Origin of the sequence: Pseudomonas sp. PSE14 (assembly GCF_029203285.1) — a bacterium.
Lineage (GTDB): Bacteria > Pseudomonadota > Gammaproteobacteria > Pseudomonadales > Pseudomonadaceae > Pseudomonas.
The window spans coordinates 1,412,205-1,632,613 of the sequence record NZ_CP115669.1 but is presented as its reverse complement, the minus strand read 5'-3'; the positions used below and the strand labels follow the sequence as shown (position 1 = coordinate 1,632,613).

Genomic DNA, 220,409 nt, shown 5'->3' with positions numbered 1-220,409 from the left:
CGCCGCTCTTGGCGGCCTCGGTCAGCTCGACCGCTTCGCGGGTGGAGTTGGCGCCGGTACCGGCGATCACCGGAATGCGGCCATTGACCTGGTCGACCACGCGACGGATCACTTCCAGGTGCTCGCTCACGTCCAGCGTGGCCGACTCACCCGTGGTGCCGACCGCAACGATGGCGTTGGTGCCTTCCTGCAGGTGGAAGTCCACCAGCTTCGCGAGGCTGTCCCAATCCAGTCGACCCTGAGCATCGAAGGGGGTGACCAGCGCCACCATACTGCCCGCAATCATGCAACCGCTCCTGCCGGAAAAAGAAAGCCGTAATGGTACTGTCGCCACCGGCCACGCACAAGGTGACGCAGCGACCCGCGAGCGCTCGGTCATTCCCCTCATCGGCGCTTTTCGCTACCCTTCCCCCTTTGTCGATGCGGCCCGCTTGGCCGCCATTCCCAGGAAAGCTGCATGTCCACCTCCCACCCTCGTGAACAATTTCTCCTGATCAGTGCGCTGGGCCCGAACCCGATGGAGCTGACCAGCGTGCTGTGCCGCACCTGCGTCGATAACCGTTGCTCGGTGATCAGCAGCCGCCTGACCCGCCACGGCGAGTTCAGCGCGCTGGTCCTGCAGGTCGCCGGCAGCTGGGACGCCCTGGCCCGCCTGGAAGGCGGCCTGCCGCCGCTGGCCAAGCGCCACGGCTTCACCCTCAGCGTCACCCGCAGCAACGTCCACGTCACCCGCGCCCAGGCCCTGCCCTATGTGGCCTATGTCAGCGCCGTGTACCGTCCGGACATCCTCAATGAGCTGTGCCAGTTCTTCATCGACCACAACATCGAACTGGAGAACCTCACCTGCGACACCTACCAGGCGCCGCACACCAACACCAGCATGCTCAACGCCACCATCACCGTGACCCTGCCGGCCGGCACCCAGATCAGCTGGCTGCGCGACCAGTTCCTGGATTTCGCCGACGCGCTGAACCTGGACGCGCTGATCGAGCCCTGGCGCCCGCAGCATCCCTAAGGAGAGAGCCCCATGGCCGTTGAACTGAACAAAGCCGTCGCCGACTTCCAGGCCCCTGCCACCAGCGGAATCGAATTCCGTCTGTCGGAACTCAAAGGCAAGCAGGTCGTGCTGTATTTCTATCCCAAGGACAGCACCCCCGGCTGCACTACCGAGGGCCAGGGCTTCCGCGACAAGATCGATGACTTCGCCAAGGCCAATACCGTCGTCTTCGGCGTGTCCCGCGACGGCATCAAGTCCCACGAGAACTTCAAGGCCAAGCAGTGCTTCCCCTTCGAGCTGATCAGCGACAAGGACGAAGCTGTCTGCCAGCTGTTCGACGTGATCAAGCTGAAGAAGCTCTATGGCAAGGAATACATGGGTGTGGACCGCAGTACCTTCCTGATCGATGCCAAGGGCGTGCTGCGCCAGGAGTGGCGCGGCGTGAAAGTGCCCGGTCACGTCGATGCCGTGCTCGCCGCGGCCCAGGCGCTGAACAAGGCCTGAGTCACCGAGCCGCATGAAAAAGGCCGCTGTTTCAGCGGCCTTTTTCTTTGTCACATCATCGGACTGACCTGCCGCTCCGGCTCCGGCTGCCTCGGCCAGGCATCCAGCACGGCCTTCACCAGCGTCGCCAGCGGAATGGCGAAGAACACGCCCCAGAAGCCCCACAGGCCGCCGAACAGCAGCACCGCGCAGATGATCGCCACCGGGTGCAGGTTCACCGCCTCGGAGAACAGCAGCGGCACCAGCACGTTGCCGTCCAGCGCCTGGATGATCGCGTGGGCGGCCATCAGGTAGATGAACTGGTCGCTCCAGCCCCACTGGAACAGCGCGATCAGCGCCACCGGCACCGTTACCACCACAGCGCCGATGTAGGGCACCACCACCGACAGACCGACCAGCAAGGCCAGCAGCGCCGCATAGTTGAGCCCCAGCACTGCGAAGGCAATGTAGGTCGCCACACCGGTGATGAATATCTCGATGACCTTGCCACGGATGTAGTTGGCGATCTGCTGGTTCATCTCATTCCACACCTGCTTCATCAGCCCCCGCTCACGCGGCAGGTAGCGACGGAACCAGTGGTAGAAGCGGCGGCGGTCCTTGAGGAAGAAGAACACCAGGATCGGCACCAGCACCAGGTAGATCATGATGTTGACCACCACCGGCAACCCGGACAGCGAGAAGGTCAGCGCCCACTGACCGAGCTGGCCCAGCTCACTGCGCGCCGCCTCGACAGTGCGCAGTACCTGCTCCTCGGTGATCATGTCCGGGTAGCGTTCGGGCAGCATCAGCAGCGTGGCCTGCCACTCGCCGAGCATTCGCGGCAGTTCGTTGAGCAGGGTGAACAGCTGCTTCCAGACCAGCGGCACCAGCACCAGCAGGAACACGGCGAGCAGCCCGAGGAACAGCGAATAGACCAGCCAGACGGCGAACAGGTGCGGCAGGCGCACGCGCTCCAGCACGCCCACCAGGCCCTGGATCAGGAAGGCGATCACCATCGCCGCCAGCACCGGCGCGAGCATGCCGCCAAAGGCCAGGATGACGCTGAAACCCAGTACCAGAATGACCGCCAGCACTATCGCCTCCTCGTCGGAGAAATAGCGCTGCATCCAGTCCTGCAAAACCTTGAGCATGAACAGACCTGCGAAACGAAAGGGGTAACGTCCCGGTTATCCGGAATCGAGGGCTACTTCTTGCGCAGCCAGTAGCGATAGACGCCTGCTTCGACCTCCTCATGCAGCAGCGAGTGCCCGGCGAGGTCGGCGAATGCGCGGAAATCGCGCTGGGACCCGGCATCGGTGGCGGTCACCTTGAGCACCGCTCCGCTAGGCAGGCGGTTCAGCTCGAGCTTGGCCTTGAGCAGGGGCAGCGGACAATTGAGACCGCTGGCATCCAGCTCCGCGTCACAAGCGGGAATGGGCGGTGTGGAATCGGACATCGAAACAAACTCCGGCAATGGCGTTCAAGAATACCGAAAGCCTTGGAAAAGTAACCAGGGCCCACGACATCCGGCGTCCCGTACGAAGCCGTCAGCGCCGCGGCCTGGCGCGCAGGTCGCGCGAAAACAGCCGACTTCGATTTGCGCAGCAGTCGCACCGCACAACCTAGGCATTGGCAATAGCGTACGGCTAAAGTAGAGCCTTTCTCGGAACGAGCCTCTTGTACATGAAAGTACTGCGCCCTGCCCTGCTCACCATCGCCTGCGCCCTCGCAGCGCCCGCGATGTCGGACGATCTGCCATCCCTGGGCGACGCCAGCTCGTCCATCGTATCCCCGGAGCAGGAGTTCCAGCTCGGCCGCGCCTGGCTGAGCATGCTGCGCAGCCAGGTCGATACGCTCAACGACCCGCAACTCAAGGACTACGTCGAGTCCACCGTCTACCGCCTGGCCGAATCCAGCGAACTGCAGGATCACCGCCTGGCGTTCATCCTGATCCGCGACAAGCAGATCAACGCCTTCGCCGCTCCCGGCGGGGTCGTGGGCGTCAACGGTGGCTTGTTCCTCTATGCCCAGAGCGAAGGCGAATACATCGCCGTACTGGCCCACGAACTGGGTCACCTGAGCCAACGCCACTTCGCCCGCGGCATCGAAGCCCAGCAGCGCATGCAGGTGCCCGTGATGGCGGCCATGCTGGCCGGCATCGTCGCCGCCGCGGCCGGCGCCGGTGATGCCGGCATCGCCGCGATCGCCTCGACCCAGGCGGCAGCGATCCAGAACCAGCTGCGCTTCTCCCGGCAGAACGAACAGGAAGCCGACCGGGTCGGCGTCACCACCATGGTGCGCGCCGGCTACGACCCGCGCTCCATGCCCAACATGTTCGAACGTCTCGCCCGCCAGTATCGCTACGAGGGCAAGCCACCAGAATTCCTGCTGACCCACCCGGTTACCGACTCGCGCATCGCCGACACCCGCAACCGCGCCGAGCAGTACCCCAAGGGCGGCAAGGAAGACACCTTGCGCTACGAGCTGATGCGCGCCCGCGTCCAGCAGATGTTCGAAGACACCCCGGGCATGGCCAGCAAGCAGTTCCGCGCACAGCTCGACGAAGACCCGAAGAACGACGCCGCACGCTATGGCCTGGCCCTCTCGCAGACCCGGATCGGCCAGCTCAACGATGCACGCAGCGGCCTCCAGCAATTGCTGGCCAAGGCACCCAATGACATCAGCTACAACCTGGCGATGGTCGATGTGGACATCACCGCCAACAAGCTGCCCGACGCCCAGGCGCGGGTACAGCGGCTACTCGGCCAGTACCCGGACAGCTATCCGCTGATCCAGGCCCAGGCCGACCTGATGATGAAGACCAACCGCGCCGCCGACGCCGAGAAGACGCTGTTCAAACTGTCGCAGAAGCGCCCGCTCGACCCCGATGTCTGGAGCCGCCTGGCCGACGCCTGCACCCTCAGCGGCAATGCCATCGGCGTGTACCAGGCGCGCGCGGAGTTCTACGCGCTGACCGGCGACTACAAGCACGCCATCGAGCAACTGGACTTCGCCAAGCGTCGCGCAGGCGGCAACTTCACCCTGGCTGCGCGCCTGGATGCACGTCAGCAGGAGTTCCGCGAACAGGAGCAGCTGCTGAAGCAGATGATGGGCCGCTAACCCTGACACCCAGACACAAAAAAGCCCGGCACTCGCCGGGCTTTTTCTTTGCCGTACCTGATCAGGCGTTGCCCGCCACTTTCAGCCTGGCGGCCTGGGTGAAGTCGAGCATGCGCTTGAGCGGCTTGATGGCCTTGGGAATCAGGGCCGGGTCGACGAAGATCTCCCCACTCCCTTCCTTCAGGCACGCCAGAGTGCGCTCCAGGGTGTTCATGGCCATCCACGGGCAGTGCGCGCAGCTGCGGCAAGCAGCGCCGTTGCCGGCGGTGGGGGCCTCGATGAACTCCTTGTCCGGGCACAGCTGCTGCATCTTGTAGAAGATGCCGCGATCGGTTGCGACGATGAAGCGCTTGTTCGGCATCGTCTGCGCCGCCTTGATCAGCTGGCTGGTGGAGCCCACCGCATCGGCCAGCTCGACCACCGCCTCGGGCGACTCCGGGTGCACCAGGATCGCGGCATCCGGATAGATCGCCTTGAGATCTTCCAGCTGCTTGGCCTTGAACTCTTCATGGACGATGCAGGCACCGTCCCAGAGCAGCATGTCCGCACCGGTCTCGCGCTGGATATAGCGACCCAGGTGCTGGTCCGGCGCCCAGAGGATCGGCTCGCCGTTGTCCATCAGGTGCTCGACGATTTCCACGGCGCAACTGGAGGTCACCACCCAGTCCGCGCGCGCCTTCACCGCCGCCGAAGTGTTCGCATAGACCACCACGGTACGCTCCGGATGCTGATCGCAGAACGCCGAGAATTCGTCCACCGGGCAGCCCAGATCCAGCGAGCAGGTCGCCTCCAGGGTCGGCATCAGCACGCGCTTTTCCGGATTGAGGATCTTGGCGGTCTCACCCATGAAGCGAACCCCGGCCACCACCACGGTCTGCGCCGGATGCTGGTTGCCGAAGCGGGCCATTTCCAGCGAGTCGGACACGCAGCCACCGGTTTCCTCGGCCAGCGCCTGGATCACCGGGTCGCAGTAGTAATGCGCAACCAACACGGCGTTCTGTGCCTTCAGCTCGGCCGCAATGGCCGCACGGTAATCGGCCTCTTCCTGCGCGCTCAGCACCCGAGGCTGCTTGGCAGCGAGGTGAGCCTGAACCAGCAGGCGTTCAGAAATCTGGGACATCGTGTGGAAACCTCTACAGGCTCGGATCTGATTATGCCGACGATTTTATCACCACCGCCCTACGGGCGACGCGCCATCGGCGGCCGCACGGCGGACTTTTTCCGGCGCATAGCAAAAGCCCCGTGACCTTTCGATCACGGGGCTTTTGCAGGATTTGATGGTGGGTCGTGTAGGATTCGAACCTACGACCAATTGGTTAAAAGCCAACTGCTCTACCGACTGAGCTAACGACCCGACGTGGTGCGTATAATACTGATTTCTAACGTAAAAACAACACCCCACGAAAACTTTTTTCAGAAATATCGCGTTGGGTCTTCAATCCCGGCCGCGCGGAAGCCGTCAGCCCGCAGCCGACAGCTGTCGCACTTGCCACATGCGCGCCCGTCATCGTCTGCCTGATAGCAGGAAACCGTAAGGCTGTAGTCCACGCCCTGGGCGATGCCCGCCTGCACGATCTGCGCCTTGGAGAGGAACTGCAGCGGCGCCTGGATGCGGAACCCCTCCCCCTCTACGCCGGCCTTGGTGGCCAGGTTGGCCATGCGCTCGAAAGCCTCGACGAACTCCGGACGGCAATCCGGGTAGCCGGAATAGTCCACCGCGTTAACGCCGATGAAGATATCCCGCGCGCCCAACACCTCTGCCCACCCCAAGGCCAGCGACAGGAACACGGTATTGCGCGCCGGCACGTAGGTCACCGGAATGCCTTCGCCCGGCGCCTCCGGCACATCGATGCTGCTGTCGGTCAGGGCCGAGCCACCGATGCCGTTCAGGTTCAGACCAATCACCTTGTGCTCGATGACACCCAGCTGACGCGCCACGCGCTCAGCGGCCTGCAATTCGGCGCGGTGGCGCTGGCCGTAATCGAAGCTCATGGTGTAGCAGTCGTAGCCATCGGCCTTGGCCAGGGCGACCACGGTCGCGGAGTCCAGCCCCCCGGAGAGCAGGATCACGGCTTTCTTGTCGTTCGCGGTTTTCTGATTGGACATAAAACAGGTCTCCTCCGCGCTCAGTGGCCCGGCTCGTCGTTCCAGAGAATCTTGTGCAGTTGCAGCTGCAGGCGTACCGGCAGGTTGTCGCTGACGATCCAGTCAGCCAGCGCACGGGCATCCACCTGCCGGTGGCTGGGCGAGAACAGCACCTCGCCGGCACGCTGCTCCAGGCGGTACTCGATCAGCTTGGAGACCGCCCAGTCGTAGTCCTGGCGCGAGCAGATGACGAACTTCACCTGGTCGTTGGGCGTGAGCTCCCCGATATTCTCGTAGCGGTTGCGCAAGACCTCGCCGGAGCCCGGAGTCTTCAGGTCCAGCACACGGCTGACGCGGCGGTCGGTGGGGGAGATATCCAGAGCGCCGCCGGTTTCCAGCGACACGTCGTAGCCGGCGTCGCAGAGGCGTTGCAGCAGCGGGATGCAGTTAGGCTGGGCCAACGGCTCGCCACCGGTGACGCAGACGTAGCGCGGCTTGTAAGCGGCGACGCGCTCGAGGATGGCGTCGAGGGACTGGATCTCACCGCCACTGAAGGCATAGGCGGTATCGCAGTACTGGCAGCGCAGGGGACAGCCGGTCAGGCGCACGAACACTGTCGGCAAGCCGGCGGTGCGCGTTTCCCCCTGCAACGAGTAGAAAATCTCGGTGATTCGCAGAGTCTGTTGCATATCAGCCACGGGCGTGACGGCGATACAGGCCATCCGCCTCCGTTGCGTTGGAGTCGTGGGCGCGCCCACGGGGCGCCCGGCAAGCCCGGAATGCAGCAGACATCAGCCGAGCTGAAACCACTGTGGCTTTCCGGGGGCGGGAATTCTAACGAAAAAACCCGCGACTAGCGCGGGTTTTAGAAAGCGTCGTTGAGGAGCCTTACTTGAGGTTCTTCAGATCGCGCTGGGACAGCTGTGCGGCGGAGCTGCCCGGGTATTGGGCGATCACCTGCTGCAGGATGCCACGTGCCTTGTCGGTGTTGCCCAGACGACGCTCGACGTCGGCCAGCTTGTACAGCGAGTCCGGCACCTTGGCGCTGCTCGGATAGGCTTGGCTGACGCGGGCGAAGGCCTGGCCAGCGCCCTGCAGGTCGCCCTTGGCGAGGTTCACCTCGCCCAACCAGTATTGCGCGTTACCGGCGTACTGGCTGTTGGGGTACTTGCGCAGGAAAGCGCCGAAGGCCTGGCTGGCCTTGTCGAAGTCCTTGGCCTTGATCAGGTCGAAGGCGGCGTCGTAGTAGAGTTTTTCCTTTGCCGGGTCACCCGGCTCGTTGCTGGCGGCAGCGGGCTGCTGTTGTGCAGCGGCGGCTGCGCCGGCACCCGCGACAGCTCCGGCAGCGGCGCCGGCAGCGGGAGAATTCTGTTGAGCAGCACCGGCCGCGCCGGCACCCGCACCGCTGGAAATGCGGCTGTCGAGGTCCTGGTAGCGCTCCAGGTTTTCCTGCTTCATCTGTTGGATCTGGTTTTGCTGCTCTTCGAGCATGCCGCGCAGACGGGACATTTCGTCCTGCATCTGCTGCAGCTGCATGAACAGCTGTGCCTGTCCGGAGACGGGCTGACTAGTCATCCCGCCTCCGGCATAGGCGCCCTCAGCGCCTGCGGTGCCATAACCCGAGGGCGGCTGACTGGCGTAACCGCCATCATTGCCGTCCTGTACCGGAACCGCGGCCGCCGCCATCAGGGGCAGGCCGCATGCGATCAAGGTCAGAAAACGCAGGCGCATCGGCATCACGTATTACTTCTTCAGCTCAACGCGACGGTTCTGGGCCCAGGACTGCTCGTCGTGGCCAGTGGCAACCGGACGCTCTTTACCGTAGGAAACCAGTTCCAGCTGAGCCGGGGAAACGCCCTGCAGTACCAGGTAGCGCTGAACGGCCTTGGCACGACGCTCGCCCAGAGCCATGTTGTACTCGCGGGTGCCGCGCTCGTCAGTGTGACCTTCCAGGACAACGCGCTGGCCGGAACCTTTCAGGTCCTTGGCGTGTACGTCCAGAGCGCGCATGGCTTCCGGCTTCAGGTCGGAGCTGTCGTACTCGAAGTAGAAGGTGGTGATAGCGCGCAGAGCGGCTTCGTCGCTCAGGGAGCCGTCAACGGCACCGCTGTTGGCGCCGTAGCCAGCGTTCGGGTCAACGCCGCCATTGGCGCCTTCACCAGTAGCATCGCCTTTCTTGGACGAGCAACCTACGGCTACGGCCATGGCGAGGGCGATAACGGCAAATTTGCCGAATTTCAGCATTTCCATCATGTAACTCCTAATGAACCCCAGTGTATAAGTTTGAAACAGTTGGCAACCGTCAGTTCAGGTAAGGGGACCAGGAAGGCTCGCGAACATCGCCCTGAGCGGTGGGAATTGGCAACCGAACGCGTCCATTGATGCTGACGAGCATCAGCACGCCCCGGTCCTGCTGGCGGGTGGCGTATATTAGCATCGTGCCATTGGGCGCAACAGTGGGCGAGTCGTCCAGCGTGGTGTTGGAAAGCACGCGCAGATTGCCGCGCTGAAGGTCTTGGGCCGCGATCTGGAAGTTGGTGAAACCATCCTGGCGGTGAACCATTACCAGCGTCTTCTCATCCGCGGAAAGTTTCGGGTTGGCGTTGTAGTTGCCAATGAAAGTCACGCGATCGGTAGCGCCCGAGTTGACGTTCATCTTGTAGATCTGCGGCTTGCCGCCACGGTCGGAGGTGAAGTACAGGGTCGAACCGTCCGCGCCCCAGAAGGGTTCGGTGTCGATCGCCTGGTTGTTGGTCAGGCGACGCAGCTGGCGGCTGCCCAGGTCCATCACGTAGATCTCCGGGTTGCCATCGCGCGACAGCACGAAGGCCAGGCGGTTGCCATCCGGCGAGAAGGCCGGGGCGCCGTTGAGGCCCTCGAAGTTGGATATCTGCTCGCGACGGCCAGTGTCGACGTACTGCATGAAGATGCGCGGACGCTTCTGCTCGAAGGAGACATAGGCAATGCGGCGGCCATCGGGCGAGAAGCGCGGCGAGAGGATCGGCTCGCGGGACTGCAGCAGAGTCACCGGGCGCGCACCGTCATAGTCGGAGCGCTGCAGGGTGTAGCGGGTGTTGTCCACGGAGAAGCGCTCGGCAGTCACGTAGAGCAGCTTGGTGGAAAACGCGCCCTTGATGCCGGTGAGCTTCTCGAAGGACTGGTCGGCGATGTAGTGCGACATGTCGCGCAACTGGTCGGTGGTGCCGCCCACGCTGCCGGTCAGGACCTGCTGCTGGGTCGCCACGTTGAACAGGCCGTACTGGATCTGCAGGCGGCCACCCGCCGGCACGATGTTGCCGATCAGCACGTACTGGGCACCCAGTGCCTGCCAGTCGCGGTAGATCACTTCGCTGGGCTGGGCCGGCTGGCTGATCATGTTCTGCCGCGGAATCGGCTCGAAGTATCCGGAATTGCGCAGGTCGTTGCCGATGATGTTGGACATGTCCTCGGGCAGGACGTTGCCGCCCTGCCAGCCGAACGGAACCACGGCAATCGGGACGGCCGAATCGCGACCGCTGGAAATCACCAGCGGGTCGGCGGCCTGCGCGACGCCGGCCACCAGGGCCAGGGCGAACAGCGCGAAGCGAATCAGGGTACTCACAGACTTAAATCCTCCGGTTTGAAGACGATGCGGCGCTGACGGTAGAGCTGATCAAAGGTCGCACGATCCAGTTGTTGCATCTCGGGAATCCGGCCGACGTTCCGCACCGCCGCCACCGCGGAAGCATCGAACGGCTTGTCGCCACTCGAGCGGGTCACGCTGGCGTTGGTGATGGTGCCATCCGGCAGCATCTGGATCAGCACCTCTACGCTCATTCCGTTACGTGCCGATGGCGGGCGGTTCCACTGCTCGCTCACCAGTTTCACGATCAAGTCGTCAAGGCTACCAGCGACCTCGTTACCTTGCTCGTCAGCCAAAGCCTGTTGTCGCTGCGTATCGTCCGACAGCAGCTCGGCCAGAGCCTGAGCCTTCTTGTCTTCCTGCGCCTTGCGAGCGGCAGCCGCAGCTGCCTTCTTCTTGGCAGCCTCGACCGCGGCGGCCTTCTTCTTGGCCTCGTCAGCAGCGGCTTTCTTCTTCGCGTCCTCGGCAGCCTTCTTCTTGGCCTCTTCCGCCGCCTTTTTCTTGGCGTCCTCAGCGGCTTGCTTCTTGGCTTCTTCCTCGGCCTTCTTCTTGGCAATGTCGGCCTGCTGCTTCTCGGCAGCAGCCTTGGCCTCAGCTTCTTTCTTGGCCGCGGCAGCATCGGCGGCCTTCTTGGCCTCATCCGCCTTCTTGGCTTCAGCCTCTTTCTTGGCTTCAGCCGCCTTTTGAGCAGCGTCGGCCTTCTTTTGTTCCTCGGCCTTGGCCGCTGCGATAGCCTGCTGTTCGGCCTTCTTCTGCTCGAGCTGCTCCTGCTCGTACTGCCGAGACGAGGTCTTCTTGGCTTCGCCGGCAATCTTCTGGTTGGTCTGCTGGGTCGCCTGGCTCTTGGACTTCAGCTGGTACAGGGTGGCCTGAACGATCGGCCGCGAAGGCGGCAGTTCAGGCGTCATGGCCCAGCTGACGAAGAGCATGGCGAAGATCAGGACGTGCAGCGCTACGGCCAGAACGATCGGCCAGAAGTAGCTTTCCGAAGGAGAGCGCTCGAGCTGGTGCATCAAGTCCCCGGCGCCTCGGTAATCAGACCGACGTTGCCGACCCCGGCTTTCTGCAGGCCACCCATGACGGCCATGACCGAACCATAGTCGACGGCCTTGTCACCCCGGACGAAGACCTGGACTTTCTTACCCTGGCGGCTGTTCTCGGCCATGATGCCGGAGGCGGCACTGACCAGTTGGTCGAGGGAAACCGCAGTCTGGCTGCCCTTGCCCTGATCCGGGTCCACTTCCGAGCCCATGTTCCAGTAGTAGGTCTTGTCGGCCTTGATGGAGATGGTGAGCACGCGGGAATCGTTATCCTGCGGCAGCGCTTCGCTGGAAACCTTGGGCAGGTCGACCTTGACCCCCTGGTTGAGCATCGGCGCGGTCACCATGAAAATGACCAGCAGTACCAACATCACGTCGATGTAAGGCACCACGTTCATTTCGGCGACCGGCTTGCGCTTGTGACGAACTCTTGCCATGACGGCTTACCTCTTGGTCGTCTTCAATCGTCGCTGGTGTGCACTTTGCGGTGCAGGATGGCCTGGAACTCGTCGGCGAAGGTGTAGTAACGGCCGATCAGGGTTTCCGAGCGAGCGGAGAAACGGTTGTAGGCGATGACCGCGGGGATGGCCGCGAACAGGCCGATGGCGGTGGCAATCAGCGCTTCGGCAATGCCCGGCGCCACGGTGGCGAGGGTTGCCTGCTGCACCTGGGCCAGGCCGCGGAAGGAGTTCATGATGCCCCACACGGTGCCGAACAGACCGATGTACGGGCTGGTGGAACCGACGGTGGCGAGGAACGGCAGGCTGGTTTCCAGCTTCTCTTCCTCGCGGGAGATGGCGACGCGCATGGCGCGGGAAACGCCTTCCATCACCGCATCCGGATCGACGCCGGCCTGCTGGCGCAGACGGGAGAATTCCTTGAAGCCGGCACGGAAGATCTGCTCGACGCCCGAATCCGGGTCAGGGTTGCTGCCGGCCTGGCGGTAGAGCTTGGACAGGTCGATACCCGACCAGAAGCGCTCTTCGAAGGTTTCCAGGGCCTTCTTGGCCGAGCGCATCATGTTGCTGCGCTGGAAAATCATGATCCACGAAGTGACCGAGGCGGCCACCAGGGTCAGCATGACCAGCTGTACCACGATGCTGGCGTTACTGATCAAGCTCCACATGGAAGTATGGTCGACGACGTTCGGTTCCACGTTAATCTCCTGCTGAAAGGGTGTCCGGACTGCCGGCAAATGCCGCGCGCAACACATCTGGGATAGCGCGGGGTTTCAGGTTGTCCGCCCGCACGCACGCCACCAGGAATCGCCCCTCGCAGAGCAAGGTCGAATCCGACGCCCGCCTCACCTGTTGACGAAACTTCAGGCTCGCGCGGTTCAACTCCTCCACTTCGGCGCTGACAAGCAGCTCGTCATCCAGGCGAGCCGGCGCGTGGTAGCGCGCCTCTGCCGAATGAACGACGAAAAGCAGGTTCTCTCCCGCCAGCTGCGACTGGGCAAAGCCCAGGTCACGCAGCCGCTCGGTACGAGCCCGCTCCATGAACTTGAGGTAGTTGACGTAGTAGACGATGCCGCCGGCATCGGTGTCTTCGTAATAGACCCGAAACCGCTGCTGGAACGGCTGACCCCCGTGTTGTGCGCGCATACTCTAGAACCAAGTAAAGGCTTTGCCAATCGGCAATCGCCCGCAAATGCAATTAATTACTATCTTCAGGGGCAAACATATCCGGTGTCGCCCCCTCCCCCATCCGCTTCGGCACGTTCAGGCCGAAATGCAGGTATGCATGCCGGGTTACTACACGGCCCCGTGGAGTGCGCATGATATAGCCTTGCTGGATCAGATAGGGCTCCAGCACGTCTTCAATCGTGTGTCTTTCTTCACTGATGGCCGCCGCCAGGTTGTCGATACCCACCGGCCCACCGTCGAACTTGTCGATCATGGTCAGCAGCAGGCGGCGATCCTGATGATCGAAACCACGCTCGTCAACGTCCAGCAGGTTCAGCGCCTTATCAGCGATGTCGCTGCTGATATGTCCGGTGCCACGCACCTCGGCGAAGTCCCGAACACGGCGCAGCAGGCGGTTGGCGATCCGCGGCGTGCCGCGGGCGCGACGGGCGATCTCGTAGGCTCCCGCCGGCTCGATCTCAAGGCCGAGTATCCCCGCCGAGCGAGCGACGATGCTGGACAGGTCATCTACACCGTAGAACTCGAGACGCTGGACGATACCGAACCGGTCACGCAGCGGGTTGGTCAGCATGCCGGCGCGCGTCGTTGCCCCTACAAGGGTGAAGGGCGGCAGGTCGAGCTTGATGGAGCGCGCTGCCGGGCCTTCGCCGATCATGATGTCCAGCTGGAAATCTTCCATCGCCGGGTACAGCACTTCTTCGACGATGGGCGAGAGGCGATGGATCTCATCGACGAATAGCACGTCGTTCGGTTCGAGGTTGGTCAGAATCGCCGCCAGGTCGCCGGGGCGCTCCAGCACCGGGCCGGACGTGCTCTTGATCGAAACCCCCATCTCCTGGGCGATGATGTTCGCCAGAGTGGTCTTGCCCAGGCCAGGCGGGCCGAAGATCAGCGTGTGATCGAGAGCTTCCTGACGCCCACGGGCCGCCTGGATGAACAGCTCCATCTGCTCGCGCACCACCGGCTGGCCGACATAGTCCGCCAGCTTGAGCGGGCGGATAGCGCGGTCGAACTGCTCTTCGCGGTCGCGACTGGAAGCTGAGGAAATCAGGCGATCGGCTTCGATCATCAGTGTCTACCTAGACCATGCCCTTGAGGGAACGGCGGATGAGTTCTTCGCTGGACAAGCCTTCTTCCTGCACGGCGGCTACAGCGCGGCTCGCCTCCTGGGGTTTGAAGCCCAGGGCGATCAGGGCACTGACTGCATCGGATTCGGCGCTTGAGACTGCGGCGACCAGTTTGGGTTCCACCACCAGCGGCGCGATCGACGGAATATTTTCCCACGCCTTGAAACGATCCTTGAGCTCAACCAGCAGGCGCTCAGCGGTCTTCTTGCCCACCCCCGGGATCTTCACCAGGGTGGAAGTATCCTGCGCCTGGACGCAGCGTACCAGTTCGTCGACTTCCAGACCCGACATCAGTGCAAGAGCAAGTTTCGGCCCCACCCCGTTAAGGCGGATCAGCTCGCGGAACAGCTCGCGCTCGCGCTTCTCGGCGAAGCCATAGAGCAGGTGAGCGTCTTCACGCACCACCAGGTGCGTATGCAGCGTCACCGCCTCGCCGATGCCGGGCAGGCGATAGAGCGTGGTCATCGGCACTTCGAGCTCGTAGCCCACCCCATTCACATCGACGATCAGGTGCGGCGGCTGTTTTTCCGCCAGGGTGCCACGCAGGCGTCCAATCACAGGTAAGCGTCCTTAATTGCTAGATTCGGGATCACAGGCGCAGGCGGCCGCCACGTCGGCGAGCGCCCAACAGGCCGTGCGGCACCAGGCTCTGCCGGGTGTGCGCATGGCACAGCGCGATGGCCAGGGCGTCGGAGGCATCGATCTGCGGCTTCTGCGTCAGCTTGAGCAGATGCATCACCATCATCTGCACCTGTTGCTTATCCGCACCGCCGGTGCCGGCGATGGCCTGCTTGACCTGGCTGGCTGTGTACTCGGCGATCTGCAGCCCCTCTTCCGCCGCCGCGACTATGGCCGCGCCACGCGCCTGACCGAGCTTCAGCGCCGAGTCGGCATTGCGCGCCATGAACACCTGCTCGATGCCCATCATGGTCGGCTTGTACGTCTGGATAACCTCGCGCACGCCGCGGAAGACGATCTGCAGGCGCTCGAAAAGCTCGCCATTGCCGGTGCGGATGCAACCCGAGGCCACGTATTCGCAGCCGCGGCCGGTGTCGCGCACCACGCCGAAGCCGGTAATCCGCGAACCTGGGTCGATACCGAGAATCAGGGTCATGTCCGTCCGATCAAACCTTGTCCGTCACGCGCACTTCAAATAACAAAAACCGGAAGCGGGAGGCGCCACTCATGACCACTCCCGCTTCCGGCTTCAGAGCATCGCCGGCGGAGGGATCAGCCCAGTTGGGCCATCACCTCGTCCGGGATGTCCGCGTTGGAGTAGACGTTCTGCACGTCGTCCAGGTCTTCCAGCATGTCGATCAGCTTGAGGACCTTCTGCGCGGTTTCCAGATCCAGGGTCGCGGTGGTCGAGGGGATCATGGTGATCTCCGCTTCCTCACCCTTGAAGCCGGCTTCGGTCAACGCTTCGTTGACCGAGATGAAGTCGGCGAAGCTGGTGAACACGTCGATGGAACCGTCGTCGTTGACCACCACATCGTCGGCGCCGGCTTCCAGCGCGGCATCCATCAGGGCTTCTTCATTCACGCCAGGTGCATAGCTGATCTGGCCCTTGCGCTCGAACATGTAGGCAACGGAACCGTCAGTGCCCAGGTTGCCCCCGCACTTGCTGAAGGCATGGCGCACTTCGGCCGCGGTGCGGTTGCGGTTGTCGGTCATGGCTTCAACGATGATCGCCACGCCGCTGGGCGCGTAACCTTCATAGGTCAGCTCGGCCATGTTGTCCGCTTCGCTGGAGCCCACGCCGCGCTGGATGGCGCGATCAATGGTGTCGCGGGTCATGTTGGCGGTCAGCGCCTTGTCCACGGCCAGGCGCAGACGTGGGTTGTCCGCCGGGACCCCGCCGCCCTGCTTGGCAGCGACGGTCAGCTCACGAATGAGCTTGGTGAAGATCTTGCCCTTCTTGGCGTCCTGACGTTCCTTGCGGTGTTTGATGTTGGCCCATTTAGAATGACCCGCCATAACTCACTCCGTATCACTTGTTTCGGCATGCGACACCCGGATGCGGGCGCCGCTGCAATTTGAATCGACTTACTCGGCGGCCTTCTGCTGCTCGCGCAGACGGATGTGCAGCTCGCGCAGCGCCTTGCCGTCCACGGTACCCGGCGCCTGGGTCATGACGTCGCCCGCGCTCTGGGTTTTCGGGAAGGCGATGACTTCGCGGATCGACGCCGCACCGGTCATCAGCATCACCAGGCGGTCCAGGCCGAAGGCCAAGCCGCCGTGGGGCGGTGCACCGTACTTGAGGGCGTCGAGGAGGAAGCCGAACTTCTCTTCCTGTTCCGCATCATCGATGCCCAGCACGCGGAACACCGCCTGCTGCATGGCCTTGTCGTGGATGCGGATGGAGCCGCCGCCCAGTTCGGTGCCGTTGAGCACCATGTCGTAGGCACGGGACAGCTTGTTGGCCGGATTGGCCTCGAGCTCTTCCGGAGTGCACTTGGGCGCGGTGAACGGGTGGTGCAGGGACGTCAGGCTGCCATCGTCGTTCTCTTCGAACATCGGGAAGTCCACGACCCACATCGGCGCCCACTCCTTGGTGAGCAGCTTGAGGTCATGGCCGACCTTGATGCGCAGCGCGCCCAGGGCGTCGCAGACGATCTTGGCCTTGTCGGCGCCGAAGAACACGATGTCGCCGTCAACCGCGCCGACGCGATCGAGGATCACGTTCAGGTTGGCTTCCGGGATGAACTTGACGATCGGAGACTGCAGGCCTTCCACGCCCTTGGCGCGCTCGTTGACCTTGATGTAGGCCAGGCCCTTGGCACCGTAGATGCCGACGAACTTGGTGTAGTCGTCGATCTGGCTGCGCGGCATGGAGGCAGCGCCCGGTACGCGCAGGGCGGCAACGCGGCCCTTCGGATCGTTCGCCGGACCGGAGAAGACCTTGAACTCCACTTCCTTCAGCTGATCGGCAACGTCGACCAGTTCCAGCGGGATGCGCAGGTCCGGCTTGTCCGAACCGTAACGGCGCATGGCTTCTTCGAAGGGCATGTGCGGGAATTCGTCAAACTCGACGTTCAGCACTTCCTTGAACAGCTGGCGAACCATCTTCTCGGTGATCTCGATGATGTCGCTTTCTTCCAGGAAGCTGGTCTCGATGTCGATCTGGGTGAATTCCGGCTGGCGGTCGGCACGCAGGTCTTCGTCGCGGAAGCATTTGGCGATCTGGTAGTAACGGTCGAAGCCGGCCACCATCAGCAGCTGCTTGAACAGCTGGGGCGACTGCGGCAGGGCGAAGAAGTGGCCCGGGTAGGTGCGGCTCGGCACCAGATAGTCACGCGCGCCTTCCGGGGTCGGACGACCGAGGATCGGGGTTTCCACGTCGAGGAAGCCGTTCTCGTCCAGGTAGCGGCGGATGCTGCTGGTGATGCGCGCGCGCAGCTTCAGCTTGGCGGCCATCTCCGGGCGACGCAGGTCGATGAAGCGGTAGCGCAGGCGGGTTTCCTCGCCCACGTCGGAGTATTCGTCCAGCGGGAACGGCGGAGTCTCGGCCTGGTTCAGCACTTCCAGTTCATGACCCAGCACTTCGATTGCGCCGGAAGCCATGTTGGCGTTGCGCGCGCCTTCGGGGCGCAGGCGCACCTTGCCGGTGATCTTCACCACGTACTCGCTGCGCACGCGGTCGGCCTTGGCGAAGGTCTCGACGCGATCCGGGTCGAACACCACCTGGGCCAGACCTTCACGATCACGCACGTCGAGGAAGATCACCCCGCCGTGGTCGCGGCGGCGATGTACCCAACCGCAAAGAGTGACTACCTGACCGTCCAGGCTCTCGTTCAATTGGCCGCAATAGTGGCTGCGCATCATGGTGTGTTTCGCTTCTCGAAAGTCTTGAATTCTAGGGAACCGCTCATTCGCTGGCGGAGCAGCCGCCACCACCGCAACCGGTGGCCGGACAGGCCGCAGGAGTATCGCCGGAGGCCAGGTTTTTCTTCGCACCGGTCTTGAAGTCGGTCTCGTACCAACCGCCGCCGCCCAGGCGGAAGCCTGGCGCCGACAACATCTTCTTCAATTCGGGAGCCTTGCAGGCCGGACAATCGACCAACGGCGCATCGCTGAACTTCTGAATGGCTTCCAGCTGATGTGCACAGGATTGGCACTGGTATTCGTAAATCGGCATCGGACACCTTGGCTGAGACAGCGCCACGGGCCCGCATCCCGCGGCAAAGGCGGGATTATAGCCTGAAAAAACCAAGGCTTGCAGCCGCCTCCCCTGCTCGCTGACGCACGCTTTGCCAGCCAGAAAACAATAGAAGGACTCTATCGATTGCCTTGACACAAGCCAAGAGCCCCACAAACCCGCCGATGTTAGCCTGACCTCCAAGTACCGAATCGACAAACACGCAGCCCCACGGAGGTCGCCATGGAAATCAACATCGGAATCGCCGAACAGGACCGCGCCGCCATTGCCGACGGCCTTTCCCGACTACTGGCCGACACCTACACCCTGTATCTGAAGACCCACAACTTCCACTGGAACGTCACCGGACCGATGTTCAACACCCTGCACCTGATGTTCGAAGGGCAATACACCGAACTGGCACTGGCCGTGGACAGCATCGCCGAGCGCATTCGCGCACTGGGCTTCCCCGCACCCGGGACTTACGCCGCCTACGCACGCCTGTCCTCGATCCAGGAAGAGGAAGGCGTACCGGAGGCCAGGGAAATGATCCGCCTGCTGGTACAGGGACAGGAAGCGGTGGTCCGCACCGCCCGGAATCTTTTCCCCTTGCTGGACAAGGTTAACGACGAGCCCACCGCCGACCTGCTCACCCAGCGCATGCAGGTGCATGAAAAGACCGCCTGGATGCTCCGCAGCCTCCTCGCCGACTGAACCTTCCTTAATAGATAGAAGAAAGCCCGCCCACAGGCGGGCTTTTCCTCCCCCTACGAATGGCCTAAGCGGTTGATTTGTGAAGGCAAGTGGTTTGCTGTTAAATAACCGCCGTGCGTTTCGCGCATAGGCCGTCCGGCACGCTTTCATTTCCCTATTCGGCGTCGCATCACGGGACGGCTGCTTCTTCGTTACCCGCTCAAGGTGAATCTGTAGCCATGTTGAAAGTCGTCCATCTCCTGACGGGCGTCGCAGCACTCTTGCTGTCGTTCGTTCCCAGTTTGCGCAGCGATGCCCTGCCCTACCTGCAGCAAAGCGATGCCATCTATCTCGCCCTGCTCGGCCTGACCAGCCTGCTGCTCGCCCCTGGCAGCAGCCTCAAGCAACCCGCCGCCCTGCAAAGCCTGTCGACCGCACTGGTGGTTCTGGCCGTCGTGCTGCAAGTGCTTATCCTGCTTGCACCGCTACCCTTCATCGGCGAGCAGCCGGCCATTCTGCTGCCACTGCTGAGCCTGGCCGTCGCCGTCGTCCTGCAATGGGCCGCCAGCCTGAACAAGCCCACCGACCTTGCCGCCGCGCCGATCAGCGACGAAAACCGCGAAACCGGCACCGTGAAGTGGTTCAACACCTCCAAGGGCTTCGGCTTCATCTCCCGCGACACCGGGGAAGACATCTTCGTGCACTTCCGCGCCATCCGCGGCGAGGGTCACCGTATCCTGATCGAAGGCCAGCGAGTGGAGTTCTCCGTCGTCCAGCGCGACAAGGGATTGCAGGCCGAAGACGTGATAGCGGCCCTGCCCAACCGCCGCTGAACACCCAATAAAAAGCCCGCCGATTGGCGGGCTTTTTATTGGCTTCGTTTTCAAGAGATCAGTAGTGCGGTGGCGGCGCCTCGTCATCCGCGACACCAACCTGCCCCTGCAGATCCTCGAGACGCTTGATCAAGGCCTGCATCTGCAGACGCAGGCGCTCGATCACCCGTTCTTGCTCGTAGACCACATCACTCAAGGTCTGCAAAGCGTCATCCTGGAATGCCAGTCGACTCTCCAGGTCGGCAACCCGATCTTCCAGCTCCATCACTCACTCCTGTGCGAATCGGAACTCGTCACCCAACACCATGCGCAGCTTCTCGCGCAGGCGGGCGAGCTCCTCGGCACTGTATGGCACCGCCGGATGCCGCCCCCACACCGGACCTGGCCAGGCCACGTCGCTACGGCGACGGACGATCACGTGCACATGTAATTGGCTGACGACGTTGCCGAGATTGGCGACGTTCATCTTGTCGGCGCAGAAGGTGTCCTTGAGGGTCTCGGCCAGTTGCGTGGCTTCCCTCCAGAGCTGCTGCTGATCCTCGGGATCGAGCTGGAACAGCTCGCTGACGTCTTCGCGCCGGGGCACCAGGATGAACCACGGATACTGCGAGTCATTCATCAGCAGCAGACTGCTCAATGGAAAATCCCCCACCGGGACGGTGTCCTGCTTCAGGCGGGTATCCAGGACGAACATAACCACATCTCCTGTTCGACGAACGCATTGATAAGACTAGCCCCACCAGGGGCCGAAGGGCGCGAAGCATACTAGAGCGCCCCGCCAGCGAATACGCCAGCAACGCACCTCAGCAGGGCGCCCCGCAAGCCAACTGGCTCCAGAACTGCGCAGCGCGCAAACGCGACACATTCCGACAACAGGCCTCCGGAAGCGAACCCACGGCCAAGTGCACTGAAAAGCATCGAAAAATCGTTAAACCAACGAACGCGACACAATTCTGAAAACGACGCTGCCGCATGCTCTTTATTGCAAAACGGCCAAGGAAGCCGTGAAATGCGTCATCGCGCCGCAAGCCCGGCGACGCGCGGCAACAACCAGAGCATTTGTGCACGCTTGTTGCTAGCAGAGGGACAAGGGGCAAGGACATCGCCGCCGTGCTCTGCCTGAATGCAGCACGACGAAGGGAACCCGAAAGTGGTCAATGGAGAACGAACCACCTTGGCTGACGTAATCGACAATATGCTGCAAACCGGGGGAGCAATCTCTTTTTGCAACATCGAATCTACCTGAATGCGACATCTCTCATGCAGGTTTGCGACAGCCCCGTAAAGTTTTCGCGTGATTATTTAGGCAACTATCGCCAAGACAACACGCGTGCTATAAGTTAGCGCCGACAAAAAGAATGAGCCGTCACCGCGGCACTGTGATGGCAGATAATTTCAAAACCAAAGGAGCAATCACAATGAAAGTGATGAAGTGGAGCGCCATCGCCCTGGCGGTATCTGCAGGCACCACGCAACTGGCAATGGCCGAGCCCTTCGTAGGCAATCAGGCTGATGCAAAAGGCTTTGTCGAAGACAGCAGCCTGAACTTCCTGGTTCGCAACTACTACTTCAATCGTGACTACCGTAATGGTGGTAGCAACCCCACCGCTGCTGCCCACGGCCACAAGAACGGTTACCGCGAAGAGTGGACCCAGGGCTTCTGGGGCAACTACAGCTCCGGCTTCACTCAGGGCACCGTCGGCTTTGGCGTTGACGCCTTTGGCTATCTGGGTCTGAAGCTGGATTCCGGCCGCGGCCGTACCGGTTCCGAGAACCTCGCCATTAACGACGACGGCGAACCGTCCGACTCCTTCGGCAAAGCCGGTGGCGCGGTCAAAGTCCGCGTATCCAAGACCGAGCTGAAGGCCGGCGACATGCAGCCGACCGCTCCGGTATTCGCCGTAGGCGGCAGCCGCCTGCTGCCCCAGACCGCCAGCGGCGTGGCCATCATGAGCAGTGAGCTCGACGGCCTGGACGTGGAAGGCGGTCACTACTACTCCGGCACCAGCCAGAACGACACCAGCCATGACGGCGAAATCTGGGCGAACTACGCTGGCGTGACCGGCAAGACCGCAGATTTCATCGGCGGCAAGTACGCCATCACCGACAGCCTGAGCGCCTCCCTGTACGGCGCCAAGCTGGAAGACGTGTGGAACCAGTACTACGCCAACCTGAACTACACCCTGCCGATCGCCGACGACCAGTCCCTGGGCTTCGACGTCAACTACTACAACACCAAGGACGAAGGCAGCGCGAAAGCAGGCGAAATCGACAACAACGCCTACTCGCTGGCCGCTGCGTACACCATCAGCGCGCACACCTTCACCCTGGCCTTCCAGAAAGTTAACGGCAACACTCCGTTCGACTACATCGGCATCGGTGACAACAACAAGGGCGGCGACTCGATCTTCCTCGCCAACTCCGTTCAGTACTCCGACTTCAACGGCCCGGGCGAAAAATCCTGGCAGGCTCGCTACGACCTGAACATGAAAGAGTACGGCGTACCCGGCCTGACCTTCATGGGCCGCTACATCAACGGTAAGGACATCGACGGCACCAAAGCTGACTCGGATAGCCCGTACGTTGGTCTGTACGGCGCAGACGGCAAGCACCACGAAACCAACCTGGAAGCCAAGTACGTGATCCAGGAAGGCGCTGCGAAGGACCTGTCCTTCCGCATCCGTCAAGCCTGGCACCGTGCCAACGAAGATCAGGGCGAAGGCGATATCGACGAATTCCGTCTGATCGTCGACTACCCGCTGTCCGTTCTGTAATACGGAACAAACCGCAGGTAATGAAAAGCCCGGCTTCGGCCGGGCTTTTTCTTGCAACTTGCAAACAACTTCGAACGAACTTGTTACATCGGCAGTACGTAAGTGCCAGTTACATGAGCAACCAACTCATCCTGATTGCTCACGGAATAGACAGACACCTCACACACCACTTGACGGCGCCCGAGCTTTAATATCTTCGCCTCCGCCAGAAGATCTTCCGGCTTCGGTTTGCTGAGAAAGTTGATATTGAGGTTGGAAGTAACGGCCATCTCGACATTGTCCAGCTGAGCCAGAATCACCGCATACATTGCCGCATCCGCCAACGCCATGATGGTCGGCCCGGATACTGTTCCGCCAGGGCGAACCAGCTTGCCGTGGAATGGAATGCGCGCGAACGCACTACGCCTCTCCAGCGCATCGACACGAAAATCCATCTCATCCGCCATGGGCAATCCCGCCCGGATGAACGCCTGCACCTGCGCTGCACTCAGTCGACTCACCTTGCTACTCCCTCTCTGCCCGCCACGCCCTGTACGCAGCCAGACCTGCACCGTACAATGCCCAGCCTACATCCCTCTTCGCAACCGACATAACGGCCAAAGATGCGTACCAGTCAGTACCTGCTTTCCACCCTGAAAGAAACCCCTTCCGATGCGGTCGTCATCAGCCACCAGCTGCTGCTGCGCGCCGGCATGATCCGCAAGCTGGCATCCGGTCTGTACACCTGGCTGCCAATGGGTCTGCGGGTACTGCGCAAGGCCGAAGCAATCGTTCGCGAGGAAATGAACGCCGCCGGCGCCCTGGAAGTGCTGATGCCCGCCGTCCAACCGGCCGAGCTGTGGCAGGAATCGGGTCGCTGGCAGCAGTACGGCCCCGAGCTGCTGCGCCTGAAGGACCGCCATGACCGCGAGTTCTGCGTCGGCCCGACCCACGAGGAAGTCATCACCGATCTGGCGCGCAACGAACTGAACAGCTACAAACAGCTGCCGATCAACATGTACCAGATCCAGACCAAGTTCCGTGACGAAATCCGTCCGCGCTTCGGCCTGATGCGCGGCCGCGAGTTCATCATGAAGGACGCCTACTCCTTCCACACCAGCCAGGATTCGCTGCAGCAGACCTACGACGTCATGTACGGCGCCTACTGCAAGATTTTCACTCGCCTGGGCTTGGAGTTCCGTCCGGTGCAGGCGGACAACGGCTCCATCGGCGGCAGCGGCTCCCACGAATTCCACGTGCTGGCCAACTCCGGTGAAGACGACATCGTCTTCAGCGACAGCTCCGACTACGCGGCCAACATCGAGAAAGCCGAAGCGCTGCCGCGCGAAACCGCTCGCGGTGCCGCCACCGAGGAACTGCGCCTGGTCGACACCCCCGAGACCAAGACCATCGCCGACCTGGTGGAAAAGTTCGGCGCGCCGATCGAGAAAACCATCAAGACCCTGGTGGTGCACGCCGCCGAGGAAGGCAAGCTGATCGCCCTGGTCGTTCGTGGCGACCACGAACTCAACGAAATCAAGGCCGGCAACCACCCGCTGGTGGCCAGCCCCCTGCAGATGGCCAGCGAAGCGGACATCAAGGCCGCCATCGGCGCCGCGCCCGGCTCCCTCGGCCCGCTGAACCTGCCGCTGCCCTGCATCGTCGACCGCTCCGTGGCCCTGATGAGCGACTTCGTCGCCGGCGCCAACCTCGACGACAAGCACTACTTCGGCGTGAACTGGGAGCGCGACCTGCCGGTACCGGAAGTCGCCGACCTGCGTAATGTCGTAGCCGGCGACCCGAGCCCGGACGGCCAGGGCACCCTGGTGATCCGCCGCGGCATCGAAGTCGGCCACATCTTCCAACTCGGCACCAAGTACAGCGAAGCCATGAAGCTCTCCGTACTGGGTGAGAGCGGCAAGCCGGTCACCCTGATCATGGGCTGCTACGGTATCGGCGTATCCCGCGTGGTCGCCGCCGCCATCGAGCAGAACTACGACGACCGCGGCATCCTCTGGCCGGCCGCCCTGGCCCCGTTCCAGATCGCCATCGTGCCGATGAAGTACGAGAACGAAGCCGTACGCGCCGCCGCCGACAAGCTCTATGCGGATCTCACCGCCGCCGGCTTCGAGGTGCTGCTGGACGACCGCGACAAGAAGACCAGCCCCGGCGTGAAGTTCGCCGACATGGAGCTGATCGGCATCCCGCACCGCATCGTGGTCAGCGAGCGCGGCCTGGAAGAAGGCGCCCTGGAATACAAGGGCCGTCGTGACGCCGAGTCGCAGCCTGTCGCCCTGTCCGACCTGCAAGCCTTCATCACGGCCAAGATCCGCAACTGAGCAGAGCGATGTTCCCCCGAAGTACCTCCAGCCTCGCGGCTGCCGCCCTGGTGGGCGGCAGCCTCCTGCTGAGCGGCTGCGCCAACCAGCTGTCGCAACGCAGCGAGCATGAAGAACGCGTCGAGCGCAAACTGCTCGAGCACAGTCTGCAGATCGATGTGGGCACGCCGGCCACCCTGGAACTGCCGCAGCGTCGCATTCGCGTGCAGGAACAGAAGACCTTCGAAGTCACCGAGTTCGAGGTCACCCGCCGCTACGACCGCTATACGCCCTACCAGGGCTGGCGCAAGGTGTACGAAATGCCGTTGGGCGTCGTCGCTTTCGTTGGCGGCATCGGCGCCAACGTGGTCAACGTGTTCGCCCTCGGCAACCTGCCCGAAAGCGTCACCCGTGGCTGGATCCGTTATGGCATCGACGGCATGAATCCGTTCATGAACGTGCAGTCCAACGGCCGCGCCGAGCAGAACCTGGCAAGCATCGAAGAGCACCAGCGCGACAAGCGCACGGAGTATTCGAGCCTGCCCTGGTCGGAGCGTCCGGTGACCATCACTGCCGGCAAGAACTCCCAGGAGTTGTTGACCGACCGCCATGGCGTGCTGCGCCTGAACCTGCTGGAAGGCCCCTTCAGCGATGAAGAGGTCAGCCGCATCGGCCGCCTGCAGTTCAGCGTGCAGGACCCATCGGATGACACCCGCGGCGATGCCAGCCTGCTGGTCAGCCGCTCGCTTCGCGGCAAGCTGCAGGAAGCTCACCGGCTGATCTACGACGATCTGGAAGCGGATGATGTGCACCACTGGGTACACCGCGTGAAGCGACTTTCCGAACTCGGCCTGGAAGAAGAAGCCAGCGAGCTGGAACAGAGCCTGATCGAACTGACCCGCAACGATCCGGAGCTGCAGAAAGAGTTTCTCCACAGCCTGATGACCGACGCCGGTCGCCTGGCCGCCGATCCCGGCGCGGCCAGCAACTGATTCAGCGGCGCACGATGAAGCCGGTGATGCCCTGGGGTGTCATCGGTTCCAGCTCCACTGCCGTCACCTTCGCCTTGACCGGCCCGCGAGCCAGCCACTTCTCCAGTTCGCGTACGGCGCCCTCCTCGCCCTCGAGCAGCACCTCCACCCGTCCATCCTCCAGATTGCGCACCCAGCCGTCGATGTCCAGGCGTTCGGCCTGCTCCTGCGCGCTCTGCCGGTAGTACACGCCCTGCACCTTACCGCTCACGTAGCCGTGCAGACAGATTCTGGCCATCAGTGCTTCTCCTCCCGCAGCGTGGTCAGGCGCGCCTGCAGGCCGGCGGCGGTCTGCTCGCCGAGCAACTGCTCGCGCAACTTACCCTCAGGGTCGACGATATAGGTTACAGGCAGCGCTTCGCTGCGCGGCAGGCTGTAGTGCGGCGCGGGGTCGTCGGCCAGCACGGTGTACTGCACCTCCAGCGCCTGCGCAGCCTTCGCCAGGTCGGCATCGCGCAGCCCGTCGAAGTTCACGCCCAGCACTCGGAAGCCCTGGGTCCTGCCCTCTTCTGCGAGCCGATTCAGCTCGGGAATTTCCTTGCGGCACGGTGCGCACCATTCGGCCCAATAATTAATAACTAGCCACTGGCCATCCATGCTCGCAGCGGTTACTTTCTGCCCATGCTGATCGACGCCATAGTCCGCCGAACAACCGGCCAGGAGAAGGCCGGCGACCAATCCCATTACGATACGGAGCCGCACTCCCATGCCTTCAGTCCTCGTGTATGCGGGGTGTTCATGACGCTCGATGCCTCGCGTCTGGAGGTGCCGGATATCCTCGAGGAGAATTCCGATGCAGTGAGCAATCTGGCGGCTGGGCTTCAGGAATTCCGACGCCACTCCCTACAGGAAGGACTGCAGAAAACCCTCGGCACGCTGCTTCGCCTCAACCGATGTGCGCTGACCTTACTGGAAAGGCAACGCGCCCTGCAAAGCCTGACCGAAGAATATCGCCACTATTCGCAGCGGGTTCGCCACGAGAAGACACCGCCGGAGCTTTTCGTGCATTTCTGCACCGAGCTGGCGGCAGGCTTCAAGCGCCTGTTGCTGCAGATCCTGAATGGCCGCAAACCGTCTCGGCCACACATGGCCTGGTGCCTGTACATGGCCCAGCATTTCCTGGCCCAGGCGCTGCTGCGTCACTACCAGCAATACCAGCAGCCACCCGGAGTGCTCTGGCGCGACAGCCACCTGCTGTACTGGATCGCTGAACACCAGGAGTGCCTCGACGAGCCGGTGGCTGCCGCCTTCGATCCCATCCCCGCCGGAACCCTGCGCGGCCTCTACCAGCAGATTCTGCTGCTCGCCCTGAGCAACCCCTTCCACCTGACCGAAGGCGAAGCCCCGCAACTGTTCAGCGCCCTTGCACCCCTTGCCGCTCTTGGGCGACTGCAGCCCTGGGATGACGAGGAACAGGAGGGTTACCTGGTCGACCTGGGCGCCGACCTACCCTGCATCAGCCCCGAGCAGACCGTCGATACGCCGCCCCAACAACTGCGCCGCCTGGAGCTGGGCGCCCTGCTGATCGCCCTGCACGACCCCGCCCCCTTGCGCAGAGCCGACCAGGGCGCCCTGCTGGAGCGTGTCCGCCATCACTGGCTGGGACAGCATCCACGTCGCCACGAACGCATGGAGCAAACCGGCACCTGCCAGTTGATCGTGGGACTCGGCGCCATCCAGCAACACCTGCTCACCCCCAACACCCAGAGCGGCTGCGAAGCAGGGATTCTCGACGTCAGCGCCGGAGGCACGCGCATCCGCTGCGACGGCAACCGCGCCAGCCAGTTCCCCGTCGGCCAGTTGCTGCTGATCCTCAACAGCAATGGCACGCCGACCCTGGCCATCGTGCGCTGGCGGCACCTCAACAATGACGGCCTGCACCTGGGCCTGCGTTATCTGAAAGGGCTCCCCCGCCCCGTCTGGCTACGCCGCGCACCTGACGCCCAGCGTCACCCCGGCGTGCTGCAGAGTACCCCGGAACCCGGCAATGGCTGGTATCACGGCTTATGGCTGGCTCAGGGGCACTTCGTGGAAGGCGAAAACCTCTGGCTGCAATTGGCCAGTTTCGACAACCAGACCATCCTGCCGCTGCCGACCTCCAACCTGGGCACGCCCCTCGTCTCCCGCCATCCGCTGCGCCTGGCCTGAAAGCTGAATTGCGAGACAAGTCACAGCGAAGATCGGCAGTACGCCCGGTTTGTCGGATATCTCCTACCTATAATTCGGAACGATCGTCCGAGCCGACTAGAGCATTTCATCCAGCCGCCTCTCGACAGCCCCAGTATGCGGCAGGCGCCACGCACGCCTCCCACTCTCGACAGGATCGCCAGATGCAGCCCACAGACCAGCTCGTCAGCAAGGTTCCCAGCCAGATCGTCGGTAGCGCACGTATCGGCAACTCCGCCAGCGGCGGGCGCCTGGCCGACTACAACGTCGCCGCCTGGCTGCACCTGCCCGGCGTGACAGCGCTGCCCGTGACACTGGTGGTCACCTATCGGGATGGAGAACAGGTTCGGGAAGTAGCCGTCGATCACGGCATGGTGAATGCGCAGAGCCGCATCCTGCTGTCGGGCATCGCCCGCCTGCCGTTCCGCCAGCGAATCGAGGATATGCAGGTAAGGCTGCGGACGGCCATCGGCCTGTCGCGCCTGGTGGTCGAAGAGCTGTTCGTGCAGGCGGTCGAGCCGCTGAACAGCGCGGCCCGACCGATTGCCACTACCCTGTAATCAGCCCAACTGGCGCACTTGGGCAACAGGTTCGAGTTCAGCGTGCGACGCCAGATCCTTCACCTCGCCCTGTACTGCAGGCAACAGGGACTCCGGCCAACTGCTGAATTGCAGACCAGTAATTCTATTCAGCCTCTCCAGCGCGCTTTGCGGATCACGCTGATGCAGGTGTACTACGTTCTTCTGGTCGTTATTCATGGATTCACGGGCCTTGAAGGAACTTCTGCAGGACATCATTGTCCTGCCAGTCCTGTAGCCAGAAGCGTGCCAATCCACGAATAGCCAAGATTGGTGCGCCTCGCGCCCGCCACGAAAGTTTCGAAGCATCAGAATCGCCCGAAACTGACGTTTTACGTCACTCAGAATGTGACGGCTTCAACCATTCTGCGAGGCTGGCGCCAAAAAGCGCCTGTCGTTCCGCCTGGTAGCGCTCCAGGGTTTGCCGCAAGGCGGGGTACCAGGGCTCGTCCAGCTCCGCCGGCAAGGCATCGAGGCACGGCAGCGGCCAGGGGCTGCGGTTGAGCAGGTGATGCAGGCGGTAGCTGCCCAGGTCGCGGCACAGGACCCAGGACGCACTGGTCGCGCCTACGCGGCAAACCAGTTGCTCGCTCTCCAGAAAATCGAGGATTTCCTCCCACTCATCCTCCGGCAACAGCCATCCCGCGCGGTGCAGATGCTCCAGCCGGGTGGGCACGCCGTGCCGCTGACGATCGAAGAACACCCGCAGCACCCCGAGGATCACCAGCAGGCGCGGCAGCGCACGGCGGCGCCACAAGCGCGTCGAGGACAGGTTGCAGACCAGCTCCGCACCGAACAGCACGATCAGCCAGGACAGGTAGATCCACAGCAGGAACAGCGGCACGGTGGCAAAGGCGCCGTAGATCAGCTTGTAACCAGGGAAAAAGCTCACGTAGAGGCCGAACAGCGACTTCGCCGCCTCGAACAGGATCGCGGTGAACACGCCGCCAGCCAGGGCATGCAGGAACGGCACCCGCGCATTGGGCACCGCCGCGTAGATCAGAGTGAAAGCCGCCACGCTGAACAGCAGCGGCATGAATTTCAGCAAGGTCGCCGCGCCCGGCAGGGCATGGGGACCGGACAGCAGCGACAGCGAGGTGATGTAGGTCGACACCGCAAAGCCCGTCCCCAGCAGCAGCGGCCCCAGACTGAGGATCGCCCAGTACAGCAGGAAGCGCGCGACACCACGGCGCGGCTGGCGCACCCGCCAGATGGCGTTGAAGGCCTTCTCGATGGTCACCAGCATGGTGAACGCGGTGACCGCCAGGAACGCCACGCCCAGCCAGGTCAGATGGCGCGCCTGCACGGTAAAGTTACGCAGATAGGCCTCAACCGCTTCGCCGGTGGAAGGCACGAAGTTGCGGAACACGAACAGCTGGATGCGCTCCCCCATCCCCTCGAAGGCCGGCACGGCCGACAGCATGGCGAAGGTCACGGTCATCATCGGCACGACAGCGAACAGCGTGGTGTAGGTCAGGGCCGCCGCGCTGTTGGGCGCCTTGTCGGCGTGGAAGCGCTGGACCAGATAGCGGCCGAACTCGACCAGGCCCTGCAAGCGTTCGCGCATGAATTGTCCTTTGGCTGCACAGAAATATCCGCCCTCGTAGATCGCGCCGCACGACAGCGGTTCAGTCCGATCCGAGGAGGCGGTTAGAATAGCCGCCACTTCATCGGCCTTGCGAGTCCCGGCACATGAGCCAGATTTCACTGTTCCACAATCCCCGCTGCTCGAAATCCCGCGGCGCCCTCGAACTACTGGAAGAACGTGGCATCCAGGCGGAGATCATCCGTTACCTGGAAACCCCGCCCAGCGCGGCTGAACTCAAGGCGCTGCTCGGCAAGCTGGGCATCGGCGCGCGCCAACTGCTGCGCACCGGCGAGGACGAGTACAAGACCCTCGACCTGGCCAACCCGGCGCTCAGCGACGAACAACTGATCGAGGCGATGGCCAGCCATCCCAAGCTGATCGAGCGACCGATCCTGATCGTCGGCGATAAGGCGGTGATCGGCCGCCCGCCGGAGAAGGTGCTGGAGATCCTGCCTTGAGCACAGCCTACATCCTGGTCCTCTACTACAGCCGCCACGGCGCCACCGCCGAGATGGCGCGGCAGATCGCCCGTGGCGTGGAACAGGGCGGCCTGGAGGCGCGCGTGCGCACCGTGCCGGCGGTCTCCACCGAGTGCGAAGCCGTGGCCCCGGACATCCCCGCCGAAGGCGCGCTCTACGCCACCCTGGACGACCTGAAGGACTGCGCCGGCCTGGCCCTGGGCAGCCCGACGCGCTTCGGCAACATGGCCGCACCGCTCAAGTACTTCCTCGACGGCACCAGCAGCCTCTGGCTGACCGGCGGCCTGGTCGGCAAGCCGGCAGCGGTCTTCACTTCCACCGCCAGCCTGCATGGCGGCCAGGAAACGACGCAGCTGTCGATGCTGCTGCCGCTGCTGCACCACGGCATGATCGTCACCGGCATTCCCTACAGCGAGCCGGCGCTGCTGGAGACCCGCGGCGGCGGCACGCCCTACGGCGCCAGCCATTTCGCCGGCGCGGACGGCAAGCGCAGCCTCGATGACCACGAAATCACCCTGTGCCGCGCGCTGGGCAAGCGCCTGGCCGAAGTCGCCCGCAAACTGGAGAGCTGAATGGCCCGCAAGAACAAACCGCTGCCGCCCATGGAGTGGCTCAAACCCCGGCTGGCCGCCAGCCGCGCGGTCGCCCTCGGCAGCTTCATCGGGCTGATCCTGCTCATCGTCATCTGGGACCTGCTGTTCGCCGACGCCCACGGCGCCGCGCACTGGGTGCCCTGGGCGGTGCTGGCGTTCAAGCTGCTGCCGCTGCTGGTGGTGGCGCCGGGCATGCTGATCGGCAGCGCCCGCGGCCATGCCTGGGCGTGCTACGTGATCAACCTGTACTTCATCCTCGGCGTGCTCAACGCCTTCGATCCGAACCACGCCATCTTCGGCTGGGCCGAGATCATCCTCAGCGTGTCGCTGTTCTGTTCGGCGCTGCTCTACACGCGCTGGCGCTTCCAGTACGACCGCAAGCGGGCTGGCGAAGGCGAAGAGCCGAAGCAGGAGGCGACCAGCGCCTGAGGTGCCGCGTAGGAAACCTGGGCCTTACCAGCCCATGGTTTCCTTCAGGAAGGGAATGGTCAGCTTGCGCTGGGCCTGCAGCGAGGCCTTGTCCAGCTCGTCCAGCAGGTCGAAGAGGAACTGCATGCTGCGTGCACCGCGGGTGAGGATGAAGCGTCCCACTTCGTCGGTCAGGTGCAGGCCGCGGCGCGAGGCACGCAGTTGCAGCGCGCGAAGCTTTTCGTCGTCGGTCAGCGGATGCAGCTGGAAGATCAGCGAGAGGGTCAGGCGGGATTTCAGGTCCGGCAGCTTCACCGGCAGCTCCCGCGGCGACACCGAGGCCGAGAGCAGCAGCTTGCGGCCGGAATCGCGCAGGCGGTTGAACAGGTGGAACAACCCCTCTTCCCACTCGCGCTTGCCGGCCAGCGCATCGAGATCATCAAGGCACACCAGTTCGCGCTGTTCGAGGTTGTCGAAGATTTCCGGGCCGTAGGGCACCAGGTCGGCCATCGGCAGGTAGACGGACGGTTCACCCAGCTGTTCGGAGCGGATACAGGCAGCCTGCAGCAAGTGGCTACGGCCCACGCCTTCGGCACCCCAGAGGTAGATCAGGCTCTCCGTCCAGCCTGCCTCTGGTTCGCACAGGCGCTCGACATAGCCCAGCGCCGCCGCATTGGCGCCGGGGTAGTAGTTGGCGAACGTTGCGTCATCACGCAGGCGTACGCTTAAGGGGAGCTGCATAGGAGTCATGCGGGCCGGGCGTTTCTTCAATCGCTTGTGGTGGGCCGTGGTGACTGAAAGTTTATCCAAATCAGAAGGATAACGCAGCTACTCAGTGCGGGTCAGAGCGGCCGTCCCCTGGGAACGGGACCTTGTCCGCACCCAGGGCCGGGATTATCCGTGCAAGTTACCAGTGGAAGCGCAGGACGCTCGCACGCGGCACGGCGGGGTTCGGCACCGGCTGGCCGCTGGCGTCCACCGCCGGCTGGGCCGGTTCGGCGGAAGCCTCCTGCAGACGCGCCAGGGCCAGTTGCGCGCGCAGTTGCTCGGGGCTGGCGGTCACGTTGTAGACCAGCTTGCCGCCCTGGACCAGCACCAGCTTGGCGCCCATGGGTTCGAGCAGACGCGACACCTCGGCATAGCGGGCCAGGTCGGCTCCCTCGATCTCCAGCACCTGCGCGGTGGCGGCACCGGCGGAACCGACGAAGCGCTGCGACAGGCGCTGCGAAACGCCCAGCATCACTGCATCGGCCAGCGCATCGGGGGTATCGCCCTGGGCCTGGCCCTGCTCGCGGCTGTCGCCCATCCATACACGCCAGGTGGCGCTCCACTTGCCGTCGGCCTCCTTGGCGTCCACCGCCAGCAGGGCATCGGCGCCGTAGCGCTCGGAGGCGGACTGCAGCGCGCCGGGTTGCGCGGCGTTGATGTTCTCGGCGGTACCGACCTGCTGCTCGCTGAGGTCGGCCATCGGTAGGCGCAGCGGCAGGCCGCGACGCTGGGCGGCGCGATTCAGGGGAGCGGCGGCTTCCTGGCTGTCACCCACCAGGCTGCTGCCGTTGGCGCCTTCGTTCAGCCACCAGGCCAGCACGGACGGACGGCTGGCACCCCACACCGGCAGACCGGCCTGACGCAGCGCCTTGTCGGTGGCGGTCGGATCGAAATCGACCACCAGCGCCAGGGGCGGGCCATTCTCGTAGCCGTACTGACTGATCAGTTGCTGCGGGTCCTTGAAGTAACCAGCCAGCGCGGGGCTTTGCAGACCACGGCTGTCGCCGGTCAGGCGCTGCACCAGGGTCTGCAGGGCGCGGGTCAGGCCGGCGTTGCGCTCATCCGGCTGCTGGGAGGCGACCGGCTCATGTACCTGGTAGAGGTTGCCGAGGGTTTCAGCGAAGCTGGGCAGGCTGAGCAGCGACAGGCAGAGGATCAACAGGCGGGCGGTCAGACGCATGGCGGGCTCTCGCGGAAGAATCGGGACGCCGCATCGTGCGAGGCGGCAAAGAAGGCCTATACCTTAAACAGCCGTCCAGCCAGCGGCAACAGCGCGAGATGGCCGCTGCCGGGCAAGCCTGATAAAATCCCGCGCCTCCCGCGCAGGCTGAGCGCGCCGATGGCGTGCTCTGGCCGCAAGACGAATCATCCCTCTATAGGCCTGGATTTATGAGCAACAAGCAACCCTCGTTGAGCTACAAGGACGCCGGTGTGGACATCGACGCCGGCGAAGCCCTGGTCGAACGCATCAAAGGCGTCGCCAAGCGCACCGCGCGTCCGGAAGTGATGGGCGGCCTGGGTGGCTTCGGCGCTCTGTGCGAAATCCCGGCCGGCTACAAGCAGCCCGTGCTGGTCTCCGGCACCGACGGCGTCGGCACCAAGCTGCGCCTGGCGCTGAACCTGAACAAGCACGACAGCATCGGCCAGGACCTGGTCGCCATGTGCGTGAACGACCTGGTCGTATGCGGCGCCGAGCCGCTGTTCTTCCTCGACTACTACGCCACCGGCAAGCTCAACGTCGACGTGGCCGCCACCGTGGTCACCGGCATCGGCGCCGGTTGCGAGCTGGCCGGCTGCTCCCTGGTCGGTGGTGAAACCGCCGAGATGCCCGGCATGTATGAAGGCGAAGACTACGACCTGGCCGGCTTCTGCGTTGGCGTGGTGGAAAAATCGGAAATCATCGACGGCTCGAAAGTGGTCGCCGGCGACGCCCTGATCGCCCTGCCCTCCTCCGGCCCGCACTCCAACGGCTACTCGCTGATCCGCAAGATCATCGAAGTCTCCGGCGCCGATATCGAAGCCACCCAGCTCGACGGCAAGCCGCTGGCTGACCTGCTGATGGCCCCGACCCGCATCTATGTGAAGCCCCTGCTGCAACTGATCAAGCAGACCGGCGCGGTGAAGGCCATGGCCCACATCACCGGCGGCGGCCTGCTGGACAACATCCCGCGCGTGCTGCCGGACAATGCCCAGGCCGTCATCGACGTGGCCAGCTGGCAGCGCCCGGCGGTCTTCGACTGGCTGCAGGAAAAAGGCAACGTCGACGAGACCGAAATGCACCGCGTGCTGAACTGCGGCGTGGGCATGGTCATCTGCGTCGCCCAGGACCAGGTCGAAGCCTCGCTCAAGGCCCTGCGTGACGCCGGCGAGCAGCCGTGGGTCATCGGCCGCATCGACGCCTGCGCCGCCGACGCCGAGCGCGTGGTCCTGAACAACCTGAAAGGCCACTGATGTCCACACCTTGCAATGTCGTGGTGCTGATTTCCGGCTCCGGCAGCAACCTGCAAGCCCTGATCGACAGCCTCGCCGACGCCCCGTCGTCGGCGGTGATCCGCGCGGTACTTTCCAACCGCGCGGACGCCTATGGCCTGGAGCGTGCGCGCAAGGCCGGCATCGAAACCTGCTTCCTCGACCACAAGGCCTATGCCGACCGTGAAAGCTTCGATGCCGCGCTGATCCAGGCCATCGACGGCTTCAGCCCCGACCTGGTGCTGCTCGCTGGCTTCATGCGTATCCTCAGTCCGGGCTTCGTGCGCCACTACCACGGCCGCCTGCTGAACATCCATCCGTCCCTGTTGCCCAAGTACAAGGGCCTGCACACCCACCAGCGCGCGCTGGAAGCCGGCGATGCCGAGCATGGCTGCAGTGTGCACTTCGTTACCGAGGAACTTGATGGTGGTCCTCTGGTCGTACAGGCGGCAATCCCGGTACAGTCTGACGACACGCCGGAAACGCTGGCGCAGCGCGTTCACCTGCAGGAGCACGTGATCTATCCGCTGGCCATGCGCTGGTTCGCCGAAGGCCGTTTGCGCCTGGGCGAGCAAGGCGCCATGCTGGATGGGGAGACTCTCCCCGCCTCCGGCCATTCGTACCGAACCTAGGAGATTCGTGATGCGTAGAGCCCTGCTGTTCCTGATGGCTGTACTGACCTTGCCGGCGCAGGCTTTCGAGCTGCAGCCGTTCGAGGCCAGCTACACCGCCGACTGGAAACAGATGCCGATCAGCGGAACCGCCTCCCGCAGCCTCAAGCAAGGCGACGGCGGCCGTTGGGAACTGGACTTCAAGGCGTCCATGCTGCTCGCCAGCCTCACCGAAAGCAGCACGTTCAAGGTCGAAAACGACGTCTACCTGCCGCTGACCTACCGCTGGGCCCGTGAAGGCCTGGGCAAGAACAAGCAAACCGAGCTCGATTTCGACTGGGCCGAGAAGCAGGTGCTGGGCAGCGACCGTGGCGACCAGGTGCGCCAGCCGCTGAACAAGGGCCAGCTGGACAAGTCCACCTACCAGCTCGCGCTGCAGCACGACGTCGCCGTCGGCAAGAAAGCCATGAGCTACCAGGTGATCGAGGGTACCGACACCGATACCTACGACTTCCGCGTGCTCGGCGAGGAGAAGGTCCGCACCCAGGCCGGCCTGATCACCGCCATCAAGGTGGAGCGCGTACGCGACCCCACCAAGAGCAACCGCAAGACCATCCTCTGGTTCGCCAAGGATTGGGACTTCCTCCTCGTGCGCCTGTATCAGCAGGAGTCCGATGGCAAGGAATACCAGATCATGCTCAAGGAAGGCACCGTGAACGGCAAAGCCGTCCAGGGCGAGAAAGGCTGATCCTTCAGCGAAAAGAAAAGCCGGGCAATTGCCCGGCTTTTTCATTTCCGCGCCACGCGGAGCGCGGAGCCTGTAGGAGCGAGGGGGACGCCATCGCTATTGCTCGCGAACCGCTTGGCGTCGATACCGTCGGACACAATGTTCGCGAGCAAGCTCGCTCCTACGAAGAGCCGCACGCCGTAGTGAGCGCGGCCAATAAAAAGCCGGGCAACGCCCGGCTTTTTATTGCCTGGAGAATCAGGCTGCGTATCAGCCTTCGTTCGACGGCTTGCGCTTGAAGCGGCGGGCGATCCAGCCGATGGCCAGGGCCGGGACGATCCACAGTTTTTTCAGCAGGACCAGCAGGGTGGCGAACAGACCAACCTTGGCCGCGACCTTGCCGGCGATCAATGCACCCAGGCCATAGGCGGCGACCTTGTCGACGCTGGGGTTGAAGTCGACATAGCGGCTGCCCGGGTTGAACTCGGTCATCGCCAGCACCTTGCCGACGTTCTTCTCGATCTCCGGCAGTTGCTCCATGCCAGCGACGAAGTTCAGCACCAGCACGCCTTTGCGGCCCAGCACGCGGATGTTGTAGTTCAGCGTGTGTTTCTTGCTGTCGCCGAACTTCAGCTCCTTGGCCCAGTACAGCTTCTTCTCGGCCGCGTCATAGTGCGGCGGTGCCGCCCAGCCGATCAGCTGGATGGCTTCGAAACCCTGTTTCTCGCGCTCTGGATTGGCTTCGCGCAGGTCGTCCTGCATTTCCTTGAGCATCTCGGCGTAGTCGATCTTCCCGGCGTCCTCATCGGAGACGTAGCCGCTCTCCTCGTACTGCACGGTCACCGCCCAGGCGGCGGGTTCGAAGGGCGAGACGCCGGCCGGCATCAACATGCCCAGCGGCGGCTCCGCGTTCGGCGGGTTGCCCCAGGCTTCGAGTACCCGCTCGGCGTCCGCGCTGTCGAGGAAGACGAAGTTTTCCGGCAGATCGAAGGTCGCGAGGTTGTCGCCCACCACCACCTTGCCCTTCTTGAAGTGCAGGCTGGCGACGAAGGTCTCGGGGGACATCTCCTCGTCCGATTCTGCAGCCGGTGCGGTGGCAGGCGCGGGTGCCTCGCTCTGGGTAGACGTGGCGGTGGCTGCGAACGCCGGTGCGGCGACAGCCTGGGCGAGCAATGCAACGAGGAAGAGGGCTTTGCCATCCATAGGGGAAATCTCCTGAATCAGTCCATGATCCGGTGACCGCCTGACGCGGTACCTGGAAGTGAATTGTGGCATCTCGCCACGACATCTGTAACAGAAAATTTCTCACAGACTGGCGCAGGCACAAAAAAGCCGGGCATCGGCCCGGCTTTCTGGCGGCGCTACGGATCAAGGCTGACTGGCAATGGCCTTCTCCACTGCCGCCTGCAACTCCGGATCATCCGGCTTGGTCAAGCTGGAAAACTCCGCCACGACCTTGCCCTGGCGATCCACCACGTACTTGAAGAAGTTCCAGCGCGGCACCTGGTCGGCCTGGGCGGAGAGGTCCCTGAACAGCGGGATGGCCTCGTCGCCGCGGACGTGCTGCACCGAGGTCATGTTGAAGGTCACACCGTAGTTGCCATAGCAGATCTTGGCGGTCTCGGCGGCATCGGCGTCTTCCTGCTTGAAGTCGTCGGAGGGCACGCCGAGCACTTCCAGGCCCTGCCCCTTGTACTTCTGGTACAGCGCTTCCAGCCCCTTGAACTGCGGGGTGAAGCCGCAGTGACTGGCAGTGTTTACCACCACCAGCGGCTTGCCGGCGTACAGCTCGCACAGGTCGAGCACATCCTTGGAGCGCAGCTTGGGCAGCTCGCCCTGGGTCTTGAGCAGCGCCGGGCAGTCGGCGGCTTGCGCGACCAAGGGCAGTAACAGGGACAGGGCGAGCAGGGAAAGACGCATGGCAGTGATCCTCGAATTATCCCGTCACGCTACGCTGCGCGGCGCCCCTCAGCAACTGCCCATACCCAGTTGCATCAACGCCAGCCCGCCGAGCTGCCAGCCCCACCAGGCGAGGCCGGCCAGCACCAGGCCGAGGCCCAGCGCCAGCATGATGGCCAGTGAACGCTTCACGCCGCCCCCAGCGCCGCCCGCTCGACCGGGCGCTCGCGCACCGGCCAGTTGAGCAGGCCGGCGAGCAGGCTGAGGAGGATGGAAATCTGCCAGACCAGGTCGTAGTTGCCGGTGTGGTCATACACGTAGCCACCCAGCCAACCGCCGAGGAAGGCGCCGATCTGGTGGAACAGGAAGGTGATGCCGCCGAGCATCGACAGGTTGCGCACGCCGAACAGCGTGGCGACGGTGCCGTTGGTGAGTGGCACCGTGGACAGCCACAGCAACCCCATGGCGATGCCGAACGCGTAGGCGGTCCACACGGTGAGCGGCGCCCAGAGGAAGGCAAGGATCACCACGCCACGCAGCAGGTACAGTCCGGTGAGCAGCTTGGGCTTGCTCATCCGTCCGCCGAGCCAGCCTGCGATGTAAGTGCCGAAGACGTTGAACAGCCCCACCAGCGCCAGCACCGTGGTGCCAACGGTGGCCGGCAGATGGCGATCCACCAGATACGCCGGCAGGTGCACACCAATGAACACCACCTGGAAGCCGCAGACGAAGAAGCCCAACGACAGCAGCCAGAAGCCGGAATGCCCGGCGGCCTCGCGCAGCGCCTCGCCGAGGGTCTGCTCGTGGCCCTGGATCGGCAGCGGTTTGTCACGCATCAGCCCGGACAGCGGGACGATCAACGCCACCAGCAGCCCCAGCGCCAGCAGCGCGGCGGACCAGCCCAGCCAACTGATCAGGCCGAGGGTACCCGGCAGCATGGCGAACTGGCCGAAGGAGCCGGCGGCCGCCGAGATGCCCATGGCCATGCTGCGCCGCTCCAGCGGCACCGCGCGGCCCACCGCGCCGAGGATCACCGAGAAGGAGGTGCCGGAGAGGCCGATGCCGATCAGCAGGCCGGCGCTCAGCGACAGGCTGAAGGCCGAATCGGAATAGCCCATCAGCACCAGGCCGATGGCGTAGAGAATGCCGCCCACCAGCACGGTGCGCATGGCGCCGAAGCGGTCGGCGATGGCCCCGGTGAACGGCTGGGCGATGCCCCAGATGAGATTCTGCAGCGCAATGGCGAAGGCGAAGGTCTCGCGCCCCCAGCCGAACTCGGCGCTCATCGGCGCCAGGAACAGGCCGAAGCCGTGGCGGATGCCCAGGGACAGGGCCAGGATCAGGGCGCCGGACAAGAGTATCCAGAACCCCGTACGCGACAGCTTCGACATCATTATCTCCTACACGGGTATATACCCGCTTTCAATCAGGGTCTTTCCATTGCACGCCGGCCGCTGCTAACTCTCCAGCTCGGCCAATTCATCCAGCAAGGCTTCCAACTGACGGCGCTTTTCCTCGCCCAGGTGGGCCGCCACATCCCGCTGCGCCGCATCCCAGGCTTCACGGCCCTGTTCGATGCGCGCCAGCCCTTCCGGGGTCAGCACCACGATGCGGTTGCGCAGGTCCTCGCCCTCCGCCAGCCGCACCAACCCTTCGCCTTCCAACGGCTTGAGGTTGCGCCCCAGGGTACTGCGGTCCAGGCCCATGGCTTCGGCCAGGTCGGAAATGCTCGGCTGCTCCAGCCGCGAGAGGTGCCGCAACAGGGAAAATTGCGGCGTGGTCAGCCCAACGCCCTTCAGGGCGTCGTCATAGACACGGGTGACCGCGCGGGCGGAGCGGCGCAGCTTGGTACAGAGGCATTGGGTCGTCAGCATGAATGCGTGTATATACCCGCAAATGGCGAGCCGTCAATCCCGGCCGCCACCGATTGTCCCATCTGCCAGAGCGCCGCGTTGGCGCAGCCAAGGGCACCACGCGGAGCCAGCCGTATAACTGCGGACATCCAGCCCCGCACCGTCGGCGGGGCGCGCCATGGCCCGAGGTTCCCGATGCCCGTCTACAAAGCCCCGCTGCGCGACACCCGCTTCCTGCTCAACGAAGTCTTCGATTTCCCCACGCACTACCGGAACCTGGTGAATGGCGGCGAAGCCACGCCGGACATGGTCGACGCCATCCTCGGCGAATGCGCGAAGCTCTGCGAGGAAGTGATCGCCCCGCTCTACCACAGCGGCGACGAGGAAGGCTGCCACCTGGAGAACGGCGAAGTGCGCACGCCCAAGGGCTTCAAGGAGGCCTATGACGCCTATGTGGCCGGCGGCTGGCAAGGCCTGTCGCACCCGGTGGAATACGGCGGCCAGGGTCTGCCGATGAGCCTGGGCGCGCTCAAGCAGGAGATGATGGGCACCGCCAACTGGCCTTTCTCGATGTACCCGGGGCTGTCGCTGGGCGCGATGAACACCGTGATGCAGCACGGCACCGAGGAGCAGAAGCAGACCTATCTCACCCCGCTCACCGAAGGCCGCTGGGGTGGCACCATGTGCCTGACCGAGCCGCAGTGCGGCACCGACCTGGGCCAGGTGAAGACCCGCGCCGAAGCCAACGCCGACGGCAGCTACGCCATCACTGGCACCAAGATCTTCATCTCCTCCGGCGAACACGATCTCACCGAGAACATCGTGCACATCGTCCTCGCCCGCCTGCCGGATGCACCGAAAGGTACGCGCGGCATTTCGCTGTTCATCGTGCCGAAGTTCCTTCCGGGCGAAGGCAACACACTCGGCCCGCGCAATAGCGTCACCTGCGGCGCGCTGGAAAAGAAGATGGGCATCAAGGCTTCGGCCACCTGCGTGATGAACTTCGACGGCGCCACCGGTTACCTGATCGGCGAGCCGAACAAGGGCCTGGAGTGCATGTTCACCTTCATGAACAGCGCGCGCATCGGCACCGCCATCCAGGGCGTGGCCACCGCCGAACTGGCCTATCAGGGCGCGCTGGCCTACGCCCGCGAGCGCCGCTCCATGCGTGCGCTGTCCGGCACCAAGGAGCCAGGCGAGATCGCCGACAGCCTGATGCACCACGGCGACGTGCGCCGCATGCTGCTGACCCAGAAGGCCGTGGCCGAGGGCGGCCGCGCGCTGATCTATCTGGCCACCCAGTACGCCGACAAGATGATCCAGGGCCTGCTGAGCAACGATAACGCCGAGTACGACCGCTGGGACGACAAGCTCGGCTTCCTCACCCCGATCCTCAAGGGCTGCCTGACCGAACTGGGCCTGGAGAGCGCCAACCTCGGCATGCAGGTGTTCGGCGGCCACGGCTACATCAAGGAACACGGCATGGAGCAGATCGTCCGCGATGCGCGGATCGCCACGCTCTACGAGGGCACCACCGGCATCCAGGCGCTGGACCTGCTCGGTCGCAAGGTCCTGCTGATGACCCAGGGCAAGGCCGTGCGCGACTTCACCCGGCAAGTGGCGAAGTTCGCTGTCGAGCTGCTCAAGCAGGAACCGGCCATGCGCGGCCGCGCGCTCACGCTGCTGAAGCTCTGCGCGCAGTGGAACCTGCTGACGCTGCGCATCGCCCTCACCGCCCGCAAGCAGCGCGACCTGGTGAGCACCGCCAGCCACGATTACCTGATGTTCTCCGGCTACGCCGCGCTGGCGTATTCCTGGGCGCTGCAGGAGGCCGCCGCGCGCAAACGCCTACGCCAGGGCGGCAGCGAGTCGAGCGACTTCTACAAGGCGAAGATCGCCACCAGTGACTTCTACTTCGCTCGCTTGCTGCCCCGCGCCAAGGGGCACGCGGCGGCGATGGCCAAGCCGGTGCGGTCAATCATGGGATTGAAGACGGAGCATTTCGCGTTTGATTAACCTAGGCGCCAAGCCCTCGCTCGCACCTGCCTGACCTCCGGCGCGAGCTTCAGCCCTCTCCCCCGCCCTCTCCCTGAAGGGAGAGGGAGCCGCCCGTGCCGGCTGAAACCGCGGCATCAACCGGCACCATACAGTCCCCTCTCCCTTCAGGGAGAGGGTTAGGGAGAGGGGCTCCCCAACCAGGAACTTCCGAAGGGGAGTTCAGAGCGCCAGCGCCACCAGCACCGCGCACTCGATCAGCTCCACCATCGCCCCGGCAGTGTCTCCGGTAGTGCCACCCAGGCGAGCGATGAGGCGTCTGCGCAACCAGACGAAGACCACCAGGGTAACCGCCACCGCGAGCATGCCGGGCAGCCCCGCCAGCACCATCAGCGCGGCGTTGCCCGCCAACATCCAGGGCATCGCCCGGCGCGGCAAATGGTCGGCCAGCGCCTGTCCCAGGCCGCCAGGGCGGGCGTATCCGGTGGTGAGGAACAGCAGCGGCAAGGCGCAACGCCCCAGCCAGGGCGCCAGCAGCAGCGCCCAGTACTGGTGATTGCCGAGCACCGCGGTGAGCGCGGCGAACTTCAGCAGCAGCACCACGACCAGGGTCACCACCGCCACCGGTCCACAGCGCGGGTCCTTCATGATCGCCAGGGTGCGTTCGCGATCGCCCAGACCACCGACCCAGGCATCCGCCGTATCGGCCAGACCATCCAGGTGCAACGCGCCGCTGATCACCACCCACAGCGCCAGCAGCAAGGCCGCCTGAAGCAGCAGGTGCACGTTGACCAGCAGCTCGCCCACGGCCATCAGCAGCGCACCGACCAGCAACCCCACCAGCGGATAGAACAACGTCGCCCGGCCGAACTGCTCCGGGGTCGGCATGTTGGTGAAGTGCACCGGCAGGCGGGTGAGGAACTGCAGCGCCACCAGCGGCAGGCACCAGTCGCTGAGTTGCGCGGTGGGCAAGGAAGTGGATGCGTCGCCCGACGGCGGCACGGGCTCCTCTCGTTCGGGTTGTTCGCTCATCATTGTTCCGCCTGCTGGATTCGCCAGCTGCCGCCTTCACGCGTCACCGCCAGCGACAGGCACTGGCCGTGATCGACCACCACCTCCAGCAAACGCCGGGCCGGCAAGCCACCCGCCAATGCCCCCAGCAGGCGCATCACGCCGCCGTGGGTCACCACCAGTACACAGGCTCCGGCGTGGTCGCGGTGCAACCGCTCCAGTGCGCGGAATACGCGGAATTCGAAATCGCCCAACGGCTCGCCATCGGGCGGAGGAAACGCGTACGGATCGGACCAGAAACGCCCCAGCGCCTGGGCATCGCTTTCCATCAGCTTAGCTGGCGAAAGGCCTTCCCATTGACCGAAGTCCAGCTCGCGCAGGTCGGCGTCCAGGCTCAGCGGCAGCCCGTGGCGGCCCGCCAGCTCCTCGGCGAAGGCGGCGCAACGACGCAGCGGCGAGCTGACTACCGCCGACCAGCGGCACGCCTGGCCGACGGTCGAGCGCATCTGCGTCCAGCCGGTCTCGGTCAGCGCATCGTCCAGGCGTCCGCGAAAGCCGCCGCCCTGCTCCGTCTCGCCATGGCGCAACAGGTCCAGGCGCAGCGTCATGCCGGGCGGTCCGATACCGCCGCCTCGGCGAAGGTGGCCATGCCGTCATGCAGCCGGCACGCCTGGCGCAGCAGCGGCACCGCCAGCGCCGCACCACTGCCTTCGCCCAGGCGCAGGCCGAGGTCCAGCAGCGGCTGTGCATTCAGCGCCCTGAGCACACGGTTGTGCCCCGGTTCCGCGCCGGCATGGGCGAACAGCAGCCAGTCGCGGCAGCCGGGATTGAAGTGCGTGGCGCAGAGTGCGGCGGTGCTGCAGATGAAGCCGTCCACCAGCGCCGGAATGCCCTTCTGCGCGCAGGCCAGATAGGCGCCGACCAGCGCGGCGATCTCGAAGCCGCCGAGGCGGCACAGTGCCTCGAAGGGATCGCCGCAATGGGGCCGGTGCAGGGCCAGCGCACGGTCGATCACCTCGACCTTGCGCGCCACGCCCTGGGCGTCCAGCCCGGTGCCGGGGCCGACCAGCGCCTGCGCCGGCTCGTCCAGCAGCGCACAGGCCAGCGCGGCGGCAGCGCTGGTGTTGCCGATACCCATCTCGCCACCGATGAACAGCTCCGTACCGGCCTGCTGCGCGCGGCGCACCGCCTCGCGCCCGGTTTCCAGGGCGATCAGGCACTGCGCGGCAGTCATCGCCGGTTCTTTCGTGAAGTTCGCGGTGCCGGCGCCGACCATCACATGCAGCACGCCCGGCAGCGGTTCCAACGGCGTCGCCGTGCCCAGGTCGATGACCTCCAGGCGCGCATCGAGATCGCGGGCCAGCACGCTGATCGCCGCGCCGCCACGCACGAAGTTGCGCAGCATCTCCACGGTCACCGCCTGCGGATAGGCCGATACACCCTCCGCCACCACCCCGTGATCGCCCGCGAACAGGGCAATCCAGATGTGTTCCAGCGCCGGCCGCTCGCGGCCCTGCAGGCCGGCCAGGCGGATGGTTTCCTCTTCCAGCCGGCCCAGCGCGCCGCGCGGCTTGGTCAACTGGTCCTGACGCGCGGCGGCCTTGTCCTGCGCCACGCGATCGATCGGTTGGGTACCCTGCAGCCACCATTGCAAACTCATAACGCGTCCCCCTTCAGCACCATGGGCAGGCCGGCGACGGTGAACACCACGCGCTCGCTGACCTCGGCCAGCGACTGGTGCAGCCAGCCGGCCTCATCGACATAACGGCGGCTGAGCTCGCCCAGCGGCACCACCCCCAGACCGGTTTCGTTGCTGACCAGGATGATCCGCCCCGGCAGGCGCGGCAGCACCTCCAGCAGCGCATCGATCTCGCCGCGCAGGCGCCAGCCGTCCTCATGGATCAGCAGATTGGTGACCCACAGGGTCAGGCAATCCACCAGCACGCAGCGCTGCGGCTCCGCCAGGCGCTCCAGGGCATCGGCCAGGGCCAGCGGTTCCTCCACCAGGCCCCACTGCGCGGGACGGCGCTCGCGATGATGGAGGATGCGTTCGGACATCTCGCCATCGCCGGCCAGTGCAGTGGCGACGTAGGTGACCGGCAGGCCGCTTTCCAGCGCCAGGCGTTCGGCCAGGCGGCTCTTCCCCGAACGGGCTCCGCCAAGGATCAGTTCAAGCATGGTGTCCCCCTAAGATCGCTCCTACGAAAAGCACTCTGGTAGGGCGCATGACGTCCCCCGCGTTATCCGCCGAAGTCACGGCGCCGCAACATGGCGGATAACCGCGAACGGTTATCCGCCCTACAGTCCGCACAGCGCCCTCAGCTTTTCGATATTCAGATGCTCCTCGACCTGGTCGGCCAGGCGCTCGATGTCGCGCTCACGCAGGGCGTGGTAATCGATGCTCTGCACCTCACGCAGCCCGGCCCAGCGCAGCAACGCCGAGCACGCGGCCGGCGACTCGAACAGGCCGTGCAGGTAAGTCCCCATCACCTGGCCATCCGCACTCATGGCGCCATCGACGCGACCATCGCTCAGGCGTACCGCCGGACTCGCCAGCGCCGGCCCCGCGGTGACGCCGGCATGAATCTCGTAACCGGCGACCTCGGCGTCTTCCAGCGCCAGCCGGCCGCTGACGTTGCGCAGTTGCTTCTCCGGCTCCAGCACGGTGCGAAAGTCCAGCAGACCGAGGCCGTCGCTCTCCCCCGCCGCGCCTTCCAGCCCATGCGGGTCCGCCAGGGTGTGACCGAGCATCTGCAGGCCGCCGCAAATCCCCAGGAGCTTGCCGCCATAGCGCAGGTGGCGCTGGATCGCCGACTCCCAGCCCTGCTCGCGGAGGAACGCGAGATCGGCACGCACGCTCTTGGAGCCGGGCAGGATGATCAGGTCGGTCGGCGGCAGCGGCTGCCCCGGCCCGACGAAGGTCAGCTCCACCTGCGGGTGCAGGCGCAACGGATCGAAATCGGTGTGGTTGCTGATGCGCGGCAGTACCGGCACCGCCACCCGCAGGCGCTCGCCGGTCTTGGCCGACTGGCGGATGTCGATGGCGTCCTCGGCTTCCAGGTGGAAGTCCATCAGGTACGGCAGCACACCCAGCACCGGCACGCCGGTACGCTCCTCCAGCCAGTCGAGGCCGCCCTGCAGCAAGGCGATGTCGCCGCGGAAGCGGTTGATCACGAAGCCCTTCACCCGCGCCCGCTCCGACTCGGAGAGCAGCTCCAGGGTGCCGACCAGGTGGGCGAAGACGCCGCCCCGGTCGATGTCGGCGATCAGGATCACCGGGCAGTCCACCGCCTCGGCGAAGCCCATGTTGGCGATGTCGTTGGCGCGCAGGTTGATCTCCGCCGGCGAGCCTGCACCTTCCACCATGACGACCGGGTATTGCGCACGGAGACGCTCGTGGGACTCCAGCACCGCCTGCATCGCCACCCGCTTGTAGTCGTGGTAGGCGGCGGCGTTCATGCTGGTCACCGCACGGCCGTGGATGATCACCTGGGCGCCGACGTCGCTGTTGGGCTTGAGCAGCACCGGGTTCATGTCGGTGTGCGGCGGCAATCCGCAGGCCTGGGCCTGCACCGCCTGGGCGCGGCCGATCTCGCCGCCGTCGGCGGTTACCGCACTGTTGAGCGCCATGTTCTGCGGTTTGAACGGCGCCACCGCCACGCCCTGGCGGCGCAGCCAGCGGCACAGCGCGGTCACCAGGGTGCTCTTGCCGGCGTCGGAGGTCGTGCCTTGCACCATCAAGGTGGTCATCGCAGGCCCTCCATCTGGTTGAAGGTGCGCAGGCCGTGCTCCAGGCGCCGCCAGCCATCCTCGTCCGGCGGCAGGCCGAAGCGCAGGCTGACCGGCGAGTCGAACAGACGCACGAGAATCCCCTGGCGCGCCAGATGGTCGCGCAGCGCACGGCTCTGCATCGACACCGTCCATTGGAACAGCGAGGTGCCGCCCTGGGGCGCGAAACCCTGCTCGCCGAGCAGCCCCGCCAAACGCCGGCTGGCCTCGGCCAGGTCGCGGCGGCGCTCGACGTGCTCGTGGAAGTCGCCCAGGACCGCCTGCGCTACCCAGCGTGTCGGGCCGTTCACCGCCCAGGGGCCGATCAGTTGGGCAAGACTCGCCAGCAGGCGCGGCTCGGCGAAGGCAAAGCCCAGGCGCGCACCGGCCAACCCGAAGAACTTGCCGAACGAACGCAGCACCACCAGGCCCGGCCGGCTGGCGCAGCTGGCGACCAGGCTCTGCTCCGGGGTGCAGTCCATGAACGCCTCATCCACCACCAGCCAGCCACCGCGCTTCTGCAACTGCGCGTGCCACTCCAGCAGTACGCCGGGCTCGATGCGGCGGCCGGTGGGATTGTTCGGGTTGACCACCACCAGCACGTCGAAGTGCTCCAGGTGCTGGGGTACTTCCTGGTCACTGACCTCCCGCAGGCTATGCCCCGCGCTGCGCCAGGCTTCGGCGTGTTCGGCGTAACAGGGCGAGACCACGCCGACCTTGCCCGGCTGGCGCAGCTTCGGCAGCAGCTGGATGGCCGCCTGGCTGCCGGGCAGCGGCAGCAGCTGTTCCGCGCCGTAGTAACGGCAGGCAGCCGCTTCCAGGCCGTCGCTGTCCTCGGGCAAGCGCATCCAGGCGTTGGTTGGGATGTTCGGCAGGCTCCAGGGCCAGGGCGAGACGCCGGTGGACAGGTCCAGCCACTCCGCCAGCGGTATACCGTACTGCTGCGCCGCCCGGCGCAACCGGCCACCATGTTCGAGCATTCAGAGCACTCCCAGAATCAGGATGACCGCCAGCCACAGCAGCACGCCCTGGCGCACCAACGCCAGCGCTCGCCAGATGTCCGCGGCAGTCGGTGCAGAGCCTTCGCCCAGCTGCGGGCGTTCATGCAGTTCGCCGTGGTAACGCGCCGCGCCGCCCAGTGCGACGCCCAGGGCGCCAGCGCCGGCGGCCATCACCGGGCCGGCGTTGGGGCTGTCCCACTGCGGCGCCTGGGTGCGCCAGCAGCGCATGGCCAGGCGGGTCTGCCCGAGCAGCGCATAGGTCAGCGCGACCAGCCGCGCGGGGATGTAATTAAGCACGTCGTCGATCTTCGCCGCCGCCCAGCCGAAGCGCTCGAAGCGTGCATTGCGATACCCCCACATGGCATCGAGGGTATTGCTCAGCCGATACAGCACCACGCCCGGCGCGCCGGCCACGGCGAACCAGAACAGCGCGGCGAACACCGCGTCGCTGCCATTCTCCAGCACCGACTCGGTGGCGGCGCGGGCCACGGCGGACTCGTCCAGCGCGGAGGTCTCGCGGCTGACCATATAGCCCACGCGCAGGCGCGCTTCATTCAGGTCGCCGTCACGCAATGCCAGCGCCACCGGCTCGGCGTGCTCACCCAGGCTGCGCAGCCCCAGCGCGGCATACAGGGCGAGTGCCTGGACCAGCCAGCCGACGTAGGGCAGCAGGCTCAGCAGCAGCGTGATCAAGGTCAGCGGGATCACCGCCAGCACCCAGGCGGTGACGCCGTGACTGCGCCATCCAAGGCCGGGCGTATCGCTCGCAGCGTCGGTGCGCGAGCGATTGAAGCGGCGCTCCAGGCGGTCCGCGAAGCGCCCGAAGGCCACCAGCGGATGCCAGCGTTTCGGCTCGCCCAGCAGCGCGTCCAGCGCTACCCCGAGCACAGTCAGCAGCGCCAGGTTCATGGCTGCTCTCCCCAATGATTCTCGAATACCAACTCGGTCAGCGGGCGCGGCTGACGCCAGCCTTCCAGGGCCAGCATGGGCGCCGGGTAGAACTGTTCCACCGGGCCAAGGCAGATCACCGCCACCGCCTCGGCACCGGCAGGCAGCCCCAGCAATTCGCCCAATGCGGCCGGGTCGAACAGCGACACCCAGCCCATCCCCAGACCTTCCGCGCGGGACGCCAGCCAGAGGTTCTGAATGGCGCAGGACAGCGACGCCAGGTCCATCTGCGGCAGCGTGCGACGACCGAAGACATGCGTCTCGCGGCCTTCCATCAGGGCCGCCACCAGCAGCTCGGCGCAGTCGAGCACGCCCTCCACTTTCAGCCGCATGAATTCACTGGAGCGCTCGCCCAACGCCTCGGCGGTGCGCAGGCGTTCCTCATCCACCAGGCGGTGGATCGCCTGGCGCAACTCCGGCCGGGTGATGCGCAGGAAGCGCCAGGGCTGCATCAGACCGACGCTGGGCGCCTGGTGCGCGGCCTCCAGCAGACGAGCGAGCAGCTCCGGCGCCACCTCGCCGCCACTGAAATGGCGCATGTCGCGGCGTTCGGCGATGGCGCGGTAGAGCGCGGCGCGCTCCTCGGGGCTGTAGGCGTGGTCGGTCGTTTTCATGGTCTGAGCAACGCCGCTGCGGCGTCCGGGTTGGACGGCAGGTAGAAGTGGATGTAGGAGGCGGTGAGCCGGCCACGGCGGAACACCGCCTCGACCACCGGTTTGTCGTTCGGACAGACGCCTCGGGCCAGTGGCGGCTCCGCGCTGTCCAGCAGCGAATGGTGGAAGGTGTGGCCGCGCAGGGTGCCTTCGGGCAGCGTCACGGCTTGTAGCGCCAGGGCCGCCAGGCGCTTCTGCATGCGCGCCTCGCCAGGCAGCAGGCCGAGCAGTTCGGCGCGTTCGCCCGCCACGTCGGTCAGTGCGTCGAAGAGATAGAGCATGCCCCCGCACTCGGCCAGGATAGGCTTGCCGGCAGCGTGGTGCGCGCGGATCGCATGGGCCATGGCCCGATTTTCCGCCAGCGCCCGCAGGTGCAGTTCCGGGTAACCACCGGGTAGGTAGAGGCTGTCTACCTCGGGCAACGCCTCATCGCGCAGCGGCGAGAAGAACACCAGTTCCGCACCCAGTTCACGCAGCAGGTCGAGGTTGGCCTGGTAGAGGAAGGCGAAGGCATTGTCCCGCGCCACGCCGATGCGCACGCCCTCGAGGCGGTCTTGGGCAACGCGCGGCTCGGGCGCTGCGAAGCTCACCGGCGCCGGCAGCTCGGTACTGGCGCTGGCAGCCAGGGCATCGGCGGCGGCGTCCAGGCGGGCATCGAGGTCGGCCAGTTCATCGGCCTGCACCAGCCCCAGGTGGCGGCTGGGCAGCTCCACCTCGGTGTCGCGCGGCAGCGCGCCGTACCAGCGAATCCACTCCGGCAGGCTGTCGCGCACCAGGTCGCGATGGCGCTGGCTGCCGATGCGGTTGGCGAGCACGCCGGAGAATGGCAGGTCCGGTTGGTAAGTGGCCATGCCGACCGCCAGCGCGCCGAAGGTCTGGGCCATGGACTGCCCATTGATCACCGCCATCACCGGTACGCCGAAACGACGGGCGAGATCGGCGGCCGAGGGTGAGCCGTCGAACAGCCCCATCACGCCTTCGATCAGGATCAGGTCGGCCTCCTCGGCGGCTTCCCAGAGCAGGCGGCGGCTCTCGGCCTCGCCGACCATCCACAGGTCCAGCTGGTACACCGGCGCGCCGCTGGCGCGGGCGAGGACCATCGGGTCGAGGAAGTCCGGGCCGCACTTGAACACCCGCACCTTGCGCCCGAGGCGCGTGTGCAGGCGCGCCAGGGCGGCGGTGACGGTGGTCTTGCCCTGGCCGGAAGCGGGGGCGGCGATCAGGAGTGCGGGGCACTGACGGGAGTCGGACATCAGGTGCGCTCCGGCACAACGGCAGCCATCAGAACTCCACCCCTTTCTGCGCCTTGATCCCGGCTTTGAAGGCATGCTTCACCAGGCCCATCTCGGTCACGGTATCGGCCGCCTCGACCATCGCCGGCAGCACGCCGCGCCCGGTGGCGACCACATGCTGCATCGGCGGGCGGGCCGCGATGTCGGCGAGCACGGTATCCAGCTCCAGGTAGCCGTGCTTGAGGGCGATGTTCACCTCGTCCAGCACCACCAGGCCGACCTGCGGATCGCTCAGCAACTGGCGGGCGACCTCCCAGGCCTCGCGGGCCTTGGCGATATCGCGCTGGCGGTCCTGGGTCTCCCAGGTGAAGCCCTCGCCCATCACGTGGTAGCTGACCTCCTCGGGGAAGCGCCGGAAGAAGGCCTCTTCGCCGGTGGTGGCCGCGCCCTTGATGAACTGCACCACGCCCACCTTCATGCCATGGCCCAGCGCGCGGGCGACCATGCCGAAGGCCGAACTGCTCTTGCCCTTGCCGTTGCCGCTGTGAACCAGGAACACACCGCGCTCGCCCTGGGCCTGGGCGATCTTCTCGTCGACCACGGTTTTCTTGCGCTGCATGCGCGAACGGTGGCGTTCGTCCTTTTCCGGGGATTCGCTCATTGGTCTCTCTCCTCTCAAAGGGCCTGGTAGCGCACGCCGAAGAGTACGGCGCGGCCGGGCTGCTCATAGCCCAGGGTGGTCTGGTAGTCGGCGTCGAACAGATTGCTCAGGCGCGCCTGCAGGCGCCACTCCGGGCTCAACGCATATTCGCCGCGCAGGTCCAGGGTGGCGAAGCCGCCCAGGCGATTGCGGTTGCCCAGGTCGTCATAGCGGCGACCCTCGGCGTGCAGGCTGGCGCCCAGGCTCAGCGCGTCGAAGCGCCGGTCGAGGTCCAGGTTGAACAGTTGCCGGGCGCGGCGCGGCAGGTCGTTGCCACGGCTGCCGCTGGCGCGGCTTTCCGGGTCGAGCAGGCTGGCGTTGGCGTTCCACACCCAGTCCCGCCACTGGCTGCCCAGTTGCAGTTCGATGCCGCGGATGCGCGCCTGGTCGATATTCTCCGGTGCCCGCAATGCCGAGTCGTAGGCGATCAGGTCGTCGACCACCGTGCGGTACAGGTTCGCCGCCCAGTGCCCCCACTCGTGGCGGCCGTCCACGCCGAGCTCCACGCTGCGCGAGGTTTCCGCGTCCAGGTCGGGGTTGCCGTAGCCGGGGTAATAGAGCTCGTTGAAGGTCGGCGCCTTGAAGGCCGTACCGTAGCTGGCGAAAGCGCGCACGGCGTCGGTCAGCGCATAGCCCCAGGCGAGGTTGCCGGTGTTGCGGCTACCGAACTGCTGGTTGTCGTCGTGGCGCAGGCTCAGCTGCCAGTCATGGCGCCCCAAGCGGCCCAGGTACTGGGCGAAGGTGCCGCGATTATCGCGGGAGGTCACCGCGTAGTCGGTGGAGCTGCTCAGCTCGTCCTGCTGCCAGTCGTAGCCCAGGGTCAGGGTATGGCCGGGCGCGAGTTCCAGGTCGTTCTGCCAGGACGCGGTGTCGCGACGGCTGTCGAAGCGCGAGTAGAAGGCGCCGTCCTGATAGGCATCGGACTTGTCCTCGCTGCGCCCAGCGGACAGGCTCACCTGCCATGGCTCCAGCGGAGCGAAGCGCGCGCGGCCGCCGATGACCCGCTGCACACCATCGTTGTAGGCATCGAAGCCCTGGGTGCGGCGGCTGTTCACGGTGTCGAAGTCGTTGTGCGAATCGCTCTGCAGCAGGCTGCCGTCCAGTTCCAGGCCGCTGTCGAAACGGTAGCCCGCACGCAGCGAACCTGAGAGGTTGCGGTAACCGTCACTGTCCGGCTCATGGCCGCTGGCGCCGTTGGCCTTGGCGTCGATGCCGGCGGTATCCAGGCTGGACACGCCCAGGGCGAACCAGCCGCGCCCGTTGCCGGCCGAGACCCCGGCACTGCCTTCATAGGTGCTCTGGCTGCCCGCGCCGGCGTAGGCCCAAGGCTTGAAACCCTGCTCCACGGCCTGGCGGGTGAATATCTGGATCACCCCGCCGATGGCTTCGGAGCCATACAGGCTGGAGCGCGGCCCGCGCACCACCTCGATGCGTTCGACCAGTTCCACCGGCAGGTCCTGGAGCGATGCACCGCCAGAGGACACCGAACCGGCCTTGATGCCATCGATCAGCACCAGCACATGGTCGGATTCGCTGCCGCGCAGATAGAGGTTGGTGGCCTTGCCGGGCCCGCCGTTGCTGCTCAGGGAAATCCCCGGCAGGCGCCGCAGCAGATCCGGCACCGACTGCGCCTGGGCGCGTTCGATGTCCACGCGGTCCAGCACGCTGACCGAGGCGAGGCTCTGCCCGGCGCGTTGCTCGGTGCGCGTGGCGGTCACCAGTTGATCGTCGAGCGCCAGCGGCGCTTCGTCGGCCGCCTGGCCCAAACAGGAGAAGCCGCTCAGCGCCAGGGCTGTCGGCCAATAGAGAAAATGCTTCACGTGAACTCACTCCGCCGCTCTCACCCGCGCGGCTCTGACCCGAAAAGGCAGGCGGAGGACGGGAACGCCCCGGCAGCAGGCCGGAGCGATCGGCAGCGCCTCCCGCGATGCCATGGCTTGCAGCAGGCCGGTCTCCGGGCTTGCGAGTGGAGTCGTGACTGGCTCCTGAAACCGCGCCTTCCCATGCCAAGGGCACAGTGGCGAAATGCGGCTCGATGCTCGCTTACCGTTGCGGGGGCAGCGCCGGACTGGTCGGACCCTGGGGTCTGAATTCACCGGCTTCCCTGTTTCACCCCCGACTTGCGCCGGGGGCACCTGAAGCAGGCGCGCAGCTTAGAGGCTCGCGGCCTGGGGCGTCAATTGAACAGGCTGTCGCGGCCAGTGCCGACGCCCGCGCCAGAGCGGCTCAATCGATAAACACAAGTCAAGTGGAGGCATGGCAGAACTTCGCTAGAATGCGATGCATGACGACGACCGCACGGCCCGGCCAACTCCAGCTCGATCCCCACTCCAGCCCCCCACTGATGCACGTCAGCGGCGACTGGACTCTGGCGCATTTCAGCGCCCTGGAATCCCAGGTCGCCGGCGTGCGCCACGGCGGCCAGCCCGCCGCGCTGGATTTCAGCGAGCTGGGCGCGCTCGATACCGCCGGCGCGGCGCTGCTCGCCGAAGTCATCGGCGGCACGCGCATGGACCAGCTCGAACAGGTCACCCGCAACCTGCCCGCCGAGCGCCAGGCCCTGCTGCGTACCGTGGGCAGCGCCATCACCCAGTGCCGCCTGGACGAACGCAAGCCGCCGCCCGGCAACGCCGTCGTCGACGTACTCGAACGCATCGGCATCGCCACCCTGACCTTCCGCGGTCATGTGATCGGCGGGCTGGGCTTCATCGGCCTGACCCTGCAGACCCTGGCGCGCACCCTGCTGCGCCCGCGCCGCTGGCGCCTCACCTCGCTGACCGCACACATGGAGCAGACGGGCCTGGACGCCGTGCCCATCGTTGCCCTGCTCACCTTCATGGTCGGTGCGGTGGTGGCCTTCCTCGGCGCCACGGTGCTGAAGAAGTTCGGCGCGGCGATCTACACCGTCGACCTGGTCGGCTTCGCCTTCCTCCGCGAATTCGGCGTGCTGCTCACCGCCATCCTCCTGGCCGGCCGCACGGCCAGCGCCTTCACCGCGCAGATCGGTTCGATGAAGGCCAACCAGGAGATCGACGCCATCCAGGCCCTGGGCATGGACCCGGTGGAGCTGCTGGTGCTGCCACGGGTGCTCGCCCTGCTGCTGGTGCTGCCGATGCTGACCTTCCTGGCGATGATGTCCGGCATCTTCGGTGGCGGCGTGGTCTGCGCGCTGAGCCTGGACATCTCGCCACGCATGTTCCTCTACATGCTGCAGAACGACATCGCCGTGCAGCACTTCCTGGTGGGCATCGTCAAAGCGCCGGTGTTCGCCTTCATCATCGCCGTGATCGGTTGCCTGGAAGGCTTCCGCGTCAGCGGCAGCGCTCAGTCGGTGGGCGAGCACACCACCTCCGCCGTGGTCCAGTCGATCTTCGTGGTGATCCTGCTGGATGCGGTGTTCGCGCTGTTCTTCATGGAGATGGGCTGGTGAGCGAACCGATCATCATGGTCCGCGATCTGGCCAACCGCTTCGACAGCCACGCCGTGCACGAGCACCTGGACCTCGACGTGATGAAGGGCGAGATCCTCGGCGTGGTCGGCGGCTCCGGCACCGGCAAGTCCGTGCTGCTGCGCAGCATCATCGGCCTGCGCCAGCCCAGCGAAGGTAGCGTCCACGTATTCGGCCAGAACCTGCCGGCGCTGCCACCGGCACAGCGATCGAAGCTGGAGCGGCGCTTCGGCGTGCTGTTCCAGAACGGCGCGCTGTTTTCCTCGCTGACCGTCAGCGAGAACATCTGCCTGCCGCTGATCGAGCACGCCGGGCTGTCCCGCAACGATGCCGAATTCATGGCCAAGGTGAAGATTTCCCTCGCCGGCCTGCCGCCGGATGCCGGCGCCAAGTACCCCGCCGAGCTCTCCGGCGGCATGGTCAAGCGCGCCGCCCTGGCCCGCGCCCTGGCGCTGGACCCGGACATCCTGTTCCTCGACGAACCCACCGCCGGCCTCGACCCCATCGGCGCCGCGGCCTTCGACCAACTCATCCTGACCCTGCGCGACGCCTTCGGCCTCACCGTGTTCCTGGTCACCCACGACCTGGACACCCTCTACACCATCTGCGACCGCGTCGCCGTGCTCTCGCAAAAGCGCGTGCTGGTAGTGGGGCCGCTGGATCAGGTGGCCGAGACCAACGACGCCTGGGTACAGGACTACTTCCACGGCCCACGCGGCCGTGCCGCGCTGCAGGCCACCGAACACCTGCGGGAGGAAAGCTGAATGGAAACCCGTGCCCATCACGTGCTGATCGGCCTTTTCACCCTGATCGTCTCGATCGGCGCGCTGCTGTTCGCGCTGTGGCTGGCGCAGTCGAGCAACGACCAGAAGTTCAAGTTCTACGACGTGATCTTCAACGAAGCGGTGACCGGCCTCTCAGAAGGCGGCACCGTGCAGTACAGCGGCATCCGCGTGGGCGACGTGGTGTCCCTGCGCCTGGACCCGAACGATCCGCGCAAGGTCCGTGCACGCATCCGCGTCTACGAAAGCACGCCGATCCGCGAAGACACCCGTGCCAAGCTGGCGCTCACCGGCGTCACCGGCCAGGCCATCATCCAGCTCTCCAGCGCCGCCCAGGACAGCCCGCCGCTGGTCAGCCAGGACGGCAGCATCCCGGTGATCAAGACCATCCCCTCGCCGCTGGCCAAGCTCCTGGCCAATGGCGAAGACATCGCCACCAACGTCAACACCCTGCTCGCCAACGCCAGCCGGCTGTTCTCCCAGGAGAACGTCGACCACATCAGCCGCACCCTCGACCACATGGACCAGGCCACCAGCGTGATCGCCGAGCAGCGCGCCGATATCCGCCAGACCATCAAGGAAATGGCCGCCGCCAGCGAGCAGGCGCGCATCACCCTGGCCAACGCCAGCGCACTGCTCGAACGCGCCAACCAGACCCTCGGCAGCCGGGGCCCGGCCATCCTCGACGACACCCAGAAGACCCTGGCCGCCCTGCGCGCCAGCAGCGAGCGGGTCGAGCAACTTCTCAACAACAACTACGACGCGGTGAACGGCGGCATGAGCGGACTGGGCGAAATAGGCCCGGCGGTGCGCGAGCTGCGCGCCACCCTCGAGGACCTGCGTGGCGTCACCCGTCGCCTGCAGGAGAACCCCGCCGGCTACCTCCTCGGCCGCGAACGCAACAAGGAGTTCCAGCCATGACCGCCCTTCCCCGACTGATTGGCGTCGCCGCCCTGCTCGGAATGCTCAGCGCCTGCTCGATCCTCCCGGAAGCGGAAACCCCGGACTTCTATCTGCTGCCGGCGGCCCAACAACCGGCGCGCAGCAACGCGGCGGTGAACTGGTCGATGCGGGTCAGCGCCCCCAGCGCAAGCCTCGCGCTGGATAACAACCGCATCGCCGTGATCCCACAGGGCAACCAGATCAGCAGTTACCAGGGCGCGCGCTGGAGCAACCGCGCACCCGGCCTGCTGCGCGACCGGCTGCTCGACGCCTTCACCGCCAACGGCAGTATCCACGCCCTGAGCAGCGACGAAGCCAGCCTGCAGGCCGACCTCGACCTCACCGGCGAACTGCGCGCCTTCCAGAGCGAATACCAGGGCGGCAAACCGGTCGTGCACATCCGCTACGAAGCGCGTCTGGTGCGCACCCTCGGCCAGCGCATCGTCGCCTCGCGCAGCTTCGAGGTCCGCCAGGCGGTGGACGGCAAACAGGTCGCGGAAGTGGTCAGCGCCTTCGGCAAGGCCAGCGACCAGCTCGCCGCGCAGGTGGTGGAGTGGACGTTGCAGCAGGGGCAGGCACAGGGCATCGAGCAGTCCGCCCACTGACCGAGCTTTTAGACCCCGGTTGCTGCGAGCAGCCGTCGCCCGCGGGCGGTAAGGCGATACCCCTGGGTTGGACTGCGCGGAGAGTCCGGCTGGGTCATTTCCAGCCAGCCCGCCGTCAGTGCGGGGTTCAGGTAGTTGTTGCGGAAGCTCGTGCGATGTGACAACGACAGGCGTCCCATCATGTCCCCGATCTTCAGCACATCCCCCGGTTGGAACAGTGACAGCAAGCGTCGAACGGACGGCTCGATCTCACCGTCTACTGGGTCACTTACTGGGTCACTTACTAGGTCACTCCGCGAATCCGCTTCCCCAGCGACGGCCACCTCATCCACCGCCGACAACAATGCCTGCAACATGAACAATACAAAGGGCGTGGCCTCCGCCTGACGATCCGACTCGGCAAGCGCCGCATAGTAGGAGGCCTGCCGGGCATGGATCACGGTCTCCACCGGAAGATAGGCGAGCACGGGATTCCAGCGACCAAGCAGCAATGTCTGCCACAAACGCCCCATGCGCCCGTTGCCGTCGCTGAACGGATGAATGAATTCAAACTCGTAATGGAACACACAGCTTGCTATCAGCGGATGCCAATCCGTCCGCCCCAGCCAGCCCAGCAACTGCTCGACCAGCAGAGGCACCCGGCTAGCCGGTGGAGGCATGTGCAATAGCATCTGTTCCCGGTAGATCCCCACCCCACCCTGACGAAAACGCCCCGCCTCGTCGATCAGACCCTCCAGCAGACAACCATGGGCAGCCAGCAGGTCAGCTACCGAGTCCGCCCGCCATTGAGGCAACTGCTCATAGGCTCGGAAGGCATTGCGAACTTCCTGGATTTCCCGGGGCAACCCCAAAACCCGCCGCCCTTCCAATAGCGCCGTCACCTGCTCGACGCTCAGGGTGTTGTTCTCAATCGCCAGGGACGCCTGAATAGTGCGGATTCGATTGCCGCGCCGAAGCTGCGGCGTCAATGAGCGCTCCTGACCAGCGGCCAGACGCCCGATACGCTCGGCAAGCTCCGCCACCAACGAGAACATCGCCGGAGTCAACGTCAGGGGGGGCTGGTAGATCGACATACGCATCCTGCTCTGAGAGGGCCGACTGACGAGAGCCCTGAAGTGCCAGCAGTGTAGCGACTTCGCCCACCAGCGGCAGCAGAGGCCTCGCAGGACAACGGCCTTCCGCCACGCTCGGCAATCGCCTTACTTCACTTGTGGCAGTGGTACGGGCTCTCGCCCTCCAGCTCCTGGTCCGTCTCCACATCGCGGATGGTGACGATGGCCTTGGGATACACCGAGCAGAGGGAATTGCGCACGGTGTAGATGCCGCTGCCATGGGCAAGGAACTTGCCGTTGCTCAGGGCCTTGCCCGACTCGTCGTGGGCGCTGACTTCGTAGTTGCCGGTCATGGTGATGCAGCCACCGAGGGCCAGCAGGGACAGTACGGGGATCAGGTATTTCATGGCATCTCCTTGCTACGCGATGCGCCGACAGTGGCGCGCCCGTCGTTCCCTGACGGTTTCGCGAAAGCGGGCTGGTGATTCGAACGACCGCCTGCAGATGGCGGTGGGTGTTCGACCCGAACTCAGCGACGCAGTTCAGCCAGCGGCCCCACCAAACCCGTGAGATTGTCTGGGGGGCTCGCCGGAGGAAGATCGTCTCAGCGCTTGCCCATCGAGCGGCGGGAGCCGCGCGGATGCGGCGGACGGTATTCCGCCTTGTCGTGCGGCTTGCGGTGCTGATAGGCCGAATTCGCCTGCTTCTGCGCCGCCAGGGCGGCCTTGGCGAGTTCGGTCAGGGACAGAGTGGTGGATTCTTGAGCGTTTTCCGCGCTGTCGTCGCGGGGCGGCTGCTGAGAGGAAGTCATGGGTCGAGGGTTCTATGAGAGTCTGGAACGGCACACATGATAGCCGATCTCGCCCACCTGCGGCTCACGCCGGCACGTCGACAAGACGAGCGCCCGGCTGTCCGAGGGCCTCGTCGAAACGCAGCAGGCGGCCGGCATTGCCCAATACCAGGAGGGTGCTGAGGTTGTGCAGGATCGCCGCGATCATTGCCCCGGCAGCGCCCAGCAGACCAAAAGCGGCGGCCGCGACGATGGCCAGGGTCCAGCCCAGACCGATCAGCACGTTGACCTGCAGGGTGCTGCGGCACTGACGGCTCAGGCGCACGCAGGTGCCCAGACGACGAAGATCGCTGCCGATCAGCACGATATCCGCCGAAGCCAGGGCGATATCCGCGCCACCGGCGCCCATCGCCACCCCGACCACGCCGGCCTTGAGTGCCAGCGAGTCGTTGATGCCGTCGCCCACGACCAGCGGCCGGAAGCCCTTGCGGATTTCCTCGTTGACCCGTGCCAGCTTGTCTTCCGGCAGGGCCTGGGCAACCACGCTGTCGATGCCGACCTCACGGGCCAGCGCATCGGCCACGCTCTGGCGGTCGCCGGTAAGCAGCAGTTGCCGGCCCAGGCCCAGCTCCCGCAGATCCGCCACCGCGTGGGTGGCCTCCGGGCGAACGCTGTCGGCGAGCAGCAACCACGCAAGGAAACGCCCACCCAGCGACAATCCGGCGATGGGGCCATCGTGATCCGGCACCGCCGGCGTCGAAATCCCCAGACGGGCGAACAGTTCCGGGCGGCCGAGGGCGGCTTCACCCTGTTCGGTCCGGGCGACTACACCCAAGCCTTGCCGTTCGTGGATGTCGGCGAGCGAGTGATGCGCATCGTGGGGAGCTAGCGACGCCAGTGCGCGACTCACTGGGTGGCTACTGGCGGCGCCCAGACTGGCGGCCAGTCGCTCGATGTCGCCCCGGGTCTCGCCAGACTCCGTACGCACGGCCTGCAGACGCAGCGCGCCGTAGGTCAGGGTGCCGGTCTTGTCGATTACCAGGGAGGTCAGGTCGGCCAGTTCTTCGAGGAACGCCGAGCTGCGAATCAGGATGCCGTGGCGAGCCGCAACGGCTATGCCGGCGATGGCGGTGGCCGGCGCCGACAGCACCAGCGCACAGGGACAGGCGGCGACCAGCACGGCCAGCATGGCCTGCGGGTCGTTGGTGATGAACCAGGTGACGGCGGCGATCAGCAGCACCAGCACCATATAGCGCCCGGCATAGCGTTCCAGCAGGCGCGTGATGGGCGGCTTGGACTGTTCGGCGCGCTGCATCAGGGCGATGACCTTGCCGAGGGTGGAGGCATCGCCGGTGCGGGTCACTTCGATGCGCAGCAGGCCGTCGAGGTTGATCGCGCCGCCATAGACGTCCATGCCGACGCCTGCCTCCAGCGGCACCGACTCGCCGGTGATCGGTGCGGTGTCCAGGCTGGCCTGGCCTTCCAGCACTCGGCCATCGGCAGGCACTCGATCCCCCGCGCGGACTTCCACCTGGTCGCCCGGCCGCAACTCGCCGTTGTCGACTTCACGCACGCTGCCATCGTCGACAATCAGCCGGGCCTGGCTGCGGGTCAGACGTCCCAGCGCCTCGATAGCCTCCTGCGAGCCGATCACGCTGCGTTCTTCCAGCACGTGCCCGAAGATCATGATGATGGGCAGCAACGCAGCGGTCATCAGGTCGCCGGTGGCCCAGGCGCCCAGCATGGCCAGGGCGATGAGCTGGTCGGTGATGCCGTGCAGGCTGGGATGACGCAGGCTGTACCAGCCCGAGCGCAGCACCGGTACCGCTACCAGCAGGGACGCGACGCCCAGGAGCACCTGCGCCACGCCTTCCTGTTGCGGGGCGAACCAACGCCAGAGCAGGCCCAGCACCAGCAGGCCGAGGGCGATCATCGCCAGACTGAGTTGGCGCGCCGCGCTGCGCTGCTCGTCGCGGGTGAGCATTCCACCGGTAAGGTGGCCATGGGAGTGGCCGTGGTGCGCATGGCCGTGATGGTGGTGAACGCTCATACCGCGAAGGTGCCTGCTTTAATTGATGGGGGGGAAGAGGGTTCCCGGCCGGGTGGCGTATTCGTTGGCCTCCGCTTCGGTCAGGACCCAGATCTGGTTGATCTGCTTGTCGATGCCGGGCTTGACGGCAACGACCTTGCCCTTGAGCAGCGGCATCATTCCGTTCACGAGGAAGTGGTTGTCCTCGTCGCGAATGCGCACGGACGCCGCTACCGGATAGGTGATGTTCTTTCTGTACAGACCAAGGGTGAGTATCTGCTTGAGCAGGCTGGGCCTGGGGCGCTTCAGAGTGATCGTCGGGAACTGCGCATAGTCGACGAAAGCCAGCATCATGCCCGACGGCAGGACCCGGTCGGCCTGCGCCGGGAGGCTGCAGCCCAGCACCAGCGCCAGCGCGCCCAGGCATTGCAGGGCCAGGCGTCGCAGCGAGCGTGGGGATTCATGGATGGAGTGAAGTCCGGCTGATGTCATTGGATGTCCCGCCCCTGGTGTTCCTGATTGTCGTTATCCGCCCGGACGAAGGTGCCGGGCTTGCACTGCGAGCGTAGCGGTTCGCCGCAAGACTGTCCGCACATTGATTCACAGCCTCCGGCGATCAGCGAGCTCACGGCTGCGGCCCCTCCAGGATCAGGTGTCCGGAATCGCGTGGATCGACCGTGGTCACCGAACCTGCGCGGGACAGGATGCCCGGTACGCGCTCGCGGTACAGGCGCAGCAGCAGCCCGGGGTCGGCATGTTGCTGCTGGGCCTGCGCAAGACTGGTGATGGTGGCGGTGTCCGCCTGGGAGCGGGCCAGGCGCTCGCTGGCCTGGGCACGGGCAACCTGCAGCGTACGATCGGCGGCCTGGTTGGCCGCCTGGAGCTGCCGGGCGGCGTCATTCTGCGCCGCGGCGACGCCCTGCTCCGCCTGCTGGCTGGCGGTCAGCACCGCATTGAAGGCGCTCACCGCCTCGCGTGGCAACGAGGACTGCACGTCCACACGCTCGACTTCGATACCCAGGCCATTGCCGGCCGACACCAGCGCGGCCAGGCTGCGATTGATGCCCTGTTGCAGATCGCCGCGCAGCCGTTCGCGGCGCTCGGCGACGCTGCTGTCGGCGCCGATCAGCTCGGGGCGGGCGACCAGGATGGTGTCCAGGTCGCGCGATGCGCACACCGCCACCGCATTGCGCGCCACCAGCCGGTCCAGCGCCGGCAGCACGTGATCGCCCTGGAGCACGAAATCGTAGGGGGCGGTGACCTTGTAGAACACCCGCACATCCAGCTGCACCACGCCGGCATCGCCGGTGAGCAGATAGCCGGAGCCCGCGGTGGCGTCGTTGGCGAGACTGCCATCCAGATCGGATTTCTGCGCCAGCCCCGAGCGCAGCAGGGTCTCCACCCGGCGCTCGATCACCCGGTCGGCAGACGGCAGGACCACCACCTGCTCGAACGGACGCGGCCAGGCCAGCAGCAATCCGGCGTTCTGGATGCGCTCCAGCGCCCCCATGCGCAGGACCACGGCACGGCTTTCCGGGCCGATCTGGCGCACATTGGACAGCGCCCAGCCGAGCGCCGCCAGCAGGGTCACCCCATACAGCGCCAGGAATGCCAGGCGCCCGGCCTGCAGCCAGGGGCTCGTGCCCTCCTCCCGCCGGTCAGTCATGGGCATTGACCGGCTTGGCGGACGGTTGCTGCGGCGGGCCATCCACCAGCACGCGGAACGGCGCCGCGTCGGTACGCAGCACCAGGCGCGTGCCGGGGTTGACCAGGGTGCCGAGGGTGTCCAGCGAGCGCAGCATGTTGTACAGCTCGGGCGAGCCGCTATAGGCCTTGCCGTAGATGTCCGCGGCCTGCACCCGCGACTGGGCCTCGATATCGGCGGCCTTCACCGTGGCGTCGGCCTGCAGGATGCGCGCGTCACGCTCGGCAGCGGAGCGGATTTCCGCGGCCTTGCGCTTGCCTTCGGCGGTGCGCTGGGTGGCGATGGTCTCGCGCTCGGCGCGCATGCGGTCGACCGTGGCGCCGAGGGTAACCTTCGGCAGCGTCAGCCGTTCGATGCCCACCTGGACCACGCGCACGCCGTAGGTATCGAGCAACTGGCGCTCGATCTGCTCGCGCAGGCGCTGCTCGAAGTCGGCGATGCGCACCTTGCCGGCATCGGTGTTCACCAGGTCGGAAAGATCGAATCCGCTGGCGGAGGTTTCCAGCGCTGAGCCAACGAAGGTGCGAATCTGCCGGGCCGCCTCGTCAGGCTGGTTCTGCACCGCACGCATGAAGCGCTGGATGCTGTCCGGATCGGGCTTCACCTGCCAGGCGACATAGGCCTGCACGATGATCCGCAGGCCATCGCGGGTGCCGACGTCCTGAAGGCCGCTGGAGGTGGTGCGCAGCCGCAGGTCCACCGGCACGGCGGCCTCGAACGGAATCGGCAGGCGCCAGGCGAGCCCGGGCTCCAGCAATACCCGGGCGGGATTGCCGAAGCGGGTAATCACCGTCGCCTCGCCGGAGCGTACCTGGACCAGGCAAGCGGTCGCGGCAGCGAACAGCACCAGCAAGCTTGCCAGGGCTGTGCGACGCCAGGGGAAACGCGCCGGCCCCTCGTCATGGTGATGAGCGTGATGATGGCCATGATCATGGTTATGGTCATGGGCGTGATCGTGGTCATGGTCGTGATGCGGGTGATCGCCGTGGACGAGGGTCGGGCTCAAGGTGCGATCTCCTGGGGACGGTTAGCGGTCTTGCCGCGCTGCGGATCGACCGGCGCGCCAAAGCTGCGCAGATCAAGGGTCGGTGCCTGGTCCGCGCTCAGGCGGTGGTCGATGACCAGGCTGCGGGCACCGGCCAGACCCTGGCCCAGCTGGCTGAAATACTGTTCGAGGAGGAATGCCTGCCCGGCGCGCTGCCAGGCGGTGCGCTCGGCGCCGAAGCGCAGATCGGCGGACTGGGCCTGGGCGAGGATTTCGCGGGCATCGGCGGATGCCTTGTCGGTAGCGGCGCTGGCAGCCTGCCGCGCGGCATTGGTCTGCTCGGCGGCCTTGCCCTGCTCGCGGGCGATCAGCGCCTGGGCGGTGATCTGCGCCGCCTGAACGCCATGATAGGCATTGGCCGCGCCAGCCGGCGGATGGATCGCCTCAACCACGGTGGCGAGAATTTCCACGCCGCTGTCCAGCCGGTCGAGGTCGGCCTGCACGGCCTTGCCGATATCCCGCGCCAGCGCTTCGCGCTCCGCCCCCAGCACGCCGTCCAGGGTGCGGGCAGCGAAATCGTGGACCAGCACGCGATTGGCGGTGCTGCGAATCAGCTCCGGCACGTCGGCGCTGTTATAGGTCGCTGCCAGCGCCGCCTTGTCGCTCAAGCCGATGCGATAGACGAAACGCACGTCCATGTTGACGATCTGGAAGCTCTGCTGGCCGCCCGCCTCGCTGGCGATCACCTGCGAGTTCTCGCTCACATGGGACGCATCCCACAAACGGTTGGCAGCCTCCGGGGCGGGTCCTTCGGCATCGACCAACAGGTCAGCCCGGGCAGAGTCGCCGGAGGTCGCCAGTTCGTGAATCACCCCGTTCTCCACCGACAGCACGCGGCCGAACGGCCACGGCAGCCCGAGATGCAGCCCCGGCGGGTAGACTGCCACCGGCTTGCCGAAGCGCTCGTAGACGCCCCGCCCGTTCATGGCGACCTCGCTGACGCCGGTCAGCAACCAGCCCACCAGCAGCATCAACCCCAACACCGGCAGGAAGGCGCGGCGCATGAAGCCGAAGGCCCAGACCTGACGCAGGTCGATGCCAAAACGCTGCTGCAGTTCTCCCTGCAGGAACTGCAGCGGACGCGGCGGCCAGCGCAACTGCGCGGCGACCAGGCTTTCGCCGATCAACCGGGGTTCCTCGCGCGGGCGCTGCGGGCTGAAGATCGAGAGCAGCGCGCGCAGGATCAGCTCCGCCGCCAGCAGCGCCGGCAGCAACCCCACCAGCACCACCCACCGGCTCGGCCAGACGCTCTCGCCATTGGAGAACAACAGGCCAGGCAAGGACAGCAGTTGCACGGCGATCACCGAGCGCGCCATCAGTGACAAGGCGTGCGCTTCGGGCCACTCCTCCTGACCGGCCGCGCTCAGGTGGCGCTCCACCACCAGCAGGCCGAACGCCGTCAGTGTCAGCAACCCGGTGACCAGCCAACCCGCCTGTCCCAGCGAAACGGCAGGTGTCGCCAGGTTCCAGCCGGCCTTGACGATCAACAGGGCCACCAGGGCCAAACCCGCCAACCAGAGGGCGCCAACGCCGATGCGCTGTGCCAGGCGCTGGCTCGCACGACTGATGCGTTCGAGCAGACGGTCATAGGCACTGAGCTGGGTAAGATCGGCTGGCGCCTCAGGCGCCGCAGCCGCGTCCGCGGTCCCGATCGCCGTAGCGCGCCAGCGGGCCACGCGCAAGGCCGATTGGCTGACCGCCGCCAGCAACAGCAGCGCCGCAGCGTTGTTGCACAGCAAGGGCAACCAGAGCGAGTCGGCGGTGAACAGGCCGATGAAGATCGCCATCAGGAACAGCAACGCGGCGAGGCCACCCGAGAGCCAGATGAGCAGCTTCAAGCGACGCGACTGGTACGCCGAGCGCTGGAAACGCGGCAGCCCTTCCAGGCTGCGGTCCTCGATGTCCAGGTCGACTCTCATGGATGCTCCAACGGTTGAACGGATCGCCCGCCTCTTTCGAGCGAAAGCGGCGCGCCGGCGAGCCTGAGCGTAGAAGATTAAGGCTCTATGAAGCCGGCGATTATATTTCTGTAACCTTATAACAGAACATGTGAAGAGCTCGTGATGATGACACCTGCAGCAGCGCCGTATTAAGTCCATTGCCGCGCGGCCTCGGGAGCTCTATCGTGGCCTCCTCACCGTGCCGAACCGAGATTCCCCCATGAGCTCCCTGCGCGAATCGCTCGCCCGTTTCCCTCGACTCGAACTGGCCGGCGGCCCGACGCCGCTGGAAAAACTGGAGCGGCTTTCCGCCCGCCTGGGTCGCGACATCCATGTGAAGCGCGACGACACCACGCCCTTCGCGCTGGGCGGCAACAAGGTACGCAAGCTTGAATTCCTCGCCGCGGATGCGCTGCGCGCCGGCGCCGACACCCTGGTGACGGCCGGGGCGATCCAGTCCAACCACGTGCGCCAGACGGCAGCGGTCGCTGCCAAGCTAGGCCTGCGCTGCGTGGCGCTGCTGGAGAATCCCATCGGCACTGGCGATCACAATTACCTGAGCAACGGCAATCGCCTGCTGCTCGACCTGTTCGGCACCGAGGTCGAACTCGTGCCCAACCTGGACAACGCCGACGAACTGCTGCAGCAGACCGGCGAGCGCCTGCTGCGTGAGGGCCGCAAACCCTACCTGGTGCCGATCGGCGGCTCCAACGCCCTCGGCGCGCTGGGCTACGTGCGCGCCGGGCTGGAACTGGCCGAACAGATTCGCCACAGCGGCCAGCGCTTCGCCGCCGTGGTGCTGGCCTCCGGCAGCGCCGGCACCCACGCCGGGTTGACCGTGGCGCTGGCCGACGCCCTGCCAGAACTGCCGGTGATTGGCGTGACCGTCTCGCGCACCGATGCAGCGCAACGGCCGAAAGTGGAAGGACTGATCCAGCGCACGCTGGAGCTGCTCGGCCAGGACACCGCCAAGGCGCCGAAGGTGGAACTCTGGGACGAGTACTTCGCCCCACGCTATGGCGAACCCAACGCCGGCACGCTGGAGGCGGTACGACTGCTGGCCAGCCACGAAGGACTGCTGCTCGACCCGGTCTACACCGGCAAGGCCATGGCCGGCCTGCTCGATGGCGTCGCCCGTCAACGTTTCGCCAGCCAGGGCCCGCTACTCTTCCTGCACACCGGAGGCTCGCCGGCGCTGTTTGCCTACCATCCAGCGAGCTGACGCAGATAAAATCAAACTAAGCATGTAATTTTTTATTATTTTATAGAATAACAACTACAACCCTATAGTCGCTACGCGTTGACTAACCTGCTTAAAACACCAAAAACGGGGCTCACCATGACCTTCTCTGCACTGCGCCGTCACTTCCTGTTTGCCAGCCTGACCCTCACCCTTGGCGCCAGCCTGTTCGGCCAGGCCCAGGCCGCCGACGACCTGCTCGCCCAGCTCAAGTCCAAGGGCGAAGTCCGCGTCGGCCTCGAAGGCACCTACCCGCCCTTCAGCTTCCAGGACGAGAGCGGCAAGCTCGCCGGTTTCGAAGTGGACTTCTCCGACCTGATCGCCAAGGAACTGGGCGTCAAGGCCAAGCTCCAGCCGACCAAGTGGGACGGCATCCTCGCCGCGCTGGAGTCCAAGCGCCTGGACCTGGTGATCAACCAGGTGACCATCTCCGAGGAGCGCAAGAAGAAGTACGACTTCTCCGAGCCCTACACCGTTTCCGGCATCCAGGCCCTGGTGCGCAAGGGTGACGAAAGCAAGTACGACACCCCCGAGAAGCTCGCCGGGGTGAAAGTCGGCGTCGGCCTGGGCACCAACTACGAACAATGGCTCAAGGAGCACGTCCCGCAGGCCGACGTCCGCACCTACGAGGACGACCCGACCAAGTTCCAGGACCTGCGCAGCGGTCGCATCGACGTGATCCTGGTGGACCGCCTGGCCGCCTTCGACATGGTCAACAAGACCAATGGCGCCATGGCCCTGACCGGCGCGCCCTTCGCCCGCCAGGAAGCCGGCATCGCCCTGCGCAAGGGCAACCCGGAACTGCTGGCGGCGCTGAACAAGGCCATCGACAAGCTGCGTGCCGACGGCACCCTCAAGCAGCTGTCGGAGAAGTGGTTCAAGGCTGACGTGACCCAATGATCGACGCAAGCCTGCAGCTTGCGCTGGATTCCGCGCCCTTCCTGCTCAAGGGCGCGGTCTTCACAGTAGTCCTCAGCGTAGGCGGCATGTTCTTCGGACTGCTGCTGGGTTTCGGACTGGCGCTGATGCGCCTGTACGGATTCACCGCCCTGAGCTGGCTCGCCCGCATCTACGTGTCGTTCTTCCGCGGCACGCCGTTGCTGGTCCAGCTCTTCATGATCTACTACGGCCTGCCGCAACTGGGCATCGAGCTCGACCCACTGCCCGCGGCGCTGATCGGCTTCTCGCTGAACATGGCCGCCTATGTCTGCGAGATCCTGCGCGCCGCCATCGGCTCCATCGACCGAGGCCAATGGGAAGCCGCATCGAGCATCGGCATGACCCGCGCCCAGACCCTGCGCCGCGTCGTCCTCCCGCAGGCCGCGCGCACCGCGCTGCCGCCGCTGGGCAACAGCTTCATCTCGCTGGTCAAGGACACCGCACTGGCCGCCACCATCCAGGTGCCGGAGCTGTTCCGCCAGGCCCAACTCATCACCGCGCGCACCTTCGAGGTCTTCACCATGTACCTCGCCGCCGCGCTGCTGTACTGGGTGCTCGCCAGCATCCTGTCGCACCTGCAGAACCGCCTGGAAGAGCGGGTCAACCGTCATGACCAGGAGCACGAGGCATGATCGAAGTACGCAAGCTGACCAAGCAGTTCCGCGGCCAGGAGGTGCTCAAGGGCATCGATCTGACCGTCGAGGCCGGCGAAGTGGTTGCGATCATCGGCCCCAGCGGCTCCGGCAAGACCACCCTGCTGCGCTGCCTCAACCTGCTGGAAGTCCCCAGCGGCGGCACCATCCAGGTCGGCGAGATCCGCATCGACGCCTCGCGCCCGCTGAGCGGCCAGCAGGGATTGATCCGCAAGCTACGCCAGCACGTGGGCTTCGTGTTCCAGAACTTCAACCTGTTCCCCCATCGCACCGCGCTGGAGAACGTGATCGAAGGTCCGGTGATCGTGAAGAAGGAGCCCCGCGCCCAGGCCGAGCAACGCGCCCGCGCGCTGCTCGCCAAGGTCGGCCTGGCTGGTAAGGAAGACGCCTATCCCAAGCGCCTTTCCGGCGGCCAGCAGCAGCGCGTGGCCATCGCCCGGGCGCTGGCGATGCAGCCGGACGTGATCCTGTTCGACGAACCGACTTCGGCGCTCGACCCGGAACTGGTCGGCGAGGTGCTCTCGACCATCCGCGGCCTGGCGCAGGAAAAACGCACCATGGTCATCGTCACCCACGAGATGAGCTTCGCCCGCGACGTGGCCAACCGGGCGATCTTCATCGACAAGGGCGTGATCGTCGAACAGGGCGACGCCAAAGCCCTTTTCGCCAACCCGCGGGAAGAGCGCACACGGCAATTCCTCAGCAAGTTCCTCACCCAGGGCGGGTCCTGATCCGCCACAAATAAATCGAACTAATCGATTCTTTTGCTCGGATATTTGCGCTTTTATATCGATCAATTGCGAGAGAACATAGCTCCCATGAACCGCACGAGCCGGCGATCCCGCCGGCCGTGCCCATGAGGACTTCGCCATGATCGAACGCAGACCCTTCCAGCAACTCGGCGGTGCCAACCACGGCTGGCTCAACGCCAAGCACCACTTCTCCTTCGCCGAGTACTACGACCCTGAGCGTATGGACTGGGGCAACCTCCGCGTCTGGAACGATGACGAAATCGCTGCCGGCACCGGCTTCCCGCCGCACCCGCACCGCGAGATGGAAATCATCACCTACGTTCGCCAGGGCGCGATCACCCACCAGGACAGTCTGGGCAACAAGGGCCGCACCGAAGCCGGCGACGTACAGGTCATGAGCGCCGGGACCGGCATCGTGCACTCCGAGTACAACCTCGAGAAGGACGTAACCAAGATCTTCCAGATCTGGATCATCCCCTCGGTACGCGGCGGCACGCCGTCCTGGGGCGCCAAACCCTTCCCGAAGGGCGACCGCGCCGGGCGCTTCGTCACCCTGGCCAGCGGCTATGAGAACGACGGCGATGCCCTGCGCATCCGCGCCGAAGGCCGCCTGGTCGCCGCCACCATCAAGGCCGGCCAGAGCGCCGAGTACGAGTTGGGCGCAGACCGCCGCGCCTACCTGGTGCCGGCAACCGGCAAGGTGGAAGTGAATGGTGTGCTGTTGGAAGCCCGCGACGGTGCCGCAATCGCCGATGAAGCGGTGGTGAAGGTGACCGCGCTGGAAGACAGTGAGGTCATCCTGGTGGACATCGCCTGACAGCACGCAATGGAAACGAAAAAGGCACGCCGATTGGCGTGCCTTTTTCGTCATGTAAATGAATCAGATGCCCAAAGCACTCACTGCAGCGGCAACCAGAATCCCTACGATAACGCCCGCGACAATCTCGATGCGGGTGTGCCCCATGCGCTCCCGTAGCGGTTGATGATCCGCCCCAGCTACAGCCAGCCGATTGATTGCCGCAGCATGCTTTCCAACCTGCCGACGTAGGCTATTGGCATCAAGCATTACGATAAAAGCCAAGGTCAAGGCAATGCCGAATGCTGGCTGATCCATGCCGTGTTTGAAAGCAATAAGGGCAGCCATGCTGCTGACAATCGCACTGTGATTGCTCGGCAGGCCACCATAGCCAATCAGACCAAACGCGGGCTTTCCAGCCTTGATGCTATTGATGGCGAACTTGCTGCAACCAGCGACTAGCCACGCCAGGAACGGTGTCAACGCATAAGAATAAGTGCTCATACCGGCATTCCCGGCCAGAGCGCCCACATGCAAACGCCTCCCCATACGACCACCGTCAGCAGTAATTGCCAATCTGCCAGTAGTGCATCGGTAGGCGACTCACCGCCGTCCAGCGCTTCAACCACATACCAATATCGGAACAGGCCGAACAGCACCAAGGGAACGGTGATAACAAGGTCCGGCTTCGCTGACATCACGAACATGCTGTAGAAAAGCAGCGCGCCCGTAGCGGATATCTCCGCATAGCGATCGACCAGAGCAAGCGAATACTTGCCCAGTACCTCGCGAGCGCCAGCACCACTTTTACTCAACTCCTGCCGACGCTTCACCGCCGCCAGATAGAGCGCCAGGCAGAGCGTCGTCACGAACATCCAGGAGGAAACAGGAACACTCAAGGCCACGGCTCCGGCATAGACTCGCAGGACGAAGCCGATGGCGATGGTGAAGATATCGACTACGGGCTGATGCTTGAGGACGAAGGAGTAGGCAAGGTTCAACACCATATAGGCCAGGATCACACCGATGACCTTGGGCAGCAGGAATCCGCCCACGGCCAGGACACAGTAAAGGCCAACGAGCAGCGTCAGTGCTGCGGAGACCGAAACTGCTCCGCTGGCAAGCGGTCGTGACTTCGACTTGAGCGGATGCAACCGATCGCGCTCGATATCACGCCAGTCGTTGATGATGTATGTCGCAGACGATGCAACACAGAACAGCAGCATCGCCTGAAACGCATGACTAACTGCGTAGAAGTTGAGAAACTCGCCGGAAAATACCAAGGGGGCAAGGACGAATCCGTTCTTTACCCACTGCCTGGGGCGTAACAACTTGATCAGGCCTCGCGCCTGCCCCGTACCGCACTCCCCCACCAGTGATTCCTGCATGTACTTTTCCTGATTATTCTCTTTAGAAGAATCTTGATGAAACTGGCACTTATCTACGCAATTCTTGCATTAATCGCTACCGTAGCAAACATAGGGTCACAGGACCTGGTCGTCAGAAATTACTCCGGACCCTACTCAATCACTCTTTCGATCATTGTCGGGACAGGCGTTGGCCTGCTGCTCAAATACGCTCTCGACAAGCGTTATATCTTTCGCTTCAAGGCTCGAGATGTGGTCCATGACGGACAGACCTTCATCCTTTACACCGTCATGGGCCTAGCCACGACAGTCATCTTCTGGGGCTTCGAGTTCGCCTTCCAGCACATCTTCCAGTCCGACGGCATGCGCTATCTCGGCGGAGTGATCGGTCTGGCGATCGGCTATGTGACCAAGTATCACCTGGACAAGCGCTACGTATTCCGCATGGAGGCCGCATGAGGCGCGTCAACTCCTGGGGCCGACTCGAGGCCCCTCTCCATGAGGTCATCCCGCTTTCCGCCCCCGAACGTGTCGCGCAAACTCTTGAAGGCAGCACGCTGCCCGGCCTGGCCCACGGCATGGGGCGCAGCTACGGGGACAGCTGTCTCAACGCCGATGGCACCCTGTGGCTGACTCAAGCAATGGATCACCTGATCCAGTTCGATGAGCGCTCCGGGAGACTGACGTGCGAGGCAGGAGTCCTGCTCAGGGACATTCAGCGCCTGGCGGTGCCTCGCGGCTGGATACTGCCCGTCACACCGGGCACCCAACTGGTCACCGTGGGCGGAGCTATTGCCAATGACGTGCACGGCAAGAACCATCACATCCTCGGTTCGTTTGGCGACCACGTGCAGCGCATCCGCCTCGTACGCACCGACGGCACAACTCTCGACTGCGGGCCCCAATCGGAACGGGGTTGGTTCCGAGCTACCGTAGGCGGCTTGGGGCTGACGGGAGTGATAGTCGAAGCCGAGCTGCAATTGCGCCGGATAGCCAGCCCTTGGCTGGATACCGAAACCATTCCCTATGGAAACCTGAACGAGTTCTTCGCCCTCGCCGACAGCTCGGAGGCAGGTTGGGAACAGACTGTGTCGTGGATCGATTGCCTATCGAAAGGCGGTAGCCGCGGAATCTTCCTGCGTGCCAATCCGGCCGCCAGCGGACCGCGAGACGAGCCGCGCAGGCGCAAGCTAGGCATGCCTTTCGTCCCGCCGGTATCTCTGGTCAATGGCCTGACGCTGCGCCCCTTCAATACTGCCTACTACCGTCTCAACCAGCGCAAGGCCGGCAAGGGAGTTGCGCACTACGAACCGTTCTCCTACCCACTCGACAACATTCTCGATTGGAACCGCATGTACGGTCCGCGCGGCTTCTATCAATACCAGAGCGTTGTTCCACGGGCAGTTGGCCAGGAAGCGGTGCAAGCCATGCTGGATGCCATCGCGGGATTAGGAGAAGGATCATTCCTTGCGGTGCTCAAGACATTCGGCGAGCGACAATCGCTGGGAATGCTGAGTTTCCCGCAGCCCGGAGTCACCCTTGCGCTCGACTTCCCCAACCGGGGCACCCGCACCCTGCGCTTGCTGGAAAGGCTCGATGCGATAGTCCGCGAGGCGCATGGGCGCCTTTACCCCGCCAAGGATGCACGCATGCCGCGCGATCTGTTCGAGTCCGGCTATCCGCTGCTGAATGAGTTTTTGTCTTACCGCGACCCCGGCATCAGCTCGGGGCTGTCCCGCCGCCTGCTAGGAAGCTGAAGTGAACAGGAAACGTATCATCATCGTCGGAGCGACCTCCTCCATCGCCGAACACTGTGCGCGCCTCTGGGCCCAGGGCCAGGAGGTCGACATGACCCTGGTGGGCCGTGACCTGCAGCGCCTGCAGCGCATCGCTACGGACCTGAACGTCCGCAGCCAGAACAGCGAAATCCACTGCTCGACTGCCGACTTCGTCGATCCGCAATCCATTCAGCGGCAAGTCGATGAATGGCTGGCCAGCGGCCCCGCGGACATCGTCCTGATTGCCCATGGCTCCCTTCCGGAGCAGGGCGCCTGCCAAAGCAATCTAAAAGAGGCTCACCAGGCGCTGGAAATCAACGGTCTTTCACCCGTACTGTTCGCCGAGGCCTTCGCCGCCCACATGGAACGCAACAACCGCGGCACCCTGATCATCCTCGGCTCGGTAGCCGGTGATCGCGGGCGCAAGTCCAACTATGTGTATGGCGCCGCCAAGGGCCTGGTTACCCGATACGCGGAAGGGTTGCAACATCGCCTTGCTGGCAGCGACGTCAAGGTGATGCTGGTGAAGCCGGGCCCCACCGATACGCCAATGACTGCACATCTGAAGAGTGAAGGTGCTCGCCTTGCGCCGGTGGAAGACGTTGCCAACGATATTGTCCAGGCCGCGGGCAAGGGGGTTGCAACGCTCTACACCCCTCGCAAATGGCAATTGATCATGTGGGTTATCCGACACATGCCTGCGGTGGTCTTCAACAAACTCAACATCTGACGCTGATCGTGCCCGCCCTGCATTTGCGGGGCGTATTGCTCGCACTTACCGCTTGCGGCAAAGACTCATGCCGTCACCGATCGGCACCAACGAGTAATCAATCCGGACGTCCTCCTTCAACGCCCGATTGAGCTGCTGAATGGCCCGTGTGTCGTCGCTCTCGGGCTCCAGTTCCAGCACCCTGCCACTCCACAGCACATTGTCGAAGACCACCAGCCCGCCACTACGCAGCAGATTGAGGGCGTATTCGAAGTAGGTGGGATAACGCGCCTTGTCGGCATCGATGAAGACCAGGTCGAAGCGCCCCTCCTCGCCGCCGGCCATCAGGCTCTCCAGCGTGGACAGCGCCGGCCCCAGGCGTAGCTCGATGCGGCTGTCGACGCCCGCCTCCCGCCAGTGGGTGCGCGCGATCTCGTTGTAGTCACCAGGCAGATCGCAGCACAGGAGATGCCCGTCGGCGGGAAGCACTTCGGCCATGCACAGCGCGCTATAGCCGGTGAAGGTACCCACTTCGAGAATGCGTCGGGCGCCGATCAGTTTCACCAGCAAGGCGAGGAATTGCCCCTGCTCCGGGGCGACCTGCCAGCGCGACATCGGCAGCGCAGCAGTCACCTCGCGCAGACGAGCCTTGATGGGCGAGTCTCGCAGGGAGACATCGAGCAGGTACTGGTAAAGGGCGTCGTCCAGGTTCAGCGTGCGTGTAGTCATGACCCTTCCCGCAAACGATCAGGGATGGAGAGCGAGACTCTGCACGGCGAGGACGCGCTTGGCTTCCAGGAAGGCTTTCTGCCAATAGGCGCTGTCGAGGCTGTCCAGGCGTACGGTCCCGCCCGTTCTGGGCGCATGAACGAAGCGCCCTTCTCCGACATAGATACCCGCATGACTCACGCCACGTCCACCGCTGGTAGCGAAGAACACCAGATCGCCACTCTGCAGCGATTCGCGACCGATGCTGGGCGCGCGCAGGGTAATCATCTCGCGGGTGGAGCGCGGCAGTTGCAGACCGGTGGCATCGCGGTAGACGTAGCCGATCAGGCCGCTGCAATCGAAACCGCCATCGGGCGTGTTGCCACCCCAGCGATACGGCGTGCCAACCAGGCCAATGGCACGGATCAGGACATCATCGGCAGCTTGCGAATTGTAGGCAGGGAGCGAAGGCGCGTTCACCACGGGCGGAGGCGACGGCGGAGTGCGACTGGCGCAGGCGGCCAGGGAGGCGAGAAGAGCGAAGAGAATGACGCGCTGTGGAGCGAGCATGTGATGGCATCCCTGCTAAGGAATGCCATCACTTTGCACCGACAGTGGCTTGAACGCAATACTTAAAGTAAAACTTTAAGTTTAGCGCGTTACCGTCTTGGGCTGGTAACCCGGCTCGAGTACGCGCTTGGCTTCCATGTAGCTCAGGCGCCAGTAGCTCTCGTCCAGGCTGTCCACCCGCACACCACCGCCACGGCGGCTGGCGGAGTGGATGAACTGACCGTCACCGATATAGATGCCGGCATGGCTCACCCGACCGCGACCACGATTGTTGAAGAAGATCAGGTCGCCCGGTTGCAGGTCTTCTTTCGAGACCAGCGGGACGTCCATGGTGATCAACTCGCGCGTGGAGCGCGGCAGGTTGATGCCTGCTTCTTCGCGGAACAGATAGCCCACGAAGCCGCTGCAATCGAAACCAGTTCGTTCCGATTTCCCACCGAAGCGGTACGGAGTACCGATCAGCGAGAACGCGCGATCCAGGATGTCGGATACGTGCGAGGTCGAACTGCCGTTATAGTTTTTGGCCCCCTCGTCCTGCGACTCATCCGCCATCGTGACCTTATTCTGGTCAATCTGAAGAAAAGCGGCGCGGCTGGTCGGCGTTACGGCTACCTGGCTTTGCTGCGATTCCGGCGAATGGCTGGCACAAGCTGCCAGCAACAGAACGAAACTCATGGGCACGAGGGGTGCGAAGCGTTTAAGCATGGGCACGACCGTGTCTCATTAGTTCCATTTAATAGCGGGCTAATTTGCCCGCTCAATGAGGGTAATGCAAGTTTTTTATCGCGGAATGTGACTTAGCAGGCGCGGCATAATGTCTAAGGCTCGACCCACCATTCTTTCTTCGACCACCGAACTCAGATCGGTCAGCCCCGGATTGACCTCGGCCGTGAAGCCTCCGGCGGCCCGCGTCCGCATCACCGGCTCGATGATGTAGGGGAAGCTCGCGGTCGTTCCCACCAGCAATACGGCGTCGAATCCCTTGCGCAACTGCGCATAGAGCGTGTCGATCGCCGCCTCCGGCAACATCTCCTCGAACAGCACCACTGGCGGGCGCAACACGCCGCCGCAACGCGTGCATTTCGGCGGCAGCGGCTCCTCCAGACGCTCAGCCAACCCTGCGTCTTCCTGGCCACAGGACTGACAGTAGAGTGGCGCCAGTTCGCCATGGATCTCGATCAGACGCTCCACCGGCGAGCCCGCACGGCGATGGAAGCCATCGATGTTCTGCGTCAGCACCCAGCACTCAGGCTTATATCGCTGCAGCTCGGCGATGGCTTCGTGGCCGGCGTTGGGCCGTGCGTTGAGACACGCCTTGCCCAGCTCAGCCAGGTACTTCCAGCACAGCGCCGGGTTGTCGCGCAGCATGGGCCCGGAAAGCGCCGCCTCGATGGGGAGCCCTTCCTCGGTGCGACCGTTATAGAGGCCACCCAGGCCGCGATAGGTGGGCATGCCGGAGTCGGCGGAGACGCCGGCGCCAGTGATCACCAGGATGCGTTCGGCGCGAGCCAGTGCCGCGCCGGTGCGTTCGATGGCCGAATCCATGCGCCCTCCTCCGCGGCCAGGCCGCGCGTCAGTGGTTGACCGTGTACGACAGCATCATCGAGATATGGCACAGCGGACGAGCGCTTTGTTCCTGCCACTGGTTGAAAGCGGCCTGCACCAGCGCCAGGTCTTTCTGGCTGGTGGGCGTCTTGTCGACGATTTCCTGGGCCTTGAGTGCGGCGACCACATCGTCACTGAGGACAAAGGTGTCCTTGCCTGCCATGCGCAGCAGGCGCGGTGCGGACATGCCACCCAACTGGTTGCCGCGCTTGGCCAGCAGTTTCCACAGGCCAACGATGTCGTTCGACGGCCAGTCCGCCAGCAGCTTGCCGAAGCTGCCGTATGCGCGTGCGATGTCGAGGACCATCTGCGCGTTGCGCGGCACGCTCTTGAGCTTGCCCAGGTGGCGGATCAGCCGGGCGTCCTGCATCAGGTTTTCCAGGCGCTCGCCGCCCATCAGCACGACCTTCTCCGGGTCGAAGCCGAAGAAGACTTCCTCGAAGGCCGGCCACTTGGCGTCCACCAGGCTGTGCTTGAGGCCCGCGCGGAAAATGCGCAGGCTGATCAGCGACAGGTAACGGTCATCGCTCACCGCCGCCAGCTCCGCCGGCGTCCTGGGCTGCGGCATCCGGGCTTCCAGCGCCTCAACCGAGCCGAAGCGGTTCAGACAATACTCGTACAGCCACTGGTAATTGCGCATCGGGCGTCCTTGCGGAGGTCTTACAGGTTCATTACATCGAGGAAGCGCGGGGTGGCGGTCTCGTCGATGCGCAGGCTGTTGAAGTCGAACAGGTTGCGGTCGGCCAGTTGCGACGGCACCACATTCTGCAGCGCGCGGAACATGATCTCGGTACGGCCCGGCGACTTGCGCTCCCAGTCCAGTAGCATTTCCTTGACCACCTGGCGCTGCAGGTTTTCCTGCGAGCCGCAGAGGTTGCACGGGATGATTGGGAATTCTTTGAGCACCGAGTAGGCCTCGATGTCCTTCTCGTTGCAGTACGCCAGCGGGCGGATCACCACGTTGCGGCCATCGTCGGAGAGCAGCTTGGGCGGCATGGCCTTGAGGGTGCCGCCGTAGAACATATTAAGGAAGAAGGTTTCCAGGATGTCGTCGCGGTGGTGACCCAGGGCCATCTTGGTCGCGCCGATCTCGTCGGCGTAGGTGTAGAGGGTGCCACGGCGCAGGCGCGAGCACAGCGAGCAGGTGGTCTTGCCCTCCGGGATCTTCTCCTTCACCACCGAGTAGGTGTCCTTCTCGATGATGTGGTACTGCACGCCGATGGACTCCAGATAGGCCGGCAGCACGTGCTCGGGGAAGCCGGGCTGCTTCTGGTCCATGTTCACCGCGACGATCTCGAACTGGATCGGCGCCACCTTCTGCAGGTACAGCAGGATGTCCAGCAGGGTGTAGCTGTCCTTGCCGCCGGACAGGCAGACCATGACCTTGTCGCCGTCCTCGATCATGTTGAAGTCGGTGACCGCTTCGCCAACCTGGCGGCGCAGGCGTTTCTGCAGTTTGTTCTGGTTGACCGAAAGGGTGCTGGCCATGGTGCTCTGGAATCCGAAGGGCAAGACGAAAAGCCGGTCATTTTACGCGCAAAGCGACGCGTACCCCAGCCCCTCTATCGGGCCACTGCTAATCTGACAACATGACGCCCGACCTCGACCCTTCCCTCGACCTGACGGACCAGCTCCTGCAGCTACTGCGGGAAGCACCTGAAGGACTCTCCGAATTCCAGCTGATCCAGCAGCTGAAAGCTCGGCACTCCACCCACGTGCCCAACCTGCCGCTGATCGACAAGCTGGTGCTGTTCCGCACCCACTTCCTGGTGTTCAACGCGCTTTACCGGCTGCGCGACCGGCTCTGGGCGGAGAACGCCGCGCACCTGGAAATCGGCCCGCTGCAGATTCGCCTCTCTCCTTATATGAGTGGCGCGCAGGCGCTCGGCGAGCAGGATGCCCTGCGCGACTACTATCTCGACGAGAAACATCTGAAAGAAACCACCGAGCGCGACGTGGAGAAGCTGCTGGAAAGCTTCTGGACACGCATGCAGGGCAACGAGGAAAAGGCCGCCGCCCTGGCCCTTTTCGAGCTGGAGGACGGCCCGGTGGACTATGCGCTGATCAAGCTGCGCTACCGTCAGCTGGTCAGCCAGCACCATCCGGATCGCGGCGGTAGCACCACGCGGCTGCAGTCGATCAACAAGGCGATGGAAATTCTGGAGCGCTATTACAGCCGCCCGTGAAACTTCCATTTGCTCTAAACCCACGGACGACGAGGCCTTCAGCCCTCCCTATACTGCGACTTAAGGTCGCATAGGTCGGCCGAGCACCGGATGACGCTGGCTACGCGTCTCCGGCGCTTCGCTGGGGGGCGACCTTCTATAAGAAGAGGAGAATGCTGACATGATCCATCATGTGTGGGGGCTCTTCACCCATCCCGATCAGGAATGGCAGGAAATCCGTGGCGAGGAAGAATCCATCAGCCACATGTACCTGACCCACGTCCTGATCCTCGCTGCCATCCCGGTCATTTCCGCCTACATCGGCACCACGCAGGTCGGCTGGGTATTGGGCAATGCAGGACCGGTCAAGCTGACAGCCGCCAGTGCGATGCAGCTGACCATCATGACCTATATCGCCATGCTCGCCGGCGTCGCCGTGATGGGTGCCTTCATCCACTGGATGGCACGCACCTATGACGCAGCACCATCGATGACCCAATGCGTGGTATTTGCCGCGTACACCGCTACCCCGCTGTTCATCGGTGGCCTGGCGGCGCTGTACCCGCACCTGTGGCTGGGCATGATCATCGGCACAGCCGCGATCTGCTACACCGTCTACCTGCTCTATGTCGGCATCCCGACCTTCATGAACATTCCCAAGGATGAAGGTTTCCTGTTCTCCAGCTCCGTGCTGGCGGTGGGACTGGTGGTGCTGGTGGCGATGATCGCCCTGTCGGTGATCCTCTGGGGCAGCGGTGTCGGGCCGGAATACACCTGACCCTGACCAACAAAATGAACGACCGGGCCCCAGCGGCCCGGTTTTCTTTTGCGCGCTTGCCTGAAACTCGCCTGACTTGCCTGAACCTGCACCCCGGACGAGCGGCCGCGAGAAATCCTCCACCGGCGCTTCGACTGCGGCATAATCTGCCCCCGTCGGAGAACCACTGTATGCCTGAACAGCTCAACGCTCGCGTCGAAGCCTGCTACCAGCAGGCCGAAGCCTTCTTCCAGCGGCGCTTTCCCCGCCCGGAAGTGAGCTTCCGGCTGCGCGGCCAGAAGGCCGGCGTCGCCCACCTCGATGAGAACCTGCTGCGCTTCAACCCGCAGCTGTATCGGGAAAACCGCGATCATTTCCTGCAGCAGACCGTGGCCCACGAAGTGGCCCACCTGATCGCCCATCAGATGTTCGGCCCGCGCATTCGCCCGCATGGCGAGGAGTGGCAGCTGATCATGCGCGGCATCTACGGCCTGCCGCCGGACCGCTGCCACACCTACGAAATCAAGCGCCGCCGCGCCACCCGCTACCTGTATCGCTGCCACTGCGGCGAGGGCAACGAATTCCCCTTCTCCGCCCAGCGCCATAACCTGGTCGCCCAGGGCCGCCGCTATTACTGCCGGCGTTGCCGCGCGACGCTGGTGTTCACCGGCGAAACCCGCCGCGAGTGATGCGGCTCAGGCGATGGCCTTCGCCGTCTTCAGTGCCTCGACCTGCTCTGCCGAATAGCCCAGTTCCGCCAGCACCTCGCCGGTATGTGCGCCCAGTGCCGCGCCAATATGGCGAGGCTCGGGCAGGCCGGCGGAGAAACGGATCGGGCAGGCGATCTGCTCCTGCACACCGCCCTTGCCATTGGGTACTTGTGTCACTACGCCCCGCTCGCGAAGCTGCGGATGCTCCACCGCCTCGGACAGCGACAGCATCGGCTCGACGCAAGCATCCAGCGCGGCGAAACGTTCCTGCCACTCGTGGAAATCGTGCTTCTCGAACTCGATGGCGATCTCGCGCTTGAGCGCCTGCTGGTCTTCCGGTTTGGACGAGAGCCCGCGCGCGGCCAGTTCCGGTCGGCCGATGGCAGCACAGAACTGCTGCATGAACTGCGGCTCCAGGCTGCCCACCGAGAACCAGCGACCGTCGCGGGTACGGTAGTAGTCGTAGAAGCTGCCGCCGTTGAGCGCGAGGGCTTCCATCTCCGGCTCGACTCCAGCGGCGAGGTACCCTGCACCCGCCATGCCGTGCAGGCTGAACGCGCAGTCGGTCATGCTCACGTCGACCAGTTGTCCCTCCCCCGTCTGCTGCCGATGAATGACCGCCGCCAGCAGCCCCATCACGCCATGCAGCGATCCGCCGCCAATGTCGGCCAACTGCACGCCCAGCGGCAGCGGGCCGATGTCGCGGCGGCCGGTGTAGCTGGCGATGCCGGCCAGGGCCAGATAGTTGATGTCGTGACCGGCGCGGTCGCGGAACGGACCGGTCTGGCCATAGCCGGTGATCGACACGTAGATCAGCTTCGGATTGATCGACTTGAGCGCCTCGTAGCCGACGCCGAGCTTGTCCATCACGCCGGGACGGAACTGCTCCAGCACGATGTCGTATTCCCGCACCAGTTGCTTCACCACCTCCACCGCCTGCGGCTGCTTGAGGTCCAGCGCGATGGAACGTTTGTTGCGATTGAGGTAGGCGTGGCTGGCGGAGGTGCCGTCCACGTGCGGCGGCAGTACGCGCACCAGGTCCATGCGCGTGGGCGATTCCACACGCAGCACCTCGGCGCCCATGTCCGCCAGCAGCAGCGAGGCGAACGGCCCCGGCAGCAAGGTGGAGAAATCGAGAATCTTCAGGGAGGCGAGCGGGCCGTTCATGGGCACTCCTGTAACGCTATCGTGAATACTTTGACGCCGCGCCTCAGAGCTTCATGCCGCGGCTGATGATCTCCTTCATGATCTCGGAGGTGCCGGCGAAGATGCGCTGGATGCGCGCGTTCGCGTACATCTTGCAGATCGGGTACTCCCACATGTAACCCCAGCCGCCATGCAGTTGCACGCCCTCGTCGACCACCTTGCACAGCAACTCGGTGGTGAACAGCTTGGCCTCGGCGGCCACTTCCGGGGTGAGCTTCTTCTGGTTGTGGTCCATCACGCAGCGGTCGGTGAAGACCTGCGCCACGTCGATCTGCGTGCGCATCTCGGCGAGCTTGAAGCGGGTGTTCTGGAAGTGCGCCACCGGGCGGTCGAAGGCCTTGCGCTCCTTTACGTAATCGATGGTCGCGTTCAGCGCCGCCTCGGCGCCGGCCACCGCACCACAGGCGTTGGTCAGGCGCTCCTGGGCGAGCATGTTCATCAGGTAGAAGAAGCCGCCCTTGGCGTCGCCCAGCAGATTTTCCTTCGGCACCTTCACGTTGTTGAAGAACAGTTCGGCGGTGTCCTGGCTCTTCATGCCCAGTTTCTTCAGGTTGCGCCCGCGCTCGAAGCCCTCCATGCCGCGCTCCACCACGAACAGGCCCATGGCGTGCTTGTTCGAAGGGTCGGTCTTCGCCGCGACAATCACCAGGTCAGCCAGCAGGCCGTTGGAGATGAACACCTTCGAGCCGTTCAGGACGTAGTGATCGCCCTTGTCCACCGCCGTGGTGCGCATGCCGGCGAGGTCCGAGCCGGCGGACGGTTCGGTCATCGCCACCGCCAGGATGCTCTCGCCACGGATGATCCCCGGCAGCCAGCGGGCCTTTTGCTCGGCATTGCCATACTCGGCGATGTAGGGGCCGCAGAGCGCCGAGTGCAGCGGGATCATGAAGCCCGGCTCGTTGATGGCGGCCAGTTCCTCACACATGATCTGTTCGTAGCGGAAATCCTTCAGAGCGGTTCCGCCGTACTCTTCCTCTGCCCAGGGCAGCAGGAAACCCATCTCCCCCGCCTTGCGCCAGACGCTGCGGTCCACCACACCAGCCTCCTCCCATTCCTCCTGGTGAGGCACCACTTCCTTGTCGAGGAAGGAACGGAACGCATCGCGGAACAGGTTGTGCTCGGTCTCGAAGTGATTGCGCAGCATGGTCGACTCCCGGTGGGTTGAGTGCCCGCAGGGTAGGTGCTGGCCGCGCGCGGCCTCAATGACGCGAGCGCTCAGGGTCGATTGACGCAATCGCCCAGCAGATGCGAGTGTGAAACTTCCCAAAGCTGCACCGGAGAGCGCCCGCATGCAGATTCGCCCTTTCCAGGCAGAGGACATCCCGCCGTACGAAAGCTGGTTCGACGATCCGGTGCTCTACGCGCAACTGGGCCCGATGGATCGCTACTGGCTGGAACAGGTGCTGAACGATGCGGAAAAGGCGCAGTACAGCATTCTGCGTGGAGACGTGCTGGTCGCGGTGGTGGGGGTTTGCCTGCCCACCCCGACGCATCCCTATTACTTCGTTACCGACCTCGCAGTGCGCCCGGAGTTACGCGGCTCGGGTGTCGGTCGCACGGTGATGACGCTGGTGATGAGCCAACCGGAATTGCAGAGCAACCCCTTGTGGCGGGCCAGCGTGAGGCCAGACAACCCCGCGGCGCTGGCTTTCCTTATCAGGCTGGGCTGGACACGGCTGGAAATGGGCAATCCATTCGATGAGCTGCTCGAGTTCGAATTCCGCCGACGGCCAGCGGGGCCCACTTTTCGCTGAGGCAAATCCTGTAGGAGCGAGCTTGCTCGCGAACGATGTTTCAGGCTGCTCCGGCATGCAGCAGGTTCGCGAGCAAGCTCGTTCCTACAGAAGAGATAAAAAAACCCCCGCCGAGGCGGGGGTTCACACAAAGGAGTCAACGGTACTGCGTATTGCTTAGAACACGTACTGCAGACGGGTCACGACGCCGTTGCCGTCATCGTCGCCGTTGGCATTCCGAATGCCGTCGGTGGTGACGTGAACGTAGTCGAGGGAGACCTTCACGGCTTCATTGGCGTACCAGTTCACACCTATGGTGTTGGTGCTGGCCTTGGTGTCGCCCACGTCGCGGGTAGCGGTGGCTACGGTCACGTTCGGGTCATCCACCTTGATGTGGTCATAGCGGTAGAAGACTTCCCAGGCACCGAGCTGCTTGTCAGCCGGCTTGATGGTGTCGAACTTGGCGCCATCGAGCTTGTACACGCGGGACTCGCCGGTGATGGTGTAAGCCAGTTGGCCGTAGTAACCGTCAGCCTTGATGTCCTGGTAGGCATCGGCGTCGGCTTTGAGCTTGCGCTTGAGGTATTCGGCCTGAGCGGAGAACGGGCCGATGGCGTAAGCGAATTCAGCACCCCAGGTGGAGTCGTCCTTGTAGGAACCGGCCGGGCTCAGGGTGGCGCCGCCGAAGGTAGCGCGGTTGCCGTTGTCACCAGCGTCGTTACCACCGTTGGTAGCCACACCACGCATGCCCAGGCGCGGACGGATGCGGGAGTCAAAGGCGGTGTCGTTCAGGTCACGGTAGGCGTAGTCCACGCCCAGGTGCAGGACGTTGCCGTCGGTGTTCATCGGAGCGAACACACCACGGAAGTTGAACTGCTTGACGCTGTCGCCGTCGGTGTCGTCGGCGTCCTTGGCGAATACGCCAGCATCCAGGTAAGCCATGTTGGCGACTACGCCGCCGACCTGGGCACCCATGCCGTCCTGGTGGGTGTTGATCCAGTCAGCCAGTTCGTAGGCCGAAGTACGCTCGGTCGCGGTAACCCACTTGGAGCTGGTGGCTTTTTCCAGGCCGAAGTCCGGGTCGAAACGGCCGAACTTCAGAGTGACCGGAGCGAAGCCGATGTAGCTGAAGGAAGCTTCGTCGAAGTAACCGTTGTCCGCGTTACCCGAGTTGTGGGACATGTCGTAGTTGATCTGGTATTTCCAGTCACGGTACATGGTACCGCCCAGTTCCAGGTAGGCACGACGGAAGTACGCGGCGTCAGCATTGTTGCCATTCTTGGTGTAGAAACCATCGAAACGGCTGTAATCCGCTTGCAGACGGCCACCCAGCTTGAAGCTGAACTCTTTGTCGGTGGTACCGACCTCAAGGCCGCCCTTGGTCTTGATAACGATATCGGCGCCATCGGTGGTGACTGTGCCTGCGAAAGCCTGGGCGGAAACGGCCAGTGCCAGGGCAGTGGCGGCGTAACCGGCGAAGTGCTTACGGATCATCGAAGATTCCCCTTAATGGTATTTAGCGTTGAACACGCCGAGTGCCTGGCTGCTGCGCGGCCCCCAAGGTCACGCACAGGCCATCTGGCGGCCCCCGTTTGTGTTGCTGGGAATCTTGGCGAGGGGTTATTTCAGATCAGTTGCTCGTAGATAAAACTTTTATTACAAAGGAACTTTTGATTTCTTTGAGTAATAAAGCTCCTAAGCCATGTCCGACTAGGGCCAGGGCGCTTTCCGATCGCTACTTTGGCGGTATGCTTTCACCTCCCCCTGAAAGACCTTGCCCTCAGGCGTTCCCATGCACGAACTGCAACCCCTGATCCAACAGCACGGTCTTTCCCTGCTGTTCCTCAACGTCCTGCTGGAGCAGCTCGGCCTGCCAATTCCCGCCTACCCGGCGCTGATCGTCGCCGGCGCCCTCGCCCTGCAAGGCAGCGGCGTGCCGCTGGGTGAAGCCTTGGCAGTGGCGGTCGTTGCCTGCCTGATCGCCGATTGCATCTGGTACTTCGCCGGCCGGCGCTATGGCGGCTTCATGCTGCGCAGCGTGTGCAAGGTCTCGCTGTCGCCGGACAGCTGCATCCGCCAAAGCCAGAGTCTGTACCTGCGCATCGGCCCGCGCGCGCTGCTGATCTCGCGCTTCCTGCCGGGCGCCAGCGCGCTGACCACCACCATGGCCGGCATGACCGGAACCCGCCTGCATCGCTTCCTGGGCTACGACTGCGCGGGAGCCGCACTCTGGGCCGGTTCGGCCCTGATGATCGGCAGCATCTTCAGCGACGCGGTGGACTACGTGCTCGGCTGGCTCAGCCAGTACGCCAGCCTCGGTGCCGCACTGCTGCTGGGCGCCTTCGCCCTGTTCATCGCCTGGAAGCTCTGGCAGCGCTACAGCCTGCTGCGGCGCACCTCGCGAATTCCACGTATCAGCGTCAACGAACTGCGCGCCCGAATCGACGCCGAGCAGCCGCCGCTGATCCTCGACGTGCGTGCGCAGTTCGATGGCGAAGCGATCCCCGGCTCCATTCCCTTCGGGCTCGACGCGCCACTGGACGAGCTGCGTGACAGCCTCGGCGATCGCGATGTGGTGATCTATTGCGCCTGCCCCCACGAACTCTCCGCCGCCATGCTCGCCGAGCGGCTGCAGGCGTCCGGCCATTCGCGCGCGTGGGCGCTGTCGGGTGGGCTGGATGCGTGGCATGCGCAGGGGCCGGGCTAGGCGCAGGATTTTCCTGTCGGAGCGGATTAGGCCACGAACTGTGTGCCCGCCAGGGGGGGATTCGCGGATAAGATCCGCTCCTACGAGAGTTGCCGCGGCAGACCCGAACCTGTAGGAGCGAGCTTGCTCGCGAACCGAAGCTTCCAGCGACTCCGCCGTCACACGGCGGCGCGTTACGAAACGCCGTTGGCGGATTCAGCGCCGCGAATGATCCCGTCGCAGCTCGGCAAGGTGCGCGGCAAGCAGATCGGCGTCCGCGCCAGTTTTTTCCGGCAGCGCACGCAGGGTCGCCTGCGCCAGCCGCATCTGCCGCAGGTAACGCCGGCAGTTGCGGCACAGCAACAGGTGCCGCCGCAACGCCAGCTTCTCGCGAAAGCTCAATTGTTCGTCCAGCAGGTCGCTGGAGCGCGCCACCAGTTCCTTGCAGGTCAGCATTCCCCGGTCTCCTCGAAGTGCTCCAGCGTGGCGAACACCTTCAGCCGCGCACGATGCAGCAGCACCCTGACATTGGAGAGCGAAACCTCCAGAAGATTACAAATCTCGTCCAGCTCCAGCCCTTGTCGCTCACGCAGCAGCAGGACGCTGCGCTGCAGCTCGGACAGGCTGGCAAGGGTCTTTTCCAGACATTCGCGCAATTCCTCCTCGGCCAGCAGGGCCTCCGGGGAGTCCTCGTGCCAGGCCAGCGGCGCCGGGCTCCAGTGGCCATCGGCGGCGAAACGGGCGTCGTCGATGCTGCCGTGGGGTGCGGGCAGGTCGTCCAGGGAGACCTCCCGGCGAACCTTGCGCAGGCGGGATTTGGCGGTATTGGCGGTGATGGTCAGCAGCCAGGTCTTGAGGCTGGAGCGCCCCTGGAAGCCGTCGAGGTTGCGCACGGCGGCGAGCCAGGCGTCCTGCACCACTTCATCGGCCTGGGCGCTGCCGACGATGGCGATGGCCACGGCGCGCATCGCGCCCTGGTAGGTGGCTACCAGGGTGCGGAAAGCCTGCTGGTCACCGGCCAGCAGGCGCGACAACAGCTCGCTGTCGTCGATGGGCACGATCAGCGCTTGCGCAGGATCACGCTGCCGATGGAGTAACCGGCGCCGAAGGAGCTCAGCACGCCGATGGAGCCGGCGGGCAGGTCGTCCTGGTGCTTGTGCAGGGCGATCACCGAACCTGCCGAGCTGGTGTTGGCGTAGGTGTCGAGGATCACCGGCGCCTCGTGGGCCTCGGCGTCGCGGCCGAGCAGCTTGCGGGTGATCAGCAGGTTCATGTTCAGGTTGGCCTGGTGCAGCCAGAAGCGCTTCACGTCGCTGACCGGGATGTCGTTCTGCGCCAGGTGCTCGCTGATCAGCTCAGCCACCATCGGGCAGACGTCCTTGAACACCTTGCGGCCTTCCTGCACGAACAGCTTGTCGCGCTGGCCGATGCCCTCTTCCGCGGCGCGGTTGAGGAAGCCGAAGTTGTTGCGGATGTTGTTGGAGAACTGGGTCAGCAGCTTGGTGCTCACCACGTCGAACTGGTACTTGGAAGTGGCCTGGTCGGCGCGCTCGACGATCACCGCGGTGGCGGCATCACCGAAGATGAAGTGGCTGTCGCGGTCACGGAAGTTCAGGTGACCGGTGCAGATTTCCGGGTTGACCATCAGGATGGCGCGGGCCTGGCCGAGCTGCACGCTGTTCACCGCGGCCTGCAGGCCGAAGGTGGCCGAGGAGCAGGCGACGTTCATGTCGAAGCCGAAGCCCTGGATGCCGAGGGCGGCCTGCACTTCGATGGCCACCGCGGGATAGGCGCGCTGCAGGTTGGAGCAGGCGACGATCACCCCGTCGATGTCCGCGGCGGTACGGCCGGCGCGCTGCAGGGCTTCCTTCGCCGCATGCACGGCCATTTCGCAGAGGATGCCCCAGTCTTCGTTGGAGCGCTCCGGAATGCGCGGGGTCATGCGCTGCGGGTCGAGGATGCCTTCCTTGTTCACCACGAAGCGGCTCTTGATGCCGGAGGCTTTCTCGATGAACGCGGAGCTGGATTCGGCCAGCGGCTCCATCTCGCCTTTGGCGATGGCCTCGGCGTGCTGCTCGTTGTGACTGCGGACGTAGCTATTGAAGGATTCCACCAGTTCATCGTTGGAAATGCTGAACGGCGGGGTGTACAGGCCAGTTCCGCTGATCACGACTTTATGCACGGTCAATCCTCTTCAAATATCAGGCCGCCAGACCAGGCGGCAAGGTTAGGCATCAAGGTGCCCGCACGGCGGCCGGCACTGGAAATTCTGGGGCTCCGCGACATGGCACGGAGACAGGGGGATGTAACGGGGCAGTTTGCCATCCCCCTCCGCAGGCGGCATCTTTCGCCGCCCGGCGGTCCGCAGTGGCACCTTAGTACAACTCCGGGGCACTGATTATGCTGCAATTTTCGGCAAAAAGTCGCCGGCAAAGCGTGGCGATTGCGCCACTTTCCGTAATAAAGCCTCGTACTGCCTGGCATGGCCCGATCGATTGAATTTCTGCAAGGGCACCATAGCCATGGATGGCGCGCCGGAATCGGCAGCGGCCCGTATGCTTCTCGCCATTGCCCAGGGAGACCGACAGGATGAGTGACACGCCCCGCCCGGAAATGGACGAACAAACACTGGAATTCGCCAATCAGGTGATCGATCTGGCCCGCCAGGGCGACACCGAGCGCCTCGCCGCGCTGTTGCGCCAGGGCCTGCCGGCCAATCTGCGCAACCACAAGGGCGACAGCCTGCTGATGCTGGCCAGCTACTACGGCCACCTCGACACGGTGCACGTGTTGCTGGAGCACGGCGCCGATCCGGACCTGCGCAACAACGCTGGGCAAACGCCCCTGGCCGGCGCAGCCTTCAAGGGCGACCTGCCGATGGTCCGTCTGCTGCTGACACACGGCGCCAACGTCGAGGGCACTTCGCCCGATGGCAAGACTGCGCTGATGATGGCGGCGATGTTCAATCACCCGGAGATCGTCCGCTGCCTGCTGGAACACGGAGCCAACCCTGCCGCCCGGGATGCCAGCGGCCTGACGCCCCTGGCCGCCGCGCGGATGATGAACGCCGCCGATACCCTCGCCGTGCTTGAAGCGGCCTGAGCCACTCAGGCCGGGTCGCTGTGAACCAGCCGGTTGCGTCCTTCCGCCTTGCCGCGATACAGGCGGCGGTCGGTACAGCGGTAGAGCTCGTCGGCATCCAGGCCGTCGGTGGGCCACTCGGCCAGGCCAAAGGTGGCGGACAGTGGAATACGCTGCCCACCGTACTCCAGCGGTCGCCGGGCCACTTCCTGGCAGAGCGCCTCTACCAGCGGCTGGGCATCGAAGCGGTCGGTGAACGGCAGCAGGATGCCGAACTCCTCCCCGCCCAGACGGCCGATCAGGTCGGTGGCGCGTAGCCGATGGCGAAGGGACCTGCACAGGTGCTGCAGGGCCTTGTCACCCGCCTCATGCCCCCACTGGTCGTTGATCAGCTTGAAGTGGTCGACATCCAGCACCACCAGCACCAGCCGCGTGTCGTAGCGGGCCGATTCCTGGATGCAGCGCTGCAAGGCGCGCTGGAAGCTCTCGCGACTGGCTACCCCGGTCAGCGTGTCGGTGAGTGCAAGACGGCGCAGCTGCTTGTAGGCATCGGCGCGGCGCCCTTCGTAGAGATGCATGAAGGCCAGTACCAGCACGCCGCAGAAGATGCCGTTGCCGATATCGATCAGCCCTGGCGCATCCAGCCGCAGGTGGTTCATGTAGAGGTACATCAGGGTCGCCAGCAGCATGAACGGCACGCTCAGCAGGAAACCGCGCCACTGCCCCAGCAACAGATAGGCCATGACCGGCATCAGGTAGACCCAGACGAACGCCGAGGCCGAGGCCTTGGGCATGACGATGATATAGAGGATGAAACAGAAGGTCGGAATCAGGTAGGCGAAGATCCATGGCACCAGGTGGCGCACCCGCTTGAGCCGGTGCGAGGCCCACAACAGCAGGCCACAGGCCGCCGCCTCGGCGATGGCCAGCCAATAGTTGCCGGCCAGGCTCTGGAGGATGCAGAACACCCCCAGGGTCACTCCGGTGCAGACGAAGATCAGCCGCATCAGCAGGCGATGATCAGCCTCTTCCAGCCCCGATGGCCCGGTGCTGGGCTCGTAGAGTTGCTCGGGATCGCTGTTGTGGTACATCAGCCTGGCTCCTTGGCTCGGCCGTCAGCGGGTCGACCGTCCCCGTCATCCGGCCTGTCTCCCGTCTCAGAAGACTACTCCAATTTCCCACAGTCCGTAGGGCTATCTGACTGATTCATTCGCTGCGCTGGCCGATTCACGGCAGGATCGGCCGGTCTGGGCTAGCCTTCGCTGCATCATCCGTGGAGGAAATCTATGCGTTCGATCCTTGCTGTCCTGTCGTTGCTGGTGCTGTCCGGTTGCGCCTCATACCAGAGCGATGAAGTCCACCCCGTTCCCACCGATCGCCTGCTGGCCTATCAGCAACCGGGCAAGGACAGCGTCAAGGTCGACGTGACCCGCGACGTGGGCTATATCGGTGGCGGCTGCTACGTCGCCGTCACCATCGACCACGAAGTGGCGGCGCGCATTGGCAAGGGCGAATCGGCCAGCTTCCACGTGCCGGTCGGCAAGCACGTCGTCGGCATCATCGGCGACAAGGACGGCGACGGCCTGTGCAGCAAGGCGATGCTGCGCCGCGAACTGCTGGTGTCGCTGGAGCCGGGCGGCAACAACGCCTTCCGCATCAACAGCGACAACCGCACAGGTTTCGACATCAAGCCGGCGGTCCAGTAACCGCCGGCCCGGGTGCGCCTCAGCCGTTCAGACGAGCGACGAGGCGTGCCTGCAACTTCTCCAGTTCCTCCGCCTCGGCCTTGTTCGCCGCGTGAATCCCCAGGCCTTTGCCGGCATAGCGCGGGACGATGTGCATGTGGATATGGAACACCGTCTGCCCTGCCGGCGCACCGTTGAACTGGGCGACCTGCACGCCATCGGGGTTGAGCTCCGCCACCAGCACGCCGGTCAGGCGCTGCACCACGCGCATCACCTTGCCCAGCGCCTCGGGATCGACCTCGAGGATATTGCGTGCCGGGGAATTCTTCGGAATCACCAGGGTGTGGCCGTAGGACTGCGGGAACAGGTCGAGGAAGGCGAGCACGTCGTCGTCCTCGTACAGCTTGTAGCAGGGGGCGTCGCCGCGAATGATCTGGGCGAATATATTCTGCGGATCGTAGTTGCCGTGCAGGCTCATGATGGGTTCCTTTTCCCTTGACTGGGTGTGGGTCCGGTGACTATCGGACCGCACCATACCGGTTTGTCGCGCGCGGGTCATGACCGACGACGCGCAGCGGTCTATCCTGAGGCCTTTCGCTCAACAGATCGGAGTTTGCATGTCGGATCTTTCCGCGTTCCCCATCACCCGCAAATGGCCCGCCGAACACCCTGACCGCCTGCAGCTGTACTCGCTGCCCACGCCCAATGGCGTGAAGGTCTCGATCATGCTCGAAGAGCTCGGCCTGCCCTACGAGCCGCACCTGGTCAGCTTCGAGCGCAACGATCAGATGTCCCCGGAATTCCTCTCGCTCAACCCGAACAACAAGATCCCCGCGATCATCGATCCCAACGGTTCGGACGGCAAACCGCTGGCGTTGTTCGAGTCCGGCGCGATCCTGGTCTACCTCGCCGACAAGACCGACTCGCTGATCGTCCCCGGCGCTACCGGCCGCTACGAGACCCTGCAATGGGTGATGTTCCAGATGGGCGGGATCGGCCCGATGTTCGGCCAACTGGGCTTCTTCAACAAATTCGCCGGCAAGGACTACGAGGACAAGCGCCCGCTGCAGCGTTACGTCGATGAAGCCAAGCGTCTGCTGGCCGTGCTCGACCAGCGCCTGGACGGCCGCGACTGGATCATGGGCGAGCGCTACACCATTGCCGACATCGCCACCTTCCCGTGGATTCGCAACCTGATCGGCTTCTATGAGGCGGGCGAGTTGGTGGAGTTCGAGAAGTTCACCAACGTGAAGCGCGTGCTGGAACGCTTCCTGGCGCGGCCGGCGGTGCAGCGTGGGCTGAATATCCCGAAGCGGGATTGAGGATTCACACCCTGTAGGAGCGAGCTTGCTCGCGAACGGATTCCCCGGCAGCCCAGGGGCTGGACGGGTTCGCGAGCAAGCTCGATCCTACGAAGAGCTTGAGCATCAGGCTTCGACCTGGCTCCACTGCTTCGACAGGCGCTTGTCCGACACCGGCAGCTTGGTCCCCAGTTGCTGGGCGAACAGCGAAACGCGGTACTCCTCCAGCATCCAGCGGTACAGCGCCAGCTCCGGGTCACGCTTGCCCTCCTGGGCGTGCTTGGCCAGGCGCGCCGAATACTGTTCCCAGTAGCCGGCCATCTCGCTGCTCCATACGCGGTCGCGCTGGACCTGGCCGGCAACCTTGTCCAGACGCTGCTCGACCGCCTTCAGGTAGCGCGGGTACTCCTTCAGCCACTCCAGCGGCGTGTCGCGCACGAAGCCGGGGTAGACCAGCTTGGCCAGTTGCCCCTTCACGTCGTTGAGCGGCACGGTCATGGCGAGGTCGACCTTGCCCTTGAAGCGCTTCTGCAGGCCGTGCCAGAGCTTGAGGATTTCCAGGGTCAGGCGGGCAATGCGTTCAGCGTGCTCGGTCCAGGCGCCGCGCTTCTTCTCGGCCAGCGAAGCAAGCCCGGCGCCGTCGCGCGGCAGGTTGCTTTCGCCGTCCAGAATGGCGCTGTCCAGGCTGGCCAGGAGGATGTCTTCCACCAGCGCCTCGACCCGGCCCAGCTCGCGGTAAAGCAGCCCCATCTCGGTCTGCCCCGGCAGCTTGCTGCGCAAGAACTTGGCCGGCTCGGCGAGCTGTTGCAGCAGCAGGCGTTGCAGGGCGCGGCGGTGCTGGTAGTCGGCTTCGGCCTGGGTCGGGAAGCGGTTTTCCTTCACCACGCCAGCTTCTTCCACCAGCGCCGGGTAGACCGTCATCGACAGCCCGGCGACCTTCTGCTGGACCTTCTCCGCCACTTCCGTGAAGCCCTTGGCTTCCACCGGTTTCTGTGGCTTGTCCGCCTGCGGGATGGCCAACGCGGCCTGGCTGGCCTCGGCGAAGCGCGCGGTAAGTTCGGCCAGGTCGCGGCCTTCGCCGAGGAACTTGCCGCGGGCGTCGACCACTTCGATGTTCATGCGCAGGTGGCTTTCCACCTGGGTCTCGGCTTCCGCCCAGGCTTCTTCCGTGACGCGGCTGCCGGTCATGCGCTGCAGCTCGCGACCGAGGGATTCGGACAGCTTGCCTTCGGCGAAGACCATCTTGCCCAGCGCCGCCTTGACGAAGTCCGGCACCGGCACGAAGTTCTTGCGGATCGCCTTGGGCAGGCTGCGCACCAGCTCCACGCACTTGGCTTCCAGCAGGCCGGGCACCAGCCACTCCAGGCGTTCGGCGGGCAGCTGCGGCAACAGGGGGGCCGGCACTCGCACGGTCACGCCATCGCGCACGTGGCCCGGCTCGAAGTGATAGGTCAGAGGCAATTGCAGCTCGCCCAAGCGCAGGCGGTCCGGGTAGAGGCCGGCGGTGACTTCGCTGGCGTCACGGGCGAGGACGTCTTCCTCGCGCATGATCAGCAGGTTCGGCTGCTGCTTGTGCTCGCGCTCGTACCACTTCTCGAAGCTGGCGGACTGGTAGATGTCCGCCGGCAAGCGCGCGTCGTAGTAGGCGAACAGGGTTTCCTCGTCAGCGAGGATGTCGCGCCGGCGGGCCTTGGCTTCCAGCTCATCGAGCTTTTCCAGCAGTTGGCGGTTGGCCGACAGGCACTTGGCGCGGCTGTTGATCTCGCCACGCACCAGCGCCTCGCGGATGAACATCTCGCGGGATACCGGGGAATCGATCGGACCGTAGTGCACGGCGCGGCGGCCGATGATGATCAGTCCGTAGAGGGTGACCTGCTCGTAGGCCACCACCTGGCCACGGCGTTTTTCCCAGTGCGGCTCCAGGTAGTTCTTCTTCACCAGGTGCCCGGCCAGCGGCTCCAGCCAGTCCGGCTCGATCTTCGCGACCATGCGCGCAAACAGCTTGGTGGTCTCCACCAGTTCGGCGGCCATGATCCACTGCGGCTTCTTACGACCGATCACGCTGGAGGGGTGAATCCAGAAACGCCGCTGGCGCGCGCCGAGATAGTCACCCTCCTCTGCTTTCTGCCCGATCTGGCTAAGCAGGCCGGAGAGGATCGCCTTGTGCACGGCGGCGTAGTCGATGTCGCGGGCCTTCGGCTCATCCGCCTTGGCGACCGGCTGGCGGCCACGGTTGTCGTGCTGTCTGGGCTGCTCGCGGGCAGGCTCGTTCTTGCGCAGGGCACCCTCCGACTTGGCGCCGAAGGGCAGCTGCAATTCCTTGCAGATCAGCGTCAGCTGGCGGTGCGCGTCGCGCCACTCGCGCAGGCGCAGGTAATTCAGGAAGTTCTTCCGGCACCAGTTGCGCAGGGCGTTGGAGCCCAGCGCCTGGCGCTGTTCCTCGAAGCCGCGCCAGAGGTTGATCAGCGCGGCGAAGTCCGAATCCGGGTCCTTCCACTGGGAGTGGGCCTGGTCGGCGGCCTGCTGGCGCTCGATCGGGCGCTCGCGTGGGTCCTGCACCGACAGCGCGCTGGCCACGGTGAGCACTTCCGGCAGGCTGCCCTGCTGCGCTGCTTCCAGCAGCATGCGGCCCAAGCGCGGGTCGATGGGCAGGCGCGCCAGCTGGCGGCCCAGCGGTGTGAGCTGGCCCTCGCGGTTCACCGCCGAGAGTTCCTGCAGGAGGGTGAAGCCGTCGTTGATCGCCTTGCCATCCGGCGGCTCGATGAAGGGGAAGGCCTCGATGTCGCCCAGGCGCAGATGCAGCATCTGCAGGATCACCGCAGCCAGGTTGGTGCGCAGGATTTCCGGATCGGTGAAAGCCGGGCGGCCGTTGAAATCTTCTTCGCTGTACAGGCGCACGCAGATACCCGGCTCGACCCGCCCGCAACGGCCCTTGCGCTGGTTGGCGCTGGCCTGCGAGATGGCTTCGATGGGCAGGCGCTGGACCTTGGCGCGGTAGCTGTAGCGGCTGATGCGCGCGGTGCCGCTGTCGATCACGTAGCGGATGCCCGGCACAGTCAGCGAGGTCTCGGCGACGTTGGTGGCCAGCACGATCTTGCGCCCCGGCATGGGCGCGAAGATCTTCTGCTGCTCGGCCGGCGTCAGGCGCGCATACAGCGGCAGGACTTCGGTGTGGCGCAGGTTGGCCTTACGCAGCATATCGGCGGCGTCGCGAATCTCGCGCTCGCCGGGGAGGAATACCAGCACGTCACCGGGGCGCTTGCCGACTTCGCGCTCATGGGCAGCGATTTCGTCCAGCGCGCGGAGGATGCCCTGGTCCACGGAAAGGTCGTCGAACAGCGCTTCGCCGTCCTCGTCCACTTCCGCCGCCAGCGGGCGGTACCAGGTTTCCACCGGGTAGGTGCGGCCGGAGACTTCGACGATGGGCGCATCGCCAAAATGCTTGGAGAAGCGCTCCAGGTCGATGGTCGCCGAGGTGATGATCAGCTTGAGGTCCGGGCGGCGCGGCAGCAGCGTCTTGAGGAAGCCGAGCAGGAAGTCGATGTTCAGGCTGCGTTCGTGAGCTTCGTCGACGATGATCGTGTCGTAGCGCTCGAGGTAACGGTCGTGCTGGGTCTCGGCCAACAGGATGCCGTCGGTCATCAGCTTGATCAGCGTGCTTTCGTCGCTCTGGTCCTCGAAGCGCACCTGATAGCCGACCAGCGCCCCCAGCGGTGTGCCGATTTCCTCGGCGACGCGGGTTGCCACGCTGCGCGCGGCCAGGCGGCGCGGCTGGGTGTGGCCGATCAGGCCGTGGGTGCCGCGGCCGAGCTCCAGGCAGATCTTCGGCAGCTGGGTGGTCTTGCCCGAGCCGGTCTCGCCGGCGATCACCACCACCTGGCTCTTCTCCAGTGCGGCCTTGATCTCGTCGCGCTTGGCGGCAATCGGCAGGCTGTCGTCGTAACGGATCGACGGGATGCTCGCACGACGCGCCTCGACCTTGGCGCAGGAGGCCGCAAAGCGCTCGGCCCATTGCGCCAGCTTGGCGTCGTCGGGGTGCTTGCGCAATTCGTGGAGCTGCCGGCGCAGGCGATGGCGGTCGCGGATCAGCGCGTGATCCATGCGCTGCAGGAGCTGTTCGGGGGTCGGCGTGCTATCAGTGGTCATCGGCTTCGCGGGCATCTGGACGGGAGCGGCGCGAGCAGATGCGGAGCCGGTCCCTGGAATGGGCTGTCATGGCGACAATCCGCGAATTGTCGCAAAAGACCAGCACGGACCGCCACGTAGATTACCTGGAGGCCCCCAGCCCAATGCGCACAGGCATAAAAAACCCGCCTTGCGGCGGGTTCTTTGTCTAGCGGCTCAGGCCTTGGCCTTCTTGAGCTCCTGGTCGCGCAACTCGCGGCGCAGGATCTTGCCGACGTTGGTGGTCGGCAGGCTGTCGCGGAACTCCACGGACTTGGGACGCTTGTAGCCGGTGAGGTTGTCGTGCATGTGCTGCATGACCTGCTCCTTGGTCAGGGTGACGCCCGGCTTGGAGACCACGAAGACCTTGATCGACTCGCCGGACTTCTCGTCCGGGATGCCGATGGCGGCGCACTGCAGCACGCCCGGCAGGGTGGCGAGCACGTCTTCCAGCTCGTTGGGGTACACGTTGAAGCCCGACACCAGGATCATGTCCTTCTTGCGGTCGACGATGCGCATGTAGCCGTCGTCCTGGATGATCGCAATATCGCCGGTACGCAGCCAGCCGTCCTTGTCGAGGATCTCGTCGGTGGCTTCCGGGCGCTGCCAGTAGCCCTTCATCACCTGCGGGCCCTTCACGCACAGCTCGCCACGCTCGCCCAGCGGCAGGTCCTGGCCGTCATCGCTGATGACCTTGCACAGGGTGGACGGAACCGGGATGCCGATGGTGCCGATCTGGATGTTCTGGAAGGGGTTCACCGACACCACCGGGCTGGTCTCGGTCATGCCGTAGCCTTCGCAGATGGCGCAGCCGGTGACGTCCTTCCAGCGCTCGGCGCTGGCCTGTTGCAGGGCCATGCCGCCGGACAGGGTCAGCTTCAGCGCGGAGAAGTCCAGCTTGCGGAAACCGTCGTTGTTGCACAGGCCGACGAACAGGGTGTTCAGGCCGACGAAGCCGGTGAACTTCCACTGCGACAGCTCCTTGACCATGCTCGACAGGTCGCGCGGGTTGGTCACCAGGATGTTGTGGTTGCCGGTGAGCATCATCGCCATGCAATGGAAGGTGAAGGCGTAGATGTGGTACAGCGGCAGCGGCGCGATGAGGATCTCGCAGCCTTCGTTGAGGTTGGCGCCCATCAGTGCCTTGCACTGCAGCATGTTGGCCACCAGGTTGCGGTGCGTCAGCATCGCGCCCTTGGCCACGCCGGTGGTGCCGCCGGTGTACTGCAGCACGGCCACGTCGTCGCTCTTGGGCGAGACTTCCGCCACCGCCTTGCCACGGCCCTTGGCCAGGACGTCGGTGAGCTTCTGCGCCTGCGGCAGGTTGTAGGCCGGCACCATCTTCTTGATGTGCTTGACCGCGAAGTTGACGATGAAGCGCTTGAGCGGCGGCAGCATGTCACCCACTTCGGTGACAATGACGTTGCGGATGCCGGTCTTGGGCAGCACTTCCTCGGCCAGGTGGGCCATGTTCGCCAGGCACACCAGCGCCTTGGCGCCGGAGTCGTTGAACTGGTGCTCCATTTCCCGCGCGGTGTACAGCGGGTTGGTGTTGACCACGATGAGGCCGGCGCGCATGGCGCCGAAGACCACGACCGGGTACTGGAGCACGTTGGGCAGTTGCACGGCGATGCGATCGCCGGGCTTCAAATCGGTGTGTTGTTGCAGATAGGCCGCGAAGTCCCCGGAGAGCTTGTACATCTCGCCGTAGGTCAGGGTCTTGCCCAGGTTGCTGAAGGCAGGCTTGCTTGCAAAGCGTTGGCAGGACTCTTTGAGTACCGCGAGGATGTTCGGGTACTGGTCAGCGTTGATCTCGGCAGCGATCCCCACTGGGTATTTGTCCTTCCAGAAATTGTCGGTCATGGAAGCCCACTCCTAAGCAACAGCTCATCTTTACCGCAGTGCGGTTCGTTGTTGTGTTTATGTCGCTTTCCCTGGCGGCAGGGAGCGAAAAGCGGGCCGAGATTAGCAGCTTTGAGAAACAGCGACCAGCACCAAACACAGCCTTGCCAGTCAGAAAAATGACCGAAAGCAGCCATTTCGGTCACCCACCCTCCACTCGTCGGAAAAGCCCGTCCCAGAAGGGCTGAAGCCTTGTTGGATTGTCCGACAAGCCGGGTTTCAGGGAGATGAAACCGGAAAAAAGGACGGGGACTGGTGATCAGACCAGTCCCCGTTGGCAGGGTGAACCACCGGTGTCGGATCAGGCGATTTGGCACAGCTCCTGGCGCAGGATCTTGCCCAGCGGGAAAGCGCAAAGACACTCGTCGCAGCTTCCGGATCGGTAAAAGCTTCATCCGCCAGGCACCGGTGAAATCACCTTCCGGGAATGATCTACCTCAACACCGGCCAGGTCCGTATCCCGCAAAGTGCTTTTGCACTCTCCTGGAGAACCCTCATGTTTCCCGAATTCCGTGAAAAGATTACCCGCCTCAAGGCCGAGGACCCGCATTTCGCAAAGCTCTTCCATAGCCACAACGATCTCGACCAGCAGATCAAGAACATGGAAGCCGGTATCACCCCTGCCTCGCACGACACCATCGAGACGCTGAAGAAGCAGAAGCTGCAGCTCAAGGACGACCTGTACGAGATCCTGCGCAAGAAGGATGGCTGCTGCCAATGCGGCAGTGGCAGCTGTGGCGGTTGACCCACTCGGCCGGCAACCAGCAACAAAAAAAGGGGGCTGATCCCGGATCAGCCCCCTTTTTCGTCCACGCTCACCTCAGGCGGTTTCGCGCAGCTCCCGGCGCAGGATCTTGCCCACCGGCGTCATCGGCAGGGCGTCCTTGATGACGATGTGCTTGGGCACCTTGTAGCCGGTGAAATTCTCCTTGCAGTAGGCCTTGAGCTCTTCCACCGTCACTCCGCCCTCGCGCGGCACGACGAACAGCTTCACCGCCTCGCCGGATTTCTCGTCCGGCACCCCCACGGCCGCACAGTTGGCGACTTTCGGGTGAGCCATGACCACGTCCTCGATCTCGTTGGGGTAGACGTTGAAACCGGAGACAATGATCAGGTCCTTCTTGCGGTCGACGATGCGCACGAAGCCGTCCGGGTCGATCACCGCGATGTCGCCGGTACGCAGCCAGCCTTCGGCGTCCAGCACCTCGGCGGTGGCCTCCGGGCGCTGCCAGTAGCCCTTCATCACCTGCGGGCCCTTCACGCACAGTTCGCCGCGCTCGCCCAGGCCGAGGTCGCGGCCATCGTCATCGATCACCTTCAGCGCAGTACCCACCACCGGGATACCAACGGTCCCCAGGCGCGCCTTGTCGCCATACGGGTTGGTGGTCACGACCGGGGATGTTTCGGTGAGGCCGTAACCCTCCACCACCGAGCAACCGGTCATGGCCTTCCAGCGCTCGGCGGTAGCGGTGACCAGCGCGGTGCCCCCGGAGTTGGTGACCTTGAGGTTGGAGAAGTCCAGTTCCTTGAACTCCGGGCGGTCCATCAGGGCGACGAACAGCGTGTTCAGGCCCAGCAGTGCGGAGAAGCGCCACTGCTTCAGTTCCTTGATGAAGCCAGGGATGTCGCGCGGGTTGGTGATCAGCACGTTGTGGTTGCCGTTGACCATCATGCACATGCAATTCGCGGTGAAGGCATAGATGTGGTACAGCGGCAGCGGCGCGATCATCACCTCGTTGCCCACCTGCATCAGCGGCTTGCCGTCCGGGCCGTGCTGCTGCAGGCAGGCGTGCACCTGCTGCATGTTGGCCACCAGGTTGCCGTGGGTGAGCATGGCGCCCTTGGCTACGCCGGTGGTGCCACCGGTGTACTGCAGCACCGCGATGTCTTCCAGGCCGACCTTGACCGGCTGCAGGCCATGGCCGCGGCCCTGGCGCAGGGCGTCCTTGAAGGAGACGGCCTGGGGCAGGTTGTACTCCGGCACCATCTTCTTCACGTGCTTGACCACGGTGTTGACCACGAAGCCCTTGAGCGCAGGCAGCATATCCCCCATGCGCGCCTCGATCAGGTATTCGATGCCGGTGTCGGGCAGCACTTCCTGCACCAGCTTGCCGAACAGGTTCACGTAGACCAGCGCGCGGGCGCCGGAGTCCTTGAACTGATGGCGCATCTCGCGGGCGGTGTACAGCGGGTTGGTGTTGACCACCACCAGGCCCGCGCGCAAGGCGCCGAACACGGCGATCGGGTATTGCAGGATATTGGGCATCTGCACGGCGATACGGTCGCCGGGCTTGAGGTCGGTATTCTTCTGCAGGTACGCACCGAAGGCGGCGGACAGGCGGTCCAGCTCGGCGTAGGTCAGGGTCACACCCAGATTGCTGAACGCCGGACGGTCGGCGAACTTCTTGCAGGAGCGCTCGAACACTTCCACCACGGACTTGTAGGCCGTCAGATCGATGTCACTGGGCACGCCAGCCGGGCGTTTGTCGTTCCAGAAATCAGGTTGCATGTTTTTCTTATCCTCGTACCTGAGCGAAACCAAACCGCCAATGCGGTCATTTGACGGAAGCTAGCAGTTCCCCCGGTCAGCGCAAAGACTCCAGCAAGCGTCATTGACTGCGTGAATCTTGCCCCACCGCCCCCTTGCCAGGCGCAATGGCGCCCAACGCCTGACGTCGCGGGAAGCCTAGGCCAGCCGACGCAATCCATACAGGAAATGTCCGCGCGCGCAGCTGAGCAAAAATCGCCTGGGCAGACACGCGCAGCGCTGTACACTGCGCAGCGTCGGCGATGATCGCCGTGTCTCACTTGCGCTCGATAATTCGTACAACAATCGGGAAGGACCCATGCCTTACGCTGCCTACTGGCTGACCGCCAGCGACGAGACGCCGCTGTACACCCGCCACTGGGCGCCGGATGGCCCCTCCCGTGGGGCCCTGATGCTCTCCCACGGCATGGCCGAGCACGCCGGCCGCTACGAGCGCCTGGGGCTTGCGCTGAACGCCGCCGGCTACCACCTCTACGCCATCGACCAGCGCGGCCACGGCCGCACTGCCGAGCATGGCGAACTGGGCCACTACGCCGACCACGGCGGCTGGGGCAAGGTGATCGGCGACCTGCATACGCTGAACCAGCACATCAGCGAAGAACACCCGGACCTGCCCATCGTCCTGCTCGGCCACAGCATGGGCAGCTACATCGGCAGCGCCTACCTGATGCAGCACAGCGCCAGCCTGAAGGCGGCGGTACTCTCCGGCTCCAACTACCAGCCGGTGGCGCTGTACAAGAGCGCCCGCGCCATCGCCCGCTTCGAGCGCTGGCGGCAAGGCCCGCTGGGGCGCAGCGCGCTGATCGACTTCCTCTCGTTCGGCTCCTTCAACAAGGCCTTCAAACCGAACCGCACCGCCTTCGACTGGCTCAGCCGCGATCCCGTCGAAGTCGACAAGTACGTCAACGACCCGCTCTGCGGCTTCCGCTGCAGCAACCAGCTGTGGCTGGACCTGCTCGGCGGCCTGGCCGACATCACCCCGCTGGAGCATCTCTCGCGCATTCGCAGCGACCTGCCCGTGCTGGTGATTGGCGGCGAGCGCGACCCGGTCAGCCAGGGCAAGCGCCTGCGCGTTCTCGCCCAGGCGATGACCCGGGCCGGGGTTCGTGACGTCCAACTGAAGATTTATTCCGACGCGCGTCACGAGTTGTTCAATGAGAGCAACCGTAACGAGGTCACCCACAACCTGATCGACTGGCTGGGTGCGCACTGCCCCGTCCGCCAGGCCGAGACCCTCGAGGAGCCCCTATGACCCAGGTCCAGAACGTCCCCTACGAAGAACTCGAAGTCGGCCAGAAAGCCAACTTCAAGCGCAGCGTCGGCGAGCGCGACATCCAGCTGTTCGCAGAAGTCTCCGGCGACCGCAACCCGGTTCACCTGGACGCCGAGTACGCTGCCACCACCCAGTTCAAGGAGCGTATCGCCCACGGCATGCTCACCGGCGCGCTGATCAGCGCGGCAATCGCCACCACCCTGCCGGGCCCTGGCACCATCTACCTCGGCCAGAACCTGACGTTCACCCGTCCGGTGAAACTCGGTGACGAACTGACGGTGGAACTGGAAGTGCTGGAAAAGCTGCCGAAGAACCGCGTGCGCATCGGCACCGTGGTGCTCAACCAGGATGGCAAGGCTGTGGTGAAAGGCGAAGCCGAAGTGCTGGCGCCCGCGGAGAAGCTCAACATCGAACTGCCTGCGCTGCCGCCGATCACCATCGGCTGATACGCACTCCGGGGCCGGCCGTCCGGCCCCGGAAACTTGTATACAGTTTCCGCCTCAACTACCCTTCCCCGTCGTCAGTTCAATCAACTGGGATAACCGAAGGCCTTCCGCCCGAAACCCCATCACCGGGAATCGGAGCCGCCATGGACCTTCGACTGCTGTTGCTATCCCTCTGCACCTTCGCCGCAGGCCTCGCCGAGGCCATCCTCACTGGCATCCTACCCTCGCTCGCCGCCGACCTGGGCGTATCCCTCAGCCTCGCCGGCCAGCTCACCAGCCTGTTCTCCCTGAGTTTCGCCATCGCCGCGCCGCTGCTCGGCTGGCTGACCCGGGGCGCCGATTGCCGGCGCCTGCTGGTGATCACCCTGCTGATCTTCGCCATGTTCAATGCCGGCGCCGCACTGAGCCCCGGCTACCTGTCGCTGCTGCTGATGCGTATCGGCATGGCCGCTTGCTGCGGGCTGCTCATCATGCAGGCCAGCCTGCTGGCGGTGGAACTGGCGCCGCCGGCCCAGCGCGGGCGCGCGATCGGCCTGATCTTCATGGGCATCAGCGGTTCACTGGTGTTCGGCGTGCCGGCTGGCGTACTGGTGAACGAGTGGTTTGGCTGGCGCTGGATCTTCGCCGCCATCGCCCTCTATTCACTGCCACTGGCCGCCCTGCTGCGCCTCGCCCTGCCCCGTCGCACGCTGGGCAGCCCAGCCAATGGCGCGGCGTACAAGCGCCAGCTGCGCAGCCCCTCGCTGAACCTGGCGCAGCTGGTGTCGATCCTGCTGCTGGGCGGGCACTTCACCCTGTTCGCCTACATCACGCCTTGGATCCAGCAGGTCGCCGGGATCACCGACAGCCAGCGCATCGCCCTGGCTCTGCTGCTGATCGGCCTCGCCGCCATCGGGGGCGGTTACCTGGGTGGCTGGTTGAGCGACCGTCTCGGGCATCGCCGTGCGCTGATCGTGGTGCCGGGGCTGTTCGCCCTGGCAATGCTGGCGATTCCGTTGAGCCTCGGGCATCCCTGGCTGTTGCTGATGGCGCTGATGGTCTGGAGCACCATCAGCTGGATGATCTCGCCGGCGGTTCAGAGCTACCTGCTGGCCAGCGACCCGGCCAGCGGCAGTGCCGGGGTGGCGCTGAACACCTCGGCCATGCACCTGGGCGTGGCCCTCGGCGCGGCGCTGGGCGGCGCGGTGATCAGCCTGGCCGGCATCACCTGGACGCCCTGGGTCGGTATCGCACTGGTGGCGGCGTCGGTGCTCTGCGCGACACTATCCTGCTGGCTGCAGCGTGAGCGGGATGACACTCCGTTCAGCGTTCCCTCACCGTGACGCTGGCGGTCATCCCCGCGCTCAGGTGGATGCCTGCGGGCACCTTGTCCAGACGGATGCGCACCGGGATGCGCTGGGCCAAGCGCACCCAGTTGAAGGTCGGTTCGACGTTGGCCAGCAACTGGCTGTCGGGAATCGCGTTGCGGTCGGTGATGCCGCTGCTGATGCTTTCCACGGTGCCATCGATGGCGGTATCGCCGCTCATCAGCACGATCTTCGCCGGCTGGCCGACACGAATGCCGGGCAGCTTGGTCTCCTCGAAGTAGGCGGTAACGTAGAAGGACTTCTGGTCCACCAGCGCCATCGCCGGCTGGCCGGCCTGGGCGTAGTTGCCCTGGGCCAGGCGCAGGTTGGTGACCTGGCCGTCGCGCGGAGCGCGCATTTCGCTGCGGGTCAGGTTCAGTTCGGCCAGGCGCAACTGGGCCAGCGCCTGGTCGTATTCGCTCTTGGCGATGGCGGCGTTGATCTGCGCGGTCTCCTTGTCTTCGGCGCTGATCGCCGCGATGCCCAGGCGATTTCGCCGGGATGCTTCGCTCTGGCGCAACAGGTACTGCTGGTGACGGGTCTCGGCAAGCGCCTTGGCCTGCTCCAGATTGGCGGCGTAGCGCTCGCGGTCGATGCGCATGATCAGGTCGCCGGCCTTCACCTGCTGGTTGTCCTGCACCGCCAGGTCGGTAACCCAGCCGGACACGTCAGGGGCGATCACCACCACGTCGGCACGCACCCGCGCATCGCGGGTCCAGGGCGAGAGCATGTAGTAGCGCCATAGCCAAGTGCCGGCGAGTACGGCGCAGAAGACCAGAATCAGGGTGACGGCTACGCGAAGGAATCCGCGCATTCAACTTCTCCTCTCAAGGGGCCGCGCTCAGTGCCCAGGTGACGCCACAGAGAATCAGCACGAACAACGAGCAATCGAACAGCGCTTCGTGCCAGATCCAGCGGCCGAAGGGCGTGGCCTGCAGCAGCAGGCGCAGCACCACCGTCAGGCCCAGGGCCAGTACCGCGTAGATGAACAACGGGCTGAGGTAGACGCCGCCCCAACCGACCTCATGCAGTCCCATGCTGATCCTCCAATCGGCACCACTGCCGCCAAGTGTGGCGCAATTGCGCCAGGGCGGCGCGGGCCAGGCGATTGGGTTCGTTCTCGCCGTGGAGATCGCGCGCCAGGGCTTCCTCCAGGGGCTCGCAGAGCGCCTCAAGGCGCTGCTCGCGGCCGCTGCCCGGCCCCTGCTCCAGCACGCTGGCGAGCGAGCCGAGGAACTGGTCGCGCGCCTTGCGCAACAGACCGTGGGCATTATTGAGGCAGGCGCGCATATGGATCAGTTCGTTGCCCAGGTCCAGCGCCAGCAGGCCGTCCTGCCAACGCCGCTGCTCCTCTTTCGGCAACAAGGTGTAGTGCCGCGCCAGGCGGATCAGGCGGTCGGCCATGCGTCCGCCGAACCAGTTCTCCGCCTCCTCGATTGGCCGCCGGGTCAGGCGCCCCAGGTCGATACAGGTGGCCTGGATCAGGCGTCGGTTGAGCCAGTCCGCCGGCAGGGTCAACAGGCGGAACACCACAACCGCGAAGCCCACACCGATGACCACGCCCTGGGCGGAATTGAGCAGGGACGCCAGGTCGTAGCGCATCACATTGCTCGGCGCCACCAGGGTGATGAAATGGATCGAGAATGAGGTGGCGGTGCCGGCCAACGCCGGTGTGGCCATGCCCAGCAAGGCGAAGAACAGCGGCACGCCGAGGGCCATGCAGAGCAGCGGGAAACCGTTCCACTGCGGCAGCAGCCACTGGGTGACCACCGCGGCGGCAGGTATCGCGTAAAGAATGCCGCGCAGGAAGCCCAGGCCGATGGCAACGGCATTGTCGCGATTGGCGAACAGGCTGCAGATCACCGCCGCCAGCAACATCCCGCCAGTGGCGGCAGGCCAGGCGGTGGCCATCCAGAAGGCCGACATGCCGAGCAGCGCCAAGGCGCTACGCAGGCCATAAAACAGCGCCATCAACCAGTCGCGGTGCCAGGACAGCGTGCCGGTCGCTCGCTCATCCACCGCCCCCGAGGCGACCGAACGCATGGTGCGCTCGGCGTCCACGGCCTTGCGCAGCAGCAGCGCACAACGGATCAGGCAGTAGCGCAGGTCGTTGGACCGGGTGTCGTCGCTGCCCGCCTGCTCCAAACGCTCGCCCAGCGCCTTCATCGACCCGACCTGTGGGTCCTGCAACACTGCTTGCAGCTCATCGATCCAGGGTTGCAGCCGCGCCTTGTCGCCGTCGTCCAACACGCTGCGCTGGCGGGCCACACCGCGCGCGGTACGCAGCAGACTGAGCAGGTCGCGGGAGAGGATGCGCAGTGCCCGCGACCGCATGCGTCCGCGATAGCCCTCGAACCAGGCGTGATCACGCTGTACGTCCACCTCGACGATCTTGCCCAGCGCCAGCAGCAGGCCCTTGATCTCCCGCGCGTCGGCATCGATCTCACTGCGCGCGGCCTGCATCCCGGTAAGCCAGGTGGCCCGCGCTTGCTTGTCCAGGTTGGCCTCGACCCGGCGCGGCCAGAGGATGGCGCTGACCGCCGAAGCACACAGGATGCCCAGGCAGATTTCCGTGGAGCGTGCCACGGCCTGGTCGAATACCCCCAGCGGATGGCTGATCGCCGGCAGGCCGATGATCGCCACCGTGTAGCCGGAGAGCACGAAGGCATACGACACGTGGTTGCGCAGCGTGGTCGAAGCGGCTGTGCAGAGGCCGAGCCATACCGACACGGCGAGCAGGAACAGCCAGGGAGTCTGGGCGAACAACGCCATGATCACCACGGACATGGCGGTGCCGGCCAGGGTGCCGATCAGGCGGAACAATCCCTTGGCCACCACCATGCCCGACAGCGGTTGGGACACGATGAACACCGTCATCAGTGCCCACTGCGGCTGTTCGAGGTCGAAACGGAAGGCGCACCAGAGCGCCAGGCCGCCGGCCAGGAGCGTCTTGATCGCGAATTTCAGCGCCAGCGTATCCGGCGCGAGGAATGCCTGTAGCGTAGGTCGCACGCGGTCTCTCGAAAGGCGTCGGGTCTATCGCCTAAAGATAGTCGGCTACGGGGACGACAACATCGTTGCCAGACACATTATTAGCAAGCTAACAATATAGCATCCCGACTTTCGCGCAAGCAAAAAAAACGGGCGACCTAAGTCGCCCGAAGTGCCTTGCGTGCTCTGTATATCTGTAAGGATCAGCTCTTCTTGTGGCTGTCCTTCCAGATGAAAATTCCGATCCCGCCGAAGAACACGACCATCAGTCCTACGGTAACGATGCCTGCGAGAACCACTTCGTCGATGAACATGATGCTGGCCTCCTGTTTGCCTACATCGTCTGGGGATGTGTGCAGATTACCGGCGGCCGGGCGGGACAAATTGACCTGGATCAATGGTCGACAAGGCGCTTTCCGGCGAGGGCCGGAGCACTGACGCAGGTCAAGTTACAGGAGGGGGCGGGTGCGGCGGGAAGCCGCGCAGGGCGGCACTTTGGCGGAAAAAGGAGCAGTCAGCGCCGGGAAAAATCAGCGCTTCTTCGGCTTGCTCTTGCCCTTCTTGCGCGACTTGCCCAGCGGCAGCGCGTTCTCGAAGGCCTGACGCACGTCCTGCAGGCGTTTTTCATGCACGTCGTGGATGCGCTTGTCGCGCTCGGAGGCGAAGTCGATCAGTTTGTCGTCGTTGCTCATGGCAGGGCATGCACCAGGCGGAAAGTCAGATTCAGGCGCGGTGCGACCGGACGGCGCGTCTTGGCGACCTGATGTTGCCAATAATGCTGCGTTGCGCCGGACATGACCAGCAGCGAACCGCCGGACAGCTCGATGGAATGTTCGATTGTGTTACGACCCTTGCGCCGCAGGTCGAAGCGCCGCGCTCCGCCGAGGTTCAACGAGGCCACCACCGGGTTGCGCCCCAGCTCCGGTTCATCGTCGCTGTGCCAGCCCATGGAGTCCTGGCCATCCCGGTAGTAGTTGAGCAGCACGCCATTGAAGCGCTGCCCGGCCGCCGACTCGACCCGCGCGCGGATCTGCGCCAGCAGTGGCGTCCACGGCAACGGTGCGTGGGTCAGGCCGGAGTAGGTATAGAAAGCCTCAGGGTCGCCGTACCAGGCAACCAGTCGCGGCACCGGGTAGTCGCGCCCGTGCAGATGCACGCTGGGCTGGTCCCAGGGCGTCTGGGCGACCAGTTGTTCGAACCAGTGCTCCGCCAGCGACGGCGGACACCAGTCGCTCAGCAGACGCAGTTCGGCATCAGGCAATTGGATGGGGGCATCGTCGAACAGCATGCGGGACTCGGCGCAATCAGGTGTTGATCCAGCTTACTCCGGGCCGGACCGTCAGATCTCGATATCGATCCACCGGCCCTTGCGCAGGGTGTCCTGCGCCTCGCCCAGCTCCTCGACCTGCTCCAACTCTTCCAGGGCCTCGCCCTCCGGAGTGCCGTCGCTGGCCTGGCGGCGTTTGCGACGGCGCTGATATTCCTCTTCCAGCACCTCTTCATCCGGTCGGCGCTCCAGCCCCACGCCGGCGTTGCCCGCGCTGGGCGCAGGCGGGCTCACCGGGGCGACATCCGGTCGCGGCCTGGGCACGTCCTGCTGGGCGGTGACCGGTGTCAGACTATGGGGAATGGGCAGCAGCATAAGGAAAGGTCCCGTCGGAATTCCTCTGGTCAGGCTATCGGCCGGTCCACTACAGACTTGAGTCCGGCTCGCTACACTTTCGTCATTTGCGGCAACTCCAGCGGGAGTCTTCGACGCCTAGCGCCCTCCTCCCGGCAGGCCCGACCGTTCGGACGACCGGAACCGTCATCGGCCATCGCTGAATGCCGCGCGTTCCGGTACCATAGCCGGCTTTTTTTGGGAGGTGTCCATGGCGCAGTATCAACCCGGCCAACGCTGGATCAGCGACAGTGAAGCGGAACTTGGGCTCGGGACCATCCTGGCGCTCGACGGACGCCTGCTCACGGTGCTCTATCCGGCCACCGGTGATACCCGCCAGTACGCCGAACGCAATGCGCCGCTGACCCGCGTGCGCTTCGCCCCGGGCGACGAGATCACCCATTTCGAAGGCTGGAAGATGACCGTCCGCGAAGTGGACGAGATCGACGGCCTGCTGATCTACCACGGCATCACCGCGCAGAACGACCAGCGCACCGTGCCGGAAACCCAGCTGTCGAACTTCATCCAGTTCCGCCTGGCCAGTGATCGCCTGTTCGCCGGGCAGATCGACCCGATGTCCTGGTTCGGCCTGCGCTACCACACCCTGGAACACCGCAGCCGCCTGCTGCAATCCTCGCTCTGGGGCCTGGGTGGCGCCCGTGCGCAACCCATCGCCCACCAGCTGCACATCGCTCGTGAAGTCGCCGACCGCATGGCGCCGCGCGTCCTGCTGGCCGACGAAGTGGGCCTGGGCAAGACCATCGAGGCGGGTCTGGTGATCCACCGCCAGTTGCTCTCCGGCCGCGCCAACCGCGTGCTGATCCTGGTGCCGGAAAACCTCCAGCACCAGTGGCTGGTGGAAATGCGCCGGCGCTTCAACCTGGAAGTCGCCCTGTTCGACCGCGAGCGCTTCGTCGAGAGCGATGCCAGCAACCCCTTCGAAGACACCCAGCTGGCCCTGGTGGCGCTGGAGTGGCTGCGTGAGGACGAGCGCGCCCAGGACGCCGCCTTCGCCGCTGGCTGGGACCTGCTGGTCGTCGACGAAGCCCACCACCTCGTGTGGCACCCGGAACAGGCCAGCCCCGAATACCAACTGGTGGAACAACTGTCGCAGGTCATCCCCGGCGTGCTGCTGCTCACCGCGACCCCGGAACAGCTGGGCCTGGACAGCCACTTCGCCCGCCTGCGCCTACTCGATCCGGATCGCTTCCACGACCTGGAAGCCTTCCGCGCCGAGAGCAGCCAGTACCGCCCGGTCGCCGAGGCAGTGCAGGAACTGATCGACCAAGGCCGTCTGTCCCCCAGCGCCCGCGAGGCCATCCACGGCTTCCTCGGCAGCGAGGGCGACGACCTGCTGGCCAGCGTCGAGGGCGGTAATGAAGAGGCCCGCTCCCGCCTGGTGCGCGAGCTGCTCGATCGCCACGGCACCGGCCGTGTGCTGTTCCGCAACACCCGCGCTGCAGTGCAAGGCTTCCCCGAGCGCCAGCTGCATCCCTATGCCCTGGCCAACCCGGTGGAATACATGGAGCTGCCGATCGGCGAGCACCCGGACCTGTACCCGGAAGTCAGCTTCCAGGCCCAGGTCGAGGACGGCGACGAGAACGCCCGCTGGTGGCGCTTCGACCCGCGCGTCGAGTGGCTGATCGACACTCTGAAAATGCTCAAGCAGTACAAGGTGCTGGTGATCTGCGCCCACGCCGAGACCGCGCTGGACCTGGAAGACGCGCTGCGCCTGAAGTCCGGCATCCCGGCCACGGTGTTCCACGAAGGCATGAGCATCCTCGAACGCGACCGCGCCGCCGCCTACTTCGCCGACGAAGAATTCGGCGCCCAGGTGCTGGTCTGCTCGGAAATCGGCAGCGAAGGCCGCAACTTCCAGTTCGCCCATCACCTGGTGCTGTTCGACCTGCCGGCCCACCCGGATCAGCTGGAACAGCGCATTGGCCGCCTTGACCGGATCGGCCAGAAGCACACCATCCAGATCCATGTGCCGCACCTGGAGAACAGCCCGCAGGAACGCCTGTTCCAGTGGTACCACCAGGCGCTGAACGCCTTCCTCAACACCTGCCCCACCGGCAACGCCCTGCAGCACCGCTTCGGCCCGCGCCTGGTGGAACTGCTGGACGGCGGCGACGACGAGGCCTTCGCCACCCTGCTCACCGAAGGCAAGGCTGCCCGCGAAGCCCTGGAAGCCGAGATGCACAGCGGCCGCGACCGCCTGCTGGAGCTGAACTCCGGCGGCGCCGGGGAAGGCGAGGCGCTGGTGGAGGAGATCGAGGAACAGGACGACCAGTTCGCCCTGCCGATCTACATGGAGCGCCTGTTCGACACCTACGGCATCCACAGCGAGGACCACTCGGAGAACGCGCTGATCCTGCGCCCGAGCGAGAAGATGCTCGACGCCAGCTTCCCGCTGGGCGACGACGAAGGCGTGACCATCACCTACGATCGCGCCCAGGCCCTGGCCCGCGAGGACATGCAGTTCCTCACCTGGGAACACCCCATGGTGCAGGGCGGCATGGACCTGGTGCTGTCCGGCTCGCTGGGCAACACCTCGGTGGCGCTGATCAAGAACAAGGCACTCAAGCCGGGCACCGTGCTGCTGGAGCTGCTGTTCGTCAGCGAGGCCGTGGCGCCGCGCAAATTGCAGCTCGGCCGCTTCCTGCCACCGGTGGCGCTGCGCTGCCTGATGGACGCCAACGGCAACGACCTGTCCGCCCGCGTGTCCTTCGAAACCCTCAACGACCAGCTGGAAAGCGTGCCGCGCGCCAGTGCCAACAAGTTCGTGCAGGCCCAGCGCGACGTGCTGGCCAAGCAGTTCGCCCTGGCCGAGACCAAGATCACCCCGCGCCATGCCGAGCGCGTGGAGCAGGCTCGCCAGCAGCTGACCGCCACCCTGGACGAAGAACTGGCCCGCCTGACCGCGCTCAAGGCCGTCAACCCGAGCGTGCGCGACAGCGAACTGGAAGCCCTGCGCAAGCAACGTGACGACAGCCTGGCGATGCTGGACAAGGCGTCGCTGCGCCTGGAGGCGATCCGCGTGCTGGTCGCTGGCTAAGCCAGACAGCGCGTCATGAAAAAGCCGCCACGGGGCAACCGGTGGCGGCTTTTTTCTAGGGGTTCTGTTCGCGGTTACACCGAGGCCCTCTCCCGCGCCAAGGCGGGTCTCGGAGGCCCTGGGGTCAAGGTCAAACGGCGTATAACGTCGAACGTTATACGCCCTACGCTCGCGGCAACTCCCGATGCCGAAACACTCCGTTACACCGCTCTATTCCAGGCACTTTCGGACACACCGACTACCATTGACGCTGCGCAAGGGAATCTCGCCCTCGGAGGGATAGAGTTTTCTTACCAAGCCACTCATTGAGGAACACATCATGTACGAGCGCATTCTGGTAGCGGTGGACGGCAGTCCGGTTTCCGACCGTGCCCTGGTCGAAGCGGCCAAGCTGGCCAAGCTGAGCGGAGGCGAGCTGCGCGTCATCACCATCGTCGACAGCCCGTTGCGGCACCTGCCCGACTACGCCGTGTACTACAACCCCGAGCCGCTGCGCGAAGCTGCACTGAAGGCCGCCGACGACATCCTGGCCAAGGCCAAGGAGCACGTCGCCGATTTCCCGGTCAAGGCCGTGTTCGAGCGGGTCTGCCAGGAACGCGCCAGCGAGGAGATCGCCGAGCGCATCGAGATCGAAGCCGACGCCTCCAAGGCGGATGTGATCGTCATGGGCACCCACGGCCGTCGTGGCGTGCGCCGCCTGATGCTGGGCAGCGTGGCCGAGGGCCTGATCCGCGTCAGCAACCGTCCGGTGCTGCTGGTGCGCGACAAGTAACTCCAGCCCTGAAAAACACAAAGGCCCTGCGGCGCTCGCCGCAGGGCCTTTCTTTTTGCCTCGCCCCCGCTTACTGGGCGGCGGTCATGTTGCGCCGGCAGGAATGGAAGATGTCCAGGTCCGGCTGGTAGAGACTGGTGCGCACTTCATACAGGCCAAGCACCGAGTGGAACAGGTTGTCGTGGCTCAGCTCGTCGGCCTTGGCCTTGGTCTCCAGGCAGCCGCGATCGATGCCTAGATCGCCCAGCGCGCCATTGCCGAACCACATCACCATTGGCACATGGGTCTGCGCCTTCGGCGCGATGGCATAGGGCGCGGCGTGCAGGTAGACGCCGTTCTCGCCCAGCGACTCGCCATGGTCGGAGACGTAGAGCATCGAGGTGTCGAAGCGGCCTTCGTTGCGCTTGAGCAGTTCCACCACCTTGGACAGGAAGAAGTCGGTGTAGAGGATGGTGTTGTCATAGACGTTCACCAGCTCCTCGCTGCTGCAGCTACCCAGCTGGTTGGTGTGGCATACCGGCTTGAAGCGCTCCAGGGACTTCGGATAGCGGTCGTAGTACTCCGGACCATGGCTGCCGTCGGCGTGCAGCACGATGATGGCGTTGTCCTTCAGGCCGTCGATGTAGGCCTGCAGATCCTGCAGCAGGGCTTCGTCCAGGCAGTTCTTGCCATCGCAGAACGGGCCGGGCTGGGTCTTGGGAATGTCGCGGTTCGGCACGCGCAGGCAGGTACCCTTGCAGTCGCTGTTGTTGTCCAGCCAGAGCACGGACACACCCACGCGCTGAAGAATATCGAGCAGTCCCTGGTAGGTCTTGCCCTTCTTGTCGCTGTAGTCCTCGCGGGGGAACTTGGAGAACATGCAGGGTACCGACACGGCGGTAGAGGTGCCGCAGGAGCTGACGTTGGCGAAGTTGATGATGTCGAGCTTGGCCAGCTCCGGGTTGGTCTCGCGGGCATAGCCATTGAGGGAGAAATGGTCGGCGCGAGCAGTCTCACCGACCACGAAGATCATCAGCGACTTCTTGCCATCGGCGCGCACCCGCTGGGCCTGCACGGCATCCTCGCCGATCGGCTGCACCACCAGGTTCTCCTTGATGCCCAGGCGCTGCTTGGTGTACTTGCCCACCGCGTAGATGTAGTTGGTCGGGTTGATGAAGTGGGTCAGCTTGTCTTCCTGGCGGAACACCGGTGCATAGGTGGAATAGAAGCTGCCCACGGAGACCGCCACCACCGCCACACAAGCGACGATCACCAGGACCTTGTTGAGCAGGCCGCGGAAGAACGGGCGATAGCTCACCGGGGTCAGCCAGATGATTGCCGCCGGCAGGACGCCCAGCACCAGCAGGTAGCCGACCATCCGCGCACTGAACAGGGCCGCGGCTTCGCCCGGGTTGGTCTCGAACACGTTCTGCACCATCACCGTGTCGATGACCACGCCATAGGTGTTCATGAAGTAGGCCGCACCGGCGGAAACCAGCGCCACCAGGGTCAGCGCCGGCTTGAGCAGCGGACGGAACGACACCAGCGTCAGCAGCAGGGTGAAGGCTGCCCAGAGGAAGAACGCGAAGGAGAGGAAGAACCCGGCGCCTTTCACACCCTCCAGCGGTACCAGGCTGTTCAGCGCCTTCCAGGTCGCGACGTTGTAGAACAGCACCAAGGCCAGGGAAAACAGGAGGACCAGCCGTGTGGAACTGACCTGCGGGATGAGGCGGCGTTTGCCCTCGGCCATCGAGTGCACTCCTTGAACTGCAAAAGTCGAATTGGAAACGTTGGTTGAGAAGGCCACCCGGCCAGCGGCGACACTCTAGCGGCAAAATAGTCAAAAAAGCGTCAAATCCGCTACATCTGCTGACACATGAACAAGAGTTGAGAGGTGGTTTCCATCGCGCGCTACCGTACGTCGGCAGCGCTCCTTCACTTTGTCGGAATCCCCGGTCACGGCTTGCAGGGTAATGGCCACCCCCTAGACTGACATCAAAGTGATATCGAACCGAATTCGCCCCGTCTCGACACTTGGAGCTCCCAGCTATGGAATGGCAGCAGGACGCCGTACCCGACGCTGTGCTGTTGGAGTGCACCCACAATCCCGGTCTGGTGCTGCTGTCCATCCTCATCGCCTGTGCCGCCAGCTACGTTGCGCTGAGCATCGCCGGCCTGATGCTCCGCTCGCCCCAGCACGCGCGACGCTGGCAGTGGGTGGGCGGCATTTGCCTGGGTAGCGGCATCTGGTCGATGCACTTCGTCGCCATGCTCGCCTTCCGCCCGGCAGTGCCGGTGCACTTCAACAGCGGCCTGACCCTGCTGTCGCTGCTCATCGCCATTGGCACCTCGGTCATCGCAATGCGCCTTCTGATCCGTGCCGGGCTCAGCCCTTTGCAGCACCTGCTGGCCGCCTGCTGCATCGGCGCGAGCATCGCCGGCATGCACTACACCGGGATGGCAGCCATCCAGGCGCCGCCGATGCAACACTACGACCCGTCGCTGGTGGCGCTGTCGGTACTGATCGCGATACTGGTGGCCTACACCGCGCTGGTCCTGACCCCCGTCCTCAACCGGCAGCCTGCGGAACGCCAGTGGATCTACCAGATCCTCGCCAGCCTGCTGCTCGGCGGCGCCATCGCCGGCATGCACTTTACCGGCATGGCGGCGCTGACCCTGACGTTGCCCAGCTGGGTCGTGCCGGTGGCCAATGCGGCCCAGGGCAATGCCATCCAGCTCGGCCTGATGGTCGGCCTGCTGGCCCTGGCGGTGGTGCTCGCCGGGCTCTGGGCCGCCTGGATCGACGAAAGCCTGTCGAGCAAGGAAAGCGAGCTGAACCGGGTCAACACGCTGCTCAGCCAGCTTGACCACGCCAATGCCTCCCTGCAGCAACTGGCCCGCTTCGACGGCCTGACCGGCCTGCACAACCGCACGGCACTGAACGAAGAGTTCGCCCTGCGCCTGGAGCGCAACCGCAAGAAAGGCCAGGGCATGGCGGTGATCCTGCTGGACCTGGACCACTTCAAGCGGGTCAACGACTCCCTCGGCCACGCCGCCGGCGACGAGCTGCTGTGCATCGTCTCCGGACGCATTCGCAGCGCCCTGCGCGGCTCCGACCTGCTGGCCCGCTTCGGTGGCGACGAGTTCTGCATCCTCGCGGACCTTGGCGAGGATCACGAAGCGCGCATCCTTGCCCAGCGCCTGATGCAACGCATGAAGGAACCCATCACCACCGCCGGGCGCAACCTGGTGATGACCCTGAGCGTGGGCATCAGCCTGTTCCCCAACGACGGGGAGCAGGCGGAGGAGCTGCTCAAGCACGCCGACCTTGCCCTGTACCAGTCAAAGGGCAACGGGCGCAACGTCACCCACTTCTTCAGCCCGCACCTCAAGACCAAGGCCACCCAGGAGCTGCAGTTGGAAGAGGAACTGCGCAAGGCGCTGTGGGACGACGAGCTGGTGCTCTATTACCAACCGATCCTGCGCATCGACCATGGCGGAGTGGAGCAACTGGAGGCGCTGGTGCGCTGGAAGCACCCGGTCCACGGCCTGCTGTCACCGGACCGTTTCATCAACCTGGCGGTCGCCAACGGCCTGATCGGCGCGCTGGATGCCTGGGTGCTCCGCCATGCCTGCAAGGACTTGCGCCGCCTGCATGACCTGGGCTTCGGCGACCTGCGGGTGGCAGTGAACTGCTGCGCCAGCAACCTGGGGCGCGACAGTCTGGTGGAAGAAGTGCAGCGCACCCTGGACGACGCCGGCCTGGAGGCCCGCTACCTGGAGCTGGAGGTCACCGAGAATGCGGTGATGGCCAATATCGACCAGGCCGTCCCGCTGCTCAATCGCCTGCGCGAATTGGGCGTGAGCCTGTCGATCGACGATTTCGGCACCGGCTATTCGTCGCTGTCCTACCTGCGACAGCTCCCGCTGGACGCCTTGAAGGTGGACCGCTCCTTCATCTGCGACGTGCCCCAGTCCCAGCGTGACAGCGAGATCGCCCAGGCGATCATCGCCATGGCGCAGAAGCTGCACCTGAAAGTGATCGCCGAAGGCGTCGAGCACCCGCAGCAGCTGGCCTTCCTGCGCGACAACCACTGCGGACTGGCGCAGGGCTACCTGTTCAGTCGCCCCCTGCCCTTCTCCGCGCTGGTGGACTTCCTCGGCGCCTACCACGAGGACGGTGAATCGGCCCTGCTACGCAATCAGGCCTGAACGCCAGCGCGGCAGCCAGCGCAGCGAGTCGGCGGTGGTGCCGGTCGGGCGGTACTCCGCGCCCAGCCAACCATCGTAGCCGACATCGTCGAGCACTTGCAGCGGCACCTCGAAGTCCATTTCGCCGGAGCCCGGCTCGCCGCGTTCGGGGTAGTCGGCGAACTGCACGTGGCCGATCTGGCCCATCAGCGCGTAGATGCAATCCACCAGTTCCAGGCCCATGCGCGCCATGTGATAGAGGTCCAGCTGCGTGCGCAGGTTTTCCCGCGCCACCCGTTCGAGCATGTCCTGCAGGTGCTCCGGGGTGTTGAGCAGGAAGTCTTTCATGTCGTAGCAGTTGATGGCTTCCATCAGCACGTCGGTGCCACTGCCGGCGAACGCATCGCAGGTAGCGCGCAGGCGTTCGGCCAGGGTCTGCAGGGCGACTTCGCGCTCCAGCCCCTCGACCAGACGACCGGCCAGCACGTTCACGTGCTGCGGTTTGACGATGCGCGCGTACTCCAGCGCCTGGGCCAGTGCCGCGTCGAACTCCGCCGCGCGCTCCGGCACGGCGGCCAGACCCGCGCCACCCTGCATCAGGTCACCGACGGGCAGGTTGATCAGCACCAGCGGCAGGCCGGCGGCGTCCAGCGCGGCTTTCAGGTCCTGCGCGGGCACGTCATAAGGGAACTGGATCTCCACGCCGTCGAAACCGGCCTTGGCGGCGGCGTCGATACGCTGCAGCAGCGGGACTTCGGTGAACAACAGGGACAGGTTGGCGCAGAGTTTCATGCTTGAGGTTCCTTCGACTGACGGTATTGCTCGACCAGGGTGGCCGGGTCGCGTTCGAGATTGCCCTGGCTGCCGTGCAGGCGCATCAGTTGCGCGGCAAGGCCGCTCATGGGCGTGGCCGAGCCTTCCTCGCGGGACAGCTTGACGGCGGTATCCAGGTCCTTGAGCAGCGTGCGCACGTGCCACTTCACCGGTTCGAAGCGACTTTCGGCCATCTGCGGGGCGAGGATCTGCAGGGGTTTGGAATCGGCGAAACCACCGGCCAGCGCCGGGGCGATCAGGCTGGCATCGACACCGGACTTCTCCGCCAGCGCCACCACCTCGGCGATCACCAGCGCGTTGCAGGCGACGATCATCTGGTTGCACACCTTGGTCACCTGCCCGGCGCCGACATCCCCCATGCGCGTCAGGCGTTGCCCCAGGTTGGCCAGGATCGGCCGCACGCGCTCGATGTCCTCGACCCGACCGCCGGCCATGATCGCCAGGGTGCCGGCTTCGGCGCCCGGCGTGCCCCCGGACACCGGCGCATCGACCCAGCGCATGCCGGTGCGGGTTTCCAGTTCGGCGGCCATTTCGCGGGTGGCGGCCGGCTCCAGGCTGGAGAAGTCCACCAGCACCTGACCGGCGCGGGCGCTCTCGACGATCCCGCCGGCGCCGAACACCACCTCGCGCACGGCGGCGGTATCGGCCAGGCAGAGCATCACCACCTCGGCCTCGGCGCACAGCTGAGCCGGCGTTTCCACGGCCCGGGCGCCCTCTCCGGCGAGCAGCTCGCGCTTGCCGGCGGAACGGTTCCACACGGTCAGCGGGTAGCCAGCGGCGAGCAGGCGGCGGGACATGGGCACGCCCATCAGGCCGAGGCCGGCGAAGGCGATGGAAGGCAGGGCAGACATCTGTAACTCCTGTGAGGCAAAATAGCGGGCACGGGGGCGACCATCTTAACCCCCGCGAGGCCCAAGGCCGAGCCTGCCGGCAGTGCGTATCTCCAAGGTCGGGGAATACGCGGGCAGACCGCCGCTAAACTTCCCAGGCTTTTTCCGCTATTGAACCGGAGACTGCTCCATGCTGAAACGCACCCTGGCGCTCGCCGCCTGCTTTGCGCTGTCCTTTGCTGCATCCGTTACTCATGCCGAAGCCCTGAAAGAACTGAAGGTCTCGGCCATCCCCGATGAAGCCCCCACCGAACTGCTGCGCAAGTTCAAGCCGCTGGGCGCCTACCTGGAAGAACAACTGGGCATGCCGGTTAAGTTCATCCCGGTATCCGACTATGCCGGCGTGGTCGAGGCCCTGGCCTCCGACCGCCTGGACATGGCCTGGCTGGGCGGCTTCACCTTCGTCCAGGCGCGCCTGAAGACCGGCAACGCCATCCCGCTGGTACAGCGCGAGCAGGACCAGCAGTTCACCAGCAAATTCATCACCGCCGACCCGAACGTGAAGTCGATCCAGGACCTCAAGGGCAAGACCTTCGCCTTCGGCTCCGTGTCCTCCACCTCCGGCAGCCTGATGCCGCGCTACTTCATGCAGAAGGACGGCGTGGTGCCCGAGCAGTTCTTCTCCCGCGTGGCCTACTCCGGCGCCCACGACGCCACCGTCGCCTGGGTCCAGGCTGGCAAGGTCGACGCCGGCGTGTTGAACGCCTCCGTGTGGCAGAAGCTGGTGGACGCCGGCAAGGTCGACACCAACAAAGTGAAGGTCTTCGCCACCACCCCAACCTACTACGACTACAACTGGACCGTACGCGGCAACCTCGACCCGGCTCTGGCCGAGAAGATCAAGAAGGCCTTCCTCGCCCTCGACCCGAGCAAGCCGCGCGACAAGGAAATCCTCGACCTGCAGGCGGCCAGCCGCTTCATCGAGACCCAGCCTGAGAACTACAAGGGCATCGAGGAGTCGGCGCGCGCCGCAGGCCTCCTGAAGTGACCCTGAAACTGACCGGCGTGGAGCATATCCACGCCAACGGCCAGCATTCGCTCGTCGGCATCGACCTTGCGGTCGAAGCCGGCGAACGGGTGGCGATCATCGGCCCCTCGGGCGCCGGCAAGACCACCCTGCTGCGTATCCTGGCCACCGCCCTGAAACCCTCGGCGGGCAGCTTCGAACTGCTCGGCGTCCAACCCTGGGCGCTGGGCGATACCGCACGCCAACGCCTGCGCGCACGCGTCGCGCTAGTGCACCAGGCTCCGCCGTTGCCACCGCGGCAACGGGTGGTCACCGCCGTGCTCGCCGGCCGTCTCGGCCAGTGGTCGCTGGGTAAAAGCCTGGCCAGCCTGCTTTACCCCGTCGACAGCGCCGGCGCCCGCGCAGAACTGCAACGCCTGGACCTGGGCGACAAGCTGTTCGAACGCTGCGACCAGCTTTCCGGCGGCCAACTGCAACGGGTCGGCATCGCCCGCGCGCTGTACCAGCAGGCCGAAGTGCTGCTGGCGGACGAGCCGGTCTCGGCCATGGACCCGGTGCTCGCCGGCCATACACTGGCGGTGCTCAGCCGCGAGGCGCAGAACCGTGGCGTGACGCTGCTGGCCAGCCTGCACGCGGTGGACCTGGCGCTGGAACACTTTCCACGCATCGTCGGCATCCGTGACGGCCGCATCGCCTTCGACAAGCCGGCGGAACGGGTCACCCCGGACGACCTGCGGGCGCTCTATGCCAATGAGCAACTCGGCCGCCAGGACAGCGCCTCACCAGTGGGCAAGCCGATGGTGGTGCAGATTCCGCGATGCTGAACCCTGCGTTCTCGAAGAGCCCGCCCCGCGACCCCGCCGCGCTGCCGCGCCTGCTGCTCACGCTGCTCGCCGTGGTCCTGCTGTGGCCGGGCCTGCGTCTTTCCGAGCTGGACATCGCCAGCCTGTTCAGTGGCGACAACGCACGGACCATGGCCAGCTTCCTGGGCGGTTTCTGGCCACCGGCCCATGATGGCGAATTCCTCAGCCTGCTCGGGCGTGCCACGCTGGAAACCCTGGCCATCGCCACCGCCGGCATGGCCCTGGCCTGGCTGATCGCCTTCCCGGCCTCGCTGCTGGCCACCCGTGCGCTGTCGATCTCCGCCCTGCCCCGCGGCGGCCTGCCCGCCTGGTGGGCCCGCGCGTTGCGCTGGCCAGTGCGTTGCCTGCTGATCCTGCTGCGCAGCGTGCCGGAAATCGTCTGGGCACTATTGTTCGTCCGTGCCGTGGGCCTGGGCCCCACCGCCGGCGTGCTGGCAATCGCCATCACCTACGGCGGCATGCTCGGCAAGGTCTATGCGGAAATCTTCGAATCGGTGGACCCGCGCCCGACCCGTGCCGTGCTGCTGGGCGGCGGATCACGCCTGCAAGCCTTCGCCTACGGCGTGCTGCCCTCGGCGGCGCCAGAACTGATTTCCTACACCGTCTACCGCTGGGAATGCGCGATCCGCGCCTCGGTGGTGATGGGCTTCGTCGGCGCCGGCGGACTCGGCCAGCAGATCGACCTGTCGCTGCGCATGTTCGCCGGCGGCGAGGTGGCGAGCATCCTGCTGACCTTCCTGGTACTGGTACTCGGCGCCGACCTGCTCAGCCGCTTCCTGCGCGGGAGGCTCGAATGAGTGGATTGCTGCGCAGCCTGGTCTGGCTGCTTGCGGTGGTGATCGCAGTGGTCGCCTCGTTCGCCTATCTGGAAATGGATACCGGCGGGCTGTTCAGCGCGCGTGGGGCCGGGCAGATGCTCGACTACGCCAAGGACTTCCTTTCCCCAGACCTGTCCACCTCTCACCTCACCGCCGTCGGCCGCGGCGCGCTGGAAACCCTGGCCATGTCGGCCATCGGCACCCTGCTCGCGGCGCTGCTCGGCATGCTGCTGGCATTGCCGGCAGCCGGGCGTTTCGGCCGCGTCGGCCAGAGCCTGTCGCGGCTGCTGCTCAACGCTCTGCGCGCCGTTCCTGAACTGGTGTGGGGTGCGCTGATGGTGCTGGCCGCCGGGCTGGGACCGAACGCCGGCACCCTGGCCCTGGCGCTGCACACCGGCGGCGTGCTCGGCCGGCTGTTCGCCGAGGCGCTGGAAAATACCCCGACCGCTCCCGCCGAAGCGGTGCGACTGGCCGGCGGAGGACGAGTTGCCGCGTTTGCCTACGGCACCCTGCCGGCGGTCTGGCCGCAGCTGGTGGCCTACATGCTCTACCGCTGGGAGAACAATATCCGCATGGCCAGCGTGCTGGGCTTTGTCGGCGCCGGCGGCCTGGGGCAGATGCTGTATTTCAGCCTCAGCCTGTTCCAGCAGGCCCAGGCGGCGACGGTGATCCTCGCCATGCTGTTGCTGGTGCTGGGCGTCGATACGCTGAGCGCCTGGGCACGGCAGCGCTGGGTGAGCCATTGAGGCGACTCTTGTAGGAGCAACTGTCTGCGTATTCGTAGGGCGTACAACCGTTCGCGGTTGTACGCCGACTCACCCGGATCGGCAGTTGACGCATTGGTCGAGGGTGACAGTTGCCAGGCAAAGCCCGTGCGGCCGGCAGCCAAGGTCAAACGGCGTATAACGTCGAACGTTATACGCCCTACGCTCCCGGTCAGGCTGTTGTAGGAAACAGCGCGCAAAAAAAAAGCCCGGCACATGGCCGGGCTTTTACATTCTGTCCGCTTCGCCTCAGCGAATGACCTCATCGAGGTCCACCGGGTCGCCATAGTGCGTGCCCAGTTTCTGACGGATGTCCTCGAACATCGCGTCGTATTCCTTGTGATTGCGCACGACGGCGCCAAAGCGCGGGTGCAGGCCATGCTTCTGCGCAATGCGAGTCGCATCGCTGGCGAAGTTGAAGGCCTGCTCCTTGGGCATATCCCACTCTTCGCTGAAGGCGTTGCGGTCGATTTCGCCTTTCATGGTGAAGTGCACATAGGTGCCCTTCTCCGCATCCTTGCGAATTTCGTAGTAGATGTGAGCGTCAATTTCCTGCTGGTCCAGCCCTGGCATGGCCTGGAGGTGCAGATGGCCCGGTTCGAACATGGCGAATCTCCTTCTATGGAATCCAGACAGTCTAGCGCGCCTAGATGAATTGGAAATCGTCTTGTGTCAGTGCAGGACGTCTTTTCGAACTCTTTCCTGGACCAGCACCCAGGGCGCGATCACCACGGCCCAGAGTTCCGGATCACGGGCGAGGAAGTCCTCCGCCTGGATTTCGTCGACCTTGCTCAGCTCACCGCTGGCCAGCCACCCGGCGACCTTCGCCTTGTCATCCTCGGCCACGCCCACCGCGACCTCCACCAGATCAGCGCCAGCCCCGACCTTGAGCAGGTTGCCCCGGGCGAAGAAGGGCGCGAGCTCCTGCCAGGAAATCTTCGCGGTTTCGCCAAGCAACTTGGCATAGAGGGTGCTAGCTTGTTCAGTCATGGATCTCACCTGGTAAACGATCGGCGCCATGATAGCGCCGAGGCCGCGCCAGGCAAGGTTCGGACAGCCCTTTCCGGATGAAGGAAACCCTCAGGGAGAAATCGGAGAGGCGCCGTTTTTCTGTACGTTTGTGTCAATCATGCGACATGCGCTCGGCCAGCCCGCCGCCCCCCGCTTTTCAAGCGGTAAAGCGGCACTCTACACTGTACCGGTACAGTTGCCGGTGGGCCTGTCCGGGGCAATCCCGGTTCGGCAGCCTTCGGCTACCAGGACTACAAAAAAAACGAATAACACAAGAAGAGTGGAGCACTATGAAAAAGGGTACTCAGCGTCTTTCCCAGCTGTTCACCGCCATGGCACTCGCCGGCGTTGCCAGCTACTCCATGGCCGCCGACACCATCAAGATCGCTCTGGCCGGCCCGGTGACCGGCGCCGTCGCCCAGTATGGGGAGATGCAGTTCGTTGGCGCGAAAATGGCCATTGAGCAGATCAACAAGGCTGGTGGCGTAGACGGCAAGCAACTGGAAGGCGTGGTCTACGACGACGCTTGCGATCCGAAACAAGCCGTGGCCGTTGCCAACAAAGTCGTCAACGATGGCATCAAGTTCGTGGTTGGCCACCTCTGCTCCAGCTCCACTCAACCGGCATCCGACATCTACGAAGACGAAGGCGTGATCATGATCACCCCGGCGTCCACCAGCCCGGACATCACCTCCCGTGGCTACAAGCTGATCTTCCGCACCATTGGTCTGGACAGCCTGCAGGGCCCGACCGCCGGCAAGTTCATCGCCGAGCACATCAGGCCCAAGTCCGTGGCCGTGATCCACGACAAGCAGCAGTACGGCGAAGGCATCGCCACTGCCGTGAAGAAGACCCTGGAAGGCGCCGGCATCAAGGTTCCGCTGTTCGAAGGCATCAACGCCGGCGACAAGGACTTCTCCGCGATGATCGCCAAGCTCAAGCAAGCCAAGGTGGACTTCGTCTACTACGGCGGCTACCACCCGGAACTGGGCCTGCTCCTGCGCCAGGCCAGCGAGAAGGGCCTGAAGGTCGGTTTCATGGGTCCGGAAGGCGTCGGCAACAAGGAAATCTCCGCCATCGCCGGCCCGGCTTCCGAAGGTCTGTACGTGACCCTGCCGAAGTCCTTCGACCAGGATCCGAAGAACAAGGGTCTGGTTGACGCCTTCAAGGCCAAGAACGAAGACCCGAGCGGTCCGTTCGTGTTCCCGGCCTACGCCGCTGTCGAAGTCATCGCCGAAGGCATCAAGAAAGCCGGCAGCGAAGACACCGACAAGGTTGCAGCAGCCCTGCGCGCGAACACCTTCGCTACCCCCACCGGCGACCTGGCCTTCGACGAGAAGGGCGACCTGAAGAACTTCAACTTCGTGGTCTACCAGTGGCACAAGGACGGCACCAAGACCGAAGCCAAGTAAGCCACCCGCCGACACACAAAGCCCACTGCACCCGCAGTGGGTTTTGTTTATCCGAGTATTCCGGGGGTCCGTCGCGCCACAAGCGCCGCTTCACGCGACGCCCGAGGAGTTAGGTAATGCCTGATCTCTATCACTATCTGCAACAGCTGATCAACGGCCTCACCGTCGGCAGCACCTATGCCCTGATCGCCATCGGCTACACCATGGTCTACGGCATCATCGGCATGATCAACTTCGCCCATGGCGAGGTGTACATGATTGGCTCGTACGTAGCCTTCATCGTGATCACGGGGCTGGCGATGATGGGAATCGTAAGTCTTCCTGTCGTCATCATCTGCACCTTCGCCGCCAGCATCATCGTCACCAGTGCTTACGGCTACGGTATCGAACGAATCGCCTACCGCCCGCTGCGCGGAAGCAACCGACTGATTCCGCTGATCTCCGCGATCGGCATGTCGATCTTCCTGCAGAACGAGGTCCTGCTCGCCCAGGACTCCAAGGACAAGGCCATCCCCAACCTGCTGCCGGGCAACTTCATCATCGGCCCGGATGAAATGAGCGGCGTGACCATCTCGTACATGCAGGTGCTGATCTTCATCATCACTCTGCTGACCATGTACGGCCTGTCCATGTTCATCTCCCGTTCCCGCCTGGGCCGCGCCTGCCGCGCCTGCGCCGAGGACCTGAAGATGGCCAACCTGCTGGGCATCAACACCAACAACATCATCGCCCTGACCTTCGTCATCGGCGCCACCCTGGCCGCCGTGGCCGCGGTGCTGCTGGGCCTGCAGTATGGCGTGATCAACCCGCACATCGGCTTCCTGGCCGGCATCAAGGCGTTCACCGCCGCGGTGCTGGGCGGCATCGGCAGTATCCCGGGCGCCATGCTCGGCGGGCTGGTGCTCGGCGTTGCCGAAGCCTTCGGCGCCGACGTGTTCGGTGACCAGTACAAGGACGTGGTGGCGTTCACCCTGCTGGTGCTCGTCCTGCTCTTCCGCCCCACCGGCATCCTCGGCCGCCCGGAGGTGGAAAAGGTATGAGCCAGAAACTCAAGACCGCATTCTTCAGTGCCCTGCTGGTGATGGCCGTCGCCTACCCGGTACTCGGCATCAAGCTCAGCGTGGTTGGGATCGGCCTGCAGCTGCAGGGCGTCAGCCCGACCACCCTGTGGGTGATTGCCGCGTGCGCCGTGGCGATGTTCGTCTGGCAACTGGTGCGCGACAAATTCCATTTCGTGACCAGCACCCGCCAGTTCCTGTCCAGACCGCACACCAAGCTCGCCGAACGCCTGACCCACTCCTCGGTACAACGCAAGATCATCCTCGGCCTGATCGTCGTCGCTCTCGCCTGGCCGTTCTTCGGCTCGCGCGGCGCGGTGGACATCGCCACGCTGATCCTGATCTACGTGCTGCTGGGCCTGGGTCTGAACATCGTAGTGGGCCTGGCGGGCCTGCTCGACCTGGGCTACGTCGGCTTCTACGCCGTGGGCGCCTACAGCTATGCGCTGCTGTCGCACTACTACGGCCTGGGCTTCTGGACCTGCCTGCCGATCGCCGGCCTGATGGCAGCCTTCTTCGGCTTCATCCTCGGTTTCCCGGTGCTGCGCTTGCGCGGCGACTACCTGGCGATCGTGACCCTGGGCTTCGGCGAGATCATCCGCATCCTGCTGCGTAACCTCACCTGGCTGACCGGCGGCCCCAACGGCATCAGCAACATCGAAAAGCCCAGCCTGTTCGGCCTCTCCTTCGAGCGCCGCGCCCCCGAGGGAATGCAGACCTTCCACGAGTTCTTCGGCATCGCCTACAACTCGAACTACAAGGTCGTGTTCCTCTACCTGGTCGCGCTGCTGCTGGTGCTGCTGGTGCTGTTCGTGATCAACCGCCTGCTGCGCATGCCCCTGGGCCGTGCCTGGGAAGCCCTGCGCGAAGACGAGATCGCCTGCCGTGCCCTTGGCCTGAACCCGACCATCATCAAGCTCTCCGCCTTCACCCTCGGCGCCTGCTTCGCCGGTTTCGCCGGCAGCTTCTTCGCCGCGCGCCAGGGCCTGGTGACGCCGGAATCCTTCACCTTCATCGAGTCGGCGACCATCCTCGCCATCGTCGTGCTGGGTGGCCTGGGTTCGCAGCTGGGCGTGATCCTCGCCGCCGTGGTGATGATCCTGCTGCCCGAACTCATGCGTGAGTTCAGCGAGTACCGCATGCTGATGTTCGGCGCCATCATGGTGCTGATGATGATCTGGCGTCCGCAGGGCCTGCTGCCCATGCAGCGTCCGCATCTGGAGTTGCGCAAATGAGCCAGACCATTCTTGAAGTAAACGGCCTGACCATGCGCTTCGGCGGCCTGCTGGCCGTCAACGGCGTGGCGCTGAACGTGAAGGAAAAGCAGGTGGTCTCGATGATCGGCCCCAACGGCGCCGGCAAGACCACCGTGTTCAACTGCCTGACCGGCTTCTACCAGCCCACCGGCGGTGAAATCCTCCTGCGCGGCGAGGCCGTGCAGGACCTGCCCGGCCACAAGATCGCCCACAAGGGCGTGGTGCGGACTTTCCAGAACGTTCGCCTGTTCAAGGAAATGACCGCGGTGGAGAACCTGCTGGTCGCCCAGCACCGCCACCTCAACACCAACTTCCTCGCCGGCCTGCTCAAGACCCCGGCCTTCCGTCGTCGTGAAGCGGAAGCGCTGGACTACGCCGCGCACTGGCTGGAAATCGTCAACCTCAAGGACATCGCCAACCGCCCGGCGGGCACCCTCGCCTACGGCCAGCAGCGCCGCCTGGAGATCGCCCGCTGCATGATGACCCGTCCGCAGCTGTTGATGCTGGACGAACCGGCGGCCGGCCTGAACCCACGGGAGACCGAGGACCTGAAGGCACTGATCGCCATGCTGCGTGCCGAACACGGCGTCACCGTCCTGCTCATCGAGCACGACATGAAGCTGGTGATGAGCATTTCCGACCATATCTACGTGATCAACCAGGGTACCCCCCTGGCCGACGGCACCCCGGAGCAGATCCGCGGCAACCCGGATGTGATCAAAGCCTATCTGGGGGAGGCCTGAGTCATGCTGAAGTTCGACAAGGTTTCCACCTTCTACGGCAAGATCCAGGCGCTGCATGACGTCAGCATGGAGGTCCAGCAGGGCGAGATCGTCACCCTGATCGGCGCCAACGGCGCCGGCAAGTCGACCCTGCTGATGACCCTCTGCGGCTCGCCGCGCGCCTCCTCGGGCAGCATCACGTACCTGGGCGAGGAACTGGTCGGCAAGGAATCCTCCGTGATCATGCGCAAGAGCATCGCTGTCGTGCCGGAAGGCCGTCGCGTGTTCGCCCGCCTGACCGTGGAAGAGAACCTGGCCATGGGCGGTTTCTTCACCAGCAAGGGCGATTACCAGGAGCAGATGGACAAGGTCCTGGCACTCTTCCCGCGCCTGAAGGAACGCTTCAACCAGCGCGGCGGCACCATGTCCGGCGGTGAACAGCAGATGCTCGCCATCGGCCGTGCGCTGATGAGCAAGCCCAAGCTGCTGCTGCTCGACGAGCCGTCCCTGGGCCTTGCGCCGATCATCATCCAGCAGATCTTCGACATCGTCGAACAACTGCGCCAGGAAGGCGTGACCGTCTTCCTCGTCGAGCAGAACGCCAACCAGGCGCTCAAGCTCGCCGACCGTGGCTACGTGCTGGAGAACGGCCGCATCGTCATGCAGGACACCGGCGCCAACCTGCTGGTGAACCCCAAGGTGCGCGACGCGTACCTCGGCGGCTGACGTCCGCGCTGTAATAAAAAACGGCCCTTCGGGGCCGTTTTTTATTGTCTCGCACCGCGCAGCTCTTGGTAGGAGCGAGCTTGCTCGCGAACAAGCTCGCCGGTGAGTTCTGCGTATAGAGATTCGCGAGCAAGCTCACTCCTACAAAGCCTCAGTTCTGCGCCTCGGACTGGGCAATGAACTCCAGCATCTTCTCGCTACCGTCGACCAGGTCGGTATGGATGGCCGCGCGGGCAGCGGCACCGTCGCCTGCGCGCAACGCCCGCAGCACTTCCCAGTGGTGTTCGATCGCCATGCGCTCGTTGAAGTCGGCGTAGGCCTGGGCGATCAGCGGGCCGGTGCGCATCCACAGGCTGTCGAGGAAGCCGCGCAGCAGCGGCATGCCGGCGATGTCGGCCAGGGCGAAGTGGAAGGCCTGGTTGAGCTTGAGCGCCGACACCATGTCCTCGGCGTGGATCGCATCGAGGTTCTGGCGGATGTTGGCTTCCAGCTCATCCAGCTGCTCGGTGCTGGCCCTGGCGGCAGCCGTCTCGGCCGCCAGTCCTTCGAGGGCCACGCGGATGCTACGGATTTCCAGGTACTGCTCGCGGGTGAGCAGCGGCACGCGGATGTCGCGCGGCGTCTTGAGCACCAGCGCCTGCTCCTTGGCCAGTTGCAGGATCGCATCGCGCACCGGGGTCACGCTGGTGCCCAGCTGCTGCGCCAGGTCGCGAATGCGCAGGCGGTCGTCCGGCTTGAAGCGGCCGGTGATCAGCGCCTCGCGCAGCAGCGCATAGACGCCGCTGCCCAGGTAGGAATGGTTCAGCCCTTCGATCGGGTAGTTCATCGCGTTCTCATCGCAGTCTCGTCACATGGCGCGGCATCCCGGCGCGCATGATGCGGATTGGGCGCCAGGGATGCCAGCGAGATTACACATGCTGCCCGCCGTTGACGTGGATTTCCGCGCCATTCACATAGGACGCGCCGCTGGTGCAGAGGAAATGGATCAGCGAAGCGACTTCCTCCGGCTTGCCCAGGCGGTGCATGGGAATGTCGCGCTCGACGATCAGCTCGGTCCCCGAGGACAGGATCGCGGTATCGATCTCCCCTGGGGCGATGGCGTTGACGCGCACGCCGTGCGGGCCGAAGTCGTGGGCCATCTCGCGAGTCAGCGCCGCCAGCGCAGCCTTGGAACAGGCGTAGGCGACCCCGGCGAAGGGATGCACCCGCGAACCGGCGATGGAGGTGACGTTGATCACCGAACCCTTGGCCGCCTTCAGCTCGTCGAACAACCCGCGCGCCAGCAGTGCGGTGGAGAACAGGTTGACGTTGAACACCTTCAGCCAGGTGGCGTAGTCGCTCTCCAGCGCGCCCAGACGCTCCCCTTGCGGCCCCTTGGGCGAGATACCGGCATTGTTCACCAGCGCATGCAGCTGGCCGCCGAGCTTTTCGCGGATCTGCGGCAGGCTGGCCTGCACGCTGTCGATGTCTTCCAGATCCAGGTGGATATGGTTGATCAGCCCTTCGGCCCAGGGGCATTCGGCGCTCCAGTCCTGGCGCGAGGCGGTGAACACGCGCCAGCCGGCGGCGTTGAAATGCTTCACCGTGGCATGGCCGATGCCGCGGCTGGCACCGGTCAGTAACAAGGTCTTGCTCTGGTTCATGGCGAATCCCCCTGCGAAGTGCAACGTCCGTGGTGAGCGATGGCTCAAATAAAAACATGATGCATCATGTTTTGGAAGATGTTTAAATCGACCTCGCGTCATCCGATTCCAAACAACAACAAGAAACTGGAGGACATCCCATGCTCGACCGCACCTGTTCCGCGCGCTCCTCACCCTGAGCCAACGGGCGACCGGTCGGCCTCCCAGCTCGGGCCGTCCCAGCCCCTCTCTTGAAGCTGCCCTCTTTTCGATGGGCCGGATTGGCCCGACCTGGAGTAATCGCATGTTCAAGAAAGCCGTAGCACTGATGATGCTGGCCGGCGGCGCCGCCCAGCTCCACGCCGAGACACTGACCGTGGTGTCCTTCGGTGGCGACAACAAGGTGGCCCAGGAAAAGGCCTTCTACAAACCCTTCGAGCAACAGGCCAAGGTCACCGTGCAGGGCGCCGAGTACAACGGCGAGATGGCGAAGATCAAGGTCATGGCCGACACCGGCAAGACCAGCTGGGACGTGGTCGAAGTGGAGTCCCCGGAACTGATGCGCGGTTGCAGCGAAGGCCTGTTCGAGCAGCTCGACTGGTCGAAGCTGGGCAAGCGCGAGGACTTCCTCGATGCCGCCGTGAGCGACTGCGGCGTGGGCATTTTCATCTGGTCCACGGTGCTCACCTACGACGCCAAGAAGCTGGCCAGCGCACCGACCGGCTGGGCCGACTTCTGGGACGTGAAGAAATACCCGGGCAAGCGCGGCCTGCGCCGTGGCGCCAAGTTCACCCTGGAGTTCGCCCTCGAAGCCGACGGTGTGAAACAGGCCGACCTGTACAAGGTGCTGGGCACTAAAGAAGGCGTGGACCGCGCGTTCAAGAAGCTCGACGAGATCAAGCCCTACATCCAGTGGTGGGAAGCCGGTGCGCAACCCCTGCAGTGGCTGGCCGCCGGCGACGTGGTGATGACCAGCGCCTACAACGGCCGCGTCGCCACCGCGCAGAAGGAAGGCCGCGACTTCGCCATCCAGTGGAACGGCAGCATCTACGACCTGGACCACTGGGCCATCGTCAAGGGCAGCCCGAAGAAGGAGCTCTCCGAGCAATTCATCGCCCTGGCCAACAAACCCGAGCACCAGAAGGTCTTTGCCGAAAACATTCCCTACGGCCCGACCAACAAGAACACCATCCCGCTGATCGATCCGGCCATCGCCGGCAAGCTGCCCACCGCGCCGCAGAACCTGGAAAACGCGCGCGCCATGGACACCGAGTTCTGGATCGACCACGGCGAGGAGCTGGAACAACGCTTCAACGCCTGGGCGAGCAAATGACCGCCGGCGCACCGCCCGACCTCGCGTCGGGCGGTGCGCCGCGACTCGCCAGGCCGCTGCACGATTGACCCGCTGGAGAAGTACCCGTGCCCCTCAATACCGCCCCCGTTCAAGACCACCTGCTGGAAGCGGCCCCCGCCCAGGTGAGCGACGCCCAGGCCGCCGCGATCGCCGAAGAGTATTTCGGCCAGCGCGGAACCCTGAACCGGCTCGCCGGCGAACGCGACCTGAACTTCCATATCAGCCACGGCCACGGCGATGACCGCCTGCTGAAACTCTCGCACCCGCTGGAAGACCCGCAGGTAGTGGACTTCCAGACCCGCGCCCTGCTGCGCGTCGAGGCCACCGACCCGACCCTGGCGGTGCAGCGCGTCTACCCCTCGCTGAGCGGCGAGTACCAGATTCCGGTGGTCGTCGACGGCCAGCCGATGCTCGCCCGCCTGTTCTCCTTCGTCGACGGCCTGCCGCTGCACCGTGTGCCGCAACGCAGCCGCGCCCTGCGCGAGAACCTCGGCGACGCCCTGGCTCGCCTGGGCCTTGCACTCGATGGCTTCGAGCACCCGGCGTCCGGCCACGAGCTGCTCTGGGACCTGAAGCACGCCTCGCGCCTGCGCCGCCTGCTGAACTACATCGAGGACCGCGAGCAGCGCGCGCTGGTCGAACGCTTCCTCGACAACTTCGAACGCCATGCCCTGCCCCGCCAGGCCAGCCTGCGCGCCCAGGTGATCCACAACGACCTGAACCCGCACAACGTGATCGTCGATGCCGCGCGCCCTGATCAGTTGCGCAACATCCTCGACTTCGGCGACATGGTCCATGCGCCGCTGATCAACGACCTCGGCGTCGCTGCCGCCTACCAGGTGGGCGAGCCGGACGCGCCGCTGGCCACCGCCTGCGAGATGATCGCCGCCTACCATCGCCGCCGCCCGCTGCTGGAAGCCGAGCAGGAAATCCTCGCCGACCTGATCGCCACGCGCCTGATCATGACCCTGTGCATCACCGCGTGGCGCGCCAGCCTGCACCCCGAGAACCGCGACTACATCCTGCGCAACACCCATCACGCCTGGCAGAGCCTGCAAGGCCTGGCCCGCCTGAGCCGGGAACAGGCGCAAGATCAGATCTTCACCGCCTGCGCCAACCACGAGGAGCCCCGTCCATGACCATGCCCAACGGATTCAGCCCGGCCGACGCCGACCGCCTGAGCGACGAGGAGCGCCGTCTGATCGAGCGCCGCGAACGCCTGCTCGGCCCGGCCTACCGGCTGTTCTACGAACGCCCGCTGCACACCGTGCGCGGCGAAGGGGTCTGGCTCTACGACAAGCAGGGCAACCGCTACCTCGACGCGTACAACAACGTCGCCTCCATCGGCCACTGCCACCCACGCGTGGTGCAGGCCATCGCCAGCCAGGCGGCGGTGTTGAATACCCACACCCGCTACCTGCAGGAAGGCATCCTCGACTACGCCGAGGACCTGCTCTCGACCTTCCCCGCCGGCCTCGAACAGGTCATGTTCACCTGCACCGGCAGCGAGGCCAACGACCTCGCCCTGCGCATCGCCCGGCATTACACCGGCGGCACCGGGGTGATCATCACCCGCTTCGCCTACCACGGCGTCACCGGCGACATCTCCGAACTCTCGCCAGCCCTGGGTTCCGGCATCACCCTGCCCGCCCACGCACGCACCGTGCGGGCACCGGACGCCTACCGGCTGGGCGCAGAGAACGTCGGCAAGCTCCTCGCCGACGACGTGCGCGCCGCCATCGCCGACCTGCGCGCCCAGGGCATCAAGCCCGCCGCGCTGCTGCTCGACGGCATCTTCGCCAGCGACGGCGTGCTACCGGAGCCGGTCGGCTTCCTCGCCGAAGCGGTGAAGGTCGCCCAGTCGGAAGGCCTGCTCTACATCGCCGACGAGGTCCAAAGCGGCTTCGCCCGTACCGGCCGAACCATGTGGGGCTTCCAGCGCCACGGCGTGCAGCCGGACCTGGTCACCCTCGGCAAGCCCATGGGCAACGGCCAGCCCATCGCCGGCGTTGTGGCACGCGCGGACATCCTCGAAAGTTTCGGGCGCAACGTGCGCTACTTCAACACCTTCGGCGGCAACCCGGTGTCCTGCGCGGCGGCCCAGGCGGTGCTGGACGTGATCCGCGACGAGAAGCTGCAGGAGCGCTCGCAGTGCATCGGCGACTTCATGCTGGAGGGCATCCGCCGACTGGCCGACCGTCACGAACTGATCGGCGACGTGCGCGGCGCGGGGCTGTTCCTCGGCGTCGAACTGGTGACCGACCGTGCCGAAAAGACCCCGGCCGCCAACCAGACCCGTCGCGTGGTCAACGCCATGCGCGAGCGTGGTGTGCTGATCAGCGCCGCCGGCCCCATGGAGAACATCCTGAAGATTCGCCCGCTGCTGGCTTTCGAGCAGGAGCACGCCGAGCTGTTCATCGACTGCCTGGACCAGGCCCTGCAGGAAGTGGCCGGCTGATTCGCCGCGCAAGAAAAAACGGGCGGGGCCTGCGGAGTTCACCCTCCGCCAGCCCCGCCCGTTTTCCATTCAGGGGGGATCAGAAACCGACGCCGACGTTGACCATCGCCGCGGAGTTGCCCAGCACCACCAGCTCGGTGCCAACCGGCCCCAGGCGAGCGCCCAGCGAAGGAATGATCGCCGGCGCCACGCCGTAGTGGTTCAGTGGGATCTTGTCACGGTACTTGCCGTGATAGCCCTGCAGCGCGCCACCGGTGACCTTGGCGTAGAACGGCGTGCCTTCCCAGTCGAAGCGCTTGCCGGCATAGACGTAGTTGGAGCGCTGGCTGAAGGAGTTGCGGAAGGTCGCACCACCGAACACCACGCCATCGGCGCGGTTGCGCTCGAGGCCAATCAGGTCCTGGTGATTGTTGTGCTCCGGGTCGTTACTCCAGTGGGTGGTGTAGACGCTGGTCTGCAGGTACCAGAAATCCCCGCTCTCGGCCTGGGCGGCAGCGCAGCCGAGTGTCAGCAGCAGTGCTATCAGCAGAGTGGAACGGTTCATGGCAACTGCCTCAAGGAGCTTTCAGAAAGAAGAGAGGCAAAGCCTAAGCCTCCCTCCCTGAACTTCCCCTGAACCCTCTCTGAACCAATCCTGAACGAAGCTGAACGAAGCTGAACGAAGCTTCCTTCAGCCTTCCAGTGCTACCAGTTGCTGCCGGCTCTGCTCGAACCAGCGCAGCAGGTAACCCGCCAGCAGCTGCGTGCGGCGCGGCAGGCGGCCCTGGTACGGATGGATGAGGAAGACCGGCTGGCTGCGCGTCTGATAGTCGCGCAACAACCAGACCAGACGGCCGTCAGCCAACTCCTGCTGAATCATATAGGACGGCAGCCGGCTGATGCCTGCGCCAGCCAAGGCTGCCTTCTTCAGCAAGGTGTAGTGGTTGCTCGCCAGTAGGCCGCTGACCGTCACGCGGAACAGCTCATGATGTCGCTGGTAGAGCCAGGTGCCGCTGTCCTGATAGTGGGTGTTCTGCAGGCAGGAATGCCCGGCCAGCTCCGCCGGCGACTGTGGCACCCCATGGCGCGCCAGGTAATCCGGCGTGGCACAGGTCAGCTCCTGAAGCGCGAACAGCGGCCTTGCCACCAGGCGCTCGTCCGCCGCCAGGCTGCCGGAGCGGATCGCCAGGTCGAAGCCATCCGCGACCAGGTCCCTCAGGGTGTTGGACAGGTCCAGCTCCAGGCGGATCTCCGGATACTCGCGGGAGAACTCCATCAGCCAGGCATCGAAGAAGGTCTCTCCCAGGGACACCGGCAGGCTCAGGCGCACCGTGCCTCGCGCCTCGTCCTGCAACGCCAGCACCGCCTGCCGCGCCCGCGCCGCCTGGGCATTGAGCGCCTGGGCCTCGGGCAACAGCGCAGCCCCCGCGGCGGTCAGCGACAGACGCCGGGTGGTGCGGTGCAGCAGGGTCGTGCCCAGCGCCTGCTCCAGCACGGAAATGCGCTTGGACAACTGCCCCTTGCTGCAACCGAGCTTCTCCGCCGCGCGGGTGAAGCTGCCGCACTCCAGCAGCACGGCAAAGGCGGAAAGGTCTTCCAGATCGCTGGCTATTGTTTCCATATGAAAACCAAAGGTTGTCGATTGGCATGATTATCAAAACAGAAGGTCACTCTAGACTGAATTCACTTTCAGCCAAACCACCTCAGTGGAGAGCCTTCATGAAAATCATCCTGATCGGTGCCAGCGGTACTCTCGGCCAAGCCGTCGCCAACGAACTGGGCCCGCGCCATGAAATCATTCGCGTCGGCCGCAATAGCGGCGATTTCCGCGTGGACATCACCGACAGCGCCTCGATCCGCGCCCTGTTCGAGAAGACCGGCGGCTTCGACGCGCTGGTCAGCGCCGCCGGCAAGGTGCACTTCGGCAAACTCTCGGAGATGGGCGAGGCGGAAATGGAGATCGGCCTGAAGGACAAGCTGATGGGCCAGGTGAACCTGGTGCTGATCGGCAGCCAGTACGCCAACGACGGCGCGTCCTTCACCCTCACCACCGGCATCCTCAGCGAGCAGCCCATCGTGCTGGGCAGCTCGGCCAGCCTGGTCAATGGCGCGGTGGAAGGCTTCGTGCGCAGCGCCGCCCTGGAGCTGCCGCGCGGCCAGCGGATCAACGCGGTAAGCCCGAATGTGCTGGTGGAGTCGATGGAGGGCTACGCGCCGTTCTTCCGCGGCTTCAAGCCGGTGCCTGCAGCCGACGCTGCCCTGGGCTTCGCCCGCAGCGTGGAAGGCGCGCAGACCGGGCAGGTGTACAAGATCTGGTGAGCCAGGGGCGCAATTGCGTCCGATGACGTAGGGCGTACAACCGTTCGCGGTTGTACGCCGATAAACCTGAAATCGGCATCAGCCGTTGGCCCTGGTTCGCGAGCAAGCTCGCTCCTACAGGTGCCGGCGTGTAGTGCGGTGCTTTTCGTAGGAGCGAGCTTGCTCGCGAACAAACCCCCTACTCGGTTTTCCCGGCATAGCAGACGGGCGAACTCCCATCCCCTTGCTTCTCCAGCTCATCCTCGAGGAAATCCGCCAGCACCTGCGCGTTGTTGTGCGTCTCGTCCTTGGCCGCATAGAGCAGCGTCAGCGTGCCCTTGCCCGCCAGGTCGAGCAGCCCCATCCAGTGTTCCGGATGAGCATTCAGTTCGCGGTGGTAGGCCTTGCGGAATTCCTCGAACAGACTCGGATCGTGATGGAAGCGCTGGCGCAGTTCGTTGGACGGCGAGGCGTCCTTGGCCCACTGCTCCATGTGCAGGTCTTCCTTGCGAATCCCGCGTGGCCACAGGCGGTCCACCAGCACCCGGTAACCATCATCCTGCGTCGCCGGCTCGTAAGCACGCTTGCAACGAATCATCCGATTTCCTCCCCGAGCCTGGCATTGCCCTTGAGATAGCCGGCTTCGCTGGGTAACGTGGGCCCACTTTCGAGGGAGCCCGTTCCATGCGATCCAGCCGTTTCATTCTGTTCAGCCTGCTACCCCTGTTCGCCGCCTGCCAGGTGTGGACGCCGAACAAGACCGATCTTAACGCCTCCACCCGCCTGCAAGGCGAACTCAGCCAGCAGGACGGCAAGCTTACGTTCCGTGGTTGCACCGAGCAGCGCCGCTTCAGTGTCGAGGATAGCGCCAATACCGGCCTACCCCGCGACGCCCGCAGCCTGTTCGAGGATGGCGCCAGCAAGCTGTTCGTCGACCTGCGCGGCAACTTCAGCGGCAGCACCGCCGCCGGCACCGACGGCAAGCTGGAAGTGACCAAGGTCCTGCGCCTGCAGAACGAAGGCCCCGGCTGTGACGATCCGAACTTCAAGCGCAGCATCGTCCGCGCCCACGGCAACGAGCCGGGCTGGAGCGTGCTGGTCAACAACCAGGGGCTGCTGCTCGAACGGCCCGGCAAGGAGTCGCTGGTGGTGCCCTACATCGCCGAGGGCCTGCCCAATGGCAGCACCAGCTATTCCAGTGAAGCCAATGGCGAGAAGCTGGAACTCTGGGTCGCCCCGGCACGCTGCCAGGACGGCATGAGCGGCGCACTGACCAACCTGTCCGCCGAGCTGCGGGTGGACAGCCAGGTCATGCACGGCTGTGCCTATCCGGGCGGCGCCAGCAACGACTGAGCCGGCGCGGCAGGGCAACGTCCGCTCCCGCCGGGCGCTTCGGGCGTTCATTAAACGTAGGAGCGGACTCCGTCCGCGATAGCCCCCAATCGCGCCGGATGCCATCGCGGACGAAGTCCGCTCCTACGCAACCTGCAGCCTCAGATCATCGGTTTTTCCGATTCAGAGCGCCCGTTCGGCCGCCCGCCGCGCGTGGATGGCCGTGGTGTCGAACAGCGGCACTGATGCATCCTGCGGACCGACCAGCAGGGAAATCTCGGTGCAACCGAGGATCACCGCCTGCGCGCCGCGCTCCACCAGCGAAGCGATGATGCGCCGGTAAGCATCGCGCGACTCGTCAAGAATCCGCCCCAGGCACAGTTCCTCGTAGATGATCCGGTGCACCACCTGGCGCTCGTCGTCTGAAGGCGTGAGCACCTGCAGGTCGAACCTCTCCTGCAGGCGGTCCTTGTAGAACGCCTGCTCCATGGTGAAGCGCGTGCCCAGCAAACCGACCTTCGTCACCCCCGCCTCGCGAATCGCCTCGGCGGTCGGGTCGGCGATGTGCAGCAGCGGGATGTCCACCGCCGCCTCGATGGCCGGCGCCACCTTGTGCATGGTGTTGGTGCAGAGCACCAGGAAGTCCGCGCCGGCCGCCCGCAGCGAACGCGCGGCATCCGCCAGGAGCGCCCCGGCGGCGTCCCAGTCACCGGCGTGCTGCAGGCGCTCGATCTCGTGGAAGTCCACGCTGTACAGCACGATCTTCGCCGAGTGCAGGCCGCCCAGGCGCTCCTTGATGGTCTGGTTGATCTGCCGGTAGTAGGGAATGGTGGACTCCCAGCTCATGCCGCCGATCAGGCCGATGGTCTTCATGGGCTCACTCCAGCCCGCACTGCGGAACGCTGCCCGGCAGCGCCGCACCGTGCTCGACGCACTGGCGCAGGCCTTCGATCAACGGGTCGAGGTCGAAGCCCTGGGACAGCAACCACAGCGCGTTGTAGTAGGTGGTCTCGTAACGCTCGCCGCTGTCGCAGAGGATCGCGACGATCGAGCCACTCTCGCCGCGCTCCACCATCTGCCGCGCCACCAGCAGCGCACCGATCAGGTTGGTGCCGCTGGAGCCGCCGACATGCCGCCCGAGGCGCTGGGCCAGGTAATGCATGGCCGCCAGCGACAACTCATCCGGTACCTGGCAACAGGCATCGATCACCGCGGGCAGGAAGGACGCCTCGACGCGCGGCCGGCCAATACCCTCGATGCGCGAGCCGTAGCTCAAGGTCAGGTCGCGATCGCCGGTGCGGTAGGACTCGAAGAACACCGAGCGCTCGGCATCGGCGCAGAGCACGCGGGTCTCGTGGCGACGGTAGCGGGCGAAGCGGCCGAGGGTGGCGAGGGTGCCGCCGGTGCCCGGGCTGGACACCAGCCAGGACGGCTCGGGGAAGCGCTCGTGACGCATCTGCTGGAAGATCGATTCGGCGATGTTGTTGTTCGCCCGCCAGTCGGTGGCGCGCTCGGCATAGGTGAACTGGTCCATGAAGTGCCCGCCGGTTTCCTTCGCCAGGCGCTCGGACTCGGCGTAGATCTGCGTCGGGTCTTCCACCAGGTGGGCCTGGCCGCCATAGAAAGCGATCTGCGCGATCTTTTCCTTGGAGGTGCTGGAGGGCACCACGGCAATGAACGGCAGTCCGAGCAGTCTCGCGAAATAGGCTTCGGAGATCGCCGTGGAGCCGCTGGACGCCTCGATCACCGGCGCGCCGGGACGCAGCCAACCGTTGCACAGCGCGTAGAGGAACAGCGAACGCGCCAGTCGGTGCTTGAGGCTGCCGGTGGGATGACTGGACTCGTCCTTGAAATACAGGTCGACGCCCGGCAGGCCGGGCATCTCCAGGGGAATCAGGTGGGTATCGGCGCTGCGCTGGAAATCCGCCTCGATGATGCGGATCGCCTCGCGGGTCCAGTTACGGTCTTGGGCGGACATGCTGTTTCCTCGTCGAATGGCAGAAGGTCAGTCCAGCACACCGGCGGGCGGCGTGGGCGGCGCACTGCGCCACTGGCTGAAGGCAACTCCGATGAACACCAATCCGGCAGCCAGTGCCTGCTGGCCGCTGAGCACCTCGCCCAGGAACAGGGCGGCGAAGATCAGGGTGAACACCGGGATCAGATTGATGAAGCCGGTCGCCTGGCTCGCCGGCAGCCGGCTGACGCCGAAGTTGTACAGGCCGTAGGCGCCGACGGTGACCACGCTGCCCAGGTAGATCAGCGCGAACCAGCCGGTCGGGCCGGGCGCCGGCGGCAGGCCTGAAGTCGCCAGCGCCAGCGGCAGGAAGAACAGCGAACCGATGAGGGCTTGCATGGCAGTCAGGATGAAGGGCGAGTAGCGCGCCGACAGGTGCTTGAGCAGCAAGGTGTAGCCGGTGGCGCAGAGCATCGCCAGCAGTTCGTAGAAGTTGCCCAGCAGCGGATTCGGCGCGTGGCCGTTCGCTTCGCTGGCCAGGGTCAGCCAGAGCGCGCCAAGCACCGCCAGGGCGAACCCCAGCCAGGTGTTGCGGGCGATCTTCTCGTGCAGCAGGAAGAACGCCCCCACCGCGACCAGCAATGGCAATAGCGCCGTGATCATGCCGGCCTGGGCGGCGCTGGTGTGCTGCAGCGCCAGGGACTCGAAGATGAAATACAGGCAAGGCTCGCAGGCGGCGAGCCCGAGCAGCCACTTCCAGTCACCGGCGCGGTAGTCGATGCGTCCGCGCCAACGCCAGGCGGCGAGGAAGATCAGGCTGCCCAGCGCCATACGGGCGAAGATCACCCACATCGCCGGCAATTCCTGGAAGGCGAATTTCAGCGCGATGAAGGAACTGCCCCAGAGCGCCATGGCCAACACCAGGCACGCGAGGGCGAACGGCCGGGATTGCTGCACGGGACGCTCCAGTCAAAAGATCCCCGGAGTATAGGAGGCGCCCGGTATGTGCCGACAGGTACAGAATCGTGGGGAAACTGTATGGGCGATCACTGACGTATCGATCGGACCGTAGGGCGTACAACCGTTCGCGGTTGTGCGCCGTTTCACCTTCCTCCGCCTAGCGCTCCAAGGCCGAGCCCTGAGTCGCCGGCAAATACGGTTAAACGGCCTATAACGTCGAACGTTATACGCCCGACGTCTGCCTGTTCACTCCCAAGGCTTGCCCTTGGTCCCCCGCTCCACCGGCGTGCGCTGCTGCATCGCCGCCTTGGCCAGCAGGTGGGCGCTGATCGGCGCGGTGATGAACAGGAACACGGTGATCAGCAGTTCATGCAGGCTGACGCCCTCGCCACGGGTGCTGAAATACAGCATCGAGGCCAGGATCACCCCGCCGACGCCCAGGGTCGAAGCCTTGGTCGGCGCATGCAGGCGGGTATAGAAATCCGGCAGCCGGTACAGGCCGATGGCGCCGAGCAGGGCGAACAGGCTGCCGGCCAGCAGCAGCAGGCAGACCAGCGCCTCGATCACGACGTCTGCGCTCATTCGATGATGTCTCCGCGCAACAGGAACTTGGACAGGGCCACGGTGCTGACGAAGCCCATCACCGCGATCAACAGCGCCGCCTCGAAGTACAGGCCAGTGCCCTTCCAGATGCCGAACAGCACGATCAGCGCGATGGCCTCGATCGACAGCGTATCCAGCGCCAGGATGCGGTCCGCCGTACCCGGCCCGCGGATCAGCCGCGCCACCGTGAGCAGCAGTGCAAGGCCAAGGATCGCCAGGCACAGGGGAATCACGTAGCCGAGCATTCGAACACCTCCTTGAGCGGCGCTTCGTAGCGGGCCTTGATATCCGCCGCCAGGGCCTGCGGGTCCGGTACGTCGAGGCCGTGAACCAGCAGCATGCGGCGGTCGTCGCTGAGATCGGCGGACACTGTGCCCGGCGTCAGGGTGATCACGCTGGCAAGGATGGTGATGGCCAGGTCGTCGGTCAGCTCCAGCGGAATCTCCACGAAGCCAGGCTGCAGCCTGGCCTTCGGCCCCAGCACCAGCCTGGCCACCTGCAGGTTGGCCACGACTATGTCGTACAGCACCAGCGCGATGAAACGCAGCAGCAGGCCCGGCCGGCGGACGCGCGGGGTGGACAGCAGCAGGTCGCGGCACAACAGCGGCAGCACCAGGGCGAGGAACGCACCGAGCAACCAGTGGCCGAGGGAGAAATCGTTGACCATCAGCAGCCAGGTGAACAGCAGGATGGCGCTGAGCAACGGGTGCGGGAGGATGCGGCGGATCATGCGCCACCTCCCAGCAGGATCGCCTGGCGATACAGGTCGACGTCCAGCAGTTGCGCGGCGGTCGCCTGGGCATAGGCCAGCAGCGGCCGCGCGGCAACCACCATCAGCGGCGCACTGGCCAGCAGGCCGAAGGTCGCCAGCAGCTTCACCGGCTCACGCTCGGCGCTGCCCAGCACGGTGCGGCCGGTGCGCCAGAACAACGTGCTGCCGGCGCGGCTCAAGGCGACGATAGTGACCAGACCGCTGACCAGCACCACGCCCCACAGGGCGATGGCTTCGCTGCCGCCGCTCACCGAGCGCAGCAACATCAGCTTGCCGAGGAACCCCGACAGCGGCGGCAAACCGGCCACGGCGATGGCGCCGAAGAAGAAGGCGCCGCCCAGCAGATGAGGTTGCAACAGCGCCGGGCCCTGCACCAGGCGCCCCGCCTTGTCGCCGCGCTGGCGGGCGATCAGGTCGGCGAGCAGGAACAACCCGCCGGCCACCCAGATGCTGTGCAGCAGGTAATACATCGCAGCGGACAGCGCCTCCGGCGTACCCAGCGCAATCGCCGCCAGCAGCGTACCGGCGGACACCACCACCAGGTACGACAGCAGCCCTTGCAGCGTGGTCGCCGCCAACGCGCCCAGTGCACCAGCGGCGATACCGGCCAGCGCCAGCGACCAGAGCCAGGCCTGGGCCAGGTTCGCCAGCTCGCCGGCCTGCTCGCCAAAGATCAGCGTGTAGACCCGCAGGATCGAGTAGATGCCGACCTTGGTCATGATCGAGAACAGCGCCGCCACCGGGGCGGTCGCCTCCGCGTAAGCGCGAGGCAGCCAGAAGTACAGCGGCAGCAGCGCCGCCTTGAGGCCGAACACCACCAGCAGCAACAGCGCGGCGGCGCGCACCAGCGGCGCCTGTTCGGCACTGAGCTGGGCGACCCGCTCGGCCATGTGCGCCATGTTCAGGGTGCCGGTGATGCCGTAGAGCACTCCCACCGCGATCAGGAAGAACGCCGAACCGACGAGGTTGAGCACCACGTAATGCACGCCCGCACGCACCCGCCCTACCCCGCCGCCGTGCAGCAGCAATGCGTAGGACGCGATCAGCAGGATCTCGAAGAACACGAAGAGGTTGAACAGGTCACCGGTGAGGAAGGCCCCGTTCAGACCGAGCAACTGGAACTGGAACAGCGCATGGAAGCGCTTGCCGCGCCGGTCGTCGCCGCACAGGGCATAAATCAGCGACAGGCTGGCGAGCAGCGCGGTGGCGGCAAGCATCAGCGCACTGAGGCGGTCCAGCACCAGAATGATGCCAAACGGCGGTTGCCAGTTGCCCAGTGCGTAGAACTGCACCACACCACTGTCGGCCTGTTGCAGCAGCACGGCGGACAACGGCACGAGGGCCAGGGTGGCGAGCAGCGACAGGCCACGTTGCAAGCGCTCGCCCATGGCGCTGGTGAGCAGCAACAGGCAGCCGGCGAACAGCGGCAGCAGGACGGGCAGGATCAGCCAGTGGTTCATCGGCCCTGCTCTCCTTCGTGGCCGTTGCCGCCGTCGACGTGATCGCCGCCAGTCTCGGCCAGCCCACGCAGGGCCAGGACAATGACGAACGCCGTCATGGCGAAGCCGATGACGATGGCGGTCAGCACCAGCGCTTGGGGGATCGGGTCGCCGGCGTTGGCAACCTTGCCGATCACCGCCGGGTCGCCGGCCAGCCGGCCCATGGCGAAGAGGAACAGGTTGACCGCGTAGGACAACAGGGTGAGCCCCAGCACCACCGGGAAGGTCCGCGCACGCAGCAGCAGGTACACGCCGCTGGCGGTCAGCAGGCCGAGGGTGACGGCGAACAGCGCTTCCATCAATGCGCCTCCTTGGACAGCGTCGGAACATCCGGCGGCGCGGTGACCGAACCGAGTCCCGAAAGGATCAGCAGGGTCGCGCCGACCACGGTGAAGTACACGCCAAGGTCGAAGAGCATGGCGGTGGCCAGTTCGATCTCACCCACCAGCGGGATGTTGAAATGGCCGAAGGACGAGGTCAGGAACGGGAAGCCGAAGAGCCAGCTGCCCAGTCCGGTGAGCCCGGCGATCAGCACACCGAGCCCGGCCAGGCGCCCATAGTCCAGCGGCAGGCGCGTGCTCACCCAGCGGCTGCCGCAGGCGATGTACTGCAGGATCAGTGCGACCGAGGTGATCAACCCGGCGATGAAGCCGCCGCCCGGCAGGTTGTGCCCGCGCAGGAAGATGAACACCGAAACCAGCAGTGCCAGCGGCAGCATCAATCGGGACAGCACGCCGAGGATCGGCGGGAAGCGGTCTGCCGCCCAGGCGCGACCCTCGTCGTCGCGCTCGGCGCGCAGCAGGCGCAGGCCGTCGAGCAGCGCGAAGATGCCGACGGCGGCGATGGCCAGCACGGTGATCTCGCCGAGGGTATCGAAGCCCCGGAAATCGACCAGGATCACGTTCACCACGTTGTGCCCGCCACCGCCGGACACACTGTTTTCCAGGTAGTAGCCGGCAATGCTGTCGTACGGACGGGTCAGCACGGCGTAGGCCAGCAACGTCACCATCACGCCGGCGCCGATCGCTACCACGAAGTCGCGCAGCCGGCGCAGGCTGCTGGACGACGCAGGCGTGCGCGCCGGCAGGTAGTACAGCGCCAGCATCAGCAGGACCATGGTCACCACTTCGACCGACAGCTGGGTCAGCGCCAGGTCGGGTGCTGCGAAGCGGGCGAAGGCCAGCGCCACCAGCAGACCGGCGATGCTGAGGATGATCAGCGCAGTCAGGCGCTGGCGGTGGAACCATACGGTCAGCGGCCCGCACAGGGCGAGCAGGATCAACCCGAGCGCCGTGATGCCATCCAGCGGCGTCTGCGCCCGCGTGCCTTCGATACTCGGCAACGGTGCGAGGCCGGCGAACACCACGATCACGGCGGCCAGCAACAACAGCATGGCGTAGCGTTGCAGCGAACCATTTTCGAGGAACGCGGTAATCCGAACGGCAACGCGCACCAGTCGCTGTACCTGCTGCTCGAACACCAGCTTGGCGTCCATCGCCGGCAGCCCGGCGTACCAGTCGAACAGCGGCTTGCGCAGCACGTAGAGCAGCACGCCGCCGGCGGTGGCGACGAAGCTCATCGCCAGCGGCGCATTGAAGCCGTGCCAGATCGCCAGGCTGTACTCGGGCAGCGCGCCGTTCAGGCTCGACGCGGCGGCGCCGGCCAGCAGCGGGCCGACGATCAGCGACGGCATCACACCCACCAGCAGGCAGATCAGCACCAGGATTTCCACCGGCACCTTCATGTAGCGCGGCGGCTCATGTGGATGCGGGTTGGGCAGGTTGATCGGCTCGCCGTTGAAGAACACGTCGTGGATGAAGCGCACCGAGTAGCTCACCGAGAACAGCGCGCCGACGGTCGCCAGGGTCGGGATCAGCCAGTTGAAGCTGCCCATCATGTTCTGCGCCAGGGTCTCGCCGAAGAACATTTCCTTGCTGAGGAACCCGTTGAGCAGCGGCACGCCGGCCATCGATGCCGAGGCCACCATCGCCAGCACCGCGGTGTGCGGCATGTACTTCCACATGCCGTTGATGCGGCGCATGTCGCGGCTGCCGGTCTCGTGGTCGATGATGCCGGCGGCCATGAACAGCGAGGCCTTGAAGGTGGCGTGGTTGATGATGTGGAAGATCGCCGCGACGTTGGCAAGCGGCGAGTCCAGGCCGAACAGCAGGGTGATCAGGCCCAGGTGGCTGATGGTGGAGTAGGCCAGCAGACCCTTGAGGTCGTTCTGGAACAGCGCCATGAAGGCGCCCATCAGCAGGGTCGCAAGACCGGTGAGACTGACCAGGTAGAACCACAGGTCATTGCCCGACAGCAGCGGATACAGGCGCGCCAGCAGGAACACGCCGGCCTTCACCATGGTTGCCGAATGCAGGTAGGCGGAGACCGGCGTCGGCGCGGCCATCGCGTGGGGTAGCCAGAAATGGAAGGGGAACTGCGCGGACTTGGTGAACACGCCCAGCAGCACCAGGCACAGCGCCAGCGGGAACAGCGGGCTGGCCTGCAGCACGTCGCGCGCCCCCAGCACAGTGCTCAGCTCGAAGCTGCCGACCACATGGCCGATCAGCAGGATGCCGGCGAGCAGCGCCAGACCGCCGCCGCCGGTAACCGCCAACGACATGCGCGCGCCCTTGCGCGCATCCGAGCGATGGCCCCAGAAGCCGATCAGCAGGAACGACGACAGGCTGGTCAGTTCCCAGAACATCAGCATCAGCAGCAGGTTTTCGCTGAGCACCACGCCGAGCATGGCGCCCATGAACAGCAGCAGGAAGGCGAAGAAGCGCCCGGCGGGCTCTTTCTCCGACAGGTAATAACGGGCGTAGAGGATGACCAGCAGGCCGATGCCGAGAATCAGCAGGGCAAAGAGGAAGCCCAGGCCATCCAGGCGCAAGCTGAGATTCAGGCCGAGTTCCGGCAGCCACTGCGTGCTGAAGACCCGGGCTTCGCCGCTCAGCACTTCGCGCTGGCTCAGCAGCAGAATCAAGCCCGTCAGCGGCACCAAGCCAGTGGCGGCAGCACAGGCGCTACGGCCGAAGCGTTCGCTCAGGAGGGGCAACATTACCCCGAAGAAAGGCAGCGCAATGATCAGCGCCAGCATCATGACCCACTCCTATCCACCGCCGGGCGGCCCCCATACAAACGCCCTCGCGCCAAGTGCGCCGGCGTGCGAAGGCCACGATTATCCATATCTATCGATGACGTGTCATGGATTGAAATATTACTAAAATTCAGGCCGCCCGCGCAGCTAGCGAGCCGTGCGGAGGAAATCCGTCCCCCGAAAACAATAGCGCGCGACAACCACAATGGCTGTCGCGCGCTGAAAGCCGGCTACCTCATGGGCAGCCGCGGAGAGCTTAGTGGGAAACGCGGCTGGTGCCGTTGACGGTCAGGATGCGTACACGCTCACCGACGCGGAACACGGCGCCCTCATCAACTTCCTGGACGTAGGCGCGGGTGCTGCCGTCGTCTTCACGAACGGTGATTTCCACACCCTGGGTACGGGTCAGGCCTTCCTCGGTGGCCGCACCGAGCAGGCCGCCAGCCACGGCGCCGATGATGGCGGTGACGTAGCTACCCTTGCCACCACCGATGGAGCTGCCACCGATACCACCAACGGCGGCGCCGGCAACCGAGCCGATCGGGGTCTTGGTGCCCTCGATCTTCACCGGACGCAGGGCCTGGATGGTACCCATGCGAACGTTCTGCACGGTACGTGCCTCTTCGCGGGTGTAAGTGTCGCCAGTCAGGCTGGACTGGCAGCCGCCGAGGGTCAGGGCCAGTGCAGCGAACGTCACAGCGAACAGGGCAGATTTACGCATGTATGAAACCTCCGGATAGGGCTACGAATATTAGACTCCGACGACAGCCCTGCTGTCACGCCAGGCCTTGCAACAAACTCATTCGGTTCAGCTTTTGTACAGTCTTAGCCAACAAAAGCGAAAATGCCTGTCTCAGCTCAGCTTTATGTGGGTTGGCGGATCGGCTAGGGTAGGCGCCCGCACGAGGAGCGCCCATGGACTACTTCATCATCGTCGTCACCACCGCTGCCGGCCTGTACTTCCACTGGTGGATCTACTGGCGCATCCGCCGCTGGATGGACCGCGACCTGGCCTTGTCGCTGGCTGGCGACGATCCGGCCAAGCGCAGCTACCTGCTGAAACGCCTGGAAGAAGCCAAGCGCCAGCGCATCAAGCGCCGCGACCTGCCACAGTGGCTGCAGCAAGCCGCCGACGATTACCGCGCCGCCTGAGCCAGCGTCCAGAATCGCGCCAATGCCTCGGCGCGACTCTCCAGCTCAACTGCGGCCTGCGCACAGGCCTGTGCGAGACTCATCGGCCCCGGTACCAGGCTGAAGGCTGCCTCGATCCCCTCCTCGCGCAACCCGCCCAATCCCTCGCCCAGGCTGCCGGCCAGCGCAATCACCGGCACCCCGGCGCGACGGGCCAGGCGTGCCACGCCCACCGGCGTCTTGCCGTGAAGGCTCTGGCCATCCAGACGACCTTCCCCGGTGATCACCAGCGCGGCGCCTTGCAGGGCCTGCTCCAGCCCGGACAACTCGGCAACCAGTTCGATGCCAGGACGGAACCGTGCCTTGAGGAAGGCCCGGCTGGCAAAGCCCAGCCCCCCTGCTGCCCCGACGCCGGGGAACAGGCTGTGATCCTCGCCCAGGGTTCGCGCGGCGACCTCGGCGAAATGCCGCAGCGCCGCATCCAACTGCTCCACCTGCGCGGGACTTGCGCCCTTCTGCGGACCGAATACCGCTGATGCGCCATGAGGCCCGCAAAGGGGATTGTTCACGTCGGCGGCGACTTCGACTTCCACCTGTTGCAATCGCGGATCGAGGCCGGACAGGTCGATCGCCATCAGCGTGCCCAGCGCCGCGCCGCCGGCGCCGAGATCGGCGCCCTGGGCATCCAGGAAGCGTGCGCCCAGCGCTTGCAACAAACCGAGCCCGGCATCATTGGTGGCGCTGCCGCCCAGGCCGAGAATGATCTTCCGCGCACCGGCCTCAAGCGCCTCGCGCACCAGCTCGCCGGTGCCGCGACTGGTGGTGCGGGTTGCATCGCGCTTGCGCTGCGGCACCCAGTGCAAACCACTGGCAGCGGCCATTTCGATCACCGCGGTGCCATCCTCCAGCCATCCCCAGTGTGCCGTTACCGGCTGACCGAGCGGACCGCAGACCCGGCACTCGCGCCGCTCGCCCGGCTTGGCGGCAAGCACGGCGTCCACCGTGCCCTCCCCGCCATCCGCCATCGGTCGCAGCAGCACCTCGTCGGTTGGACGTGCACGCTGCCAGCCACGGGCGATGGCCTGCGCGACCTCGGGGGCGGAAAGACTTTCCTTGAAGGAGTCCGGAGCGATGACGACTTTCATGGGGGCGGGACCGTTGTGCGGAAGGATGAAGGCATCCTACACCGCACGAAAGACGACTGGCCTGTAGGAGCGAGCTTGCTCGCGAACAGCCCCACAGCGAGCTGCTTCGCGAGCAAGCTCGCTCCTACGAAAAACGCATCGTCGTAACGGTCAAGCGTGGCAAGTCAGGGAGCGAGGCGCTCACGTACCCAGGCACCGTTCTCGACGCGGAAGTTGAGGCGGTCGTGCAGGCGACTCGGCCGCCCCTGCCAGAACTCGATACGGCTCGGCAGCAGACGGTAGCCACCCCAGAACTCCGGGCAGGTCGGCGCGGAATCGGCGAAGCGCCTTTCGGTTTCCGCAAGCAACTGCTCCAGCTCGCCGCGCCCATCGATCACCCGGCTCTGCGGCGAAGCCCAGGCGCCAAGGCGACTACCCAGCGGGCGCACCCGGTAATAGGCAGCGGACTCTTCGTTGGACACCTTCTCGACCTGTCCCTCGATGCGCACCTGGCGCTCCAGGGCCGGCCAGAAGAAGGTCATGGCCGCACGCGGGTTCTCACCCAGTTGCTGCCCCTTGGCGCTTTCATAGTTGCTGAAGAAGGTGAAGCCGCGCTCATCCAGGCCCTTGAGCAGGAGCACCCGGCAATGTGGCTGGCCCTGGGCATCCACGGTGGCGAGCATCATCGCATTGGGTTCGACCGGCAGTTGCTCGGTCTTCACGGCCTCCTCGAACCACTGGTGGAAGAGACTGAAAGGCTCATCAGGAGCCTGGGATTCATTCAGTCCGTCACGGGTGTATTCGCGGCGCATATCGGCCAGGGTCTGAGCCATCGGAAGTCTCCTTCAGAACGAAGGCCCTAAGCTTATCCAGAGTTGCGCCTTCGCGCTTGATCCACGACAAGCGACATTCCGCCCGGAATGCCGCTTTCGCGCGGTAGGGATCAGTTCTTCTGCGCCAACGCCAGCAGGCTGGTGCGCTGGGTCAGCAGCACCTCGACACGACGATTCTGCGCGCGCCCCTCGGCGCTGCCGTTATCGGCACGCGGCAGGCTGGAACCGACGCCCTTCAGGCGCAGGCGGTCGGCGCCCAGGCCGCTCAGGCGGAAGATCGATGACACCGCTTGGGCGCGCTGCAGGCTGACCTTGTCGTTGAGCGCCTTGTCGCCCGAGCTGTCGCTGTGGCCCAGTACCAGCACGCCGCTTTCCGGGTCGTTCTGCAGCATCTTCGCCACGTTGCCCAGCGGGCCGAGGGTGATCGGCAGCAGCAGCTCAGGACGCTTGGGGTTGAACGAGCTGTCCACCGGTGCGATCAGCACCAACGCATTCTCGCGCCGCTCGACGGTGAACTTGCTGCCAGCCACGGCGGTACGCAGAGCCTGCTCATGCTGGTCCAGCCATTCCTTGCTGACCTGCTGGTCCTGCACCTTCGCGCCGGTGTCGCCAGCGGTCTGGCCAGCCTCAGCGCCGAACGGCCACCACCAGTGGCCGCCGGGCTGCTGCTTGTTGCCAACGGCGGCAACCTTCGGCGCCTCGACGGGCTTTTTCTCTACCGCCGGAGCTACGGCAGTCGCCTCGCTCTCGGCGCCGAAAGGCCACCAGTAATGGCTGCTACCTGCAGTGGGCGCGGCGGCGGTGCTGTCCTTGTCCTTGGACTGGAACTGACTGCAAGCCGAGAGGCCGATGCAGAGGGCGAGCATGGAGATCTTCAGCACTTTCATGGGGCGGTACCATCAGTCGGGACACGAAGCGAGGCCTGGGCGCGACAGGCAAAAAGTGGCGCCCTGACTTCAACCATCAGCTTAGGAGTTGATCATAACTTACTCAGTTGGAACGAGATTTTAAGCTCCAACTGACGAGCGGTGCATGTCCACGCTAATGAGATGACCGTCACGTTTGCGGACGACCCTTCGAAGGCGCAACGGGAGGAAGGTTCCTCCCGTCCGTCGCTACAGGCATTCGCCGACGATGCGCGCCAGGCGCTGTGCGCGCGGATCCATCAGCACATAGGGGCCGAGGGTGTTGGTGACGAAGCCAAAGGCCAGTTCGCGCTCGGGGTCGGCGAATCCGATGGAGCCGCCGGCCCCCGGATGACCGAAGGCGCGTGCACCCAGGCCGTAGGTGGCGTTGGCCACGTCCGGCTGGTCAAGCATGGTGCCCAGGCCGAAGCGAGTGCAAGTCAACAAGGTTCGATCTTCACCCTCCGCGTGTTCGCGGGTGAGCTCAGCCAGCAGCGTCTCGTCCAGCAGCTTGCCCTGCAGCAGTCCGCTGTAGAAACCGGCCAGCGAGCGCGCGTTGCCATGGCCATTCGCCGCCGGCTGCTGCATGCGTCGCCACTCGGGCTTGTTGGTGCTGGTCAGCACCGACGGCGGATTGGTGAAGGCGCGAGTGGAGAGCGCCGTCGGCTCGGTCATCATGGTCTTGAGCAGGCGCTGGGCGGCGGCATCGCCCAGGTTGCCCTTGCCACGGGCGATGTGCGCCACTCGGTGGAATTCGGCGTCATCCAGGCCGATATGGAAATCGAGACCGAGCGGTTCGGCCGTGCGCGCGACGATGGCGGTTCCCGGCTCGCGACCATCGACGCGGCGGATCACCTCCCCCACCAGCCAGCCGTAGGTGATCGGGGCGTAGCCGTGCTCGGCGCCCGGCGTCCACCAGGGTGTTTCGGCCGCCAGCGCGGCGGTCATGGTCGACCAGTCGTAGAGCGCTTCCGGCGCCAGTTGCTCGCGGATCGCCGGCAGGCCGGCACGGTGGCAGAGCAGTTGGCGCACGGTGATGGCCTGCTTGCCAGCCTGGGCAAACTCCGGCCAGTAGCGCGCCACCGGGGCGTCGAGTTCCAGCTTGCCCTCCCCCACCAGTTGCAAGGCGGCAACGGCCGCAAAGGTCTTGGTGCAGGAGAACAGGTTGAGCAGGGTATCGGCCTGCCAGTCCTGGCCAGGCTCCTTGCCCGCGCTGCCGGCCCACAGATCGACCAGCGTCTCGCCGCCAACCTGGATGCACAGCGCCGCACCGCGCTCCTGAGGGTCTTCGAACAGGGCGCTGAAGGCATCGGCAACAGGGGTGAAGCGGTGGTCGCAATGGCCGTGCAGGGTCATCGGAATCTCCAGTGGGCGGGACGAAAACGAAGGGGCGGAGGCACCATTCTTCCAGTGCCCTCCGCCCCTGTGAACCCCGCTAAAGGCGGGTATTGGCCTTACGAATGCCGAGTCATTGGCTGTCGGCCTGCTCCTCGTCGGCGCCGCTGTCGTTCACCGGTGTGGGCTTGGGTTCCGGCGCGGCCTTCGCCGCCGCGCGGGCCTGCTCGTCGATGGCCTTGAGCGCCTGCTGGTTGGCCTTGCGCACGGCGTCGACGAAGCCGGTGAAGGGCAGATCGGTGATGCCGACCAGGCCGATGTGGCCATTCTCGCCGTCGAGCAGGCGGCCGGTCACCGGCTGGTCGAGGTACTGGAACCAGTGCGCGCCGACCACGTTCGGGGCCTTCACCGCCTCGGCGAGGAAGCGCTGGTAGGCTTCGCCGCGTTGCTGCTCGTTGTACACCTCAGCCACCCCGCCCCAGAACGGCCCGCGATCACGGGAGCCGAAGTGGAACTCGGTGATCAGCACCGGCTTGTCCAGGCTGTTCAGGTAGGCGGCGTCGTACCCCTGGTGCGGCAGCGGCACATAGAGGTTGAAGCTGAGCAAGTCGCAGTACTGCGCGCAGGACGCCAGCGCCTCCGGTGTGCTGACGGCGAAGCGCGGGCCGAGCAGCAGGTGGTTCGGCGCGTGCCACTTCAGCGCGTCCTTGAGGGTCTTGAAGTACTGGTCGGCATACAGGCGCAGGAAGGCGCTGTAGTCCTGGGCGATGGCCAGGTGCGCGGCGCTCGGCTGCGGCGCCTGGTAGCCGGGCGCGTCGAGGTCCTCCCAGGCGGCGATGGGAACGCCCCAGGCTTCGGCAAGCGCCTCGTGATCCTTGTACTTGTCCTTCAGCTGCTTGATGAAGGCGCGCTTGGCCGGGCTGTCGGTGGACAGCTTCAGCGCGCCGAAGGCCAGCGCGTAGTGCGACTGCTCATCGTCGCCGCGTCCGGCCCAGGCCAGTTCGTTGTCGGCGTAGTAGCCGAGCAGCCAGGCGTCCTCGCGATGGTCGCGGGCGGCGATGGCGATGGCGCGCTCGGCGGCCATGGCGAAACGCGGGTCGAAGGGGTCGGGCATGGCGCCCCACCAGTCGTAGCCGGTGCTGACGGTGGCGTAGTCTCCGCTGATCGACAGCGGCACGCTGTACGGCAGGCGCGGCTCCTCCGCGAAGGCCGGATCGCTCCAGTCGCCCAGGGAGTTGAAGCCCCAGGCGCCGAGGCGCTGCAAGGTGCGTTCGCGCCAGGCGGCGGCTGCGGCATCGCCGGTCAGGCCACCGTCGGCGCGGAAGCGGTTGGCGGCATAGAAGTCATACCAGCGGCCATTGCCGAAGGCGCGCCCCTGCTGGGCGCCGACACCGTTGCGGTCATCGCTCTGGCCGTAGAAGGCCGCCAGCGGGTCGCCCTCCTTGGGCAGGCTGGCGAACATGTATTCGCGGCCTTCGACGTAGGTCTGGCTGCTGTCGGCATTCACCGCGTTGACGCCCAGGGACCAGAAGGAATGCCCCTCGGGCGTGACCAGCCACCAGCGGCCGTTGCGCTTCTCGGTGCGGAAGAACCCGGTGCCTTCGAAGGCCGGGCCGTCCAGCAGGCCGCCAAAGGCATCGCGTCCCGCCGCCGGCTGCTGCTTCTTCAGTTGCTCGCCTTCGGCCTTCCAGGCGCTGGCGAGCTGTTCGACGCTTTTCACCTTCTCCGGCCAGTCGCCACGGCTGGCCTGGCCGAAGCCATCGACGATGCCGGTATAGGCCTTGCGCCACTGGTCACCGTCGGCGTTGGTGCCGAAGCGGCCCAGCAGGATGTCCTGTGCCGCCTTGGGCGAATTCAGGTACAGCTTTACGGCGCCGACCTGGCTGCGGTTCAGTTCACCGGTCACCTTGCTGGCCAGCAGCAGGCGCTGGCCGTCCTGGGTGACGGGCATGGGCACACCGGCGCGCATGCCGAAGTCTTCCGGCGCGGTGGCCCGCAGCGGGATCAGCAGGGTCTGCGCGGGGCCGGGCGGCAGCGCGATGCTGGCGTGCAGACCCGGTGCGCCGGCGACACCTTCGATCGCCACTTCCAGGGTGATGGCCCAGCCCATCGCGTTCTGGATGCGCAGGCTCACGCTGTCGGCCTGGGACCAGTCCCAGCTGCCGCTGGACGGCGCCAGGCTCAGGGTCGGCTGTGGCGCCGGGTTGAAATTCACCCGGCGCAGGATCTCGCCCTCGGGCGTGGCTTCAGCCGTGGCGCTGGGCAGGTCGGCGTTCTGCGTGGTGACCGTGACCACGGCCATGGGTTTTACGAAGTTGAACAGGGTTTCATTGCCGCCGGCCGCCCAGGCCGGGGCACTGGCAATCGCCAGACTGAGCAGCAGTGGCAGGTGCCAACGCATCGAGGTCATCTTTACTTGTCCTTGAAACTCGCCCGCCGGACGGCGGGCGCTCGTTTGACAGCAAGTGCGGGATTACGCTCCCGCACACGACTCAGGCGATTTCGCGGCGGAACGGGGGCAGCGCATTAAGGATGGCCTTGCCGTAGCGTTGCGTCACCACGCGGCGGTCGAGCAGCGTGATGGTGCCGCGATCCTGCTCGGTACGCAGCAGGCGGCCGCAGGCCTGGACCAGGCGCAGCGAAGCGTCGGGCACGGCGATTTCCATGAAGGGATTACCGCCACGCGCCTCGATCCATTCCGACAACGCCGCTTCCACTGGGTCGTCCGGCACGGCGAAGGGAATCTGGCGATCACCACGTGTTCACAGTAGGCGCCCGGCAAATCCACGCCCTCGGCGAAGCTGGCCAAGCCGAACAGTACGCTCGGCTCGCCGTCGTCGACGCGGGATCGGTGTTTGTTCAGGGTCTCCTGCTTGGACAGGTTGCCCTGGATCAGCACGCGCTTGCGCCAGTCACGCTCGAGACCGTCGAAGACTTCCTGCATCTGCTTGCGCGAGGCGAAAAGGATCAGCGACCCGCGCGAGCCTTCGACCATCGCCGGCAACTCGCGGATGATCGCGGCGGTATGGGCGGCAGCGTCGCGCGGGTCGGCCTTGAGGTCGGGTACCCGCAGCACGCCGGCATCAGCGTGGTGGAACGGGCTCGGCACCACCGCGGTGACCGCCGAGCGCGGCAGGCCGGCGCGCATGCGGTAGCGGTCGAAGGTGCCCAGCGCGGTCAGGGTCGCCGAAGTCACCAGCACGCCGTAGGCGACGTTCCACAGGTTGCGGCGCAAGGTCTCGGCGGCAAGGATCGGGCTGGCGTTGGCCTCGATGTCATAGAAGGTGCCGCTCTCGGCCAGGGTCAGCCAGCGCGCCATGGGCGGGCTGTCTTCCGGGTCCTCGCAGGTGAAGGCGGTCCACAGCTCCCAGTTGCCCTGGGCGCGGGACAGCAGGCTGCCGAACAGCGGGTACCACTCTTCGGCCTGGTAGCTGGCGATGCCAATGCTGCCCTCCCCGTCCATTGCCTCCTTGAGCAATTCGGTGAGGCGGGTGAAAAGGTCGGTGAGCTTGGAGAAGCCCTTCTTCAGTTCGATGCCCATCTCGCGGATGTGCTCGGGGATCACCCCACCCTCGAAGCGATGGCGCGGCCGCTCGCGGCCTTCCATGTCCTCGCCGGCGCGGAAATCGCCGATCTCCTCGCAGGCGGTGAACATGAACTGCTGGTGCGTCCGCAGTTCGCGGGCCAGCTCCGGCACCTGCTCGATCAGGCGGCCGAGGTCGCCCGGCAGCGGGTTCTGCGCCAACAGCTTGGTGAGGTTCTTGTCCACCTGGGCCAGCCAGTCGGCGGTGGCGCGCAGGCGGGTGAAGTGGGCGAAGTGGCCGATGGCCTTGTCTGGCAGGTGATGGCCTTCGTCGAACACGTAGAGGGTGTCGCGCGGGTCCGGCAGGATCGCCCCACCGCCCAGGGCCAGGTCCGCCAGCACCAGGTCATGGTTGGTGACGATCACGTCGACCTTGGTCATGCCTTCGCGCGCCTTGTAGAAGGCGCACTGCTGGAAGTTCGGGCAATGACGGTTGGTGCACTGGCTGTGGTCGGTAGTGACCTGCGACCAGTGCGCGTCCTCGATGGCCTCGGGCCAGGAGTCGCGGTCGCCATCCCAGCGGTTGCCGGCCAGGCGCTCGATCATCTGGTTGAACAGCTTGCTCGACGTCTCGTCCACGTCGAGACGGAAGCCTTCCTCCTCGAACAGCTGGGCGGTGGCGCTCTGCGCCTGGCCTTCCTGCAGCAAATGGTCGAGCTTGGACAGGCACATGTAGCGCCCGCGCCCCTTGGCCAGGGCGAAGCTGAAGGAAAGACCGCTGTTGCGCAGCAGGTCGGGCAGGTCCTTGTGGACGATCTGCTCCTGCAGGGCGACGGTGGCGGTGGCGACGACCAGGCGCTTGCCGGCGGCCTTGGCGCAGGCGATGGCGGCCAGGCTGTAGGCGACGGTCTTGCCGGTGCCGGTGCCGGCTTCCACGGCGACCACGGCGGCGTCGCCCAGGCGATGGCCTTCCTCGTCGCTGGAGATGGTGCCGAGGACCTTGGCCACTTCGGCGATCATCAGGCGCTGGCCGTAGCGCGGCTTGAGTTCCTTGGCCTCGAGGAAGCGCGAGTAGGCGCCCTGGATCGTGGCCTTGAGTTCGGTGCTGAGCATGGACTTCCCGGGCCCCGGCGGCGCCTTTGTGGACACATCCGGATGCTGGATAAATTTTCAGTGGTTCGAATCGGCGGCTATGATAGCGCGACTGACCACAACCGCCAGCGGAGATCGTCCGAATGACACCCTTTGCCCCCGTCTATGCCCTGCACGTCCTGGCCGCCCTGGTCTGGGTCGGCGGCATGTTCTTCGCCTGGATGGTGCTGCGCCCGGCCGCCGTCGCCGCGCTGGAGCCGCCGGCAAGGCTGAAGCTGTGGCTCGAGGTATTCCCGCGCTTCTTCCGCTGGGTGTGGGCCGCGGTGTTCCTGCTGCCGGTGACAGGCGTGGGCATGCTGCACCTGAGCTTCAACGGCATGGCCGGCGCGCCGCGCTATGTGCAGGTGATGATGGGACTGTATGTCGCGATGCTCGCACTGTTCCTGCGCATCCAGGCCTTGCAGTTGCCGGAGCTGCGCCGCGCGGTGGAAGCCCAGGACTGGCCAGCCGGCGGTGCCGCTCTGGGCAAGATCCGCAAGACCGTGGGCCTCAACCTGCTGATCGGCATGGCGCTGGTGGCGTTCGTCGCCGCGCGCCCGCACTGGTAAATAAAAAGGCCCGCCCGGTTGCCGGGCGGGCCTTTACTCAAGAACGACGGATCAGAAACGCTGTACTTCCAGGCGACCTTCGCGCCCCGCCTGCCCCTCTGCCCCAGCCTTGCCATCCGAGCCTGGTCCCTCGCCGGAAACCGAATAGAACCAGCAACCCTTCTCGCTACTGCGCGGACCTGCCTTGCCAGGTTTGCCACCCGCCCCGCCCGCGCCACCTTCCAGGCGCACTTTCACCCGCGTGACGTCGAACTGCTCCGGCACTTCCAGGCGCACCACGCCGCCGGCCGCACCGGAACGGCCATTGGCGCCATTCTGGCCGTCACCGGCAGGCCGGCCGCTGCCCCACAGGCAACCGGAGGTCTGTGCACTGCCGCCGTCCAGGCCGTCATAACCCGGCGCGCCGACGCCGCCGCGAACATCGATCAGCAGGTTTTCCACCTGCACATTCTGCAGACGCAGCACCAGGTTACGGCCGCCGCTGGCCGGCTTCTCGAAGCTGCCCGAGCTACCCTGTGCGGCGATCACACTGCCATCGGCCAGGTTGCCGTGCTGTACCTCGATCTGCAGCGTATCGCCGCCGGGGAACACCCCCAGGCGCGCATTCTTCGCCAGGTCCAGCTCGCCGATCTTCAGCACCTTCACCTGCGATGGGATCAGCAGCGCGCCTTCCGCGCCGACGCTGATGCGATCCAGGCTCAGGCTGTCGCCCTTCACCGGCAGACGCAGCACGGTGTTGGCCTGGACCGAGACGTTTCCGGCAGCCGAGCACACCAGCGGCGCGAACAGCGCCAGGCCCAGCAACGACTTACGCATGAGTATCTCCTTCTACTTTCGCGGATGCCGGCTGCGGCAAAGTGGCGAAGTGGAATACGCCGAACAGCAGTATCTGCAGACGATCCATCCCCGGATGCGGACGGCCGCGCAGGCGATTGCGCAGCGCCATGACCTCGATGATGTGGATCAGCAGAATCAGCGCGCCGGCCACATTGAGCAGCGAGCTGAAGGGATGTGCGAAGGGCTGGATCAGATTGGCCAGCACCGCCAGCCAGAACAACAGGGCAATCAGCTTGCCCAGGCCCAACAACGCTTTCATGAAATGCCCCCATTTTTTCCTTGCCGGGGAACATACTCCGCTGCCGGGGTCGATGCCAGTGGCAGGCCACTATGACAAAGGGGGCCAAATGGCCCCCTTTGAGTACTTCATCACGCCTGGATCATTGACGGGTGATCTTGATCTCTACACGGCGGTTCTCGGCACGGCCTTCCTTGGTCTTGTTGTCAGCGACCGGCTGGCTCTCGCCATAGCCTTCGACCGACTTGATGCTGCTGGCCGGAACGCCTGCATCCACCAGATAGTTGGCTACCGCGTGGGCGCGGCGCTCAGACAGTTTCTGGTTGTACGCATCGCTGCCGACGCTGTCGGTGTGACCTGCGATGTTCAGCTCGGTGGTGGCCGCTTCGCCCTTCAGGCGGGAAGCGATTTCGTTGAGCTTGTCCTTGTCCTGCGCATCGACTTTCGACGAGTCGAAGGCGAAGTGCAGATCGCGCACGACAATGGTCTCTTCCTTGGGCAACGGAGCCGGAGCGGGCTCAGGAGCCGGAGCGGGCGGCGGAACCTCCGCCACTTGTTCCTCTGCACCATGCACCCAGCAATAGGAAGCCCCCAGCACACCACCGATCAGGGCGCCCCAACCAGCCCAGGTGCTGCTTTCAATGGAACCCAGGCCAGCACCGCCGACACCGCCAACCACGGCGCACGTAGGCCAATCGGACTTCTGCAATCCTGCGCAACCGGTAAGCAACGTGCTGACCAGCAGCAGGGGTAAGGCGGTCCTTGTGATACTCATAAATTCAACTCTCCTCTAATGATCGGGTCTTGACCGACACTTACGGAGTAAAGACGGCACTCGCAGAATGCGCCAGCACTAGGCCACGGGGGTGTCACACGCTAGTCTTCGTCCATTCATCATCGCCTTCGACGAAACCACATGATCTCATCACGCACGCCGCAACAAGCCCTTGCCGCCCTGCTCGACCGCTACGCACCGCAGCGTCTTCTGCTGGTGGGCGCCAGCCAGATCCCGGCGGTGGACGCCTTCTGCGCGGCGCATCCGGATTGCGAACTGTTTCACGCCCCCGCCGGCACGCTGCCGGCGGACATCGCCGCGCAGCGTTATGACCTGGCACTGCTCGCCGACTGCCTGGAGCATCTGCCACGGCGCGAGGCGCAGCAGTTGGTGGGGGGCATCCGCAACCTCAACAGCAGCAAGGTCGCCGTGCTGGTCGACCTCGACGCCGCGCAGGCACAGGACACCGACTTCTATGCGCTGGCCATGCAGGCCAGCGAACGCTTCCAGCGCGACTCGCAGGTGCTCACCCTGTTCACCTACGATCTGCACGAATACAAGCAGGTCCCGGACTGGCTCAATGCCAAGTTCTGGGCCAACCCGGAAAACTTCGGCAAGTACTGGTGGTAAACCCATGAACATCAAGGGCTTACCTCATCATGACCGACCTCAACGCCATGCCCGGGCAGGGCCAAGGGTCACCAGCCTGTAACCAACACTGTCACCAGCCCCGGCAAAGACTGTCGGTTTGGCACTACCGCCGCTCAGGAATCTACTACCTCAGGGCCCGCCCTCGGGCTGCTCCTCGCGCAGCTTCACGCTCTCCCTCCGCTCCACCAATAGGCCGACCGCAATGCCGTTCTCCAAGGTCATCTTCGGAGTAACGCTGACTGCTCATGGCACCTCGTGATGGGCCTTATCGTGGGGCCTGGATATGGCTACGCGACCAGGGAAACCTTGTCATTATGATCAACGCTATCATCAAAATGACGAAAATCGCGTCAAAACGCTGCATATTGCGTCTTCTTTATGAACCCTACCAATTTTAGAATTCATTAGGTGAGCCTGATTTGATGGTGTACTGCATGCCAGCGGTAGCCTAAATAGCTCATTGCCTTACATGCACCCGCCGCCTTCCCGGCACAGGCGGAATTATAATAAATCCAAAAATGAAGTTTAATAATGACCACACCAAAGTTAAGTATTAAACCAAAACCCGATCCTGACTACCTGAAGCAGGAGACGGGAAAATGAGCACACCAGAAAACACCCTGAAACGAACACTATCAACACGCCACCTAAACATGATCGCCATAGGTGGCTCAATTGGCACTGGGCTATTTGTAGCAACAGGCGCTTCCATTGCCAGTTCGGGTCCCGGGGGAACACTCCTAGCGTACGCACTGATCGGGGTAATGGTTTACTTCCTGATGACCAGTCTTGGCGAAATGGCCGCGTACATGCCTGTCGCCGGCTCATTTAGCACTTACGGAAGCAAATTTGTTGAGAGCGGCTTCGGATTTGCACTAGGCTGGAACTATTGGTTTAACTGGGCCGTGACTATCGCCGCCGAACTTGTAGCCGCCCAGCTAGTTATGGAGTTCTGGTTCCCCGACACTCCAGGAATTTATTGGAGCGGCGCTTTCCTGGCAATAATATTCTTGCTAAATTTCGTCTCAGTACGTTGCTTTGGTGAAAGCGAGTTCTGGTTCGCATTGATTAAAGTCTTAGTGGTAATTGTATTCATCATCATAGGATTAGCCACTATTTTTGGATTGATGCACGGAATAGAATCACCCGGATTTAAAAACTTCACAACTGGCGACGCACCGTTCGCAGGCGGATTCCAAGCCTTGGTTGGAGTTGTAATGATTGCCGGCTTCTCGTTTCAAGGCACGGAAATCGTAGGCGTTGCGGCAGCAGAATCCAAAAATCCCAGTAAAAACGTACCTATTGCTGTCCGCCAAGTATTCTGGCGCATCACGTTATTCTATATTCTTGCAATCTTTGTGATTGGAGCAATGATTCCATACACTGACCCAAGTCTATTACGCAACGAAACAACGGACATTAGCGTCTCCCCATTCACATTGCTTTTCGAACGTGCCGGTTTTGCATCAGCGGCTGCGCTGATGAACGCCGTCATCCTAACCGCCATTCTCTCGGCAGGTAACTCGGGGATGTATGCATCCACCCGCATGCTCCATAGTCTTGCCGAGCAGGGTAAAGCGCCTAAGATTTTCTCTAAAATCTCGCGCAACGGGGTGCCGCGCAATGCACTTTATGCAACCACATTGATCGGCGCACTGTGCTTCCTGACTTCCGTATTTGGCGACAAATTCATATATAACGCACTACTCAACACTTCGGGCATGTGCGGATTCATTGCATGGTTGGGGATTGCCGTCTCTCATTATCGCTTTCGAAAAGGATTCCTTGCTCAAGGAGGACGCTTAGAAGAACTACCTTACCGAGCCACCCTCTTCCCATTTGGCCCGCTGTTTGCCTTTAGCCTCTGCATGATAATTGTTCTTGGCCAAAATTATAGCGCATTCATCGGCGAGCATATCGACTGGAGTGGTCTCGTAGCAACCTATGTTAGCCTCCCACTATTCCTTGCAGTCTGGATTGGTTATCGAATCAAGCACGGCACTCGACTGGTAAGTTATAATGAAATGGATATAGAGGGGAATCGGATAGACGAACCCCTCCCCTTACAAGCACATCTACAGCTAAGCCATCGCTAGATTGCCAAGCGCCAATACTGACGAAAACCTGGGCGCTGTGTCACCTGATCGCAGCAGCGCCCAGACAGCAATTCAACATCCACTGCGCAGCACACCAATATTTCCATATAGACTCAAGAATCAAACGTAACCGGCAAAGACAATACATACCCGTGTATTCTTCAAACATGAGACTGACCGCCCATGTCCGAATTGCGTCCGGCCACCCTTGATGAGATTGATCTTCAGCTCATTGCAGCCCTGAAGATAAATGCCCGTGAAACCGTGGCTGTCCTTGCCCGAAATCTAGGCATCGCCCGCACAACTGTTAACTCGCGGCTATCCAAACTTGAAAGTGCCAAAATCATCACTGGATATGGAGTTCGCCTAGGGCAGCAGTTGCTGGATGGTGGTTTACAAGCTTACGTCGGGATCACCGTCCACTCGCGATCAGGAAAGGATGTTGTAAAGCGACTAAGTGCAATGTCAGAGGTAGAACAACTGTGTGCTGTTAGCGGCGAGTTCGACTATGTTGCCTGGTTACGTGCAAACTCGCCTGAGCGCCTTGATCAAATTTTAGATCAAATTGGAAGTCTAGAAGGCGTTGCAAAGACCACCACTTCCATTATCCTTAGCAGTAAAATTGATCGCGGACATCCTCTTTGATCTGCTTCTTCGGAATTGTAAATAGCTTTACAAAACCGCCCCCTTACCAATACAACTGCTTCTGACCATATTCTGCCGGCCATGCCTTGCGGACTGGTTCCATCGACACTTCTGGCTACAGCGCTCCCATCGCGAAGCGATCTCGAAAGCTCACACGGGATGAATTACCCCGGACGGCCCTCCGAGTCCCTTGTGCTCCTCGCGAACCGGCACCGATGGTGTAACCTTCGTGTCGCCAGAACACTTTGAGGACCGCCATGAAGCCCGCGACGCTTGGCCTGCAGCCACCTGTGTCCCAGTTCTGGGCCAACCCGGAAAACTTCGGCAAGTACTGGTGGTGACCATGATCGAACCGACCTGCCCCTGCGGTAGCGGCCGTCCGCTGACCGAGTGCTGCGGACGCTTCCATGCCGGCGTTGCCGCCCCCACCGCCGAAGCCCTGATGCGCTCGCGCTACAGCGCCTATGCGCTGGGCCTGGTGGATTACCTGCGCGACACCACCCTGCCGGCCCAGCAGCAGGGCCTGGACCTGGACGCCATTCGCGCCTGGAGCCTGGGCAGCACCTGGCTCGGCCTGGAGGTGGAGAGCCATGAGGTGCTCGGCGGTCAGCCCGAGCACGCGCGGGTCACCTTCGTCGCCCGCTGGCACGACAGCAACGGCGAGCATAGCCACCGCGAGTGCTCGGGCTTCGTCCAGCGCGAGGGCCGCTGGTATTTCCTCGATCCAACCGTGCCAATGAAGCTGGGGCGCAACGATCCCTGCCCCTGTGGCGCCGGCGGCAAGCTGAAGAAATGCTGTGGCCCCTGGATCGAATGATGAAGCGCAGGGCGTGCGGCCGTTCGCGGATGTGCGCCCGATGCCCCGGCCCCGACTAAGGTGTGAAGGCGCCCTACTTGGGGCCGGCAGGCGTCTCGGCTAGAATCCGCGCCTTTTTCGGGGCGGCGGCCGTTCGCCGCACCGGTTTCCCCTGCCGGACCTTGCCATGCTGCTGACCGTTCTCTACATCATCGCTATCACCGCCGAAGCCATGACCGGCGCGCTTTCCGCCGGCCGCCGCAGCATGGACCTGTTCGGCGTGGTGCTGGTGGCCTGCGTCACCGCCCTGGGCGGCGGCTCGGTGCGCGACATGCTGCTGGGCCACTACCCGCTGACCTGGGTGCGCCATCCGGAGTACCTGGCACTCACCGCAGCCGCAGCGCTGGTCACCGTATTCATCGCCCCGCTGATGCGCCACCTGCGCTCGCTGTTCCTCGCGCTGGACGCCGTAGGCCTGGTGGCCTTCACCCTGATCGGCTGCCAGGTCAGCCTGGAGATGGGCCACAGCCTGCTGATCGCCGCGGTCAGCGGCGTGATCACCGGGGTCTTCGGCGGCATCCTGCGGGACATCTTCTGCAACGACGTGCCGCTGATCTTCCGCCGCGAGCTGTACGCCAGCGTCTCCTTCGCCAGTGCCTGGTGCTACCTGATCTGCCTGCAGATCGACCTGCCCAAGGAGCAGGCCATGCTGATCACCCTGTTCGCCGGCTTCCTGTTCCGCATGCTGGCGATCCGCTTCCGCTGGGAAATGCCCAAGTTCGTCTACAAGGACGATCCGCAGCAGGGCGACTGATCAGTCCGCCAGCTTGAGATGGCTGGTGTCCGGTGCGGGACCTGCCGGCTCCGCCTTGGCCTGGCCCATGTCGCTGCCGACCGGCGCCAGGCTGAACTGGCTGAGGTCCACGCTCGGCGCCGGGACTTCGGGCTTGTCGTCCTGCAGGTCGGCGCCCACCGGCGCGAGACCGAAGTCCAGCGCCTCGACATCGGCGAACGCCGCCATGTACCCGTCACGCGGCGCAACCTGCAGGCGCCCCGGCGCTGCAGGCTGCTGAGGATCGGCAGCCGGCGGCGGCGCCAGCTCGATCTCCTCGATCGGCGCGTCCATGTCCACCACCTCGACGATGGCGCCGGCGCGCTCGATCACGCTGCGGTACTTCTCCGCCGCCTCCGCATCCAGGTTGTTCTTGATCACCATGCGCCGGCCGGAGAACAGCAGCTCGATGCGCTGCGCATCGGCCTGGAACAGCCGGGCCAGGTTGGCCTTCACGCCGTCGAGCTGGGCACCCGGTACGGTCCGCCCGGAAAAGGCGATCTCATAGCGGCTCATCTTCACTCTCCTGTGTTAACCCGCCGGTTACATTTGGCCAGTATGGTGCAGCTTTTTTTAACCTAACAACAACTTGCAGCCGAGCAGGTGCTTGGTACACTGGGGCATCCTGGGGGATAGACATGAATTATCAGGCGCAAATGATAAGAATTCTCAGCCTGTTCTGGCTGGTCAGCCTCGTTTCCGGCTGCGGCTGGATGGCTGGCGACTTCCAGCAGCCCGACGTGAAGCTGCAGAAGGTCGACGTGGTGAAAGCCCGCCTGCTGGAGCAGGAATTCATCCTGCATTTCCGCATCGACAACCCGAATGATTTCAGCCTTCCGGTTCGCGGCCTGGCCTACAAGGTCAAGCTGAACGATATCGACCTGGCCGAAGGCGAGTCGAATAACTGGTTCACAGTGCCGGCCAACGGCCACGAGACCTTCGAAGTCCCGGTGACCACCAACCTCTGGCGGCACATGAAGTACATCGTCAAGCTGCTGGAAGATCCCGACAAGCCGATCCGCTACCGCCTCGACGGCGAGGTGAAGACTGGCCTGCTGTTCGGACAGAGCGTGCACATTGCCCGCAATGGCGAGATAATTCCCGGCGATTTCATCCCCGAGTGAGCTTCACCATGAGCCAGGAACCCCACGTACACGGTCCGAACTGCAACCACGACCACGATCATGACCACCACCATGATCACGGTCACGTGCACGGCCCGCACTGCAACCACAGCCACGAGCCGGTGCGCAACCCGCTCAAGGACGTGGGCCGCAACGATCCATGCCCCTGCGGCAGCGGCAACAAGTTCAAGAAGTGCCACGGCGCCTGAAGCGCGCTTTGACGCTCCCGTAGAAGGCCCGCCCAGCGCGGGCCTTCTGCTGTCCGCTCCAACTTTTCCTCTGTCCGCCTCAACTAAATGTCGGCCGCCGCAAATCCCGCCGTGCGTGGCTTGCGCGCCCATCGCCAGCTCACTAACGTAGCGCCTTTCCCGCGACCCTTTTGTGCAGGAGCACGCCCTTCATGGCCCCGCGAGCCTTCCGCCGGCTTCCCAGCTTCGGCCTTGCCGCCACCCTCAGCGCCGCCGTCAGCCTCGCCGGCTGCCAGAGCTGGCTGAACGACCACTACGCCGACAGCGTGACGCCGACCAGCGGCGTGCAGCCGATCAAGGGCCTGGCGGACAACGTATCGATCCGCCGCAACAGCTTAGGGATGCCGCTGATCGAGAGCAGCAACTTCCACGACGCGCTGTTCACCCTGGGCTATGTGCACGCCAGCGACCGCATCAGCCAGATGGTCGGCCTGCGTCTGATGGCCCAGGGGCGCCTGTCGGAAATGGTCGGCCCCGGCGCGCTGGAAACCGACCGTTTCATGCGCACGGTGAACCTGAAGAAAGCCGCTGATGCCCTTTATGCCGGCTCCTCGCCGCGCATCAAGCGCTTCTTCGAGACCTACGCGCGCGGCGTCAACGCCTACCTGTTCCGCTACCGCGACAAGCTGCCGATGGACCTGGCCGAGTCCGGCTACCGTCCTGAGTACTGGAAGCCGGAAGACTCCGCGCTGGTCTTCAGCCTGCTGAACTTCGGCCTGGCGGTGAACCTGCAGGAAGAAATCGCCTCCCTGGTACTGGCGCAGAAGGTCGGTGCCGACAAACTGCCCTGGCTGACGCCGATCTATCCCGACGAGCCGCTGCCCTTCGAAGAGGCCGAGAAGCTCAAGGGCCTGCGCCTGGAAGGGAAAATCGCCGGCCTCGACGCCCTGGACCGCGCCGCCGGCCAGATCGCCGCACTACAGATGATGGGCGTTGCCGCCTCCAACAACTGGGCCATCGCCCCGCAGCGCAGCCGCAGCGGCAAGAGCCTCCTGGCCAACGACACCCACCTGCCGTTGTCCATGCCCTCGGTGTGGAACTACGTGCAGATCCGCTCGCCAAAATTCAGCGCCGCCGGTGTTTCCATCGCCGGCGTACCGGGCGTGGTGGCTGGCTTCAACGGCAAGCTGGCCTGGGGCATGACCATGGTCATGGGCGACAACCAGGACCTGTTCCTGGAACAGGTGAAGCGTCAGGGCAGCAAGCTCTACTACCTCGCCGACGGCCAGTGGAAGCCGGCCATCGAGCGCAACGAGACCTTCTTCATCAAGGGCCAGAGCCCGGTCCGCGAGACCATCTACGAGACCCGCCACGGCCCGCTGCTCAACAGCGCCCTGGGCGAGCGCAAGCACGACCTGCAACCGCTGCCGCTGTCCAGCGGCTATGGCATCGCCTACCAGAGCATCCAGGGCGAGTCCGACCGCACCCTCGATGCCTTCTTCGACCTGTCCCGCGCCAAGAGCGTCGAGCAGGCATTCGACGCCACCCGCGACGTCCGCGCGATGGCGCTGAACATCCTGTTCGCCGACGAGAAGCACATTGGCTGGCAGGTCACCGGGCGCTTCCCCAACCGCAAGGAAGGTCGCGGCCTGCTGCCCTCCCCGGCTGGGACGGCCGCTACGACTGGGACGGCTACGCCGATCCGATCCTGCATCCGTCCGACCAGGACCCGATGCAAGGCTGGCTGGGCACCGCCAACCACCGCAGCGTGCAGCCCGGTTACGGCGCCCAGCTGTCCAGCTCCTGGTACTACCCGGAGCGCTACGAGCGCATCGCCCAGCTCGCCGGCGCCAGCAAGAGCCACGACTACCGCAGCATGATCGCCATGCAGTACGACCAGACCACGCCCTTTGCCGGCAAGCTGCAGTCGATGCTGGACGCACCGGGCATGGCGCAGCCGCTGAAGAAGGCCATCGACGCGCTGCCCGATGACCAGCGAGCCCGCGCCCGCGAAGCGCTCGACCGCATCATGGCGTTCGACGGCAAGCTGGCCGCGACATCCTCGGATGCGGCCCTGTACGAAGCCTTCCTGCAGGAAAGCAGCAAGCAAATCTTCCTCGACGAACTCGGCCCGGAAGACAGCCCCTCCTGGAAGGCCTTCGTGGAGAACGCCAACCTGTCCTATTCGGCCCAGGCCGACCACCTGCTGGGCCGCGACGACAGTCCGTTCTGGGATGACACCCGCACCCCGCAGAAGGAAGACAAGCCGGCGATCCTCGCCCGCAGCCTGGCCGCCGCCACGACCTTCTGCGAACAGAAGATGGGCAGCGACCGCCGCGCCTGGCAGTGGGGCAAGCTGCACACCTACGAGTGGGTCAGCGACAGCACCAAGATGGCGCCGAACCTGAGCGCCAGCGAGCGCGCCAGCCTGGGTGCGATCAAGGGCTACCTGGACCGTGGCCCCTACCCAGCCGGCGGCGACCACACCACGCTGAACGTCGCCGCCTACCACTGGGGCCAGGACTTCGACACCTGGCTGATCCCGGCCATGCGCATCGTCGTCGACTTCGGCCAGAGCGAGCCGATGATGGGCCTCAACAGCAGCGGCCAGTCCGGCAATCCGGCCAGCCCGCACTACGCCGACGGCATCGATGCCTGGCTGAAGGGCAACTACATGAGCTTCCCCTTCCAGTCGCAGAACCTGGACAAGGTCTACGGTGTGAAGCGTCTGACACTGGTACCGGGCAAGTAATCGGCTGAAAAATTTCTCCGGGGTCGGGAACTTGTATCCCACCCAGGAATCAGAACAGTCGACTTACTCCATGATCATTTTCAGGCACCTTCGGGTGCCTTTCTTTTTTCCGCCGCGCACCATCCCGTTACCCGACGCCTCACTCCCTCGCACCAGCCAGGTGCGCAAGCCGGAGTTGCCGCTGCTATACCTTTTGCAGGACCGCGTCCGTCATCCCTCTCCCATCGCTGGCGTCCGCCGCCCCGTGCCTGGTTCGAAAATTGCTGTCCTTGCGCTGTTGCACAGGTGTTTCCGTCATTTCCACCTGCTTGACCAACCTCTAAGGATTCCATTCGATGAAAAAAGCCTGGTTGACTCTCTCCGCCCTGGTCCTGATGGCCAGCGCCGGCGCCCTGCAAGCCAAGGAGTGGAAGGAAATCCGCTTCGCCACCGACCCTTCCTACGCCCCCTTCGAGTCCAAGGCCCCGGACGGCAGCCTGGTCGGCTTCGACATCGACCTGGGCAATGCCATCTGCGCGCACCTGAAGGTCAAGTGCGTGTGGATGCCCAACGACTTCGACGGCATGATCCCCGGCCTGAAAGCGCGCAAGTTCGACGGCGTGATCTCCTCGATGACCGTCACCGAAGCGCGCAAGAAGGAAATCGACTTCAGCGACAAACTCTTCACCGGCCCCTCGGCGATGATCAGTAAAAAAGGGGCAGGCCTGGAACCCACCGCCGACTCGCTCAAGGGCAAGACCGTGGGCGTGGAACAAGGCACCATCCAGGAGACCTTCGCCAAGACCAGGCTGGAACCGGCCGGCGTCAACGTGAAGAGCTACCAGAACCAGGATCAGGTCTACTCCGACCTGGTGTCCGGCCGCCTGGACGCCTCGCTGCAGGACCTCCTGCAGGCCGAGCAGGGCTTCCTCACCACCGACCAGGGCAAGGGCTTCGAGATCAGCAAGCCGGTGCACGACCCGCTGATGCCGGCGGACATCGCCATCGGCATCCGCAAGGGTAACGACGAGCTGCGCGCGATGCTGAACAAGGGCATCAAGGCCATTCACGACGACGGCACCTACGACAAGCTGCAGAAGAAATACTTCGGCGACCTCGACATCTACAACGACTGATCCGCCCCGAACGGGCTCGCCCCCACCGGCCGGGGCGGGTCCGTTACGGCAACGGCCGCATCACGGGAGCGCTGCGCGCATGCTCCAGGCATTCCTCGAAAGCATCAGCCTCAAGGGCTACGGGGCGATCCTGCTGGATGGCACCTGGATGACCGTCAAGCTATCGATCTGCTCACTGCTGCTGTCGGTCCTGCTCGGCCTGATCGGCGCCAGCGCCAAGCTCTCCGGCTCCAGACTGCTGCGCTTCCCGGCGATCCTGTACACCACACTCATTCGCGGCGTCCCCGACCTGGTACTGATGCTGCTGATCTTCTACAGCCTGCAGACCTGGCTGGCCGATCTCACCGACTACATGGAATGGGAATACATCGAGATCGATCCCTTCAGCGCCGGCGTGATCACCCTGGGCTTCATCTACGGCGCCTACTTCACCGAAACCTTCCGCGGCGCCATCCTCGCGGTGCCGCGCGGCCAGCTGGAAGCGGCCAGCGCCTTCGGCCTGAGCCGGGCCCAGCGCTTCCGCTTCGTGCTCTTCCCGCAACTGATGCGCTTCGCCCTGCCGGGCCTGGGCAACAACTGGATGGTGCTGATCAAGTCCACCGCGCTGGTCTCCATCATCGGCCTCTCCGACGTGGTCCGCGCCGCGCAGGACGCCGGCAAGAGCAGCTACCGGCTGTTCTTCTTCCTGATGGTGGCGGCGGTGATCTACCTGGTCTTCACCACCCTGTCCAATTTCGTGCTCAACGCCCTTGAGCGCCGTTATGCCATCGGCGTGCGCGAGGCCCTGCGATGATCGAATTGCTGCAGCAGTACGGCAAAGCCTTCCTCTGGACCGACGGCTACCACATCACCGGCCTGGCCATGACGCTCTGGCTGCTGGTGGTGTCCATCGCCTTCGGTTTCACCTTCGCCATTCCCCTGTCCATCGCCCGCGTTTCGCGCAACCCGCTGGTGCGCTGGCCGGTGCAGTTCTACACCTACGTGTTCCGCGGCACGCCGCTGTATATCCAGCTGCTGGTCTGCTACACGGGCATCTACAGCCTGGCGGCGGTGCGCGAGCAGCCGGTGCTCGACGCCTTCTTCCGCAACGGCCTGAACTGCACCCTGCTGGCCTTCGCCCTGAACACCTGCGCCTACACCACGGAAATCTTCGCCGGCGCCATCCGCAACATCGCCCACGGAGAAGTCGAGGCCGCCCATGCCTACGGCCTGAGCGGCTGGCGGCTGTACCGCTACGTGATCATGCCCTCGGCGCTGCGCCGCGCGCTGCCGTACTACAGCAATGAAGTGATCCTCATGCTGCACTCCACCACCGTGGCCTTCACCGCCACCGTGCCGGACCTGATGAAGATCGCCCGCGACGCCAACGCCGCGACCTTCCTGTCCTTCCAGTCCTTCGGCATCGCCGCGATGCTCTACCTGGTGACCTCCTTCACCCTGGTCGGGCTGTTCCGCCTGGCCGAACGGCGCTGGCTGGCCTTCCTCGGTCCCAGCCATGGCTGACCTCCAGCCCAACGCCACCCCCGTGTCGCACTCCTGAGGCCCGCATGACCACACTGAAGATCGACTCGCTGCACAAGCGCTACGGCGACAACGAAGTGCTCAAGGGCGTATCCCTGGAAACCAGGACCGGTGACGTGGTGAGCATGATCGGCGCCAGCGGCTCGGGCAAAAGCACCTTCCTGCGCTGCATCAACTTCCTCGAACAGCCCGACGAGGGCCGGATGATCCTCGACGGCGAGGAAGTCCGCATGCTGCCCGGTCCTGGCGGCATGCGCGTCGCCGACCAGGCGCAACTGCAGCGCATCCGCACGCGCCTGGCGATGGTGTTCCAGCACTTCAACCTGTGGAGCCATCTGACCGTGCTGGAGAACGTCACCCTGGCGCCGCGCCGTGTGCTGGGCGTGGAGCGCAAGGAAGCCGAGGACCGTGCGCGCAACTACCTGAGCAAGGTGGGCCTGCCGGCGCAGGTGATCGACAAGTACCCGGCCTTCCTCTCCGGCGGCCAGCAGCAGCGCGTGGCCATCGCCCGCGCGCTGGCGATGGAGCCGGAAATCATGCTGTTCGACGAGCCCACCTCGGCGCTCGACCCGGAGCTGGTCGGCGAGGTGCTCAAGGTCATCAAGGCGCTGGCCGAGGAAGGCCGCACCATGATCCTGGTGACCCACGAAATGGCCTTCGCCCGCGAGGTGTCCAGCCAGGTGCTGTTCCTCCACCAGGGCCGCGTCGAGGAACAGGGCCCGCCACAGGAGGTGCTGGGCAAGCCGAAGAGCGAACGGCTCCGGCAGTTCCTCAGCGGCAACCTGAAATAGCCGCCTACGAGATATATCTGCGCTCGGGTTGGCCCTCACCCTCTCCCAGAGGGAGAGGGGACCGTTCGGCGCAGGATGAAACCTAGGCGTCAGTCGGCTCGGACTGCTCCCTCTCCCTGTGGGAGAGGGCTGGGATGAGGGGGATGCATCGGCACGGACTCCCCCAGACGAAGACAGTTGCTCCTACGGGTCTCCCCCTGTTGGGCCTGGCGCATGCGCTCCCAGTCGAAGCCAATTGGCTTACGCGGAACAAATCACAGGCAACAAAAAACCGGGCCAGGGCCCGGTTTTTCATGCACTGCGGAGTTATCAGGCCTTCGGCAGAGTCACACCGGTCTGGCCCTGGTACTTGCCGCCGCGATCCTTGTACGAAACCTCGCAGGCTTCGTCCGACTGCAGGAACAGCATCTGCGCCACACCTTCATGGGCGTAGATCTTCGCCGGCAGGTTGGTGGTGTTGGAGAACTCCAGGGTCACGTGCCCTTCCCACTCGGGTTCCAGCGGGGTCACGTTGACGATGATGCCGCAGCGCGCGTAGGTGCTCTTGCCCAGGCAGATGGTCAGCACATCGCGCGGAATGCGGAAGTACTCGACGGTGCGGGCCAGGGCGAAGGAGTTCGGGGGGATGATGCAGACGTCGCTGTTGATGTCCACGAAGCTCTTCTCGTCGAAGTTCTTCGGGTCGACCACGGCCGAATGGATGTTGGTGAACACCTTGAATTCGGCAGCGCAACGCACGTCGTAGCCGTAGCTGGAGACACCGTAGGAGATCACCCGGCTGTCATCGGCACCGCGAATCTGGCGCTCGACGAACGGCTCGATCATGCCGTGCTCCAGAGCCATGCGGCGAATCCACTTGTCCGATTTGATGGTCATGGCGAGCGTCCTGTAAGGCGGATGGAAAAAGAAGCGCGAATCTTACCGACAGGCGCGCCGCCCGGCAAAGGGGCGCGCCAAGCGGCACCGTCGCGTCTTCAGTCGTCGCTGATGGAAATGTTCGGCATTGCCGGCGCGGCCTTCTCGCTCAGGGCGATGCGGGCGCCGACGCAGCGCGCCATTTCCTGGTAGATCATCGCCAGCTGGCTTTCCGGATCGGCGATCACGGTGGGCTTGCCGCCGTCGGCCTGCATGCGGATGGCCATGGACAGCGGCAACGAGGCCAGCAGCTCGACGCCGTACTGGGCCGCCAGCTTCTCGCCGCCGCCCTCGCCGAACAGGTGCTCGGCATGGCCGCAGTTGGAGCAGATGTGCACGGCCATGTTCTCCACCACGCCCAGCACCGGGATGTTGACCTTGCGGAACATCTCCACGCCCTTCTTGGCGTCGAGCAGGGCCAGGTCCTGCGGGGTGGTGACGATCACCGAGCCGGCCACCGGGACCTTCTGCGCCAAGGTCAGCTGGATGTCGCCGGTGCCCGGCGGCATATCGATGACCAGGTAATCCAGGTCGTTCCAGGCGGTCTGGGTGATCAGCTGGATCAGCGCGCCGGAAACCATCGGGCCGCGCCAGACCACCGGAGTGTTGTCGTCGGTGAGGAAGGCCATGGACATGACCTCGACGCCGTGGGCTTCCAGCGGGATGAACCACTTCTGGTCGCGAATCTTCGGCCGGGTGCCTTCGGGGATGCCGAACATGATGCCCTGGCTGGGGCCGTAGATGTCCGCATCGAGGATACCGACCTTGGCGCCTTCGCGGGCCAGCGCCAGCGCGAGGTTGGCGGCGGTTGTGGACTTGCCCACGCCGCCCTTGCCGGAGGCCACGGCGATGATGTTCTTCACGTTGCTCATGCCCGGCACCTGGGCCTGGGCCTTGTGCGCGGCAATATGGGTTTCCACCTTGACCTGGGCCGAATCGACGCCGTCCAGCGCTTCCAGGGCCATCTGCACGGTCTGCGCCAGGCCGTTCCTGAACAGGCCGGCGGCGTAGCCCAGCTCCAGGGTCAGCGAGACGCGCCCGCCCTGGATGTCCAGCTCGCGCAGGTAGCCGGCGTCCATCAGGTTCTGGCCGGTGTGGGGATCGGTGATCTGGCGGAGAAGGTTTTCTACCGTGGCTCGGTTGGCGGCGCCCATGGGTACTCCCGATGAAAGACTGAGCAGAATGGGCGGGTATCTTACGCCTCTCGTCGCGGCCTTGCTCGGGGTCATCGGTCGCAGGAGCGGCCCGGGCTTACTCCCAAGCGGCCTACGGATGAAAATTTCGCCCCGCCCCTATATAGTTGCCGATTCCCTCGTTTTAACCGGAACGGCCGATCATCATGTCCGAAGCCCGCAAGATCCTCGTCACCAGCGCCCTGCCCTACGCCAATGGTTCGATCCACCTGGGTCACATGCTGGAGTACATCCAGACCGACATCTGGGTGCGTTTCCAGAAGATGCGTGGCAACCAGGCGGTGTACGTGTGCGCGGACGACGCCCACGGCTCGGCCATCATGCTGCGCGCCGAGCGCGAAGGCATTACCTCCGAGCAGTTGATCGACGCCGTGCGCGCCGAGCACATGGCCGACTTCGCCGACTTCCAGGTGAACTTCGACAACTACTACTCGACCCACTCGGACGAGAACCGCGAGCTGTCGTCGGCCATCTACGTGAAGCTGCGCGAAGCCGGCCACATCGCCACTCGTCCGGTAACCCAGTACTTCGACCCGGAAAAGCAGATGTTCCTGGCCGACCGCTTCATCAAGGGCACCTGCCCCAAGTGCGGCACCGCCGACCAGTACGGCGACAACTGCGAAGCCTGTGGCGCAACCTACTCGCCCACCGAGCTGAAAGACCCGAAGTCCGCCATCTCCGGCGCCACCCCGGTGCTCAAGGAGTCGCTGCACTACTTCTTCAAGCTCCCCGACTTCGACGCCATGCTCAAGCAGTGGACCCGCAGCGGCGCCCTGCAGGAGTCGGTGGCCAACAAGATCGCCGAATGGCTGGATTCCGGCCTGCAGGAGTGGGACATCAGCCGTGACGCGCCGTACTTCGGCTTCGAGATCCCCGATGCGCCGGGCAAGTACTTCTACGTCTGGCTGGACGCGCCGATCGGCTACATGGCCAGCTTCAAGAACCTCTGCGCGCGCCGTCCGGAACTGGACTTCGATTCCTACTGGAAGAAGGACTCCGACGCCGAGCTGTACCACTTCATCGGCAAGGACATCGTCAACTTCCACGCGCTGTTCTGGCCGGCCATGCTCGAAGGCGCCGGCTACCGCAAGCCGACCGCACTGAACGTGCACGGCTACCTGACCGTCAACGGCCAGAAGATGTCCAAGTCGCGCGGCACCTTCGTCAAGGCGCGCACCTACCTGGACCACCTGGACCCGGAATACCTGCGCTACTACTACGCCTCCAAGCTGGGCCGTGGCGTGGACGACCTCGACCTGAACCTCGAGGACTTCGTGCAGAAGGTCAACTCCGACCTGGTCGGCAAGGTGGTCAACATCGCCAGCCGTTGCGCCGGCTTCATCCACAAGGGCAACAACGGCCTGCTGGTGGACGCAAGCCCTGCGCCGGAGCTGGTCGAGTCCTTCCGCAGCGCCGCGCCGAGCATCGCCGCCGCCTATGAAGCCCGTGACTTCGGCCGCGCCATGCGCGAGATCATGGCCCTGGCCGACCAGGCCAACGCCTGGATCGCCGACAAGGCGCCCTGGTCGCTGAACAAGCAGGAAGGCAAGCAGGATGAAGTCCAGGCCATCTGCGCCCTGGGTGTGAACCTGTTCCGCCAGCTGGTGATCTTCCTCAAGCCCGTGCTGCCGAAGCTGGCCGAAGCCGCCGAAGCCTTCCTCAACGTCGCCCCGCTGAAGTGGGCCGACCACGAGCAACTGCTGGCCAACCACAAACTGAACCCGTTCAACCCGCTGATGACCCGTATCGAACCCGCGAAAATCGAAGCCATGATCGAAGCCTCCAAGGAAGACCTCGCCGCCGCCAACAAGCCCGCCGGTAATGGCGAACTGGTGAAAGACCCGCTGGCCGCGGAAATCAACTTCGACGCCTTCGCCGCCGTCGACCTGCGCATCGCGCTGATCGAGAAGTGCGAGTTCGTCGAAGGCGCCGACAAGCTGCTGCGCCTGTCCCTGGACATCGGCGACGAGAAGCGCAACGTGTTCTCCGGCATCAAGAGCGCCTACCCGGACCCGAGCAAGCTCGAAGGCCGCCTGACCCTGTACGTGGCCAACCTCGCCCCGCGCAAGATGAAGTTCGGCATCTCCGAAGGCATGGTCCTGGCTGCCGGCCCCGGCGGTGAAGAGATCTACCTGCTCAGCCCCGACAGCGGCGCCAAGCCGGGTCAGCGCGTCAAGTAAGACCCTAGCCTCCACGAAAACGCCGGCGGATTGCCGGCGTTTTCGTGTGCGACAGGCATCACTTCTGCCTGCGGTGGATAATCGCTAGACTCGCCCCCTCAAGGACTCAACGCACGCGCAAGGACCTGCCGACGCTGCCTCCCCGCAGCGCCCTGGGCGCCCGACCATGAAGAAATCCAATCTCGTCTTCACTACCCTGCTCACCGGCGGGGTGCTCTACAGCGTGCTGCACCACAACCCGGTGTACCGCGACCTCTACGCCAACCGCGAAGACTGCCTGAAGGACTGGGGCACCACGCCCAACGCCTGCGAACCCGAGCCCTCCAGCAGCGGCGGCTCCGGCGGCTACAGCGGCAGCTCTGGCCGCTATCGCGGACCGAGCTACGAGGAAGGCTCGCGCCCGAAGACCGCGCAGACCTACCAGGTGCAGTCGCGCCAGTTGGTCACCCGCGGTGGCTTCGGCCACTCCGGTGCCCGCTTCTCCGGGGGTGGCTGATGCGCCGCCTGGCCATGACGCCGCGCGCCGACTGGCGCGAGCGCTGCGAGGCGGTCGGCTTCACCTTCCACAGCATCGACGGCCGTTACTGGGACGAGTCGGTGGCCTACGAGTTCAGCCTCGAACAGATCGAGACGCTGGAGGCCGCCAGCGAGGACCTGCACCAGCGCTACCTGGAATGTGTCGAGTGGGTGATCCGCACCGGCCACTTCGAGCCCTTCCGCCTGCCGCCGGGCGCCCGTGAGGAAATCATCCGCTCCTGGCAGCGTCAGGACCCAAGCCTCTACGGCCGCTTCGATTTCGCCTGGAACGGCGAGGGCCCGCCGAAGATGCTGGAGTACAACGCCGACACCCCCACCGGCCTGCTGGAGGCCAGCGTGGTGCAGTGGCAATGGCTGAACGACGTGAACCCGGCCGCTGACCAGTTCAACTCGCTGCACGAGAAGCTGATCGAACGCTGGAAGGCCATCGCGCCGGACGGCCTGCTGCACTTCACCGCCATCGACGGCCACGAGGAAGACACCGGCAACGTCCTCTACCTGCTCGACACCGCGCACCAGGCCGGCTTGCCGACGCGCTACCTGCCGCTGGAGTTCATCGGCCACCACGCCGCGCGCGGCACCTTCATCGACCAGTACGAGCAGGACATCCGCCACTGCTTCAAGCTCTACCCTTGGGAATGGCTGCTGCAGGACAGCTTCGCCGAGCACCTGGAACGCAGCGGCATCCGCTTCCTGGAGCCGGCGTGGAAGCTGCTGATGTCGAGCAAGGCCATGCTGCCGATCCTCTGGAAGCTCAACCCCAGGCACCCCAACCTACTACCGGCCAGCTACCGCCAGGACATCCCCGGCGCCTACGTGCGCAAGCCGCTGTATTCGCGCGAGGGCGAGAACATCCGCATCGTCGCCGACGACCTGCAACTGGAAAGCGACGGCCCCCACGCCGACGCGCCCTGCATCTACCAGGGCTACGCACCGCTGGCCAACCACGACGGCAACTACGCTGTGCTCGGCTGCTGGGTGATCGACGGCCAGGCCGCGGGCCTGGGCATCCGTGAGGACTCCAGCCCCATCACCCGCGACAGCAGCCGCTTCGTTCCCCACTATTTCGTCTGAGAATCCGCCATGAACCTGCTGCAGACCCTGCCCAACTTCCTCGCCTACTTCGCCTCGGCCATCGGCTTGTTCGGCCTGTTCACCAGCCTCTATCTGCGCCTGACGCCCTACGCGGAAATCCAGCTGATCCGCCAGGGCAACATCAGCGCCGCGGCGGCCCTGGTCGGCACCCTGCTGGGCTTCGCCCTGCCGCTCTCCAGCGCCATCGCCCACAGCGTCAGCCTGATCGACATGCTGGTCTGGGGCGTGATCGCCATGCTGGTGCAGGTGCTGGTGTTCCTCGGTCTGTCGCGCCTGATGCCAGAACTCAAGGACGGCATCGCCAGCAACACCCTCGCCCACGGCGTGCTGCTCGGCGGCGCTTCGCTCAGCGTGGGATTGCTCAACGCGGCCTGCATGACCTACTGAGCGACCTCGCAGTCCACATCCCCGCCGCCCATGTGCTCGAAGCCCTCCAGGTAGAGACAGGAGCTGTCCGCCGCGCAGTCCTGCAGCGAGGCGTTGGTCAGGTTCGGCAGCGAGGTGGCGTCCTCCAGGTTCACCTCCGGGAAGATGTCCGCCACCTCCTCCGCCGTCATAAGCTTGTCGAAGGTGACCGTCACCGATTGCAGGCGACCGTATTCCCAGTCCAGCTGTACCTCCGAGATGCGCGGATTCAACTGTCTCACCGCCGCGGCCGGCAACTGCGGGCCGGCATAGCTGAGGTCCGTGCCATTGCAGGCATCGCCCCAGTTGCTCATCTGCTTGCTGGCGGCGCAACTGAACTGCGGATCGGCCTGCCCGGTGCGCTGTTCCAGCAGGCAGGCGAAATCGGCCACGCCCATGCGCGGCCAGGTGACCAGGTCGGCGGTAGTGAACGGCGCTGCAGCGGCCAAGCCGCAGGAAAACAGCAGACAGAGGACGATGAAACTCCTGGGCAGGCTTCTGGGCATGGCAACTTCCATGAAGGGAACTGATTGATTCCACGGGCAAAGATACTCCTCCGGCCGGCCCCGGCCCCGCAACCGATTTCCGGGAGTTACAATTGTCCACCTCGCTTCTTGTACATAACCTATGCGCCCTCGCTGCCATCAACCTGCTTACCGCCGGTATCCGAGCATGAATCGCCTCCCTTCGCGCCCAGCCACGCGGGCCCGGCAATGACCGAACTTGCCCTGATCCTGGTCAGCGCCATCCTGGTCAACAACTTCGTGCTGGTGCAGTTCCTCGGCCTGTGCCCGTTCATGGGCGTGTCGCGCAAGATCGAGACCGCCATCGGCCTGTCCCTGGCTACCACCTTCGTCCTCACCCTTGCCTCGGTGTGCAGCTACATCCTGCAACGCTATGTGCTGCAACCGCTGGACCTGGAGTTCCTGCGCACCATCGGCTTCATCCTGGTGATCGCCGTGGTGGTGCAGTTCACCGAGCTGCTGGTGAAGAAGAGCAGTCCGCTGCTGTACCGGGTGCTGGGTATCTTCCTGCCGCTGATCACCACCAACTGCATCGTCCTGGGCGTGGCGCTGCTCAACGCCAACAAGCCCGAATACGGTTTCCTGCAGTCCACCCTCCAGGGCTTCGGCGCGGGGCTGGGTTTCTCCCTGGTGCTGGTGCTGTTCGCCGCCCTGCGTGAGCGCATCGCCATCGCCGACGTGCCCAAGCCGTTCCAGGGCGCCGCCATCGGCATGATCACCGCCGGGCTGATGTCCCTGGCCTTCATGGGCTTCACCGGGTTGCTCAAGCCATGAGCGCGGTGCTGCTCGCCGTCGCCATCGTCGCCCTGCTCTGCCTCGCCAGCGGCGCGCTGCTGGGCTATGCGGCGGTGCGCCTGAAGGTGGAAGGCGACCCGGTGGCCGAACAGATCAACGCCCTGCTGCCGCAGACCCAGTGCGGTCAGTGCGGCTACGCCGGCTGCAAGCCCTACGCCCAGGCCATCGCGGCGGGCGACACGATCAACAAGTGCCCGCCCGGTGGCGCCGCCACCATCGCCGCCCTCGCCGCCCTACTGGACGTCGAGCCGCAGCCGCTGGACGCCGCCGCGGAAACCCCGCCACGCGTGGCCTACATCCGCGAGGCCGAGTGCATCGGCTGCACCAAGTGCATCCGCGCCTGCCCGGTGGACGCCATCGTCGGCGCGGCCAAGCTGATGCACACGGTGATCATCGACGAATGCACCGGCTGCGACCTGTGCCTGGAACCCTGCCCGGTGGACTGCATCGAGATGCGCGAGCTGCCGGTGCGCGTCAGCGACTGGAAATGGCCGCTGCCGGATACCCGGCTGATCGCCAGCGATCGGGAGCAGGCAGCATGAATGCGCAGGTCTGGAGCTTCCCCGGTGGCATCCATCCGCCGGAGAACAAGCAGCAGTCCACGGCAACGCCGATCCAGCAAGCGCCGCTGCCACGCCTGCTGGTGCTGCCGCTGCAGCAACATATCGGCGAGCCGGCGCGGCCCTGCGTGGAAGTCGGCCAGCGCGTGCTCAAGGGCCAGCGCATCGCCGAGCCGGGCAGCGCCATCAGCGCCGCCCTGCACGCGCCAACCTCCGGCACCGTGGTCGCGCTGGGCGAACAGCCTTACCCGCACGCCTCCGGGCTGACGGCGTCGGCCATCGTCATCGACAGCGACGGTCAGGATGAATGGACTGAGCTAGCGCCCTGCCCCGAGTATGCGTCTCTCTCCGCGGTCGAACTGCTGGAGCGCATCCGCCACGCCGGCATCGCCGGGCTGGGTGGTGCCGGCTTCCCCACCGCCGCCAAGCTGGCCACGCGCCCGCAGGACGACCTGCACACCCTGGTCATCAACGGCGCCGAATGTGAGCCCTACATCAGCGCCGACGACCTGCTGATGCGCGAGCGCGCGGCAGAGCTGGTGCAAGGCATCGACATCCTCATGCACATCCTGCAGCCCGATCAGGTGCTGATCGGCATCGAGGACAACAAGCCCGAGGCCCTGGCCGCAGTGCAGGCCGCCATCGGCGAACGCAACGTCACGCTGACAGCGATCCCGACCCGGTATCCGTCGGGCGGCGAACGCCAGCTGATCCAGATTCTCACTGGCCGCGAAGTGCCCTCCGGCGGCCTGCCGGCGGATATCGGCATGCTCTGCGTGAACGTCGGCACCGCCGTGGCCGTGGCCGACGCCGTGCTTCGCGGGCGGCCGCTGATCTCGCGCATCACCACCCTGACCGGCGCGGCCCTGGAGCGCCCGTGCAACGTCGAAGCACTGCTCGGCACGCCAGTGGGTGAGCTGCTGGATTTCGCCGGCCTCGACCGTTCGAAGCTGGACCGCCTGATCCTCGGCGGCCCGCTGATGGGCATCAGCCTGCCGTCGCTGGACGTGCCGCTGATCAAGACCAGCAACTGCCTGCTGGCGGCCAGCCGCGCGGAACTGCCGCCACCACCACCGGCCATGCCGTGCATCCGTTGCGGCGACTGCGCCCAGGTCTGCCCCGCCAGCCTGTTGCCGCAGCAGCTGCACTACTTCGCCCTGGGCGCAGAGCACGAGCAGTTGCAGGCGCACAACCTATTCGACTGCATCGAGTGCGGCGCCTGCGCCTACGTCTGCCCGTCGAGTATCCCGCTGGTGCAGTACTACCGCGCGGCCAAGGCCGATATCCGTGAGCTGCAACAGCGCCAGCTGAAGGCCGAACAGTCGCGCCTGCGTTTCGAGCAGCGCCAGGACCGCCTGCGCCGCGAGGAAGAACAGCGCGCCGCCGAGCGCCTGGCCCGCCAGGAGCGCGCCGCACAGGCGCAGGCGAACGAGATCAAGGTAGAAGCGACGGCTCCGGCGGCCCAATCGGTGATCGAACGGGTGAAGGCTGAAAAGGCCGTAGGCAATGCGCCGGACCAGCTCAAGCGGTTGAAGATCGACGCGAGCATGGCCCAGGTCGCGCTGAAGAAGGCCGAGAAGCAACTGGCCGCCCACGACACCGAACAGCTGCGCGCCCAGGTCGCCGAACTGCGCAGCGCTGCCGAGCAGGCCAAGACGGCGCTGGCCGCCGCCGAAGCCGCGGATGCGAGCCCCGCACCGGCGCCCGCCGCCGCCCCGGCCGATAACGAAGCGGCGTTGAAGAAAGCCAAGATCGACGCCGCCATGGCCCGCGCCCAGCTGAAGAAATCCGAGAAGGCCTTCGGCGAGACGCCCACGGACGAACAACGCGCCACCCTCGCCGCCCTGCGCGAGGACGTCGAGCGCATCGAGCAGCGCCTGGGCGAGCTGCAATCCGCCGCCGCACCTGCCCCGCAGACCAGCGAACCCACCGACGGTGTACTCGCCTTGCGCCAGGCCAAGCAGGATTACGTGGTCCAGCGCGACGCCCTGCGCCAGGCCGAGCGCGACGGCGCCTGCGAGGAGGAACTGACCTCGGTGCGCCAGACGCTGGCCGCAGCCGAACAGGCCCTGCACGCCGCCGAAGACGCCAGCGGCAAGGCGCCGCCGGAATTGGTGCGTACCGACAAGCGCCCGGTCAGCGCCGCCCTGCGCGCCGCCAAGACCGAACTGGCCTACGCCCGCGCCGACCTGAAGAAACTCGAACGCGAAGGCGCCGGCGACGACGCCCTGGCCAACGCCCGCGCCCGCCTGCAGGCGGCCGAACGCGCCGTGGCCGATGCCAGCGGTGAGGAATCCCGATGAAGCTGCCCCGAATCACCTCGCCCCACGCCACCGGCAGCAACCGCACACAGAAGGTCATGCTGACCCTGCTGGCCGCCTGCGCACCGGGCGCCCTGGTGCTGATCGGCCTGTACGGCATCGGCCCCCTGTTCAACCTGCTCTGGTGCAGCCTGATCGCGCTGACCACCGAAGCAGCGATGCTCAAGCTGCGCAACCGCCCGCTGGACTTCTTCCTCAAGGACGGCAGCGCGCTGGTCACCGCCGTGTTGCTCGCCCTCGCCCTGCCGCCCTATGCGCCCTGGTGGTTGAGCGGGATCGCCACGGTGTTCGCCCTGGTGTTCGGCAAGCACCTGTATGGCGGCCTGGGGCAGAACCCATTCAACCCGGCAATGGTCGGCTACGTAGTGGTGCTGGTGTCCTTCCCACTGCAGATGAGCCAATGGCCGTCGCCGGACAGCGCGCTGGGCTTCGCCGAAGGGCTCCGGCAGATATTCGGCATCCCCAGCCAGACGCCGGACGCCTGGGTTGGCGCCACCGTGCTGGACGTGGTGCGCAACAACAACAGCCTGACCATGGACGAACTGGTGGCGCAGTCCAGCGCCTTCGGCCACTTCGGCGGGCGCGGCATGGAGCTGGTCAACCTGGCCTTCCTCGCCGGCGGGTTGTTCCTGCTCTGGCGCAAGCTGTTCACCTGGCACGCGCCGGTGGGCATGCTCGGCGCGCTGTTCGTCATGGGCCTGCTGTTCTGGAACGGTTCCGGCTCGGATTCCCACGGTTCACCATTGCTGCATCTGTTCAGCGGCGCGACCATGCTCGGCGCCTTCTTCATCGTCACCGACCCGGTATCCTGCGCCACCAGCAACCGTGGCCGCCTGGTGTTCGGCATCGGTGTCGGCGTGCTCACCTACGTGATCCGCGCCTGGGGCGGCTACCCGGACGGCGTGGCCTTCGCCGTACTGTTGATGAACCTCGCCGCGCCGACCATCGATTACTACACGCGCCCGCGCACCTACGGGCACAAGAAGCCCGAGCGCGGCTTCAAGGTGGGGGACTGACATGTCCGACGCCAACCGCTCGATGCTCAAGAATGCCCTGGTGCTCGGCCTGTTCGCCGTGGTCACGGTGGGCGTGGTGGCGCTGGTCCACCAGTTCACCGCGCAGCGTATTGACGACGCCCAGCGCGAGGCACGCGGCCGCGCCCTGCTGGAACTGCTGCCGGCGGGCAGCTATGACAACCACCCGCTGGACAGCCAGGTCGAGGCGTTCGATCCCAAGCTGCTCGGCCGCAACGAGCCCGCGCCCGCTTTCGTCGCGCGCCGTCAGGGCCAGGCCACCGCCGTGATCCTCCAGGCCACTGCGCCGGACGGCTACAGCGGCTCCATTAAGCTGCTGGTGGGCGTCACCGCCGAAGGCCGGCTGCTCGGTGTGCGCGTCGTGGCGCACAAGGAAACCCCGGGGCTGGGCGACAAGATCGAGCTGGGCAAGAGCGACTGGCTGCATGGCTTCGACGGTCGCTCGCTGAACGATCCGGGGGATTCCGGCTGGCGGGTGAAGAAGGACGGCGGCCAGTTCGACCAGTTCGCCGGCGCCACCGTCACCCCGCGCGCGGTGGTAAAGGCCACGCACAAGGCGCTGCAATACTTCGACGCGCACAAGGGCGAACTGCTCGCGCCCGCCGCGCAACCGGCCGCAGGAGAGAGCCATGAGTGATCCCGGCTACCGCGAACTGGCCCTGCAGGGGCTGTGGAAGAACAACCCGGGCCTGGTGCAACTGCTCGGCCTGTGCCCGCTGCTGGGCACCAGCAACTCCATGGTCAACGCCCTCGGCCTGGGGTTGGCGACCCTCTTCGTGCTGGCCTGCTCCAACGCCGCCGTGGCGCTGATCCGTGGTTCGGTGAGCGAAGCCGTGCGCCTGCCCGCCTTCGTCCTGATCATCGCCGCGCTGACCACCTGCATCGAACTGCTGATGCAGGCCTGGACCTATGAGCTGTACCAGATCCTCGGCATCTTCATCCCGCTGATCACCACCAACTGCGTGATCCTCGGCCGCGCCGAAGCCTTCGCCTCGCGTCACAGCGTGGCACGCTCGGCCTTCGATGGCCTGGTGATGGGCGCCGGTTTCGCCCTGGTGCTGCTGGTGGTGGGCACGCTGCGCGAACTGCTCGGCCACGGCACCCTGCTGGCCGGCATGAACCTGCTGTTCGGCCCGACGGCGGCCGCCTGGAAGATCCAGCTGTTCACGAACTACCAGGGCTTCCTGCTGGCCATCCTGCCGCCCGGCGCCTTCCTGGTGCTGGGCCTGCTGATCGCACTGAAAAACCGTATCGATGAAAGCCTGGCGGAACGCGCCAAGGCGCAGGCGGGCGACGTACCCGCGACCGAGCGCCAGCGCGTCCGCGTGACCGGAGTGATTGAATGAACGCCGCCAAGCGTGCGGAGATTTTCCGCCGACTGCGAGAAGACAACCCCAACCCCGAGACCGAACTGGCGTACAGCACGCCCTTCGAGCTGCTGATCGCGGTGGTGCTCTCCGCCCAGGCCACCGACGTCGGGGTGAATAAGGCCACGGCCAGGCTCTACCCGGTGGCCAATACCCCGGAAGCCATCTACGCCCTCGGCGTGGAGGGTCTGTCGGAGTACATCAAGACCATCGGCCTGTACAACAGCAAGGCGAAGAACGTCATCGAGACCTGCCGCATCCTCATCGAGAAGCACGGCAGCCAGGTGCCGGACAATCGCGAAGACCTCGAAGCCCTGCCCGGCGTCGGCCGCAAGACCGCCAACGTGGTGCTCAATACCGCCTTCCGGCAGCCGGCGATGGCGGTGGACACCCACATCTTCCGCGTCGCCAACCGCACGGGGATAGCGCCGGGCAAGAATGTGCTGGAAGTCGAGAAGAAACTGCTGAAGTTCGTACCCAAGGAATACCTGCTCGACGCACACCACTGGCTGATCCTGCACGGGCGCTACGTTTGCAAGGCGCGCAAGCCTCAGTGCGGCAGTTGCCGGATCGAAGACCTGTGCGAGTACAAGCACAAGACCTCGGACGATTGAGCGTTATGGGAAAAATCCTTCAGCTTCATTGAAAAAATCTTTTTTACCGCCCGGTCCTTTGTCGCTATAAGGGGCGCCAACACACCCCGTGTTGTGGAGTGCACCGAATGGCAAACGACAAAGAAGACCTCGAACTCGAGGACGATGTCAGCACAGACGACAGCGATGACGGCGCCGAAGCCGCAGCAGAGGTCGCCAAGACCAACCTGACCAAGCGCCGCATCATCGACAACTATCTCGAAGAACGTCGCCTGCAGCGTCAGCTGTCCGACTACGATTTCGATCTGTAAGCCTTCTCCTGAATGTAAGACCCGTATGAAAAAGCCCCGCATCCTGGCGGGGCTTTTTGTTTTTTGCTCTGTGCAGGAACGCGCCATGCGCGCATACGGGAATACGCCCCCAACTCACGCTTTGGCTCCTGCAGCCTTCCAGAGAAACATCCGCACGCTCCGGAATGCCCCTTTCAGGAGGCCGAAGGTGATCGGAGTTTCAGGGGTTGAGCGACATGGATGTCGCGAGAGCCGCGATGGGCCAGGGATGGCCCTTCGCGGCGGGCCCCTGAAACTCCGAAGAACCGAGGGTATTTTTCGCGAAGCGAAAAACCGGATGTCGGGGCAAGACCTTTGCCTACTTTGGGTCTTTCCAAAGTAGGTCGCCCGAGTGGGCGAAACAGAATTTCTCAGCACACACCGAAGCGGCGCAGGACACCTGATCAAGGCATCGCCGGCAAAGTCGGGGAGGCTTAGACCGCGACTCCGGCGCGCTGCACCACCCGATAGCACGGCTCATACGCCGCGCCGCCCGGCAGCTTCATCCGATGCTGCTCGACGAACGCCTGCAGCAACGCATCCAGCGGCTCCATGATCGCCGCATCGCCGTTGATCTCGTATGGGCCGAACTCCTCGATCAGGCGAATGCCACGGTCCTTCACGTTGCCGGCGACGATGCCGGAGAACGCCCGGACCCGCTTCAGGCCGTCGCTCATCTCCCGCGCCACTTCCGCCGGGTCGTCGATGATGATGCGGTAGCGCTGCTGCGCCGCCTCGCCCAGGGTCGCGCCGACGAAGGCGTGCAACTGCTCGATGTAGCCGCGGCGCTGCGCGGGCCGGTGAGCACCAGTGGGAACGGCATGTCCTGGTTGTCCGGGTGCATCAGGATGCCCAGCAGGCGCAGGTTCGCCGCCAACTCGTGAGGCGGCACGTCGCAGCCCAGGTCCAGGCCCGCCATGTTCTCGTGGGTCGGCTCGAACGGACGCTGGAAGCCTTCGTCGATCTTCAGCAACCAGTTGAAGTGGTAGGCGTCGTTGCGCTCGCGGCGGAACTGCTTGACCCGCTTCAGGCCGTCGCTCATCTCCCGCGCCACTTCCGCCGGGTCGTCGATGATGATGCGGTAGCGCTGCTGCGCCGCCTCGCCCAGGGTCGCGCCGACGAAGGCGTGCAACTGCTCGATGTAAGCCGCGGCGCTGCGCGGGCCGGTGAGCACCAGTGGGAACGGCATGTCCTGGTTGTCCGGGTGCATCAGGATGCCCAGCAGGTAGAGGAACTCCTCCGCCGTGCCGACGCCGCCGGGGAACACGATGATGCCGTGGCCGACGCGGACGAAGGCCTCAAGGCGTTTCTCGATATCCGGCAGGATCACCAGTTCGTTGACGATGGGGTTCGGCGCCTCGGCGGCGATGATCCCAGGCTCGGTCAGGCCCAGGTAGCGTCCTTCGGTGTTGCGCTGCTTGGCGTGGCCGATGGTGGCGCCCTTCATCGGGCCCTTCATCACGCCCGGCCCGCAGCCGGTGCAAACATCGAGGCTACGCAGGCCCAGTTCGTGGCCGACCTTCTTGGTGTACTTGTACTCGTTGGTGCTGATGGAGTGGCCGCCCCAGCACACGACGATCTTCGGCTCCACGCCGGGACGCAGCGCGCGGGCGTTACGCAACAGATGGAAGACGTAGTCGGTGATGCCGGCCGAGCTCTCCAGGTCGAAGCGCCGGCTGTTGAGTTCGTTCTGGGTGTAGACGATGTCGCGCAGGGCGCTGAAGAGCATCTCGCGGGTGCTGGCGATCATCTCGCCGTCGACGAAGGCATCGGCCGGAGCGTTGAACAGCTCCAGGCGCACGCCACGGTCCTGCTGGTGGATTTCCAGTTCGAAGTCGCGGTAGGCGTCGAGGATGTGCTTGGCGTTGTCGATCTGCGTGCCGGTGTTGAGGATGGCCAGGGCACACTGGCGGAAGAGTTTGTAGCTGCTGCCCGAGCCCGCTTCGCTGAGCTGGTGCACTTCACGTTGGGAGAGGGTTTCGAGGCTGCCCTTGGGGCTGACCGAGGCATTGTTTACCGGTCTTGGGGACATACTGTATTCCTTGACTTAGGCTGCCGGACGCAGAGCGCCGGGCACCCGGAAAAATCGGTGCGGCCGTCCATCGGTCGTCATTATCGGAAGCGGTGCAACGGGGATTGTCCGGCCCGTGCACGATGCTCCTCTGTCTCTGACAAGCAAATGGCGAAAACTGCTTCCGCAATCGACGCATCCGACGTCGATGCAAGATTGAGTATGACCGCTCCGGTGACTTTCTGATGACAGCCAATAAAGAAAAACCCCGCCTTCAAGGGCGGGGTTTCTCCAGAGACGAATCACAAGGAGCGGAAGATCAGTCCTTGCGCTGCGGACTCAGCAGCTCGATCTTGTAGCCGTCCGGGTCCTCGACGAAGGCGAGGATACTGGTGCCGTGCTTCATCGGGCCCGGCTCGCGGGTGATCTTGCCGCCGCGGGAGCGGATGTCCTCGCAGGCCTTGTAGACGTCCGCCACTTCCAGGGCGATGTGGCCGTAACCGGTGCCCAGCTCGTACTGGTCCACGCCCCAGTTGTAGGTCAGTTCGATCACGCTGTTCTCGTCTTCGCTGCCGTAGCCGACGAACGCCAGGGTGAACTGGCCGTCCGGATAATCCTTGCGGCGCAGCAGGGTCATGCCCAGGACTTCGGTGTAGAAGGCGATGGATTTGTCCAGATCGCCGACGCGCAGCATGGTGTGCAGCAGTCTCATCGATTCTTCCTCTTCAGGCGCCCCGGATGCGGGGCCTATAAACGCAAACCCCGGCTCGTGGCCGGGGTTCGCTTGTCACGGGGTCACCAGCTTATCAGAACAGCTTGCGGCCCTTGTTCGCGGCGATACGCATGCGCAGCGCGTTGAGCTTGATGAAGCCCGCGGCATCGGCCTGGTTGTAGGCGCCGCCGTCTTCCTCGAAGGTCGCGATGTTGGCGTCGAACAGCGAGTCGTCGGACTTGCGGCCGACCACGATGACGTTGCCTTTGTACAGCTTCAGGCGCACGACGCCGTTCACGTGCTCCTGGGAAGCATCGATCATCTGCTGGAGCATCTCGCGCTCCGGGCTCCACCAGTAGCCGGTGTAGATCAGCTTGGCGTAACGCGGCATCAGCTCGTCCTTCAGGTGAGCGACTTCGCGGTCCAGGGTGATCGACTCGATGGCGCGGTGCGCCTTGAGCATGATGGTGCCGCCGGGGGTCTCGTAGCAGCCGCGCGACTTCATGCCGACGTAGCGGTTCTCGACGATGTCCAGACGACCGATGCCGTTGGCGCCGCCGATGCGGTTCAGCTCGGTCAGTACCTGGGCCGGGGTCATGTCCTTGCCGTCGATGGCAACGATGTCGCCCTTGCGATAGGTCAACTCGATGTAGGTCGCAGCGTCAGGGGCCTTCTCCGGAGAGACGGTCCACTTCCACATGTCTTCTTCGTGCTCGGTCCAGGTGTCTTCCAGCACGCCGCCTTCATAGGAGATGTGCAGCAGGTTGGCATCCATGGAGTACGGCGACTTCTTCTTGCCGTGGCGCTCGATCGGGATGTTGTGGGATTCGGCGTAGTCCATCAGCTTCTCGCGGGACAGCAGGTCCCACTCGCGCCAGGGAGCGATCACCTTCACGCCCGGCTTCAGCGCATAGGCGCCCAGCTCGAAGCGAACCTGGTCGTTGCCCTTGCCGGTGGCGCCGTGGGAGATGGCGTCAGCGCCGGTGGCGTTGGCGATCTCGATCAGGCGCTTGGCGATCAGCGGACGGGCGATGGAAGTACCCAACAGGTACTCGCCTTCGTAGACGGTGTTGGCACGGAACATCGGGAAGACGAAGTCGCGGACGAACTCTTCTCGCAGGTCCTCGATGAAGACCTCTTTCACGCCCATCTGCTTGGCCTTGGCGCGGGCCGGCTCGACCTCCTCGCCCTGACCCAGGTCGGCAGTGAAGGTCACCACTTCACAGTTATAGGTATCCTGCAGCCACTTCAGAATTACGGAGGTGTCCAGGCCACCGGAATACGCCAGGACTACCTTCTTCACGTCCGCCATGCCACTCAACTCCACGGGGGTTGTCACGAAAGGGATCGATTCTACTGCCCGCCCAGGATAATTTACAGAGGCGCGACAGCTTTTGACGACAAAGCGACAAATACTATCGTCGGTGCGACTCGCTGCCGCAGGCTCAGCCCTTGGGCGTCGCAGGCGGTGTGGCAGCGTTGGTGGCGGGCGCCGCCGGAGCGGCAGGAACCGCGGCCTTCGCCGGGGCACTGGCGCTGGACGTCGGCGCGGCGGGCGCCGAGGCGGGGGGAGCAACAGGAGCCGTCGGCGCCTCGGCCGGGACCTCCTCAGGAACCACTTCGCGGGACAGGTTCACCGTCACCCGGCGATTGCGCGCCCGGTTGGCTTCGGAATTGTTCTTCACCAACGGATAACGTTCGCCATAGAAGCGCACGACGATCTGCGACTCCGGCACGCCATTGGCCTTGAGATATTCCATCACCGCGAGAGCACGACGGCGCGACGTGTCGCGATTGACCAGGCGATTGCCGCTGTTGTCCGAGTGACCGTCGATCTCGATGTGGTTCACGCTCGGGTCGGCCTTCAGGTACTGCAGGATGATGTCCAGTTTGGCGCGGCCCAGGGCGTCGAGTTCGGTGCCGCTGGGGAAACCGATCTGGCTCTGTCGTACCTGGTCGAAATTGACCGGCAGCATCTTCGCCGAACAATCCTGGAACTGCGCGTAGCCGGCGGCGAAGCGCGTCGGCAGCAGACGCACCAGCAAGCGGTCGCCGTCCCGGGTGCGGTGCCGCACTTCCGGCGTGCGCCCTTCCAGCAAACCGCTGAGCAGGCGCCCCGCCTGCTGCTGGCTGCTGTTGAACGGCACCTCGCCGCCGCTCACCTGCACCGAGCCCAGGTTCACGTCGCCCTGCCCCGGCCGCCACGGCGGAGCTGCCGCGAGCAGCGTTGCCGAGCCGCGCCCGAGCCAGTCCTGCTGCGACTTGAGACGAAAAGTCGGCTGCTCGCCGGCGCGCCAGACGAACTCGCCCACGCCGAAACCCGCCACGTTCTGCGACAGCCGGCACTCGAACTGGTCGCCCACCACCGTCCATTCGGCGCTTTCCAGGCGCGGCTGGAACGTCAGCCCCCAGGCCGGGAGGCTCGCGCAAAGTACGAGCAGGAGAAGAGATGGCTGGCGCACGGCGGTTCCACACAAGCAGGATGGGGTCTCTGAATCTATCGGTCAGCCACGGCGAAACTTGATAGCGAGTGCCGCCGACGGCCTTTTCCGGTAGCATTTCCCTACTTTCTCCGCTGCAACCGCCTTCCTGGAATCCGCATGTCCGACCGCCTGACACTCCTGCGCCCCGACGACTGGCACATTCACCTGCGCGACGGCGCCGCACTCGCGCAAACCGTCGGCGACGCCGCCCGTACCTTCGGCCGCGCCATCATCATGCCGAACCTGGTTCCGCCGGTGCGCAACGCCGTCGAAGCCGACGCCTACCGCCAGCGCATCCTGGCCGCCCGTCCGGCCGGCAGCCGCTTCGAGCCGCTGATGGTGCTCTACCTCACCGACCGCACCAGCGTCGAGGACGTGCGCGCAGCCAAGGCCTCAGGCTACGTGCACGCCGCCAAGCTGTACCCGGCCGGCGCCACCACCAACTCCGATTCCGGCGTGACCAGCGTCGACAATATCTTCCACGTCCTGGAAGCCATGGCCGAAGTCGGCCTGCCGCTGCTGGTGCATGGCGAGGTGACCCGCTCCGAAGTCGACGTGTTCGACCGCGAGAAGCGCTTCATCGACGAGCACCTGACCCGTGTGGTCGAGCGCTTCCCGACCCTCAAGGTGGTTCTCGAGCACATCACCACCGGCGATGCCGCCGCCTTCGTCAAGGCCGCCCCGGCCAATGTCGGCGCCACCATCACCGCGCACCACCTGCTGTACAACCGCAACCACATGCTGGTCGGCGGTATCCGTCCGCACTTCTATTGCCTGCCGATTCTCAAGCGCAACACCCACCAGGAAGCCCTGCTGGATGCGGCCACCAGCGGCAGCCCGAAATTCTTCCTCGGCACGGACTCCGCGCCCCACGCGCGCCACGCCAAGGAAGCCGCCTGCGGTTGCGCCGGCTGCTACACCGCCTATGCCGCCATCGAGATGTACGCCGAGGCCTTCGAGCAGCGCAACGCGCTGGACAAGCTGGAAGCCTTCGCCAGCTTCCATGGTCCGGACTTCTACGGCCTGCCGCGCAACAGCGACCGCATCACCCTGGTGCGTGAAGAATGGGAAGCCCCAGCGGCCCTGCCGTTCGGTGATTTCGATGTCGTCCCGCTGCGTGCCGGCGAGAAACTGCGCTGGCGCCTGCTGGAGACCGAGGCATGAGTGACGAGAACGAAATCTTCGAGGAAGAACTCGACGGTTCCTTCCCGCCTGGCCCGCGCCACCCGATGGCACGCCGTTTCCGTGGCTACCTGCCGGTCGTGGTGGACGTCGAGACCGGCGGCTTCAACGCCGGCACCGACGCCCTGCTGGAAATCGCCGCCGTCACTATCGGCATGGATGAGAGCGGCTACCTGTTCCCCGAGCACACCTACTTCTTCCGCGTGGAGCCTTTCGAAGGCGCCAACATCGAGCAGGCTGCGCTGGAGTTCACCGGCATCAAGCTGGACCACCCGCTGCGCATGGCCGTGCCGGAAGAACAGGCGCTGACCGAGATCTTCCGGGGCGTGCGCAAGTCGCTGAAGTCCAACGGCTGCAAACGGGCGATCCTGGTTGGCCACAACAGCAGCTTCGACCTGGGCTTCCTCAACGCCGCAGTAAACCGCAGTGGCGTGAAGCGCAATCCGTTCCACCCCTTCTCCAGCTTCGACACCGCGACCCTTGCCGGCCTCGCCTACGGCCAGACCGTACTGGCCAAGGCCTGCCAGACCGCCGGCATCGAGTTCGACAACCGCGAGGCGCACTCGGCACGCTACGACACCGAGAAAACCGCCGAGCTGTTCTGCGGCATCGTCAACCGCTGGAAGGAATTCGGCGGCTGGATGGAAGACGAGGACTGATCCTCTCTTCCTGATCCCATGACAAAGCCCCGCTCAGGCGGGGCTTTTTCTTTCCTGCACGCAGGGCTTGCCGGCTTCCTACGAAAAGCAATCCTGCGCGCCCATGAAAAAGCCCCGCCGAAGCGGGGCTCTTTCATCACCGGACAGCCTTACAGCTTGCTGGCATGCTGGGCCAGGTAGGCGGCAACGCCTTCCGGCGATGCGGTCATGCCGCTGTCGCCTTTCTTCCAGTTGGCCGGGCAGACTTCGCCGTGTTCTTCGGTGAACTGCAGGGCATCGACCAGACGCAGCAGCTCGTCCATGTTGCGGCCCAGCGGCAGGTCGTTGACGATCTGCGAACGCACCACGCCATTCTGGTCGATCAGGAAGGCACCACGGAACGCGACACCGTCGGCGGACTCGACGTCATAGGCCTTGGCGATCTCGTGGGTGATGTCGGCGGCCAGGGTGTACTTGACCGGGCCGATGCCGCCCTTGTCCACCGGGGTGTTACGCCAGGCGTTGTGGGTGAAATGGGAGTCGATGGACACGCCGATCACTTCGACGTTGCGCGCCTGGAACTCAGGGATGCGACGGTCCAGGGCGATCAGCTCGGACGGGCAGACGAAGGTGAAGTCCAGCGGGTAGAAGAACACCAGGCCGTACTTGCCCTTGATGGCTTCGGACAGCACGAAGCTGTCGACGATTTCGCCGCTACCGAGGACGGCGGCTACGTTGAAGTCGGGAGCTTTCTTACCTACGAGTACGCTCATTCCATGTCTCCTTCGGGTGAGGACGTGAGGGAGTGCAAGATGCCCTGCCTGGCTCGAAAAGCCGGATCGGCGGGTTATCCACTCCAGTGGGCCGGTCATGATACACCGCCGTTTTCCGAGGCGCCCAGCGCTTTGCCCCATCGCCCCACAAGGCTAAGCCATTGACGGACATGACCATTTATCTGGTCATGGGAAAGCCTGCCCAGCAAACTTTGACAATCATTCTCATTAAGATTAGTATCGCCTCCAACAACCCCACAGCGATGCTAGTGCAACCATGTACGTCTGCCTCTGCCAAGGTGTCACCGATACCCAGATCCGCGATGCGATCTACGAAGGCTGCTGCAATTACCGCGAAGTGCGTGAAAGCACCGGTGTCGGCACCCAGTGCGGCAAGTGCGCCTGCCTCGCCAAGCAGGTCGTCCGCGAGACCCTGGGCGAACTGCAGAGCGCGCAGTCGATGAACTACTCCCTCGCCTACGCGGCAAGCTGATCGACGGCCAACTCAGCAGAGATTCCGAAAAAAACCGGGCCATGCCCGGTTTTTTTATGCCTGAAATTCAGAGCTTTAACGCCGAATTGCGGAATGAAAACATTCGCATTCATATTCCTTTTTATAGCAAATTCAAGCACTTATGTTTGACAGTCAGTTATAAGAGGACCACACTTTCAGTCTCTCCCACTCCACACGGCAGGACACCGGCATGAAAGGCGACAAGAAAGTCATCCAGCACTTGAACAAGGTCCTCGGTAACGAGCTGATCGCCATCAACCAATATTTCCTGCACTCGCGCATGTGGAACGACTGGGGCCTGAAACGCCTCGGCGCGCACGAGTACCATGAGTCCATCGATGAGATGAAGCACGCTGACAAGCTCATCGAACGCATCCTGTTCCTCGAGGGCCTGCCCAACCTGCAGGACCTGGGCAAGCTGCTGATCGGCGAGAACACCCAGGAAATGCTGCAGTGCGACCTGAACCTGGAACTCAAGGCCTGCAAGGACCTGCGCGACGCCATCGTGCATTGCGAAAGCGTGCATGACTACGTGAGCCGCGACCTGCTCAAGAACATCCTCGAGTCCGAGGAAGAGCACATCGATTACCTGGAAACCCAGCTGGGCCTGATCCAGAAGGTCGGCCTGGAGAACTACCTGCAGTCGCACATGCACGAAGACGACTGATCAACGAAAAGGCACCGGCGCGGTTGTGGACGCCGGTGCCCTTCCCTCCTAGCCGTTCGCCTTCGGCGGGCGCCGCACCAGTGACGCCTTGAGCACCAGCCCGGCGCACAGCCCCACCACCACCAGCAATGACAGGCGCAGCCCCACGTGCTCGGCGAGGAAGCCGATCAGCGGCGGCCCCATCAGCAAGCCCCCGTAACCGAACCCCGCCACCGCCGCCACGCCTTTGGACGGTTCGATGCCCGGCCGATTGCCCGCCGCCCCGATCAGGATCGGCACCACCACCGACAGGCCTACGCCCACCAGGGCGAAGCCGGCGATAGCACTCGCTACCCAGGGACTGAACAGCGCCAGCAACATGCCCGCGATGGCCAGCAACGCCAGGTTGCGCACCAAGGCCTCGTCGGCGAATCGCACACGCAGGCGATCGCCGAACAGCCGTCCCAGCACCATGGTCGCGGAGAACGCCGCGAAGCCCAGTGCCGCCAGGCGTTCGGACGCGCCCATCACCTGATGCAGCAGCAACGCGCCCCAGTCGGCGACCGCCCCTTCGGAAACGAACGCGCACGCCGTCAGCAATCCAAGACCGATCAGCGACAGTGGCGGCAGGCGCCAGCCACGTTGGGCTGGCGCCGCCTCCTCCATGGGCTCCGGGCGCCCTTCGAACAGGTTGCGGGCGAAAAAGGGCAGTATGGCCACCGCGATCGCCGCCAGCAGGGTGAAATGCCACACAGGCGCCAGATCGGCGAAGGCCGCTGCGCCAACCGCGCCGACCAGCCCGCCCAGGCTGTACATGCCATGCAAGCTGGCAATACACGGCCGGCCGAGGCGCCGCTCCACTTCCACCGCCTGGGTGTTCATCGCCACATCCATGGTGGCGAAGGTCAGGCCGACCACCAGAAAGCCCGCCGCCAGCTCCCACACGTTCTGCGCCAGGCCCAGCAGCGGGAAGCTGGCCATCAGCGCCAGACCGGAGACGACAGTGATCGCCCGGCTGCCGTAACGGCGCACCAGGGCGCCGGCGAAGACGAACGCCAGCAGCGCGCCAAAGCCCGCGCCCAGCAATGCCTGGCCCAGCTCCTGCTCGTCGACCCCGGTCATGCTCTTCAGGGCCGGTACCCGGCCCATCACGCTGCCGTGCACCATCCCGCCCATGGCGAAGCAGTATCCACAGGCCCAGCGGGCAGCGTTCGTCCGTGTTTGCTCAGTCATTTATTTCTTCCCAAAAACAAAGCCCCGCCGAAGCGGGGCTTTGTGCGACAGCACGAAAGACTCAGGCGTCGGCCTTGCCTACGGCGTCCTTGATCAGCGGCTGCAATTCGCCCTTTTCGAACATCTCGACCAGGATGTCGCTGCCGCCGACCAGCTCACCGCCGACCCACAGTTGCGGGAAGGTCGGCCAGTTGGCGTACTTGGGCAGGTTGGCGCGGATTTCCGGGTTCTGCAGGATGTCGACGTAGGCGAACTTCTCGCCGCATGCCATCAGCACCTGCGCAGCGCGGGCCGAGAAACCGCACTGCGGAGCGTTCGGCGAGCCCTTCATGTACAGCAGGACGGGGTTGTTGGCGATCTGTTCTTTGATGGTATCGATGATATCCATGAACTTCCTCGGCTGAACTATCAGATACTGACCCGGCATCGCCACAGGCGGCGTTTGGCCGGCACGGTTGCGCGCATTGTACTGCAAAGCCGAGCACTACGCTCGGCTTTGCAGGAGCACTGCGACAGCCTGTCAGGCCGACTCGACCTCAACGGGCACGCCGTTCAGCGCCGTGTTGCCGGAGAGCGCATCCAGATGGCGCTCGTCGGTCAGGTCGTTGGCGCTGGCCCCACCCTGCTCGCGAGCAATCGACAGTTGTACACCCGGCCGCCCGTGCCCCCAGCCGTGGGGCAGGCTGACCACGCCGGCCATTACCTCGTCGCTGGCCGCCACCTCGATCTCGATGCTGCCGACCCGCGAGCGCACCCGCACCTTCTGCCCGTCCGCCAGCCCGCGCGCCGCCAGGTCCCGCGGGTGCATGAGCAACTGGTGACGTGGCTTGCCCTTCACCAGGCGGTGATAGTTGTGCATCCAGGAATTGTTGCTGCGCACATGGCGGCGGCCGATCAGCAGCAACTGGTCCGCTGCCGGCGCCTGGGTGTCGGCAAAGCGGCGCAGGTCTTTCAGCAGGATCTCCGGCGCTGCTTCGACCTGGCGGCTGGCGGTTTTCAGGCGCGCCGCAAGGTTGGGCTGCAGCGGGCCGAGGTCCAGCCCGTGGGGATGTTCCCGCAACCGCGCCAGGTTGAGCTTGTGCTCGGAGGCATCGCCATAGGGGCCGAAACGCAGGCCCATCTCGATCATCTGCTCCGGCGCCATGGTCGGTTTGAGTTCGCTGCCCATGCGTGCGGCGTATGCCTTGGCCAGCCCCACGAAGATTTCCCAGTCGTGCAGCGCGCCCTGCGGCTTGGGCAGCACCGCCTCGTTGAAGCGCGTGACGTTGCGCACCGCGAAGATATTGAAGGTGGTGTCGTAGTGATCGTGCTCCAGCGGCGCGGTGGGCGGCAGGATCAGGTCGGCGTAGCGGGTGGTCTCGTTGATGTAGAGATCGACACTGAGCATGAATTCCAGGCCGTCCAGCGCCTGCTCCAGGCGCCGGCCGTTGGGCGTGGAGAGCACCGGGTTGCCCGCCACCGTCACCAGCGCGCGGACCTGTCCGTCGCCGTCGGTGAGCATTTCTTCGGCCAGTGCCGCCACCGGCAGCTCGCCGCCGTACTCCGGCAGGCCGGAGACGCGGCTCTGCCAACGGTTGAAGGCGCCACCGGAGGTGCTCGCCACCAGGTCCACCGCCGGAGTGGTGCACAGGGTGCCACCGACCCGGTCGAGGTTGCCGGTCAGCAGGTTGATCAGTTGCACCAGCCACTGGCAGAGACTGCCGAAGACCTGCGTGGAAACACCCATGCGGCCGTAGCAGACAGCCTTGTCGGCGACGGCGAAGTCCCGCGCCAGCTGGCGGATGTCCTCGGCCGGCACGCCGCAACGCTTCGCCATCGCCTCGACCTTGAACGGTTTCAGCGCCTCCCGCACAGCCGCAAGGCCGCTCACCGGCAGATGGCTCTCGCGGGTCAGCCCTTCGCTGAACAGCGTGTCGAGGATACCCAGCAACAACGCGGCGTCCTCGCCGGGACGGACGAACAGGTGCTGGTCGGCAATCGCGGCAGTTTCCGTGCGCCGGGGGTCGACCACCACGAGCTTGCCACCGCGCGCCTTCACGGCCTTCAGGCGCTTCTCCACGTCCGGCACGGTCATGATGCTGCCGTTGGACGCCAGCGGGTTGCCGCCGAGGATCAACATGAAATCGGTCTGGTCGATGTCCGGGATCGGGATCAGCAGGCCGTGGCCGAACATCTGCTGGCTGACCAGGTGGTGCGGCAGCTGGTCCACCGAGGTCGCCGAGTAGCGGTTGCGCGTCTTCAACTGGCCGAGGAAGTAGTTGCTGTGGGTCATCAGCCCGTAGTTGTGCACGCTGGGATTGCCCTGGTACACCGCGACAGCGTCGTTGCCATGGCGTTCACGGATATCCGCCAGCCGTGAGGCGACGAGTTCGAAAGCCTCGTCCCAGCCGATCGGTTGCCATTCGCTGCCGACCCGTCGAACCGGCTGGCGCAGGCGGTCCGGGTCATTCTGGATGTCCTGCAGCGCCACGGCCTTGGGACAGACATGGCCACGGCTGAAGCTGTCCTGCGAATCGCCCTTGATCGAGAGGATGCGCTCGTCTTCGGTCTCGATGGTCAGGCCGCAGATGGCCTCGCACAAATGGCACGCACGGTGGTGGAGGGTCTTGCTCATGGCTCGCCTCGTCGTTGTTGTCGCCGGGGGCGCGTGGCACACCGGTCGTCTTGTCGAGCAAGCACTATGGAGCGGAGATACGACGAACGCCACCAGCGTCAGTCGGGTGAATCAGGAGGCATCAGAGGGGAGGATGGAAGGATTGCGCGGGCGCCATGGCGCCCGCGCAATGCACCGACGGGATCACCCCATCGGCGGGGCGGATCAGTGAATGCTCTTGATCGAGCCCTTGTTGCCGGTGACCTTGACGTCGACCTTCTTGAAGATGAAGTAATCCTGGACGTTCACTTCATAGCGCGGCGCCACGATCAGGTCGGAGCCAGAGCTCTTCACTGCCTTGAAGGCAGCCGCCGCCTTGGCGCTGGAGATCGGATCGAAGGCGCCCAGGCCCAGGCCGCCGGACTCGCCGCCGTAGGTCACGCCGTCGGCGAACTGGGAGTCGCCGCCGAACTTCAGGAAACCGAACAGGATGTTGACCTGGGACTGGCCACTGATGGCCTCACCTACGGCGACATCGGCCTTCAGGCCAGTCTTGACCTCCTGGTCCAGCGCGGCGCTCGGCTGACTGATGTTGTAGGTGGTGCAGCCGCTGGCAGTGGCGATCACGGCGGCGATGGCAGCGGACATCCAGAACTTTTTCATGAAACAACTCCTTGAGGGATGAAACAGATAGGCCAACTTCCGAAGGCGGCGAAAAGCTATCAATCGCCCCAATGCCTCGTATGTCGGCCTCGTCCGTCCCCTCAGAGGGAAATTTCTGTGTCCACTCGATCCCTCTCCGGACGAAACTTGCGTAGATGCGTAATTTCCTTATAGGATCGCGCCTTCCCCCATTTTCCGCTCCATGCGGTCCCGCCGCAGGTTCAGCCGTTTTTTCTCACGAAATCCGGTCGCTACCTCGGCCCGATTCTGAGAATAAGTAGTAGGTACGAACCATGAGCGCACGGCACTTCCTCTCGATGCTGGATTACACGACCGACGAACTTCTCGGTCTGATCCGCCGCGGCAGCGAGCTGAAGGACCTGCGTGACCGAGGCGTGCTCTACGAGCCCCTGAAGAACCGCGTGCTGGGCATGATCTTCGAGAAAGCCTCGACCCGTACGCGGATTTCCTTCGAAGCCGGCATGATCCAGCTCGGCGGCCAGGCCATTTTCCTCTCCCCGCGCGACACCCAGCTGGGCCGCGGCGAGCCGATCGCCGATGCCGCGAAGGTGATGTCGCGGATGGTCGATGCGGTGATGATCCGCACCTTCGCCCACAGCAACCTGATCGAGTTCTCCGAGAATTCCCGCGTGCCGGTGATCAACGGCCTGTCGGACGACCTGCACCCCTGCCAGCTGCTGGCCGACATGCAGACCTTCCATGAGCATCGCGGCAGCATCGCCGGCAAGACCGTGGCCTGGATCGGCGACGGCAACAACATGTGCAACAGCTACATCGAGGCGGCCATCCGCTTCGACTTCCAGCTGCGCGTGGCCTGCCCGGAAGGCTATGAGCCGAACGCCGCCCTGCTGGAGCTGGCGGGCGATCGCGTGAAGGTCGTCCGCGACCCGCGCGAGGCGGCGGCCGGCGCGCACCTGGTGAGCACCGACGTCTGGGCCTCGATGGGCCAGGAAGACGAAGCGGCCGCGCGCCTGCGCCTGTTCCAGCCATATCAGGTAACACGTGCGCTGCTCGATGGCGCGGCGGCGGATGTACTATTCATGCACTGCCTGCCGGCCCACCGTGGCGAAGAGATCAGCGAAGACCTGCTGGACGACGCGCGCTCGGTGGCCTGGGACCAGGCGGAAAACCGTCTGCACGCCCAGAAAGCCCTGCTCGAACTGCTGGTCGAGCACGCCCACTACGCCTGACAGCCTCTCCATCCGCCGCCCGTGCCTGACCGGGCGGCCTTGGATGCAGGAACCGGCGTAGACTGCGCCTCATTTCCTGCTTCCGCCCGGCCCGAACTGCGCTCGGCGAGATGCCGAACAGGTTCCAAGCTCGATGACACAACCGCTGCTGCTCACCCTCGATAACCTTTCCTGTGGCTATGAACAGCAGCGCGTGGTGCAAGGCGTCAGCCTGCACCTGAATGCCGGCGACATCGGCTGCCTACTGGGCCCTTCGGGGTGCGGCAAGACCACCACGCTGCGCGCCATCGCCGGATTCGAGCCGGTGCAGGACGGGCGCATCGAACTGGCCGGCGAAGTCATCTCCCGCCCCGGCTTCACCCTGTCGCCGGAGAAGCGCCGGATCGGCATGGTGTTCCAGGACTACGCGCTGTTCCCGCACCTGTCGGTGGCGGACAACATCGCCTTCGGCATTCGCAAGCATCCCGAGCGCACGCGCATCGTCGACGAGCTGCTGCAACTGGTGAAGCTCGATGCCCTGGGCCAGCGCTACCCGCACGAACTCTCCGGCGGCCAGCAACAGCGCGTGGCCCTGGCCCGTGCGCTGGCTCCGCAACCGCAACTGCTGCTGCTCGACGAACCCTTTTCCAACCTCGACGTGGAGCTGCGCCGCCAGCTCAGCCACGAGGTGCGCGACATTCTCAAGGCGCGCGGCACCAGTGCCATCCTGGTCACCCATGATCAGGAAGAAGCCTTCGCCGTCAGCGACCATGTGGGCGTGTTCCGCCACGGCCGGCTGGAGCAGTGGGATACCCCGTTCAATCTCTACCACGAACCGCAGACGCCCTTCGTGGCCAGCTTCATCGGCCAGGGCTACTTCATTCGTGGCCAGATGCACGGCGCCGACGCGGTGCAGACCGAACTGGGTGTGCTGCGCGGCAACCGCGCCTACAGCCTGCCCGATGGCAGCGCGGTGGATGTGCTGCTGCGTCCGGACGACCTGGTGCCTGCCGCCGAGGGTGCGCTCAAGGCGCGGATCGTCGGCAAGTCATTCCTCGGCGCCGCGACCCTTTACCGTCTTCAGCTTCCCACCGGCACCCAGCTGGAATCGATCTTCCCCAGCCATGCCGATCACCAACCCGGTGATGAGGTAGGCATCAGCGTGGCCGCCGAGCACCTGGTACTGTTCCCCGCCCAGGGCAGCGTGGAAGCGCAACAGGTCCTCAACCGCCAGCGTTGACCGTCAGATGACGATCCGGCCGCTGGCGATCAGCCGCGAATGGCCGGCGATACGCACCCGATCCCCCTCCAGGCGGCACCACAGCTCGCCGCCACGCGCCGAGCACTGGTAAGCATGCATCTGCAGCTTGTTCAGGCGCTGCGACCAGTAGGGAATCAGGCTGCAATGGGCAGCGCCGGTGACCGGGTCTTCGTTGAGGCCGATGGCCGGGGCGAAGAAGCGCGAGACGAAGTCATGGTCGTCGCTGCGCGCGGTGACGATCACCCCCAGGTACGGCATGCGCGCCAGTGCCGCGAAGTCGGGCGAACAACTGCGCACCGCGTATTCCGACTCCAGCAGCACCAGCAGGTGCGACTGGGTATTCAGGGCGTCCACTACCGGCAGGCCCAGCGCCTGCTCCAGCTCCACGGTGCTGCCCGCCTCGCTTGGCGACTGGGCGGGGAAATCCAGGGCCAGCCGGCCTTCCTCGCGGAACACCCGCAGCGGCCCGGATTGCGAATTGAACTCCAGGGATTGGCCCGGCTCGCCGAACACCTCGAACAGCACATGGGCGCTCGCCAGCGTTGCATGGCCGCACAGCGGCACCTCGGCGGTCGGGGTGAACCAGCGGATGCGCCAGCCGTCGGCCTCGTTCACCAGGAACGCGGTTTCGGACAGGTTGTGCTCGGCGGCGATCTTCTGCATCAACTCGTCGGCCAGCCAGGCATCCAGGCGGTAGACCATCGCCGGGTTGCCGGCGAAGGGGCGGTCGGTGAAGGCATCGACCTGATGGAAGTCGAGTTGCATGGCAGTCTCCTGAAAAGTGATGCCCGAGCATGACAGAAGCCACCGAACCGCGAACCGTACAGAACGGACCAGACAGTCGACTGCTTCGACCGTTCAGCTTCGACCGATCGGGGCGAACTTCGCGGCAGTCAGCGTGGCCAGCGTCCCGGCGCTCAGTTCCACTTCCAGGCCGCGCCGGCCGGCGCTGACATGGATGGTCGGGAAACCCTGGGCGGATTCGTCGATGAAGGTGCGCAGGCGCTTCTTCTGCCCCAGCGGGCTGATGCCGCCGACCAGATAGCCGGTGGCGCGCTGGGCGGCGTTGGGGTCGGCCATGTCGGCCTTCTTCACCCCGGCAGCATGGGCCAGCGCCTTGAGGTCCAGGGTGCCGGCCACCGGCACCACGGCCACCAGCAGCTCGCCCTTCTCGCTGGCGGCCAGCAGGGTCTTGAACACCCGGGCCGGATCGAGGTTGAGCTTCTCGGCAGCCTCCAGCCCATAAGAGGGCGCCTTGGGGTCGTGCTCGTAGCTCAGCACCTGGTGTTCGGCGCGGTTCTTCTTCAACAGGTCGATGGCGGGAGTCATGGTCGTGCAGGGTTCTCGCGAGCGGCTTTCAAGCGCATAACAGTAAGCCAAGGTGTGGTGCGTTGCACGGAGTTCGCTTCACCGACGGGGATGAATCCCGTATGTTCTGCGCCATTCTCTTCTCGGCTCCGCAGCCGGGATCGCCGAACGGAATCCGCACAAGGCCGCCGCCATGACGAACCTTACGAACAAGAAATATGTCGTTGCCCTCGACCAGGGCACCACCAGCTCCCGCGCCATCATCTTCGATCATGATGCCAACGTGGTCAGCGTGGCCCAGCGCGAGTTCGCGCAGATCTACCCGCAGCCGGGCTGGGTCGAGCACGACCCCATGGAAATCTGGGCAACTCAGAGCTCGACCCTGGTGGAGGCGCTGGCCCAGGCCAACATCGGCGTCGCCGAAGTGGCCGCCATCGGCATCACCAACCAGCGCGAGACCACCCTGGTGTGGGACAAGGCCAGCGGCCGGCCGATCCACAACGCCATTGTCTGGCAGTGCCGGCGCAGCGCGGCGATCTGCGAGCAGCTCAAGCGCGACGGCCTGGAACAGCACATCCGCGACACCACCGGACTGGTCATCGACCCCTACTTCTCCGGCACCAAGCTCAAGTGGATCCTCGACAACGTCGACGGCGCTCGCGAACGCGCCCAGCGCGGCGAGCTGCTGTTCGGTACCGTGGACAGCTGGCTGATCTGGAAGCTCACCGAAGGCGAGGTGCACGTCACCGACTACACCAACGCCTCGCGCACCCTGCTGTTCGATATCCACAAGCGCGACTGGGACGAGCGCCTGCTCACCGCGCTGGACATCCCGCGTGCCATGCTGCCACAGGTGCGCGCCTCCTCGGAAATCTACGGCCACTGCAAGGTCGGTGGCCTGGGCGTGCACCGCACGCCGATCGCCGGTATCGCCGGCGACCAGCAGGCCGCGTTGTTCGGCCAGATGTGCGTGGAGCCGGGCCAGGCGAAGAACACCTACGGCACCGGCTGCTTCCTGCTGATGAACACTGGCGCCAAGGCGGTGAAATCCACCCACGGCCTGCTCACCACCATCGCCTGCGGCCCGCGCGGCGAAGTGGCCTATGCGCTGGAAGGCGCGGTGTTCAACGGCGGCTCCACCGTGCAGTGGCTACGCGACGAGCTGAAGGTGATCAACGACGCCCACGACTCCGAATACTTCGCCACCAAGGTGAAGGACAGCAACGGCGTGTACCTGGTCCCCGCCTTCACCGGCCTCGGCGCCCCCTACTGGGACCCGTACGCCCGTGGCGCGCTGTTCGGCCTGACCCGCGGGGTCAAGGCCGACCACCTGATCCGCGCCACCCTGGAATCCATCGCCTACCAGACCCGCGACGTGCTCGACGCCATGCAGCAGGACGCCGGCGAGCCGCTGCGCGCCCTGCGCGTGGACGGTGGCGCGGTGGCCAACAACTTCCTCATGCAGTTCCAGGCCGACATCCTCGGCACTCCCGTGGAGCGCCCACAGATGCGCGAAACCACTGCCCTGGGCGCCGCCGTACTGGCGGGGCTGGCGTGCGGGTTCTGGGGGAGCCTGGCCGAATTGAAAAACAAAGCGGTGATCGAGCGGGTATTTCAGCCGGCGTGTGACGAAGCGGAGCGCGCACGGCTGTATGCGGGGTGGAAGAAGGCGGTGGAGCGTACTCGCGGCTGGGCCGCCGAGGACTGACGCGACAGGCTCTTTGTAGGAGCGAGCTTGCTCGCGAACCGCCTGATGCCGACGTGCCAAGCGGGGTTCGCGAGCAAGCTCGCTCCGACAAGTTCATGACAGACCCTGCCCACTCCGGCATCCTTGCCCCTTCGGCCCGTCCCAGCGAGCACCGCGCATGAACCTGCCACCCCGACAGCAAAGCATCCTCGACCTGGTCCGCGAGCGCGGCTACCTGAGCATCGAGGAACTCGCCCAGCAGTTCGCCGTCACCCCGCAGACCATCCGCCGCGACATCAACCAGCTCGCCGAACAGAGCCTGCTGCGCCGCTACCACGGCGGCGCGGCCTGGGACTCGAGTGTCGAGAACACCGCCTACAACACCCGCGCCGACCAGATGCGCGACGAGAAGCAGCGCATCGCCGAAGCCATCGCCGCGCACATCCCGGACAACGCCTCGCTGTTCATCAACATCGGCACCACCACCGAAGCGATCGCCCGCGCCCTGCTCGGCCACAGCCACCTGAAGATCATCACCAACAACCTGCACGTGGCCAGCATCCTCGCCGGCAAGGCCGACTTCGAAGTGCTGGTCGCCGGCGGCACGGTGCGCAGCGACGGCGGCGTGGTCGGCCAGGCGGCCGTGGACTTCATCGAGCAGTTCCGCGTCGACTTCGCCGTGGTCGGCATCAGCGGCATCGACGACGACGGCAGCCTGCTGGACTTCGACTACCAGGAAGTGCGCGTCTCCCGCGCCATCATCGACAACGCCCGGCAGGTGTTCCTCGCCGCCGACTCCAGCAAGTTCGGGCGCAACGCCATGGTGCGCCTGGGACCGATCGCCCTGGTCAACCGCGTGTTCACCGACAGTCCGCCCCCCTCCGCCGTGGCGCGCCTGCTGGCACAGCACAAGGTCCAGCTCGAACTGGTCTGAGCGCGCGCCGCCAATCTCCGCACTTTCAATTTCGAAGAAACTGACGAACGCATGCGCGATTTCGCGCTTTCGGCTGGTCATGTTTCGTTCATCGAACTAAGATATTTTCGAAAACGAACATAAACGCGTTCATTTCCAATACCGAGGCGCCCCATGAACCCAACCCGCTCACGCCACGCGCCCCTGGCCGAAGTCTATGACCTGGCCGTCGTCGGCGGCGGCATCAACGGCGTGGGCATCGCGGCAGACGCCGCCGGGCGCGGCCTGTCGGTGTTCCTCTGCGAACAGCATGACCTGGCCAGCCACACCTCCTCCGCCAGCAGCAAGCTGATCCACGGTGGCCTGCGCTACCTCGAACACCACGAATTCCGCCTGGTGCGCGAAGCCCTGGCCGAACGCGAAGTACTGCTGGCCAAGGCACCGCATATCGTCCATCCGCTGCGCTTCGTCCTGCCGCACCGTCCGCACCTGCGTCCGGCCTGGATGATCCGCGCCGGCCTGTTCCTTTACGACCACCTCGGCAAGCGCGAGAAGCTGCCGGGTTCGCGCGGCCTGCGTTTCGGCCCGGAAAGCCCGCTGAAAGCCGAGATCAGCCGCGGTTTCGAATATTCCGACTGCTCGGTGGACGACGCCCGCCTGGTGGTGCTCAACGCCATGAGCGCCCGCGAGCACGGCGCGCATATCCACCCGCGCACCCGCTGCGTCAGTGCACGGCGCAGCAAGGGGCTGTGGCACCTGCACCTGGAGCGCAAGGACGGCAGCCTCTACTCGGTCCGCGCCCGCTGCCTGGTGAACGCCGCCGGCCCCTGGGTCGACCGCTTTCTGCGCGAGGAACTGCGCCAGCGCCCGCCCTATGGCATCCGTCTGATCCAGGGCAGCCACCTGATCGTGCCGCGCCTCTACGACGGCGATCATGCCTACATCCTGCAGAACGAGGACCGCCGCATCGTCTTCGCCATCCCGTATCTGCAGCGCTTCACCCTGATCGGCACCACCGACCGCGAGTACAAGGGCGACCCGGCGCAGATCTGCATCAGCGAGGAAGAGACCGATTACCTGCTGAACGTGGTCAATGCCCACTTCAAGCGCCAACTCGGCCGCGAGGACATCCTGCGCAGCTTCTCCGGGGTTCGCCCGCTGTGCGATGACGAGTCCGACGATCCGTCCGCCGTCACCCGCGACTACACCCTGGCGCTGGACAACACCCCCGGCGAAGCCCCGCTGCTCTCAGTGTTCGGCGGCAAGCTCACCACCTACCGCAAGCTCGCCGAAGCCGCGCTGGAGCAACTGGCGCCCTACTTCGCCGGCGTCATGGGTCCGCGCTGGACCGCCAGCGCCCCGTTGCCCGGCGGCGAAGCGATGCTCGGCATCGAGGACCTGGCCATCCAATTGATGGAGCACCTGCGCCAGCTCGACCCCGCTCTCGCCCGGCGCTGGGCCAGCACCTACGGCAATCGCATCTGGAAGCTGCTGGACGGTGCCGCCAACCTCAGCGAGCTGGGCGAACACCTGGGTGGCGGGCTCTATGCCCGTGAAGTGGAATACCTGTGCCGCGAGGAGTGGGCGCGCGAAGCCGAAGACATTCTCTGGCGCCGCACCAAGCTCGGCCTGTTCCTCACCGACCGGCAGCAGGAGCGGCTGGAGCAGTTCCTGCACAGCGAAAGCCCGCTGGAGCCGAGCACGCAGGTGGCCTGAACGCACGCTCTGATTGACGGCCTGCCGCGCTCGCCGATAATGCCCGACGCCACCATTCCGGTGGCGTCGCTGTATCGAGAACTCCGTGGACCTGATTCTCAAGGCAACCCTCGGCGCCGGCGTGGTGCTGATCCTCGCCGCGCTGTCGAAGACGCGCAATTACTACATCGCCGGGCTGGTGCCGCTGTTCCCCACCTTCGCCCTGATCGCCCACTACATCGTCGGCAAGAGCCGCTCGCTGGATGACCTGAAGACCACCATCGCCTTCGGCATGTGGTCGATCATCCCCTACTTCGTCTACCTCGCCGCGCTCTACCTGCTGGTGGATCGCCTGCGCCTGGAGCTATCCCTGGCGATGGCGGCGCTGGCCTGGCTGGTGGCCGCCTCGCTACTGGTGGGCGTATGGGTGCGCCTGCACTGAATCAGGCGCGTTCGGCCAGGCGGGCTTCCAGTTCCGCGATGCGCGCCTGCAGGCGGTCGCGTTCGGCGCGCTCGGCGCTGATGTCCTCGAACACGCTGATCAGGTGGTCGGGCAGGCCATCCTGGCGGCGGCGCTGCAGCGAGGTGCGCACGCGCACCCAGACATACGCGCCGTCGCGCCGGCGCACGCGCTTTTCCACCACGTAGCGGTCGAAATGGCCGGCCAGCAGTTGGCGCAGCAATTCGAGATTCTTGCCCAGGTCATCCGGGTGGGTGAGCTCCTGGAAGGTCATGGAGTACAGCTCCAGCGGGCTGTAGCCGAGCAGTTCGCAGAGGCTGCCATTGACCCGCTGCCAGCCGCCGTCCAGGCCGATGTAGGCCAGTGCGCCCCAGGTCAGTTCGAAGATCGCGCGGAAACGCTCCTCGCTGTTGCGCAGCGCCTCCTCGGTGATCATCCGCGCGGTGTTGTCCATGCTGATACCGACCATTTTCACCGGTCTTCCCGCCGCGTCCTGGACCACGGTGGCGCGGGAGGCGATCCAGCGCAGCGCGCCATCGGGCTGGAAGATGCGGAAGTCGCACTCGCAGGTACCGCCCTCGGCAATGGCGCGGTCGTACATGGACTGCATGGCGGCGACGTCCTCCGGCGGCAGATGGCGCCAGAAGTCCTTGTTGGAGGTGACCGGCCAGCCATAGACGGCCTCGACGTTGGGCGAGTAGGTCACTTCGTCGCTGATCAGGTTCCATTCCCAGGTGACGATGCGTGCGCCTTCCTGGGCCAGCTTCATGCGCGTCTCGCTTTCCATGATCTCGGCGGTGTAACGGCGGCGCAGGTCGGTCATCGGCAGTTCGATCGGCTCGGCCTGCTGCACGTCGCGCAGGGCTTCCTCGCCGTAGCGCAACCAGATCCAGTTGACCTTGAGGAAATCCGCCAGCTTGCGCAGGTTGTCGTAGTCGATCTCGCCACCCTTGGTCCACTTGTGCACCGCGGTGCGCGAGATGCCCAGGGCCGTGCCCACTGCCTGCAGGGTCAGCTTGTGGAGTTCGAGCAATTCCTTGAGACGGAAGGCGAAGCTGTTTTCCTGCATGGAAGGCGTGGTCCCTGAAAGTCGTCGAGGACCGCAGTATACACAGCTGTAAACTGGTGGATAACAGAGGCGTGGCAGTTACGGATAGATGGAACGTAGGGCGTATAACGTTCGACGTTATACGCCGTTTGACCGTAGCCCACCGCACTCCGGACGGGAGCCCGCAGCTCCATGCCAGAGCGCTTCGAACGTAGTCGGAGCCGACGATGGAGCGCGGTGTATCGGCGTACAACCGCGAACGGTTGTACGCCCTACGCACGGATCAGAGATCGATCACCAGGCGCTCGCCACGGGCACGCGAGACGCAGAGCATCATGGTCTGCTGCGAGGCTTTTTCATCGTCGGAGAGGTACTGGTCGAAGTGCTCGACCTCGCCTTCGAGGATGGCCGTCTCGCAGGTGCCGCAAACACCTTCGCGGCACAGGCACTCCACCTTGGCGGCCTTCACGTTCTCGATGGCCTGGATGATGGTCATGCCCTCTTCCACCCGCAGCTCGCGGCCGGAGCGGCCCAGCACCAGGGTGAAGGCGCCGCCGCTGGCCGGGGCCGCGGCGAACTGTTCGAAGTGCACGCGGGATTCGGCGATGCCGGCCTTTTTCGCACCGTCGATCACGGCATCGATCAGCGGCTTGGGACCGCAGACGTACACGTGGGCGTCTTCCGCCAGCGAGGCGAACAGCCCGGCAAGGTCCAGGCGGCGTTCCAGGCTGTCGATGTAGAAACGCACACTCTCGGCATGCGGGCCGTCGGCGAGGTCGCCCTGGAAGGCGCCGTGCTCCGGGCTGCGGAAGGCGTAGTGCAGTTCGTAGGGCACCGCGCCGCCTTCCAGCTCATGCAGTTGGGAAAGGAACGGGGTGATGCCGATGCCGCCGGCGATCAGCACATGGCGTCCGGCCTTGGGGTCCAGGCCGAACAGGTTGTTCGGGGTGGAAATGGTCAGCTCGCTGCCGACTTCCACCTGCTGGTGCATGAAGGCCGAACCACCCTTGGACTGTTCTTCCAGGCGCACGCCGATCTGGTAGTGGCTCAGGTCGCGCGGGTCGCTCATCAGCGAGTAGGCGTTGCTCAGGCCGTCGGTCATTTTCACGATCACGTGGCTGCCACCGGTGAAGGCCGGCATCGGCTGGCCATCGGTGCGCGCCAGGGTGAAGCGCTTGATCTGCGGGGTCGCCTGTTCTACCGCGGTCACCCGCACGCTGAACATCTCGTATGTGTTGGCCATCATTCACCTCAATTGCGACACGGGGCGGCGGCCTCGCCGCCCCGGCTATTCCTCGCCCGGCTCACACCGCCAGGCAGAGGTACTTGATTTCCAGGTAGTCCTCGATGCCGTACTTGGAGCCTTCGCGGCCCAGGCCCGACTGCTTGACGCCACCGAAGGGCGCGACCTCGTTGGAGATCAGCCCGGTGTTGACCCCGACCATGCCGTACTCCAGACGCTCGGCGACCTTGAATACGCGGGCCAGGTCGCGGCTGTAGAAGTACGCGGCCAGGCCATAGAGGGTGTCGTTGGCCAGCTCAATCACTTCGGCGTCGGAAGAGAAGCGCACCAGCGCCGCCACCGGACCGAAGATTTCGTCCTGCAGCAGGTCCATGCCGGGGCGGATGCCGCCAAGCACGGTGGGCTCGAAGAAGTTGCCGCCGCGCGCATGGGGCTTGCCGCCCAGCACCAGCTCGGCGCCCTTGGCGGTGGCGTCATCGACCAGGCTCTGCACCTTGGCCACGGCCTTGTCGGTGATCAGCGGACCGATCTGGGTGCCCTGCTCGGCGCCATGGCCGACCGCCAGTTCGCGCACGCGCTCGACGAAGCGCGCGGAGAAGCGTTCGTACACCGCGTCATGCACGTAGAAGCGGTTGACGCATACGCAGGTCTGCCCGGCGTTGCGGTACTTGGCGATCAAGGCGCCTTCCACCGCGGCCTCGATGTCGGCGTCCTCGAAGACGATGAACGGCGCGTTGCCGCCCAGTTCCAGGGAAACCTTCTTGATGGTTTCGGCGCATTGGCCCATGAGCAGGCGGCCGACCGGCGTGGAGCCGGTGAAGCTGAGCTTGCGCACCAGCGGATGACCGGTGAGCTGGGCACCGATGGCCGGCGCGTCGCCTGTGACCACGCTGAGCACGCCCGCCGGAATGCCGGCACGCTCGGCCAGTTCCACCAGCGCGAGCGCGGAGAACGGCGTTTCGTTGGCCGGCTTGATCACCATGGTGCAGCCGGCGGCGAGTGCCGGCGCGGCCTTGCGAGTGATCATCGCCGCCGGGAAGTTCCACGGGGTGATAGCCGCGCAGACGCCGATGCCCTGCTTGATCACCAGCAGGCGCTTGTCCGCCGCCGGGCTGGGAATCACGTCGCCGTAGATGCGCTTGCCTTCTTCGGCGAACCACTCGATGAAGGAAGCCGCGTAACGGATTTCGCCGAGGGCTTCGTGCAGCGGTTTGCCCTGCTCGAAGGTCATCAGCCGGGCCAGGTCTTCTTCGTGTTCGAGCAGCAGCTCGAACCAGCGGCGCAGGATCTGCGCGCGCTCCTTGGCGGTTTTCGCCCGCCAGCCTTCCAGTGCGGCGTTGGCCGCTTCGATGGCGCGCACCGCTTCGGCGCCGCCCATCAACGGCACGCTGCCCAGGCGCTCGCCCGTGGCCGGGTCATGCACGTCCAGGCTGCGGCCGTCGTCGGCGTCGCACCAGCGCCCATCGATGTAGGCTTGCTGGCGGAACAGGTTGGAATCGTTGAGTTTCACGCAAGGCACTCCGCGAGAGACCGCCGGCCGCAGGGGCCGGCGGCGATATGGATCAGTCGAGGTGGGCGACGGCGATCAGGTTGTGGAAGTGGGCGATGCCGTGCTCGCTGATACCGGAGCGCTCCTTGTCCACCATGATCCGGCCCTGGCCACGGTAGCCGCGGGACTTCAGGCCCTTCTGCACGCTCTCCACCAGGCGCAGGTCTTCCGGACGGAAGACTTCGCGGTACCAGTCGATCAGCTTCTGCTGCTCTTCGGTGATGTCCTTGTTGAGGAAGTAGATGTCGTAGTGCTGCAGGGTGGTTTCGGCATCGACCGGGAACTCGTAGATCACGGTCATGAAGTTGGCGCCCGGCGGCACGTTGAACATGGTGCACGGCCAGGCCCAGAAGCCGGCGAAGGACGGATCGGAAACGCCTTCGTCGACCTTGAACGACTGCTCGGAGGACTTGGCGATGCCGTACTGCAGCGACCAGTTGCCGTGCAGGGTGTGGGTGTACTGGCCGACGTCCACGGAGTCGGCGAAGCTCGGGTGAGCCGGGCCGCAGTGGTAGCACTCCATGTAGTTGTCGACGATGGACTTCCAGTTGGCCGGGGTGTTGCTGACGAAGCGGGCGGCCAGGTGCAGGTCGTCGATCACGCCGCAGGCCTGGCGCATGCGCGCTTCCAGGCCCGGCAGCTGCTCTTCGACGCTGCCGGCATCGAGATCCATGTTGATGAAGATGAAGCCGGCGTACTCTTCGACCTTCACCGGCACCAGGCTGTAATCGCCCTTGTCGAAGGCTTCCACCTGGTCGCAGTTGCGCACGTGGGTCAGCTCGCCGTCGAGCTTGAAGGTCCAGGCATGGTAGGGGCAGGCGATCACGTTCTTGGCGATGCCGCCGGTGCCTTCCAGCAGTTGGTGACCGCGGTGCGGGCAGACGTTGTAGAAGGCGCGCAGCACGCCGTCACGACCACGGACGACGATGATGCTCTCGCCGATCACTTCGCGGACGATGTAGGCGTTCTTTTCCGCCACTTCGCTGCGGTGGCCCATGCAGATCCAGCTATGGGCGAAGATCTTTTCCTTCTCGTGCTCGAACACGGCATCGCTGGTGTAGAACTTCGCCGGAATGGTGTAGGCGTGGTTGGGGTTGTTGCAGAAATCGGCGGGCAGGCGTTCGAAATCGGTCATCTTGCTATCTCCAGGCTTCATCGACTCGCGGCGAGGCGGTCGGTTTACTTATTGGTTAACTGCAACCTATTGGTTAACAAAGCAGGCAAAAAAAAGCCTGCGGGTGGCGCCGCCCAGAGGCGGACGGCGCCACGCAGGAATTACTGGGCCATTGCCTCGGCCAGAGGCTTGCGCACCGGCGCGGGCTCGGCGCTTTCCGGCAGGGCCTCGTCGGCCATGGCGGCGGCTTCTTCCTCGATACGGTAGGCCGGCACCTTGGCGTAGTCTTCCAGCATCCACTTGATGAAGCCGTAGACCTTCACCAGCAGGATCAGGGTGAACGGGATCGCGGTGAGCACCACGGCGGTCTTCATGGTCGACAGCGAGGCCTTGGCGAACAGCATGGCCAGCGGCACCAGGGTCAGGGTAATGGCCCAGAACAGACGGTGAGTCGGAGTCGGGTCGTCGCCTTCTTCCAGGTTGCGGGTGCTGGTGGCGGCCACGGCGTAGGCGGCGGCGTCCATGTGCGAGGCGCAGAACACGGCCATGATGAACAGGTACACGGCGAGGAAAACCTTGCCCCACGGCAGGCCTACCAGCAGCGCTTCCACCGCGCTCTCACCCCCCTGCTCAGTGAGGATCTTCGGTACGTCGATGGCGCCGGTGATGAACTGGTGCATGCTGTAGCTTTCCAGCGCGCCGAAGAAGAACCAGCAGCCGAAGCTACCGCCCAGCAGCAGGGCGAACACCACTTCCTTGATTTGCCGGCCACGGGATACGCGGGTCACGAACATCGCCACGCCCGGCGCGTAGGACACCCACCAGAGCCAGTAGAACACCGTCCAGTTGCGGGTGAACGCGCCATCGCCCGCCGGGTCGGTGAACAGGCTCATGTGCACGTAGTTCTGGATCATCAGGCCGATGCCGTTGGCGGTGTTGTTGATGGTGAACTGGGTCGGGCCGACCAGCAGTACCACCGCGGCGAACACCAGGGCGCCGTAGCAGACGATCTTGCTCAGCTTCTGCAGGCCGCCGTCGATGCCGATGTAGGAGCTCAGGGAGAACAGCACGGCGATCATGCCGATCACCATGACCTGTACGGTGAAGGTGTCCGGCGTGCCGACCAGGCCGGAGAGGCCACGGGTCAGGGTCGAAGCGGTGAGCGCCAGGGAGACGGTGAGCGCGCCCATCATGGTCAGCAGGAAGACCAGGTCGACCAGGCGGCCTACCGGGCCGGTGGCCTTGAAGCCGGTGACGGCTTCGACGATGGAAGCCAGGTTCAGGCCGCTCTTCTTGCGCACGTGGAAGTGATAGGCCATGGCCAGCGACGCCAGGGCGTAGATCGACCAGGCACTGATGCCCCAGTGGAAGAACGAATAGCTGACGCTGTACTCCAGGGCCTCACGGGACTGCGGGGCGATGTTCAGGCCGGGCGACTGGTAGTAGTAGGCCCATTCCATAACGCCCCAGTAGAGGGTCGAGGAGCCCATGCCGGCGCAGATGAACATGAATACCCAGGTCGCGGTGGAGTATTCCGGCTTGCCGCTGCCCAGACGGATGTTTCCGTACTTGCTGAAGGCGATGTACAGCACCGCCAGCGAACTGCCGAAGATCAGCAACTGGACCGCGGTACCGAAGGAACGGGTGGAGAACTCGAACAGCTGATTGGCCGCGTGTTCCGCCTCTGCCGGGAAGGCAGCGAGGCCGATCACGGTGAGCAGGACGGCAACCAGGCTCATGGTGATCAGGAATACATCGACCTTTTTATTCTTGTGGGACATCAGGCGTCTCCTGGGACGATTTTATTGTGCTTCACATCCCCGCCCAGGCAGGCGATGGGACATGAAGTGCAGCGCTAGGGCAGGTTGACGTTTCTCCTATCAATCAACCATTGGTTAACAAGAATCTATTGGTTAACAGTGTGCGGTGATTTGCCACGCAACGCAAGAGCAGTCCATCGCCTCATGGCGGCGCCATACCCCGTCCAGGGCAGGCGCCAGCCCGAAGCGAAGGGATCAGCCGGCGACGATCTCGGCGATGGCCTGGCCGACCGCCTGGGTCGACAGCTTGCCGCCCATGTCGCGGGTGACGTTGCCGTTGGCGATGACCTGCTCGATGGCGCTCAGGATGTCGTCATGGGCGGCGCGGTAGCGCTCGTCGTCCTGGCCGAGGAACTCCAGCATCAGCGCGCCGGACCAGATCATGGCGATCGGGTTGGCGATGTTCTGGCCGAAGATGTCCGGGGCCGAGCCGTGTACCGGCTCGAACAGCGAGGGGAACTTGCGCTCGGGGTTGAGGTTGGCCGACGGCGCGATGCCGATGGTACCGGCGCAGGCCGGGCCGAGGTCGGAGAGGATGTCGCCGAACAGGTTGGAAGCCACCACCACGTCGAAACGCTCCGGCTGCAGCACGAAGCGTGCGCAGAGGATGTCGATGTGCTGCTTGTCCCAGCTGATTTCCGGGTAGTTGGCGGCCATCGCGGCGGTGCGCTCGTCCCAGTAGGGCATGCTCACGGCCATGCCGTTGGATTTGGTCGCCGAGGTGACGTGCTTGCGCTCGCGGGTCTGGGCCACGTCGAAGGCGTATTTGAGGATGCGATCCACGCCACGGCGGGTGAACACCGACTCCTGCAGCACGAACTCGTTCTCGGTGCCTTCGAACATGCGACCGCCCAGGGAGGAGTACTCGCCCTCGGTGTTCTCGCGGATCACCACGAAGTCGATGTCGCCGGGCTTCTTGTTCGCCAGCGGGCACGGCACGCCGGGGAACAGGCGTACCGGGCGGATGTTCACGTACTGGTCGAACTCGCGGCGGAACTTGAGCAGCGAGCCCCACAGGGAGATGTGGTCCGGCACCTTGTCCGGCCAGCCGACAGCGCCGAAGTACAGGGCGTCGAACTGCTGCAGCTGCTCGAACCAGTCGTCCGGCATCATCTTGCCGTGTTCCAGGTAGTAGTCGCAGCTGGCCCATTCGAAGTGTTCGATTTCCAGATTCAGGCCGTGCTTGCGCGCCGCCGCCTGAACCACGCGCAGGCCCTCGGGAAGGACTTCCTGGCCGATACCGTCACCGGGAATGGCAGCGATTCTGTATGTCTTGCTCATGAGGGCACCCTTGCAGATGGGATGGGGAAGAAGTGGCCTTCATGCTATAAGCCGACAAATCAAACATAATCATCACTTCCGTGGATTCTTGGATCACGAATCGTGAACAATCTTCCCAATCTGGAGGACCTGCGGGTCTTCATCCAGGTCGCCCGCCGCACCAGCTTCGCCAGCGCCGCCGCCGAGCTGGGCATGTCCACCGCCTTCGTCAGCAAGCGCATCCGCCTGCTGGAGGAGGACCTCGGCGTGCGCCTGCTGCACCGCACCACTCGTCGGGTATCGGTGAGCGAGGACGGCGAGCGCGTCTACCAGTGGGCGCTGCGTATCCTCGACGCGGTGCAGCGGATGGGGGACGACGTCTCCGCCCTGCACCGCGAGCCCAGCGGCCAGCTACGCATCGCCAGCAGCCTGGGGCTGGGCCGGCGTTTCGTCGCCCCCGCCCTGTCGGAACTGGCGACACGCCACCCGCAACTGGATATCCGCCTGGACGTGCAGGACCACCTGGTGGACCTGATAGACGAAGGCTTTGACCTCGACGTGCGGGTGGGCAACGAGATCGATCCGCACCTGATCGCCAAGCCCCTGGCGCGCAACCGCCGGGTGCTCTGCGCCGCGCCCGCCTACCTCGAACGGCGCGGCACGCCACGCACCCTGGCGGAGCTGGCCGGGCACGACTGCCTGGTGATCAAGGAGCGCGACCACCCCTTCGGCATCTGGCACCTGCAGGGGCCCAATGGCGAGGAGAACGTGAAGGTAACGGGGCCGCTGTCGTCCAACCACGGCGAGGTGGTGCACCAGTGGTGCCTCGACGGACGCGGCATCCTGCTGCGCTCCTGGTGGGACGTGCACGACAGCCTGGCCGACGGGCGCCTGCAACGGGTGCTGCCGGAGTACCAGCAGCCGGCCGACATCTGGGCGGTGTACACCGCGCCGCTGGCCAGTTCGGCCAAGGTGCGGGTGGCGGTTGAGTTCCTCCGGCAGTACTTCGCCGAGCGCTACAGCCTGCCGGAAACGTGACGGTCATAGGCCTGCGCGTCCCCAGGTTTTTGATCTCGTAGGAGCAACTGTCTTGTCCCGGCTGAATCTGTGCCAGGGCTTTCCCCCTCACCCCAGCCCTCTCCCTCAGGGAGAGGGAGCCAGATCGTGCCGGCTGACAGAGTAGTTTCATCCTGCACCGGACGGTCCCCTCTCCCCCTGGGAGAGGGTTAGGGTGAGGGCCAACCCGAGCGCAGATGCATCTCGCAGGAGCGGAGCTTCTCCGCGAAGTCCCGACCGGCGCGCCCTGAACGGCCCGGCGTGAATCGGACCATTTCGCGGACAAGGTCCGCTCCTACGGGAGCCGTCCAGATCCGGAGGAGCGGGTCATGCCCGCGAAGAGCGCCGCCTACAGGCTGGCGCTACGCAGGATCAGAGCTGCGCGACGTGCCCGCTCCCCTGATGCGCCCGCAAGTAGGGCAACACCGCGCCAAGCAGCGGTTCCTTGAAGTCTTCCTGGAACCGATGCGCCATGCCGGGGATCAGCTTCAGCTCCGAACCGCGGATATGCGCCGCCACGTGCACCCCGTGCATCACCGGCAGCAAGGGATCGGCGGTGCCGTGGACCACCAGGGTCGGCACGTCCAGGCGGTTGAGCAGCTCCACCCGGCTCGGCTCGGCGAGGATCGCCAGCATTTGCCGCTGCACGCCCTCGGGGTTGAAGGCGCGGTCGTAGGAGCGCGCCGCCTGTTGCAGCAATTGCTGGCGGTCGTCGCGCACGTCGGGGCTGCCCAGTGCGGCCAGCAGATCGGCCTGCTGCTCGATGGCCTGTTCGCGGCTGGCCGCCTCGCGCCGGGCGAGCAGGCGCAGCAGCGACTCGCTGGGCGCCGGCAGGCCTTCGGCGCCGGAGCTGGTCATCACCAGGGTCAGGCTGATCACCCGCTCCGGCGCAAGGTCGGCGACGTGCTGGGCAATCATCCCGCCCATGCTCGCCCCCAGCACGTGAGCACGCTGAACGTGCAGTGCATCGAGCAGACGCAGCGAATCACCGGCCATGTCGGTCAGGCTATAGGGCGCGCTCACCGGCAGGCCCAGGCGATAGCGGATCACTTCGTAGGTCAGGTTGCCGCTGGGCGTGGGAATGCGCCAGGCGGACAGGCCGACATCGCGGTTGTCATAACGGATGACCCGGAAGCCCTGCTGGCAGAGCGCCTCGACCACCTCGTCGGGCCAGTGGATCAGCTGGCCGCCCAGGCCCATGATCAACAGCAGTGCCGGGTCCTGCGGACGGCCGATGCTCTGATAGGCCAGGCGCACGTCGCCCAGGTCGACCAGCTCGGTCGGCACCCGGGGATCGCAACGATCGCCGGCAAAAGTAAAGGACGGCAGTCCGCACAAAAGGGCGACCGCCAGCAGCAAAGCACGCATCATGAAAATCCGGAACGCAAAACCCCAGTGGAACGGGATTCTGATGAATTTCCGTCATTCGCTCTGCCACAGGTCCGTGACAATTTGATGAAAGGCGCTGAGCGGTCGTGCACCCGTCACAACGCGCGGCATGACCGGGGTCATGGGCGAGCCACGGCCCGCTGGCGAAGATAGCGGCTTCCCTCTCGGAACCCAGCGCCATGGCCTACCCGCTCCTGCTCACCCTGCACCTGCTCGCCGCGATCCTGTTCGTCGGCACGGTGTTCTTCGAAGTGCTGGTCCTGGAGAGCGTCCGCCAGCACGTGCCAGCGCGGGCCATGCGCATGGTGGAAGCCGCCGTCGGGCGGCGCGCCCGGCGCCTGATGCCGTGGGCCATCCTCGTCCTGTTCGGCGCCGGCCTGGGCATGCTGCACCTGCGCTACCTGCCGCTGCTGGCCGATCCGCTGGCGTCCACCTTCGCCACCCTGCTCAGTCTCAAGCTGCTGCTGGCTGCCAGCGTGCTCGGGCATTTCGCCTTCGCCATGCTGTCCTTCCGCACCGGCCGCATGACCGGCCAGCGCTCGCGGCGTATCCACTACAGCGTGTTCGTCCATGTGCTGGCCATCGTGGTGCTGGCCAAGGGCATGTTCTACCTCTGACGCATCCTCGAACGGGCACTCAAGCACACTGGCGACGCCCGATCCCGGCCAGCGCGGCGAGCACGTCCGGCGCCTCGGGCTGGTTGACCGCCCGCGCCAGCAGCGCCACCTCGGCGCACTTCTGCGCGGCAATCGCCTGGGAATCCTCCGGCGCATCCGCCGGGCTCTGCAGCGCTGAGCAGGACGACGCCACCCACAGCCGCTCACCCAACCGCTCATGGGCATGGCGCAGCACGTCCAGCGCCGATTCGAGATCGTAGCCCCAGTCATTGCCGCCGCTCACCAGGCCCAGGGACAGCACCTTGTAGGACGGCAGGCGGTCGAGGGCGGTCAGATACTGCCGCGGCGCACTCACCAGGTCGACGTGCAGGCCATCCAGCGGCAGGCTGGCGGCCAGGCCGAGGTTGTCTTCCAGGCCGCCGAAGTAGGTGGCGATCAGCTTCTTCAGCGGTTCACGCTGGAGCAGGTTGTAGGCGCGCTCGAAGGCGCTCTTCCAGTCCTGCGGCAGGTCGAGCACCAGGATCGGCTCGTCGATCTGTACCCACTCTACGCCCTGGGCGGCCAGGCGCTGGAATATCTGGCCATAGACCGGCAGCAGACGTTCCAGCAGGTCGAGCTTGTCGAAGCCGGCGTCCTCACCCTTGAGCTTGCCCAGCCACAGGTAGGTGAGCGGGCCGATCAGCACCGGTTTGACGGTGTGCCCCAGCGCCAGCGCCTCATCCACCTCCTCGAACAGTTGCTCCCAGCTCAGCTCGAATTGCTGGTCAACGCTGAACTCCGGGACCCGGTACTGGTGGTCAGTGTCGAACCACTGTGCAGCAGGCGCACCGTTGCCACCCTGAGCCATTGCGAACAGTGTTTGCAGGGTTGGCTTGCCGCCCCCGGGAGTCACACCGAAGGTCAGCGAGTGGGTCAGCACCGGGTCGCACCAGACGAAATCACCGACCGGCAGCAAGTCGATGCCGGCGTCCTTTTGTGCCTGCCAGTGCGCAGCACGCAGCTCGCGCCCCACACGACGCAGTCCGGTCTCGTCCAGCTCGCCGTTGCAGAAGCCCTCCAGCGCCGTCTGCAGTTCACGGTCACGACCGATGTGGGGAAAGCCGAGGGTGTGTGCCAATGCCATGGCGAAGACTCCAAACCAATACGTCAGATGCACGCATTGTCGACAGCCGGCCACTCATGAGACAAACTCAATTCATTCGCGTTGAAATCAAGTTTTCCTCATATTGAGGTCGAGGCCGGCACCATGCTTGAACTCCGTCACCTGAAAACCCTCCACGCCCTGCGCGAGGCCGACAGCCTCGTGGAGGCGGCCGAGCGCCTGCACCTCACCCAATCCGCCCTCTCCCACCAGTTCAAGGAACTGGAAGATCGCCTCGGCCTGTCGCTGTTCATCCGCAAGACCAAGCCGGTGCGCTTCACCAGTGCCGGCCTGCGCCTGCTGCAACTGGCCGACAGCGTGCTGCCGCAACTGCGCAGCGCCGAACGCGACCTGGCTCGCCTGGCCGGCGGCACCGCCGGCCGCCTGCACATGGCCATCGAATGCCACAGCTGCTTCCAGTGGCTGATGCCGACCATCGACCAGTTCCGCGACGCCTGGCCGGAAGTCGAACTGGACCTCGCCTCCGGCTTCTCCTTCGCCCCGCTGCCGGCACTGGCCCGTGGTGATCTCGACCTGGTGGTGACCTCGGACCCTGTGGACCTGGCCGGCATCACCTACGTGCCGCTGTTCACCTACGAGGCGCTGCTGGCGGTGGACAACCACCACGCGCTGGCCGGCAAGTCGTACATAGTCCCGGAAGACCTGGCCAGCCTGACCCTGATCACCTACCCCATCGAGCGGGACCGCCTGGACATTTTCACCCGCTTCCTGGAGCCCGCCGACATCGAGCCGGCGCAGGTGCGGACCTCGGAACTGACGGTGATGATGATGCAGCTGGTGGCCTCCGGACGCGGCGTCTGCAGCCTGCCCAACTGGGCGCTGCACGAATACAGCTCGCGCGGCTACGTCACCGCCAAGCGCCTGGGGGAGAAAGGTCTGTACTGCACGCTGTTCGCGGCGATTCGCGCCGACATGCTGGACGCGCCGTTCATGCGCGACTTCCTGCTGACGGCCAAGGACACCTCCTTCGCCACCCTGGAAGGGGTCAGCGCGGCAAAGAGCTGACACTGGAATCCCACAAGAAAGGCAGTCTGACGAAAAGCCTCTGGCTCACAGGGAAACGCGCTCAACCGCCCTACCCTGAGCGTCCTGCGCAGCCCACCATGAAACCGCGCATAAAAAAGCCCGCCATTGCTGGCGGGCCAAGGACTAAACGATTGACTAGTCGATCAATCTTTAGGGCTCCCTGTAGGAACAGGGCGCGGGACATATGATCCAGCAGCTGACAGCCGTCTCCAAGCCCCAGATATCCATGTAAGAAAAGACCTAAGCCGATTTGAGATAAACAGCACATCGTCGGCATTTCCCCGAGCTGCCTACACCTCTCCCCTCAAAACAAAAGACCTTTCCGACTTCACCTGAGGAAGATCAGGCATGAAGAGCACCCGAATAGCGAACGAAAAAAAGCCCATCCTCGCGGATGGGCTTCGGGACCTAACGGATGCAACACCTTTCTCATCGTTATGCTGGAACAGACGCCGCGAGATGGGGAACGACGCGGCGTTGGGGCCATCATTGATCAGCCCTGCAAGCCAGCAAAGAAAGCTACAAGCAAATAAGAAACTTCCTATGGGACTTGAGACCGTTTTCGCAGAACACACAGCAGCCTTTCCATCCCCCTTATTTGCAGCTACGCCCCTGCCCTCCGGTATCAGGGCGCCTTCGCCTCGGCGGCCCGTGCGTGCTCCGCCGCCCACTGCTCATCGCGCTCGCGTACGCGGGCGAAGGCCGGCCGCGA

At 64.9% G+C, this 220,409-nt stretch carries 224 protein-coding genes, 1 tRNA gene, 6 pseudogenes and 1 riboswitch (2 of these 232 cut by a window edge); of the genes and pseudogenes, 98 read left to right on the top strand and 133 right to left on the bottom strand.

Going from position 1 to position 220,409, the window contains the following annotated elements:
* Nucleotides 1-286 carry the beginning of a 4-hydroxy-tetrahydrodipicolinate synthase gene (gene dapA, locus O6P39_RS07710; protein WP_152221596.1) on the bottom strand. Its footprint begins 593 nt before the window's first position, so the window shows 286 of its 879 coding nt (coding positions 1-286); its start codon is at nt 284-286; its stop codon lies off the left edge, out of view.
* A 171-nt stretch (nt 287-457) separates the two neighbouring features.
* Here dapA and O6P39_RS07705 point away from each other — a divergent pair, with 171 nt between their 5' ends.
* Both O6P39_RS07705 and O6P39_RS07700 read left to right on the top strand, forming a co-directional pair.
* Complete coding sequence (locus O6P39_RS07705) at nt 458-1,015, top strand: glycine cleavage system protein R (protein ID WP_275610789.1); 558 nt, start codon at nt 458-460, stop codon at nt 1,013-1,015.
* A gap of 12 nt (nt 1,016-1,027) precedes the next feature.
* On the top strand, nt 1,028-1,501 hold the full coding sequence (locus O6P39_RS07700; protein ID WP_275610788.1) for a peroxiredoxin: 474 nt from the start codon (nt 1,028-1,030) through the stop codon (nt 1,499-1,501).
* A 50-nt stretch (nt 1,502-1,551) separates the two neighbouring features.
* Here the strand turns inward: O6P39_RS07700 and O6P39_RS07695 are convergent, their stop codons facing one another.
* A complete protein-coding gene (locus O6P39_RS07695) occupies nt 1,552-2,631 on the bottom strand; it encodes an AI-2E family transporter (protein WP_275610787.1) in 1,080 nt (359 codons plus the stop codon).
* Between the two features lie 53 nt (nt 2,632-2,684).
* Nucleotides 2,685-2,936, bottom strand: a complete 252-nt coding sequence (locus O6P39_RS07690; protein WP_275610786.1) for a sulfurtransferase TusA family protein — start codon at nt 2,934-2,936, stop codon at nt 2,685-2,687.
* Between the two features lie 227 nt (nt 2,937-3,163).
* On the opposite strand from O6P39_RS07690, the gene O6P39_RS07685 reads away from it, so the two are divergent.
* Nucleotides 3,164-4,600 (top strand): M48 family metalloprotease, encoded by a 1,437-nt coding sequence (locus O6P39_RS07685; RefSeq protein WP_275610785.1) that lies wholly within the window; start codon nt 3,164-3,166, stop codon nt 4,598-4,600.
* Between the two features lie 61 nt (nt 4,601-4,661).
* Here O6P39_RS07685 and nadA read toward each other — a convergent pair whose 3' ends face one another.
* The 17 genes from nadA to O6P39_RS07600 form a co-directional block, all read right to left on the bottom strand.
* Complete coding sequence (gene nadA, locus O6P39_RS07680; RefSeq protein ID WP_275610784.1) at nt 4,662-5,720, bottom strand: quinolinate synthase NadA; 1,059 nt, start codon at nt 5,718-5,720, stop codon at nt 4,662-4,664.
* A gap of 158 nt (nt 5,721-5,878) precedes the next feature.
* Nucleotides 5,879-5,954: transfer RNA gene (locus tag O6P39_RS07675), tRNA-Lys, on the bottom strand.
* Nucleotides 5,955-6,013: 59 nt separating this feature from the next.
* Nucleotides 6,014-6,706, bottom strand: coding sequence for a 7-cyano-7-deazaguanine synthase QueC (gene queC / locus O6P39_RS07670; protein ID WP_275610783.1), 693 nt, complete (start codon nt 6,704-6,706; stop codon nt 6,014-6,016).
* A 20-nt stretch (nt 6,707-6,726) separates the two neighbouring features.
* Complete coding sequence (gene queE / locus O6P39_RS07665; protein WP_275610782.1) at nt 6,727-7,374, bottom strand: 7-carboxy-7-deazaguanine synthase QueE; 648 nt, start codon at nt 7,372-7,374, stop codon at nt 6,727-6,729.
* A 199-nt stretch (nt 7,375-7,573) separates the two neighbouring features.
* Entirely contained in the window at nt 7,574-8,422 is an 849-nt protein-coding gene (ybgF, locus tag O6P39_RS07660; RefSeq protein ID WP_275610781.1) for a tol-pal system protein YbgF, read from the bottom strand.
* 6 nt (nt 8,423-8,428) lie between these two features.
* Nucleotides 8,429-8,935, bottom strand: coding sequence for a peptidoglycan-associated lipoprotein Pal (gene pal, locus O6P39_RS07655; protein ID WP_017522099.1), 507 nt, complete (start codon nt 8,933-8,935; stop codon nt 8,429-8,431).
* A 52-nt stretch (nt 8,936-8,987) separates the two neighbouring features.
* Entirely contained in the window at nt 8,988-10,286 is a 1,299-nt protein-coding gene (gene tolB, locus O6P39_RS07650) for a Tol-Pal system beta propeller repeat protein TolB (RefSeq protein WP_275610780.1), read from the bottom strand.
* Nucleotides 10,283-11,323, bottom strand: coding sequence for a cell envelope integrity protein TolA (tolA, locus tag O6P39_RS07645; RefSeq protein ID WP_275610779.1), 1,041 nt, complete (start codon nt 11,321-11,323; stop codon nt 10,283-10,285). Before tolA ends, tolB begins: the two co-directional genes overlap by 4 nt.
* Nucleotides 11,320-11,784: a protein TolR gene (gene tolR / locus O6P39_RS07640; RefSeq protein WP_275610778.1), complete on the bottom strand. Its 465-nt coding sequence runs from the start codon at nt 11,782-11,784 to the stop codon at nt 11,320-11,322. Before tolR ends, tolA begins: the two co-directional genes overlap by 4 nt.
* Nucleotides 11,785-11,807: 23 nt before the next feature.
* Nucleotides 11,808-12,503, bottom strand: a complete 696-nt coding sequence (gene tolQ / locus O6P39_RS07635) for a protein TolQ (protein WP_275610777.1) — start codon at nt 12,501-12,503, stop codon at nt 11,808-11,810.
* Nucleotide 12,504: 1 nt separating this feature from the next.
* Nucleotides 12,505-12,951, bottom strand: a complete 447-nt coding sequence (ybgC, locus tag O6P39_RS07630; protein WP_275610776.1) for a tol-pal system-associated acyl-CoA thioesterase — start codon at nt 12,949-12,951, stop codon at nt 12,505-12,507.
* Between the two features lie 52 nt (nt 12,952-13,003).
* The gene (ruvB, locus tag O6P39_RS07625) at nt 13,004-14,062 is read right to left on the bottom strand and encodes a Holliday junction branch migration DNA helicase RuvB (RefSeq protein WP_275610775.1); all 1,059 of its coding nucleotides are present in this window, start codon (nt 14,060-14,062) and stop codon (nt 13,004-13,006) included.
* A gap of 10 nt (nt 14,063-14,072) precedes the next feature.
* Entirely contained in the window at nt 14,073-14,678 is a 606-nt protein-coding gene (gene ruvA / locus O6P39_RS07620) for a Holliday junction branch migration protein RuvA (RefSeq protein ID WP_275610774.1), read from the bottom strand.
* 31 nt (nt 14,679-14,709) lie between these two features.
* Nucleotides 14,710-15,234, bottom strand: coding sequence for a crossover junction endodeoxyribonuclease RuvC (ruvC, locus tag O6P39_RS07615; RefSeq protein ID WP_275610773.1), 525 nt, complete (start codon nt 15,232-15,234; stop codon nt 14,710-14,712).
* 116 nt (nt 15,235-15,350) lie between these two features.
* Entirely contained in the window at nt 15,351-16,097 is a 747-nt protein-coding gene (locus O6P39_RS07610) for a YebC/PmpR family DNA-binding transcriptional regulator (protein ID WP_275610772.1), read from the bottom strand.
* A 69-nt stretch (nt 16,098-16,166) separates the two neighbouring features.
* Complete coding sequence (aspS, locus tag O6P39_RS07605) at nt 16,167-17,945, bottom strand: aspartate--tRNA ligase (RefSeq protein WP_275610771.1); 1,779 nt, start codon at nt 17,943-17,945, stop codon at nt 16,167-16,169.
* 43 nt (nt 17,946-17,988) lie between these two features.
* Complete coding sequence (locus tag O6P39_RS07600) at nt 17,989-18,258, bottom strand: zinc ribbon domain-containing protein (RefSeq protein ID WP_275610770.1); 270 nt, start codon at nt 18,256-18,258, stop codon at nt 17,989-17,991.
* Nucleotides 18,259-18,501: 243 nt separating this feature from the next.
* On the opposite strand from O6P39_RS07600, the gene O6P39_RS07595 reads away from it, so the two are divergent.
* The 3 genes and pseudogenes from O6P39_RS07595 (at nt 18,502) to O6P39_RS07590 (ending at nt 19,784) form a co-directional block, all read left to right on the top strand.
* Nucleotides 18,502-18,972 (top strand): Dps family protein, encoded by a 471-nt coding sequence (locus tag O6P39_RS07595; RefSeq protein WP_275610769.1) that lies wholly within the window; start codon nt 18,502-18,504, stop codon nt 18,970-18,972.
* A gap of 218 nt (nt 18,973-19,190) precedes the next feature.
* A pseudogene (locus O6P39_RS27335) lies at nt 19,191-19,454 on the top strand (cold shock domain-containing protein membrane protein); the annotation flags it as partial.
* Nucleotides 19,455-19,553: 99 nt separating this feature from the next.
* Nucleotides 19,554-19,784, top strand: coding sequence for a cold-shock protein (locus O6P39_RS07590; protein ID WP_243806129.1), 231 nt, complete (start codon nt 19,554-19,556; stop codon nt 19,782-19,784).
* Nucleotides 19,785-19,842: 58 nt separating this feature from the next.
* On the opposite strand, the gene O6P39_RS07585 is transcribed toward O6P39_RS07590, so the two are convergent.
* Both O6P39_RS07585 and O6P39_RS07580 read right to left on the bottom strand, forming a co-directional pair.
* The gene (locus O6P39_RS07585; RefSeq protein WP_275610768.1) at nt 19,843-20,049 is read right to left on the bottom strand and encodes a SlyX family protein; all 207 of its coding nucleotides are present in this window, start codon (nt 20,047-20,049) and stop codon (nt 19,843-19,845) included.
* A 3-nt stretch (nt 20,050-20,052) separates the two neighbouring features.
* On the bottom strand, nt 20,053-20,478 hold the full coding sequence (locus O6P39_RS07580; protein ID WP_275610767.1) for an HIT domain-containing protein: 426 nt from the start codon (nt 20,476-20,478) through the stop codon (nt 20,053-20,055).
* A gap of 724 nt (nt 20,479-21,202) precedes the next feature.
* On the opposite strand from O6P39_RS07580, the gene O6P39_RS07575 reads away from it, so the two are divergent.
* Nucleotides 21,203-22,558, top strand: a complete 1,356-nt coding sequence (locus O6P39_RS07575; protein ID WP_275610766.1) for an OprD family porin — start codon at nt 21,203-21,205, stop codon at nt 22,556-22,558.
* Nucleotides 22,559-22,641: 83 nt separating this feature from the next.
* On the opposite strand, the gene O6P39_RS07570 is transcribed toward O6P39_RS07575, so the two are convergent.
* On the bottom strand, nt 22,642-23,049 hold the full coding sequence (locus O6P39_RS07570) for a PaaI family thioesterase (protein WP_275611908.1): 408 nt from the start codon (nt 23,047-23,049) through the stop codon (nt 22,642-22,644).
* A 111-nt stretch (nt 23,050-23,160) separates the two neighbouring features.
* Here O6P39_RS07570 and O6P39_RS07565 point away from each other — a divergent pair, with 111 nt between their 5' ends.
* Nucleotides 23,161-24,876 (top strand): proline--tRNA ligase, encoded by a 1,716-nt coding sequence (locus O6P39_RS07565; RefSeq protein ID WP_275610765.1) that lies wholly within the window; start codon nt 23,161-23,163, stop codon nt 24,874-24,876.
* Between the two features lie 8 nt (nt 24,877-24,884).
* Nucleotides 24,885-25,847, top strand: coding sequence for a hypothetical protein (locus tag O6P39_RS07560; protein ID WP_275610764.1), 963 nt, complete (start codon nt 24,885-24,887; stop codon nt 25,845-25,847).
* Between the two features lies 1 nt (nt 25,848).
* Here O6P39_RS07560 and O6P39_RS07555 read toward each other — a convergent pair whose 3' ends face one another.
* Both O6P39_RS07555 and O6P39_RS07550 read right to left on the bottom strand, forming a co-directional pair.
* Nucleotides 25,849-26,124: an acylphosphatase gene (locus O6P39_RS07555; RefSeq protein WP_275610763.1), complete on the bottom strand. Its 276-nt coding sequence runs from the start codon at nt 26,122-26,124 to the stop codon at nt 25,849-25,851.
* Nucleotides 26,124-26,594, bottom strand: a complete 471-nt coding sequence (locus O6P39_RS07550; protein WP_275610762.1) for a TlpA disulfide reductase family protein — start codon at nt 26,592-26,594, stop codon at nt 26,124-26,126. The genes O6P39_RS07555 and O6P39_RS07550 overlap by 1 nt, the downstream gene beginning before the upstream one ends.
* A gap of 30 nt (nt 26,595-26,624) precedes the next feature.
* Between O6P39_RS07550 and O6P39_RS07545 the strand changes: the two genes are divergently transcribed.
* Both O6P39_RS07545 and O6P39_RS07540 read left to right on the top strand, forming a co-directional pair.
* Entirely contained in the window at nt 26,625-28,034 is a 1,410-nt protein-coding gene (locus O6P39_RS07545; protein WP_275610761.1) for a PilZ domain-containing protein, read from the top strand.
* A gap of 182 nt (nt 28,035-28,216) precedes the next feature.
* Nucleotides 28,217-28,612 carry a hypothetical protein gene (locus O6P39_RS07540; RefSeq protein ID WP_275610760.1) on the top strand — a complete coding sequence of 132 codons (396 nt, stop codon included), beginning with the start codon at nt 28,217-28,219 and terminating at the stop codon, nt 28,610-28,612.
* On the opposite strand, the gene O6P39_RS07535 is transcribed toward O6P39_RS07540, so the two are convergent.
* A complete protein-coding gene (locus tag O6P39_RS07535) occupies nt 28,613-28,810 on the bottom strand; it encodes a hypothetical protein (RefSeq protein ID WP_275610759.1) in 198 nt (65 codons plus the stop codon). It lies immediately after the preceding gene.
* A 157-nt stretch (nt 28,811-28,967) separates the two neighbouring features.
* Complete coding sequence (locus O6P39_RS07530; protein WP_275610758.1) at nt 28,968-30,197, bottom strand: YihY family inner membrane protein; 1,230 nt, start codon at nt 30,195-30,197, stop codon at nt 28,968-28,970.
* Between the two features lie 125 nt (nt 30,198-30,322).
* Between O6P39_RS07530 and arsC the strand changes: the two genes are divergently transcribed.
* Genes arsC through O6P39_RS07515 form a run of 3 tightly spaced genes read left to right on the top strand, consistent with a single transcriptional unit; the run spans nt 30,323 to nt 31,719 of the window.
* Nucleotides 30,323-30,676: an arsenate reductase (glutaredoxin) gene (gene arsC, locus O6P39_RS07525; protein ID WP_015478300.1), complete on the top strand. Its 354-nt coding sequence runs from the start codon at nt 30,323-30,325 to the stop codon at nt 30,674-30,676.
* The gene (wrbA, locus tag O6P39_RS07520; protein ID WP_275610757.1) at nt 30,673-31,269 is read left to right on the top strand and encodes an NAD(P)H:quinone oxidoreductase; all 597 of its coding nucleotides are present in this window, start codon (nt 30,673-30,675) and stop codon (nt 31,267-31,269) included. Before arsC ends, wrbA begins: the two co-directional genes overlap by 4 nt.
* Nucleotides 31,270-31,719, top strand: a complete 450-nt coding sequence (locus O6P39_RS07515) for a DUF2069 domain-containing protein (RefSeq protein WP_275610756.1) — start codon at nt 31,270-31,272, stop codon at nt 31,717-31,719.
* A gap of 24 nt (nt 31,720-31,743) precedes the next feature.
* Here O6P39_RS07515 and hda read toward each other — a convergent pair whose 3' ends face one another.
* Both hda and O6P39_RS07505 read right to left on the bottom strand, forming a co-directional pair.
* On the bottom strand, nt 31,744-32,448 hold the full coding sequence (gene hda / locus O6P39_RS07510) for a DnaA regulatory inactivator Hda (RefSeq protein WP_152221526.1): 705 nt from the start codon (nt 32,446-32,448) through the stop codon (nt 31,744-31,746).
* Nucleotides 32,449-32,605: 157 nt separating this feature from the next.
* Nucleotides 32,606-33,646 (bottom strand): DUF2066 domain-containing protein, encoded by a 1,041-nt coding sequence (locus O6P39_RS07505; protein ID WP_275610755.1) that lies wholly within the window; start codon nt 33,644-33,646, stop codon nt 32,606-32,608.
* A gap of 209 nt (nt 33,647-33,855) precedes the next feature.
* Between O6P39_RS07505 and purM the strand changes: the two genes are divergently transcribed.
* The 3 genes from purM to O6P39_RS07490 are packed head-to-tail and all read left to right on the top strand — an operon-like array spanning nt 33,856 to nt 36,294.
* Nucleotides 33,856-34,917 carry a phosphoribosylformylglycinamidine cyclo-ligase gene (gene purM / locus O6P39_RS07500; protein ID WP_275610754.1) on the top strand — a complete coding sequence of 354 codons (1,062 nt, stop codon included), beginning with the start codon at nt 33,856-33,858 and terminating at the stop codon, nt 34,915-34,917.
* A complete protein-coding gene (gene purN / locus O6P39_RS07495) occupies nt 34,917-35,567 on the top strand; it encodes a phosphoribosylglycinamide formyltransferase (RefSeq protein WP_275610753.1) in 651 nt (216 codons plus the stop codon). Before purM ends, purN begins: the two co-directional genes overlap by 1 nt.
* Before the next feature lie 10 nt (nt 35,568-35,577).
* Nucleotides 35,578-36,294, top strand: a complete 717-nt coding sequence (locus O6P39_RS07490; protein ID WP_275610752.1) for a DUF3108 domain-containing protein — start codon at nt 35,578-35,580, stop codon at nt 36,292-36,294.
* 249 nt (nt 36,295-36,543) lie between these two features.
* Here the strand turns inward: O6P39_RS07490 and O6P39_RS07485 are convergent, their stop codons facing one another.
* The 5 genes from O6P39_RS07485 to O6P39_RS07465 all read right to left on the bottom strand — a co-directional run bounded on the left by O6P39_RS07485 (nt 36,544) and on the right by O6P39_RS07465 (nt 40,046).
* Entirely contained in the window at nt 36,544-37,476 is a 933-nt protein-coding gene (locus tag O6P39_RS07485; RefSeq protein WP_275610751.1) for a DUF2167 domain-containing protein, read from the bottom strand.
* Between the two features lie 165 nt (nt 37,477-37,641).
* A complete protein-coding gene (locus O6P39_RS07480; RefSeq protein ID WP_275610750.1) occupies nt 37,642-38,193 on the bottom strand; it encodes a glutathione peroxidase in 552 nt (183 codons plus the stop codon).
* 48 nt (nt 38,194-38,241) lie between these two features.
* A complete protein-coding gene (locus O6P39_RS07475; RefSeq protein WP_275612059.1) occupies nt 38,242-38,364 on the bottom strand; it encodes a hypothetical protein in 123 nt (40 codons plus the stop codon).
* Nucleotides 38,361-39,554, bottom strand: coding sequence for an MFS transporter (locus O6P39_RS07470; protein ID WP_275611907.1), 1,194 nt, complete (start codon nt 39,552-39,554; stop codon nt 38,361-38,363). The genes O6P39_RS07475 and O6P39_RS07470 overlap by 4 nt, the downstream gene beginning before the upstream one ends.
* A 75-nt stretch (nt 39,555-39,629) precedes the next feature.
* Nucleotides 39,630-40,046 (bottom strand): MarR family winged helix-turn-helix transcriptional regulator, encoded by a 417-nt coding sequence (locus O6P39_RS07465; protein WP_275610749.1) that lies wholly within the window; start codon nt 40,044-40,046, stop codon nt 39,630-39,632.
* Nucleotides 40,047-40,220: 174 nt separating this feature from the next.
* Here O6P39_RS07465 and O6P39_RS07460 point away from each other — a divergent pair, with 174 nt between their 5' ends.
* Nucleotides 40,221-42,041 carry an acyl-CoA dehydrogenase C-terminal domain-containing protein gene (locus O6P39_RS07460; protein ID WP_275610748.1) on the top strand — a complete coding sequence of 607 codons (1,821 nt, stop codon included), beginning with the start codon at nt 40,221-40,223 and terminating at the stop codon, nt 42,039-42,041.
* A gap of 201 nt (nt 42,042-42,242) precedes the next feature.
* On the opposite strand, the gene O6P39_RS07455 is transcribed toward O6P39_RS07460, so the two are convergent.
* The 11 genes from O6P39_RS07455 to btuB form a co-directional block, all read right to left on the bottom strand.
* Nucleotides 42,243-42,908, bottom strand: coding sequence for an adenosylcobinamide-GDP ribazoletransferase (locus O6P39_RS07455; protein ID WP_275611906.1), 666 nt, complete (start codon nt 42,906-42,908; stop codon nt 42,243-42,245).
* Between the two features lie 143 nt (nt 42,909-43,051).
* Nucleotides 43,052-43,639 carry an alpha-ribazole phosphatase family protein gene (gene cobC, locus O6P39_RS07450; RefSeq protein WP_275610747.1) on the bottom strand — a complete coding sequence of 196 codons (588 nt, stop codon included), beginning with the start codon at nt 43,637-43,639 and terminating at the stop codon, nt 43,052-43,054.
* On the bottom strand, nt 43,636-44,691 hold the full coding sequence (gene cobT, locus O6P39_RS07445) for a nicotinate-nucleotide--dimethylbenzimidazole phosphoribosyltransferase (RefSeq protein ID WP_275610746.1): 1,056 nt from the start codon (nt 44,689-44,691) through the stop codon (nt 43,636-43,638). Before cobT ends, cobC begins: the two co-directional genes overlap by 4 nt.
* Nucleotides 44,688-45,209: a bifunctional adenosylcobinamide kinase/adenosylcobinamide-phosphate guanylyltransferase gene (gene cobU / locus O6P39_RS07440; RefSeq protein ID WP_275610745.1), complete on the bottom strand. Its 522-nt coding sequence runs from the start codon at nt 45,207-45,209 to the stop codon at nt 44,688-44,690. The genes cobT and cobU overlap by 4 nt, the downstream gene beginning before the upstream one ends.
* Nucleotides 45,210-45,329: 120 nt before the next feature.
* On the bottom strand, nt 45,330-46,781 hold the full coding sequence (locus tag O6P39_RS07435) for a cobyric acid synthase (RefSeq protein WP_275610744.1): 1,452 nt from the start codon (nt 46,779-46,781) through the stop codon (nt 45,330-45,332).
* Entirely contained in the window at nt 46,778-47,779 is a 1,002-nt protein-coding gene (gene cobD / locus O6P39_RS07430; protein ID WP_275610743.1) for a threonine-phosphate decarboxylase CobD, read from the bottom strand. The genes O6P39_RS07435 and cobD overlap by 4 nt, the downstream gene beginning before the upstream one ends.
* Nucleotides 47,780-48,709, bottom strand: a complete 930-nt coding sequence (gene cbiB, locus O6P39_RS07425) for an adenosylcobinamide-phosphate synthase CbiB (protein ID WP_275610742.1) — start codon at nt 48,707-48,709, stop codon at nt 47,780-47,782.
* On the bottom strand, nt 48,706-49,362 hold the full coding sequence (gene bluB, locus O6P39_RS07420) for a 5,6-dimethylbenzimidazole synthase (protein WP_275610741.1): 657 nt from the start codon (nt 49,360-49,362) through the stop codon (nt 48,706-48,708). The genes cbiB and bluB overlap by 4 nt, the downstream gene beginning before the upstream one ends.
* On the bottom strand, nt 49,359-50,654 hold the full coding sequence (locus tag O6P39_RS07415; protein ID WP_275610740.1) for a cobyrinate a,c-diamide synthase: 1,296 nt from the start codon (nt 50,652-50,654) through the stop codon (nt 49,359-49,361). Before O6P39_RS07415 ends, bluB begins: the two co-directional genes overlap by 4 nt.
* A 28-nt stretch (nt 50,655-50,682) precedes the next feature.
* Complete coding sequence (gene cobO, locus O6P39_RS07410; RefSeq protein WP_275610739.1) at nt 50,683-51,294, bottom strand: cob(I)yrinic acid a,c-diamide adenosyltransferase; 612 nt, start codon at nt 51,292-51,294, stop codon at nt 50,683-50,685.
* Between the two features lie 14 nt (nt 51,295-51,308).
* Nucleotides 51,309-53,123 (bottom strand): TonB-dependent vitamin B12 receptor, encoded by a 1,815-nt coding sequence (gene btuB / locus O6P39_RS07405; RefSeq protein WP_275611905.1) that lies wholly within the window; start codon nt 53,121-53,123, stop codon nt 51,309-51,311.
* A 137-nt stretch (nt 53,124-53,260) separates the two neighbouring features.
* Nucleotides 53,261-53,487: riboswitch (cobalamin riboswitch) on the bottom strand.
* A gap of 130 nt (nt 53,488-53,617) precedes the next feature.
* Between btuB and O6P39_RS07400 the strand changes: the two genes are divergently transcribed.
* From O6P39_RS07400 to O6P39_RS07385, 4 genes are read left to right on the top strand one after another with little or no spacing between them, the layout of a single operon-like run.
* Nucleotides 53,618-54,763, top strand: a complete 1,146-nt coding sequence (locus tag O6P39_RS07400) for an MlaE family lipid ABC transporter permease subunit (RefSeq protein ID WP_275610738.1) — start codon at nt 53,618-53,620, stop codon at nt 54,761-54,763.
* Nucleotides 54,764-54,777: 14 nt separating this feature from the next.
* Complete coding sequence (locus tag O6P39_RS07395; protein WP_275611904.1) at nt 54,778-55,545, top strand: ATP-binding cassette domain-containing protein; 768 nt, start codon at nt 54,778-54,780, stop codon at nt 55,543-55,545.
* A complete protein-coding gene (locus O6P39_RS07390; protein WP_275610737.1) occupies nt 55,546-56,484 on the top strand; it encodes an MlaD family protein in 939 nt (312 codons plus the stop codon). It begins immediately after the preceding gene.
* Complete coding sequence (locus O6P39_RS07385; RefSeq protein WP_275610736.1) at nt 56,481-57,110, top strand: ABC-type transport auxiliary lipoprotein family protein; 630 nt, start codon at nt 56,481-56,483, stop codon at nt 57,108-57,110. Before O6P39_RS07390 ends, O6P39_RS07385 begins: the two co-directional genes overlap by 4 nt.
* An 8-nt stretch (nt 57,111-57,118) precedes the next feature.
* Here the strand turns inward: O6P39_RS07385 and O6P39_RS07380 are convergent, their stop codons facing one another.
* The 8 genes from O6P39_RS07380 to O6P39_RS07345 form a co-directional block, all read right to left on the bottom strand.
* Complete coding sequence (locus O6P39_RS07380) at nt 57,119-58,183, bottom strand: Fic family protein (RefSeq protein ID WP_275610735.1); 1,065 nt, start codon at nt 58,181-58,183, stop codon at nt 57,119-57,121.
* A 131-nt stretch (nt 58,184-58,314) separates the two neighbouring features.
* Nucleotides 58,315-58,569: a hypothetical protein gene (locus O6P39_RS07375; protein WP_275610734.1), complete on the bottom strand. Its 255-nt coding sequence runs from the start codon at nt 58,567-58,569 to the stop codon at nt 58,315-58,317.
* A 197-nt stretch (nt 58,570-58,766) separates the two neighbouring features.
* Nucleotides 58,767-58,973 (bottom strand): hypothetical protein, encoded by a 207-nt coding sequence (locus O6P39_RS07370; RefSeq protein WP_275610733.1) that lies wholly within the window; start codon nt 58,971-58,973, stop codon nt 58,767-58,769.
* 64 nt (nt 58,974-59,037) lie between these two features.
* Nucleotides 59,038-61,002, bottom strand: a complete 1,965-nt coding sequence (locus O6P39_RS07365) for a heavy metal translocating P-type ATPase (RefSeq protein WP_275610732.1) — start codon at nt 61,000-61,002, stop codon at nt 59,038-59,040.
* 18 nt (nt 61,003-61,020) lie between these two features.
* Nucleotides 61,021-61,473: a hypothetical protein gene (locus tag O6P39_RS07360; protein ID WP_275610731.1), complete on the bottom strand. Its 453-nt coding sequence runs from the start codon at nt 61,471-61,473 to the stop codon at nt 61,021-61,023.
* Nucleotides 61,474-61,606: 133 nt separating this feature from the next.
* Nucleotides 61,607-62,647, bottom strand: coding sequence for a protease modulator HflK (locus tag O6P39_RS07355; RefSeq protein WP_275610730.1), 1,041 nt, complete (start codon nt 62,645-62,647; stop codon nt 61,607-61,609).
* Nucleotides 62,640-63,692 carry a protease modulator HflC gene (locus O6P39_RS07350; RefSeq protein ID WP_275610729.1) on the bottom strand — a complete coding sequence of 351 codons (1,053 nt, stop codon included), beginning with the start codon at nt 63,690-63,692 and terminating at the stop codon, nt 62,640-62,642. The genes O6P39_RS07355 and O6P39_RS07350 overlap by 8 nt, the downstream gene beginning before the upstream one ends.
* On the bottom strand, nt 63,689-65,650 hold the full coding sequence (locus O6P39_RS07345) for a protease modulator HflK (RefSeq protein WP_275610728.1): 1,962 nt from the start codon (nt 65,648-65,650) through the stop codon (nt 63,689-63,691). The genes O6P39_RS07350 and O6P39_RS07345 overlap by 4 nt, the downstream gene beginning before the upstream one ends.
* Before the next feature lie 241 nt (nt 65,651-65,891).
* On the opposite strand from O6P39_RS07345, the gene O6P39_RS07340 reads away from it, so the two are divergent.
* The 5 genes from O6P39_RS07340 (at nt 65,892) to O6P39_RS07320 (ending at nt 70,072) form a co-directional block, all read left to right on the top strand.
* Nucleotides 65,892-66,893: a D-cysteine desulfhydrase gene (locus O6P39_RS07340; protein ID WP_275610727.1), complete on the top strand. Its 1,002-nt coding sequence runs from the start codon at nt 65,892-65,894 to the stop codon at nt 66,891-66,893.
* Between the two features lie 117 nt (nt 66,894-67,010).
* The gene (tcyJ, locus tag O6P39_RS07335) at nt 67,011-67,811 is read left to right on the top strand and encodes a cystine ABC transporter substrate-binding protein (protein ID WP_275610726.1); all 801 of its coding nucleotides are present in this window, start codon (nt 67,011-67,013) and stop codon (nt 67,809-67,811) included.
* Nucleotides 67,811-68,482 carry a cystine ABC transporter permease gene (tcyL, locus tag O6P39_RS07330; RefSeq protein WP_275611903.1) on the top strand — a complete coding sequence of 224 codons (672 nt, stop codon included), beginning with the start codon at nt 67,811-67,813 and terminating at the stop codon, nt 68,480-68,482. The genes tcyJ and tcyL overlap by 1 nt, the downstream gene beginning before the upstream one ends.
* Nucleotides 68,479-69,234, top strand: coding sequence for an L-cystine ABC transporter ATP-binding protein TcyN (tcyN, locus tag O6P39_RS07325; protein ID WP_275610725.1), 756 nt, complete (start codon nt 68,479-68,481; stop codon nt 69,232-69,234). The genes tcyL and tcyN overlap by 4 nt, the downstream gene beginning before the upstream one ends.
* A gap of 139 nt (nt 69,235-69,373) precedes the next feature.
* Nucleotides 69,374-70,072: a pirin family protein gene (locus O6P39_RS07320; protein WP_275610724.1), complete on the top strand. Its 699-nt coding sequence runs from the start codon at nt 69,374-69,376 to the stop codon at nt 70,070-70,072.
* Between the two features lie 63 nt (nt 70,073-70,135).
* Here the strand turns inward: O6P39_RS07320 and O6P39_RS07315 are convergent, their stop codons facing one another.
* Nucleotides 70,136-70,555: a divergent PAP2 family protein gene (locus tag O6P39_RS07315; protein WP_275610723.1), complete on the bottom strand. Its 420-nt coding sequence runs from the start codon at nt 70,553-70,555 to the stop codon at nt 70,136-70,138.
* Nucleotides 70,552-71,439 carry a decaprenyl-phosphate phosphoribosyltransferase gene (locus tag O6P39_RS07310; RefSeq protein ID WP_275610722.1) on the bottom strand — a complete coding sequence of 296 codons (888 nt, stop codon included), beginning with the start codon at nt 71,437-71,439 and terminating at the stop codon, nt 70,552-70,554. The genes O6P39_RS07315 and O6P39_RS07310 overlap by 4 nt, the downstream gene beginning before the upstream one ends.
* A gap of 36 nt (nt 71,440-71,475) precedes the next feature.
* On the opposite strand from O6P39_RS07310, the gene O6P39_RS07305 reads away from it, so the two are divergent.
* Genes O6P39_RS07305 through O6P39_RS07295 form a run of 3 tightly spaced genes read left to right on the top strand, consistent with a single transcriptional unit; the run spans nt 71,476 to nt 73,926 of the window.
* Nucleotides 71,476-71,877: a GtrA family protein gene (locus O6P39_RS07305; RefSeq protein WP_275610721.1), complete on the top strand. Its 402-nt coding sequence runs from the start codon at nt 71,476-71,478 to the stop codon at nt 71,875-71,877.
* Nucleotides 71,874-73,175, top strand: a complete 1,302-nt coding sequence (locus tag O6P39_RS07300) for an FAD-binding oxidoreductase (RefSeq protein WP_275610720.1) — start codon at nt 71,874-71,876, stop codon at nt 73,173-73,175. The genes O6P39_RS07305 and O6P39_RS07300 overlap by 4 nt, the downstream gene beginning before the upstream one ends.
* A gap of 1 nt (nt 73,176) precedes the next feature.
* Nucleotides 73,177-73,926 carry an SDR family NAD(P)-dependent oxidoreductase gene (locus tag O6P39_RS07295; RefSeq protein ID WP_275610719.1) on the top strand — a complete coding sequence of 250 codons (750 nt, stop codon included), beginning with the start codon at nt 73,177-73,179 and terminating at the stop codon, nt 73,924-73,926.
* A 45-nt stretch (nt 73,927-73,971) separates the two neighbouring features.
* Here the strand turns inward: O6P39_RS07295 and O6P39_RS07290 are convergent, their stop codons facing one another.
* The 6 genes from O6P39_RS07290 to ttcA form a co-directional block, all read right to left on the bottom strand.
* Complete coding sequence (locus O6P39_RS07290) at nt 73,972-74,634, bottom strand: class I SAM-dependent methyltransferase (RefSeq protein ID WP_275610718.1); 663 nt, start codon at nt 74,632-74,634, stop codon at nt 73,972-73,974.
* Between the two features lie 18 nt (nt 74,635-74,652).
* On the bottom strand, nt 74,653-75,183 hold the full coding sequence (locus O6P39_RS07285) for a C40 family peptidase (protein WP_207885093.1): 531 nt from the start codon (nt 75,181-75,183) through the stop codon (nt 74,653-74,655).
* 81 nt (nt 75,184-75,264) lie between these two features.
* The gene (locus O6P39_RS07280; protein ID WP_275610717.1) at nt 75,265-75,894 is read right to left on the bottom strand and encodes a C40 family peptidase; all 630 of its coding nucleotides are present in this window, start codon (nt 75,892-75,894) and stop codon (nt 75,265-75,267) included.
* A gap of 69 nt (nt 75,895-75,963) precedes the next feature.
* Nucleotides 75,964-76,728 (bottom strand): NAD-dependent deacylase, encoded by a 765-nt coding sequence (locus tag O6P39_RS07275; RefSeq protein WP_275610716.1) that lies wholly within the window; start codon nt 76,726-76,728, stop codon nt 75,964-75,966.
* Between the two features lie 28 nt (nt 76,729-76,756).
* The gene (locus O6P39_RS07270) at nt 76,757-77,428 is read right to left on the bottom strand and encodes a DNA-3-methyladenine glycosylase I (protein ID WP_275610715.1); all 672 of its coding nucleotides are present in this window, start codon (nt 77,426-77,428) and stop codon (nt 76,757-76,759) included.
* Between the two features lie 20 nt (nt 77,429-77,448).
* Nucleotides 77,449-78,276: a tRNA 2-thiocytidine(32) synthetase TtcA gene (gene ttcA, locus O6P39_RS07265; protein ID WP_017522174.1), complete on the bottom strand. Its 828-nt coding sequence runs from the start codon at nt 78,274-78,276 to the stop codon at nt 77,449-77,451.
* Nucleotides 78,277-78,377: 101 nt separating this feature from the next.
* On the opposite strand from ttcA, the gene O6P39_RS07260 reads away from it, so the two are divergent.
* The 3 genes from O6P39_RS07260 to O6P39_RS07250 all read left to right on the top strand — a co-directional run bounded on the left by O6P39_RS07260 (nt 78,378) and on the right by O6P39_RS07250 (nt 80,399).
* On the top strand, nt 78,378-78,974 hold the full coding sequence (locus O6P39_RS07260; protein WP_275610714.1) for a DNA-J related domain-containing protein: 597 nt from the start codon (nt 78,378-78,380) through the stop codon (nt 78,972-78,974).
* 160 nt (nt 78,975-79,134) lie between these two features.
* Complete coding sequence (locus O6P39_RS07255) at nt 79,135-79,731, top strand: Yip1 family protein (protein ID WP_207885098.1); 597 nt, start codon at nt 79,135-79,137, stop codon at nt 79,729-79,731.
* 170 nt (nt 79,732-79,901) lie between these two features.
* Nucleotides 79,902-80,399 carry a SprT family zinc-dependent metalloprotease gene (locus O6P39_RS07250; protein ID WP_275610713.1) on the top strand — a complete coding sequence of 166 codons (498 nt, stop codon included), beginning with the start codon at nt 79,902-79,904 and terminating at the stop codon, nt 80,397-80,399.
* A gap of 6 nt (nt 80,400-80,405) precedes the next feature.
* Here O6P39_RS07250 and O6P39_RS07245 read toward each other — a convergent pair whose 3' ends face one another.
* Both O6P39_RS07245 and O6P39_RS07240 read right to left on the bottom strand, forming a co-directional pair.
* The gene (locus O6P39_RS07245; RefSeq protein WP_275610712.1) at nt 80,406-81,587 is read right to left on the bottom strand and encodes a CaiB/BaiF CoA-transferase family protein; all 1,182 of its coding nucleotides are present in this window, start codon (nt 81,585-81,587) and stop codon (nt 80,406-80,408) included.
* Between the two features lie 43 nt (nt 81,588-81,630).
* A complete protein-coding gene (locus O6P39_RS07240; protein ID WP_275610711.1) occupies nt 81,631-82,770 on the bottom strand; it encodes an acyl-CoA dehydrogenase family protein in 1,140 nt (379 codons plus the stop codon).
* 145 nt (nt 82,771-82,915) lie between these two features.
* On the opposite strand from O6P39_RS07240, the gene O6P39_RS07235 reads away from it, so the two are divergent.
* Nucleotides 82,916-83,380, top strand: a complete 465-nt coding sequence (locus tag O6P39_RS07235) for a GNAT family N-acetyltransferase (protein WP_275610710.1) — start codon at nt 82,916-82,918, stop codon at nt 83,378-83,380.
* Between the two features lie 156 nt (nt 83,381-83,536).
* Here the strand turns inward: O6P39_RS07235 and O6P39_RS07230 are convergent, their stop codons facing one another.
* Entirely contained in the window at nt 83,537-84,853 is a 1,317-nt protein-coding gene (locus tag O6P39_RS07230) for an OprO/OprP family phosphate-selective porin (RefSeq protein WP_275610709.1), read from the bottom strand.
* A 298-nt stretch (nt 84,854-85,151) separates the two neighbouring features.
* Between O6P39_RS07230 and O6P39_RS07225 the strand changes: the two genes are divergently transcribed.
* Entirely contained in the window at nt 85,152-86,066 is a 915-nt protein-coding gene (locus O6P39_RS07225) for a VTT domain-containing protein (protein WP_275610708.1), read from the top strand.
* A 195-nt stretch (nt 86,067-86,261) separates the two neighbouring features.
* Here O6P39_RS07225 and O6P39_RS07220 read toward each other — a convergent pair whose 3' ends face one another.
* Genes O6P39_RS07220 through O6P39_RS07210 form a run of 3 tightly spaced genes read right to left on the bottom strand, consistent with a single transcriptional unit; the run spans nt 86,262 to nt 88,227 of the window.
* Nucleotides 86,262-86,501: a zf-HC2 domain-containing protein gene (locus O6P39_RS07220; protein WP_275610707.1), complete on the bottom strand. Its 240-nt coding sequence runs from the start codon at nt 86,499-86,501 to the stop codon at nt 86,262-86,264.
* Entirely contained in the window at nt 86,495-87,103 is a 609-nt protein-coding gene (locus O6P39_RS07215; protein WP_275610706.1) for an RNA polymerase sigma factor, read from the bottom strand. The genes O6P39_RS07220 and O6P39_RS07215 overlap by 7 nt, the downstream gene beginning before the upstream one ends.
* A gap of 2 nt (nt 87,104-87,105) precedes the next feature.
* The gene (locus tag O6P39_RS07210; RefSeq protein ID WP_275610705.1) at nt 87,106-88,227 is read right to left on the bottom strand and encodes a beta-ketoacyl-ACP synthase III; all 1,122 of its coding nucleotides are present in this window, start codon (nt 88,225-88,227) and stop codon (nt 87,106-87,108) included.
* Nucleotides 88,228-88,634: 407 nt separating this feature from the next.
* Here O6P39_RS07210 and O6P39_RS07205 point away from each other — a divergent pair, with 407 nt between their 5' ends.
* Entirely contained in the window at nt 88,635-89,147 is a 513-nt protein-coding gene (locus O6P39_RS07205) for an ankyrin repeat domain-containing protein (RefSeq protein ID WP_275610704.1), read from the top strand.
* 5 nt (nt 89,148-89,152) lie between these two features.
* On the opposite strand, the gene O6P39_RS07200 is transcribed toward O6P39_RS07205, so the two are convergent.
* A complete protein-coding gene (locus tag O6P39_RS07200) occupies nt 89,153-90,217 on the bottom strand; it encodes a GGDEF domain-containing protein (RefSeq protein WP_275610703.1) in 1,065 nt (354 codons plus the stop codon).
* Nucleotides 90,218-90,412: 195 nt separating this feature from the next.
* Here O6P39_RS07200 and O6P39_RS07195 point away from each other — a divergent pair, with 195 nt between their 5' ends.
* Nucleotides 90,413-90,832, top strand: a complete 420-nt coding sequence (locus tag O6P39_RS07195) for a 3-isopropylmalate dehydratase (protein ID WP_275610702.1) — start codon at nt 90,413-90,415, stop codon at nt 90,830-90,832.
* A gap of 19 nt (nt 90,833-90,851) precedes the next feature.
* On the opposite strand, the gene O6P39_RS07190 is transcribed toward O6P39_RS07195, so the two are convergent.
* Nucleotides 90,852-91,289, bottom strand: a complete 438-nt coding sequence (locus tag O6P39_RS07190) for an HIT family protein (protein ID WP_275610701.1) — start codon at nt 91,287-91,289, stop codon at nt 90,852-90,854.
* Nucleotides 91,290-91,428: 139 nt separating this feature from the next.
* On the opposite strand from O6P39_RS07190, the gene O6P39_RS07185 reads away from it, so the two are divergent.
* The gene (locus O6P39_RS07185; RefSeq protein WP_275610700.1) at nt 91,429-92,133 is read left to right on the top strand and encodes a glutathione binding-like protein; all 705 of its coding nucleotides are present in this window, start codon (nt 91,429-91,431) and stop codon (nt 92,131-92,133) included.
* A gap of 105 nt (nt 92,134-92,238) precedes the next feature.
* Here O6P39_RS07185 and hrpA read toward each other — a convergent pair whose 3' ends face one another.
* The gene (hrpA, locus tag O6P39_RS07180; protein ID WP_275610699.1) at nt 92,239-96,258 is read right to left on the bottom strand and encodes an ATP-dependent RNA helicase HrpA; all 4,020 of its coding nucleotides are present in this window, start codon (nt 96,256-96,258) and stop codon (nt 92,239-92,241) included.
* Between the two features lie 195 nt (nt 96,259-96,453).
* A complete protein-coding gene (gene fadD1 / locus O6P39_RS07175; protein WP_275610698.1) occupies nt 96,454-98,139 on the bottom strand; it encodes a long-chain-fatty-acid--CoA ligase FadD1 in 1,686 nt (561 codons plus the stop codon).
* Nucleotides 98,140-98,674: 535 nt separating this feature from the next.
* On the opposite strand from fadD1, the gene O6P39_RS07170 reads away from it, so the two are divergent.
* Nucleotides 98,675-98,923, top strand: a complete 249-nt coding sequence (locus tag O6P39_RS07170) for a YdcH family protein (RefSeq protein ID WP_275610697.1) — start codon at nt 98,675-98,677, stop codon at nt 98,921-98,923.
* A gap of 75 nt (nt 98,924-98,998) precedes the next feature.
* Here the strand turns inward: O6P39_RS07170 and fadD2 are convergent, their stop codons facing one another.
* Nucleotides 98,999-100,687 (bottom strand): long-chain-fatty-acid--CoA ligase FadD2, encoded by a 1,689-nt coding sequence (fadD2, locus tag O6P39_RS07165; protein ID WP_275610696.1) that lies wholly within the window; start codon nt 100,685-100,687, stop codon nt 98,999-99,001.
* A 337-nt stretch (nt 100,688-101,024) separates the two neighbouring features.
* On the opposite strand from fadD2, the gene O6P39_RS07160 reads away from it, so the two are divergent.
* The 3 genes from O6P39_RS07160 to O6P39_RS07150 all read left to right on the top strand — a co-directional run bounded on the left by O6P39_RS07160 (nt 101,025) and on the right by O6P39_RS07150 (nt 103,767).
* Nucleotides 101,025-101,978, top strand: a complete 954-nt coding sequence (locus O6P39_RS07160; protein ID WP_275610695.1) for an alpha/beta hydrolase — start codon at nt 101,025-101,027, stop codon at nt 101,976-101,978.
* On the top strand, nt 101,975-102,445 hold the full coding sequence (locus O6P39_RS07155; protein ID WP_275610694.1) for a MaoC family dehydratase: 471 nt from the start codon (nt 101,975-101,977) through the stop codon (nt 102,443-102,445). The genes O6P39_RS07160 and O6P39_RS07155 overlap by 4 nt, the downstream gene beginning before the upstream one ends.
* Before the next feature lie 143 nt (nt 102,446-102,588).
* On the top strand, nt 102,589-103,767 hold the full coding sequence (locus O6P39_RS07150; protein ID WP_275610693.1) for an MFS transporter: 1,179 nt from the start codon (nt 102,589-102,591) through the stop codon (nt 103,765-103,767).
* Here O6P39_RS07150 and O6P39_RS07145 read toward each other — a convergent pair.
* The 7 genes from O6P39_RS07145 to O6P39_RS07120 all read right to left on the bottom strand — a co-directional run bounded on the left by O6P39_RS07145 (nt 103,748) and on the right by O6P39_RS07120 (nt 108,424).
* Nucleotides 103,748-104,605 (bottom strand): HlyD family secretion protein, encoded by an 858-nt coding sequence (locus tag O6P39_RS07145; protein ID WP_275610692.1) that lies wholly within the window; start codon nt 104,603-104,605, stop codon nt 103,748-103,750. The two genes, O6P39_RS07150 and O6P39_RS07145, sit on opposite strands and share 20 nt — an antisense overlap.
* Nucleotides 104,606-104,618: 13 nt before the next feature.
* A complete protein-coding gene (locus tag O6P39_RS07140; RefSeq protein WP_275610691.1) occupies nt 104,619-104,828 on the bottom strand; it encodes a DUF1656 domain-containing protein in 210 nt (69 codons plus the stop codon).
* On the bottom strand, nt 104,815-106,803 hold the full coding sequence (locus tag O6P39_RS07135; RefSeq protein ID WP_275610690.1) for an FUSC family protein: 1,989 nt from the start codon (nt 106,801-106,803) through the stop codon (nt 104,815-104,817). Before O6P39_RS07135 ends, O6P39_RS07140 begins: the two co-directional genes overlap by 14 nt.
* A gap of 182 nt (nt 106,804-106,985) precedes the next feature.
* A complete protein-coding gene (ccoM, locus tag O6P39_RS27330; protein WP_279381559.1) occupies nt 106,986-107,096 on the bottom strand; it encodes a cytochrome c oxidase subunit CcoM in 111 nt (36 codons plus the stop codon).
* Between the two features lie 216 nt (nt 107,097-107,312).
* Nucleotides 107,313-107,474, bottom strand: coding sequence for a hypothetical protein (locus O6P39_RS07130; RefSeq protein ID WP_275610689.1), 162 nt, complete (start codon nt 107,472-107,474; stop codon nt 107,313-107,315).
* Nucleotides 107,471-108,070 (bottom strand): alpha-ketoglutarate-dependent dioxygenase AlkB, encoded by a 600-nt coding sequence (locus O6P39_RS07125; protein ID WP_275610688.1) that lies wholly within the window; start codon nt 108,068-108,070, stop codon nt 107,471-107,473. The genes O6P39_RS07130 and O6P39_RS07125 overlap by 4 nt, the downstream gene beginning before the upstream one ends.
* A 51-nt stretch (nt 108,071-108,121) precedes the next feature.
* On the bottom strand, nt 108,122-108,424 hold the full coding sequence (locus tag O6P39_RS07120; RefSeq protein WP_275610687.1) for an aspartate-semialdehyde dehydrogenase: 303 nt from the start codon (nt 108,422-108,424) through the stop codon (nt 108,122-108,124).
* Between the two features lie 223 nt (nt 108,425-108,647).
* Between O6P39_RS07120 and rapA the strand changes: the two genes are divergently transcribed.
* A complete protein-coding gene (rapA, locus tag O6P39_RS07115) occupies nt 108,648-111,500 on the top strand; it encodes an RNA polymerase-associated protein RapA (protein WP_275610686.1) in 2,853 nt (950 codons plus the stop codon).
* A gap of 319 nt (nt 111,501-111,819) precedes the next feature.
* Entirely contained in the window at nt 111,820-112,272 is a 453-nt protein-coding gene (locus O6P39_RS07110) for a universal stress protein (RefSeq protein ID WP_275610685.1), read from the top strand.
* Between the two features lie 70 nt (nt 112,273-112,342).
* Here the strand turns inward: O6P39_RS07110 and O6P39_RS07105 are convergent, their stop codons facing one another.
* Nucleotides 112,343-114,001 carry a phosphoethanolamine--lipid A transferase gene (locus O6P39_RS07105; RefSeq protein ID WP_275610684.1) on the bottom strand — a complete coding sequence of 553 codons (1,659 nt, stop codon included), beginning with the start codon at nt 113,999-114,001 and terminating at the stop codon, nt 112,343-112,345.
* A gap of 299 nt (nt 114,002-114,300) precedes the next feature.
* Here O6P39_RS07105 and O6P39_RS07100 point away from each other — a divergent pair, with 299 nt between their 5' ends.
* The gene (locus tag O6P39_RS07100) at nt 114,301-116,463 is read left to right on the top strand and encodes a bifunctional diguanylate cyclase/phosphodiesterase (RefSeq protein WP_275610683.1); all 2,163 of its coding nucleotides are present in this window, start codon (nt 114,301-114,303) and stop codon (nt 116,461-116,463) included.
* On the opposite strand, the gene O6P39_RS07095 is transcribed toward O6P39_RS07100, so the two are convergent.
* Both O6P39_RS07095 and O6P39_RS07090 read right to left on the bottom strand, forming a co-directional pair.
* Nucleotides 116,446-117,234, bottom strand: a complete 789-nt coding sequence (locus O6P39_RS07095; RefSeq protein WP_275610682.1) for a TIM barrel protein — start codon at nt 117,232-117,234, stop codon at nt 116,446-116,448. The genes O6P39_RS07100 and O6P39_RS07095 overlap by 18 nt on opposite strands.
* Entirely contained in the window at nt 117,231-118,127 is an 897-nt protein-coding gene (locus O6P39_RS07090) for an NAD(P)-dependent oxidoreductase (protein WP_275610681.1), read from the bottom strand. Before O6P39_RS07090 ends, O6P39_RS07095 begins: the two co-directional genes overlap by 4 nt.
* Before the next feature lie 169 nt (nt 118,128-118,296).
* On the opposite strand from O6P39_RS07090, the gene O6P39_RS07085 reads away from it, so the two are divergent.
* Genes O6P39_RS07085 through phnE form a run of 4 tightly spaced genes read left to right on the top strand, consistent with a single transcriptional unit; the run spans nt 118,297 to nt 121,560 of the window.
* Nucleotides 118,297-119,154: a putative selenate ABC transporter substrate-binding protein gene (locus O6P39_RS07085; protein WP_275610680.1), complete on the top strand. Its 858-nt coding sequence runs from the start codon at nt 118,297-118,299 to the stop codon at nt 119,152-119,154.
* On the top strand, nt 119,151-119,957 hold the full coding sequence (locus O6P39_RS07080; protein WP_275610679.1) for a phosphonate ABC transporter ATP-binding protein: 807 nt from the start codon (nt 119,151-119,153) through the stop codon (nt 119,955-119,957). The genes O6P39_RS07085 and O6P39_RS07080 overlap by 4 nt, the downstream gene beginning before the upstream one ends.
* A complete protein-coding gene (locus tag O6P39_RS07075) occupies nt 119,951-120,793 on the top strand; it encodes an ABC transporter permease (protein ID WP_275610678.1) in 843 nt (280 codons plus the stop codon). The genes O6P39_RS07080 and O6P39_RS07075 overlap by 7 nt, the downstream gene beginning before the upstream one ends.
* On the top strand, nt 120,790-121,560 hold the full coding sequence (phnE, locus tag O6P39_RS07070; RefSeq protein ID WP_275610677.1) for a phosphonate ABC transporter, permease protein PhnE: 771 nt from the start codon (nt 120,790-120,792) through the stop codon (nt 121,558-121,560). The genes O6P39_RS07075 and phnE overlap by 4 nt, the downstream gene beginning before the upstream one ends.
* Nucleotides 121,561-121,827: 267 nt before the next feature.
* Here the strand turns inward: phnE and O6P39_RS07065 are convergent, their stop codons facing one another.
* Nucleotides 121,828-122,184, bottom strand: coding sequence for a DUF5064 family protein (locus O6P39_RS07065; RefSeq protein ID WP_275610676.1), 357 nt, complete (start codon nt 122,182-122,184; stop codon nt 121,828-121,830).
* 66 nt (nt 122,185-122,250) lie between these two features.
* Complete coding sequence (locus O6P39_RS07060) at nt 122,251-122,568, bottom strand: DUF2288 domain-containing protein (protein WP_275610675.1); 318 nt, start codon at nt 122,566-122,568, stop codon at nt 122,251-122,253.
* Nucleotides 122,569-122,879: 311 nt separating this feature from the next.
* On the opposite strand from O6P39_RS07060, the gene O6P39_RS07055 reads away from it, so the two are divergent.
* From O6P39_RS07055 to O6P39_RS07035, 5 genes are all read left to right on the top strand, one after another.
* On the top strand, nt 122,880-124,001 hold the full coding sequence (locus tag O6P39_RS07055; protein WP_275610674.1) for a branched-chain amino acid ABC transporter substrate-binding protein: 1,122 nt from the start codon (nt 122,880-122,882) through the stop codon (nt 123,999-124,001).
* Nucleotides 124,002-124,117: 116 nt separating this feature from the next.
* On the top strand, nt 124,118-125,041 hold the full coding sequence (gene livH, locus O6P39_RS07050) for a high-affinity branched-chain amino acid ABC transporter permease LivH (protein WP_207885138.1): 924 nt from the start codon (nt 124,118-124,120) through the stop codon (nt 125,039-125,041).
* The gene (locus O6P39_RS07045; RefSeq protein WP_275610673.1) at nt 125,038-126,294 is read left to right on the top strand and encodes a high-affinity branched-chain amino acid ABC transporter permease LivM; all 1,257 of its coding nucleotides are present in this window, start codon (nt 125,038-125,040) and stop codon (nt 126,292-126,294) included. Before livH ends, O6P39_RS07045 begins: the two co-directional genes overlap by 4 nt.
* Nucleotides 126,291-127,058: a high-affinity branched-chain amino acid ABC transporter ATP-binding protein LivG gene (livG, locus tag O6P39_RS07040; protein WP_275610672.1), complete on the top strand. Its 768-nt coding sequence runs from the start codon at nt 126,291-126,293 to the stop codon at nt 127,056-127,058. Before O6P39_RS07045 ends, livG begins: the two co-directional genes overlap by 4 nt.
* 3 nt (nt 127,059-127,061) lie before the next feature.
* Complete coding sequence (locus O6P39_RS07035; RefSeq protein ID WP_275610671.1) at nt 127,062-127,763, top strand: ATP-binding cassette domain-containing protein; 702 nt, start codon at nt 127,062-127,064, stop codon at nt 127,761-127,763.
* Between the two features lie 151 nt (nt 127,764-127,914).
* Here the strand turns inward: O6P39_RS07035 and O6P39_RS07030 are convergent, their stop codons facing one another.
* Together O6P39_RS07030 and O6P39_RS07025 are read right to left on the bottom strand one after the other, a co-directional pair.
* The gene (locus O6P39_RS07030) at nt 127,915-128,589 is read right to left on the bottom strand and encodes a GntR family transcriptional regulator (protein ID WP_275610670.1); all 675 of its coding nucleotides are present in this window, start codon (nt 128,587-128,589) and stop codon (nt 127,915-127,917) included.
* 82 nt (nt 128,590-128,671) lie between these two features.
* The gene (locus tag O6P39_RS07025) at nt 128,672-129,406 is read right to left on the bottom strand and encodes an SDR family oxidoreductase (protein ID WP_275610669.1); all 735 of its coding nucleotides are present in this window, start codon (nt 129,404-129,406) and stop codon (nt 128,672-128,674) included.
* A 283-nt stretch (nt 129,407-129,689) separates the two neighbouring features.
* Between O6P39_RS07025 and O6P39_RS07020 the strand changes: the two genes are divergently transcribed.
* The 3 genes from O6P39_RS07020 (at nt 129,690) to O6P39_RS07010 (ending at nt 133,197) form a co-directional block, all read left to right on the top strand.
* Complete coding sequence (locus O6P39_RS07020) at nt 129,690-130,718, top strand: ABC transporter substrate-binding protein (RefSeq protein WP_275610668.1); 1,029 nt, start codon at nt 129,690-129,692, stop codon at nt 130,716-130,718.
* Nucleotides 130,719-130,804: 86 nt separating this feature from the next.
* The gene (locus O6P39_RS07015; protein WP_275610667.1) at nt 130,805-131,878 is read left to right on the top strand and encodes a phosphotransferase; all 1,074 of its coding nucleotides are present in this window, start codon (nt 130,805-130,807) and stop codon (nt 131,876-131,878) included.
* Nucleotides 131,875-133,197 (top strand): aspartate aminotransferase family protein, encoded by a 1,323-nt coding sequence (locus tag O6P39_RS07010; protein ID WP_275610666.1) that lies wholly within the window; start codon nt 131,875-131,877, stop codon nt 133,195-133,197. The genes O6P39_RS07015 and O6P39_RS07010 overlap by 4 nt, the downstream gene beginning before the upstream one ends.
* A 79-nt stretch (nt 133,198-133,276) precedes the next feature.
* On the opposite strand, the gene O6P39_RS07005 is transcribed toward O6P39_RS07010, so the two are convergent.
* Nucleotides 133,277-133,741: a sn-glycerol-3-phosphate transporter gene (locus O6P39_RS07005; protein WP_275610665.1), complete on the bottom strand. Its 465-nt coding sequence runs from the start codon at nt 133,739-133,741 to the stop codon at nt 133,277-133,279.
* Nucleotides 133,742-133,867: 126 nt separating this feature from the next.
* A complete protein-coding gene (locus O6P39_RS07000; RefSeq protein ID WP_275610664.1) occupies nt 133,868-134,797 on the bottom strand; it encodes a LysR family transcriptional regulator in 930 nt (309 codons plus the stop codon).
* A gap of 98 nt (nt 134,798-134,895) precedes the next feature.
* On the opposite strand from O6P39_RS07000, the gene O6P39_RS06995 reads away from it, so the two are divergent.
* Nucleotides 134,896-135,495: a short chain dehydrogenase gene (locus O6P39_RS06995; protein WP_275610663.1), complete on the top strand. Its 600-nt coding sequence runs from the start codon at nt 134,896-134,898 to the stop codon at nt 135,493-135,495.
* Nucleotides 135,496-135,673: 178 nt separating this feature from the next.
* On the opposite strand, the gene O6P39_RS06990 is transcribed toward O6P39_RS06995, so the two are convergent.
* Nucleotides 135,674-136,072: a DUF488 domain-containing protein gene (locus tag O6P39_RS06990; protein ID WP_275610662.1), complete on the bottom strand. Its 399-nt coding sequence runs from the start codon at nt 136,070-136,072 to the stop codon at nt 135,674-135,676.
* A gap of 86 nt (nt 136,073-136,158) precedes the next feature.
* Here O6P39_RS06990 and O6P39_RS06985 point away from each other — a divergent pair, with 86 nt between their 5' ends.
* The gene (locus tag O6P39_RS06985; RefSeq protein ID WP_275610661.1) at nt 136,159-136,827 is read left to right on the top strand and encodes a hypothetical protein; all 669 of its coding nucleotides are present in this window, start codon (nt 136,159-136,161) and stop codon (nt 136,825-136,827) included.
* Nucleotides 136,828-136,989: 162 nt separating this feature from the next.
* On the opposite strand, the gene O6P39_RS06980 is transcribed toward O6P39_RS06985, so the two are convergent.
* The 10 genes from O6P39_RS06980 to O6P39_RS06935 all read right to left on the bottom strand — a co-directional run bounded on the left by O6P39_RS06980 (nt 136,990) and on the right by O6P39_RS06935 (nt 146,412).
* Nucleotides 136,990-137,679 carry an aspartate/glutamate racemase family protein gene (locus O6P39_RS06980; RefSeq protein WP_275610660.1) on the bottom strand — a complete coding sequence of 230 codons (690 nt, stop codon included), beginning with the start codon at nt 137,677-137,679 and terminating at the stop codon, nt 136,990-136,992.
* Between the two features lie 4 nt (nt 137,680-137,683).
* On the bottom strand, nt 137,684-138,784 hold the full coding sequence (locus tag O6P39_RS06975; protein ID WP_275610659.1) for a PLP-dependent cysteine synthase family protein: 1,101 nt from the start codon (nt 138,782-138,784) through the stop codon (nt 137,684-137,686).
* Between the two features lie 27 nt (nt 138,785-138,811).
* Nucleotides 138,812-139,717, bottom strand: a complete 906-nt coding sequence (locus O6P39_RS06970; protein WP_275610658.1) for a DMT family transporter — start codon at nt 139,715-139,717, stop codon at nt 138,812-138,814.
* Between the two features lie 249 nt (nt 139,718-139,966).
* Complete coding sequence (locus O6P39_RS06965) at nt 139,967-140,302, bottom strand: Na+/H+ antiporter subunit G (protein ID WP_275610657.1); 336 nt, start codon at nt 140,300-140,302, stop codon at nt 139,967-139,969.
* Nucleotides 140,299-140,568, bottom strand: coding sequence for a K+/H+ antiporter subunit F (locus O6P39_RS06960; RefSeq protein WP_275610656.1), 270 nt, complete (start codon nt 140,566-140,568; stop codon nt 140,299-140,301). The genes O6P39_RS06965 and O6P39_RS06960 overlap by 4 nt, the downstream gene beginning before the upstream one ends.
* Nucleotides 140,553-141,053, bottom strand: a complete 501-nt coding sequence (locus O6P39_RS06955; protein WP_275610655.1) for a Na+/H+ antiporter subunit E — start codon at nt 141,051-141,053, stop codon at nt 140,553-140,555. The genes O6P39_RS06960 and O6P39_RS06955 overlap by 16 nt, the downstream gene beginning before the upstream one ends.
* Nucleotides 141,050-142,555 (bottom strand): monovalent cation/H+ antiporter subunit D, encoded by a 1,506-nt coding sequence (locus O6P39_RS06950; RefSeq protein WP_275610654.1) that lies wholly within the window; start codon nt 142,553-142,555, stop codon nt 141,050-141,052. The genes O6P39_RS06955 and O6P39_RS06950 overlap by 4 nt, the downstream gene beginning before the upstream one ends.
* Entirely contained in the window at nt 142,552-142,893 is a 342-nt protein-coding gene (locus O6P39_RS06945) for a Na+/H+ antiporter subunit C (protein ID WP_275610653.1), read from the bottom strand. The genes O6P39_RS06950 and O6P39_RS06945 overlap by 4 nt, the downstream gene beginning before the upstream one ends.
* Complete coding sequence (locus tag O6P39_RS06940) at nt 142,893-145,694, bottom strand: monovalent cation/H+ antiporter subunit A (protein WP_275610652.1); 2,802 nt, start codon at nt 145,692-145,694, stop codon at nt 142,893-142,895. The genes O6P39_RS06945 and O6P39_RS06940 overlap by 1 nt, the downstream gene beginning before the upstream one ends.
* A 253-nt stretch (nt 145,695-145,947) precedes the next feature.
* Complete coding sequence (locus O6P39_RS06935) at nt 145,948-146,412, bottom strand: glycine zipper 2TM domain-containing protein (protein ID WP_207885162.1); 465 nt, start codon at nt 146,410-146,412, stop codon at nt 145,948-145,950.
* A gap of 194 nt (nt 146,413-146,606) precedes the next feature.
* On the opposite strand from O6P39_RS06935, the gene O6P39_RS06930 reads away from it, so the two are divergent.
* On the top strand, nt 146,607-146,843 hold the full coding sequence (locus O6P39_RS06930; protein ID WP_275610651.1) for a hypothetical protein: 237 nt from the start codon (nt 146,607-146,609) through the stop codon (nt 146,841-146,843).
* On the opposite strand, the gene O6P39_RS06925 is transcribed toward O6P39_RS06930, so the two are convergent.
* The 6 genes and pseudogenes from O6P39_RS06925 to dinG form a co-directional block, all read right to left on the bottom strand.
* Nucleotides 146,828-147,967 carry a glycerate kinase gene (locus tag O6P39_RS06925; RefSeq protein ID WP_275610650.1) on the bottom strand — a complete coding sequence of 380 codons (1,140 nt, stop codon included), beginning with the start codon at nt 147,965-147,967 and terminating at the stop codon, nt 146,828-146,830. The two genes, O6P39_RS06930 and O6P39_RS06925, sit on opposite strands and share 16 nt — an antisense overlap.
* A gap of 164 nt (nt 147,968-148,131) precedes the next feature.
* A complete protein-coding gene (gene pdxH / locus O6P39_RS06920; RefSeq protein ID WP_275610649.1) occupies nt 148,132-148,779 on the bottom strand; it encodes a pyridoxamine 5'-phosphate oxidase in 648 nt (215 codons plus the stop codon).
* Between the two features lie 110 nt (nt 148,780-148,889).
* Nucleotides 148,890-149,666, bottom strand: a complete 777-nt coding sequence (locus O6P39_RS06915) for an OmpA family protein (protein WP_275610648.1) — start codon at nt 149,664-149,666, stop codon at nt 148,890-148,892.
* 228 nt (nt 149,667-149,894) lie between these two features.
* Nucleotides 149,895-151,040 (bottom strand): serine hydrolase domain-containing protein, encoded by a 1,146-nt coding sequence (locus tag O6P39_RS06910; protein WP_275610647.1) that lies wholly within the window; start codon nt 151,038-151,040, stop codon nt 149,895-149,897.
* A gap of 112 nt (nt 151,041-151,152) precedes the next feature.
* On the bottom strand, nt 151,153-153,429 hold the full coding sequence (locus tag O6P39_RS06905; RefSeq protein WP_275610646.1) for a beta-galactosidase: 2,277 nt from the start codon (nt 153,427-153,429) through the stop codon (nt 151,153-151,155).
* An 82-nt stretch (nt 153,430-153,511) separates the two neighbouring features.
* Nucleotides 153,512-155,655, bottom strand: a pseudogene (gene dinG, locus O6P39_RS06900) (ATP-dependent DNA helicase DinG).
* A 122-nt stretch (nt 155,656-155,777) separates the two neighbouring features.
* Between dinG and O6P39_RS06895 the strand changes: the two are divergent.
* Complete coding sequence (locus tag O6P39_RS06895) at nt 155,778-156,242, top strand: CopD family protein (RefSeq protein ID WP_275610645.1); 465 nt, start codon at nt 155,778-155,780, stop codon at nt 156,240-156,242.
* A gap of 51 nt (nt 156,243-156,293) precedes the next feature.
* Here O6P39_RS06895 and O6P39_RS06890 read toward each other — a convergent pair whose 3' ends face one another.
* The 3 genes from O6P39_RS06890 to O6P39_RS06880 all read right to left on the bottom strand — a co-directional run bounded on the left by O6P39_RS06890 (nt 156,294) and on the right by O6P39_RS06880 (nt 158,092).
* A complete protein-coding gene (locus tag O6P39_RS06890) occupies nt 156,294-157,058 on the bottom strand; it encodes a collagen-like protein (RefSeq protein WP_275610644.1) in 765 nt (254 codons plus the stop codon).
* The gene (locus O6P39_RS06885) at nt 157,051-157,338 is read right to left on the bottom strand and encodes a DUF1145 domain-containing protein (protein ID WP_275610643.1); all 288 of its coding nucleotides are present in this window, start codon (nt 157,336-157,338) and stop codon (nt 157,051-157,053) included. The genes O6P39_RS06890 and O6P39_RS06885 overlap by 8 nt, the downstream gene beginning before the upstream one ends.
* A 121-nt stretch (nt 157,339-157,459) precedes the next feature.
* Complete coding sequence (locus O6P39_RS06880; protein WP_275610642.1) at nt 157,460-158,092, bottom strand: OmpA family protein; 633 nt, start codon at nt 158,090-158,092, stop codon at nt 157,460-157,462.
* Nucleotides 158,093-158,233: 141 nt separating this feature from the next.
* Between O6P39_RS06880 and O6P39_RS06875 the strand changes: the two genes are divergently transcribed.
* The 5 genes from O6P39_RS06875 to O6P39_RS06855 all read left to right on the top strand — a co-directional run bounded on the left by O6P39_RS06875 (nt 158,234) and on the right by O6P39_RS06855 (nt 163,094).
* On the top strand, nt 158,234-158,722 hold the full coding sequence (locus O6P39_RS06875) for a DUF6231 family protein (RefSeq protein ID WP_275610641.1): 489 nt from the start codon (nt 158,234-158,236) through the stop codon (nt 158,720-158,722).
* A 620-nt stretch (nt 158,723-159,342) separates the two neighbouring features.
* The gene (locus tag O6P39_RS06870; RefSeq protein WP_275610640.1) at nt 159,343-160,839 is read left to right on the top strand and encodes an amino acid permease; all 1,497 of its coding nucleotides are present in this window, start codon (nt 159,343-159,345) and stop codon (nt 160,837-160,839) included.
* A gap of 183 nt (nt 160,840-161,022) precedes the next feature.
* Nucleotides 161,023-161,484: an Lrp/AsnC family transcriptional regulator gene (locus tag O6P39_RS06865; protein ID WP_275610639.1), complete on the top strand. Its 462-nt coding sequence runs from the start codon at nt 161,023-161,025 to the stop codon at nt 161,482-161,484.
* A gap of 343 nt (nt 161,485-161,827) precedes the next feature.
* Nucleotides 161,828-162,301: a YchJ family protein gene (locus O6P39_RS06860; RefSeq protein ID WP_275610638.1), complete on the top strand. Its 474-nt coding sequence runs from the start codon at nt 161,828-161,830 to the stop codon at nt 162,299-162,301.
* Between the two features lie 166 nt (nt 162,302-162,467).
* Nucleotides 162,468-163,094 carry a trimeric intracellular cation channel family protein gene (locus O6P39_RS06855; protein WP_152221280.1) on the top strand — a complete coding sequence of 209 codons (627 nt, stop codon included), beginning with the start codon at nt 162,468-162,470 and terminating at the stop codon, nt 163,092-163,094.
* Here O6P39_RS06855 and O6P39_RS06850 read toward each other — a convergent pair whose 3' ends face one another.
* Complete coding sequence (locus O6P39_RS06850) at nt 163,095-163,628, bottom strand: hypothetical protein (protein ID WP_275610637.1); 534 nt, start codon at nt 163,626-163,628, stop codon at nt 163,095-163,097.
* 122 nt (nt 163,629-163,750) lie between these two features.
* Between O6P39_RS06850 and O6P39_RS06845 the strand changes: the two genes are divergently transcribed.
* The 7 genes and pseudogenes from O6P39_RS06845 (at nt 163,751) to O6P39_RS06810 (ending at nt 170,603) form a co-directional block, all read left to right on the top strand.
* Nucleotides 163,751-164,236 (top strand): LEA type 2 family protein, encoded by a 486-nt coding sequence (locus tag O6P39_RS06845; protein WP_275610636.1) that lies wholly within the window; start codon nt 163,751-163,753, stop codon nt 164,234-164,236.
* Nucleotides 164,237-164,244: 8 nt separating this feature from the next.
* On the top strand, nt 164,245-164,445 hold the full coding sequence (locus O6P39_RS06840) for an SEC-C metal-binding domain-containing protein (RefSeq protein WP_207885179.1): 201 nt from the start codon (nt 164,245-164,247) through the stop codon (nt 164,443-164,445).
* Nucleotides 164,446-164,636: 191 nt separating this feature from the next.
* Nucleotides 164,637-167,176: pseudogene (locus tag O6P39_RS27325) on the top strand (penicillin acylase family protein).
* Between the two features lie 335 nt (nt 167,177-167,511).
* Nucleotides 167,512-168,291 (top strand): ABC transporter substrate-binding protein, encoded by a 780-nt coding sequence (locus O6P39_RS06825; protein WP_275610635.1) that lies wholly within the window; start codon nt 167,512-167,514, stop codon nt 168,289-168,291.
* 79 nt (nt 168,292-168,370) lie between these two features.
* Nucleotides 168,371-169,084: an ABC transporter permease gene (locus O6P39_RS06820; RefSeq protein ID WP_275610634.1), complete on the top strand. Its 714-nt coding sequence runs from the start codon at nt 168,371-168,373 to the stop codon at nt 169,082-169,084.
* Nucleotides 169,081-169,794: an ABC transporter permease gene (locus O6P39_RS06815; protein WP_275610633.1), complete on the top strand. Its 714-nt coding sequence runs from the start codon at nt 169,081-169,083 to the stop codon at nt 169,792-169,794. The genes O6P39_RS06820 and O6P39_RS06815 overlap by 4 nt, the downstream gene beginning before the upstream one ends.
* Before the next feature lie 44 nt (nt 169,795-169,838).
* Nucleotides 169,839-170,603 (top strand): ATP-binding cassette domain-containing protein, encoded by a 765-nt coding sequence (locus tag O6P39_RS06810; RefSeq protein WP_275610632.1) that lies wholly within the window; start codon nt 169,839-169,841, stop codon nt 170,601-170,603.
* A gap of 309 nt (nt 170,604-170,912) precedes the next feature.
* Here O6P39_RS06810 and dcd read toward each other — a convergent pair whose 3' ends face one another.
* The gene (dcd, locus tag O6P39_RS06805; protein ID WP_153917269.1) at nt 170,913-171,479 is read right to left on the bottom strand and encodes a dCTP deaminase; all 567 of its coding nucleotides are present in this window, start codon (nt 171,477-171,479) and stop codon (nt 170,913-170,915) included.
* A 98-nt stretch (nt 171,480-171,577) separates the two neighbouring features.
* Nucleotides 171,578-172,672: an iron-sulfur cluster carrier protein ApbC gene (apbC, locus tag O6P39_RS06800; protein WP_275610631.1), complete on the bottom strand. Its 1,095-nt coding sequence runs from the start codon at nt 172,670-172,672 to the stop codon at nt 171,578-171,580.
* Nucleotides 172,673-172,857: 185 nt separating this feature from the next.
* Between apbC and metG the strand changes: the two genes are divergently transcribed.
* The 4 genes from metG to O6P39_RS06780 all read left to right on the top strand — a co-directional run bounded on the left by metG (nt 172,858) and on the right by O6P39_RS06780 (nt 176,910).
* Nucleotides 172,858-174,891 (top strand): methionine--tRNA ligase, encoded by a 2,034-nt coding sequence (metG, locus tag O6P39_RS06795; RefSeq protein ID WP_275610630.1) that lies wholly within the window; start codon nt 172,858-172,860, stop codon nt 174,889-174,891.
* Nucleotides 174,892-175,057: 166 nt separating this feature from the next.
* Complete coding sequence (locus tag O6P39_RS06790; protein WP_275610629.1) at nt 175,058-175,387, top strand: hypothetical protein; 330 nt, start codon at nt 175,058-175,060, stop codon at nt 175,385-175,387.
* Nucleotides 175,387-176,502: a glutathionylspermidine synthase family protein gene (locus O6P39_RS06785; protein ID WP_275610628.1), complete on the top strand. Its 1,116-nt coding sequence runs from the start codon at nt 175,387-175,389 to the stop codon at nt 176,500-176,502. Before O6P39_RS06790 ends, O6P39_RS06785 begins: the two co-directional genes overlap by 1 nt.
* Nucleotides 176,503-176,511: 9 nt before the next feature.
* The gene (locus tag O6P39_RS06780; RefSeq protein WP_275610627.1) at nt 176,512-176,910 is read left to right on the top strand and encodes a DUF350 domain-containing protein; all 399 of its coding nucleotides are present in this window, start codon (nt 176,512-176,514) and stop codon (nt 176,908-176,910) included.
* Here the strand turns inward: O6P39_RS06780 and O6P39_RS06775 are convergent.
* Nucleotides 176,904-177,434 (bottom strand): hypothetical protein, encoded by a 531-nt coding sequence (locus O6P39_RS06775; RefSeq protein ID WP_275610626.1) that lies wholly within the window; start codon nt 177,432-177,434, stop codon nt 176,904-176,906. The two genes, O6P39_RS06780 and O6P39_RS06775, sit on opposite strands and share 7 nt — an antisense overlap.
* A gap of 207 nt (nt 177,435-177,641) precedes the next feature.
* Here O6P39_RS06775 and rsxA point away from each other — a divergent pair, with 207 nt between their 5' ends.
* The 8 genes from rsxA to O6P39_RS06735 all read left to right on the top strand — a co-directional run bounded on the left by rsxA (nt 177,642) and on the right by O6P39_RS06735 (nt 184,433).
* Nucleotides 177,642-178,226 carry an electron transport complex subunit RsxA gene (gene rsxA / locus O6P39_RS06770; protein WP_207885191.1) on the top strand — a complete coding sequence of 195 codons (585 nt, stop codon included), beginning with the start codon at nt 177,642-177,644 and terminating at the stop codon, nt 178,224-178,226.
* Nucleotides 178,223-178,789, top strand: coding sequence for an electron transport complex subunit RsxB (rsxB, locus tag O6P39_RS06765; protein ID WP_275610625.1), 567 nt, complete (start codon nt 178,223-178,225; stop codon nt 178,787-178,789). Before rsxA ends, rsxB begins: the two co-directional genes overlap by 4 nt.
* A complete protein-coding gene (gene rsxC / locus O6P39_RS06760; protein ID WP_275610624.1) occupies nt 178,786-181,110 on the top strand; it encodes an electron transport complex subunit RsxC in 2,325 nt (774 codons plus the stop codon). The genes rsxB and rsxC overlap by 4 nt, the downstream gene beginning before the upstream one ends.
* A complete protein-coding gene (locus tag O6P39_RS06755; protein WP_275610623.1) occupies nt 181,107-182,144 on the top strand; it encodes an RnfABCDGE type electron transport complex subunit D in 1,038 nt (345 codons plus the stop codon). Before rsxC ends, O6P39_RS06755 begins: the two co-directional genes overlap by 4 nt.
* A 1-nt stretch (nt 182,145) precedes the next feature.
* On the top strand, nt 182,146-182,799 hold the full coding sequence (rsxG, locus tag O6P39_RS06750; RefSeq protein ID WP_275610622.1) for an electron transport complex subunit RsxG: 654 nt from the start codon (nt 182,146-182,148) through the stop codon (nt 182,797-182,799).
* Nucleotides 182,792-183,508: an electron transport complex subunit E gene (locus O6P39_RS06745; protein WP_275610621.1), complete on the top strand. Its 717-nt coding sequence runs from the start codon at nt 182,792-182,794 to the stop codon at nt 183,506-183,508. Before rsxG ends, O6P39_RS06745 begins: the two co-directional genes overlap by 8 nt.
* Entirely contained in the window at nt 183,505-184,143 is a 639-nt protein-coding gene (nth, locus tag O6P39_RS06740) for an endonuclease III (protein ID WP_275610620.1), read from the top strand. Before O6P39_RS06745 ends, nth begins: the two co-directional genes overlap by 4 nt.
* 107 nt (nt 184,144-184,250) lie before the next feature.
* Nucleotides 184,251-184,433, top strand: coding sequence for a hypothetical protein (locus O6P39_RS06735; protein WP_207885198.1), 183 nt, complete (start codon nt 184,251-184,253; stop codon nt 184,431-184,433).
* A gap of 452 nt (nt 184,434-184,885) precedes the next feature.
* Here the strand turns inward: O6P39_RS06735 and O6P39_RS06730 are convergent.
* The 5 genes and pseudogenes from O6P39_RS06730 to O6P39_RS06710 all read right to left on the bottom strand — a co-directional run.
* Nucleotides 184,886-185,304 (bottom strand): annotated as a pseudogene (locus tag O6P39_RS06730) (pyrimidine/purine nucleotide monophosphate nucleosidase domain-containing protein); the annotation flags it as partial.
* Between the two features lie 6 nt (nt 185,305-185,310).
* A pseudogene (gene ppnN / locus O6P39_RS06725) lies at nt 185,311-186,483 on the bottom strand (nucleotide 5'-monophosphate nucleosidase PpnN); the annotation flags it as partial.
* 298 nt (nt 186,484-186,781) lie between these two features.
* The gene (gene gloA / locus O6P39_RS06720) at nt 186,782-187,174 is read right to left on the bottom strand and encodes a lactoylglutathione lyase (protein WP_275610619.1); all 393 of its coding nucleotides are present in this window, start codon (nt 187,172-187,174) and stop codon (nt 186,782-186,784) included.
* A gap of 94 nt (nt 187,175-187,268) precedes the next feature.
* Entirely contained in the window at nt 187,269-188,486 is a 1,218-nt protein-coding gene (locus O6P39_RS06715) for an argininosuccinate synthase (protein WP_275611901.1), read from the bottom strand.
* A 133-nt stretch (nt 188,487-188,619) separates the two neighbouring features.
* The gene (locus tag O6P39_RS06710; RefSeq protein WP_275610618.1) at nt 188,620-189,636 is read right to left on the bottom strand and encodes an OmpA family protein; all 1,017 of its coding nucleotides are present in this window, start codon (nt 189,634-189,636) and stop codon (nt 188,620-188,622) included.
* A gap of 138 nt (nt 189,637-189,774) precedes the next feature.
* Between O6P39_RS06710 and pyrC the strand changes: the two genes are divergently transcribed.
* Together pyrC and rnt are read left to right on the top strand one after the other, a co-directional pair.
* Nucleotides 189,775-190,821 (top strand): dihydroorotase, encoded by a 1,047-nt coding sequence (gene pyrC / locus O6P39_RS06705; protein ID WP_275610617.1) that lies wholly within the window; start codon nt 189,775-189,777, stop codon nt 190,819-190,821.
* Entirely contained in the window at nt 190,818-191,498 is a 681-nt protein-coding gene (rnt, locus tag O6P39_RS06700; RefSeq protein ID WP_275610616.1) for a ribonuclease T, read from the top strand. Before pyrC ends, rnt begins: the two co-directional genes overlap by 4 nt.
* 149 nt (nt 191,499-191,647) lie before the next feature.
* Here rnt and O6P39_RS06695 read toward each other — a convergent pair whose 3' ends face one another.
* On the bottom strand, nt 191,648-192,250 hold the full coding sequence (locus O6P39_RS06695) for a peroxiredoxin C (protein WP_275610615.1): 603 nt from the start codon (nt 192,248-192,250) through the stop codon (nt 191,648-191,650).
* 277 nt (nt 192,251-192,527) lie between these two features.
* Here O6P39_RS06695 and O6P39_RS06690 point away from each other — a divergent pair, with 277 nt between their 5' ends.
* Together O6P39_RS06690 and bfrB are read left to right on the top strand one after the other, a co-directional pair.
* The gene (locus O6P39_RS06690) at nt 192,528-192,743 is read left to right on the top strand and encodes a bacterioferritin-associated ferredoxin (protein ID WP_275610614.1); all 216 of its coding nucleotides are present in this window, start codon (nt 192,528-192,530) and stop codon (nt 192,741-192,743) included.
* A 211-nt stretch (nt 192,744-192,954) separates the two neighbouring features.
* Nucleotides 192,955-193,431 (top strand): bacterioferritin BfrB, encoded by a 477-nt coding sequence (gene bfrB, locus O6P39_RS06685; protein ID WP_275610613.1) that lies wholly within the window; start codon nt 192,955-192,957, stop codon nt 193,429-193,431.
* A gap of 48 nt (nt 193,432-193,479) precedes the next feature.
* On the opposite strand, the gene O6P39_RS06680 is transcribed toward bfrB, so the two are convergent.
* The 4 genes from O6P39_RS06680 to O6P39_RS06665 all read right to left on the bottom strand — a co-directional run bounded on the left by O6P39_RS06680 (nt 193,480) and on the right by O6P39_RS06665 (nt 197,899).
* Nucleotides 193,480-194,643 (bottom strand): MFS transporter, encoded by a 1,164-nt coding sequence (locus O6P39_RS06680; protein WP_275610612.1) that lies wholly within the window; start codon nt 194,641-194,643, stop codon nt 193,480-193,482.
* A 61-nt stretch (nt 194,644-194,704) separates the two neighbouring features.
* The gene (grxD, locus tag O6P39_RS06675; RefSeq protein ID WP_275610611.1) at nt 194,705-195,031 is read right to left on the bottom strand and encodes a Grx4 family monothiol glutaredoxin; all 327 of its coding nucleotides are present in this window, start codon (nt 195,029-195,031) and stop codon (nt 194,705-194,707) included.
* A gap of 132 nt (nt 195,032-195,163) precedes the next feature.
* Nucleotides 195,164-197,257 carry a molybdopterin oxidoreductase family protein gene (locus O6P39_RS06670; protein WP_275610610.1) on the bottom strand — a complete coding sequence of 698 codons (2,094 nt, stop codon included), beginning with the start codon at nt 197,255-197,257 and terminating at the stop codon, nt 195,164-195,166.
* 204 nt (nt 197,258-197,461) lie between these two features.
* The gene (locus tag O6P39_RS06665) at nt 197,462-197,899 is read right to left on the bottom strand and encodes a hypothetical protein (protein WP_275610609.1); all 438 of its coding nucleotides are present in this window, start codon (nt 197,897-197,899) and stop codon (nt 197,462-197,464) included.
* Between the two features lie 293 nt (nt 197,900-198,192).
* On the opposite strand from O6P39_RS06665, the gene argF reads away from it, so the two are divergent.
* Both argF and O6P39_RS06655 read left to right on the top strand, forming a co-directional pair.
* On the top strand, nt 198,193-199,110 hold the full coding sequence (gene argF, locus O6P39_RS06660; RefSeq protein ID WP_275610608.1) for an ornithine carbamoyltransferase: 918 nt from the start codon (nt 198,193-198,195) through the stop codon (nt 199,108-199,110).
* A gap of 133 nt (nt 199,111-199,243) precedes the next feature.
* Nucleotides 199,244-200,329 (top strand): ABC transporter ATP-binding protein, encoded by a 1,086-nt coding sequence (locus tag O6P39_RS06655; RefSeq protein ID WP_275610607.1) that lies wholly within the window; start codon nt 199,244-199,246, stop codon nt 200,327-200,329.
* Nucleotides 200,330-200,332: 3 nt separating this feature from the next.
* Here the strand turns inward: O6P39_RS06655 and O6P39_RS06650 are convergent, their stop codons facing one another.
* Together O6P39_RS06650 and ybaK are read right to left on the bottom strand one after the other, a co-directional pair.
* Nucleotides 200,333-201,115: a PhzF family phenazine biosynthesis protein gene (locus tag O6P39_RS06650; RefSeq protein WP_275610606.1), complete on the bottom strand. Its 783-nt coding sequence runs from the start codon at nt 201,113-201,115 to the stop codon at nt 200,333-200,335.
* 93 nt (nt 201,116-201,208) lie between these two features.
* Nucleotides 201,209-201,679: a Cys-tRNA(Pro) deacylase gene (gene ybaK, locus O6P39_RS06645; RefSeq protein WP_275610605.1), complete on the bottom strand. Its 471-nt coding sequence runs from the start codon at nt 201,677-201,679 to the stop codon at nt 201,209-201,211.
* Nucleotides 201,680-201,851: 172 nt separating this feature from the next.
* Between ybaK and glpK the strand changes: the two genes are divergently transcribed.
* The 4 genes from glpK to O6P39_RS06625 all read left to right on the top strand — a co-directional run bounded on the left by glpK (nt 201,852) and on the right by O6P39_RS06625 (nt 206,395).
* A complete protein-coding gene (gene glpK / locus O6P39_RS06640) occupies nt 201,852-203,366 on the top strand; it encodes a glycerol kinase GlpK (RefSeq protein WP_275610604.1) in 1,515 nt (504 codons plus the stop codon).
* Nucleotides 203,367-203,523: 157 nt separating this feature from the next.
* Nucleotides 203,524-204,279: a DeoR/GlpR family transcriptional regulator gene (locus O6P39_RS06635; RefSeq protein WP_275610603.1), complete on the top strand. Its 756-nt coding sequence runs from the start codon at nt 203,524-203,526 to the stop codon at nt 204,277-204,279.
* 153 nt (nt 204,280-204,432) lie between these two features.
* Entirely contained in the window at nt 204,433-205,974 is a 1,542-nt protein-coding gene (gene glpD / locus O6P39_RS06630) for a glycerol-3-phosphate dehydrogenase (RefSeq protein WP_275610602.1), read from the top strand.
* Nucleotides 205,975-206,068: 94 nt separating this feature from the next.
* Nucleotides 206,069-206,395 carry a GlpM family protein gene (locus O6P39_RS06625; protein WP_275611900.1) on the top strand — a complete coding sequence of 109 codons (327 nt, stop codon included), beginning with the start codon at nt 206,069-206,071 and terminating at the stop codon, nt 206,393-206,395.
* A 1-nt stretch (nt 206,396) separates the two neighbouring features.
* On the opposite strand, the gene O6P39_RS06620 is transcribed toward O6P39_RS06625, so the two are convergent.
* From O6P39_RS06620 to O6P39_RS06595, 6 genes are all read right to left on the bottom strand, one after another.
* Nucleotides 206,397-207,482, bottom strand: coding sequence for a PAS domain-containing protein (locus tag O6P39_RS06620; RefSeq protein WP_275610601.1), 1,086 nt, complete (start codon nt 207,480-207,482; stop codon nt 206,397-206,399).
* Nucleotides 207,483-207,744: 262 nt separating this feature from the next.
* Nucleotides 207,745-208,704: a PDR/VanB family oxidoreductase gene (locus O6P39_RS06615; RefSeq protein ID WP_275610600.1), complete on the bottom strand. Its 960-nt coding sequence runs from the start codon at nt 208,702-208,704 to the stop codon at nt 207,745-207,747.
* Between the two features lie 61 nt (nt 208,705-208,765).
* Nucleotides 208,766-210,214, bottom strand: a complete 1,449-nt coding sequence (gene gabD / locus O6P39_RS06610) for an NADP-dependent succinate-semialdehyde dehydrogenase (RefSeq protein ID WP_275610599.1) — start codon at nt 210,212-210,214, stop codon at nt 208,766-208,768.
* A gap of 52 nt (nt 210,215-210,266) precedes the next feature.
* Nucleotides 210,267-211,388 carry a ring-hydroxylating oxygenase subunit alpha gene (locus tag O6P39_RS06605; protein WP_275610598.1) on the bottom strand — a complete coding sequence of 374 codons (1,122 nt, stop codon included), beginning with the start codon at nt 211,386-211,388 and terminating at the stop codon, nt 210,267-210,269.
* A gap of 140 nt (nt 211,389-211,528) precedes the next feature.
* Nucleotides 211,529-213,148, bottom strand: coding sequence for a BCCT family transporter (locus O6P39_RS06600; RefSeq protein WP_275610597.1), 1,620 nt, complete (start codon nt 213,146-213,148; stop codon nt 211,529-211,531).
* Nucleotides 213,149-213,382: 234 nt separating this feature from the next.
* The gene (locus O6P39_RS06595; protein ID WP_275610596.1) at nt 213,383-214,468 is read right to left on the bottom strand and encodes a tartrate dehydrogenase; all 1,086 of its coding nucleotides are present in this window, start codon (nt 214,466-214,468) and stop codon (nt 213,383-213,385) included.
* Between the two features lie 102 nt (nt 214,469-214,570).
* Between O6P39_RS06595 and O6P39_RS06590 the strand changes: the two genes are divergently transcribed.
* Nucleotides 214,571-215,485, top strand: a complete 915-nt coding sequence (locus tag O6P39_RS06590; RefSeq protein WP_275610595.1) for a LysR substrate-binding domain-containing protein — start codon at nt 214,571-214,573, stop codon at nt 215,483-215,485.
* A 390-nt stretch (nt 215,486-215,875) separates the two neighbouring features.
* Here the strand turns inward: O6P39_RS06590 and O6P39_RS06585 are convergent, their stop codons facing one another.
* The gene (locus tag O6P39_RS06585) at nt 215,876-216,871 is read right to left on the bottom strand and encodes an alpha/beta hydrolase (protein WP_275610594.1); all 996 of its coding nucleotides are present in this window, start codon (nt 216,869-216,871) and stop codon (nt 215,876-215,878) included.
* 200 nt (nt 216,872-217,071) lie between these two features.
* Between O6P39_RS06585 and O6P39_RS06580 the strand changes: the two genes are divergently transcribed.
* Nucleotides 217,072-217,509: a hypothetical protein gene (locus O6P39_RS06580; protein WP_275610593.1), complete on the top strand. Its 438-nt coding sequence runs from the start codon at nt 217,072-217,074 to the stop codon at nt 217,507-217,509.
* A gap of 49 nt (nt 217,510-217,558) precedes the next feature.
* Here the strand turns inward: O6P39_RS06580 and O6P39_RS06575 are convergent.
* Nucleotides 217,559-218,632, bottom strand: a pseudogene (locus tag O6P39_RS06575) (5-methyltetrahydropteroyltriglutamate--homocysteine S-methyltransferase); the annotation flags it as partial.
* A 123-nt stretch (nt 218,633-218,755) separates the two neighbouring features.
* On the opposite strand from O6P39_RS06575, the gene metR reads away from it, so the two are divergent.
* Nucleotides 218,756-219,676: a transcriptional regulator MetR gene (gene metR / locus O6P39_RS06570; protein WP_275610592.1), complete on the top strand. Its 921-nt coding sequence runs from the start codon at nt 218,756-218,758 to the stop codon at nt 219,674-219,676.
* 646 nt (nt 219,677-220,322) lie between these two features.
* On the opposite strand, the gene O6P39_RS06565 is transcribed toward metR, so the two are convergent.
* A protein-coding gene (locus O6P39_RS06565) for a glutathione S-transferase family protein (RefSeq protein WP_275610591.1) crosses the window boundary here: on the bottom strand, nt 220,323-220,409 show its 3' portion. 558 nt of this gene lie beyond the right edge of the window; only the last 87 of its 645 coding nucleotides appear in the window; the start codon falls outside the window, past its right edge; the stop codon is at nt 220,323-220,325.

What these genes read in the sequence shown, in the direction of transcription:
- O6P39_RS07705 (WP_275610789.1), top strand. Translation starts at nt 458, where the DNA reads ATGTCCACCTCCCACCCTCGTGAACAATTTCTCCTGATCAGTGCGCTG.
- O6P39_RS07700 (WP_275610788.1), top strand. Translation starts at nt 1,028, where the DNA reads ATGGCCGTTGAACTGAACAAAGCCGTCGCCGACTTCCAGGCCCCTGCC.
- O6P39_RS07695 (WP_275610787.1), bottom strand. Translation starts at nt 2,631, where the DNA reads ATGCTCAAGGTTTTGCAGGACTGGATGCAGCGCTATTTCTCCGACGAG.
- O6P39_RS07690 (WP_275610786.1), bottom strand. Translation starts at nt 2,936, where the DNA reads ATGTCCGATTCCACACCGCCCATTCCCGCTTGTGACGCGGAGCTGGAT.
- O6P39_RS07685 (WP_275610785.1), top strand. Translation starts at nt 3,164, where the DNA reads ATGAAAGTACTGCGCCCTGCCCTGCTCACCATCGCCTGCGCCCTCGCA.
- nadA (WP_275610784.1), bottom strand. Translation starts at nt 5,720, where the DNA reads ATGTCCCAGATTTCTGAACGCCTGCTGGTTCAGGCTCACCTCGCTGCC.
- queC (WP_275610783.1), bottom strand. Translation starts at nt 6,706, where the DNA reads ATGTCCAATCAGAAAACCGCGAACGACAAGAAAGCCGTGATCCTGCTC.
- queE (WP_275610782.1), bottom strand. Translation starts at nt 7,374, where the DNA reads ATGCAACAGACTCTGCGAATCACCGAGATTTTCTACTCGTTGCAGGGG.
- ybgF (WP_275610781.1), bottom strand. Translation starts at nt 8,422, where the DNA reads ATGCCGATGCGCCTGCGTTTTCTGACCTTGATCGCATGCGGCCTGCCC.
- pal (WP_017522099.1), bottom strand. Translation starts at nt 8,935, where the DNA reads ATGGAAATGCTGAAATTCGGCAAATTTGCCGTTATCGCCCTCGCCATG.
- tolR (WP_275610778.1), bottom strand. Translation starts at nt 11,784, where the DNA reads ATGGCAAGAGTTCGTCACAAGCGCAAGCCGGTCGCCGAAATGAACGTG.
- ybgC (WP_275610776.1), bottom strand. Translation starts at nt 12,951, where the DNA reads ATGCGCGCACAACACGGGGGTCAGCCGTTCCAGCAGCGGTTTCGGGTC.
- ruvB (WP_275610775.1), bottom strand. Translation starts at nt 14,062, where the DNA reads ATGATCGAAGCCGATCGCCTGATTTCCTCAGCTTCCAGTCGCGACCGC.
- ruvC (WP_275610773.1), bottom strand. Translation starts at nt 15,234, where the DNA reads ATGACCCTGATTCTCGGTATCGACCCAGGTTCGCGGATTACCGGCTTC.
- O6P39_RS07610 (WP_275610772.1), bottom strand. Translation starts at nt 16,097, where the DNA reads ATGGCGGGTCATTCTAAATGGGCCAACATCAAACACCGCAAGGAACGT.
- aspS (WP_275610771.1), bottom strand. Translation starts at nt 17,945, where the DNA reads ATGATGCGCAGCCACTATTGCGGCCAATTGAACGAGAGCCTGGACGGT.
- O6P39_RS07600 (WP_275610770.1), bottom strand. Translation starts at nt 18,258, where the DNA reads ATGCCGATTTACGAATACCAGTGCCAATCCTGTGCACATCAGCTGGAA.
- O6P39_RS07595 (WP_275610769.1), top strand. Translation starts at nt 18,502, where the DNA reads ATGGAAATCAACATCGGAATCGCCGAACAGGACCGCGCCGCCATTGCC.
- O6P39_RS07585 (WP_275610768.1), bottom strand. Translation starts at nt 20,049, where the DNA reads ATGGAGCTGGAAGATCGGGTTGCCGACCTGGAGAGTCGACTGGCATTC.
- O6P39_RS07580 (WP_275610767.1), bottom strand. Translation starts at nt 20,478, where the DNA reads ATGTTCGTCCTGGATACCCGCCTGAAGCAGGACACCGTCCCGGTGGGG.
- O6P39_RS07575 (WP_275610766.1), top strand. Translation starts at nt 21,203, where the DNA reads ATGAAAGTGATGAAGTGGAGCGCCATCGCCCTGGCGGTATCTGCAGGC.
- O6P39_RS07565 (WP_275610765.1), top strand. Translation starts at nt 23,161, where the DNA reads ATGCGTACCAGTCAGTACCTGCTTTCCACCCTGAAAGAAACCCCTTCC.
- O6P39_RS07560 (WP_275610764.1), top strand. Translation starts at nt 24,885, where the DNA reads ATGTTCCCCCGAAGTACCTCCAGCCTCGCGGCTGCCGCCCTGGTGGGC.
- O6P39_RS07555 (WP_275610763.1), bottom strand. Translation starts at nt 26,124, where the DNA reads ATGGCCAGAATCTGTCTGCACGGCTACGTGAGCGGTAAGGTGCAGGGC.
- O6P39_RS07550 (WP_275610762.1), bottom strand. Translation starts at nt 26,594, where the DNA reads ATGGGAGTGCGGCTCCGTATCGTAATGGGATTGGTCGCCGGCCTTCTC.
- O6P39_RS07545 (WP_275610761.1), top strand. Translation starts at nt 26,625, where the DNA reads ATGACGCTCGATGCCTCGCGTCTGGAGGTGCCGGATATCCTCGAGGAG.
- O6P39_RS07540 (WP_275610760.1), top strand. Translation starts at nt 28,217, where the DNA reads ATGCAGCCCACAGACCAGCTCGTCAGCAAGGTTCCCAGCCAGATCGTC.
- O6P39_RS07535 (WP_275610759.1), bottom strand. Translation starts at nt 28,810, where the DNA reads ATGAATAACGACCAGAAGAACGTAGTACACCTGCATCAGCGTGATCCG.
- O6P39_RS07530 (WP_275610758.1), bottom strand. Translation starts at nt 30,197, where the DNA reads ATGCGCGAACGCTTGCAGGGCCTGGTCGAGTTCGGCCGCTATCTGGTC.
- arsC (WP_015478300.1), top strand. Translation starts at nt 30,323, where the DNA reads ATGAGCCAGATTTCACTGTTCCACAATCCCCGCTGCTCGAAATCCCGC.
- O6P39_RS07515 (WP_275610756.1), top strand. Translation starts at nt 31,270, where the DNA reads ATGGCCCGCAAGAACAAACCGCTGCCGCCCATGGAGTGGCTCAAACCC.
- hda (WP_152221526.1), bottom strand. Translation starts at nt 32,448, where the DNA reads ATGACTCCTATGCAGCTCCCCTTAAGCGTACGCCTGCGTGATGACGCA.
- O6P39_RS07505 (WP_275610755.1), bottom strand. Translation starts at nt 33,646, where the DNA reads ATGCGTCTGACCGCCCGCCTGTTGATCCTCTGCCTGTCGCTGCTCAGC.
- purM (WP_275610754.1), top strand. Translation starts at nt 33,856, where the DNA reads ATGAGCAACAAGCAACCCTCGTTGAGCTACAAGGACGCCGGTGTGGAC.
- purN (WP_275610753.1), top strand. Translation starts at nt 34,917, where the DNA reads ATGTCCACACCTTGCAATGTCGTGGTGCTGATTTCCGGCTCCGGCAGC.
- O6P39_RS07490 (WP_275610752.1), top strand. Translation starts at nt 35,578, where the DNA reads ATGCGTAGAGCCCTGCTGTTCCTGATGGCTGTACTGACCTTGCCGGCG.
- O6P39_RS07485 (WP_275610751.1), bottom strand. Translation starts at nt 37,476, where the DNA reads ATGGATGGCAAAGCCCTCTTCCTCGTTGCATTGCTCGCCCAGGCTGTC.
- O6P39_RS07480 (WP_275610750.1), bottom strand. Translation starts at nt 38,193, where the DNA reads ATGCGTCTTTCCCTGCTCGCCCTGTCCCTGTTACTGCCCTTGGTCGCG.
- O6P39_RS07465 (WP_275610749.1), bottom strand. Translation starts at nt 40,046, where the DNA reads ATGCTGACGACCCAATGCCTCTGTACCAAGCTGCGCCGCTCCGCCCGC.
- O6P39_RS07460 (WP_275610748.1), top strand. Translation starts at nt 40,221, where the DNA reads ATGCCCGTCTACAAAGCCCCGCTGCGCGACACCCGCTTCCTGCTCAAC.
- O6P39_RS07455 (WP_275611906.1), bottom strand. Translation starts at nt 42,908, where the DNA reads ATGCCGACCCCGGAGCAGTTCGGCCGGGCGACGTTGTTCTATCCGCTG.
- cobC (WP_275610747.1), bottom strand. Translation starts at nt 43,639, where the DNA reads ATGACGCTGCGCCTGGACCTGTTGCGCCATGGCGAGACGGAGCAGGGC.
- cobT (WP_275610746.1), bottom strand. Translation starts at nt 44,691, where the DNA reads ATGAGTTTGCAATGGTGGCTGCAGGGTACCCAACCGATCGATCGCGTG.
- cobU (WP_275610745.1), bottom strand. Translation starts at nt 45,209, where the DNA reads ATGCTTGAACTGATCCTTGGCGGAGCCCGTTCGGGGAAGAGCCGCCTG.
- O6P39_RS07435 (WP_275610744.1), bottom strand. Translation starts at nt 46,781, where the DNA reads ATGACCACCTTGATGGTGCAAGGCACGACCTCCGACGCCGGCAAGAGC.
- cobD (WP_275610743.1), bottom strand. Translation starts at nt 47,779, where the DNA reads ATGCTCGAACATGGTGGCCGGTTGCGCCGGGCGGCGCAGCAGTACGGT.
- cbiB (WP_275610742.1), bottom strand. Translation starts at nt 48,709, where the DNA reads ATGAACCTGGCGCTGCTGACTGTGCTCGGGGTAGCGCTGGACGCGCTG.
- bluB (WP_275610741.1), bottom strand. Translation starts at nt 49,362, where the DNA reads ATGAAAACGACCGACCACGCCTACAGCCCCGAGGAGCGCGCCGCGCTC.
- O6P39_RS07415 (WP_275610740.1), bottom strand. Translation starts at nt 50,654, where the DNA reads ATGTCCGACTCCCGTCAGTGCCCCGCACTCCTGATCGCCGCCCCCGCT.
- cobO (WP_275610739.1), bottom strand. Translation starts at nt 51,294, where the DNA reads ATGAGCGAATCCCCGGAAAAGGACGAACGCCACCGTTCGCGCATGCAG.
- O6P39_RS07400 (WP_275610738.1), top strand. Translation starts at nt 53,618, where the DNA reads ATGACGACGACCGCACGGCCCGGCCAACTCCAGCTCGATCCCCACTCC.
- O6P39_RS07395 (WP_275611904.1), top strand. Translation starts at nt 54,778, where the DNA reads ATGGTCCGCGATCTGGCCAACCGCTTCGACAGCCACGCCGTGCACGAG.
- O6P39_RS07390 (WP_275610737.1), top strand. Translation starts at nt 55,546, where the DNA reads ATGGAAACCCGTGCCCATCACGTGCTGATCGGCCTTTTCACCCTGATC.
- O6P39_RS07385 (WP_275610736.1), top strand. Translation starts at nt 56,481, where the DNA reads ATGACCGCCCTTCCCCGACTGATTGGCGTCGCCGCCCTGCTCGGAATG.
- O6P39_RS07380 (WP_275610735.1), bottom strand. Translation starts at nt 58,183, where the DNA reads ATGTCGATCTACCAGCCCCCCCTGACGTTGACTCCGGCGATGTTCTCG.
- O6P39_RS07375 (WP_275610734.1), bottom strand. Translation starts at nt 58,569, where the DNA reads ATGAAATACCTGATCCCCGTACTGTCCCTGCTGGCCCTCGGTGGCTGC.
- O6P39_RS07370 (WP_275610733.1), bottom strand. Translation starts at nt 58,973, where the DNA reads ATGACTTCCTCTCAGCAGCCGCCCCGCGACGACAGCGCGGAAAACGCT.
- O6P39_RS07365 (WP_275610732.1), bottom strand. Translation starts at nt 61,002, where the DNA reads ATGAGCGTTCACCACCATCACGGCCATGCGCACCACGGCCACTCCCAT.
- O6P39_RS07360 (WP_275610731.1), bottom strand. Translation starts at nt 61,473, where the DNA reads ATGACATCAGCCGGACTTCACTCCATCCATGAATCCCCACGCTCGCTG.
- O6P39_RS07355 (WP_275610730.1), bottom strand. Translation starts at nt 62,647, where the DNA reads ATGACTGACCGGCGGGAGGAGGGCACGAGCCCCTGGCTGCAGGCCGGG.
- O6P39_RS07345 (WP_275610728.1), bottom strand. Translation starts at nt 65,650, where the DNA reads ATGAGAGTCGACCTGGACATCGAGGACCGCAGCCTGGAAGGGCTGCCG.
- O6P39_RS07340 (WP_275610727.1), top strand. Translation starts at nt 65,892, where the DNA reads ATGAGCTCCCTGCGCGAATCGCTCGCCCGTTTCCCTCGACTCGAACTG.
- tcyJ (WP_275610726.1), top strand. Translation starts at nt 67,011, where the DNA reads ATGACCTTCTCTGCACTGCGCCGTCACTTCCTGTTTGCCAGCCTGACC.
- tcyN (WP_275610725.1), top strand. Translation starts at nt 68,479, where the DNA reads ATGATCGAAGTACGCAAGCTGACCAAGCAGTTCCGCGGCCAGGAGGTG.
- O6P39_RS07320 (WP_275610724.1), top strand. Translation starts at nt 69,374, where the DNA reads ATGATCGAACGCAGACCCTTCCAGCAACTCGGCGGTGCCAACCACGGC.
- O6P39_RS07315 (WP_275610723.1), bottom strand. Translation starts at nt 70,555, where the DNA reads ATGAGCACTTATTCTTATGCGTTGACACCGTTCCTGGCGTGGCTAGTC.
- O6P39_RS07310 (WP_275610722.1), bottom strand. Translation starts at nt 71,439, where the DNA reads ATGCAGGAATCACTGGTGGGGGAGTGCGGTACGGGGCAGGCGCGAGGC.
- O6P39_RS07305 (WP_275610721.1), top strand. Translation starts at nt 71,476, where the DNA reads ATGAAACTGGCACTTATCTACGCAATTCTTGCATTAATCGCTACCGTA.
- O6P39_RS07300 (WP_275610720.1), top strand. Translation starts at nt 71,874, where the DNA reads ATGAGGCGCGTCAACTCCTGGGGCCGACTCGAGGCCCCTCTCCATGAG.
- O6P39_RS07290 (WP_275610718.1), bottom strand. Translation starts at nt 74,634, where the DNA reads ATGACTACACGCACGCTGAACCTGGACGACGCCCTTTACCAGTACCTG.
- O6P39_RS07285 (WP_207885093.1), bottom strand. Translation starts at nt 75,183, where the DNA reads ATGCTCGCTCCACAGCGCGTCATTCTCTTCGCTCTTCTCGCCTCCCTG.
- O6P39_RS07275 (WP_275610716.1), bottom strand. Translation starts at nt 76,728, where the DNA reads ATGGATTCGGCCATCGAACGCACCGGCGCGGCACTGGCTCGCGCCGAA.
- O6P39_RS07270 (WP_275610715.1), bottom strand. Translation starts at nt 77,428, where the DNA reads ATGCGCAATTACCAGTGGCTGTACGAGTATTGTCTGAACCGCTTCGGC.
- ttcA (WP_017522174.1), bottom strand. Translation starts at nt 78,276, where the DNA reads ATGGCCAGCACCCTTTCGGTCAACCAGAACAAACTGCAGAAACGCCTG.
- O6P39_RS07260 (WP_275610714.1), top strand. Translation starts at nt 78,378, where the DNA reads ATGACGCCCGACCTCGACCCTTCCCTCGACCTGACGGACCAGCTCCTG.
- O6P39_RS07255 (WP_207885098.1), top strand. Translation starts at nt 79,135, where the DNA reads ATGATCCATCATGTGTGGGGGCTCTTCACCCATCCCGATCAGGAATGG.
- O6P39_RS07250 (WP_275610713.1), top strand. Translation starts at nt 79,902, where the DNA reads ATGCCTGAACAGCTCAACGCTCGCGTCGAAGCCTGCTACCAGCAGGCC.
- O6P39_RS07245 (WP_275610712.1), bottom strand. Translation starts at nt 81,587, where the DNA reads ATGAACGGCCCGCTCGCCTCCCTGAAGATTCTCGATTTCTCCACCTTG.
- O6P39_RS07240 (WP_275610711.1), bottom strand. Translation starts at nt 82,770, where the DNA reads ATGCTGCGCAATCACTTCGAGACCGAGCACAACCTGTTCCGCGATGCG.
- O6P39_RS07235 (WP_275610710.1), top strand. Translation starts at nt 82,916, where the DNA reads ATGCAGATTCGCCCTTTCCAGGCAGAGGACATCCCGCCGTACGAAAGC.
- O6P39_RS07230 (WP_275610709.1), bottom strand. Translation starts at nt 84,853, where the DNA reads ATGATCCGTAAGCACTTCGCCGGTTACGCCGCCACTGCCCTGGCACTG.
- O6P39_RS07225 (WP_275610708.1), top strand. Translation starts at nt 85,152, where the DNA reads ATGCACGAACTGCAACCCCTGATCCAACAGCACGGTCTTTCCCTGCTG.
- O6P39_RS07220 (WP_275610707.1), bottom strand. Translation starts at nt 86,501, where the DNA reads ATGCTGACCTGCAAGGAACTGGTGGCGCGCTCCAGCGACCTGCTGGAC.
- O6P39_RS07205 (WP_275610704.1), top strand. Translation starts at nt 88,635, where the DNA reads ATGAGTGACACGCCCCGCCCGGAAATGGACGAACAAACACTGGAATTC.
- O6P39_RS07200 (WP_275610703.1), bottom strand. Translation starts at nt 90,217, where the DNA reads ATGTACCACAACAGCGATCCCGAGCAACTCTACGAGCCCAGCACCGGG.
- O6P39_RS07195 (WP_275610702.1), top strand. Translation starts at nt 90,413, where the DNA reads ATGCGTTCGATCCTTGCTGTCCTGTCGTTGCTGGTGCTGTCCGGTTGC.
- O6P39_RS07190 (WP_275610701.1), bottom strand. Translation starts at nt 91,289, where the DNA reads ATGAGCCTGCACGGCAACTACGATCCGCAGAATATATTCGCCCAGATC.
- O6P39_RS07185 (WP_275610700.1), top strand. Translation starts at nt 91,429, where the DNA reads ATGTCGGATCTTTCCGCGTTCCCCATCACCCGCAAATGGCCCGCCGAA.
- hrpA (WP_275610699.1), bottom strand. Translation starts at nt 96,258, where the DNA reads ATGACCACTGATAGCACGCCGACCCCCGAACAGCTCCTGCAGCGCATG.
- fadD1 (WP_275610698.1), bottom strand. Translation starts at nt 98,139, where the DNA reads ATGACCGACAATTTCTGGAAGGACAAATACCCAGTGGGGATCGCTGCC.
- O6P39_RS07170 (WP_275610697.1), top strand. Translation starts at nt 98,675, where the DNA reads ATGTTTCCCGAATTCCGTGAAAAGATTACCCGCCTCAAGGCCGAGGAC.
- fadD2 (WP_275610696.1), bottom strand. Translation starts at nt 100,687, where the DNA reads ATGCAACCTGATTTCTGGAACGACAAACGCCCGGCTGGCGTGCCCAGT.
- O6P39_RS07160 (WP_275610695.1), top strand. Translation starts at nt 101,025, where the DNA reads ATGCCTTACGCTGCCTACTGGCTGACCGCCAGCGACGAGACGCCGCTG.
- O6P39_RS07155 (WP_275610694.1), top strand. Translation starts at nt 101,975, where the DNA reads ATGACCCAGGTCCAGAACGTCCCCTACGAAGAACTCGAAGTCGGCCAG.
- O6P39_RS07150 (WP_275610693.1), top strand. Translation starts at nt 102,589, where the DNA reads ATGGACCTTCGACTGCTGTTGCTATCCCTCTGCACCTTCGCCGCAGGC.
- O6P39_RS07145 (WP_275610692.1), bottom strand. Translation starts at nt 104,605, where the DNA reads ATGCGCGGATTCCTTCGCGTAGCCGTCACCCTGATTCTGGTCTTCTGC.
- O6P39_RS07140 (WP_275610691.1), bottom strand. Translation starts at nt 104,828, where the DNA reads ATGGGACTGCATGAGGTCGGTTGGGGCGGCGTCTACCTCAGCCCGTTG.
- ccoM (WP_279381559.1), bottom strand. Translation starts at nt 107,096, where the DNA reads ATGTTCATCGACGAAGTGGTTCTCGCAGGCATCGTTACCGTAGGACTG.
- O6P39_RS07130 (WP_275610689.1), bottom strand. Translation starts at nt 107,474, where the DNA reads ATGAGCAACGACGACAAACTGATCGACTTCGCCTCCGAGCGCGACAAG.
- O6P39_RS07125 (WP_275610688.1), bottom strand. Translation starts at nt 108,070, where the DNA reads ATGCTGTTCGACGATGCCCCCATCCAATTGCCTGATGCCGAACTGCGT.
- O6P39_RS07120 (WP_275610687.1), bottom strand. Translation starts at nt 108,424, where the DNA reads ATGCTGCTGCCCATTCCCCATAGTCTGACACCGGTCACCGCCCAGCAG.
- O6P39_RS07110 (WP_275610685.1), top strand. Translation starts at nt 111,820, where the DNA reads ATGTACGAGCGCATTCTGGTAGCGGTGGACGGCAGTCCGGTTTCCGAC.
- O6P39_RS07105 (WP_275610684.1), bottom strand. Translation starts at nt 114,001, where the DNA reads ATGGCCGAGGGCAAACGCCGCCTCATCCCGCAGGTCAGTTCCACACGG.
- O6P39_RS07100 (WP_275610683.1), top strand. Translation starts at nt 114,301, where the DNA reads ATGGAATGGCAGCAGGACGCCGTACCCGACGCTGTGCTGTTGGAGTGC.
- O6P39_RS07095 (WP_275610682.1), bottom strand. Translation starts at nt 117,234, where the DNA reads ATGAAACTCTGCGCCAACCTGTCCCTGTTGTTCACCGAAGTCCCGCTG.
- O6P39_RS07090 (WP_275610681.1), bottom strand. Translation starts at nt 118,127, where the DNA reads ATGTCTGCCCTGCCTTCCATCGCCTTCGCCGGCCTCGGCCTGATGGGC.
- O6P39_RS07085 (WP_275610680.1), top strand. Translation starts at nt 118,297, where the DNA reads ATGCTGAAACGCACCCTGGCGCTCGCCGCCTGCTTTGCGCTGTCCTTT.
- O6P39_RS07075 (WP_275610678.1), top strand. Translation starts at nt 119,951, where the DNA reads ATGCTGAACCCTGCGTTCTCGAAGAGCCCGCCCCGCGACCCCGCCGCG.
- phnE (WP_275610677.1), top strand. Translation starts at nt 120,790, where the DNA reads ATGAGTGGATTGCTGCGCAGCCTGGTCTGGCTGCTTGCGGTGGTGATC.
- O6P39_RS07065 (WP_275610676.1), bottom strand. Translation starts at nt 122,184, where the DNA reads ATGTTCGAACCGGGCCATCTGCACCTCCAGGCCATGCCAGGGCTGGAC.
- O6P39_RS07060 (WP_275610675.1), bottom strand. Translation starts at nt 122,568, where the DNA reads ATGACTGAACAAGCTAGCACCCTCTATGCCAAGTTGCTTGGCGAAACC.
- O6P39_RS07055 (WP_275610674.1), top strand. Translation starts at nt 122,880, where the DNA reads ATGAAAAAGGGTACTCAGCGTCTTTCCCAGCTGTTCACCGCCATGGCA.
- livH (WP_207885138.1), top strand. Translation starts at nt 124,118, where the DNA reads ATGCCTGATCTCTATCACTATCTGCAACAGCTGATCAACGGCCTCACC.
- O6P39_RS07045 (WP_275610673.1), top strand. Translation starts at nt 125,038, where the DNA reads ATGAGCCAGAAACTCAAGACCGCATTCTTCAGTGCCCTGCTGGTGATG.
- livG (WP_275610672.1), top strand. Translation starts at nt 126,291, where the DNA reads ATGAGCCAGACCATTCTTGAAGTAAACGGCCTGACCATGCGCTTCGGC.
- O6P39_RS07035 (WP_275610671.1), top strand. Translation starts at nt 127,062, where the DNA reads ATGCTGAAGTTCGACAAGGTTTCCACCTTCTACGGCAAGATCCAGGCG.
- O6P39_RS07030 (WP_275610670.1), bottom strand. Translation starts at nt 128,589, where the DNA reads ATGAACTACCCGATCGAAGGGCTGAACCATTCCTACCTGGGCAGCGGC.
- O6P39_RS07025 (WP_275610669.1), bottom strand. Translation starts at nt 129,406, where the DNA reads ATGAACCAGAGCAAGACCTTGTTACTGACCGGTGCCAGCCGCGGCATC.
- O6P39_RS07020 (WP_275610668.1), top strand. Translation starts at nt 129,690, where the DNA reads ATGTTCAAGAAAGCCGTAGCACTGATGATGCTGGCCGGCGGCGCCGCC.
- O6P39_RS07010 (WP_275610666.1), top strand. Translation starts at nt 131,875, where the DNA reads ATGACCATGCCCAACGGATTCAGCCCGGCCGACGCCGACCGCCTGAGC.
- O6P39_RS07005 (WP_275610665.1), bottom strand. Translation starts at nt 133,741, where the DNA reads ATGAACCGTTCCACTCTGCTGATAGCACTGCTGCTGACACTCGGCTGC.
- O6P39_RS07000 (WP_275610664.1), bottom strand. Translation starts at nt 134,797, where the DNA reads ATGGAAACAATAGCCAGCGATCTGGAAGACCTTTCCGCCTTTGCCGTG.
- O6P39_RS06995 (WP_275610663.1), top strand. Translation starts at nt 134,896, where the DNA reads ATGAAAATCATCCTGATCGGTGCCAGCGGTACTCTCGGCCAAGCCGTC.
- O6P39_RS06990 (WP_275610662.1), bottom strand. Translation starts at nt 136,072, where the DNA reads ATGATTCGTTGCAAGCGTGCTTACGAGCCGGCGACGCAGGATGATGGT.
- O6P39_RS06985 (WP_275610661.1), top strand. Translation starts at nt 136,159, where the DNA reads ATGCGATCCAGCCGTTTCATTCTGTTCAGCCTGCTACCCCTGTTCGCC.
- O6P39_RS06980 (WP_275610660.1), bottom strand. Translation starts at nt 137,679, where the DNA reads ATGAAGACCATCGGCCTGATCGGCGGCATGAGCTGGGAGTCCACCATT.
- O6P39_RS06975 (WP_275610659.1), bottom strand. Translation starts at nt 138,784, where the DNA reads ATGTCCGCCCAAGACCGTAACTGGACCCGCGAGGCGATCCGCATCATC.
- O6P39_RS06965 (WP_275610657.1), bottom strand. Translation starts at nt 140,302, where the DNA reads ATGAGCGCAGACGTCGTGATCGAGGCGCTGGTCTGCCTGCTGCTGCTG.
- O6P39_RS06960 (WP_275610656.1), bottom strand. Translation starts at nt 140,568, where the DNA reads ATGCTCGGCTACGTGATTCCCCTGTGCCTGGCGATCCTTGGCCTTGCA.
- O6P39_RS06955 (WP_275610655.1), bottom strand. Translation starts at nt 141,053, where the DNA reads ATGATCCGCCGCATCCTCCCGCACCCGTTGCTCAGCGCCATCCTGCTG.
- O6P39_RS06950 (WP_275610654.1), bottom strand. Translation starts at nt 142,555, where the DNA reads ATGAACCACTGGCTGATCCTGCCCGTCCTGCTGCCGCTGTTCGCCGGC.
- O6P39_RS06945 (WP_275610653.1), bottom strand. Translation starts at nt 142,893, where the DNA reads ATGGAAGCGCTGTTCGCCGTCACCCTCGGCCTGCTGACCGCCAGCGGC.
- O6P39_RS06940 (WP_275610652.1), bottom strand. Translation starts at nt 145,694, where the DNA reads ATGATGCTGGCGCTGATCATTGCGCTGCCTTTCTTCGGGGTAATGTTG.
- O6P39_RS06935 (WP_207885162.1), bottom strand. Translation starts at nt 146,412, where the DNA reads ATGCGTAAATCTGCCCTGTTCGCTGTGACGTTCGCTGCACTGGCCCTG.
- O6P39_RS06930 (WP_275610651.1), top strand. Translation starts at nt 146,607, where the DNA reads ATGGACTACTTCATCATCGTCGTCACCACCGCTGCCGGCCTGTACTTC.
- O6P39_RS06925 (WP_275610650.1), bottom strand. Translation starts at nt 147,967, where the DNA reads ATGAAAGTCGTCATCGCTCCGGACTCCTTCAAGGAAAGTCTTTCCGCC.
- pdxH (WP_275610649.1), bottom strand. Translation starts at nt 148,779, where the DNA reads ATGGCTCAGACCCTGGCCGATATGCGCCGCGAATACACCCGTGACGGA.
- O6P39_RS06915 (WP_275610648.1), bottom strand. Translation starts at nt 149,666, where the DNA reads ATGAAAGTGCTGAAGATCTCCATGCTCGCCCTCTGCATCGGCCTCTCG.
- O6P39_RS06910 (WP_275610647.1), bottom strand. Translation starts at nt 151,040, where the DNA reads ATGACCCTGCACGGCCATTGCGACCACCGCTTCACCCCTGTTGCCGAT.
- O6P39_RS06905 (WP_275610646.1), bottom strand. Translation starts at nt 153,429, where the DNA reads ATGACCTCGATGCGTTGGCACCTGCCACTGCTGCTCAGTCTGGCGATT.
- O6P39_RS06895 (WP_275610645.1), top strand. Translation starts at nt 155,778, where the DNA reads ATGACACCCTTTGCCCCCGTCTATGCCCTGCACGTCCTGGCCGCCCTG.
- O6P39_RS06890 (WP_275610644.1), bottom strand. Translation starts at nt 157,058, where the DNA reads ATGCGTAAGTCGTTGCTGGGCCTGGCGCTGTTCGCGCCGCTGGTGTGC.
- O6P39_RS06885 (WP_275610643.1), bottom strand. Translation starts at nt 157,338, where the DNA reads ATGAAAGCGTTGTTGGGCCTGGGCAAGCTGATTGCCCTGTTGTTCTGG.
- O6P39_RS06880 (WP_275610642.1), bottom strand. Translation starts at nt 158,092, where the DNA reads ATGAGTATCACAAGGACCGCCTTACCCCTGCTGCTGGTCAGCACGTTG.
- O6P39_RS06875 (WP_275610641.1), top strand. Translation starts at nt 158,234, where the DNA reads ATGATCTCATCACGCACGCCGCAACAAGCCCTTGCCGCCCTGCTCGAC.
- O6P39_RS06870 (WP_275610640.1), top strand. Translation starts at nt 159,343, where the DNA reads ATGAGCACACCAGAAAACACCCTGAAACGAACACTATCAACACGCCAC.
- O6P39_RS06865 (WP_275610639.1), top strand. Translation starts at nt 161,023, where the DNA reads ATGTCCGAATTGCGTCCGGCCACCCTTGATGAGATTGATCTTCAGCTC.
- O6P39_RS06860 (WP_275610638.1), top strand. Translation starts at nt 161,828, where the DNA reads ATGATCGAACCGACCTGCCCCTGCGGTAGCGGCCGTCCGCTGACCGAG.
- O6P39_RS06855 (WP_152221280.1), top strand. Translation starts at nt 162,468, where the DNA reads ATGCTGCTGACCGTTCTCTACATCATCGCTATCACCGCCGAAGCCATG.
- O6P39_RS06850 (WP_275610637.1), bottom strand. Translation starts at nt 163,628, where the DNA reads ATGAGCCGCTATGAGATCGCCTTTTCCGGGCGGACCGTACCGGGTGCC.
- O6P39_RS06845 (WP_275610636.1), top strand. Translation starts at nt 163,751, where the DNA reads ATGAATTATCAGGCGCAAATGATAAGAATTCTCAGCCTGTTCTGGCTG.
- O6P39_RS06840 (WP_207885179.1), top strand. Translation starts at nt 164,245, where the DNA reads ATGAGCCAGGAACCCCACGTACACGGTCCGAACTGCAACCACGACCAC.
- O6P39_RS06825 (WP_275610635.1), top strand. Translation starts at nt 167,512, where the DNA reads ATGAAAAAAGCCTGGTTGACTCTCTCCGCCCTGGTCCTGATGGCCAGC.
- O6P39_RS06820 (WP_275610634.1), top strand. Translation starts at nt 168,371, where the DNA reads ATGCTCCAGGCATTCCTCGAAAGCATCAGCCTCAAGGGCTACGGGGCG.
- O6P39_RS06815 (WP_275610633.1), top strand. Translation starts at nt 169,081, where the DNA reads ATGATCGAATTGCTGCAGCAGTACGGCAAAGCCTTCCTCTGGACCGAC.
- O6P39_RS06810 (WP_275610632.1), top strand. Translation starts at nt 169,839, where the DNA reads ATGACCACACTGAAGATCGACTCGCTGCACAAGCGCTACGGCGACAAC.
- dcd (WP_153917269.1), bottom strand. Translation starts at nt 171,479, where the DNA reads ATGACCATCAAATCGGACAAGTGGATTCGCCGCATGGCTCTGGAGCAC.
- apbC (WP_275610631.1), bottom strand. Translation starts at nt 172,672, where the DNA reads ATGGGCGCCGCCAACCGAGCCACGGTAGAAAACCTTCTCCGCCAGATC.
- metG (WP_275610630.1), top strand. Translation starts at nt 172,858, where the DNA reads ATGTCCGAAGCCCGCAAGATCCTCGTCACCAGCGCCCTGCCCTACGCC.
- O6P39_RS06790 (WP_275610629.1), top strand. Translation starts at nt 175,058, where the DNA reads ATGAAGAAATCCAATCTCGTCTTCACTACCCTGCTCACCGGCGGGGTG.
- O6P39_RS06785 (WP_275610628.1), top strand. Translation starts at nt 175,387, where the DNA reads ATGCGCCGCCTGGCCATGACGCCGCGCGCCGACTGGCGCGAGCGCTGC.
- O6P39_RS06780 (WP_275610627.1), top strand. Translation starts at nt 176,512, where the DNA reads ATGAACCTGCTGCAGACCCTGCCCAACTTCCTCGCCTACTTCGCCTCG.
- O6P39_RS06775 (WP_275610626.1), bottom strand. Translation starts at nt 177,434, where the DNA reads ATGCCCAGAAGCCTGCCCAGGAGTTTCATCGTCCTCTGTCTGCTGTTT.
- rsxA (WP_207885191.1), top strand. Translation starts at nt 177,642, where the DNA reads ATGACCGAACTTGCCCTGATCCTGGTCAGCGCCATCCTGGTCAACAAC.
- rsxB (WP_275610625.1), top strand. Translation starts at nt 178,223, where the DNA reads ATGAGCGCGGTGCTGCTCGCCGTCGCCATCGTCGCCCTGCTCTGCCTC.
- rsxC (WP_275610624.1), top strand. Translation starts at nt 178,786, where the DNA reads ATGAATGCGCAGGTCTGGAGCTTCCCCGGTGGCATCCATCCGCCGGAG.
- O6P39_RS06755 (WP_275610623.1), top strand. Translation starts at nt 181,107, where the DNA reads ATGAAGCTGCCCCGAATCACCTCGCCCCACGCCACCGGCAGCAACCGC.
- rsxG (WP_275610622.1), top strand. Translation starts at nt 182,146, where the DNA reads ATGTCCGACGCCAACCGCTCGATGCTCAAGAATGCCCTGGTGCTCGGC.
- O6P39_RS06745 (WP_275610621.1), top strand. Translation starts at nt 182,792, where the DNA reads ATGAGTGATCCCGGCTACCGCGAACTGGCCCTGCAGGGGCTGTGGAAG.
- nth (WP_275610620.1), top strand. Translation starts at nt 183,505, where the DNA reads ATGAACGCCGCCAAGCGTGCGGAGATTTTCCGCCGACTGCGAGAAGAC.
- O6P39_RS06735 (WP_207885198.1), top strand. Translation starts at nt 184,251, where the DNA reads ATGGCAAACGACAAAGAAGACCTCGAACTCGAGGACGATGTCAGCACA.
- gloA (WP_275610619.1), bottom strand. Translation starts at nt 187,174, where the DNA reads ATGAGACTGCTGCACACCATGCTGCGCGTCGGCGATCTGGACAAATCC.
- O6P39_RS06715 (WP_275611901.1), bottom strand. Translation starts at nt 188,486, where the DNA reads ATGGCGGACGTGAAGAAGGTAGTCCTGGCGTATTCCGGTGGCCTGGAC.
- pyrC (WP_275610617.1), top strand. Translation starts at nt 189,775, where the DNA reads ATGTCCGACCGCCTGACACTCCTGCGCCCCGACGACTGGCACATTCAC.
- rnt (WP_275610616.1), top strand. Translation starts at nt 190,818, where the DNA reads ATGAGTGACGAGAACGAAATCTTCGAGGAAGAACTCGACGGTTCCTTC.
- O6P39_RS06695 (WP_275610615.1), bottom strand. Translation starts at nt 192,250, where the DNA reads ATGAGCGTACTCGTAGGTAAGAAAGCTCCCGACTTCAACGTAGCCGCC.
- O6P39_RS06690 (WP_275610614.1), top strand. Translation starts at nt 192,528, where the DNA reads ATGTACGTCTGCCTCTGCCAAGGTGTCACCGATACCCAGATCCGCGAT.
- bfrB (WP_275610613.1), top strand. Translation starts at nt 192,955, where the DNA reads ATGAAAGGCGACAAGAAAGTCATCCAGCACTTGAACAAGGTCCTCGGT.
- O6P39_RS06680 (WP_275610612.1), bottom strand. Translation starts at nt 194,643, where the DNA reads ATGACTGAGCAAACACGGACGAACGCTGCCCGCTGGGCCTGTGGATAC.
- grxD (WP_275610611.1), bottom strand. Translation starts at nt 195,031, where the DNA reads ATGGATATCATCGATACCATCAAAGAACAGATCGCCAACAACCCCGTC.
- O6P39_RS06670 (WP_275610610.1), bottom strand. Translation starts at nt 197,257, where the DNA reads ATGAGCAAGACCCTCCACCACCGTGCGTGCCATTTGTGCGAGGCCATC.
- O6P39_RS06665 (WP_275610609.1), bottom strand. Translation starts at nt 197,899, where the DNA reads ATGAAAAAGTTCTGGATGTCCGCTGCCATCGCCGCCGTGATCGCCACT.
- argF (WP_275610608.1), top strand. Translation starts at nt 198,193, where the DNA reads ATGAGCGCACGGCACTTCCTCTCGATGCTGGATTACACGACCGACGAA.
- O6P39_RS06655 (WP_275610607.1), top strand. Translation starts at nt 199,244, where the DNA reads ATGACACAACCGCTGCTGCTCACCCTCGATAACCTTTCCTGTGGCTAT.
- O6P39_RS06650 (WP_275610606.1), bottom strand. Translation starts at nt 201,115, where the DNA reads ATGCAACTCGACTTCCATCAGGTCGATGCCTTCACCGACCGCCCCTTC.
- ybaK (WP_275610605.1), bottom strand. Translation starts at nt 201,679, where the DNA reads ATGACTCCCGCCATCGACCTGTTGAAGAAGAACCGCGCCGAACACCAG.
- glpK (WP_275610604.1), top strand. Translation starts at nt 201,852, where the DNA reads ATGACGAACCTTACGAACAAGAAATATGTCGTTGCCCTCGACCAGGGC.
- O6P39_RS06635 (WP_275610603.1), top strand. Translation starts at nt 203,524, where the DNA reads ATGAACCTGCCACCCCGACAGCAAAGCATCCTCGACCTGGTCCGCGAG.
- glpD (WP_275610602.1), top strand. Translation starts at nt 204,433, where the DNA reads ATGAACCCAACCCGCTCACGCCACGCGCCCCTGGCCGAAGTCTATGAC.
- O6P39_RS06620 (WP_275610601.1), bottom strand. Translation starts at nt 207,482, where the DNA reads ATGCAGGAAAACAGCTTCGCCTTCCGTCTCAAGGAATTGCTCGAACTC.
- O6P39_RS06615 (WP_275610600.1), bottom strand. Translation starts at nt 208,704, where the DNA reads ATGGCCAACACATACGAGATGTTCAGCGTGCGGGTGACCGCGGTAGAA.
- O6P39_RS06605 (WP_275610598.1), bottom strand. Translation starts at nt 211,388, where the DNA reads ATGACCGATTTCGAACGCCTGCCCGCCGATTTCTGCAACAACCCCAAC.
- O6P39_RS06600 (WP_275610597.1), bottom strand. Translation starts at nt 213,148, where the DNA reads ATGTCCCACAAGAATAAAAAGGTCGATGTATTCCTGATCACCATGAGC.
- O6P39_RS06595 (WP_275610596.1), bottom strand. Translation starts at nt 214,468, where the DNA reads ATGAGCAAGACATACAGAATCGCTGCCATTCCCGGTGACGGTATCGGC.
- O6P39_RS06585 (WP_275610594.1), bottom strand. Translation starts at nt 216,871, where the DNA reads ATGCGTGCTTTGCTGCTGGCGGTCGCCCTTTTGTGCGGACTGCCGTCC.
- O6P39_RS06580 (WP_275610593.1), top strand. Translation starts at nt 217,072, where the DNA reads ATGGCCTACCCGCTCCTGCTCACCCTGCACCTGCTCGCCGCGATCCTG.
- metR (WP_275610592.1), top strand. Translation starts at nt 218,756, where the DNA reads ATGCTTGAACTCCGTCACCTGAAAACCCTCCACGCCCTGCGCGAGGCC.